This window comes from Pseudonocardia abyssalis (genome assembly GCF_019263705.2).
Taxonomy (GTDB): domain Bacteria; phylum Actinomycetota; class Actinomycetes; order Mycobacteriales; family Pseudonocardiaceae; genus Pseudonocardia; species Pseudonocardia abyssalis.
This window is the reverse complement of record NZ_JADQDK010000001.1, coordinates 2,666,337-2,888,564: the sequence shown is the minus strand read 5'-3', so window position 1 is coordinate 2,888,564 and position 222,228 is coordinate 2,666,337. Positions and strand designations below refer to the sequence as shown.

232 protein-coding genes, 5 tRNA genes, 3 pseudogenes and 2 riboswitches (2 of these 242 running past the window's edge) are annotated in these 222,228 nt (G+C 73.9%); of the genes and pseudogenes, 126 read left to right on the top strand and 114 right to left on the bottom strand.

The genetic code is table 11. The features are described 5' to 3' along the window. Positions 1–40 carry the 3' portion of a pirin family protein gene (locus I4I81_RS14010; protein ID WP_218602318.1) on the top strand. It extends 710 nt beyond the left edge of the window, so only the last 40 of its 750 coding nucleotides appear in the window; its start codon lies beyond the left edge, outside the window; the stop codon is at positions 38–40. Positions 41–108: 68 nt separating this feature from the next. Here the strand turns inward: I4I81_RS14010 and I4I81_RS14005 are convergent, their stop codons facing one another. Together I4I81_RS14005 and aceE are read right to left on the bottom strand one after the other, a co-directional pair. After that, entirely contained in the window at positions 109–315 is a 207-nt protein-coding gene (locus I4I81_RS14005; protein ID WP_218602317.1) for a cold-shock protein, read from the bottom strand. Positions 316–569: 254 nt separating this feature from the next. Then, positions 570–3,392, bottom strand: a complete 2,823-nt coding sequence (aceE, locus tag I4I81_RS14000) for a pyruvate dehydrogenase (acetyl-transferring), homodimeric type (RefSeq protein WP_218616092.1) — start codon at positions 3,390–3,392, stop codon at positions 570–572. 118 nt (positions 3,393–3,510) lie between these two features. Between aceE and I4I81_RS13995 the strand changes: the two genes are divergently transcribed. The 3 genes from I4I81_RS13995 to I4I81_RS13985 all read left to right on the top strand — a co-directional run bounded on the left by I4I81_RS13995 (position 3,511) and on the right by I4I81_RS13985 (position 4,577). After that, positions 3,511–3,945: a DUF3052 domain-containing protein gene (locus tag I4I81_RS13995; protein WP_218616091.1), complete on the top strand. Its 435-nt coding sequence runs from the start codon at positions 3,511–3,513 to the stop codon at positions 3,943–3,945. A 70-nt stretch (positions 3,946–4,015) separates the two neighbouring features. Beyond that, a complete protein-coding gene (locus tag I4I81_RS13990) occupies positions 4,016–4,474 on the top strand; it encodes a peroxiredoxin (protein WP_218605479.1) in 459 nt (152 codons plus the stop codon). 31 nt (positions 4,475–4,505) lie between these two features. Further along, a tRNA-Val gene (locus tag I4I81_RS13985) sits at positions 4,506–4,577 on the top strand. A 115-nt stretch (positions 4,578–4,692) separates the two neighbouring features. Here the strand turns inward: I4I81_RS13985 and I4I81_RS13980 are convergent. The 3 genes from I4I81_RS13980 to I4I81_RS13970 are packed head-to-tail and all read right to left on the bottom strand — an operon-like array spanning position 4,693 to position 7,881. After that, positions 4,693–5,724 carry an AF_0692 family protein gene (locus I4I81_RS13980; protein WP_226363932.1) on the bottom strand — a complete coding sequence of 344 codons (1,032 nt, stop codon included), beginning with the start codon at positions 5,722–5,724 and terminating at the stop codon, positions 4,693–4,695. Between the two features lie 8 nt (positions 5,725–5,732). After that, a complete protein-coding gene (locus tag I4I81_RS13975; protein ID WP_218605477.1) occupies positions 5,733–7,223 on the bottom strand; it encodes an NAD(P)/FAD-dependent oxidoreductase in 1,491 nt (496 codons plus the stop codon). 31 nt (positions 7,224–7,254) lie between these two features. After that, the gene (locus I4I81_RS13970) at positions 7,255–7,881 is read right to left on the bottom strand and encodes a GOLPH3/VPS74 family protein (RefSeq protein ID WP_218605476.1); all 627 of its coding nucleotides are present in this window, start codon (positions 7,879–7,881) and stop codon (positions 7,255–7,257) included. A gap of 226 nt (positions 7,882–8,107) precedes the next feature. Here I4I81_RS13970 and I4I81_RS13965 point away from each other — a divergent pair, with 226 nt between their 5' ends. Then, complete coding sequence (locus I4I81_RS13965) at positions 8,108–9,097, top strand: TetR/AcrR family transcriptional regulator C-terminal domain-containing protein (RefSeq protein ID WP_218605475.1); 990 nt, start codon at positions 8,108–8,110, stop codon at positions 9,095–9,097. Between the two features lie 410 nt (positions 9,098–9,507). On the opposite strand, the gene I4I81_RS13960 is transcribed toward I4I81_RS13965, so the two are convergent. Then, complete coding sequence (locus I4I81_RS13960; protein ID WP_218616090.1) at positions 9,508–10,215, bottom strand: LysR family substrate-binding domain-containing protein; 708 nt, start codon at positions 10,213–10,215, stop codon at positions 9,508–9,510. Between the two features lie 43 nt (positions 10,216–10,258). On the opposite strand from I4I81_RS13960, the gene I4I81_RS13955 reads away from it, so the two are divergent. After that, positions 10,259–10,660, top strand: coding sequence for a DUF5997 family protein (locus tag I4I81_RS13955; RefSeq protein ID WP_218605906.1), 402 nt, complete (start codon positions 10,259–10,261; stop codon positions 10,658–10,660). Between the two features lie 369 nt (positions 10,661–11,029). Beyond that, positions 11,030–12,112: an MmpS family transport accessory protein gene (locus I4I81_RS13950; protein WP_218605905.1), complete on the top strand. Its 1,083-nt coding sequence runs from the start codon at positions 11,030–11,032 to the stop codon at positions 12,110–12,112. A 32-nt stretch (positions 12,113–12,144) separates the two neighbouring features. Here I4I81_RS13950 and I4I81_RS13945 read toward each other — a convergent pair whose 3' ends face one another. From I4I81_RS13945 to I4I81_RS13925, 5 genes are read right to left on the bottom strand one after another with little or no spacing between them, the layout of a single operon-like run. Next, the gene (locus I4I81_RS13945; RefSeq protein WP_218605904.1) at positions 12,145–12,822 is read right to left on the bottom strand and encodes a phosphonatase-like hydrolase; all 678 of its coding nucleotides are present in this window, start codon (positions 12,820–12,822) and stop codon (positions 12,145–12,147) included. Then, positions 12,819–13,646, bottom strand: coding sequence for a phosphonate ABC transporter, permease protein PhnE (gene phnE / locus I4I81_RS13940; RefSeq protein WP_218616089.1), 828 nt, complete (start codon positions 13,644–13,646; stop codon positions 12,819–12,821). The genes I4I81_RS13945 and phnE overlap by 4 nt, the downstream gene beginning before the upstream one ends. Beyond that, entirely contained in the window at positions 13,643–14,371 is a 729-nt protein-coding gene (locus I4I81_RS13935) for a phosphonate ABC transporter ATP-binding protein (RefSeq protein WP_218616088.1), read from the bottom strand. Before I4I81_RS13935 ends, phnE begins: the two co-directional genes overlap by 4 nt. Further along, positions 14,371–15,267, bottom strand: a complete 897-nt coding sequence (locus I4I81_RS13930) for a phosphate/phosphite/phosphonate ABC transporter substrate-binding protein (protein ID WP_218616087.1) — start codon at positions 15,265–15,267, stop codon at positions 14,371–14,373. The genes I4I81_RS13935 and I4I81_RS13930 overlap by 1 nt, the downstream gene beginning before the upstream one ends. 26 nt (positions 15,268–15,293) lie before the next feature. After that, a complete protein-coding gene (locus I4I81_RS13925; RefSeq protein WP_226363931.1) occupies positions 15,294–16,394 on the bottom strand; it encodes a TIGR03364 family FAD-dependent oxidoreductase in 1,101 nt (366 codons plus the stop codon). 122 nt (positions 16,395–16,516) lie between these two features. Here I4I81_RS13925 and I4I81_RS13920 point away from each other — a divergent pair, with 122 nt between their 5' ends. Then, positions 16,517–17,251, top strand: a complete 735-nt coding sequence (locus tag I4I81_RS13920) for a GntR family transcriptional regulator (protein WP_218605969.1) — start codon at positions 16,517–16,519, stop codon at positions 17,249–17,251. On the opposite strand, the gene I4I81_RS13915 is transcribed toward I4I81_RS13920, so the two are convergent. Continuing rightward, positions 17,238–18,311 carry a zinc-binding dehydrogenase gene (locus I4I81_RS13915; protein ID WP_218605968.1) on the bottom strand — a complete coding sequence of 358 codons (1,074 nt, stop codon included), beginning with the start codon at positions 18,309–18,311 and terminating at the stop codon, positions 17,238–17,240. The two genes, I4I81_RS13920 and I4I81_RS13915, sit on opposite strands and share 14 nt — an antisense overlap. Before the next feature lie 138 nt (positions 18,312–18,449). On the opposite strand from I4I81_RS13915, the gene I4I81_RS13910 reads away from it, so the two are divergent. After that, positions 18,450–19,697 (top strand): FAD-dependent monooxygenase, encoded by a 1,248-nt coding sequence (locus I4I81_RS13910; protein ID WP_218616085.1) that lies wholly within the window; start codon positions 18,450–18,452, stop codon positions 19,695–19,697. Between the two features lie 12 nt (positions 19,698–19,709). Here I4I81_RS13910 and I4I81_RS13905 read toward each other — a convergent pair whose 3' ends face one another. Then, a complete protein-coding gene (locus tag I4I81_RS13905) occupies positions 19,710–20,366 on the bottom strand; it encodes a class I SAM-dependent methyltransferase (protein ID WP_218603323.1) in 657 nt (218 codons plus the stop codon). A 160-nt stretch (positions 20,367–20,526) separates the two neighbouring features. Here I4I81_RS13905 and I4I81_RS13900 point away from each other — a divergent pair, with 160 nt between their 5' ends. The 5 genes from I4I81_RS13900 to I4I81_RS13880 all read left to right on the top strand — a co-directional run bounded on the left by I4I81_RS13900 (position 20,527) and on the right by I4I81_RS13880 (position 23,998). Further along, entirely contained in the window at positions 20,527–21,540 is a 1,014-nt protein-coding gene (locus I4I81_RS13900; RefSeq protein ID WP_218603322.1) for an iron-siderophore ABC transporter substrate-binding protein, read from the top strand. Between the two features lie 40 nt (positions 21,541–21,580). Further along, complete coding sequence (locus tag I4I81_RS13895; RefSeq protein WP_218603321.1) at positions 21,581–22,042, top strand: VOC family protein; 462 nt, start codon at positions 21,581–21,583, stop codon at positions 22,040–22,042. A gap of 129 nt (positions 22,043–22,171) precedes the next feature. Beyond that, positions 22,172–22,477: a WhiB family transcriptional regulator gene (locus I4I81_RS13890; protein WP_218603325.1), complete on the top strand. Its 306-nt coding sequence runs from the start codon at positions 22,172–22,174 to the stop codon at positions 22,475–22,477. Next, positions 22,470–23,213 carry a GAF and ANTAR domain-containing protein gene (locus I4I81_RS13885; protein ID WP_218603320.1) on the top strand — a complete coding sequence of 248 codons (744 nt, stop codon included), beginning with the start codon at positions 22,470–22,472 and terminating at the stop codon, positions 23,211–23,213. The genes I4I81_RS13890 and I4I81_RS13885 overlap by 8 nt, the downstream gene beginning before the upstream one ends. Positions 23,214–23,218: 5 nt before the next feature. After that, the gene (locus tag I4I81_RS13880; RefSeq protein WP_218603319.1) at positions 23,219–23,998 is read left to right on the top strand and encodes a GAF and ANTAR domain-containing protein; all 780 of its coding nucleotides are present in this window, start codon (positions 23,219–23,221) and stop codon (positions 23,996–23,998) included. A 196-nt stretch (positions 23,999–24,194) separates the two neighbouring features. Here I4I81_RS13880 and I4I81_RS13875 read toward each other — a convergent pair whose 3' ends face one another. After that, on the bottom strand, positions 24,195–25,112 hold the full coding sequence (locus I4I81_RS13875) for a dihydrodipicolinate synthase family protein (RefSeq protein ID WP_218603318.1): 918 nt from the start codon (positions 25,110–25,112) through the stop codon (positions 24,195–24,197). Between the two features lie 70 nt (positions 25,113–25,182). On the opposite strand from I4I81_RS13875, the gene I4I81_RS13870 reads away from it, so the two are divergent. Continuing rightward, on the top strand, positions 25,183–26,070 hold the full coding sequence (locus tag I4I81_RS13870; RefSeq protein WP_218603317.1) for a LysR family transcriptional regulator: 888 nt from the start codon (positions 25,183–25,185) through the stop codon (positions 26,068–26,070). Here I4I81_RS13870 and I4I81_RS13865 read toward each other — a convergent pair. The 4 genes and pseudogenes from I4I81_RS13865 to I4I81_RS31580 form a co-directional block, all read right to left on the bottom strand. Next, complete coding sequence (locus I4I81_RS13865) at positions 26,056–27,081, bottom strand: LLM class flavin-dependent oxidoreductase (RefSeq protein ID WP_226363930.1); 1,026 nt, start codon at positions 27,079–27,081, stop codon at positions 26,056–26,058. The two genes, I4I81_RS13870 and I4I81_RS13865, sit on opposite strands and share 15 nt — an antisense overlap. A gap of 175 nt (positions 27,082–27,256) precedes the next feature. Then, positions 27,257–28,489, bottom strand: coding sequence for a PucR family transcriptional regulator (locus I4I81_RS13860; protein ID WP_226363929.1), 1,233 nt, complete (start codon positions 28,487–28,489; stop codon positions 27,257–27,259). Between the two features lie 18 nt (positions 28,490–28,507). Further along, positions 28,508–29,920 carry a fatty acid desaturase gene (locus tag I4I81_RS13855; RefSeq protein ID WP_225925539.1) on the bottom strand — a complete coding sequence of 471 codons (1,413 nt, stop codon included), beginning with the start codon at positions 29,918–29,920 and terminating at the stop codon, positions 28,508–28,510. Between the two features lie 354 nt (positions 29,921–30,274). After that, positions 30,275–30,544: pseudogene (locus I4I81_RS31580) on the bottom strand (PAS domain-containing protein); the annotation flags it as partial. Positions 30,545–30,866: 322 nt separating this feature from the next. Between I4I81_RS31580 and I4I81_RS13845 the strand changes: the two are divergent. Further along, the gene (locus I4I81_RS13845; RefSeq protein ID WP_218603314.1) at positions 30,867–32,108 is read left to right on the top strand and encodes a cytochrome P450; all 1,242 of its coding nucleotides are present in this window, start codon (positions 30,867–30,869) and stop codon (positions 32,106–32,108) included. 2 nt (positions 32,109–32,110) lie between these two features. Further along, a complete protein-coding gene (locus I4I81_RS13840; RefSeq protein ID WP_218616084.1) occupies positions 32,111–33,604 on the top strand; it encodes a hypothetical protein in 1,494 nt (497 codons plus the stop codon). A gap of 6 nt (positions 33,605–33,610) precedes the next feature. Here the strand turns inward: I4I81_RS13840 and I4I81_RS13835 are convergent, their stop codons facing one another. Both I4I81_RS13835 and I4I81_RS13830 read right to left on the bottom strand, forming a co-directional pair. Then, positions 33,611–35,146, bottom strand: coding sequence for a putative bifunctional diguanylate cyclase/phosphodiesterase (locus tag I4I81_RS13835; protein WP_218605579.1), 1,536 nt, complete (start codon positions 35,144–35,146; stop codon positions 33,611–33,613). After that, positions 35,130–35,522, bottom strand: a complete 393-nt coding sequence (locus I4I81_RS13830) for a DUF7793 family protein (protein WP_218605580.1) — start codon at positions 35,520–35,522, stop codon at positions 35,130–35,132. The genes I4I81_RS13835 and I4I81_RS13830 overlap by 17 nt, the downstream gene beginning before the upstream one ends. A gap of 214 nt (positions 35,523–35,736) precedes the next feature. On the opposite strand from I4I81_RS13830, the gene I4I81_RS13825 reads away from it, so the two are divergent. Next, complete coding sequence (locus I4I81_RS13825; RefSeq protein WP_218616083.1) at positions 35,737–39,792, top strand: bifunctional nitrate reductase/sulfite reductase flavoprotein subunit alpha; 4,056 nt, start codon at positions 35,737–35,739, stop codon at positions 39,790–39,792. On the opposite strand, the gene I4I81_RS13820 is transcribed toward I4I81_RS13825, so the two are convergent. Together I4I81_RS13820 and I4I81_RS13815 are read right to left on the bottom strand one after the other, a co-directional pair. Next, complete coding sequence (locus I4I81_RS13820; RefSeq protein WP_218616082.1) at positions 39,786–40,385, bottom strand: thioredoxin-like domain-containing protein; 600 nt, start codon at positions 40,383–40,385, stop codon at positions 39,786–39,788. The two genes, I4I81_RS13825 and I4I81_RS13820, sit on opposite strands and share 7 nt — an antisense overlap. Before the next feature lie 153 nt (positions 40,386–40,538). Further along, positions 40,539–41,258 (bottom strand): GAF and ANTAR domain-containing protein, encoded by a 720-nt coding sequence (locus I4I81_RS13815; RefSeq protein WP_218604137.1) that lies wholly within the window; start codon positions 41,256–41,258, stop codon positions 40,539–40,541. Positions 41,259–41,448: 190 nt separating this feature from the next. Between I4I81_RS13815 and I4I81_RS13810 the strand changes: the two genes are divergently transcribed. From I4I81_RS13810 to I4I81_RS13790, 5 genes are read left to right on the top strand one after another with little or no spacing between them, the layout of a single operon-like run. Beyond that, positions 41,449–42,144: a HemK2/MTQ2 family protein methyltransferase gene (locus I4I81_RS13810; protein WP_218604138.1), complete on the top strand. Its 696-nt coding sequence runs from the start codon at positions 41,449–41,451 to the stop codon at positions 42,142–42,144. After that, on the top strand, positions 42,134–42,346 hold the full coding sequence (locus I4I81_RS13805) for a CDGSH iron-sulfur domain-containing protein (RefSeq protein ID WP_218604139.1): 213 nt from the start codon (positions 42,134–42,136) through the stop codon (positions 42,344–42,346). The genes I4I81_RS13810 and I4I81_RS13805 overlap by 11 nt, the downstream gene beginning before the upstream one ends. Further along, positions 42,346–43,368 (top strand): iron-containing redox enzyme family protein, encoded by a 1,023-nt coding sequence (locus tag I4I81_RS13800; protein WP_218604140.1) that lies wholly within the window; start codon positions 42,346–42,348, stop codon positions 43,366–43,368. Before I4I81_RS13805 ends, I4I81_RS13800 begins: the two co-directional genes overlap by 1 nt. Positions 43,369–43,385: 17 nt before the next feature. Then, on the top strand, positions 43,386–44,588 hold the full coding sequence (locus I4I81_RS13795; protein WP_218604141.1) for an FAD-dependent monooxygenase: 1,203 nt from the start codon (positions 43,386–43,388) through the stop codon (positions 44,586–44,588). 9 nt (positions 44,589–44,597) lie between these two features. Next, complete coding sequence (locus I4I81_RS13790; protein ID WP_218604142.1) at positions 44,598–44,930, top strand: YnfA family protein; 333 nt, start codon at positions 44,598–44,600, stop codon at positions 44,928–44,930. A gap of 130 nt (positions 44,931–45,060) precedes the next feature. On the opposite strand, the gene I4I81_RS13785 is transcribed toward I4I81_RS13790, so the two are convergent. Beyond that, a complete protein-coding gene (locus I4I81_RS13785; RefSeq protein ID WP_218604143.1) occupies positions 45,061–45,468 on the bottom strand; it encodes an ATP-binding protein in 408 nt (135 codons plus the stop codon). Positions 45,469–45,573: 105 nt separating this feature from the next. On the opposite strand from I4I81_RS13785, the gene I4I81_RS13780 reads away from it, so the two are divergent. Beyond that, the gene (locus tag I4I81_RS13780; protein WP_218604144.1) at positions 45,574–45,945 is read left to right on the top strand and encodes an STAS domain-containing protein; all 372 of its coding nucleotides are present in this window, start codon (positions 45,574–45,576) and stop codon (positions 45,943–45,945) included. A gap of 3 nt (positions 45,946–45,948) precedes the next feature. Here I4I81_RS13780 and I4I81_RS13775 read toward each other — a convergent pair whose 3' ends face one another. The 3 genes from I4I81_RS13775 to I4I81_RS13765 are packed head-to-tail and all read right to left on the bottom strand — an operon-like array spanning position 45,949 to position 47,187. After that, positions 45,949–46,251 carry a DUF6457 domain-containing protein gene (locus I4I81_RS13775; protein WP_218604145.1) on the bottom strand — a complete coding sequence of 101 codons (303 nt, stop codon included), beginning with the start codon at positions 46,249–46,251 and terminating at the stop codon, positions 45,949–45,951. Beyond that, positions 46,244–46,681 carry an SRPBCC family protein gene (locus I4I81_RS13770; RefSeq protein ID WP_218604146.1) on the bottom strand — a complete coding sequence of 146 codons (438 nt, stop codon included), beginning with the start codon at positions 46,679–46,681 and terminating at the stop codon, positions 46,244–46,246. The genes I4I81_RS13775 and I4I81_RS13770 overlap by 8 nt, the downstream gene beginning before the upstream one ends. Beyond that, positions 46,681–47,187, bottom strand: a complete 507-nt coding sequence (locus I4I81_RS13765) for an SRPBCC family protein (protein ID WP_218604147.1) — start codon at positions 47,185–47,187, stop codon at positions 46,681–46,683. Before I4I81_RS13765 ends, I4I81_RS13770 begins: the two co-directional genes overlap by 1 nt. 217 nt (positions 47,188–47,404) lie before the next feature. On the opposite strand from I4I81_RS13765, the gene I4I81_RS13760 reads away from it, so the two are divergent. Beyond that, a complete protein-coding gene (locus tag I4I81_RS13760) occupies positions 47,405–47,695 on the top strand; it encodes a hypothetical protein (protein WP_218604148.1) in 291 nt (96 codons plus the stop codon). On the opposite strand, the gene I4I81_RS13755 is transcribed toward I4I81_RS13760, so the two are convergent. Beyond that, complete coding sequence (locus tag I4I81_RS13755; protein ID WP_218604153.1) at positions 47,696–48,592, bottom strand: ribonuclease Z; 897 nt, start codon at positions 48,590–48,592, stop codon at positions 47,696–47,698. It lies immediately after the preceding gene. A gap of 51 nt (positions 48,593–48,643) precedes the next feature. Between I4I81_RS13755 and I4I81_RS13750 the strand changes: the two genes are divergently transcribed. Beyond that, positions 48,644–49,246, top strand: a complete 603-nt coding sequence (locus tag I4I81_RS13750) for a TetR/AcrR family transcriptional regulator (protein ID WP_218604149.1) — start codon at positions 48,644–48,646, stop codon at positions 49,244–49,246. Positions 49,247–49,253: 7 nt separating this feature from the next. Next, positions 49,254–49,655 carry a RidA family protein gene (locus I4I81_RS13745; protein WP_218604150.1) on the top strand — a complete coding sequence of 134 codons (402 nt, stop codon included), beginning with the start codon at positions 49,254–49,256 and terminating at the stop codon, positions 49,653–49,655. Positions 49,656–49,707: 52 nt separating this feature from the next. On the opposite strand, the gene I4I81_RS13740 is transcribed toward I4I81_RS13745, so the two are convergent. Beyond that, on the bottom strand, positions 49,708–50,307 hold the full coding sequence (locus tag I4I81_RS13740) for a superoxide dismutase (protein WP_218604151.1): 600 nt from the start codon (positions 50,305–50,307) through the stop codon (positions 49,708–49,710). A gap of 79 nt (positions 50,308–50,386) precedes the next feature. Between I4I81_RS13740 and I4I81_RS13735 the strand changes: the two genes are divergently transcribed. The 8 genes from I4I81_RS13735 (at position 50,387) to I4I81_RS13695 (ending at position 56,596) form a co-directional block, all read left to right on the top strand. Further along, entirely contained in the window at positions 50,387–50,539 is a 153-nt protein-coding gene (locus I4I81_RS13735) for a hypothetical protein (RefSeq protein ID WP_218604152.1), read from the top strand. 172 nt (positions 50,540–50,711) lie between these two features. Further along, positions 50,712–52,079 carry an IS4 family transposase gene (locus tag I4I81_RS13730; RefSeq protein WP_226363566.1) on the top strand — a complete coding sequence of 456 codons (1,368 nt, stop codon included), beginning with the start codon at positions 50,712–50,714 and terminating at the stop codon, positions 52,077–52,079. A gap of 30 nt (positions 52,080–52,109) precedes the next feature. Beyond that, positions 52,110–52,709: an HAD family hydrolase gene (locus tag I4I81_RS13725; protein ID WP_218616081.1), complete on the top strand. Its 600-nt coding sequence runs from the start codon at positions 52,110–52,112 to the stop codon at positions 52,707–52,709. 51 nt (positions 52,710–52,760) lie between these two features. Next, the gene (locus I4I81_RS13720) at positions 52,761–53,249 is read left to right on the top strand and encodes an SRPBCC family protein (protein WP_218606343.1); all 489 of its coding nucleotides are present in this window, start codon (positions 52,761–52,763) and stop codon (positions 53,247–53,249) included. Positions 53,250–53,304: 55 nt separating this feature from the next. Next, positions 53,305–54,267 (top strand): Lrp/AsnC family transcriptional regulator, encoded by a 963-nt coding sequence (locus I4I81_RS13715; RefSeq protein WP_218616080.1) that lies wholly within the window; start codon positions 53,305–53,307, stop codon positions 54,265–54,267. Between the two features lie 455 nt (positions 54,268–54,722). Continuing rightward, complete coding sequence (locus I4I81_RS13705) at positions 54,723–55,025, top strand: hypothetical protein (protein ID WP_218603896.1); 303 nt, start codon at positions 54,723–54,725, stop codon at positions 55,023–55,025. 42 nt (positions 55,026–55,067) lie between these two features. After that, positions 55,068–55,559 (top strand): SRPBCC family protein, encoded by a 492-nt coding sequence (locus I4I81_RS13700; RefSeq protein ID WP_218603897.1) that lies wholly within the window; start codon positions 55,068–55,070, stop codon positions 55,557–55,559. Continuing rightward, complete coding sequence (locus I4I81_RS13695; protein ID WP_218603898.1) at positions 55,556–56,596, top strand: LLM class flavin-dependent oxidoreductase; 1,041 nt, start codon at positions 55,556–55,558, stop codon at positions 56,594–56,596. The genes I4I81_RS13700 and I4I81_RS13695 overlap by 4 nt, the downstream gene beginning before the upstream one ends. 116 nt (positions 56,597–56,712) lie before the next feature. Here the strand turns inward: I4I81_RS13695 and I4I81_RS13690 are convergent, their stop codons facing one another. Next, entirely contained in the window at positions 56,713–57,516 is an 804-nt protein-coding gene (locus I4I81_RS13690; protein ID WP_218616079.1) for a DUF1990 family protein, read from the bottom strand. A 67-nt stretch (positions 57,517–57,583) separates the two neighbouring features. Here I4I81_RS13690 and I4I81_RS13685 point away from each other — a divergent pair, with 67 nt between their 5' ends. Then, a complete protein-coding gene (locus I4I81_RS13685; RefSeq protein ID WP_226363928.1) occupies positions 57,584–58,216 on the top strand; it encodes a DUF1990 family protein in 633 nt (210 codons plus the stop codon). Between the two features lie 14 nt (positions 58,217–58,230). Continuing rightward, on the top strand, positions 58,231–59,151 hold the full coding sequence (locus I4I81_RS13680) for an SDR family NAD(P)-dependent oxidoreductase (RefSeq protein ID WP_218604429.1): 921 nt from the start codon (positions 58,231–58,233) through the stop codon (positions 59,149–59,151). Here I4I81_RS13680 and I4I81_RS13675 read toward each other — a convergent pair. Further along, positions 59,141–60,328, bottom strand: a complete 1,188-nt coding sequence (locus I4I81_RS13675; protein WP_218604428.1) for a cytochrome P450 — start codon at positions 60,326–60,328, stop codon at positions 59,141–59,143. The genes I4I81_RS13680 and I4I81_RS13675 overlap by 11 nt on opposite strands. A gap of 61 nt (positions 60,329–60,389) precedes the next feature. Next, complete coding sequence (locus I4I81_RS13670) at positions 60,390–60,947, bottom strand: TetR/AcrR family transcriptional regulator (RefSeq protein ID WP_218604427.1); 558 nt, start codon at positions 60,945–60,947, stop codon at positions 60,390–60,392. Positions 60,948–61,037: 90 nt separating this feature from the next. On the opposite strand from I4I81_RS13670, the gene I4I81_RS13665 reads away from it, so the two are divergent. Then, positions 61,038–61,568 carry a DUF5709 domain-containing protein gene (locus I4I81_RS13665; RefSeq protein ID WP_218604426.1) on the top strand — a complete coding sequence of 177 codons (531 nt, stop codon included), beginning with the start codon at positions 61,038–61,040 and terminating at the stop codon, positions 61,566–61,568. Between the two features lie 46 nt (positions 61,569–61,614). Further along, positions 61,615–62,001 carry a DUF5313 family protein gene (locus I4I81_RS13660; protein WP_218604425.1) on the top strand — a complete coding sequence of 129 codons (387 nt, stop codon included), beginning with the start codon at positions 61,615–61,617 and terminating at the stop codon, positions 61,999–62,001. A 3-nt stretch (positions 62,002–62,004) separates the two neighbouring features. On the opposite strand, the gene I4I81_RS13655 is transcribed toward I4I81_RS13660, so the two are convergent. Beyond that, the gene (locus tag I4I81_RS13655; RefSeq protein ID WP_218604424.1) at positions 62,005–62,418 is read right to left on the bottom strand and encodes an SsgA family sporulation/cell division regulator; all 414 of its coding nucleotides are present in this window, start codon (positions 62,416–62,418) and stop codon (positions 62,005–62,007) included. Positions 62,419–62,535: 117 nt separating this feature from the next. Then, positions 62,536–62,943: a hypothetical protein gene (locus I4I81_RS13650; RefSeq protein ID WP_218604423.1), complete on the bottom strand. Its 408-nt coding sequence runs from the start codon at positions 62,941–62,943 to the stop codon at positions 62,536–62,538. A 133-nt stretch (positions 62,944–63,076) separates the two neighbouring features. Here I4I81_RS13650 and I4I81_RS13645 point away from each other — a divergent pair, with 133 nt between their 5' ends. Both I4I81_RS13645 and I4I81_RS13640 read left to right on the top strand, forming a co-directional pair. After that, entirely contained in the window at positions 63,077–64,765 is a 1,689-nt protein-coding gene (locus tag I4I81_RS13645) for an AMP-binding protein (protein ID WP_218604422.1), read from the top strand. Between the two features lie 162 nt (positions 64,766–64,927). Continuing rightward, positions 64,928–65,107: a hypothetical protein gene (locus I4I81_RS13640; protein ID WP_218616078.1), complete on the top strand. Its 180-nt coding sequence runs from the start codon at positions 64,928–64,930 to the stop codon at positions 65,105–65,107. Here the strand turns inward: I4I81_RS13640 and I4I81_RS13635 are convergent. After that, positions 65,086–65,724: a flavin reductase family protein gene (locus tag I4I81_RS13635; protein WP_218604420.1), complete on the bottom strand. Its 639-nt coding sequence runs from the start codon at positions 65,722–65,724 to the stop codon at positions 65,086–65,088. The two genes, I4I81_RS13640 and I4I81_RS13635, sit on opposite strands and share 22 nt — an antisense overlap. Before the next feature lie 57 nt (positions 65,725–65,781). Between I4I81_RS13635 and I4I81_RS13630 the strand changes: the two genes are divergently transcribed. Further along, entirely contained in the window at positions 65,782–66,804 is a 1,023-nt protein-coding gene (locus tag I4I81_RS13630; RefSeq protein ID WP_218616077.1) for a CobD/CbiB family cobalamin biosynthesis protein, read from the top strand. Positions 66,805–66,892: 88 nt separating this feature from the next. Here I4I81_RS13630 and I4I81_RS13625 read toward each other — a convergent pair whose 3' ends face one another. Continuing rightward, positions 66,893–67,687 carry an SURF1 family cytochrome oxidase biogenesis protein gene (locus tag I4I81_RS13625; RefSeq protein ID WP_218605191.1) on the bottom strand — a complete coding sequence of 265 codons (795 nt, stop codon included), beginning with the start codon at positions 67,685–67,687 and terminating at the stop codon, positions 66,893–66,895. An 18-nt stretch (positions 67,688–67,705) separates the two neighbouring features. On the opposite strand from I4I81_RS13625, the gene I4I81_RS13620 reads away from it, so the two are divergent. From I4I81_RS13620 to cobA, 12 genes are all read left to right on the top strand, one after another. Beyond that, the gene (locus tag I4I81_RS13620) at positions 67,706–69,214 is read left to right on the top strand and encodes a cobyric acid synthase (RefSeq protein WP_218605190.1); all 1,509 of its coding nucleotides are present in this window, start codon (positions 67,706–67,708) and stop codon (positions 69,212–69,214) included. Beyond that, complete coding sequence (locus tag I4I81_RS13615) at positions 69,211–71,370, top strand: putative cobaltochelatase (protein ID WP_218605189.1); 2,160 nt, start codon at positions 69,211–69,213, stop codon at positions 71,368–71,370. Before I4I81_RS13620 ends, I4I81_RS13615 begins: the two co-directional genes overlap by 4 nt. A gap of 10 nt (positions 71,371–71,380) precedes the next feature. Then, positions 71,381–71,995, top strand: a complete 615-nt coding sequence (gene cobO, locus I4I81_RS13610; protein ID WP_218605188.1) for a cob(I)yrinic acid a,c-diamide adenosyltransferase — start codon at positions 71,381–71,383, stop codon at positions 71,993–71,995. Then, complete coding sequence (locus tag I4I81_RS13605; protein WP_218605187.1) at positions 71,995–72,966, top strand: aldo/keto reductase; 972 nt, start codon at positions 71,995–71,997, stop codon at positions 72,964–72,966. Before cobO ends, I4I81_RS13605 begins: the two co-directional genes overlap by 1 nt. 58 nt (positions 72,967–73,024) lie before the next feature. Further along, the gene (locus I4I81_RS13600) at positions 73,025–74,452 is read left to right on the top strand and encodes a cobyrinic acid a,c-diamide synthase CobB (protein WP_218616076.1); all 1,428 of its coding nucleotides are present in this window, start codon (positions 73,025–73,027) and stop codon (positions 74,450–74,452) included. Between the two features lie 25 nt (positions 74,453–74,477). Next, positions 74,478–75,464: a patatin-like phospholipase family protein gene (locus tag I4I81_RS13595; RefSeq protein ID WP_218616075.1), complete on the top strand. Its 987-nt coding sequence runs from the start codon at positions 74,478–74,480 to the stop codon at positions 75,462–75,464. 193 nt (positions 75,465–75,657) lie between these two features. Then, positions 75,658–76,473 (top strand): precorrin-4 C(11)-methyltransferase, encoded by an 816-nt coding sequence (gene cobM / locus I4I81_RS13590; RefSeq protein ID WP_218616074.1) that lies wholly within the window; start codon positions 75,658–75,660, stop codon positions 76,471–76,473. Positions 76,474–76,759: 286 nt separating this feature from the next. Beyond that, the gene (gene cbiE / locus I4I81_RS13585; RefSeq protein ID WP_226363927.1) at positions 76,760–77,974 is read left to right on the top strand and encodes a precorrin-6y C5,15-methyltransferase (decarboxylating) subunit CbiE; all 1,215 of its coding nucleotides are present in this window, start codon (positions 76,760–76,762) and stop codon (positions 77,972–77,974) included. After that, positions 77,971–79,632, top strand: coding sequence for a precorrin-3B C(17)-methyltransferase (cobJ, locus tag I4I81_RS13580; protein ID WP_218603777.1), 1,662 nt, complete (start codon positions 77,971–77,973; stop codon positions 79,630–79,632). The genes cbiE and cobJ overlap by 4 nt, the downstream gene beginning before the upstream one ends. 80 nt (positions 79,633–79,712) lie before the next feature. Next, positions 79,713–79,779: riboswitch (cobalamin riboswitch) on the top strand. A gap of 55 nt (positions 79,780–79,834) precedes the next feature. After that, complete coding sequence (locus I4I81_RS13575) at positions 79,835–80,425, top strand: precorrin-8X methylmutase (RefSeq protein WP_218603776.1); 591 nt, start codon at positions 79,835–79,837, stop codon at positions 80,423–80,425. Further along, the gene (locus I4I81_RS13570; protein WP_218603775.1) at positions 80,422–81,312 is read left to right on the top strand and encodes a sirohydrochlorin chelatase; all 891 of its coding nucleotides are present in this window, start codon (positions 80,422–80,424) and stop codon (positions 81,310–81,312) included. The genes I4I81_RS13575 and I4I81_RS13570 overlap by 4 nt, the downstream gene beginning before the upstream one ends. A 5-nt stretch (positions 81,313–81,317) precedes the next feature. Continuing rightward, the gene (cobA, locus tag I4I81_RS13565) at positions 81,318–82,538 is read left to right on the top strand and encodes a uroporphyrinogen-III C-methyltransferase (RefSeq protein ID WP_372453608.1); all 1,221 of its coding nucleotides are present in this window, start codon (positions 81,318–81,320) and stop codon (positions 82,536–82,538) included. Here cobA and I4I81_RS13560 read toward each other — a convergent pair. Genes I4I81_RS13560 through I4I81_RS13550 form a run of 3 tightly spaced genes read right to left on the bottom strand, consistent with a single transcriptional unit; the run spans position 82,516 to position 86,182 of the window. Then, positions 82,516–84,198, bottom strand: a complete 1,683-nt coding sequence (locus tag I4I81_RS13560; protein ID WP_218603774.1) for a serine/threonine-protein kinase — start codon at positions 84,196–84,198, stop codon at positions 82,516–82,518. The genes cobA and I4I81_RS13560 overlap by 23 nt on opposite strands. Positions 84,199–84,248: 50 nt before the next feature. Next, positions 84,249–85,580 (bottom strand): hypothetical protein, encoded by a 1,332-nt coding sequence (locus I4I81_RS13555; protein WP_218603773.1) that lies wholly within the window; start codon positions 85,578–85,580, stop codon positions 84,249–84,251. Continuing rightward, positions 85,577–86,182 carry a type 2 periplasmic-binding domain-containing protein gene (locus I4I81_RS13550; protein WP_218603772.1) on the bottom strand — a complete coding sequence of 202 codons (606 nt, stop codon included), beginning with the start codon at positions 86,180–86,182 and terminating at the stop codon, positions 85,577–85,579. Before I4I81_RS13550 ends, I4I81_RS13555 begins: the two co-directional genes overlap by 4 nt. 126 nt (positions 86,183–86,308) lie before the next feature. Then, positions 86,309–86,481, top strand: a riboswitch (cobalamin riboswitch). A gap of 34 nt (positions 86,482–86,515) precedes the next feature. On the opposite strand from I4I81_RS13550, the gene cobN reads away from it, so the two are divergent. From cobN to I4I81_RS13530, 4 genes are all read left to right on the top strand, one after another. Further along, positions 86,516–90,253, top strand: coding sequence for a cobaltochelatase subunit CobN (cobN, locus tag I4I81_RS13545; RefSeq protein WP_218616072.1), 3,738 nt, complete (start codon positions 86,516–86,518; stop codon positions 90,251–90,253). Next, positions 90,250–90,984 (top strand): precorrin-2 C(20)-methyltransferase, encoded by a 735-nt coding sequence (gene cobI, locus I4I81_RS13540; protein ID WP_218605388.1) that lies wholly within the window; start codon positions 90,250–90,252, stop codon positions 90,982–90,984. The genes cobN and cobI overlap by 4 nt, the downstream gene beginning before the upstream one ends. A 41-nt stretch (positions 90,985–91,025) precedes the next feature. Continuing rightward, on the top strand, positions 91,026–92,081 hold the full coding sequence (gene cobT / locus I4I81_RS13535; protein ID WP_226363926.1) for a nicotinate-nucleotide--dimethylbenzimidazole phosphoribosyltransferase: 1,056 nt from the start codon (positions 91,026–91,028) through the stop codon (positions 92,079–92,081). Positions 92,082–92,144: 63 nt separating this feature from the next. Continuing rightward, entirely contained in the window at positions 92,145–92,744 is a 600-nt protein-coding gene (locus I4I81_RS13530) for a protein kinase family protein (protein WP_218605390.1), read from the top strand. Positions 92,745–92,840: 96 nt separating this feature from the next. Here the strand turns inward: I4I81_RS13530 and I4I81_RS13525 are convergent, their stop codons facing one another. From I4I81_RS13525 to I4I81_RS13515, 3 genes are all read right to left on the bottom strand, one after another. After that, positions 92,841–94,154, bottom strand: a complete 1,314-nt coding sequence (locus I4I81_RS13525) for a DNA polymerase IV (RefSeq protein WP_218605392.1) — start codon at positions 94,152–94,154, stop codon at positions 92,841–92,843. A gap of 2 nt (positions 94,155–94,156) precedes the next feature. Continuing rightward, positions 94,157–94,816, bottom strand: a complete 660-nt coding sequence (locus I4I81_RS13520) for a 4'-phosphopantetheinyl transferase family protein (RefSeq protein ID WP_226363925.1) — start codon at positions 94,814–94,816, stop codon at positions 94,157–94,159. A 63-nt stretch (positions 94,817–94,879) separates the two neighbouring features. Beyond that, positions 94,880–95,035 (bottom strand): hypothetical protein, encoded by a 156-nt coding sequence (locus tag I4I81_RS13515; protein WP_218616071.1) that lies wholly within the window; start codon positions 95,033–95,035, stop codon positions 94,880–94,882. Positions 95,036–95,224: 189 nt separating this feature from the next. On the opposite strand from I4I81_RS13515, the gene I4I81_RS13510 reads away from it, so the two are divergent. The 3 genes from I4I81_RS13510 to I4I81_RS13500 all read left to right on the top strand — a co-directional run bounded on the left by I4I81_RS13510 (position 95,225) and on the right by I4I81_RS13500 (position 98,845). Next, on the top strand, positions 95,225–96,319 hold the full coding sequence (locus I4I81_RS13510) for an NAD(P)/FAD-dependent oxidoreductase (RefSeq protein WP_218606288.1): 1,095 nt from the start codon (positions 95,225–95,227) through the stop codon (positions 96,317–96,319). 25 nt (positions 96,320–96,344) lie between these two features. Further along, positions 96,345–97,541, top strand: a complete 1,197-nt coding sequence (locus I4I81_RS13505) for a cytochrome P450 family protein (RefSeq protein ID WP_218616070.1) — start codon at positions 96,345–96,347, stop codon at positions 97,539–97,541. Positions 97,542–97,696: 155 nt separating this feature from the next. Further along, positions 97,697–98,845 carry a lyase family protein gene (locus tag I4I81_RS13500; RefSeq protein ID WP_226363924.1) on the top strand — a complete coding sequence of 383 codons (1,149 nt, stop codon included), beginning with the start codon at positions 97,697–97,699 and terminating at the stop codon, positions 98,843–98,845. 82 nt (positions 98,846–98,927) lie between these two features. On the opposite strand, the gene lipA is transcribed toward I4I81_RS13500, so the two are convergent. Together lipA and I4I81_RS13490 are read right to left on the bottom strand one after the other, a co-directional pair. Continuing rightward, positions 98,928–99,932: a lipoyl synthase gene (gene lipA / locus I4I81_RS13495; RefSeq protein WP_218606216.1), complete on the bottom strand. Its 1,005-nt coding sequence runs from the start codon at positions 99,930–99,932 to the stop codon at positions 98,928–98,930. Between the two features lie 9 nt (positions 99,933–99,941). After that, positions 99,942–100,859 (bottom strand): oxidoreductase, encoded by a 918-nt coding sequence (locus I4I81_RS13490; RefSeq protein ID WP_218616069.1) that lies wholly within the window; start codon positions 100,857–100,859, stop codon positions 99,942–99,944. Positions 100,860–100,876: 17 nt separating this feature from the next. On the opposite strand from I4I81_RS13490, the gene I4I81_RS13485 reads away from it, so the two are divergent. Next, the gene (locus I4I81_RS13485; RefSeq protein WP_218606293.1) at positions 100,877–101,809 is read left to right on the top strand and encodes an LLM class F420-dependent oxidoreductase; all 933 of its coding nucleotides are present in this window, start codon (positions 100,877–100,879) and stop codon (positions 101,807–101,809) included. Further along, positions 101,810–102,004, top strand: coding sequence for a hypothetical protein (locus tag I4I81_RS13480; RefSeq protein WP_218606292.1), 195 nt, complete (start codon positions 101,810–101,812; stop codon positions 102,002–102,004). Here I4I81_RS13480 and I4I81_RS13475 read toward each other — a convergent pair. The 7 genes from I4I81_RS13475 to lpdA form a co-directional block, all read right to left on the bottom strand. Next, entirely contained in the window at positions 102,001–102,459 is a 459-nt protein-coding gene (locus tag I4I81_RS13475) for an ArsR/SmtB family transcription factor (protein ID WP_218606291.1), read from the bottom strand. The two genes, I4I81_RS13480 and I4I81_RS13475, sit on opposite strands and share 4 nt — an antisense overlap. A gap of 13 nt (positions 102,460–102,472) precedes the next feature. Then, the gene (locus I4I81_RS13470; protein ID WP_218616068.1) at positions 102,473–103,648 is read right to left on the bottom strand and encodes a serine hydrolase; all 1,176 of its coding nucleotides are present in this window, start codon (positions 103,646–103,648) and stop codon (positions 102,473–102,475) included. A 39-nt stretch (positions 103,649–103,687) separates the two neighbouring features. Further along, on the bottom strand, positions 103,688–104,428 hold the full coding sequence (lipB, locus tag I4I81_RS13465; RefSeq protein WP_226363923.1) for a lipoyl(octanoyl) transferase LipB: 741 nt from the start codon (positions 104,426–104,428) through the stop codon (positions 103,688–103,690). 56 nt (positions 104,429–104,484) lie between these two features. Then, positions 104,485–105,708, bottom strand: a complete 1,224-nt coding sequence (locus I4I81_RS13460) for an NAD(P)/FAD-dependent oxidoreductase (protein ID WP_218616067.1) — start codon at positions 105,706–105,708, stop codon at positions 104,485–104,487. Beyond that, on the bottom strand, positions 105,705–106,595 hold the full coding sequence (locus I4I81_RS13455) for a TIGR01777 family oxidoreductase (RefSeq protein WP_218606208.1): 891 nt from the start codon (positions 106,593–106,595) through the stop codon (positions 105,705–105,707). Before I4I81_RS13455 ends, I4I81_RS13460 begins: the two co-directional genes overlap by 4 nt. 68 nt (positions 106,596–106,663) lie before the next feature. Continuing rightward, complete coding sequence (sucB, locus tag I4I81_RS13450) at positions 106,664–108,478, bottom strand: 2-oxoglutarate dehydrogenase, E2 component, dihydrolipoamide succinyltransferase (RefSeq protein ID WP_218616066.1); 1,815 nt, start codon at positions 108,476–108,478, stop codon at positions 106,664–106,666. A gap of 41 nt (positions 108,479–108,519) precedes the next feature. Further along, positions 108,520–109,938, bottom strand: a complete 1,419-nt coding sequence (gene lpdA / locus I4I81_RS13445) for a dihydrolipoyl dehydrogenase (RefSeq protein WP_225924576.1) — start codon at positions 109,936–109,938, stop codon at positions 108,520–108,522. Positions 109,939–110,050: 112 nt separating this feature from the next. Here lpdA and I4I81_RS13440 point away from each other — a divergent pair, with 112 nt between their 5' ends. Then, on the top strand, positions 110,051–110,392 hold the full coding sequence (locus I4I81_RS13440) for an oxidoreductase (protein ID WP_218603781.1): 342 nt from the start codon (positions 110,051–110,053) through the stop codon (positions 110,390–110,392). Between the two features lie 8 nt (positions 110,393–110,400). Here I4I81_RS13440 and I4I81_RS13435 read toward each other — a convergent pair whose 3' ends face one another. Next, positions 110,401–111,876 carry a leucyl aminopeptidase gene (locus tag I4I81_RS13435; RefSeq protein ID WP_218603782.1) on the bottom strand — a complete coding sequence of 492 codons (1,476 nt, stop codon included), beginning with the start codon at positions 111,874–111,876 and terminating at the stop codon, positions 110,401–110,403. 100 nt (positions 111,877–111,976) lie between these two features. On the opposite strand from I4I81_RS13435, the gene I4I81_RS13430 reads away from it, so the two are divergent. The 3 genes from I4I81_RS13430 to I4I81_RS13420 are packed head-to-tail and all read left to right on the top strand — an operon-like array spanning position 111,977 to position 115,429. Beyond that, positions 111,977–113,236 (top strand): APC family permease, encoded by a 1,260-nt coding sequence (locus I4I81_RS13430; protein WP_218603783.1) that lies wholly within the window; start codon positions 111,977–111,979, stop codon positions 113,234–113,236. Between the two features lie 10 nt (positions 113,237–113,246). After that, on the top strand, positions 113,247–114,311 hold the full coding sequence (gene gcvT / locus I4I81_RS13425) for a glycine cleavage system aminomethyltransferase GcvT (protein ID WP_218603784.1): 1,065 nt from the start codon (positions 113,247–113,249) through the stop codon (positions 114,309–114,311). 20 nt (positions 114,312–114,331) lie between these two features. Next, positions 114,332–115,429: a branched-chain amino acid aminotransferase gene (locus tag I4I81_RS13420; protein WP_218603785.1), complete on the top strand. Its 1,098-nt coding sequence runs from the start codon at positions 114,332–114,334 to the stop codon at positions 115,427–115,429. 14 nt (positions 115,430–115,443) lie between these two features. Here I4I81_RS13420 and I4I81_RS13415 read toward each other — a convergent pair whose 3' ends face one another. The 3 genes from I4I81_RS13415 to I4I81_RS13405 form a co-directional block, all read right to left on the bottom strand. Beyond that, a complete protein-coding gene (locus I4I81_RS13415; RefSeq protein WP_218603786.1) occupies positions 115,444–116,217 on the bottom strand; it encodes an adenosylcobinamide-GDP ribazoletransferase in 774 nt (257 codons plus the stop codon). Then, complete coding sequence (gene cobT / locus I4I81_RS13410; protein WP_218603787.1) at positions 116,214–117,227, bottom strand: nicotinate-nucleotide--dimethylbenzimidazole phosphoribosyltransferase; 1,014 nt, start codon at positions 117,225–117,227, stop codon at positions 116,214–116,216. Before cobT (I4I81_RS13410) ends, I4I81_RS13415 begins: the two co-directional genes overlap by 4 nt. A 200-nt stretch (positions 117,228–117,427) precedes the next feature. After that, the gene (locus I4I81_RS13405; RefSeq protein WP_308187777.1) at positions 117,428–117,949 is read right to left on the bottom strand and encodes a bifunctional adenosylcobinamide kinase/adenosylcobinamide-phosphate guanylyltransferase; all 522 of its coding nucleotides are present in this window, start codon (positions 117,947–117,949) and stop codon (positions 117,428–117,430) included. 17 nt (positions 117,950–117,966) lie between these two features. Here I4I81_RS13405 and I4I81_RS13400 point away from each other — a divergent pair, with 17 nt between their 5' ends. Further along, positions 117,967–118,167, top strand: coding sequence for a hypothetical protein (locus I4I81_RS13400; protein WP_218603789.1), 201 nt, complete (start codon positions 117,967–117,969; stop codon positions 118,165–118,167). 130 nt (positions 118,168–118,297) lie between these two features. On the opposite strand, the gene I4I81_RS13395 is transcribed toward I4I81_RS13400, so the two are convergent. Next, positions 118,298–118,921 carry a DUF3043 domain-containing protein gene (locus I4I81_RS13395; RefSeq protein ID WP_218603790.1) on the bottom strand — a complete coding sequence of 208 codons (624 nt, stop codon included), beginning with the start codon at positions 118,919–118,921 and terminating at the stop codon, positions 118,298–118,300. 33 nt (positions 118,922–118,954) lie between these two features. Here I4I81_RS13395 and I4I81_RS13390 point away from each other — a divergent pair, with 33 nt between their 5' ends. The 4 genes from I4I81_RS13390 to zwf all read left to right on the top strand — a co-directional run bounded on the left by I4I81_RS13390 (position 118,955) and on the right by zwf (position 123,099). Then, on the top strand, positions 118,955–120,049 hold the full coding sequence (locus I4I81_RS13390; RefSeq protein WP_218616065.1) for a glycerate kinase family protein: 1,095 nt from the start codon (positions 118,955–118,957) through the stop codon (positions 120,047–120,049). A 94-nt stretch (positions 120,050–120,143) separates the two neighbouring features. Continuing rightward, a complete protein-coding gene (locus tag I4I81_RS13385; protein WP_218603949.1) occupies positions 120,144–120,518 on the top strand; it encodes a HesB/IscA family protein in 375 nt (124 codons plus the stop codon). 119 nt (positions 120,519–120,637) lie between these two features. Next, positions 120,638–121,564: a carbohydrate kinase family protein gene (locus I4I81_RS13380; protein ID WP_218603951.1), complete on the top strand. Its 927-nt coding sequence runs from the start codon at positions 120,638–120,640 to the stop codon at positions 121,562–121,564. 35 nt (positions 121,565–121,599) lie between these two features. After that, a complete protein-coding gene (gene zwf, locus I4I81_RS13375) occupies positions 121,600–123,099 on the top strand; it encodes a glucose-6-phosphate dehydrogenase (RefSeq protein ID WP_218603948.1) in 1,500 nt (499 codons plus the stop codon). A gap of 10 nt (positions 123,100–123,109) precedes the next feature. Here the strand turns inward: zwf and I4I81_RS13370 are convergent, their stop codons facing one another. Together I4I81_RS13370 and asnB are read right to left on the bottom strand one after the other, a co-directional pair. Then, positions 123,110–123,652: a dihydrofolate reductase family protein gene (locus I4I81_RS13370; RefSeq protein WP_218603947.1), complete on the bottom strand. Its 543-nt coding sequence runs from the start codon at positions 123,650–123,652 to the stop codon at positions 123,110–123,112. A gap of 82 nt (positions 123,653–123,734) precedes the next feature. Then, positions 123,735–125,654 (bottom strand): asparagine synthase (glutamine-hydrolyzing), encoded by a 1,920-nt coding sequence (gene asnB, locus I4I81_RS13365; RefSeq protein WP_218603946.1) that lies wholly within the window; start codon positions 125,652–125,654, stop codon positions 123,735–123,737. Positions 125,655–125,791: 137 nt separating this feature from the next. On the opposite strand from asnB, the gene ctaC reads away from it, so the two are divergent. Beyond that, on the top strand, positions 125,792–126,748 hold the full coding sequence (gene ctaC / locus I4I81_RS13360; RefSeq protein WP_226363922.1) for an aa3-type cytochrome oxidase subunit II: 957 nt from the start codon (positions 125,792–125,794) through the stop codon (positions 126,746–126,748). 9 nt (positions 126,749–126,757) lie between these two features. Continuing rightward, a complete protein-coding gene (locus tag I4I81_RS13355; protein ID WP_218603944.1) occupies positions 126,758–127,156 on the top strand; it encodes a cytochrome c oxidase subunit 4 in 399 nt (132 codons plus the stop codon). Positions 127,157–127,268: 112 nt separating this feature from the next. On the opposite strand, the gene I4I81_RS13350 is transcribed toward I4I81_RS13355, so the two are convergent. From I4I81_RS13350 to I4I81_RS13335, 4 genes are read right to left on the bottom strand one after another with little or no spacing between them, the layout of a single operon-like run. After that, complete coding sequence (locus tag I4I81_RS13350; protein WP_218603943.1) at positions 127,269–128,426, bottom strand: acyl-CoA dehydrogenase family protein; 1,158 nt, start codon at positions 128,424–128,426, stop codon at positions 127,269–127,271. A 35-nt stretch (positions 128,427–128,461) separates the two neighbouring features. Beyond that, positions 128,462–129,628 carry a CaiB/BaiF CoA transferase family protein gene (locus I4I81_RS13345; protein ID WP_218603942.1) on the bottom strand — a complete coding sequence of 389 codons (1,167 nt, stop codon included), beginning with the start codon at positions 129,626–129,628 and terminating at the stop codon, positions 128,462–128,464. Next, positions 129,625–130,269 (bottom strand): O-methyltransferase, encoded by a 645-nt coding sequence (locus I4I81_RS13340; RefSeq protein ID WP_218603941.1) that lies wholly within the window; start codon positions 130,267–130,269, stop codon positions 129,625–129,627. The genes I4I81_RS13345 and I4I81_RS13340 overlap by 4 nt, the downstream gene beginning before the upstream one ends. Further along, positions 130,266–130,760 carry a hypothetical protein gene (locus I4I81_RS13335; protein ID WP_218616064.1) on the bottom strand — a complete coding sequence of 165 codons (495 nt, stop codon included), beginning with the start codon at positions 130,758–130,760 and terminating at the stop codon, positions 130,266–130,268. Before I4I81_RS13335 ends, I4I81_RS13340 begins: the two co-directional genes overlap by 4 nt. Before the next feature lie 93 nt (positions 130,761–130,853). Between I4I81_RS13335 and I4I81_RS13330 the strand changes: the two genes are divergently transcribed. From I4I81_RS13330 to I4I81_RS13320, 3 genes are all read left to right on the top strand, one after another. Next, complete coding sequence (locus I4I81_RS13330; protein ID WP_218606312.1) at positions 130,854–131,468, top strand: DUF1707 SHOCT-like domain-containing protein; 615 nt, start codon at positions 130,854–130,856, stop codon at positions 131,466–131,468. Between the two features lie 11 nt (positions 131,469–131,479). Further along, positions 131,480–132,265: an enoyl-CoA hydratase/isomerase family protein gene (locus I4I81_RS13325; RefSeq protein ID WP_226363921.1), complete on the top strand. Its 786-nt coding sequence runs from the start codon at positions 131,480–131,482 to the stop codon at positions 132,263–132,265. Between the two features lie 177 nt (positions 132,266–132,442). Further along, positions 132,443–132,592: a PIN domain-containing protein gene (locus tag I4I81_RS13320; RefSeq protein ID WP_218606311.1), complete on the top strand. Its 150-nt coding sequence runs from the start codon at positions 132,443–132,445 to the stop codon at positions 132,590–132,592. 3 nt (positions 132,593–132,595) lie between these two features. Here the strand turns inward: I4I81_RS13320 and I4I81_RS13315 are convergent, their stop codons facing one another. Beyond that, positions 132,596–132,991 (bottom strand): PASTA domain-containing protein, encoded by a 396-nt coding sequence (locus I4I81_RS13315; RefSeq protein WP_218616063.1) that lies wholly within the window; start codon positions 132,989–132,991, stop codon positions 132,596–132,598. Between the two features lie 191 nt (positions 132,992–133,182). Between I4I81_RS13315 and I4I81_RS13310 the strand changes: the two genes are divergently transcribed. The 3 genes from I4I81_RS13310 to I4I81_RS31420 all read left to right on the top strand — a co-directional run bounded on the left by I4I81_RS13310 (position 133,183) and on the right by I4I81_RS31420 (position 136,513). Further along, positions 133,183–134,409: a sensor histidine kinase gene (locus tag I4I81_RS13310; protein ID WP_225924574.1), complete on the top strand. Its 1,227-nt coding sequence runs from the start codon at positions 133,183–133,185 to the stop codon at positions 134,407–134,409. Next, positions 134,410–135,051, top strand: a complete 642-nt coding sequence (locus I4I81_RS13305; protein ID WP_218606365.1) for a response regulator transcription factor — start codon at positions 134,410–134,412, stop codon at positions 135,049–135,051. A gap of 133 nt (positions 135,052–135,184) precedes the next feature. After that, positions 135,185–136,513: an NlpC/P60 family protein gene (locus tag I4I81_RS31420; RefSeq protein WP_308187776.1), complete on the top strand. Its 1,329-nt coding sequence runs from the start codon at positions 135,185–135,187 to the stop codon at positions 136,511–136,513. A 14-nt stretch (positions 136,514–136,527) separates the two neighbouring features. Here I4I81_RS31420 and I4I81_RS13295 read toward each other — a convergent pair whose 3' ends face one another. After that, entirely contained in the window at positions 136,528–138,282 is a 1,755-nt protein-coding gene (locus I4I81_RS13295; protein WP_218605462.1) for an NHL domain-containing thioredoxin family protein, read from the bottom strand. A gap of 66 nt (positions 138,283–138,348) precedes the next feature. On the opposite strand from I4I81_RS13295, the gene I4I81_RS13290 reads away from it, so the two are divergent. Continuing rightward, positions 138,349–139,143, top strand: coding sequence for an Fpg/Nei family DNA glycosylase (locus I4I81_RS13290; RefSeq protein ID WP_218605461.1), 795 nt, complete (start codon positions 138,349–138,351; stop codon positions 139,141–139,143). Here I4I81_RS13290 and I4I81_RS13285 read toward each other — a convergent pair. Continuing rightward, the gene (locus I4I81_RS13285; protein ID WP_218605460.1) at positions 139,140–139,550 is read right to left on the bottom strand and encodes a cupin domain-containing protein; all 411 of its coding nucleotides are present in this window, start codon (positions 139,548–139,550) and stop codon (positions 139,140–139,142) included. The genes I4I81_RS13290 and I4I81_RS13285 overlap by 4 nt on opposite strands. Before the next feature lie 187 nt (positions 139,551–139,737). After that, the gene (locus I4I81_RS13280; protein WP_218605459.1) at positions 139,738–140,343 is read right to left on the bottom strand and encodes a pyridoxamine 5'-phosphate oxidase family protein; all 606 of its coding nucleotides are present in this window, start codon (positions 140,341–140,343) and stop codon (positions 139,738–139,740) included. A gap of 46 nt (positions 140,344–140,389) precedes the next feature. Between I4I81_RS13280 and I4I81_RS13275 the strand changes: the two genes are divergently transcribed. Then, positions 140,390–140,911: a TetR/AcrR family transcriptional regulator gene (locus I4I81_RS13275; protein WP_226363920.1), complete on the top strand. Its 522-nt coding sequence runs from the start codon at positions 140,390–140,392 to the stop codon at positions 140,909–140,911. On the opposite strand, the gene I4I81_RS13270 is transcribed toward I4I81_RS13275, so the two are convergent. The 3 genes from I4I81_RS13270 to I4I81_RS13260 are packed head-to-tail and all read right to left on the bottom strand — an operon-like array spanning position 140,901 to position 144,002. Further along, positions 140,901–141,590, bottom strand: a complete 690-nt coding sequence (locus I4I81_RS13270; protein ID WP_218616061.1) for a phosphatase PAP2 family protein — start codon at positions 141,588–141,590, stop codon at positions 140,901–140,903. The two genes, I4I81_RS13275 and I4I81_RS13270, sit on opposite strands and share 11 nt — an antisense overlap. Next, positions 141,587–143,224: a glucose-6-phosphate isomerase gene (pgi, locus tag I4I81_RS13265; protein WP_218616060.1), complete on the bottom strand. Its 1,638-nt coding sequence runs from the start codon at positions 143,222–143,224 to the stop codon at positions 141,587–141,589. The genes I4I81_RS13270 and pgi overlap by 4 nt, the downstream gene beginning before the upstream one ends. Before the next feature lie 19 nt (positions 143,225–143,243). Further along, positions 143,244–144,002 carry an ROK family protein gene (locus I4I81_RS13260; RefSeq protein WP_218605500.1) on the bottom strand — a complete coding sequence of 253 codons (759 nt, stop codon included), beginning with the start codon at positions 144,000–144,002 and terminating at the stop codon, positions 143,244–143,246. A gap of 75 nt (positions 144,003–144,077) precedes the next feature. Here I4I81_RS13260 and I4I81_RS13255 point away from each other — a divergent pair, with 75 nt between their 5' ends. Next, positions 144,078–144,467 (top strand): hypothetical protein, encoded by a 390-nt coding sequence (locus I4I81_RS13255; RefSeq protein WP_218605501.1) that lies wholly within the window; start codon positions 144,078–144,080, stop codon positions 144,465–144,467. Between the two features lie 12 nt (positions 144,468–144,479). On the opposite strand, the gene I4I81_RS13250 is transcribed toward I4I81_RS13255, so the two are convergent. Continuing rightward, a complete protein-coding gene (locus I4I81_RS13250; protein ID WP_218605502.1) occupies positions 144,480–145,691 on the bottom strand; it encodes a threonine synthase in 1,212 nt (403 codons plus the stop codon). A gap of 325 nt (positions 145,692–146,016) precedes the next feature. Between I4I81_RS13250 and I4I81_RS13245 the strand changes: the two genes are divergently transcribed. The 4 genes from I4I81_RS13245 to I4I81_RS13230 all read left to right on the top strand — a co-directional run bounded on the left by I4I81_RS13245 (position 146,017) and on the right by I4I81_RS13230 (position 149,535). After that, on the top strand, positions 146,017–146,664 hold the full coding sequence (locus I4I81_RS13245; protein WP_218605503.1) for a DoxX family protein: 648 nt from the start codon (positions 146,017–146,019) through the stop codon (positions 146,662–146,664). A 96-nt stretch (positions 146,665–146,760) separates the two neighbouring features. Beyond that, positions 146,761–147,588, top strand: coding sequence for a HipA family kinase (locus I4I81_RS13240; protein ID WP_226363919.1), 828 nt, complete (start codon positions 146,761–146,763; stop codon positions 147,586–147,588). Continuing rightward, positions 147,585–147,995 carry a DUF3037 domain-containing protein gene (locus I4I81_RS13235; protein WP_218616059.1) on the top strand — a complete coding sequence of 137 codons (411 nt, stop codon included), beginning with the start codon at positions 147,585–147,587 and terminating at the stop codon, positions 147,993–147,995. Before I4I81_RS13240 ends, I4I81_RS13235 begins: the two co-directional genes overlap by 4 nt. A 172-nt stretch (positions 147,996–148,167) precedes the next feature. Beyond that, the gene (locus I4I81_RS13230) at positions 148,168–149,535 is read left to right on the top strand and encodes an IS4 family transposase (RefSeq protein ID WP_226363566.1); all 1,368 of its coding nucleotides are present in this window, start codon (positions 148,168–148,170) and stop codon (positions 149,533–149,535) included. A 185-nt stretch (positions 149,536–149,720) separates the two neighbouring features. Here the strand turns inward: I4I81_RS13230 and I4I81_RS13225 are convergent, their stop codons facing one another. Then, positions 149,721–150,203: an SRPBCC family protein gene (locus tag I4I81_RS13225; RefSeq protein ID WP_218606071.1), complete on the bottom strand. Its 483-nt coding sequence runs from the start codon at positions 150,201–150,203 to the stop codon at positions 149,721–149,723. A gap of 94 nt (positions 150,204–150,297) precedes the next feature. Between I4I81_RS13225 and I4I81_RS13220 the strand changes: the two genes are divergently transcribed. After that, a complete protein-coding gene (locus tag I4I81_RS13220) occupies positions 150,298–151,329 on the top strand; it encodes a phosphotransferase family protein (RefSeq protein WP_218606072.1) in 1,032 nt (343 codons plus the stop codon). A gap of 1 nt (position 151,330) precedes the next feature. On the opposite strand, the gene I4I81_RS13215 is transcribed toward I4I81_RS13220, so the two are convergent. Then, entirely contained in the window at positions 151,331–151,702 is a 372-nt protein-coding gene (locus I4I81_RS13215; RefSeq protein ID WP_218606073.1) for a cupin domain-containing protein, read from the bottom strand. A 50-nt stretch (positions 151,703–151,752) separates the two neighbouring features. Here I4I81_RS13215 and I4I81_RS13210 point away from each other — a divergent pair, with 50 nt between their 5' ends. After that, entirely contained in the window at positions 151,753–152,211 is a 459-nt protein-coding gene (locus I4I81_RS13210; RefSeq protein WP_218606074.1) for a MarR family winged helix-turn-helix transcriptional regulator, read from the top strand. A gap of 314 nt (positions 152,212–152,525) precedes the next feature. Here the strand turns inward: I4I81_RS13210 and I4I81_RS13205 are convergent, their stop codons facing one another. Both I4I81_RS13205 and I4I81_RS13200 read right to left on the bottom strand, forming a co-directional pair. Then, positions 152,526–152,900 (bottom strand): PPOX class F420-dependent oxidoreductase, encoded by a 375-nt coding sequence (locus I4I81_RS13205; protein WP_218616058.1) that lies wholly within the window; start codon positions 152,898–152,900, stop codon positions 152,526–152,528. Then, positions 152,897–154,201, bottom strand: coding sequence for a cytochrome P450 (locus tag I4I81_RS13200; protein ID WP_218616057.1), 1,305 nt, complete (start codon positions 154,199–154,201; stop codon positions 152,897–152,899). Before I4I81_RS13200 ends, I4I81_RS13205 begins: the two co-directional genes overlap by 4 nt. A 92-nt stretch (positions 154,202–154,293) precedes the next feature. Between I4I81_RS13200 and I4I81_RS13195 the strand changes: the two genes are divergently transcribed. Continuing rightward, positions 154,294–155,187 carry a metallophosphoesterase family protein gene (locus I4I81_RS13195; protein ID WP_226363918.1) on the top strand — a complete coding sequence of 298 codons (894 nt, stop codon included), beginning with the start codon at positions 154,294–154,296 and terminating at the stop codon, positions 155,185–155,187. Positions 155,188–155,367: 180 nt separating this feature from the next. Here I4I81_RS13195 and I4I81_RS13190 read toward each other — a convergent pair whose 3' ends face one another. Further along, entirely contained in the window at positions 155,368–155,616 is a 249-nt protein-coding gene (locus I4I81_RS13190; RefSeq protein WP_218605466.1) for a type B 50S ribosomal protein L31, read from the bottom strand. A gap of 53 nt (positions 155,617–155,669) precedes the next feature. Between I4I81_RS13190 and I4I81_RS13185 the strand changes: the two genes are divergently transcribed. The 4 genes from I4I81_RS13185 (at position 155,670) to bluB (ending at position 158,798) form a co-directional block, all read left to right on the top strand. Beyond that, positions 155,670–156,047, top strand: a complete 378-nt coding sequence (locus I4I81_RS13185) for a hypothetical protein (RefSeq protein WP_218605465.1) — start codon at positions 155,670–155,672, stop codon at positions 156,045–156,047. Between the two features lie 162 nt (positions 156,048–156,209). Further along, positions 156,210–156,971 (top strand): GntR family transcriptional regulator, encoded by a 762-nt coding sequence (locus tag I4I81_RS13180; protein WP_218605464.1) that lies wholly within the window; start codon positions 156,210–156,212, stop codon positions 156,969–156,971. 2 nt (positions 156,972–156,973) lie between these two features. After that, positions 156,974–158,209: an MFS transporter gene (locus I4I81_RS13175; protein WP_226363917.1), complete on the top strand. Its 1,236-nt coding sequence runs from the start codon at positions 156,974–156,976 to the stop codon at positions 158,207–158,209. After that, positions 158,175–158,798: a 5,6-dimethylbenzimidazole synthase gene (gene bluB, locus I4I81_RS13170; protein WP_226363916.1), complete on the top strand. Its 624-nt coding sequence runs from the start codon at positions 158,175–158,177 to the stop codon at positions 158,796–158,798. The genes I4I81_RS13175 and bluB overlap by 35 nt, the downstream gene beginning before the upstream one ends. Before the next feature lie 94 nt (positions 158,799–158,892). Here the strand turns inward: bluB and I4I81_RS13165 are convergent, their stop codons facing one another. Then, positions 158,893–159,375, bottom strand: a complete 483-nt coding sequence (locus tag I4I81_RS13165; RefSeq protein ID WP_218616056.1) for a MarR family winged helix-turn-helix transcriptional regulator — start codon at positions 159,373–159,375, stop codon at positions 158,893–158,895. 18 nt (positions 159,376–159,393) lie between these two features. On the opposite strand from I4I81_RS13165, the gene I4I81_RS13160 reads away from it, so the two are divergent. Next, positions 159,394–160,800: an MFS transporter gene (locus I4I81_RS13160; protein WP_372453657.1), complete on the top strand. Its 1,407-nt coding sequence runs from the start codon at positions 159,394–159,396 to the stop codon at positions 160,798–160,800. Positions 160,801–160,818: 18 nt separating this feature from the next. On the opposite strand, the gene I4I81_RS13155 is transcribed toward I4I81_RS13160, so the two are convergent. Continuing rightward, positions 160,819–161,022, bottom strand: coding sequence for a hypothetical protein (locus I4I81_RS13155; protein WP_218604892.1), 204 nt, complete (start codon positions 161,020–161,022; stop codon positions 160,819–160,821). A gap of 67 nt (positions 161,023–161,089) precedes the next feature. Here I4I81_RS13155 and I4I81_RS13150 point away from each other — a divergent pair, with 67 nt between their 5' ends. Together I4I81_RS13150 and I4I81_RS13145 are read left to right on the top strand one after the other, a co-directional pair. Then, positions 161,090–161,899: an alpha/beta fold hydrolase gene (locus I4I81_RS13150; protein ID WP_218604893.1), complete on the top strand. Its 810-nt coding sequence runs from the start codon at positions 161,090–161,092 to the stop codon at positions 161,897–161,899. 137 nt (positions 161,900–162,036) lie between these two features. Next, entirely contained in the window at positions 162,037–163,080 is a 1,044-nt protein-coding gene (locus I4I81_RS13145; protein WP_218604894.1) for an alcohol dehydrogenase catalytic domain-containing protein, read from the top strand. A gap of 21 nt (positions 163,081–163,101) precedes the next feature. Here the strand turns inward: I4I81_RS13145 and I4I81_RS13140 are convergent, their stop codons facing one another. Next, positions 163,102–164,982 carry an AAA-type ATPase lid domain-containing protein gene (locus tag I4I81_RS13140; RefSeq protein WP_225924573.1) on the bottom strand — a complete coding sequence of 627 codons (1,881 nt, stop codon included), beginning with the start codon at positions 164,980–164,982 and terminating at the stop codon, positions 163,102–163,104. Positions 164,983–165,058: 76 nt separating this feature from the next. Beyond that, positions 165,059–165,235, bottom strand: a pseudogene (locus tag I4I81_RS31575) (hypothetical protein); the annotation flags it as partial. A 35-nt stretch (positions 165,236–165,270) separates the two neighbouring features. On the opposite strand from I4I81_RS31575, the gene I4I81_RS13130 reads away from it, so the two are divergent. Continuing rightward, a complete protein-coding gene (locus tag I4I81_RS13130; RefSeq protein ID WP_218604897.1) occupies positions 165,271–165,468 on the top strand; it encodes a VanZ family protein in 198 nt (65 codons plus the stop codon). Here I4I81_RS13130 and I4I81_RS13125 read toward each other — a convergent pair whose 3' ends face one another. Next, on the bottom strand, positions 165,469–165,867 hold the full coding sequence (locus I4I81_RS13125) for a PEP-utilizing enzyme (protein ID WP_226363915.1): 399 nt from the start codon (positions 165,865–165,867) through the stop codon (positions 165,469–165,471). On the opposite strand from I4I81_RS13125, the gene I4I81_RS13120 reads away from it, so the two are divergent. Next, positions 165,825–166,130: a PEP-utilizing enzyme gene (locus I4I81_RS13120; RefSeq protein WP_372478396.1), complete on the top strand. Its 306-nt coding sequence runs from the start codon at positions 165,825–165,827 to the stop codon at positions 166,128–166,130. The two genes, I4I81_RS13125 and I4I81_RS13120, sit on opposite strands and share 43 nt — an antisense overlap. A gap of 7 nt (positions 166,131–166,137) precedes the next feature. Here the strand turns inward: I4I81_RS13120 and I4I81_RS13115 are convergent, their stop codons facing one another. After that, the gene (locus I4I81_RS13115) at positions 166,138–166,623 is read right to left on the bottom strand and encodes a peroxiredoxin (protein ID WP_218604898.1); all 486 of its coding nucleotides are present in this window, start codon (positions 166,621–166,623) and stop codon (positions 166,138–166,140) included. A 118-nt stretch (positions 166,624–166,741) separates the two neighbouring features. Between I4I81_RS13115 and I4I81_RS13110 the strand changes: the two genes are divergently transcribed. The 6 genes from I4I81_RS13110 to I4I81_RS13080 all read left to right on the top strand — a co-directional run bounded on the left by I4I81_RS13110 (position 166,742) and on the right by I4I81_RS13080 (position 170,822). After that, a complete protein-coding gene (locus I4I81_RS13110; protein ID WP_226363913.1) occupies positions 166,742–167,491 on the top strand; it encodes a cobalt-precorrin-6A reductase in 750 nt (249 codons plus the stop codon). After that, positions 167,473–168,234, top strand: coding sequence for a precorrin-6A synthase (deacetylating) (cobF, locus tag I4I81_RS13105; protein ID WP_218605827.1), 762 nt, complete (start codon positions 167,473–167,475; stop codon positions 168,232–168,234). Before I4I81_RS13110 ends, cobF begins: the two co-directional genes overlap by 19 nt. Positions 168,235–168,272: 38 nt before the next feature. Then, positions 168,273–169,181, top strand: a complete 909-nt coding sequence (locus I4I81_RS13100; protein WP_218605828.1) for a cation diffusion facilitator family transporter — start codon at positions 168,273–168,275, stop codon at positions 169,179–169,181. Positions 169,182–169,370: 189 nt separating this feature from the next. Next, positions 169,371–169,580: a hypothetical protein gene (locus tag I4I81_RS13090; RefSeq protein WP_218605829.1), complete on the top strand. Its 210-nt coding sequence runs from the start codon at positions 169,371–169,373 to the stop codon at positions 169,578–169,580. Then, on the top strand, positions 169,570–170,433 hold the full coding sequence (locus tag I4I81_RS13085) for an SMP-30/gluconolactonase/LRE family protein (protein ID WP_218605830.1): 864 nt from the start codon (positions 169,570–169,572) through the stop codon (positions 170,431–170,433). Before I4I81_RS13090 ends, I4I81_RS13085 begins: the two co-directional genes overlap by 11 nt. Before the next feature lie 227 nt (positions 170,434–170,660). After that, the gene (locus I4I81_RS13080; protein ID WP_218605831.1) at positions 170,661–170,822 is read left to right on the top strand and encodes a hypothetical protein; all 162 of its coding nucleotides are present in this window, start codon (positions 170,661–170,663) and stop codon (positions 170,820–170,822) included. Between the two features lie 240 nt (positions 170,823–171,062). Here I4I81_RS13080 and I4I81_RS13075 read toward each other — a convergent pair whose 3' ends face one another. Both I4I81_RS13075 and I4I81_RS13070 read right to left on the bottom strand, forming a co-directional pair. Continuing rightward, the gene (locus I4I81_RS13075; protein WP_218616055.1) at positions 171,063–171,677 is read right to left on the bottom strand and encodes a stage II sporulation protein M; all 615 of its coding nucleotides are present in this window, start codon (positions 171,675–171,677) and stop codon (positions 171,063–171,065) included. Between the two features lie 261 nt (positions 171,678–171,938). Beyond that, the gene (locus I4I81_RS13070) at positions 171,939–172,163 is read right to left on the bottom strand and encodes a hypothetical protein (protein WP_218600864.1); all 225 of its coding nucleotides are present in this window, start codon (positions 172,161–172,163) and stop codon (positions 171,939–171,941) included. Positions 172,164–172,316: 153 nt separating this feature from the next. On the opposite strand from I4I81_RS13070, the gene I4I81_RS13065 reads away from it, so the two are divergent. Beyond that, positions 172,317–172,979, top strand: a complete 663-nt coding sequence (locus I4I81_RS13065; RefSeq protein ID WP_218600865.1) for a DUF3159 domain-containing protein — start codon at positions 172,317–172,319, stop codon at positions 172,977–172,979. 257 nt (positions 172,980–173,236) lie between these two features. On the opposite strand, the gene I4I81_RS13060 is transcribed toward I4I81_RS13065, so the two are convergent. Both I4I81_RS13060 and I4I81_RS13055 read right to left on the bottom strand, forming a co-directional pair. Beyond that, positions 173,237–173,677, bottom strand: a complete 441-nt coding sequence (locus I4I81_RS13060) for a hypothetical protein (RefSeq protein ID WP_218600866.1) — start codon at positions 173,675–173,677, stop codon at positions 173,237–173,239. Positions 173,678–173,773: 96 nt separating this feature from the next. Then, a complete protein-coding gene (locus tag I4I81_RS13055; protein WP_218600867.1) occupies positions 173,774–175,570 on the bottom strand; it encodes a bifunctional diguanylate cyclase/phosphodiesterase in 1,797 nt (598 codons plus the stop codon). A gap of 430 nt (positions 175,571–176,000) precedes the next feature. On the opposite strand from I4I81_RS13055, the gene I4I81_RS13050 reads away from it, so the two are divergent. Continuing rightward, the gene (locus tag I4I81_RS13050) at positions 176,001–176,753 is read left to right on the top strand and encodes a sigma 54 modulation/S30EA ribosomal C-terminal domain-containing protein (RefSeq protein WP_218616054.1); all 753 of its coding nucleotides are present in this window, start codon (positions 176,001–176,003) and stop codon (positions 176,751–176,753) included. A gap of 533 nt (positions 176,754–177,286) precedes the next feature. Here the strand turns inward: I4I81_RS13050 and I4I81_RS13045 are convergent. The 3 genes from I4I81_RS13045 to ppdK are packed head-to-tail and all read right to left on the bottom strand — an operon-like array spanning position 177,287 to position 180,457. Beyond that, positions 177,287–177,505, bottom strand: a complete 219-nt coding sequence (locus tag I4I81_RS13045; RefSeq protein WP_218600869.1) for a PLDc N-terminal domain-containing protein — start codon at positions 177,503–177,505, stop codon at positions 177,287–177,289. Beyond that, positions 177,502–177,726, bottom strand: a complete 225-nt coding sequence (locus tag I4I81_RS13040; RefSeq protein ID WP_226363912.1) for a hypothetical protein — start codon at positions 177,724–177,726, stop codon at positions 177,502–177,504. Before I4I81_RS13040 ends, I4I81_RS13045 begins: the two co-directional genes overlap by 4 nt. Before the next feature lie 49 nt (positions 177,727–177,775). Further along, on the bottom strand, positions 177,776–180,457 hold the full coding sequence (gene ppdK, locus I4I81_RS13035) for a pyruvate, phosphate dikinase (RefSeq protein ID WP_218600870.1): 2,682 nt from the start codon (positions 180,455–180,457) through the stop codon (positions 177,776–177,778). A 204-nt stretch (positions 180,458–180,661) separates the two neighbouring features. Between ppdK and I4I81_RS13030 the strand changes: the two genes are divergently transcribed. The 4 genes from I4I81_RS13030 (at position 180,662) to I4I81_RS13015 (ending at position 184,739) form a co-directional block, all read left to right on the top strand. Further along, the gene (locus I4I81_RS13030) at positions 180,662–181,546 is read left to right on the top strand and encodes a universal stress protein (RefSeq protein ID WP_218600871.1); all 885 of its coding nucleotides are present in this window, start codon (positions 180,662–180,664) and stop codon (positions 181,544–181,546) included. 98 nt (positions 181,547–181,644) lie between these two features. Next, positions 181,645–182,154 (top strand): universal stress protein, encoded by a 510-nt coding sequence (locus I4I81_RS13025; RefSeq protein WP_218600872.1) that lies wholly within the window; start codon positions 181,645–181,647, stop codon positions 182,152–182,154. 139 nt (positions 182,155–182,293) lie between these two features. Continuing rightward, on the top strand, positions 182,294–183,391 hold the full coding sequence (locus I4I81_RS13020) for an Acg family FMN-binding oxidoreductase (protein WP_218600873.1): 1,098 nt from the start codon (positions 182,294–182,296) through the stop codon (positions 183,389–183,391). A 766-nt stretch (positions 183,392–184,157) separates the two neighbouring features. Then, a complete protein-coding gene (locus tag I4I81_RS13015; protein ID WP_225924571.1) occupies positions 184,158–184,739 on the top strand; it encodes a hypothetical protein in 582 nt (193 codons plus the stop codon). Positions 184,740–185,052: 313 nt separating this feature from the next. Here the strand turns inward: I4I81_RS13015 and I4I81_RS13010 are convergent, their stop codons facing one another. Next, a complete protein-coding gene (locus tag I4I81_RS13010) occupies positions 185,053–185,382 on the bottom strand; it encodes a radical SAM protein (RefSeq protein WP_218600874.1) in 330 nt (109 codons plus the stop codon). 128 nt (positions 185,383–185,510) lie between these two features. Between I4I81_RS13010 and I4I81_RS13005 the strand changes: the two genes are divergently transcribed. The 3 genes from I4I81_RS13005 to I4I81_RS12995 are packed head-to-tail and all read left to right on the top strand — an operon-like array spanning position 185,511 to position 188,042. Further along, entirely contained in the window at positions 185,511–186,923 is a 1,413-nt protein-coding gene (locus I4I81_RS13005; RefSeq protein WP_218600875.1) for a DUF4389 domain-containing protein, read from the top strand. A 1-nt stretch (position 186,924) separates the two neighbouring features. After that, positions 186,925–187,791, top strand: coding sequence for a universal stress protein (locus I4I81_RS13000; RefSeq protein ID WP_218600876.1), 867 nt, complete (start codon positions 186,925–186,927; stop codon positions 187,789–187,791). Further along, the gene (locus I4I81_RS12995; protein WP_218600877.1) at positions 187,788–188,042 is read left to right on the top strand and encodes a hypothetical protein; all 255 of its coding nucleotides are present in this window, start codon (positions 187,788–187,790) and stop codon (positions 188,040–188,042) included. The genes I4I81_RS13000 and I4I81_RS12995 overlap by 4 nt, the downstream gene beginning before the upstream one ends. A 393-nt stretch (positions 188,043–188,435) precedes the next feature. Here I4I81_RS12995 and I4I81_RS12990 read toward each other — a convergent pair whose 3' ends face one another. The 4 genes from I4I81_RS12990 to I4I81_RS12975 form a co-directional block, all read right to left on the bottom strand. Beyond that, complete coding sequence (locus I4I81_RS12990) at positions 188,436–189,593, bottom strand: cation:proton antiporter (RefSeq protein ID WP_218600878.1); 1,158 nt, start codon at positions 189,591–189,593, stop codon at positions 188,436–188,438. 107 nt (positions 189,594–189,700) lie between these two features. Further along, positions 189,701–190,285, bottom strand: a complete 585-nt coding sequence (locus I4I81_RS12985; RefSeq protein WP_218600879.1) for a CBS domain-containing protein — start codon at positions 190,283–190,285, stop codon at positions 189,701–189,703. Continuing rightward, the gene (locus I4I81_RS12980) at positions 190,282–190,749 is read right to left on the bottom strand and encodes a universal stress protein (RefSeq protein WP_218600880.1); all 468 of its coding nucleotides are present in this window, start codon (positions 190,747–190,749) and stop codon (positions 190,282–190,284) included. The genes I4I81_RS12985 and I4I81_RS12980 overlap by 4 nt, the downstream gene beginning before the upstream one ends. Before the next feature lie 119 nt (positions 190,750–190,868). Continuing rightward, the gene (locus I4I81_RS12975) at positions 190,869–191,345 is read right to left on the bottom strand and encodes a gluconokinase (protein WP_218600881.1); all 477 of its coding nucleotides are present in this window, start codon (positions 191,343–191,345) and stop codon (positions 190,869–190,871) included. A gap of 188 nt (positions 191,346–191,533) precedes the next feature. Here I4I81_RS12975 and I4I81_RS31165 point away from each other — a divergent pair, with 188 nt between their 5' ends. After that, on the top strand, positions 191,534–191,968 hold the full coding sequence (locus I4I81_RS31165; RefSeq protein WP_308187774.1) for a universal stress protein: 435 nt from the start codon (positions 191,534–191,536) through the stop codon (positions 191,966–191,968). A gap of 48 nt (positions 191,969–192,016) precedes the next feature. Beyond that, the gene (locus I4I81_RS12960) at positions 192,017–192,256 is read left to right on the top strand and encodes an SHOCT domain-containing protein (protein ID WP_225924570.1); all 240 of its coding nucleotides are present in this window, start codon (positions 192,017–192,019) and stop codon (positions 192,254–192,256) included. 254 nt (positions 192,257–192,510) lie between these two features. Here I4I81_RS12960 and I4I81_RS12955 read toward each other — a convergent pair whose 3' ends face one another. The 14 genes from I4I81_RS12955 to I4I81_RS12890 all read right to left on the bottom strand — a co-directional run bounded on the left by I4I81_RS12955 (position 192,511) and on the right by I4I81_RS12890 (position 209,457). Next, on the bottom strand, positions 192,511–192,987 hold the full coding sequence (locus I4I81_RS12955) for a pyridoxamine 5'-phosphate oxidase family protein (protein WP_218600882.1): 477 nt from the start codon (positions 192,985–192,987) through the stop codon (positions 192,511–192,513). Further along, a complete protein-coding gene (gene gap / locus I4I81_RS12950) occupies positions 192,984–194,000 on the bottom strand; it encodes a type I glyceraldehyde-3-phosphate dehydrogenase (RefSeq protein WP_218600883.1) in 1,017 nt (338 codons plus the stop codon). Before gap ends, I4I81_RS12955 begins: the two co-directional genes overlap by 4 nt. 1,151 nt (positions 194,001–195,151) lie before the next feature. Further along, the gene (locus I4I81_RS12945; RefSeq protein WP_226363911.1) at positions 195,152–197,119 is read right to left on the bottom strand and encodes a hydantoinase B/oxoprolinase family protein; all 1,968 of its coding nucleotides are present in this window, start codon (positions 197,117–197,119) and stop codon (positions 195,152–195,154) included. A 5-nt stretch (positions 197,120–197,124) separates the two neighbouring features. Continuing rightward, the gene (locus I4I81_RS12940) at positions 197,125–199,152 is read right to left on the bottom strand and encodes a hydantoinase/oxoprolinase family protein (protein ID WP_218600884.1); all 2,028 of its coding nucleotides are present in this window, start codon (positions 199,150–199,152) and stop codon (positions 197,125–197,127) included. 17 nt (positions 199,153–199,169) lie between these two features. Beyond that, positions 199,170–199,391 (bottom strand): hypothetical protein, encoded by a 222-nt coding sequence (locus I4I81_RS12935; RefSeq protein WP_218600885.1) that lies wholly within the window; start codon positions 199,389–199,391, stop codon positions 199,170–199,172. A gap of 103 nt (positions 199,392–199,494) precedes the next feature. After that, positions 199,495–200,292, bottom strand: coding sequence for an HpcH/HpaI aldolase family protein (locus I4I81_RS12930; protein WP_218600886.1), 798 nt, complete (start codon positions 200,290–200,292; stop codon positions 199,495–199,497). Further along, a complete protein-coding gene (locus I4I81_RS12925; protein ID WP_218600887.1) occupies positions 200,289–201,386 on the bottom strand; it encodes a CaiB/BaiF CoA transferase family protein in 1,098 nt (365 codons plus the stop codon). Before I4I81_RS12925 ends, I4I81_RS12930 begins: the two co-directional genes overlap by 4 nt. Continuing rightward, positions 201,383–202,696 (bottom strand): MFS transporter, encoded by a 1,314-nt coding sequence (locus I4I81_RS12920; protein ID WP_218600888.1) that lies wholly within the window; start codon positions 202,694–202,696, stop codon positions 201,383–201,385. Before I4I81_RS12920 ends, I4I81_RS12925 begins: the two co-directional genes overlap by 4 nt. Before the next feature lie 19 nt (positions 202,697–202,715). Then, positions 202,716–204,635, bottom strand: a complete 1,920-nt coding sequence (locus I4I81_RS12915) for a flavin-containing monooxygenase (protein WP_218600889.1) — start codon at positions 204,633–204,635, stop codon at positions 202,716–202,718. A 71-nt stretch (positions 204,636–204,706) separates the two neighbouring features. Then, entirely contained in the window at positions 204,707–206,335 is a 1,629-nt protein-coding gene (locus tag I4I81_RS12910; RefSeq protein WP_218600890.1) for an AMP-binding protein, read from the bottom strand. Between the two features lie 79 nt (positions 206,336–206,414). Then, positions 206,415–207,176, bottom strand: coding sequence for an SDR family NAD(P)-dependent oxidoreductase (locus tag I4I81_RS12905; protein ID WP_225924569.1), 762 nt, complete (start codon positions 207,174–207,176; stop codon positions 206,415–206,417). A 71-nt stretch (positions 207,177–207,247) separates the two neighbouring features. After that, on the bottom strand, positions 207,248–207,874 hold the full coding sequence (locus tag I4I81_RS12900) for a TetR/AcrR family transcriptional regulator (RefSeq protein ID WP_218600892.1): 627 nt from the start codon (positions 207,872–207,874) through the stop codon (positions 207,248–207,250). 281 nt (positions 207,875–208,155) lie between these two features. Beyond that, complete coding sequence (locus I4I81_RS12895) at positions 208,156–208,596, bottom strand: VOC family protein (protein ID WP_225924568.1); 441 nt, start codon at positions 208,594–208,596, stop codon at positions 208,156–208,158. A 201-nt stretch (positions 208,597–208,797) separates the two neighbouring features. Further along, a complete protein-coding gene (locus I4I81_RS12890; protein ID WP_218600894.1) occupies positions 208,798–209,457 on the bottom strand; it encodes an integrase core domain-containing protein in 660 nt (219 codons plus the stop codon). 64 nt (positions 209,458–209,521) lie between these two features. On the opposite strand from I4I81_RS12890, the pseudogene I4I81_RS12885 reads away from it, so the two are divergent. Continuing rightward, positions 209,522–209,752, top strand: a pseudogene (locus I4I81_RS12885) (tyrosine-type recombinase/integrase); the annotation flags it as partial. Between the two features lie 141 nt (positions 209,753–209,893). On the opposite strand, the gene I4I81_RS12880 reads toward I4I81_RS12885, so the two are convergent. The 4 genes from I4I81_RS12880 to I4I81_RS12865 form a co-directional block, all read right to left on the bottom strand. Continuing rightward, positions 209,894–209,968, bottom strand: a tRNA-Val gene (locus I4I81_RS12880). A gap of 1 nt (position 209,969) precedes the next feature. Further along, positions 209,970–210,041: transfer RNA gene (locus I4I81_RS12875), tRNA-Cys, on the bottom strand. Positions 210,042–210,100: 59 nt separating this feature from the next. Beyond that, positions 210,101–210,172 (bottom strand) — tRNA-Gly (locus I4I81_RS12870). A 101-nt stretch (positions 210,173–210,273) separates the two neighbouring features. Then, positions 210,274–210,705 (bottom strand): SsgA family sporulation/cell division regulator, encoded by a 432-nt coding sequence (locus I4I81_RS12865; protein WP_218600895.1) that lies wholly within the window; start codon positions 210,703–210,705, stop codon positions 210,274–210,276. A gap of 214 nt (positions 210,706–210,919) precedes the next feature. Here I4I81_RS12865 and I4I81_RS12860 point away from each other — a divergent pair, with 214 nt between their 5' ends. The 5 genes from I4I81_RS12860 to I4I81_RS12840 all read left to right on the top strand — a co-directional run bounded on the left by I4I81_RS12860 (position 210,920) and on the right by I4I81_RS12840 (position 214,750). Beyond that, positions 210,920–211,591 (top strand): RNA polymerase sigma factor, encoded by a 672-nt coding sequence (locus tag I4I81_RS12860; protein ID WP_226363910.1) that lies wholly within the window; start codon positions 210,920–210,922, stop codon positions 211,589–211,591. A 20-nt stretch (positions 211,592–211,611) separates the two neighbouring features. Beyond that, the gene (locus I4I81_RS12855; protein ID WP_218600896.1) at positions 211,612–212,523 is read left to right on the top strand and encodes an anti-sigma factor; all 912 of its coding nucleotides are present in this window, start codon (positions 211,612–211,614) and stop codon (positions 212,521–212,523) included. Then, positions 212,520–212,930: a TIGR02611 family protein gene (locus I4I81_RS12850; RefSeq protein ID WP_218600906.1), complete on the top strand. Its 411-nt coding sequence runs from the start codon at positions 212,520–212,522 to the stop codon at positions 212,928–212,930. The genes I4I81_RS12855 and I4I81_RS12850 overlap by 4 nt, the downstream gene beginning before the upstream one ends. Positions 212,931–212,952: 22 nt before the next feature. Beyond that, positions 212,953–213,024, top strand: a tRNA-Val gene (locus I4I81_RS12845). Between the two features lie 430 nt (positions 213,025–213,454). Then, positions 213,455–214,750: a Shedu immune nuclease family protein gene (locus I4I81_RS12840; RefSeq protein ID WP_218600897.1), complete on the top strand. Its 1,296-nt coding sequence runs from the start codon at positions 213,455–213,457 to the stop codon at positions 214,748–214,750. Between the two features lie 357 nt (positions 214,751–215,107). Here the strand turns inward: I4I81_RS12840 and I4I81_RS12835 are convergent, their stop codons facing one another. Together I4I81_RS12835 and I4I81_RS12830 are read right to left on the bottom strand one after the other, a co-directional pair. Then, on the bottom strand, positions 215,108–216,334 hold the full coding sequence (locus I4I81_RS12835) for a tyrosine-type recombinase/integrase (protein WP_218600898.1): 1,227 nt from the start codon (positions 216,332–216,334) through the stop codon (positions 215,108–215,110). Then, complete coding sequence (locus tag I4I81_RS12830; RefSeq protein WP_218595194.1) at positions 216,331–216,531, bottom strand: helix-turn-helix domain-containing protein; 201 nt, start codon at positions 216,529–216,531, stop codon at positions 216,331–216,333. The genes I4I81_RS12835 and I4I81_RS12830 overlap by 4 nt, the downstream gene beginning before the upstream one ends. 620 nt (positions 216,532–217,151) lie before the next feature. Between I4I81_RS12830 and I4I81_RS12825 the strand changes: the two genes are divergently transcribed. From I4I81_RS12825 to I4I81_RS12810, 4 genes are all read left to right on the top strand, one after another. Further along, positions 217,152–217,370 (top strand): hypothetical protein, encoded by a 219-nt coding sequence (locus I4I81_RS12825; protein WP_218600899.1) that lies wholly within the window; start codon positions 217,152–217,154, stop codon positions 217,368–217,370. A 580-nt stretch (positions 217,371–217,950) separates the two neighbouring features. Then, positions 217,951–219,348, top strand: coding sequence for a relaxase/mobilization nuclease domain-containing protein (locus I4I81_RS12820; RefSeq protein WP_218616053.1), 1,398 nt, complete (start codon positions 217,951–217,953; stop codon positions 219,346–219,348). Beyond that, the gene (locus I4I81_RS12815; RefSeq protein ID WP_218588784.1) at positions 219,345–219,992 is read left to right on the top strand and encodes a hypothetical protein; all 648 of its coding nucleotides are present in this window, start codon (positions 219,345–219,347) and stop codon (positions 219,990–219,992) included. Before I4I81_RS12820 ends, I4I81_RS12815 begins: the two co-directional genes overlap by 4 nt. Continuing rightward, complete coding sequence (locus I4I81_RS12810) at positions 219,989–220,882, top strand: hypothetical protein (RefSeq protein WP_218616052.1); 894 nt, start codon at positions 219,989–219,991, stop codon at positions 220,880–220,882. The genes I4I81_RS12815 and I4I81_RS12810 overlap by 4 nt, the downstream gene beginning before the upstream one ends. Here the strand turns inward: I4I81_RS12810 and I4I81_RS12805 are convergent. Further along, a complete protein-coding gene (locus I4I81_RS12805; protein WP_226363909.1) occupies positions 220,872–221,495 on the bottom strand; it encodes a prepilin peptidase in 624 nt (207 codons plus the stop codon). The two genes, I4I81_RS12810 and I4I81_RS12805, sit on opposite strands and share 11 nt — an antisense overlap. 7 nt (positions 221,496–221,502) lie before the next feature. Then, positions 221,503–222,228, bottom strand: partial view of a LysM peptidoglycan-binding domain-containing protein gene (locus tag I4I81_RS12800; protein ID WP_443690195.1) — the final stretch only. It continues 2,415 nt past the right edge of the window; 726 of the gene's 3,141 nt are visible here — the last part of the coding sequence; its start codon lies off the right edge, out of view; its stop codon occupies positions 221,503–221,505.

Below are 222,228 nucleotides of genomic sequence, written 5' to 3'. Positions count from 1 at the left end.
CGAGGTGCTCGTGTGGGAGATGCACGCGACCCTGGGCTGAGCACCGGGCTGGTCACGTCGGACGGACCCGTCCGTCCGACGTGACCACGTGCGGGATGTGGTGTCTGCTCAGGCGATGGGCTCGACCTTGGTGGCCTGCGGCCCCTTCTGGCCCTGCTCGATGTCGAACGACACGCGCTGGCCCTCGTCGAGGCTCTTGTAGCCGTTGGTCTGGATTGCCGAGTAGTGCACGAACACGTCCGCGCCACCACCGTCAGGAGCGAGGAAGCCGTAGCCCTTCTCGCTGTTGAACCACTTGACGGTGCCCTCTGCCATTCTTGCTCTCCTCGTACCTGGTGCCGGAGTTGCCTCCGGCATCGCGCCCGCCACGGTCCGCGCCCTGGTCGGGACACCTGCCCGCGATCACGCGAGGTCGGCGTCGGGCGGAGCGTATCGCGAGAAGGCCGCTGTGCCGAGCCCCAATGCGCACTGTCTTTCGGGCGTGTGCATCAGGGGAGCGCGTCGCCCCGGATCGCAGCATGGCCACCTTCACGCAATCGGGCTGCACGAGGGTGGCCATGCTGCAACGGTCAGGCCACCCCGGCGTCGCTCGTCTGCGGCCCGGCGGCCTGGGGGTCGTCGATCCGGTACTTCGCCGCCGCCTCGGCCGCGGTGCCCCGGTCGAAGGCACCCTCGGCGGCCAGCGACTGCAGGGCCGCCACCACGATCGACTCGGCGTCGACGTTGAAGTGCCGCCGCACGGCCGGGCGGGTGTCGGACAGGCCGAACCCGTCGGTGCCCAGCGTGGTGAACCGGGCCGGGACCCACTGGCGGATGAGGTCGGGTACCGCCCGCATCCAGTCCGAGACCGCGACCACGGGGGCGTCGCCGGACAGCGCCTCGCTGACGAACGCGGTGCGGCGCTCGCCGTCGCCGTGCAGCAGGTTGTGCCGCTCGGTCTCGACGCCGTCGCGGCGCAGCTCGCCCCACGAGGTCACCGAGTAGACCTCGGCCCCGACGCCCCACTGCTCGGCGAGCATGTCGCGGGCCTGCAGCGCCCACGGCACCGCGACGCCGGAGGCGAGCAGGCGGACCTGCGGCCCGTCCTCCCGGCCCGTCCTCGCGACCCGGTGGATGCCGCGCAGCAGCCCCTCGACGTCGAGGTCGGCCGGCTCGGCCGGCTGCACGTACGGCTCGTTGTAGACCGTCAGGTAGTAGATGACGTTCTCGCCGGTGAGGGTGTCGTCACCCTCGCCGTACATGCGCCGCAGGCCGTCGCGGACGATGTGTGCGACCTCGTAGGAGAAGGCCGGGTCGTAGGCCAGCACCGCGGGGTTCGTCGCCGCGAGCAGCAGCGAGTGGCCGTCGTTGTGCTGCAGACCCTCGCCGGTGAGCGTGGTGCGCCCGGCGGTGGCCCCGACCAGGAACCCGCGGGCCATCTGGTCGGCGGCGGCCCAGATCGAGTCGCCGGTGCGCTGGAAGCCGAACATCGAGTAGAAGACGTACACCGGGATCATCGGCTGCCCGTGCGTGGCGTACGACGTGCCGACCGCGGTGAACGAGCCCACCGAGCCCGCCTCGTTGATGCCCTCGTGCAGCAGCTGACCCTGCTCGGACTCGCGGTAGGCGAGCATGAGCTCCGCGTCGACCGAGGTGTACTGCTGGCCGTTCGGGTTGTAGATCTTCTGCGTCGGGAACATGGAGTCCATCCCGAACGTGCGCGCCTCGTCGGGGATGATCGGGACGAAGCGGTCGCCGATCTCCTTGTCCTTGATCAGCTCGCGCAGCAGCCGGACGAACGCCATGGTCGTGGCGACCTCCTGCTTGCCCGACCCCTTCCGGACGAAGTCGTAGACCTTGTCGCCCGGCAGCACGAGCGGCTTCGCCGTGACGCGGCGGCTCGGCAGCGGGCCGCCGAGGTTGCGCCGGCGCTCCCGCATGTACTGCAGCGCCTCGTCGTCCTCGCCGGGGTGGTAGTACGGCGGCAGGTACGGGTCGGCCTCGAGCTGCTTGTCGGTGATCGGGATGCGCTGGGAGTCGCGGAACTCCTTGAGGTCGGCGAGGCTCAGCTTCTTCATCTGGTGCGTGGCGTTGCGGCCGGCGAAGTGCGAGCCCAGGCCGTAGCCCTTGATCGTCTTCGCCAGGATGACGGTGGGCTGGCCGTGGTGCTCTAGCGCCGCCGCGTAGGCCGCGTGCACCTTGCGGTAGTCGTGCCCGCCGCGCTTGAGGTTCCACACCTGGGCGTCGGTCATGGGCTCGACCAGCGCCTTCGTCCGCGGGTCGCGGCCGAAGAAGTGGTCGCGGACGTACGCGCCGTCGTTGGCCTTGTAGGTCTGGAAGTCGCCGTCGGGCGTGGTGTTCATCAGGTTGATCAGCGCGCCGTCGCGGTCGGCGTGCAGCAGGGAGTCCCACTCCCGGCCCCACACGACCTTGATGACGTTCCAGCCGGCGCCGCGGAAGAACGACTCCAGCTCCTGGATGATCTTGCCGTTGCCGCGGACCGGGCCGTCGAGGCGCTGCAGGTTGCAGTTGACGACGAAGGTGAGGTTGTCGAGACCCTCCGTCGCCGCGATCTGCAACTGGCCGCGCGACTCCGGCTCGTCCATCTCGCCGTCGCCGAGGAACGCCCACACGTGCTGGTCGTCGGTGTTGGTGAAGCCGCGATCGCCCAGGTAGCGGTTGTACCGGGCCTGCATGATCGCGTTCATCGGGCCGAGCCCCATCGAGACCGTGGGGAACTCCCAGAAGTCCGGCATGAGGCGCGGGTGCGGGTAGGACGGGAGGCCGTGGCCGGGGCCGCCGTGGCTGAGCTCCTGGCGGAAGCCGTCGAGGCGGTCCTCGGTGAGGCGGCCCTCCAGGTACGCCCGGGCGTAGACGCCGGGGGAGGCGTGGCCCTGGATGTAGACCTGGTCGCCCCCGCCCGGGTGGTCCTTGCCGCGGAAGAAGTGGTTGAAGCCGACCTCGTAGAGCGTCGCCGACGAGGCGTAGGACGAGATGTGCCCGCCCACCCCGATCCCCGGGCGCTGTGCGCGGTGCACCGTCATCGCCGCGTTCCAGCGGATCCAGCGACGGAACGCGCGTTCCGCCTCCTCGTCGCCGGGGAACCACGGCTCACGGTCGGTGGGGATGGTGTTGACGTAGTCGGTGCTGGTCAGCGACGGGACGCCGACGTGTCGCTCGCGGGCCCGCTGGAGCATCCGCAACATCAGATAGCGCGCTCGCTGCTGCCCTGCCGCGTCGAGCACCGCGTCGAAGGAGTCCAGCCACTCGGCGGTCTCCTCCGGGTCGATGTCGGGCAGGTGGGCGGCGAGGCCGTCGCGAATGATGTTGACGCGCGGTGCTCCACCGGTGGTCTGGCCGGTCAAGGGATCTCCCTGCGTGGCTCTGCTGGATGGGTCTCGGACTCGGTACATCTCGGGGTCATCCCCTATCGTGCCCTCCGACGTAGGATCCCGTAACGAGTGGTTGCGGGTCGACGAGTCAGGTGTCCGGATCTCGCATCCGGATCCAGAGGAAGAGGGGTACACAGGCGTGGTCGCCGCGGAAGATGCCGGACGCCAGTCCGACATCGCGGGAAAGCTCGGCGTGGAGCCGGGCATGGTCGTCCAGGAACTCGGGTGGGACACCGACGTCGACGAGGCGGTGCGCGACGCCGTCGAGGAGAGAGCGGGCGACGACCTGCTCGACGAGGACGCCGTCGACGTCGTCGATCTCGTCCTGATGTGGTGGCGGGAGGGTGACGGGGACCTCGTCGACGCGCTCGTCGACGCCGGTGGTCCGCTCGCGGAGAGCGGCGTGATCTGGGTCCTCACACCCCGGACCGGCCGCCCCGGGCACGTCGAGCCGAGCGAGATCGCCGAGGCCGCCCCCACGGCGGGCCTGTCGCAGACGTCGAACGTCAGCGTGGGCGAGACGTGGGCCGGCGCCCGGCTGGTCGCGCCGAAGGCGGCCAAGTCCCGCCGCTGACCCCCGCACACCCCCCCCGCACCGCCGTCGCGTCCGCCACGGCGGATCTCAGACCTGGAGAGGCACGCACATGGCGCCCGAGGTGGGAACAGAAGCTCCCGACTTCACCCTGAAGGACCAGAACAAGCAGGACGTGACGCTCTCGTCGTTCCGCGGCGCGAAGAACGTCCTGGTCGTGTTCTACCCGTTCGCGTTCTCCGGAGTCTGCACGGGCGAGCTCACCGCGGTCCGGGAGGACCTGGCCAGCTTCCAGAACGACGACGTGCAGATCGTCGCGGTGTCGGTCGACCACACGTTCGCGCTCAAGGCGTGGGCCGACGCGGAGGGCTACGAGTTCCCCCTGCTCGCCGACTTCTGGCCGCACGGCGAGGTGGCGCAGGCCTACGGCGTGTTCAACGACGCCGCGGGGTTCGCCCTGCGCGGGACGTTCCTCGTCGACAAGACCGGTGTGGTGCGGTTCGCCGAGGTCAACGGCCCCGGCGAGGCCCGTGACCAGGACGCGTGGCGCAAGGCCCTCGCGGCCGTGTAGGACCGCACCGGGGCCCCGGCCCCGGTCCGGCGGGCGCGTAGCTCAGCGGAAGAGCTCTCGGCTTACACCCGAGCGGTCGCAGGTTCGAACCCTGCCGCGCCCACTCTCATCGGTCGACCCCGGCCACGCCGATGGCGACGTCGGAGCAGTGACGGAGGCCGCGGCGGGTATCGGGTGCCGGAGCACGACCGGGCAGGCGAGGCCGCTGATGACCGTGGTCATTCCGGTCGGCTCAGCGGGTGCTCGTCGCCGGGATCGGGAGCCGCAGCTCTCCGCCGCTGGAGGTGCTCGGCGAGACGTGCCAGCACGTACACCTGTGTCACGATCGCGACCGAACCGACGAGTGCGGCGGTCGGTGACGCGGGCATCATGAACGCGGTGTGCGACACGAGGATGCCGCCGACGAGCCAGATCCGGTGCCGGTCACTCCACCCGGGCGATGTCTGCCAACGCAGCACCAGCCAGCCGAACGCGACGGCGGTCATCAATCCGACGACCAGCTTCTGGGCGGGGGACATCAGGTCGCCGAGCAGCATCGTGGGGCCGAGGCCGAGCGGGAGCAGCGTGGTGAGGAACGCCATGGTCAGGTACCCGGACACGACTCCGACCAGGGCCGGGTGAGGCGTGTTGCGGGCCCTGCGAACGCGGGCGGTGACGCCGCGGCGGGGGAGGACCACCAGCGCGATCACCCCGAGCGTCGCGATGAGCGCGAGGAACAGGATCGTGAAGCCCCAGGGGGTCCGGTAGCCGGGGTCCTCGGTCGCCGAGATCAGGTGGCGGAGCCCGAACACGCCCAGGACCGCGAGGGCGCCCGCGCCGGCCAGGCCCCGGTTGCCGAGGTAGGGCCGGTCCCGTTGTGCCGGGAAGAGGAGGTCGGTGATGGTGATCGGCACCAGGACGCTGAGCACGACGTGCACGCCGATCTGCGATTCCCAGTAGGTCCAGTTCACACCGAGCGCCCGGAATCCCCAGTCGGCGGCGCCGTACATGCGGGGGCTGGTCAGGGCCTGCAGGCCCAGGCCGTCCTCGGCGAGCTGGTAGGCCACGCCCAGCAGTACGAGGCTCGGCCAGGTGCCACCGGCCCGCACGGTCGCCTCGCGGAGCACGAGGACCCCGGCGCCGTACATCACCATCAGCAGCGGCACCAGCAGCCAGGTGAACGGCACCGCGACCGCGGTGAAGGTGAGCTCCGCGCACACCGTGGTCAGCAGTGCGAGCGTCCAGGGCGCCCGGTTCCACCGCCGGTTCACCGACCGGTTCATCCGGTGGCCGCCTCTCTGCGTGTCGGGTGGTGCGGACCCGGTGGGGGCAGCGACCGTCGTGTGTGCAGGAGCTCGTCGAGCTTCGCGTTCTGGGCCTTCGCCGTGGCCGTGGCCTGTTGTTCGACGACCGCGCGTTCGGCCGGGTCGTCCGGCATCGGCGGGGCGAGATCCGGATGCAGGCGGGAGGTGCGCAGCCAGGCGTCGACGTCCGGGTTCGCTGCCCAGCGCAGCTGCTCCGCGTTCGTCGAGAGGGCGAACCGGAGCCAGTCCACGTCGCTGCTCGGGTAGGGGGTGACGGGGCAGAGTTCGTTGCGCACGGTGTCGTCGGGACCGGTCGCCTCCATGTGTGCGACGAGTGCGGCGCTGAACACCGGCTGGCACGCGCGGACCGGCTGCAGGGTGATCAGCCCGTCCTGGAAGATCGGTATGACGGGCAGCTGCTTCACGGCGTCGGCGGTGCAGTCCACGTGCAGCACATGGGGGCCGGTCGGGAGCGTGCCGGCGTCGAGTTCGATGGCCGTCGGGTCGATGCGTGTGACCCGGCCGAGGCGGACGACGTCGGTGATCCTGCGCAGCTGTTCCAGCTCGGCCCGCGAGACGGTGGCGCAGCGGAACGCCGTCGGTCGCTCGTCCGGGGAGATCCTCAGCAGCGCTCCCGCCGCGTCGAGCCGGTCGAAGAGGTCGCGTACCGACTCGGCGCCCATGATCGCGGAGTGCTTCGCGGCGTGGTCCGTCGCGATGTCCGCGGCGCGGCGCAGCGGCATCGGCTGCACCGTCGCCCGGTCGATGAGCCACGGCGCGCGGGGCATGATCCAGGTCAGGTCGGCGGGGTCGACGCCCTGCTCCAGCAGCCAGAGGCAGGCGTCGATGCCGGTCTTGCCCGCTCCGACGACGACATAGCGGTCGGAGGGCCCGCGAACGGCGGGCAGCTCGTTCGGCGGCACGACACGGATCCCGTCGGCGACCGGGAACTCCGGTGGCCGCATCGCGGGCACCGTGACGCCCTGGTAGGTGGTGTCGACGATCCTGCGCCGCGCGGTCACCCGGTACCGGGTGCCCGAGGTCGTCACGTGGAACCGTCCGCTACCCCGGTACTCGGCCATCGGGAAGTAGGAGACCCGCCCGGACGGCAGGAACGTCCGGCGCATCACCTGGTCGAAGTAGTCGCAGATCTCGGCGGCGCCCGCCAGCTCGTACATCCCGGCGTTCCAGCCCGTCCGGTCGACCCGGTCCTCGCCGAGCGGGCGGGAGTTCACGCCGTACATCGCCGACGGTTGGTGCAGCCGTACGAAGGGGTAGGCGACGGTCCAGTGCCCGCCGGGTCGGTCGTAGCGGTCGACCATGGTGACGGTCGCCCGCGTCTCGGTCAGCAACGTGTCGACGAACGCCATCGCGGTCGCGCCTGCGCCGATCACGAGGTAGTCGGTGTCAATGTCGGTGTCGGTGTCGGTGTCGATGTCGGTGTCGATGTCGGTGTCGGTCACCATCGTGTCGCTCCTGTCTGTCTGTCCGGTCGGCTCAGCCCGAGGCGGCCATCGCAGCGATGGCGCCCTTCGTCCGGGCGATGGCCGTGCGCACTGCGGGACCGACGGCCTGCCCCTTCGCGATGTCGCCCATCCGTGTGCGGACCTGCCTCCGGTGACCGGTGGGCAGCGCGCGGCGCCGCAGCCTCGCGGCGTGCAGCACGCCGATCAGGGCAGCGGTGCGCTCGTCGGGCTCGCGCCCGTCGAGGACGGCGTCGGCGAGCCTGCTGCGGATCTCGGATCTGGCCGAGGCGTCCTGTGTGGGGTAGCGGTGTGCCGGGACGAGACCGAGCAGCCGGCCGCGTCGGCGCCGAAGCACACCGCGTTCGACGAGCGAGGCGATGGCGCGCCCCGGCGCCCCGCCGCGCGTCCGTCGCAGCAGCGTCGAGACCTTCACCCGGCCCGCGACCTCGGCGAGGACGGTGTCGAGGTGTCCAACCCCTGTCGGAGCCGGGTCCACGACCGTGACGACGTCGTCGTCCCCCACGGCGATGCGCTCGGCGAGGGCCAGCTCGACGACGACCGCACCGGCCACGGCCCAGTCCAGGCCAAGGCGGGTCCCGCCCCCGCCGGTGTCCTCGTCGAGGGCGAGCAGGACGACTTCCTCGGCGACGGTGAGCATCGGGATGTCCTTTCCGGTCGGGCGGGCGGTGCGGGGCGGATCGCCGGGTGGCGAAGCCCCGGATCGCTGGCTGCGTACGCTGTAGCGAACTACGCGTACACTGTCTCCAGGAGGACGTGCGACGGTCAATCGATCCTGGTCAAACGACTCCACAACGTGAACTAGTTCGGCCGAAGTGAACTAGTGCACTTTGGCCGCTGTCGACGACTGCGATCAGGAGGTCCGCATGTCGCAGGACGCTCAGCTGGAGCCGCTCTACCGGCGGATCGCCGGGGAGTTCGCGGCCCGGATCCGATCCGGTGATCTGCGGCCGGGGGACCGGATTCCGTCCATCCGGCAGATCGCCGACCGGTGGAACGTCGCGATCGCGACCGCGACGAAGGTGCTTGCCGCCCTGCGCGACGACGGCCTGGTCGAGACCACGGTGGGTTCCGGCACGGTGGTCAGTGCCTCCACGAACGGGCCGCGCCGGCCGGACCGGGGGGCGACGTCCACGTCGCGGTCGTTCCCGCCGCGTTCGGCCGGCGGGGCGAAGCAGGCACTCAGTCGCGAGCACGTGCTGCGGACCGCTGTCGCGATCGCCGACGTCGAGGGTGCGGGCGCGGTGTCCATGCGGCGGGTCGCCGCCGAGCTCGGCGTGGGGGCGATGTCCCTCTATCGCCACATCGCGAACAAGGACGACCTGATGACCGAGATGGCCGACCTGGTCTTCGGGGAGCTGGAACTCCCCGACCCGGGGCCCGACGGCTGGCGAGCCAGACTGGAGCTGATCGCGCGGTGGCAGTGGGGGCTGTGCCGGCGACACCTGTGGCTGCCCGGAGCGGTGTCGTTCACCCGGCCCTCGATGGCGCCGAACATGATGGTGCACACCGAGTGGACTCTGCGGGCGCTCGAGGGTCTCGGCCTGTCACTGCGCACGCGGATGCAGGAGGCGCTCGCGCTGCATTCGTTGGTGATCAACGCTGCACTGTCCACGGCGGACGAGGTGGAGGCCGAGCAGGAGACAGGTGTGTCGCTGGGCCGGTGGCTGCAGGCGCAGCGTGCACGGACCGACGCACTGTTCGCCGGCGGGCGCTTCCCCCTGCTGGCGCAGGTGCACGAGCAGGTCGTCCCCGACGTCGACGAGCTGTTCGACTACAGCCTGGCCCGGCACCTGGACGGGTTCGCGGTCCTGGTGGGGGAGCCACCATCGAGCGACTCGCGGTCGGCCTCGTGAACGCCGGCTCCGTGCCGGACTCCTCGACGGGTCGGTCCGTGACGGGTTCGAGCAGCACCACCGGCACCTCCCGGTCACCGGTCAGGACGGCGCGCTCGCGCAGTTCGGCGAAGAACGGGTACAGCCCGTCGGCGTGGGCGAGCCAGTCCGCGCATTCGTGCCCTCGGCGACGCGCGCGGTCATCAGCGCCCGGCGGGCCCCGTCCTGCAGCTGCACCGTCGGGTGGGCGGTCAGGTTGACTTCCGTGCCGCGCTGACCACTGCCGAGTGAGCAAGCGGACGTCCACGCGGTCGAACCGGAAGTCTCACCGAGCCCGGACGGAACGTCCGTGAGCGAATCCGGCGTCAGTTCTCACGGCGAGAGCTTCTCCGACGAGACGGCGAACGTGCTGTTCCGCACCGTCGGTGGACTCAACGACGGCGCGCACCGCGCCGGGCGGCGGGGCGCCGGGCGACCTTCTTCCTCGTGGGGGCGGGTCTGTCCGGTGCCGGGGTCGCGTCCCGGCGGGGGGTGCGCGAGCTGTTCGCCGTGCGCCCGCGGACGATCCCGATGAACTCCTCCATCAGCTCGGTGTTCTCCGCGTCCGGCCAGGCGAGACCGACACCCGACCCGGGCGCGTCGGTCAGCGGTCGGTACACGAGGTCCCGGCGGTGGTGGAGGCGGGCCAGCGACTGGGGGACGACCAGCAGGCCGACGCCGGCGGCGACGAGCTCGATCGCCGCGGCCGTCGTCGCGGGGTCGAACGCCGCGGACCGCCCCGGCCGCTCACCGGGCCAGACGAGTGCGTCGTCCTGCGGGCGGAGGACGATCTCGTCGGTCAGGTCCGCGACTGCTGCTTCCTCGGTCGCGGCGAGGACGTGACCCTTCGGGACGACGGCCACCGTGGTCTCGGTGTAGAGCGGGATCGTGTGGAGCCCGGTCCGGTCGATCGGCAGCCGGAGCACGGCCGCGTCCACGGCGCCGGACCGGATCAGCTCGAGCGCCTCGTCCGTGGTCGCGGAGACGAGCTCCAGGGTGACCCGGGGGCGGCGCTCGGCCCAGATCCGCGCCCACTTGCCCGGCGTGACGCCCGGGACGTAGCCGAGCCGGAAGGCTGTGGTGTCGCGCGGCTCGGTCACCGGCCCAGGCTATCGGCCGGTCCGGCCCCGATATCGTGGGCACATGACGCGGCAGAGGTCGACCCAGACGATGAAGCCCGCGACGGCGGCGAGGAAGCTCGGCGTGCACCCCGACGCGACGCCCGAGGAGTTCCGGGCCGGGGTGGTCTCGCGCGACGAGCTCGACGCCCTGCAGGCCGACCCGCCCGAGTGGTTGCGCGAACTGCGGCGCAACGGCCCGCATCCCCGCCAGGTCGTCGCGGACCGACTGGGGGTGTCGATCTCCGGGCTGGCCCGTGCCGAGATCACCGAGCCGCTGACCACCGCCCAGATCGCGGCGTTGAAGGAGGAGCAGCCGGAGTGGCTGCGCCGTGAGCGCAACACCCGGGCCGAGGCGCAGCGCGCGGAGGCCCGGCTGCGGGCCGAGCGGTCCGGGAGCCGCCCCGGCGGTCCGGTCGGGGGTTGACCGGGGCCGTCCCGGTGTCGGTCACCCGCAGGGCGGTGCGGTCGCGAGGCATCGGTGGTGGCCGGGCGGGGAACGCCCCACCCCGATGACCGCTCCACCGGGTGGCGTTCCGTCACCGACGTGCGGCCCGATCGTTGAACCGGCACGACAACGGATGGGGGCGTCGTGCCAGGACCGAGATGGGACCGGGACGCGGGTCGCTGGGTGCTCGGCGACGAACCGCCCGCGGCGCCGGGGCGCGGCACCCCTCCGCGGCCGGACCGGACGCCCGCGGCCCGACCGCCCGCAGCCCGACCGCCAGAGGCCCCCGACCGTCGCCCGGACGCCGCTGTGCGGCACCCGGGTGGCCGTCACGGAGCCGGGCGGCCAGTGGGCGGGCAGCCGGGAGACGGGCGGCCCGACCCGGGTCCTCGGCGCGGGCACCGCCGTGCGCCGGAGCCCTCCGGACCGGCCGCGGCCCCGCCCGGCCCGCCTCCGGGGGACCGCCGCCGGGCCGCGGCGGCCCCGCCCGACGGCGGCGGTGGTCTCCCCGGCGGGCGTCGTCGTGTCGCCGACGCACCCGCTCGGCCCGACCCCGGCCGGAGCGCCCGCGTCGACCGGCCCGGCGTCGACCGGCCCGGCGTCGACCGGCCCGGCGTCGACGACCGGTACCCGCCCGCCGACGCCGACGGCCCGGCCCCGCGGCGCAGCCGGACCGCCGGGATCGACCTCGGCGACACCCCGGACCGGCCGGGTGGTCGGCGCCGCCCGGACGCCCCGCGGCGCGACCCGGGCCGCCGGGAGCCCGGCCATCCGGCCGCCGGCGTCGGGACGGCGGACGACGACGATCGCCCGTCCGGCCCGGCCCGTGGTCTCGTGGACGGCGGTCGGCCGGTGCGTGACACGGCCCGCGGATCCGCGCGTGCCGACGCCCCCGTCGCGGGCCGACCGACCCGCGGCCGGCGCGGGCCGACCAGGCGGGACGACGTCCCCACGGCCGCCCGCCGACGGAGGTGGCTGTGGGTGGTCGCCGCGGCCGTCGTCGTCGCCGTACCGGTCGGCCTGGTCGTCCTCGACGGTCCGGACGACGGGTCCGGAGCCTCGCAGGCCGCGGGCACGGTGGAGATCGGGAGGTCGGCCGACAGCGACGGGTCGGCCCCGGCCCCGGCAGGCGACCCCGCCGCGACCGATGCCCCCGCGGGTCCCACGGCCACCGAGGTCACCTTCGAGGTGACCGGGTCCGGCCCGGTGGGTGCGATCACCTACAGCCGGGGGGCGGTGGTCGCGAACGTGTCCGGCGTCGAACTGCCCTGGGAGAAGACCGTCCCGGCGGCCGCCGAGACCGTCGAGTACTCGATCTCCGCCGCCGGTGCGACCGGCGAGGTCTCCTGCCGGATCGTCGTCGACGGAGTGGTCCTCGCGGAGGAGACGGACAGCGAGTACTCGGCGGTCTACTGCAGCGCCCGCCGCTGACGGCACGGGCCGGAGGACGGGCACCGAAGGTCCTACCGCCGACCCACCGCCTCCACGTCGAGGACGGAGGGGAGGTCGTGCAGGCCCGCGAGGAGGTGGGTGGGGCGCTCGACGGCGAGCTCGTCGCGGGTCTGGGCGCCGGTGAGCACGCCGACCACCACTGCGGCGCCGGCGGCGTGCCCGGCGCGGACGTCGAGCACGGTGTCGCCGGCCACCAGGACGTGGGCGGGGTCGGTGACGCCCGTCAGTTCCATCGCCCGCCGGATCATGTGCGGCTCCGGACGCCCCGCGGCGACCTCGGACGCGCAGACGACCGCGTCGAGCGGGTCGCCGACGGCCCAGCCGAGCGCCGTCAGCAGCGGGTCGGTGACCTGCCGGTCGAACCCGGTGGTCAGGGCGATCCGCACGCCGGCCGCCCGCAGCGCCGCGAACGCCTCCGGGACGCCCGCCATCGGCACCGGCGGGGTGTCGCGGTAGCGCGCGGTGAGACGGGTGACGAACTCGGCGTGCGCCGCCTCCACGACGTCGGCGCCCGGGTCGTCGAGCAGCGCGCGCAGGGCTTCGCGCTTGTCGGCGCCCATCCACGTGCGGATCTCCGGGTCGGTGCCCGGGGCTCCGCGGTCGCGCACCACGTCGGTGAGGACGGCGTAGACGGCCCCGCCCTCGTCGACGGTGGTGCCGGCGATGTCCAGTGCGACGAGCTCGATCATGTGGCACTCCCGAGACGGCGGCGCACGAGCGCCGAGAGCTGGTCGACGGCGACGATGAGCACGAGCACCACGAGGATGTGGGTGAGCATCTCGTCGAACTGGAACAGCTGGATGGACTGGTTGATGAGGAAGCCGATCCCGCCCGCACCGACCAGACCGAGCACCAGTGAGGACCGGACGTTGACGTCGAAGCGGTAGAGCAGCAGCCCGACGAACTGCGGGGTGACGGTCGGCAGCAGCGCGTGCGCGGCGACCTGGATCCGGCCGGCACCCGCCGAGCGCAGGGCCTGCGGCGGCCCGGGGTCGGCGTCCTCCAGCGCCTCGGCCCACAGCTTGCCCATCACGCCGACGTTGTGGCACACGATCGCCAGCACGCCGGGGAACGGGCCGAGCCCGACGGCGGTCACGAAGATCAGAGCGAACACGACGTCGGGCACGGCGCGCAGGAACGACAGGAGCCACCGCGTCGGCTGGTAGGCCCAGCCCGGGGCGGTCCCGCGGGCGGCGAGCAGGGCGAGCCCCAGCGACAGCGGCACCGACAGGGTCGTACCGAGCAGCCCGATCCAGAGCGTGACGAGCGCGCCCTCCAGGCTCGGGCCGAGCACGTCCCAGGACAGGTCCGGCGGGATCGCCTCGGACAGGAAGTCGGCCATGCCCCGCCAGCCGTCGACCAGCGCGCCGAAGGACACCTCGGTGGCGTTCCAGGCGACGACGTGCGCGGCGACCACGACGGCGGCGACGACCCAGCCGAGCACCACGGCCTTCGGGCGCTGTCGGCGGGAGGGGACGGGGAGGCGGCGCACCCCGGGTTCGAGCAGCGTCACGACACGGCCTCCAGTGCGGGGGTCCCGGGGTAGAGGGCGTCGACGGCGGCGGAGCCGACCGCGGCGGGGGCCCCGTCGAGCACGACCCGACCGCCGCGCAGCCCGACGATGCGGTCGGCGTGGCGGCGGGCGAGGTCGGGCTGGTGCAGCACCGCCAGCACGGCGAGCCGCTCGACGTGCGCGAGTTCGGTGAGCAGGGCGAGCACCTGCTCGGCGGCGGCCGGGTCGAGGGCGGACACGGGTTCGTCGGCGAGGACGACCCGCGCGCGCTGGCACAGCGACCGCGCCACGGCGACCCGCTGCTGCTGCCCGCCCGAGAGCGAGCCGGCGCGGTCGTGGGCGCGGTCGGCGAGCCCGACCCGGTCCAGGCAGGCCATCGCCTCCTCGCGCACCGCCCGCGGGAACAGTGCGGGCACCAGCGACGAGCGCAGGGGCAGCCGACCGAGCGCGCCGGCGCAGACGTTGTCGAGCGCGCTGCGGCGCCCGACCAGGTGGATCTTCTGGAACACGAGTGCGACGTCGAGGGGGCCGCGGGCCCGGCCGTCGACGGTCACGGTGCCGGCGTGCACCGGTACGAGCGCGGCGGCCGCGCGGAGCAGCGTCGACTTGCCGGAGCCGTTGGCCCCGAGCACGGCGAGCAGCTCGCCCTCGGCGACGGTGACGTCGACACCGTGCAGCACCTGGCGGTCGCCGAAGCGGATGGTGATCCCGGTGAGCGCGAGCATCAGATGTCCGCCTCGGTGAGGCCGAGGGTCGCGGCGAGGTCGAACAGCGGCTGGTAGGTGGAGCGGTCGACCGGGACGAGGGGCCCGGGAGGGGAGACGTCGAGCAGGGCGCCGATCTCGCCGACGGCCTCGGGCGGCAGGTTCAGCAGGGCGTCGGTGACCGCGGCCTTGAACGCCGGGTCCAGGTCGCCGCGCACGGTGATCGGGTCGTTCGGGATCGGGTCCGACGTCCAGACCTGCCGGTAGCCCGACGGGTCGAACGATCCCGCCTCGGTGGCGCTGGCGAGCTGCTGGGAGTTGATCTCCGCGGCGTCGACGGCCCCGTTGGTCAGGGCGAGCAGGGCCTCGGGGTGCCCGCCGGCGTAGTCGATGCGGACGTCGGACTCGGCGATGCCGGCGTCGGCCAGTGCCTGGCGGGGGAGCGCGTCGCCGGAGGTGGACCCGACCGAGCCCAGCGCGAGGGACCGGCCGCGGAGCTGGTCGATCGAGGCGATGTCGGAGGCCGCCGGCACCCAGATGCCTGCGGTGTAGCTGGAGAGCCGCCCGTCGGCGTCGCCGAAGGAGGCGATCGGCTCGGCCTTCGCCCGGTCGCTGGCGAAGACGTAGCCGAGCGGGCCGAAGATCGCGATGTCGAGGCGGCCGTTCTGCATGGCCAGTACCTCGGCGGAGTAGTCGTCGGTGATCGTCAGGTCGACGGGGCAGTCCAGCGACTCCGACAGCGAGTCGGCGAGCACCTGTGCGGCGGGGGTGAGGCGGGCGGGGTCCTCGAACGGCTCGACCCCGAAGCGGATCTCGCCGCCGGGGCAGGTGGGTGACTCGGGTGCGGCGGGCGCGCCGCAGGCGGACAGGGCTGCGGCCGACAGGGCGAGGGCGAGGGCGGCGCGGTGGATGCGCATGGGGTTCTCCGGGAGTGGGGGTGGACCTAGAAGGAGTCGAGGACGGAGGGGGCGAGGCCGAAGGCGGTGGTCATGCCGATGCCCGACGTCACGGACACCGCCGTGACGCCCGGTGCGACCCGCGCGCGGAGGAACTCGCCCTCCGCGCTCGCGTAGACGCCCCGCCAGCGGTGCACGACACGCAGGTCGTGGACGCCGAGCAGGGACCGGGTCTCGGCGAGCAGCAGCTCGTCGAGGGACTCGTCGGAGAAGGGCGGGTGGGTGCGGGCGTAGGAGTGGGTGTCGCCGACGACGAGATCCCCGTCGGGACGCTGGGTGAGCATGTGGTTCACGACCGCGCCGAGGAGGTCGGGTCGCTCGTCCGCCCAGCGCCCGCGTAGCGCCCGCGCACCGGCCGTCCGGGACAGGGCGGGGTAGCGGAGCATCGAGCTGCCCGTGAGTACGGCCGGGTCGATCCGCAGGCCCGGTGCCCGGACCTGCAGCATCTGCAGCACGCAGCGCTGCAGTCCGGCCTCCTCGGCCACCTCGGGCAGTAGGCGGTCCAGGTCGTGCCCGGTGCAGACGACGACGCGGTCGGCGCGGAGCTCGCCGCGGCCGGTGCGGACGACCCCCTCGTCGACGCCGAGCACCGGCGTCGCCCAGTGGAACGTGACTCCGGGCTGCCGGGCGAGCCACGCGGCGATCGCCGGGGCGGCGGCGCGGGGGTCGACCCGGATGTCGCGGGGCAGGAACGCCCCGCCGAGCGCGCCCGTCACCGGCACCCGCCCACCGACGGCGGCCGCGTCGAGCAGCACCACGTCGTCGGCGCCGCGCTCGTCGGCCAGCTCCTCCAGTGCGGCGAGCTCCTCGGCGGCCCGGGCCACCACGACGGTGCCGGTCTCGACCGCGGAGAAGCCGGCCGCGCGGCCCATCCGCAGCCAGGTGCCGCGGGCGCGCTCGCCGAACGCGAGGGCCTCGCCGGTCTGGGCGGTGACGCAGCCGTGGCCGAAGTTGCGCACCGACGCCCCGACCGCCCGCTCGTCGCGTTCGACGACGGTGACCGACAGCCCGCGGGCGACCGCCTCCACGGCGTGGGCCAGACCGACGATGCCGGCGCCGACGACGATCAGGTCACTCGATGGGGTCACGGGAGGAACCGTGGCAGTTGCCGACGGGCCCGGCAATAGCTTGTATGGACAAGTCATCTGCCGTTCATCTCGCGCTCTCCGGGCGACGGCACCCGACTGCGACGACTTGTAGAGTCAGGTTCATGGCCGCCCCCCTCCACCGGACGCTCGCCGCCGAACTGCGCCGCCGGATCCGCAGCGGAGCGATCGGCATCGGGGAGTCGCTGCCGTCCGAGGCGCAGCTGTGCCGGGAGTTCGCCGCCTCGCGCGGTCCGGTGCGTCAGGCGCTGGCCGCGCTGCGCGACGAGGGGCTGATCGGCGGCGGGCAGGGCAAGCGCCCCGTCGTGCTCGACGCCGTGCCCGCCCAGCCGTTCGAGTCGTTCCAGTCGTTCACCCGGCGGGCGGAGCTGACCGGGCACGTCCCCGGGCAGCGGTTGCAGGAGATCGCGCTGCGCCGCCCGGAGCCTGCGGTGGCCGCGGCACTGCAGCTCGACGACGACACCCCCGCGGTGCAGCTCCTACGGCTGCGGCTGCTCGACGGGCGGCCGGCGATGCTGGAGCGGATGACCTACGTCGAGTCGGTCGGCCGGGCACTGCTCGACGCCGATCTCGACGCCGGTTCCATCTACGCGCTGCTCACCTCCCACGGCGTCGACCTGCACGCGGCCCGCCACACCTTCGACGCGGTGGCCGCCGACGCCACCGACTCCGCGCTCCTCGAGGTGCCGGTGGGGAGCCCCCTGCTCCGCGAGCGGCGGCTGACGTCGGACTCGTCCGGCCGCCCGCTGGAGTGGTCCGACGACCGCTACCGCTCCGACGTCGCCACCGTGACCGTCACGAACACCCGCAGCTCACGGGCGCCCGTCACCCGGCTCTGACCGGCCCGGGGGCGACCGCCTGCCGGGGGGCGGTCCCGGCCCGCGCCGCGACGATCGCGCGGTCGAGGTCGTCGAGCGCGAACGGGCCCCCCACCAGTTCGGCGAACGGGTAGCGGCGGTGGTGGGCGGCCAGGAAGTCCATCGCGTCCCGCAGGTCGGCGGGGCCGTAGTTGTGCACGCCGACGACCGTGTGCAGGCCGCGGACCAGGCGTTCCGGGTCCATCGGCACCGGGTCGCCGGGGGAGACCGATCCGGCGAGGACGGCGACGCCGCCGACGTCGAGCGCCTCCAGGCAGGCCGCCACCGCGGACGGCACCCCGGACAGCTCCACGGCCACGTCGACCGGCTCCGTCCCGGCGGCGTCCGCGGTCACCTCGTGCGCGCCGAACCGGACGGCCCGCTCGCGGCGGACGGGGTCGGGGTCGACCGCGACCACGCGGGCCCCGGCCGTGGCCGCCATCGCCACCGCGGTGACGCCGAGCATCCCTGCGCCCGTGATCAGCACGCGGCGGCCGGTCAGCTCGCCGCCCGCGCGCAGCACCGCGGCCACCGTCGCCGTGGCGCAGGACGCCGGGCTCGCCACCACGTCCGGCACGTCGTCGGGCACCTCCACGATCGCCGTGCCGGGCAGCAGCACGCAGTGCGTGGCGAAACCCCCGGTCAGGGGCGCCGCCCCGTCGAGCGGCTCGTGCCCGTACTTGCGCAGCCGCCGACACTTCTGGGTCATCCCGCGCGTGCACCGGGCGCACGTCCCGCACGCCGCCGTGACCGACCAGACGACCCGCCGCCCCGGGACCACGGGGGACCCGTCGACGCAGGTGGGCGCACCCTCCCCGACGGCGAGGACGGTTCCGACCTGCTCGTGACCCAGCACGCCCGGTGCGGGGGTGGGTCGCCGCCCGGTCACGGAGTGCAGGTCGCTGCCGCACACCGTCGCGAGGTCGATCCGCACGAGGACCTCGCCGCGCCCGGGGACGGCCGGGGTGGTCGCGGGCACCACGACGAACGGGCGGCCGATACCGTCCCAGCGGGCGTAGCGGACGGCGACGGGTGCACTCATGTCCGCAGCGTCGCACGAGGCCGGGCCCGCGGGCGACAACATGTCATGACAAGTTGGTGAACCGCGCGGCTCGTGGCGGGGCGATGATTTCCGGGTCTCGTCGGCGTCTTCCGTGGACGAGCGACGAAGGAGGCACCGGTGGGCGATATCAGGGTCCTGGTGGCGGGTGCGAGCATCGCGGGGCCCGCGCTGGCCCACTGGCTGCGTCGGCGCGGCGCCGAGGTGACCGTGGTCGAGCGGGCTCCAGGCCTGCGTCCCGGCGGGCAGGCGGTGGATGCGCGCGGGGTGGCCAGGGAGGTCATCCGGCGCATGGGGCTGGAGGATGCGGTGCGCGCGGCCCGCACCGACACCGCGGGCGCGTACACCGTGGACGTGGACGGGACCGTGCTGGAGACCTTCCGCGCGGACGACGACGGCGGTGACGGGTACATCGCGGACATCGAGATCCTGCGCGGGGACCTGTCCCGGGTGCTGTACGACGACACCCGCGACGGTGTGGAGTACGTCTTCGGCGACCGGATCGCCGAGCTGACCCAGGACGCCGACGGGGTCGAGGTGGTCTTCGCGGGCGGCGACCGGCGGCGCTTCGACCTGGTGATCGGGGCGGACGGGTTGCACTCGGGGCTCAGGGCGACGGTGTTCGGGCCGCGGGAGCGGTTCGTCCGCCATCTCGGGCTGGTGCTGGCGTTCTACAGCGTGCCCAACGAGTTCGGTGTCGACCGCTGGCTCACCGACTACCAGGACCCGGCGTCCGGGCGTTCGGCCGGCCTCCGGCCCATCGGGGACGCCACCCGGGTGATGGCGATGCTGTCCTTCCCGGCGGCCGGGTTCGACGTGGACCACCGGGACGTCACGGCGCAGAAACGCCTGCTGCGTGAGCGGATGGAGGGGCTGGGCTGGTCGACCCCGCGCATCCTCGAGCACCTGGACGACTCCCCGGACTTCTACCTCGACCAGGTCGCGCAGGTGGTGATGGACCGCTGGTCGAGCGGGCGGGTGGGGCTGATCGGGGACGCGGCGTTCAGCTCGTCGCCGATGTCGGGGCAGGGCACCGGGCTGGCCCTGGTCGGCGCGTACCTGCTGGCCGGGGAGCTGGCTGCGGCCGGGTGGGACCCGGAGGCGGGGTTCGCCCGGTACGAGGCGCGGATGCGCCCGTTCGTGGAGGCCAACCAGGAGATCGGCCGGATGCACGTGGAGCAGCTCGCCGCCACCGCGCCGGACGCCGCACCCGCTCCGGAGCCCGACATGGACGCACTGATGGCGCTGGTCGAGCGCGCGATCAACGGTGTCGAGCTCCCGGACTACGCGGGCGTGCCGGACTCCGGAGCCGCCGCCGGACCGCCGGTCGCCCCGTCGGCCGGGCCGCCGCCGGCCACCTCGGGGTGATCGAGTGGCGGATCAGCGCAGCCGGCGGGCCCGCAGGACGAGGTCCTCGGCGTGGTGGGCGCCCGCTCCGCCCTCGGGCACGACGCGGGGCCGCTGCTCGTCCACCTCCACGTGCCAGTCGTCGTCGAGCAGGGCGGTGATCATCGAGGGCCAGACGTAGTCGGCCGGGTCGAAGCCGCCCTCGGCGGGGCGGTGGTCCTCCACCCCCGCGTGGTGCACGACCAGCAGCACGCCACCGGGGGCGACGGCGGTGAGGAGCGCGCGCTCGGCCGCGCCGCCGGGGGTGCGCAACAGGGCCGGGTACTGCGCCGAGACCAGGTCGAACGACGCCGCCGGGAGGTCCGCCTCCACCAGTCCGGCGTGCACCCGGTGGACGGTGACCCCGGCGTCGCGGGCGTGCCCGGCCGCCCGCTCCAGCGCCACCCCGGAGACCTCGAGCGCGGTGACGTCCCATCCGGCGCGGGCGAGCCAGACGGCGTCGGCGCCCTCGCCGCAGCCGACGTCGAGCACCCGGCCGGCCGGGAGATCCGCGACCTCCGCGACGAGCGCGCCGTTCGGCCGGCCGCTCCACAGGTTCTCGCGGTCCGCATAGCGCCCGTCCCACTCCGCGCGCACCGCGGGGTCGCCGAGGTAGGTGTCGGGTGGCGGGGGGACGGTTCCGTCGGTCATCGGCCCACCGTGGCCCACCGCGGACCGGCGACGCAAAGTTCGTTGCCGTTCCGGCAGGAGTCGACGGAGCGGGCCCCTCGCCGAGCGCCGCCGGAGCCACTCCCGTCGCCATCTCGTCGACGATGTAGGTTAGGCATTCCTTGCCTCAGGAGGTCATGACATGTCCCGCCGGACGTTGCCCGTACTGCTCGCCGCGTTCGCGCTCACCGCCGCGTGCGCGGCCCCGGCGGCCACCGACCCCGAGGACCCGGCCGCGCCGGCCGCGGCCGGCGCGTTCCCGGTGACCGTCGAGCACGCGTACGGCAGCACCGAGATCCCGGCCGAGCCGGTCCGTGTGATCACCCTGGGCCTGTCCGACCAGGACCCGCTGCTCGCGCTCGGCGTCACCCCGATCGCGGTCTACCCCTGGTACGGCGACCACGAGTTCGCCACCTGGCCATGGGCGCAGGACGAGCTGGGTGCCGCGCAGCCGACGGTGCTCGCGGGAGGGGTGCGCAACGAGTCCGAGCCGCCGATCGAGGAGATCGCCTCGCTGCAGCCGGACCTCATCCTCTCCCTCTACAACGCCACCACCCCGGAGCAGTACGAGCTGCTGTCGCGGATCGCCCCGACCGTCGTGCCGGACCAGGAGTTCGTCGACTTCACCATCACCTGGCAGGAGGCCACCCGGGTGACCGGGGAGGCGCTGGGACGCGAGGCCGACGCGGTGGCGCTGGTCGACCACCTCGAGCAGGAGTTCGCCGACGCGGCCGCGGCCCACCCCGGGTTCGCGGGTCAGGAGGCCGTGGTGGCCGAGCGGTTCGAGCCCGGTGAGTCGATCGTCCGCTCGGGCAACGACGTCCGCGCGCGGTTCTTCGGGGACCTCGGCTTCACCGTGCCGACCGAGGTCGCAGGCGTGCCGGCCAACGACTTCGGCGAGATCACCGTCTCCGACGAGCTGATCGGCGAGCTGTCCCGCGACCTGCTGGTCTGGAACGTCGGGTTCGGGCCGGAGGAGCGCGCCGTCGTCGAGGCCAACCCGGTTTACCCGACGCTGCCCGTCGTGCAGGCGGGCAAGGTGCTCTGGATCGAGGACCCGGTGCTCTCCGGGGCGTTCACCTGGGGGACCGTGCTCAGCCTCGACTACGCGCTGGAGCAGCTGGTGCCCCAGGTGGCACAGACGGTCGGCGGGTGACCCGCCCGGTTCTGTCAGGGGTGCTCGCTACGGTCGGCCGATGAGCCGGCACATCCAGGTCACCTTCGACGCCCACGACCCGCGCGGGCTGTCCAGCTTCTGGCGCGACGTCGTGGGTTACGTCCATCCCGCACCACCCGGTGTCGAGCTGCCCGACGGGGCCGACCCGTTGGCCGCGTGGGACGAGTTCCTCGAACGGGTCGGTGTGCCGGAGGAGCGGCGCAACTCCAGCTCGGCCGTCGAGGATCCGGACGGACACGGGCCGCGGCTGTTCTTCCAGCAGGTGCCGGAGGGCAAGGTCGCGAAGAACCGACTGCACCTCGACGTCCGCGCGGCCCCCGGACTGCGGGGGGACGAGCGGATGGCGGCGCTGGAGGCCGAGTGCGGGCGGCTCGTCGCGCTGGGGGCGACCCGCGTGCGGCGCGACGAGCCGGCACCGCCCCTGAGCGCCGGCTTCATCGTGATGGCCGACCCCGAGGGCAACGAGTTCTGCCTGGACTGAGCGCCCGTCGGTGACGGGCGGCGGCCCGGCACCCACGTGGGGAGTGGGCCACCCCGGCGGGCGGGTACGTTCTCCCTGTTGCCCCGGACCACCGGCGACGGCTCCCGTCGTCGAGTGGAGAGGCCCGACATGGCCGACGTCCGCAGGCTCCCCGCACCGGTCGCCGAGATCTGGGACTGGCAGATGCGCGGCTCGTGCCGCGGCATGAACAGCGACCTGTTCTTCCACCCCGACCGGGAACGCGGTCCCGCCAGGGCCGGCCGCGAGAGACGGGCCAAGCAGGTGTGCCGGGGATGCCCGGTGCTCGACACGTGCCGTGAGCACGCGTTGGCGGTGCAGGAGCCCTACGGGGTCTGGGGCGGGCTGACGGTCGCCGAGCGCGACGAGCAGATCCGCGGCGACGCCGAGCGGCCTTCCCCGGGTCCGCGTGGGTGAGCCCGGGACGACCACCCGCGCGCTGCTGGCCATCGACCGGCACGGGACCGGCGACGCCGCGCTCGCGGAGCGCATCTGCCGCGCGTGCATGGCCGGCCTCGACGTCGACGGAGCGGTCCTGTCGTTGTTGACCGCGACCGTGTCCCGCACGACGCTGTGGGCGTCCGACGCCACGGCGGAGCTGATCGAGGAGCTGCAGTTCACGCTCAACGAGGGGGCCTGCATGGAGGCGGCGGCGACCGGACGCCCGGTGCTGGTACCGGACCTGCACCACGGCACGGAGACGGCGCGCTGGCCGGTGTTCGCCGCCGCCGTCGCCGAGCGCACGATGGTGGGCGCCCTGTTCGCGCTGCCGCTGCAGTGGGGCGCCGTCAACCTCGGCGTGCTCGACCTCTACCGGCTGGCCGCGGGCGGGCTCGACGCCGCGCAGTACCGCGACGCGATCAGCGCGGCCGACCTGGCGGCGCTGATGATGCTCGGTCAGCGCACCGACCCCGCGCCGGTCGACGGGTCGGACGGCGCGGACCCGACCGGGGGGAGCTGGCTGGCCGAGGCGTCCGGCCACCGTGCGGAGGTCCATCAGGCCACCGGGATGGTGCTCGCCCAGCTGGGGGTCGGTGCCGTCGAGGCACTGGCGCGGCTGCGCGCCCACGCGTTCGTCGAACAACGGCTGCTCGTCGACGTCGCGCGCGACGTCGTCGCGCGGCGGCTGCGGTTCACCGAGGAGATGAGGTAGCGCCGATGACGGACCAGTTCGAGGAAGCCGGCCCCGTGCCGGGCGGCCGGGAGGAGCGGGTGGTCACCGCGTTCGTGGATCTCGCCGACTCCCTGGTCGACGACTACGACGTCGTCGACCTGCTCGACCGGTTGGCGGGCTACTGCGTGGAACTGCTCGCCGCGGAGGCGGCCGGGATCATGCTGGGCGACCCCCAGGGCCGGCTGCGGGTGGTGGCCTCGACCAACGAGCAGTCCGACTGGATGGAGCTGCTGCAGCTCGAGGCCGACGAGGGCCCCTGCGTGGAGTGCCACCGCAGCGGGACCCCGGTCGCGGTCGCCGACCTCACGACCGCGGCGGCCCGGTGGCCGCGGTTCGTCGCGGCCCTCGCCGAACGCGGGACGTACGGCTCGGTGCACGCCCTGCCGCTGCGGCTGCGCGGCGAGGCCATCGGCACGCTGAACCTGTTCCACCGCCGTCCCGGGCCGCTGCCCGTCGCGGACCTGGCCCTGGGGCAGGCGCTGGCCGACGTCGCGACGACCGCGATCCTGGCCGAGCGGGCGATCGGCCGCGGGGAGGTGGTCAGCGAGCAGCTGCAGGCCGTCCTGACCAGCCGCGTGATCATCGAGCAGGCCAAGGGGGTGCTCGCCGAGCGGGGGCCGCTGGGCATGGACGAGGCGTTCGACCGGCTCCGCAGCTACGCCCGGGACCATCGCCTGCGCCTCGCCGCGGTCGCCCGCGAGGTCGTCGACACCGCACGGGTAGCGGCCGACGTGCTGGCCGTCCGGGCCGACCCGCCACGGTGACCGGTCAGTGGTCGATCGTGGCCGTGCCGGCGTCGTCGTGCCGGGCGCCGGGGTCACCGCGTCGAACCGCGCCAGCTGACCCGGGGTGAGCGCGAGGCCGTCCGTGGCGGGGTTCTCCCCGACGCGTCTTCACCCCACGGCCCGGCACCCCCGAGGCCGACGCCGTCCCCCTGCCGGCGAGCCGGAACGCGAGCGGTCAGGACGCGCCCGCGCGCTGAGCAGGACCGACCGGAGCGGCGGTCAGGTGGTCCAGGGCCAGCAGGGCGTGCTCGACGGTCGCGGGCCGGGCGGGCAGGAGGGGGAGCCGCGGCCGCGGTGACGCGATGCGGCCCAGCGCGTGCAGCACGCCCTTGACCACCGCCGGGTTGGGTTCGGCGAAGGCCGCGGCCGACCAGCGCGCGAGAGCGTGTCCGAGCCGTCGGTGCCCCACCGGATCGGCGGCACGGACGAACCGCACGAACTCCGCCGTCGCGAGGTGGGCGGAGGCGAGGACCGCGCCGCGGGCCCCGAGCCCGAGCAGCGGTGCGGCGAGGACGTCGTCCCCGGCGAGCACCGCGGTCGCATCGGGGAGGTCGCCGAGCAGGTCGACGGTGCCGGCGTCGATCACGCCGGGCGCGTACTTCATGCCGACGACGCCGTCGATCCCCAGCAGCTCCCGCAGGCACCCCGGCCCCAGCGGGAGCCCGGTGCGGTACGGGACGTGGTAGACGATCAGGGGGACCGGGCTGGTCCGGGCGAGCTCGGTGACGTGGGCGACGACGCCCGCCTCGGACGGGCGCAGGAAGTACGGCACGGTGACCATGGCGGCGTCGATCTCCGGCCACCGGGCGAGGTCCGCCAGCGCCGCGCGGGTCGACGCGGTGTCGTTGGAGCCCGCGCCGACCACCAGGCCCACCGGCCGGTCGCGGCACAGGTCGGCGCACACGTCGATCACCGCGCGGCGCTCGGCGAGGCTCAGCGCGGCCGGCTCCGCGGTCGTGCCCAGCGCGACGAGCCCGGCCGCACCGGCGTCGAGCACCTCGCTCCCGAGTGCGGCCAGCGCGTGCTCGTCGAGCCGGCCGGAGTGCGTGAACGGGCTGATCAGGGGGACGTGGACGCCGCGCCAGTCGGTCATGGCGACACGGTCCCGCCCGAGACACGACAGGTCCAGTTCGCTTTCCTTTGTTCTTTCGTAAGCTGAACCGATGCTCGACGTCCGTCGCCTGCGGCTGCTCCGGGAACTCGCGCTGCGCGGCACGATCGCCGCGGTGGCCGAGGCCCTCGTGTTCAGCCCGTCCGCGGTCTCCCAGCAGCTGGCGACGCTCGAACGGGAGGCCGGCGTCCCGCTGCTGGAGCGGACCGGGCGCGGGGTGGCGCTGACCCCCGCCGCCCATGCGCTCGTCGCGCACGCCGAGGTGATCCTCGACCGCCTGGAGCAGGCCGCCTCCGACCTCGCCGACCGCAGGCACGGCCCGGCCGGTCCGGTGCGGATCGGGGTCTTCCCGACCGCCACCCGCACGGTCGCGGTCGCGGCGCTCGCCCTCCTCGGCACCGAGCACCCGGGCCTGGAACCGCGGCTGTCCGAGATCGACCCCGCGGCCGTCGGCGACGCGCTGCGGGCCGGCGACCTCGATCTCGCCCTCGTGCACGACTACGACCTCCTGCCCGCGCTCGACGAGCCCGGGATCGCGACGTCGGCGCCGCTGTTCACGGAGGTGATGCTGCTGGCGACGACGACGCAGGAGCCGACGCTCACCGGTTGCGCACACGCCCCGTGGATCACGGCGACCCCGGCCACCCGGTGCCACGACACGACCGTCCGCGCCTGCCACGCCGCCGGCTTCGCCCCCGCCGTCCGCCACCGGATCGACGACTTCACCGCCGTGCTCGCCCTCGTCGCGGCGGGGCACGGGGTCGCGCTCGTCCCCGAGCTCGCCGCCGGTGACCCGCCGCCCGGGGTGGTCCTCACGCCGCTGCCGATCCGCCGCCGCACCACGACCGCCTGCCGGGCCGGGGCCGAACGGCACCCGGCGATCCTCGCGACCGCGTCGGCGCTGCGTCGCGCGGGGTCCGCGGCGTCAGGTTCGGGGTGACCAGCCCAGCGCCGGGCCCAGTCGGGTGGCGGTGTCGGTGAGGATCTGCACGTAGTCGGCGTGCTCGAAGCCGAACGGCAGTGCGAAGACGACCTCGTCGACGGCGCGGAAGCCGGCGTGGGCGTACAGCGTCTCCGCGACCTGCTCGGAGGAGCCCAGGACATCGGGGGCGAACAGCATGCTGGCCGGGCCCTGTGGCCGGGCGGTGCGCGGGGTGCGGGCGTCGACGTAGGCGGCGTACTTGGCCCGCTGCTGCGCGGTGGCGGTGTCGGTGGGGATGACGACGAGCCCCTGCGAGACCCGCGCCTGCTCCCCGGCGGGGTGCGCCGCGCGGAACGTCTCGATCTGGGCGGCCTGGAGTGCGGCGAAGTCGGTGGCGTCGGGACCGGGGGCCTTGAGCACGCTGCTCGTCAGCAGGGACAGCCCCTGCTCGCCCGCCCACCGCGCCGATCCGGGGCTCGCGGCGCCGTACCAGATCCGGTCGGCGAGGCCGGGGGAGTGCGGCTGCACGCGGTCGGAGAACTCCTCGATGCCGACCCTGCCGGAGAACGGGCTCGCCGGTTCCCCGCGGATCAGCGCGACCAAGCGCCGCACCCGCTCGTAGGTGAAGTCCTCGGCGTCGGCGGTGTCGGGGTAGAGCGCGTCGCGGACGTCGGCGAAGCGCATCGGCGGGCCCACGGACACGCCGGGGTTGATCCGGCCGCCGGACAGGACGTCGACGGTGGCGAGGTCCTCGGCGAGGCGCAGTGGGTTCTCCCAGCCCAGCGGCGTGACGGCGGTGCCCAGTTCGATGCGGCTCGTGCGCTGGGTGGCCGCGGCCATGACGGCGACGGGGGAGGAGATGCCGTACTGCAGGTGGCGGTGGCGCAACCGGGCCCCGTCGAAGCCGAGCCGCTCGCCGAGCTCGATGACCCCCAGGGTGCTCTCGTGGCCGGCGCGGGGGTCGGCCCCGTCGAACGAACCGATGGTGAGGAGGCCGAGCTTCCGCAGGGGGACCGAGGCAGGCGGCACGTCGGCCGGTCTAGGAGCGCGCTGACGAGCTCGGGCCTGCTGCGCGACGCCCGGGCGGCGCCCTCGCCGCGTTGGACGACCGGACCGATACGACAGCGGTACCGGCCCGATCCTCCGCCGTACGGTGCCACCACCTGGACGCTGCTCGCTACGGCCGGAGCCTCGCGGTGCCCTCCTAGGCATCCGGGACGGGTCGGAGGACCGTGGATCCGAGCAGGCGGCACGCGAGCAGGGCGACCTCGACGTCGATCCGGCCGTCGGACAGCGGGCGGCCGCGCACCTGCTCGGCCCGGCGGACGCGGTACTGGATCGTGTTGCGGTGCACGTGCTGCTCGGCGGCCGCGGCGGCGAGGCTGCTGCCGGTCGACAGGTAGACCCACAGGGTCTCGCGCAGACGCGCGGCGGGTTCGTCGTCGTCGGCGAGGCCACCGAGCGCGGCCTGCACCCAGTGCGCCGCGGTGGAGGGGTCGAGGGCGAGCAGCGCCAGCGGGCCGAGCTGCGCCGGGGTGATGAGCCGCAGCCCGCTGCGGGGGTCGGCGGCGACGGCGATCTGCTGGCCCTGCCGCGCCTGCCGGTGCGAGCCGCGGAACCCGGCCGGTCCGGGGGCGGGGTCGCCGAGCGCGGCGAATGCGCCCGTCAGCGTGGCCCGCACCGCGTCCACCGGGACGGATGCCGCGGGGAACCACCCCCACAGCGTCGACGCGTCGGGAGCGACGACGAGCGGCGGCCGGGTGCAGCCCAGTGCCGCCGCGACCTCGGGGACGAGGCGTTCGAGCCGCCCGGGGCGGGCGTCCTCGTCGACGTCCGGGCCACACCACAGGACCGCGGCGACGTGGGGCGGGGCGAGGTCGTAACCGGGTGCGGTGTCGGAGTCGGCGGGCCGGGAGGCGAGCAGCGCGGTGACCTTCGCGAGCCGGGCCGTGTTGCGCTGCCGCATCCAGCCGTCGCGCTCGGTCTGGTAGGCGGCGACGACCTCCTCGGAGACGGCGTCGACGATGCTGAACGTGACCGACGCCAGGTCCCGCGCCGCCGCCGCGATCTCGCCCGCGTCGGCGCTCGTCGCCGCGATCAGGTCGATGAGCTCCCGCTGGAACGCGGCCTGCCCCAGCCGGTAGGCGCGCAGCATCACCGAGATCGGGACGCCGCGCTGCGCCAGGTGCCGCGCGAGCTCGAGCCCGACCTCCGGGGCGCGGACCCCGGCCACCGGCGCACCCGACCCCAGCACGTCCAGCCCCGCCCGGATCGTGTCCTGGACGGTGGCCGCGAGCACCGCGCGCAGGCGGGGGTCACCGGCCAGCTCGGGCAGCGCGACCGCGATCTCCTCGAGCACGCCGGCGACCAGCGCGGTGGAGTCGGCCAGCAGCCGTTGCGCCAGGTGGCCGAGGGTGTCCGACGCCGAGGGGGGCACGGGCGGAATCTACGGGGGTCAGGCGTCCAGGCGCGCGAGCGGCACGAAGTCGACCTTGTCGCGGACCCCGCAGTCGGGGCAGGTCCAGTCATCCGGCACGTCCGACCAGGAGGTGCCCGCAGCGAAACCCTCCGACTCGTCGCCGTGCGCCACGACGTAGGTGTGGCCGCAGCCGGGGCAACGGGCCGCGGCGACGTCGTCGCCGACGGCCGGGGCCGCGGTGTCCGGCCCCGCGTCGACGGTGTCCGTACCGGGCACCGGGTAGCGGGCGAGCAGTTCGGCCTCCCGGCCGGGCTGGAGGTTGGCGCGGCGCAGGTCACCGTCGTAGTGCGCGACGACCAGCGGGTCCATCACGCGGCGGAACAGCGGCGGGATCACCGCGAGCGCCATCATCCCGGTGTAGCCGGTGGGCAGGACGGGGCTCTCGGGGAAGTCGCGCAGGGTCTGGAAGCGCCGCGTCGGGTTGGCGTGGTGGTCGCTGTGGCGCTGCAGGTGGTAGAGCAGCACGTTGGTGGCGATGTTGTTGGAGTTCCACGAGTGCGCGGGCGTGACGCGCTCGAACCGGCGGCGGTCGGGCGGACCGGTCTTCTGCCGCAGCATCCCGTAGTGCTCCATGTAGTTGACGAGCTCCAGCAGCGTGAAGCCGAAGGCCGCCTGGATCACCAGGTACGGCAGGATCCCGACGCCGAACAGCGCGATCAGCGCCCCCCACAGCACGACCGACATCAGCCACGCGTTGAGCACGTCGTTGCGCAGCCGGTAGGGGTGCTGGTCGCGGCGGGCGAACCGCTTGCGCTCCACCCGCCACGCGCTGCGCAACGACCCGGCGACGGTGCGCGGCCAGAACGCGTAGAAGCTCTCGCCCATCCGGCTCGACGCGGGATCGTCCGGGGTGGCGACGCGGACGTGGTGGCCGCGGTTGTGCTCGATGTAGAAGTGACCGTAGAAGCACTGCGCGAGCGCGATCCGGGCCAGCCAGCGCTCCGAGGACTCCTTCTTGTGGCCCAGCTCGTGCGCGGTGTTGATCCCGATGCCGGCCACGGCGCCGAGCGTGAGCGCGAGCCCGACCTCGCCCGCGACGCCCGCGTCCTGCGTCGCGATGAACCACATCCCGAGCACCAGCCCGACGTACTGCAGCGGGAGGAACGCGTAGGTGATCCAGCGGTAGTAGCGGTCCTCCTCCAGCGCCTCCATCACCTCGTCGGGCGGGTTGGAGTGGTCGCGCCCGGCCACCAGGTCGACCAGGGGCACCACGACGAGCACGATGAACGGGCCCAGCCACAGCGTGGCCTCCAGCGCCGTCCCCGCGTAGAGGGCCAGGGCCAGGAAGGGGAGCAGCGGGACGATCAGCCCGAGCGTCCACAGGTGGCGCTTGTGGTCGCGCCAGGTGTCCTGGCCGTCGATCGGCCGTTCCAGTGCGTAGGTCCTCAAGGCGTCCTCCCCGGTGAGCCGTGCCGTCCCCCGGACGCTACGAGCGCGCCGGTGCCCGTCCATCGGGCTGCGGGACGAACCGTGGGCCGCGGGTTGGTCTCCGGCACAAGTCGGTCTCCGGCACAACCCCGCCCGCCACGTGCAGGCGGGCGATCCGGTCCTGCACGGCACCGTCGCCGACCGCCTTCCACCAGAGCTCCTCGACGGCCGGCCGCCCGTCGGGGTGCACCGCCGAGGGGAAGCCGTTCTCCCGCACCGGGTGCGCGTCGGGGAGGGGGCCGCCGTCGGCGCGAGGATGCTCCTGTTCCAGACCTGGTGCGGCCCGCGGCCGTGCCACGGCCTGCCCTCGATCCGGACCCGCTGCACCTGCCCCGTGCGGATCACCTCCCGGCACGCCGCGGAGAACTGCGGGCCGCAGGGCTCGCCGTGGACCTCGTCGATCCTCCGGCCGATCCGCTCCTGCACCGATCCGCCGTTCAGGGCGGCGGCCGAGGAGTTCACCCGGCGGTAGCGCAGGTCGGTGTCGACGTAGGTGAAGCCGACGGGTGCGTTCTCGGAGAGGCCGTCGAGCAGGGCGAGCACCCCGGCGGGGTGGTCGTCCCGTTGCGCGTGCACACCGGCCATCGACCTCCGTGCTCGTCCTGGGCGCCGGCGGGGGCGGCCGTTCCAGAACCTGGCCCGTGCCGGCCCGGGTGGCGACCCCGCGATGTCGCCGGAACGGGGTCCCAGCAGGAGTAGCGGTGAGCCGGTACCGCCACCTGCGCGCGCCGGCCCGGCGTCGGGGCAGAGCCGTTCGGGGCGGCCCTGCGTCGTCCGGGTTGTCGGCGTACGTCCGACCGGGGGCTTCGACGGCGGAGATCTGCTCTTTGCGTAGTCGGTTGACTACAGTGAGATATCGAGTGAGTGACGCGAGCACCTCGATGATCGAGCAGGAGTGACCTCGTACATGCCGTCCCAGATCGTTCCCGGCACCCGTTTCGACCTCCTCCACCCCGACCTCTACCTCGACCCGCACGCCCTGCTGCACACGATGCGCGAGCAGGCGCCGGTGTACTTCGTCCCGGAGCTGGACTCCTGGATCCTCACCCGCTACGACGACGTCGGGGCCGCGCTGCGTGACCCCCGCTTCCACGCGGTGGAGGAGCACAAGAAGGTCGAGGCGCTGCCCGCCGACGTGCAGCACGAGCTGGCGCCGCTGCGCCGGATCTTCACCGAGTGGGGCGGGCGCGACGATCCCGCCGCGCACGAGGTGTTCCTGCGGGCGCTCAAGAAGTACTTCTCCCCGCGACGGGTGCTCGACCAGCTCCCGGTGATCGAGCGGATCATGGACGACCTGCTCACCGCGGCACTGGCCCAGGGGTCCGTCGTCGACCTGGTGAACGACGTCGCACACCCGCTGTCGATGTCGGTGGTGTGCGAGCTGCTCGGCATCCCGCGCGGCGACGTCGACATGGACCTGATGCTGCGCGCGTCCCAGGCGATCTCCGAGCTGCTGGAGATGGGGGAGCCCGAGCAGCTGCACCGGTCGCAGGCCGGGATGCTGGAGATGGGCGAGTTCCTCGCCCCGCACGTCGACGCCGCGCGCCGGGGCGAGGGGTCCGGGCTGCTCGACGTCATGGCCGGGCCGGGCACCGCGCTGCGCTACAGCGACGCCGAGGTCGTCTCACAGGGGATCATGTTCACCGTCGTCGGGTACCACACCACGGCGAACCTGCTGGCCAACGGCATCCAGCTGCTGTTCGACCACCCCGGTGAGCGGGCCCGGCTGCAGGCCGACCTGTCCCGCATCCCCGCGGCGTTCGACGAGATGATGCGGTTCCACGGGCCGGTGTCGACGATCCGCCGCATGGTGCTCCAGGACGTGTCGCTGCGCGGAGCGGTGATCCCCCGGGGCGACACCGTGATGCTCGCGCTGCTCGCCGCCAACCGCGACCCCGCGGTGTTCACCGACCCGGACGAGTTCGTCATCGGCCGCGCGAACGCGCACCGCCACGTCGGGTTCACCGTCGGGCCCTACAGCTGCATGGGCCAGGCGCTGGCCCGGCTGGAGGGCGAGGTGTTCTTCCGGACGGTGCTCACCCGCTGCCCGGACCTGGCGCCGGCCGACCCCGTCCCGGACTGGACGGTGTTCCGGCCGCTCGGCCGGGAGCTGCGGACCCTGCGCGTGCACCCCGGCGGGAAGGCGTAGGCGTGCGGCAGGTCCTCGCCGCCATCGCCGACCGCCGCGCCGGGATCGACGCCCACCCGCTCTACCGGTGGATGGGCGGTGACGACGCCCCGCTCGAGGAGCGGTTCGTCTTCGCCCCGCTGTTCGCCAACTTCATCCTCGGGTTCCGGGACATGAACCGCTGGTTCATGCGCTACCCGCAGCCGCGCGACGCCTACGAGGAGGCCATCAACCGGCACACCGAGGAGGACGAGACCCACTCCGCGCTGTTCCTGGAGGACTGGGCCGAGCTCGGCCTCGACGAGCACCTGGGCTGGGGCGTCGAGGACACCGTCGCCTGGTACTACGCGGCGCCGGAGACCGAGGTGTTCCGCCGGTACGCGATGCGGATCCAGCAGATGTGCGTCGAGACGACCGACCCGCTCGTCCGGTACGGGTTCATGGAGGCCATCGAGACCTGCGGGCACGTCTTCTTCGGCCACACCGCCCCGCTGGCCGCGGAGCTGGCGGCCCGCACGGGGGCCGCGCTGCGCTACTTCGGGCCCTACCACCTGGACCGGGAGACGGGCGGCCTGATCGACGCCGAGGACCTGTTCGAGACGGCGGTCCTCACCGACCGGCAGCGCGTGGAGTCGCTGCGGCTGGTGCACGAGGTGTTCGACATGTTCACCGACAAGAACGACCACCTGCTCGCCTACGCCGAGCGGGTCACCACGAGCCGCACCGTGCCGAGCCCGGCGGCGGACCTCCGCCGCCGGGCCACCACGGTGGCGGCGGTCCTCCCGCCCCCACCGGACGCTCCTCCGTCCCCGGCGCACCGTCCCGTCGCGGAACGGCTCGCCGAGCGGATGGACGGCCTGCGCGGGCACCCGTTCCCGGCCTGGATCTCCGGCGGCGGCGGATCCGCGGCCGACCGGCTGGCGGCGTTCCTGCCGCTGTGGATCCCGGACATCATGGGCTACGCCGACCTCATGACCTACGCGCTCACCTACCCGGACCCCGCGACGCCGCCGGAGCGGGCGCTGAACCGGCGGGTGCGCCTGCTCGCCTCGCACCACGGGCTGTTCGCCCACGACGCCGCCGCACTGGACCTCGACGGGCGGCTCGCGCTCACGGCGGGGGAGACGCTGCGCCTGCTCGGGTACGCGCCGCGCACCGACCTGCAGCGCCGCAGCACCGCCGCGTTCGTGACGGCCGCGTACCGCCACCGGAGCCCGGTCGTCCGGTACTGGCTGGTGGAGGCGCTGCAGGGCAGCGGGGAGGCGTTCTTCCACCACGGCGGCCTGCTCGCCGGTGAGCTGGAGGCCCGCGACGGCGTCCGGCTCGACTACCTCGCCGACCGCCACCGCCTCGCCCACCCGCGGCTCCCGCCCGACCCCGAGGCCGACGCGGTCGTGTTCACCCGGCTCCCGCTGACGCCGGGGGAGCGCGACAGCGCGATCCGGGTCGTCGACACCGTCTTCGACCGGCTCCAGGAGCAGTTCGACCAGTCCCTGCGTCTGGTCGGGGCGACCTGACCGCGCTCAGGTCTCCGACAGCGCCGCCGAGAACCCGAGCAGTGGCGCCATCTCCGGTCCGGGCAGCGCCGGGCCCCACAGGAAGCCCTGGCCGAAGCGGCAGCCGAGCGCGCGGAGCTGCTCGGCCTGCTCTGCGGTCTCGATCCCCTCGGCGACGGCCTCGAGTCCGAAGGCGTCCACGATGGCCAGTATCGCGGCGGCGACCCGGTGCTGTTGCGGGTCGGAGTCGAGGCCCGTGATCAGGGAGCGGTCGATCTTCACGATGTCGAGGAACATCCGGCGCAGGTAGCCGACGGAGGAGTAGCCCGTCCCGAAGTCGTCGATCGCGACGCCGACCCCGGCGGTCCGCAGCTGGTCGAGCGCCGCGATGGTCTCGGCGTCCTCGCCCATCAGCTGCGACTCGGTGACCTCGAGCGTGAGGTCGGCGGGGGGGACCCCGTGGTCGGCGAGGCACTCCAGCACCCCGTCGGCGAACAGGGGCGTGCGCAGCTCCACGGGCGAGACGTTGACGTGCAGGGCGAACCCCGCCGCCCGCGGTGACGTGGCCCGCCACTGCGCGAGCTGGGCCACCGAGGTCCGCAGCACCCAGCGGTCCAGCGCCGCGATCAGGCCGGTGTCCTCCGCGACGCCGATGAAGTGGGCGGGCGCGAGCGGTCCCCGCTGCGGGTGCATCCACCGGACCAGCGCCTCGACCCCGGTCGTGTAACCCGATACCAGGTCGACGATCGGCTGGTAGTGGACGACGAGCTGCTCGCCCGTGATCGCGTGGCGCAGGTCCTCGGCCAGGCGCACCCGGGACAGGGCCGCCGCGTGCATCCGGGGTTCGAAGATCTGGACCGAGCCGCGGGCCCCGTTCTTCGCCGCGTACATCGCGGTGTCGGCGTCGCGCAGCAGGGTGTCGGCGTCCTGCCCGCGCACCGCGAAGCACACACCGATGCTCGCGCTCACCCAGCACGACCGCTCCCCGGCCTGGACCGGCGCCTGCAGTGACGCCCGGATCCGTTCGGCCATGGACAGGACCTGCTCCGGCGTGGCGTCGAGGACGACCAGGGCGAACTCGTCGCCGCCGAGGCGGGCGACGGTGTCGGCGTCGCGGACGACCCGGCGCAGCCGGTGGCCGATCTCGATGAGCAGCAGGTCGCCGACGCTGTGGCCGAAGCTGTCGTTGACCGTCTTGAACCCGTCGAGGTCCAGCAGCAGCACCGCGGGCGGGGCGGCGCCCCGGTCGGCGCGGGCCATGGCCCGGCCGATCCGGTCGCCGAGCAGCGTCCGGTTCGCCAGCCCGGTGAGCGGGTCGTACAACGCGAGGCGCTCCAGCTGCTGCTGGGCCTGCTCCAGCTGCTCGGTCCGCTCCGCCACCCGGGCCTCCAGATCGCTGTTGAGCGCCTGCAGCTCCTCGGCGAGCATGTTGACCCCGACGGTCACCGCGTCGATCTCGTCCGAGGCGGGTGAGGGGACCATCCGGGCGCCCCGCTCGCCCGCGGCCAGTCGCAGGACCAGCTCCACCAGCTGGTCGAGCCGGCCGTCAGGCGGTGTCGCCATGGTGCAGCCAGGCCACCGCGGCCGTCTCGGAGGTGAAGAACCTGGTCGGCACGGGCACGGAGCTCACACCCATGGCGAAGTTGGCGAGCACCCGGTCGACCGGTGAGCGTCCGAGCAGTGCGATCCGCGACGCCGAGCACTTGCGCCGGAAGGTCATCCGCGCGTCGCGCGAGAGCGTCGCGGTTCCCCGCATGTCCACCAGCAGGGGCCGTTCGCGGTCGGCGTTGGTCATGTCGACGAGCCCCATCGCCTGCTGCGCGAGCCGCCCCGTGATCTGCAGCCCCGCCGTCCAGCTGAGCCGGACGATGCCCGACGGGTCGACCCGCACGACCATGACGTGGCGGGGATCCGCCGAACCGCTCACCTTCTCGGTCACGGTGCGAACCCCCTCGGGTGTGAGCAGAGGTCCGGACGGTAGTCGCGACTCCCTCTGGCCATCGAGCCGAACCCCGCGGACGTTATCCGTCGTACGACGGCATCACCTGTTCGAGCGGCGCTCACGCCCGCTCCGCGCCGCCGTGAGGAACTGCTCACCCGGCGACGCCCGCGTTCGTCACGTCCCGGCAACACGACCTTCCTACCGTTGACGGGTGGCCGACCGGGAACCGAACAGCGTCCGATCGGTCTGCTCCTACTGCGGCGTCGGGTGCGGGATGGTGCTGCAGATCGGCCGTGACGCGACCGGGGCGCGGCGCGTCGAGACGGTCGCGGGCGACAAGGAGCACCCGGCCAACCGCGGCCGGCTGTGCACGAAGGGCGCCACCAGCGCCGAGATGCTCGACGTGCCCGGGCGCCTGGGCACCGCGCTCGTCCGCGCCGACCGCGGCGGGGAGCCCGATCCCACCCCGGTCGACGACGCGATCGCCACCACCGCGCGGCGGCTGCGCGCGATCCTCGACGAGCACGGCCCCGACGCGCTCGCGCTCTACGTCTCCGGCCAGATGACGCTGGAGGCCCAGTACCTGGCCAACAAGCTGGCCAAGGGGTACTGGCGCACCAACCAGATCGAGTCGAACTCGCGGCTGTGCATGGCGAGCGCGGGCACCGGCTACAAACAGTCGCTGGGCTCCGACGGCCCGCCCGGGTCCTACGACGACCTCGACCTCGCCGACGTCTTCCTCGTCACCGGTGCCAACATGGCCGACTGCCACCCGATCCTGTTCCTGCGGCTGATGGACCGGGTCAAGGCGGGCGCGAAGCTGATCGTCGTCGACCCCCGCCGGACGGCCACCGCCGCCAAGGCCGACCTGTTCCTGCAGATCCGTCCGGGCACCGACCTGGCGCTGCTCAACGGGCTGCTGCACCTGATCGTCGGGAACGGGCACGTCGACGCCGGGTTCGTCGCCGCGTCCACCGACGGCTGGGACGTGATGGAGGGCTTCCTCGCGGACTACCCGCCGTCGACGGTCGCGGAGATCACCGGCCTGGCCGAGGACGACATCCGCACCGCCGCCCGCTGGATCGGCGAGGCGGGCGAGTGGATGAGCTGCTGGACGATGGGGCTCAACCAGAGCACCCACGGCGTCTGGAACACCAACGCGCTGTGCAACCTGCACCTGGCCACCGGTGCGATCTGCCGTCCGGGGTCCGGCCCGTTCTCGCTGACCGGCCAGCCGAACGCCATGGGCGGGCGCGAGATGGGGTACATGGGCCCGGGCCTGCCGGGACAGCGCTCGGTGCTCGTCGACGCCGACCGGGCGTTCGTCGAGGAGCGGTGGGCGCTCCCGGACGGCACCCTGCGCACCGACGTCGGCACCGGCACCGTCGACCTGTTCGAGCGGATGGCGGCCGGGGAGATCCGGGCCTGCTGGGTGATCTGCACGAACCCGGTGGCGTCGGTGGCCAACCGCAGCACGGTGATCGCGGGGCTCGAGGCCGCGGAGTTCGTCGTCACCCAGGACGTCTACGCCGCGACCGAGACCAACGCCTACGCCGACGTCGTGCTGCCCGCGGCGATGTGGGCCGAGGTCGACGGCGTGATGATCAACTCGGAGCGGTCGCTCACCCTGCTGCGACAGGCCGTCGACGCTCCGGGGGAGGCGTTGCCGGACTGGGCGATCATCGCCCGGATCGCCTGCGCGATGGGCTACGCGGACGCGTTCACCTACTCCTGCGCCGAGGACGTCTTCGACGAGATCCGCCGGTTCGCGAACCCGGCCACCGGCTACGACGTCAGCGGCGTCACCTACGAGCGGCTGCGCGCGGCCCCGGTGCAGTGGCCCGCGGCCCCCGGCTCCGCCGACCGCAACCCGACGCGCTACCTCGGCACCGGCCAGGGCCTGCGGTTCGCGACGCCGTCCGGGCGGGCCGCGTTCCTGCCCCGCCCGCACCTGCCCGCCGCCGAGCTGCCCGACGACGACTTCCCGTTCGTGCTCAACACCGGCCGGCTGCAGCACCAGTGGCACACGCTGACCAAGACCGCGAAGGTCGCGAAGCTGAACAGGCTCAACCCCGGCCCGTTCCTCGAGATCCATCCCGACGACGCCCGCGGGCACGGCATCGCCGACGGCGACGCGGTCGCGGTGGCGTCGCGGCGCGGGCGCGCGGTGCTGCCCGCGGTGGTCACCGATCGGGTGCGGCCGGGGAACTGCTTCGCACCGTTCCACTGGAACGACCTGTTCGGCGAGTACCTGGCCGTCAACGCCGTCACGAACGACGCGGTCGACCCGGTGTCGTTCCAGCCGGAGTTCAAGGCGTGCGCCGTCTCGCTGGTGCGGGTGGGGTCGCCCGCGGAGGTGGCGCCCCTGACGCTCCCGCTCCCGGAGCCCGCCGCCTCCGCCGCCGCGGCCCAGCCGTCGGACCTGATGACCGCTCTGGGGCTGGCCGACGAGCGCGCACCCGAGCTCAGCCCGTCCGAGCGCCGCTACCTCGCGGGGTTCCTCGCCGGGGTCGGCCCCGCGCCGGATACCGTGCCGGTGCTGCCGCGCGGCGCCCCCGTCGGCCCCGGCACGACGCTGTGGATCAACGGCCTGCTGGCGGGGATGTTCTCCCGTGTCCCCGCTCCCGCCCCGGTCGCCGACACCGGGCGTCCGGTGCTCGTGCTGTGGGCGTCGCAGACGGGCAACGCGGAGGAGCTCGCCGGGGTCGTCGCGGAGCGGCTGACGGCGGCCGGGCGGTCACCGCAGGTCCGGAGCATGGGCGAGTGCGGCCCCGGTGACGTGCCCGCGCACGTCGACCTGCTGGTCGTCAGCTCCACCTTCGGCGACGGCGACGCCCCCGACGTCGGCACCGACTTCTGGGACGCGCTCGCCGCCCCCGACCGCGCCCCGTTCGACGACGTCCGGTTCGCGGTCCTGGCCCTCGGCGACTCCAGCTACAGCGACTTCTGCGGCCACGGCCGCCGCCTCGACACCCGCCTCGACGAGCTCGGGGGTTCCCGGCTGGTGCCGCGCGTCGACTGCGAGCCCGACTACGACGGCCCGGCGGGCTCCTGGCTCGACCAGGTCCTCGCCGCGCTCACCGACCGTGTCCCCGCCGCCGACCCTGTCCCCGCCGCCGACCGTGTCCCCGCCGCCCCCGCACCGGTGCGCCGCAGTACCCCGGTCGCCGTGCCCTCCCGCCTGACCGGCAACCGCCTGCTGAGCCTGCCCGGCTCGGCGAAGGAGGTCCGCCGCTTCAGCCTCGACGTCGGCGACCTGGGCTACGAGGTCGGCGACGCGCTGAGCGTGCGCCCCGCCAACCATCGCGACCTGGTGCAGGAGTGGCTCGACCTGACCGGCCTCGACGGGGACGCGTCCGTCGACCTCGGCGGGGAGCTCGGCCACGTGCCGTTCGGCGAGGCACTGCACCGCCACCTCGACATCACCCGGATCACCACCGACCTGCTCGGCTTCGTCGCCGACCGCACCGCCGACCGGGAGCTCAAGGACCTCACCCGACGGGGCAACGGCGTCGAGCTCGCGAAGTGGACGTGGGACCGGCACGCTGCCGACGTCGTCACCGAGTACCCGGTGCGCGCCTCGGCGCAGGAGTGGGCCGACGTCCTCGGGCGGCTGGTGCCGCGCCTGTACTCGATCTCGTCGAGCCCGCTGTCGAGCCCGCGCGAGGTGAGCCTGACGGTCTCCGTGGTGCGCTTCGCCAGCCGCCGAGGCGTCCCGCGGCGCGGGGTGTGCTCCACGTTCCTCGCCGACACCCCCGGGGAGCACGCGGTGCCGACGTCCGTGCGGCCGTCGTCGGGGTTCCGCCCGCCCGCCGACCCGTCGACGCCGATGGTCATGGTCGGGCCCGGCACCGGCGTCGCACCGTTCGTCGGATTCCTGGAGGAGCGCCGCGCCCGCGGCCACACGGGGCGGAACTGGCTGTTCTTCGGCGAGCAGCGCCTGGCGACCGACTTCTACTACCGCGACGAGATCGAGGCCCACCGGGCCGACGGCACCCTGCACCGCGTCGACCTCGCGTTCTCCCGCGACCAGCGCGCCAAGGTCTACGTCCAGGACCGCATGCGCGAGCACGGCGCCCAGCTGTGGAGCTGGCTGCAGGACGGCGCCCACTTCTACGTCTGCGGCGACGCGTCCCGGATGGCGAAGGACGTCGACCGGGCGCTGCGCGACGTCGTCGCGGCCCACGGCGGGCTCGACGAGGAGCGGACCGCGGCCTACGTCAAGCAGATGGCGGCGGAGAAGCGCTACGTGCGCGACGTCTACTGACCGCACCCGGCGGCGGCGTCCGGTGCGATGGCGGGGTTGGCGGCCAGCGCCCGGATGAACTGCTCGAAGCGCGGGTCGTCGGGGGAGTCCAGGGCGAGGCGGTGGTTCCAGGCCTGCAGCGAGATCGGGCTGTCGAGGCCGGGGTAGGGCGACATCAGCAGGTCGTCGGCGTCGGTCACACGGTCCAGGGCGAGCGCCCGCACCGTGGCCGGGGCCGTGCGGGCGGGGTCGTAGGTGATCCAGACCGCGCCGCGCTCCAGCGCCCCGACCGCCTCGGCGTCGGGGATCGGGTCGGGATGGGCGACGCCGTCGCACGCCGCGAACGTCGAACCGGACACCCCGCCGACCGGCGGGACGCCCGGCCCCGGCCCGACGACGATCCCGGGGATCCGGGTCGACGGGTCCGGCTGCTCCGCCGACGGGGTGAACGACGCCAGCTCCCGCTCGGCCTCGGACGGGATCAGCGTGCTCACCGCGACCGACCCGAACGACACCGCGGCCAGCACCAGGATCAGCGGCCCGCCGTAACGCGACCACCGGCTCGCGGGCGGGTCGTCCTCCGGGGAACGGGGTGGTTCGGCAGGATGCGACACCCGACCAGGCTCCCACGCCCCCCCGGCCCCGGCCCGAGGGACGGCCCGGGACAGGTCGGTCGTCGGTCAGAGCCGTCGGATTCCCTCCTCCACCGCCACCCGGCAGGTGGGGGCCGGGCTCGATGGGCAGAGCTGCCCGTTGAGCCCCACGGGTCAGCCCGGCAGCGCTCCGGTGCTGACCAGCTGCTCCGCGACGACGACGAGCTTGCGGTTCACCGACTGGGACGCGGCCGAGAGCCGCGCGAAGGCGGCGTCGGCGGTGATCCGGTGGCGCTCCATCAGGATCCCCTTCGCCTGGCCGATGACGTCGCGGCGGTCCAGCGCCGCCCGCAGCTGGTCCGTGCGCAGGCGCTCGGCCAGGGTGAGCACCGCCTGGGTGGCCAGCACCTGCGCCACCAGCTCGGCCCGGTGGTCGAACGCCCCGGCGGAGGTGGCGTAGAGGCTCAGCGCGCCGAGGCAGCGGGCGTCGATGTGCAGGGGCAGGCACAACATGCTCGCCACGCCCAGGTCACGGGCGCCGCCGCGGAAGTCGGGCCAGCGGTGGTCGGTGGCCATGTCCTCGATGTGGACGACCACCTGCTTGCGCGCCGCCGTCAGGCACGGGCCGTGGCCGAGGTGCCCCTGCAGCTCGTCGAGCTCCAGGGGGATCGACCCGGCCGTCGCCATCGGCGTGAGGTGCCGGTCGGTGTCGGCGACGATGATGCCGGCGCAGGTCGTCCCGGGGACCGTCGCCACGGCGATGTCGATTATCGCGCCGAGGGCGCTGGGCAGGTCGGCGTGCTCGACGCGCAGACCTCGGGCGATGTGGTCCGCGACCGACCAGATCCCGTCCTGGTCCAGCGGGGGAGCAAGCGTGTCCGGGGATGTGCTCATGGGACTCCTCGTCGCGGCTGACGCGACCGGGTACCCGCTCGGGGACCCCCGTATGCGCGGCTGCGGAGGGGGGCGACCTGTCCTATGGTCGTTGCCGGGCCGCTGCCTCAGTGGGCCCACCGGTGCAGACAGGCGCCCCCCCGCACGTCCCCCGTGGAGGCGTCATGTCCCGAGACCGAGTGTGTCCCCGATGACCGACCAGTTGCCCCGGGTGCGCCTGCGCCCCGACGTCCTCCTGTTCCGCCCGCCCGGCGTCTACCGCGCCCAGAGCGACTCCGCGGTCCTCGCCGAGGCGATCCGCCGTGGCGGCTACGCACTCGACCGCCATGTCCTCGACGTCGGGACCGGATCCGGGGCCCTCGCGCTCGCCGCGGCCCGGGGCGGGGCCGCGTCGGTCACCGCCGTCGACCTGTCGCTGCGGTCGGTGCTCGCGACCTGGGTGAACTGCCACCTGCAGGGCGCGCGGGTCGCGGTGCGCCGCGGAGACCTGTTCGCGCCGGTGGCCGGGCGACGGTTCGACCTGATCGTCGCGAACCCGCCGTACGTCCCGGCCGAGACCGACGTGCTGCCCCGCCACACCCGGGCCCGGTGCTGGGACGGCGGCGTCGACGGCCGGATCGTCGTCGACCGGATCTGCGCGGGCGCGAGGGCGCGACTCACCCGCGGCGGGGTGCTGCTGATGGTGCACTCGGCGGTCTGCGGTGCCGAGGCGACGATCGACCGGCTCACCGACGCGGGGATGAGTGCGTCGGTGGTCATGCGGGCGTCGACCCCCTACGGCCCGGTGATGCGGGCGCGGGCCGCGATGCTGGAGAGCCGGGGCCTGACCGCGCCGGGCGAGGACGTGGAGGAGCTGGTCGTGGTGGAGGGGCGTCGTGTCGACTGAGCACCAGGACACCGGACGGCGCCAGGTCGTCCTGACCGAGGAGGGCCCGGTGCTGGTCACGGGCCCCGTCGAGGTCGTCCTGCCGGACGGCCGGCGGGTCACGTCCGACCGGCCGGTCACCGCGCTGTGCCTGTGCAGGCGCAGCCGCCGCTACCCGATCTGCGACACGAGTCACCGCACCCGGACACGGGAGGACACCTGATGCTGACCACGACCGCACCCCAGCCCGTCGCGTCCCCGGAACTGCCGGCGCCGCGGGGCCCGATCTCGACCGCGGTGATCGACGCGCTGCGCGGCGGCCCGGCACCGAGGGTCGACGTGACCGGCGCCGACCCGTACGGCGAGGACGTCCAGCTCGCCCTGCACTGCTGCTACGAGCTGCACTACCGCGGCTTCGACGGCGTCGACGACGACCTCGAGTGGGATCCCGCGCTGCTCGCCCTGCGCGGTGGGCTGGAGCGGCTGTTCCTCGGTGCCCTGCGCGCCGACGTCGAACCCGGCGACGACGTGGCGGCCGAGGTCGACGCGCTGCTCGTCGAGCCGGTGGGCCCCGACGTCGTCGGCGTCTCGCACCACCTGCGCCGCGACGGCGAGCTGTGGCAGCTGCGCGAGTACGTCGCGCACCGCTCGATCTACCACCTCAAGGAGGCCGACCCGCAGGCCTGGGTCATCCCGCGGCTGTGCGGCCCGGCTAAGGCCGCGCTGGTCACCGTCGAGCACGACGAGTACGGCGGCGGCGACCCCGACCGCATGCACGCGCGCCTGTTCGCCGACATGATGCGCGCGGTCGACCTCGACGACGCCTACGGCCACTACGTCGACGCGGTGCCCGCCGAGACGCTCGCCGAGGTCAACCTCATGTCGATGTGCGGGCTGCGGCGCAGCCTGCGCGGCGCGCTCGTCGGGCAGTTCGCCGCCGTCGAGCTGACGTCCTCACCCGGCTCGGAACGCCTGGTCCGGGCCATGCGACGGCTCGGGTGCGGGCCCGCGGCGGTGGCGTTCTACGACGAGCACGTCGAGGCCGACGCGGTGCACGAGCAGATCATCCGGCGCGGGGTGCTCGGCCCGATGCTCGCCGCGGAGCCGGCACTGGCCGCCGACGTCGTCTTCGGCGTCCGGGCCTACCTGTTGCTGGGCGACCGCCTCGGCGACCGGCTGCTCGACGCCTGGTCGCGCGGCGAGTCGAGCCTGCGCCGCCCGCTCGGCGAGCGCCCCGCCGGGTAGGGGACGACGATCGGGTGATGCCCACTCCCCGCGTCCTGATCTCCGGGGCGAGCATCGCCGGACCCACCACGGCGCACTGGCTGCACCGGCACGGCTGGGCGACCACGGTCGTCGAGAGGTTCGACGGCCCGCGCGGGGCCGGGCAGAACATCGACGTCCGCGGCGCCGGCCGCGAGGTGCTGCGCCGCATGGACCTCGAGGACGCTGTGCGCGGCTGCTCGACCGGCGAGCAGGGCCTGGAGTTCGTCGACGCGGCCGGGCGCACGCTGGCGGCGTTCCCGGCGGGGGAGTCCGACACCGGCGGGGCCACCGCGGAGCTGGAGGTCCTGCGCGGCGAGCTGTCACGGCTGGTCGTCGAGCGCACGACCGGCACCGAGTACCTGTTCGGCGACCGGATCGTCGCCCTCGACGACCGCGCCGACGGCGTCGAGGTGACCTTCGAGCACGGCCCCACCCGCACCTTCGACGTCGTGGTGATCGCCGAGGGGCTGACGTCGCGCACCCGCGACCTGATCCTCCCCGACGCCGGGATCGACCACCTCGGCCTCTACACGGCGTACCTGACGATCCCGCGCACCGCCGCCGACAACGACTGGTGGCGCTGGTACACCGCCCCCGGCGGGCGCACCGTGAACCTGCGGCCCGACAACCTCGGAACGACCCGGGCGTCGGTGAGCTTCCTCTCCGACGTCCGCGGGCTGGAGGACCTCGACCGCCCCGACCAGATCCGGCTGCTGCGCCGCCACTTCGCCGACGCCGGCTGGGAGACCCCCCGCGTGCTGGCCGCCCTCGCCGACACCGCGTTCTACTTCGACACCGTCGGGCAGATGCGGCTGCCCACGTGGAGCAGCGGGCGCGTCGTGCTCGTCGGCGACGCGGCGTACTGCGCGTCCCCGGTCAGCGGTATGAGCACCAGCCTCGCGCTCGTCGGCGCGTACGTCCTGGCCGGTGAGCTGGCGGGCGGTGGCGACCACCGCGTGGCCTTCGCCCGCTACGAGGCGACGATGCGGCCCTACGTCGAGCAGGCCCAGGACCTGCCGCCCGGCACCCCGCGCCTCGCCCACCCCCGCAGCCGGGCCGGGGTCTCGGCCCTGCGCGCCGCGGTCCGGGTCGCCGGCAGCCCCGTCGGCAAGCGGGTCGCCGGGCTCGCGGGCGGCCTGTTCTCCCCGCCCGCCGACAGGATCGAGCTGCCCGCCTACCCGACGCTGCGCACCGTCTAGTTTCGGAGGGTGCTGATCGCCCGGTCCGTCGGCCTGTTCGTCGTCGCCGCCCTGTTCGAGATCGGCGGGGCCTGGTTGGTCTGGCAGGGCGTCCGCGAGCACCGGGGATGGATCTGGATCGGCGCCGGGGTGATCGCGCTCGGCGCGTACGGGTTCGTCGCCACCCTGCAGCCCGACGCCCGGTTCGGCCGGATCCTGGCCGCCTACGGGGGTGTGTTCGTGGCCGGGTCGCTGCTCTGGGGGATGGTCGCCGACGGCTACCGCCCCGACCGCTACGACGTGGTCGGAGCGCTGGTGTGCCTCGCCGGTGTCGGGGTGATCATGTATGCGCCGCGCGGCTGACCAGTGCCCGCGCCGATCTTGATCGCGATCACGACCAGCCCGATCAGCGCCGGCGGCCCGACCGACGACGGTCAGCGCCGCGCAGATCAGTTCCTCGAGCCGTTCCGCGAGGAGGGCGACGTCGGGGCGCTCACCCGGCGGGCCGCCAGCAGCGCAGCAGGACCGTGGTGCCCCCGTCGTCGTGCCGCAGCGTGACCGCCCCGGTGAGCGCCCGCATCATGGCGATGCCGCGGCCGCGGAACTCCGGATCGACGGGCGGGTCGCGCCAGCGCCCGTGGTCGGTGACGGTGACCTCGACGCAGAACCGGTCGTCGTCGTCGGTCTCGCGGGCGAGCAGGACGATCGCGTCGGGGGCGGCGGTCGGCTCGGGGTAGGCGTGGTCGATGCAGTTCGCGACGGCCTCGCTCGCCGCGAAGACCATGTCCTGTGCCACGTCCTCGGGCCACGGGAGCGGGGCCAGCCACGCGCCCAGCGCGGCCCGGGCGGCGGATGCGGAGGTGGGCTCGGCAGGCAGCAGCAGCCGAAGCGGTTCCCCCATGTGGTGGCAGTGCCCGTTCCCGACCGTGTCTGAACATCGACGTCGCGCGCTGTCGCGGAACGGGCCCTAGAGTACGTGGGCGCGCATCGACGGTGGAGGACTCACGTGGTAGAGAACGGTGGCGGCTCCGCGACGACGCTCGCCGTGCGCGTCGTGGAACATCGCGACGGGGTGCGGGGGCTGGTCGTCACCGGGGAACTCGACGCCGCAGAGGCCGCCGACGTCGAGGCCGCCGCGGTCGCACTGCTCACCGCGGGCACCGCGGCGATCGTGATCGACCTGGGCGGCGTCCGGTACTTCGGCTCGCGGGGGCTGACCGCCCTGCTTCGGGTCCAGCGGGAGTCGCGGGCCGCGGGGGTGCGGCTGCACGTCGTCACCGGGGCGGAGAACCGCCCGGTGATCCGTCCGTTGACGATCACCGGGCTCGACCGCGAGCTGGACCTGTTCCCGACGCTCGCGGCCGCTCTCGCCTCGTAGGTCTCAGGCCCGCCGGGCCTGGTCGTTCGGCGCCTCGGCGCGGTCCGTGTCGGCGTCGAAGCTGCGCGCCAGCGCGGAGAGCTTCTCGGTGAAGTCGTGCGCGGCGACCGCCGGGTCGGCGGAGCGGCCGGCGGCGAGGCCGAGCAGGAACACGGTGGACGCGGCGACGGAGCCGTCGACGTTGTCCCGGACGAGCGCGTCGAGCTCGGCGGCGGCGTCGAGGCCCTGCGCGCCCTCGGCCGCGTCCTCCAGGCCCAGCTCGGTGCGGGCCGCGGTGAGCCATTCGTCGGTGCGGGTGTCAGGCACGGGGTGCTCCCAGTTCTCGTTGGATTCCCTCGACGGTCTGGTTGCCGAGCTTCTCGAACTCGAGCTGCATCAGCGGACTGCCGAGCTTGGCGACGCCGTGCAGGACCACGGTGGCGTCGTAGGTGATCTCGGACCCCTCCGGCGCCGGACGCACGGTGATGACGTCGGTCGCGGTGGCGGTCCTGTTCTCCCCGACCAGCTCGATGCCCTCGCCGTCGAGGCGGGTCAGGCGGTAGTCGAGCTCGGTGGTGGACCCGAGGATCTTCGAGGTGTTGTGCCAGGTGGAGCCCACCTGCACCGGGCCGGTGCCGGTGCGGACGCAGGTCTGCGTGCCCGGGTCCCAGGCCTCGGCGTGGGCGAAGTCGGCGAGGTACTCGATCGACTTCGCGGGCTCGGTGGTGACGGTGAAGGTCCGGACGACGTGGACCATCAGGCGGTACCGCCGATGTCGGTCGAGGGGGCCTTCGGGGTGACCGACTGCGGGGCGGCGTCGACGTCGCCGCGCCAGCTGCCGCCGGTGCCGCCCGCCTCGATGAACTCCTTGAAGTTCTCCATGTCGCCCTTGACGCGGCGCTGCACGATGCCCAGTGCGTCGCCGACCTTCTCGACGACGCCCTCGGGGTCGTGGTCGAGCTGCAGCGTGACGCGGGTGGTCGTGTCGTCGAGGCGGTGGAACGTGACGACGCCGGCCTGGTGCGTGCCGTTCTCGGTGGCCCAGGCGATGCGCTCGTCGGGGTGTTGCTCGGTGATCTCGGCGTCGAACTCGCGCTCGACCCCCGCGATCCTCGTGACCCAGTGGGTCCGGGTGTCGGTGAGCTGGTCGATGCGCTCGACACCGTCCATGAAGCGCGGGAACGACTCGAACTGGGTCCACTGGTCGTAGGCGGTGCGGACCGGTACCGAGGCGTCGATGCTGTGCGTGACGTGGGTGCTCATGACGATCGATTGCCCGTCCGCCGATCGCGTCAAACCTTGTTCACCTCACACGCGGCGTAGGGGCTCCACGTCCTCCTCGATGACCTTGCCGTCGAGCGTCACGGTCCACCTCCCCACGGGCGCGACGTCGAGGCGCCGACTGTCGTTCGCATCACCCATGGCCGCGGATTCCGGCTGATGATCTCCGTTCCCGCTCGACGGGCCTAGCGTGGACGCCATGGCGAAGACGCGATGGGTTCGGCCGTGGGTACAGCTCGCAGAGATCGCCTGGTCGGCGCCGGTGGTGATCGCGTACCGGACCGCCGGGATGGTGACCGGTGGGTGGCCGCCGAGCCCGAAGGCCCGGCGTGAGTACCGGCGGATGGTGCAGGAGAAGGTCGAGGGCTTCACGCAGGCGGCCGTCGTCGCCGTGACGACCCCGCCGAAGGACACCGCGCGGCTCGTCGGAGACGTCCTCGCGCCCGTGCACCGGCGGGTGGTGGCCAACCGCCGCCGGCTCTCCCGCTAGCTACCGGCGGGGCGGGACCGGGACGCGCTGCAGGTCCCGCGCCACCACGATCTCCCCGCCGAACGCCGCGGCCGCCTCCTCGCCGAACCGGTCGGGATCGGGGTAGCGCTGCGAGAAGTGGGTGAGAACCAGCGTGCGCACCCCGGCCCGGGCGGCGACGGCCCCGGCCTGGCCCGCCGTCAGGTGGCCGTAGGCCTGCGCGAGATCGGCGTCGGCGTCGAGGAAGGTCGACTCGATCACGAGCAGGTCGACGCCCGCGGCGAGCGCGTGCACGCCGTCGCAGAGCCGGGTGTCCATGACGAACGCGGCCTTCTGTCCCGGTCGCGGCTCGCTGACCTCGTCGAGCGTGACGCCGTGCAGCGAACCGGTGTGCTGCAGCTCCCGGACGGCCGGGCCGCGGATGCCCGCCGCGGCGAGGCGGTCGGGGAGCATGCGGCGCCCGTCGGGCTCGACGAGGCGGTAGCCGTAGGACTCGATCCCGTGGTCGAGCCGGCGCACCTCGACGTGCGGGTCGTCGGCGACCGGTCCGTCGACGGTGATCGGGTGCTCGCGCAGGTCGAGCGTGTCGTGGAACGGGGTGGCGTGCCGCAGCCGGTCGAACCACGTCTGTCCGGAGGCCGGGAAGTGGGCGTGCACCGGCCGGGTCACGCGGTCGAGCGAGAGGCGCTGGACGATCCCGGGCAGGCCCAGGCAGTGGTCGCCGTGGAAGTGCGTCAGGCAGATCCGGGTGATCGCGCTGCTCGCGACCCCGGCCAGCAGCATCTGCCGCTGCGTGCCCTCTCCCGGGTCGAACAGCAGACCGTGGCCGTCCCAGCGCAGCAGGTAGCCGTTGTGGTTGCGGTGCCGCGTGGGTGCCTGGCTCGCGGTGCCGAGCACCACCAGCTCCCGGTCCGACACGGGACGAGCCGACGTGCTCATGCCCGTACCGTATCCTGATACGGTACAACGATGAGCAATCGAACCCGCCGCGCGGGCGGGGCCCGACGCGCGCTGGTCCTCGACCACGCGGTCGCGGTGCTCGCCGACCGCGGCTACGCGGGCACCCGGTTCATCGACGTGTCCGAGGCGTCGGGGGTCGCGGTCAGCACCCTGCAGGGCTACTTCGGCTCGCGCGAGGACATGCTGATCGAGGCGATGCGGCACGCGACGTCCGTGGCGGTGGCCGACATGGGCGAGTTCGTGGCGCGGTTCGAGGACCCCTGGCAGCAGCTGGTCGCGATGGTCGACCGCGGCCTGTCCACGGGCGTCGTCACGTGGCGGTTGCTCATGGAGTTCTGGACCGCCGCCGCCCACGACGCAGAGCTGCGGGAGCTCGCGGCCGCTCTGGCGCAGCAGTACCGGGCCCCGTTCCTCGACGCGGTGCGGCGGGGGGTCGACCGCGGCGCGTTCGTCCCGCGCTTCGGCGACGTCGCGATCGTCGAGGTGCTCGTGGCCACCGTCGTCGGCCTGCTCTACCCGGTCGTGCTCGACCACCTGGCGCCGCGGGACACCGACTACCGCGACGTCGTCCTCGCCCAGCTCGCCTTCGCGCTCGACCCACAGGAGAGGTGACCCGCCCATGTCGCACACCGTCGTCAACCCCGACGGACTGCACGACCCGGTCCCGTTCGGCTACAGCCACACCGCGGTGATCCCGGCCGGCGCGGAGCTGGTCCTCGTCGCGGGCCAGTACGGATCGGGCGCGGACGGCGCGGTCGTCTCGCCGGAGTTCGGGGACCAGGTGCGGCAGGCGTTCCACAACCTGGGCGTCGCGCTCGCCGCCCACGGGCTCGACCTCGGCCACGTCGTCCAGCTCCGTACCTACGTGGTGGAGCCGGACTTCGCCAAGCTCGGCACGATCGGCGAGGCCGTGCGGAGCGGCTGCGGCGACACCCCGCCCACGCAGACCGTCATCGGCGTCGCCGGTCTCGCGATGCCCGACATCCTCTTCGAGGTCGAGGCGGTCGCCGCCCGGCCGTGAGCCGGTCCTGCCCACCGGCCCGGGTGTCGCACCCGGGCCGGCGGACGGCGCGTCAGGCGCGGGCGGCCGCGAACCGGTCGGCGGCGTCGGCCCAGTTGACGACGTTCCACCAGGCCTTCACGTAGTCCGGCTTCACGTTCTTGTACTGCAGGTAGAACGCGTGCTCCCACATGTCGAGCATGACGATCGGCACGACGCCGACCGGCACGTTCGCCTGCTGGTCCCACAGCTGCAGGATGTGCAGGCGCTGCCCGAGCGGGTCGAAGGCGAGCACGCCCCAGCCCGACCCCTGGATGGTGGTCGAGGCCGCGGTGAACTGGCCCTGGAACGCGTCGAACGAGCCGAAGGTCTCGTCGATCGCGGCAGCCAGGTCGCCGGTGGGCTTGCCGCCGCCGTCGGGGGAGAGGTTCTTCCAGAACAGCGAGTGGTTGACGTGGCCACCCAGGTTGAACGCCAGGGTCTTCTCGAGACCCAGGATCGCGCCGAACTCGCCGCTCTCGCGGGCGGCCGCCAGCTTCTCCAGGGTGTCGTTGAGCGCGTTGACGTAGGTCTGGTGGTGCTTGGAGTGGTGCAGCTCCATGATCTCGCCCGCGATGTGCGGGTCGAGTGCGCCGTAGTCGTAGGGGAGGTCGGGAAGCGTGTATTCGGCCACGGTGTAGCTCCTTCGCTCGATTCTCTGGTGCCGTCATCTTGCAGTAGCCAACGGCTCCGTGCAGTGGGACGCTACGCGGGTGTCGTCACACGCGTCGGGGGAGTGCGCGGGCTGCGGCTGGGAGAGCCACGCGCTGGCGTTCCGCTGGTTCCCCGAGCTGGGCCCGCCGCTGGTGCCCGCCCGCGACGAGGGGTCGCATCCGCCCGCGGTCCGCGAGGCCGGCGCCGACTAGCCTCAAAGCCGTTCAGTTAGCGGTCGCGGCTGCTGGTCAAGGATCTTGTTGCGGCGTGTCGTTGCCGGAGATGGGAGCGGAGCTCCGGTAGGAGAGGGCGTCCTCCAAGACAGCCTCGACACCACCGGGAGCTCCGCTGAGCGCGAATTCTGTCATCACCCGGGTCGTCACCGTGGCCGGTGGGTGTTTCGCTCCTGGTCATCTGGGCGAGTTGACCCGGATTGTGCCCTTCGAGATGGTCGATGCCGCGTTGGTCGAGACCCACAGCGTGCAGCGGCGGCTGCGGTTGTTGCCCTCGCGGGTGGTGGTCTACCTCCTGCTCGCGGCCGGGTTGTTCACCGAGATCGGCTGGTCACAGGTCTGGGCGCGGCTGTGCACGGGCCTGGACGGGCTGGGGGTGGCCACCCCGAGCGCGAGCGCGTTGGCCGCCGCCCGAGCCCGGGTGGGGGTGGCGCCGTTGCGGGTGCTGTTCGACCTGCTGCGCGGCGCCGAGACCGGCTGTGTGCAGATCGGCGCCGCCCGCGCCGCCCGCCCGGGAGTGTTCTGGCGGGGCCGGTTGGTCACCGCGGTGGACGGCACCATCCTGTGCTGCCCGGACACCCCGGCGAACCTGACCGAGTTCAGCAAGGGCGGCAGCTCGCACGGCACCACCACCGGCTATCCGATGGTGCGGGTTCTGGCGCTGGTGGCGTGCGGCACCCGCACGATCATCGACGCGGTGTTCGGCACCGACCGGGTCGGTGAACTCGGCTACGCCCCACAGCTGCTCGCATCGACCCGGGCCGGGATGATCGTGCTCGCCGACCGCAACTTCGCCGCCGCCGACTGGATCACCGCACTGGCCGCGACCGGCGCGGACGTGCTGGTCCGGGTCAAGAACCACCGCCGACTCCCGATCTGCCGCACGCTGGCCGACGGGTCGTCGGTGTCCCGGATCGGCCGGGTCGAGGTCCGAGTGGTCACCGCCAAGGTCACGATCACCACCAGCGACAGCGCCCGGACCGAGACCTACCGGCTGGTCACCACCGTGCTCGACCCCGACGTGCCCGCGGTCGAGATCGTCGGGCTCTACCACGAACGCTGGGAGATCGAGACCTGCTTCGCCGAGCTCAAGTCCACCAGCCTGGGCGGGCGGGTCCTGCGCTCACGCACCCCGACCGGGGTCGCCCAGGAGATCTACGCCCTGCTGATCACCTACCAGGTGCTGCGGATCGCGATCAGCGACACCACTCTGCACCGAGCCGACGTCGATCCCGACCGCGGTAGCTTCACCGTCGCCCGCCACGCCGCCCGTGACCAGCTCATCGCCGCCGCCGGCATCATCGCCGACACCGTGCTCGACCTCGTCGGCACGATCGGCCGCCACGTCCTGGACCAGCTCCTGCCCGCCCGCCGAGTCCGAACCAACCCGCGCGTGGTCAAACGCGCGATCTCCAAGTACGTCGCCAGCACCGCCAAAGGCCGCCACCGCGGCCCCAGCCGCCCCGCGCTGATCACCATCGAGATAGAACCGATCTTGACAGCCCAGCCACCGGACTAACTGAACGGCTTTGCGACTAGCCTCCGCCCCGTGGTGCGTGCGGTGGTGTGGGACATGGACGGCACGCTGCTCGACTCGGTCGACGCCATCGCCGCGGCGTTCGCGTCCGCGGCCGGTCGCGGACCGATCCCGCCCGCGGAGGTCGAGCGGCTGTTCCGGCTGCCGACGCCCGAGGCGATCCTCGCCGACCTGACCGGGCACCCGGCCGACGTCGACGCCTTCTACCGAGCCCTCGCCGACGAGGCCGCGCACGTGCGGCCCTACCCGGGGGTCCGCGACGTCGTCACCGCGCTCACCGTGCCGACCGGGGTGTTCACCGGCTCGAACGCGGTCGCGACCGACATCCTGCTGCGCGCGACGGGCCTGCGCGACCTGTTCGCCACCGTCGTCGCCGGTGACGACGTGGCCCGCCGCAAACCGGACCCCGAGGGCCTGGAGCTGGTGTGCCGGCGACTGGGTGTGCCCGCCGGATCGGCGCTGTACGTCGGCGACTCCGTGTCCGACCTGGAGACCGCGCGCCGCGCCGGGGCGACCCCGGTGGCCGCGGCCTGGGGCCACAACCACCGCCCCTCCGACGGCGACGCCGTGGTCTGCGCCCGCCCGCAGGACGTGCTCGCGCTGCTGACGTGACGCCCGCCGCGCCGAGTCGCGCCGCACCGGTCCGATGAGCAGACTGCCCGGATGAGCCGCTTCTCCGCGACCACCGAGTCGGAGGCCGTCGTGGCCGCCGAGCGTTCCCGGATCTGGGCGGTCCTGACCGATCCCGTCCTGTTGCCGCAGCTGACGCCGCTGTTGAAGAAGATCGAGACCGACGGCGAGCACTGGCGGTGGCACCTCGTCGGCCTGTCCGTGCTGGGCGTCGGGATCAGCCCGGTGTTCACCGAGAAGATGACCTTCGACACCGGTGACGGCGATGGTCACCGCATCGACTACACCCACGCCCCGCCGCGCGGGGCGCGGGAGAGCACCGGGGCCGAGGGCTGGTACGTCCTGACCGACGAGCCCGGTGGCGGCACGCGGCTCGCGATCAGCCTCGGCCTCAGCGTGGAACTGCCGCTCCCACGGCTGGCCGCCCCGGCCGTCAACGCGGTGATGAAGGAGACGATGCAGCGGATGGGGGACCGGTTCTCGGCCAACCTGCTCCGGCATCTCGGGGTGCCCGCCCGGTAGGTTGACCGGGACGTGTACGGATCCCGACACGCAGGTGTCGGAAGCGAGGTACGCGGTGGTCGGGCCACTCGGCGCGCTCGACCGGCGCATCGTCGGTGCGCTCCAGGTCGACGGGCGGGCCCCGTGGGCGCGGATCGCCGCGGTGCTCGGCGAGCCCGAGGGCACCGTCGCCCGGCACGGCCTGGGCCTGCTGGCGCAGGGGGGAGTGCAGGTCGTCGGCGTGCCCGCCCCGGAGGCGGGCACGGTCGTGCACCTGCGCTGCGGCCCCGGGCAGGAGCGGGTCGCCGCACTGGCGCTCGCGCGGCGGCGCGACACCCGCTGGGCCCACCTGCTGGCCGGACCGGCCGGTGGGGTCGCCGAGATCGGCTGCCCGCCCGAGCGCCTCGACCGCCTCGTCGGTGACGAGCTGCCGCGCATTCCCGGGCTCGTCGCCGCCACCGCGCTCACGGTCCTGCGCTATGTCCGCACCGAGGACGAGTGGCGCCCCGGCCTCCTCGCGCCCGACGAGTGCGAGGCGCTGGCCGAGCACCTGCCCCCGCCGGGTGACGCGCCGTTCGGGGAGACCAAGGGGCTGAGCCCGACCGACCGCATGCTGCTCACCGCCCTGCAGTTCGACGCCCGCCGCGACGACGACGAGCTCGCCGAGGTCACCGGGCTCTCCCGCAGCGCGGTCCCGCGGCGGGTCGACCGCCTGCGCCGCGACGGCCGCCTGCGGATCCGGGTCGTGGTGGACCCGGCCCGGCTCGGGTTCGGGCTGCGGGCCGTCGTGCGGGCGTCGGCGGCGCCGCGGGACGTCGCGGCGGTGGCGGCGGGGCTGCGGCGGGAGCCGTGGGTGCTGCGGGCGTGCCGCACGACCGGTGACCGCCCGGTGCTCGCGGAGGTCGCGGTGCCCGGGGTCGACGCGCTGCACGACCTGACGACCGACGCCCCGTGGCTGGAGCGGGTGACGGCGCTGGACACGGCGGTGGTGGTGGGGACGCTGAAGGACGGCGGCCTGTTCACCCCGCCCGTCGACTAGCGCCCCCGCCCCGCGAGTTCGCCGCCCCCGCCCGGCGAGTTCGCCGCCCCCGCCCGGCGAGTTCGCCGCCGCCGCCCGGCGAGTTTGCCGCCGCCGCCCGGCGAGTTCGCCGTTGCGGGCGGGTGGGCGGGCCGTTCCGGGGGCGTCGCCGTCGCGCGTCAGCACCGCCCCGCGGCGACGACCCGTGCCCGCCGCGCTGCCGTCGGCGGTATCGACCGAGTCCGACGAGAGGGCGTTCGGGGCGATGCGGGCACTGCCGCAGACCGGGTCCGGGTGGCGGAGGACGTCTCGATCATCGGGCTCGACGACCACGAGATCGCCCCGCCCTCGACCGCATCGCCGGCACCGCCCGCGAGACCGAGATCCTGCCGCCGACGCGGCCGGCCGCGCGCGGATCGACGCGCCGCGTCGGGCCGGCGGTGGGCAGCGGCGGCTGAGCAGGGCACGATCGGGGGATGTATGTGACCCTCGCCGCCGACGGCGCGGTCGTCGCCGACGCCGACGACTGCACCCGCCTGCACCTCGCCACCACGCTGGACGGGTCGGCGCTGCGGGCCGCCCTGCGCGACACCGGCACCGGTCAGCTCGCGCCGGACGGGGCGGTGTGGCTCGATGTCGCCGTGCTCCGCTCGCGGGCCCAGATCGTCGCCACCGCGCCGGACTGGCCGCAGCGCTGGGACGCGATGGTGGGCTACGCGCAGAAGGCCGGCTGGCTCTCCGAGGACGGCCGGACCGTACGGGTGCACATCGAGCGGTGATGGCCTAGGTTCGTCCGCGATACCCAACGTGGGGGAGTGGACATGAGGTACGCCGACGGGCCGGTCGTCGAGGGCAGCGTGCACATCGCGGCCACGCCGCAGCGCGTGTGGGAGGTCGTCAGCGACATCCACCTGATGCCGGCTCTGAGCAGCGAGCTGCAGTCCGTCGAGTGGCTCGACGAGGGTACGACCGCCGTCGGCCGGGCGTTCCGCGGCCGCAGCAGCCACCCCGCGGCCGGGGAGTGGTCGACGACGTCGCGCATCGTGTGCTGCGAGGAGTCCCGGACGTTCGGCTGGGACGTCGAGGACCCGCAGAACCCGTCCGCGAGCTGGCGCTTCGAGCTCACCCCCAGCGACGGCGGTACCGACCTGCGCCAGTGGGCCCGGCTCGGCCCGGGCCCGTCGAACCTCACCACCGCCATCGAGCGGATGCCGGAGAAGGAGGAGCGGATCGTCGCCCACCGGCTCCGCGAGTGGCAGGCCGGGATCGACGCGAACCTGGTGGCGATCAAGGAGCGGGCCGAGAACCCATGAGGACGGCGACGACCGTCGAGGCGTCCGGCGGCGACTGGCGCGAGACCGTCGACTTCGTGGTGGAGGCCGAGCGGATCGGCCTGGACGTCTGCTGGGTCGCCGAGGCGTGGGGCTCCGACGCCCCGTCGGCGCTGGGCTACCTCGCCGCGCGCACGTCTCGGATCGGGCTGGGGTCGGGCGTCATGCAGGTCGGTACGCGCAGCCCGGTGCTGCTCGCGCAGACGGCGCTGACGCTCGCCGACATGTCCGGCGGCCGGTTCGCCCTCGGCCTCGGCAGTTCCGGACCGCAGGTCGTCGAGGGACTGCACGGCGTGCCGTTCGCGCACCCGCTGGGCCGCACGCGCGAGACCGTCGCGGTGATCCGGTCGGTGTTCGCGGGGGAGAAGATCGCCCACGACGGGCGGCACGTGCGGATCCCGCTCCCCGACGGCGACGGGCGGCCGATGCGCACGTCGACGACGCCGAACCCGGACATCCCGATCCACCTCGCCACGCTCTCGCCGCGGATGCTGGAGCTGACCGGGGAGGTCGCCGACGGCTGGCTGGGCACGAGCTTCGTGCCGGAGGGGGCCGCCGCGTACCTCGATCCGCTGCGCGCCGGACTGGAGAGGTCCGGGCGGACCTTCGCCGACCTCGACGTCTGTCAGGGCGCGGAGGTCGCGTTCGCCGCCGACGAGGACGAGCTCGCGACGATGGTGGCCGCGCGGAAGCCGGGGCTCGCGTTCAGCCTCGGTGGGATGGGCACGGCGTCGTCGAACTTCTACTTCGACGCGTACCGCCGTCAGGGGTGGGGGGAGCGGGCCGACCGCGTGCGGGAGCTGTGGCTGGCCGGTGACCGCACCGCCGCTGCCGACGCCGTCGACGACGACATGGTGCTCGGCACGACGCTGCTCGGCACCGAGGACGGGGTGCGCGAGCGCCTGGCGGCCTGGCGCGACGCGGGCGTCACGACGGTGCGGCTCTACCCCGCGGGGGACACCCTCGACGCACGCCTGGAGACCCTCGGCCGGGCCGTCGACCTGGCGAGACCCCTCTGACCGCGACTCGCGGGCGCAGAGACAGCGACTCGCGGGCGGGGAGACAGCGACTCGCGGGCGGGGAGACAGCGACTCGCGGGCGGGGAAACAGCGACTCGCGGGGGTGGGGGTGGCCGTCAGCGGCCGGGGTGCACCACGTGGATCTCGGCCCAGGTGGCGTGGTCCGGCGGGGCGCCGGTCGGCACGCGGACCAGGCCGTCGGGGTCGGGCCCGGGCTCGCCGGGCGGGTGCGGGAGGCGGGCCTTCAGGCGTTCCAGCGCCGCGCGGTAGAACCGCAGCTGGGTGTGCCGGCCGAAGAGGCCGAAGCCGACGCGGAACAGCGGGTTGCGGATCTCCGACTGCCGCGAGTACGCGTCGATGCGGAACTCGACCCGCCCGGTCGTCAGGTTCTTGACGATCTCGTAGGTCAGCTTTCCCTGCTCCAGGTGCCCGTCGAGGGTCTGGTACGCCCACCCCACGACGCGCTCGGGGCCGTCCGGGCCCTCGCGCAGCTCGTCGAGCTCGGCGGTGATCCGCACGCCCATGTGGAAGCGGAACATCGCGAAGCGGCCCTGCAGCAGCATGTCGCGGCCCACCACGTCGGCCGGGTACCGGTACGCCGCGCGCAGCAGTGACGGGTCGGTGAACTCGTAGCCGTTGACCAGGGCGTCGGCGGCGGCGACCAGCCCGCCGGGCTCCGGCTCGCCGGGCGCCTCGTGCCCCAGCTCGACGGCCCACCGGTCCTGGTGCCACCCGTCGGTGACGTGCGGGGGAGCGAGCGCCTCGTCGTAGTTGACCGAGCGGCCGCGCAGGTCGTCGACGACGGCGGCCAGGTCGGGGGCGTTCAGTGCGGGACTCCGGTAACGATCACGGCGAACGGGTACCCGGGGTCTCGTGTTCCTACTCGGCCGGCCCTCGCCCGGCAGCCCACTGCACCGCATCGACCACCTGGCCCGCTGGCCACTGGGGATCGTGCGGGTTCTCGCCCACCGCATTCCCGGTGTCGGGGTGCCACTCACCCGCATGGAGAGCCCCGGTGACGGCGGGGACCTGCCGTCGGCCGTGCCTCCCGCGCTCCGCCACGACGACGTCCAGTACGTGGCCGACGGGGTGGGTGCGCTGCTGCACCGGTGCTACTCCGTGGTCGTCGACGGCGCCGACCGCGGCCCGGAGGTGGTGATGGCCGAGCTGTCCCGTGACCCGAACTGCGCGGTCCCGGACGCCGCGGTGTTCCAGCGCAGCCGCGGCGAGGGCGGCCCGATGCGCCTGGGCGACGAGTTCCTCATCCGCATGCCCGCACCCTGGGACGGCCCGGTCCGGGTGATCGACGTGACGCCGTACTCGTTCCGGTTCGCGACGCTGGCCGACCACCTGGAGGCGGGGCAGATCGAGTTCCGCTGCGCGACCCGCCCCGACGGCGCGCTGACCTTCGAGATCGAGTCCTGGGCCCGTCCCGGCGACGCGCTCGCCCACGTCCTCTACAACTGGCTGCCGCTCGCGAAGGAGATCCAGCTGACGGTGTGGGCCCGCACCTGCGCCGCGGTGGCCGAGCTCGTCGGTGGCACGGTGCGCGGCGGGGTGTCGGTGATCACCCGGGTGGTCGACGGACCGACGCTCGACGCGCTCCCGGTCGGCGTCTAGGGAAGGCTGGCGGCGTGCTCGCCTCCGTTCTCGACACCGTCCTGGACCGCACCGTGGCCCCCGGCTACTCCCGGCTCGGCTACCTGGCCCGCTCGGCGGGCTGGTCGGGGGCGCAGGCCGACCCGGAGCCCGGCGCGCTGTCGGGAAAGGTCGCCCTGGTGACGGGCGGCGGCGGTGGCCTGGGGCTCGCCACGGTCACCGGGCTGGCGCGCCTCGGCGCCAGCGTGCACCTGGTCGCCCGGGACACCGGACGCGGTGCGGCGGCCCGTGCGCAGGTCGCGGCCGCGGTGCCCGGCGCCGACCTGCACGTCACCCGCTGCGACGTCTCCGACCTCGACGACGTCCGCCGCGCCGGCGAGGTGCTCGCCGCCGCCGGTCCCGACGTGCTGGTGCACAACGCGGGCGTACTCCCGCCGGGGCGCACCGAGTCCCCGCAGGGCCACGAGCTGTGCCTGGCCACGCACGTGCTCGGCCCGCACCTGCTCACCCGCCTGCTCGCCGACGCATTGGGCGGGGGCCGGGTGCTGTGGATCTCCTCGGGCGGCATGTACGCCCAGAAGCTGACCTCCGCCGAGCCGGTGCCCTACAACGGCACCACCGCCTACGCCCGCACGAAGCGGATGCAGGTGGTGCTGTCCGGGCTGTGGGCGGCCCGCGGGCTCGACTCGCACGCGGTGCACCCGGGCTGGGCCGACACCCCCGGGCTCGCCAGCTCGCTGCCCGGCTTCGGCAAGCTCGTCGGCCGGCTGCTGCGCACCGCGGAGCAGGGCGCCGACACGGCGGTCTGGCTCGCGGCGGCGCGACGGTCGGACGCGGGGACCGGCCGGTTCTGGCACGACCGGGCCCCGCGCCCGGAGCACTACGTGCCCTGGACGCGGGAGACCCCGGACGAGCGTGACGCGCTGTGGAGCCGGGTGCAGGCGCTCACCAGCTGAGCGACAGCTCCTTCGGCCCGCGGACGAGCGCGCCGGTGCGCCACGGCACGTCGGCGGGGTCGACGGCGAGGCGCAGGTCCGGGAACGCGGTGAGCAGCGACCCGACCGCCTCCTGCAGCTCCATCCGTGCGAGCTGGGCGCCCAGACAGTGGTGCAGCCCGTGCCCGAACGCGACGTGCCGGTTCTCCGCGCGGTCGAGGATCAGCTGGTCGGGACCCTCGAACACCTCCGGGTCGCGGTTGGCCGCGGCCACCGACACGACGACCGCCTCCCCGGCGGCGACGAGACCGCCGGACAGCTCGACGTCCTCGATCGCGATCCGCGGGAACCCCGCGGACGCCCCGAGCGGCAGGAACCGCAGCAGCTCCTCGACGCCGCGCGCGACGGCCTCCGGGCCCTCGCGCAGCGCCGCACCCCGGTCCGGCCGGGTGAGCAGGGCGAACATCATGTTGCCGATCATGTTCATGGTGGTCTCGTGCCCGGCGACGAGGATGCCGACGCCGAGCCCGACCAGCTCGCGCTCGCTCAGGGCGTCGCCCTCGTCCCGCGCGGTGACCAGCGCACCGAGCAGGTCGTCGGTCGGCTCCTCGCGGCGCTGCGCGACGAGTCCGGCCATGTAGGTGATCAGCGCGTCGCGGGCGGCCCCGCGCTCCTGAGCCGTCATCGCCGTCGTCGAGAGTGCGGCGTCGGCTCCCGCCCGGAAGATGTCGCGGTCCTGCACCGGCACGCCGAGCAGCTCGCAGATGATCGTGACGGGCAGCGGGACGGACAGGTGCGCCACGAGGTCGGCGGGCGGACCCTCCGCGCGCATGCCGTCGAGCAGCTCGGCGGTGAGCGCGGCGGCCCGCGGGCGCAGGTCCTCGACCCGGCGCACGGTGAACGCCCGGGCCACGAGCTTGCGCAGGCGGGTGTGCTCGGGAGCGTCCATGTTGAGGATCGACGCCGACTCGTGGTCGATCTCGGGACGCACACGCGGCACGTCGGCGCCGACCGTCGCCGCGCGGCTGAACCGCGGGTCGGCCAGCACGGTGCGCACGTCGTCGAGGCGGGTGGCCAGCCAGGCCTCGCCGCCGTAGGGCAGGGCGACGCGGGCGAGGGGTTCCTCGCGGCGCAGCTCCGCGTAGCGCGGATCGAACGTCAGCCCGTCGGGCTCGGCGAACGGGTAGGTCGTGGTCATGTCGCACCCCCGAAAGTAAGCGGTCGCTCACTTGCAACGCTAACTATCGACGCCGAGACGGTCAACCGCTGAGCAGTGCGCGGGCCCCCCGGAGCACGTGCGCGACGAGGGCCTTCTCGCCCCCGGCGATCTCCGGGCGGGCCTGTCCGAGCCCGAGCAGCCAGGCGAGCAGCAGGGTCGCGCGCAGGTCGGCGTCGACGGGGTCGTCGGTGGCGGCGAGAGCCGCGAACGCCGAGCGGTACGCCGCACCCAGCTCCGTGCGCACGGCCTCGCCCGCCCGGCCCTCCGAGGACAGCACCGCGAAGAACATCGCCGAGCCGCGGGTGTCGTCGAACATCGTGGTGAGCATCCGTTCCAACAGCGTCTCCGGTGGGCCCTCGACCAGCGGGGCCAACGCCTGCTCGCTCACCGCCTCGGCGAACAGTGCCTCCTTGTTGCCGAAGTAGCGGAACAGCAGCGCCTGGTTGACCCCGGCCCGGTCGGCGACCCCGCGTACGGTGGTGCCGTCGTAGCCGCGCTCGGCGAACAGCTCGCGCGCGGCGGCGAGCAGGGCGGCGCGGGTGGCGGCGGAGTCGCGCGGGCGCGGTGCCGGGTCACGGGGACGCGGGGCGGTCGTCATCGGCAGCCTCCTGTCGTCCGCGACGTCGGGCTCGGATCAGACCACACACGGCCCGCGTGTGGCGCGCGGCTCCCCGGGGTACGCCCGACCATGCCCGACTTCGACGACCAGTCCGCCGCCCCCGACCTGGGTGCCGCGGTGCAGCTCGACAACGCCGAGACCCTCGACGGCGCCGCGGGCGGCCCCGACGCCCTCGACGCGGGGTACATCCCGCCGGACCGCCCCTACGCTCTCGACGAGGACGCCCACGAGACCCTCGACGAGCGCCTCGCGGCGGAGGAGCCCGAGCAGGCGCCCGACGCCGACGCCGACCGCTCCGGCCGGCTGACCGCCGTCGACGGGGACGACACCGAGGCCACCGACGTCGGCGTCGACGGCGGTGCCGCGTCCGCGGAGGAGGCGGCCGTGCACGACGTCGACGGCGACACCCGCGTCGACGGCGAGCCGTCGGTCGCCGACGACCCGTCGCTCGTCGATCCCGAGGTGGACGCGGAGATCGCCGAGGCCGACGCCGACCGCCGTGGTGTCCGGGACGCCGCGGCCGGGATCGACGACGCCGTCGACGGGTCCGCCGCGGGCGCGTCCGGGCGCATCGACGCGGGACCGTTCACGGGTCTGTGACCCGGTCGTCCCGGTGCGCCCGGCCCCGGGGGAGGACGATGGGGCCATGACGACGCTCCGGCCCGGTCCGCTGTGGTGGCTCTGGTACGCCATGGGCGGCGGGTTGCCCGCGCGGTACCGGGGCTGGGTGCTGCACGACGTCTCGACGAGGACGTGGGCGCTGCGGCAGATGCTGCGCTCGGTGGTGCAGCTGGTGCCCTTCGGCATCCTGCTGGTGGTGCTGGTGCCCGGGGAGCTGTGGGTCCGGCTGGTCGCCGTCCTCGGTGGGGCACTGGTCGGACTGATGTACGCGGCCTCGTTCGTCCATCTGACGACCGAGCACCGGTCGGTCAAGGCGGGCTGGGCGCCCGGACAGGCCGAGGCGGAGCGGGAGCGGCTCACGGCCCCCTCGCGGGAGGCGGCGGCCCGGCGCTACGCCGAGCGGTACCGCTAGCCCCTACTCGGCGCCCGCGGTGAGCTTCGCGATCTCCCCGTCCAGGTCCATCAGGCCGTGCTCGTCACCGAACGCGACCAGCTCGGCGGACGCCTCGACGAAGTGCCGCAGCAGGTCGCGGTCGACCTCCAGGACGGCCCGGCCGTCGGTGGAGCGGATCTCGATCTCGACGATGTCGTAGCCCTGCACGGTCTGCGGGCTCATGCGGATGTCGCCCTCGCCGGTGGGGCCCTCGAGGCCCTCGAGGACCAGGTCGCGCCCGACCAGCCACTCGACCCAGCGGTCGGCCCTGGTCCGGACGGCGAGCGTGACGGCGAACGGGTCCGCGGCGTCGTAGCTCCAGCGCGTCACGACCGGCGCGGGCTGGCCGTGGAGCACGGTGAACATGTCCTGCGAGACAGTGGTGTTGGCGTCCATGGTGGCCCCCTGAGGTCCGGCTGCCCGCCACTGCTGCGACGGTGTCATGGAGGAGATCGCCGCCCGGGGCGCCGGCGCTTCACTTCCGGCCGCTGTTCACCCGAACAAGTGAGGCCCTCACTCAGCGGAGTCGGCGGTGACGACCCAGATCCCGCCGGACCCGGTCCGCCCGGGCTGGGCGACGGTCAGGACGCGGCGTACGCCGCCGGGGCCGGTGAGCTCGACGGAGTCGCCGGTCGCCGTCGCCGTCACGCTGTCCCAGCCGTAGGCCGCTGAGGCGTAGGACCGGGCCAGCTCGGCGGGATCGAGCAGCCACGGCTGCGCCCCGTCGTCGACGGCCTGCTGCAGTCCCGCGGACTCCGCGGCGCTGCGGCCGGGCCACGGCAGGTCGACGGCGGGCGCCCGGGCGTCCGCGGTCACGGGGGGAGGGGCGGCGTCGACGGAGGCGGCGGGCGCGGGCGAGCCGCAGCCGGCCAGCAGGACGCAGGCGGCCACCGACACGCCCAGGATGCTGCGGAGGGTCACGGCCGCGACGGTAGCCCCGGCGCCCGTCGCGGCGTCCCCGCCGGTCGCGGCACGTCCGGGTGGGTCTGCCGGTGCCCGCACTGGATCACTACTGTTCGGCGGGAGCAGAGCAGCTACTTCGCGAGGTGAACAGATGACCGGCTCGGCAGAGGCCTTCTACGCGGCGCGCACGTTCCTGCAGGAACACCGCACCGACTACGACACCGCCTACCGCGACTTCGCCTGGCCGGAGATCGACGAGTTCAACTTCGCGCTCGACCACATCGACGCCGTCGCGGCCGACCCGCAGCGCGGGGCGCAGCGGGCGCTGTGGATCGTCGAGGGGGACGGTTCCGAGGCGCACTGGACGTTCGCGGAGCTCGCGGAGCGCTCGAACCGGGTCGCCAACTGGCTGCGCGGGCACGGCGTCGCGCGCGGCGACCGGATCATCCTGATGCTCGGCAACCAGGTCGAGCTGTGGGAGACGATGCTCGCCGCGATGAAGCTCGGCGCCGTCGTCATCCCGGCCACGACGCTGCTCACCGCCGCCGACCTGCGTGACCGCCTCGACCGCGGCGCCGCGAAGCACGTCGTCGTCGGCGGGGGCGACGCGGCCAAGTTCGACGACGTCGAGGGCGAGTACACGAAGATCGCCGTCCGTGACGCGCCGCAGGGCTGGCTCGACTACGCCGACGCGGACTCCGCGTCCGCCGAGTTCGCGCCCGACGGGATCACGAAGGGCAGCGACACGCTGCTGCTCTACTTCACCTCCGGCACCACCGCGAAGCCCAAGCTCGTGGAGCACACGCACGCGAGCTACCCCGTCGGGCACCTGTCCACGATGTACTGGATCGGGCTGGAGCCCGGCGACGTCCACCTCAACATCTCCTCGCCGGGCTGGGCCAAGCACGCGTGGAGCAACGTCTTCGCGCCGTGGATCGCCGAGTCCTGCGTGCTCGTCATGAACTACGCGAAGTTCGACGCGGCGTCCGTGCTCGCCGTGCTCGACCGCTGCGGCGTCGACAGCTTCTGCGCCCCGCCCACGGTGTGGCGGATGCTCATCCAGGCCGACCTGTCCGGCCTGAAGACGCCGCCGCAGAAGGTCGTCGGCGCGGGGGAGCCGCTCAACCCCGAGGTCATCGAGCAGATCGAGAAGGCATGGGGGGTGCGGATCCGCGACGGCTTCGGGCAGACCGAGTCGACCGTGCAGATCGGCAACCCGCCCGGCCAGACCGTCAAGGCCGGCTCGATGGGCCGCCCGATCCCCGGCTACCCGATCGTCCTGGTCGACCCGGCCACGGGGGAGGCCGGCGTCGAGGAGGGCGAGATCTGCATCGACCTCGCCCGGCGCCCGCTCGGGCTGATGGTCGGCTACGCCGGCGACCCCGAGCGCAACGCCGAGGCGATGGCGAACGGGTACTACCACACCGGCGACGTCGGGTCCCGCGACGCCGACGGCTACATCACCTACGTCGGGCGCGCCGACGACGTGTTCAAGGCGTCGGACTACCGCATCTCGCCGTTCGAGCTGGAGAGCGTGCTCATCGAGCACCCGGCGGTGGCGGAGGCGGCGATCGTGCCGTCGCCCGACTCCGTCCGCCTCGCCGTCCCGAAGGCGTACGTGGTGCTCGCGGCGGGCTACGACCCCACCGAGGAGACCGCGCGCGACATCCTGCAGTTCGCCCGCGAGCACCTTGCGCCGTACAAGCGGATCCGACGCCTGGAGTTCTTCGATCTGCCCAAGACCATCTCGGGGAAGATCCGCCGCGTCGAGCTGCGCGGGCGCGAGGGTGAGCTGCACGCCCGGGACGGCGCGACCCCGCCGGGAGAGTTCACCCTCTAGTACGGCGGCCCGCCGCGCGGCGACGCATCGGGGGCGACAAGATGGTGGGCGATGTCGGTGAACCGGATCCCGGTCACCGGCGAAGGCATGTCGCTGCCGGATGTGTGTGGGGGGTTCGTGGACGTGATCGGGAGTTCCGGTGTCGCCGGGGAGATGTCCGCGATGCCACAGGTGTGGCGCCGGCTGCTCGCCGCGCACGTGCCCGACCGGCTCGGGCGCTGCACGTCGTGCCGGCACTCGAGCGGGTCGGGCGAGAAGTGGCCGTGCAACCTGCACCGGGTGGCGGCCGAGGCGGAGCGCCTCTACGACCTGCGGCTCGGTCAGGCGGTCGGCGGGGAGTAGTGCCCCGGCCAGTCCCGGTACCGGATCCGGGTGATCTCCTTGAGCTCGCCGATCCCCGACCACTCGTCGCGCCCGAGCCGGGCCAGGGGTCGGAGCTTCGCGATCGTGGGCAGCCCGCCGTCGTGCGGGTCGCCGTCGAACACGTCGGTGCTGATCGAGGCGTGCACCACGCGGCCGATCACGACGGTGGAGTCGCCGAGGGTCAGCGCCTGCTCGAGGCGGCACTCCAGCGCCACGGGTGACTCGGCGACCCGCGGCGGCGTCACCTTCTCACTCGGCGCGGCCGTCAGCCCGACCTCCGCGAACTCGCTGACACCCGCGGGGAAGTCGGTGCCCGTCGCGTTGACCTGCTCGAACAGTGGGTCGGTGGCCAGGCAGACGACGAACTCGCCGGTCTCGCGCGCGTTGGTCAGCGAGTCCTTCACCCCGACGCTGGTGAACTGGACCATCGGCGGATCGACGCAGGACACGGTGAAGAACGAGTGCGGAGCGAGGTTGTCGACGCCCGCGGCCGAGCGGGTGCTCACCCAGGCGATCGGGCGGGGAACGACGACGGAGGTCAGCAGGCGGTAGAAGGCACCCGCGCCGAGCTCGGTCGGGTCCAGGTCGGTGCGCATGTCGCGATCATCCCCCGGGTACCGGGTCGGCGCCCGGCCCGACGTAGGTTCGCGGACGTGAGATCGCGTGCAGTCGGCCTGGTGATCGGAACGCTGGCCGACGCCGTCCTCGGCGACCCGCGACGTGGCCACCCGGTCGCCGGGTTCGGCACCCTCGCCGCGGCCCTGGAGCGGCGGACGTACGCCGACTGCCGTCTGGCCGGCGTCGGGTACACCGCGGTGCTGCTGGGGGGCGCGGTCGGGCTCGGGGTCGCCGCCGAGGCGCTCGGGCGGCGGCGTCCGGTCCTCGGGACCGGGCTGACGGCGCTGGCGACGTGGACGGTGCTCGGCGGGTCGTCGCTGGCCGGGCACGGGGCGGCGCTGGCGCGGGAGCTGGGGGCCCGTGGTGGTGCGACGGCGACCGACGGTCCGTGGTCGGGTGTGCGGCCCGGGGCCGCGGCGGTGGACCCGGCTCCGGTGTCGGACGGGGTCGATCTCGCCGCGGCGCGGCGGCGGCTTCCGTCGCTGTGCGGGCGCGACCCGGAGTCGCTCGACGCGGCGGGGATGGCGCGGGCCGGGGTGGAGTCGCTGGCGGAGAACACCTCCGACGCGGTCGTGGCGCCGCTGTTCTGGGGGGCGGTCGCCGGGGTGCCGGGTCTGCTCGGGTACCGCGCGGTCAACACCCTGGATGCGATGGTCGGCTACCGGTCGCCGCGGTACCGACGGTTCGGGTGGGCCTCGGCGCGGCTCGACGACGTCGCGAACCTCGTCCCGGCCCGGGTCTGCGCGGCGCTGTTCACGGTGCTGGCGCCGGCCGTCGGGGGTTCGCCGTCCGGCGCGCTCGCCGCGTGGCGCCGGGACTCGGGCGGGCACCCGTCCCCGAACGCCGGTCCGGTGGAGGCCGCCGCGGCCGGGGCGCTGGGCGTCGGGCTCGGCGGACGGACGGTGTACGCGCACGGCGTCGAGGAGCGGCCCCGCCTGGGGATCGGCCCGACCCCGACCCCTGTCGACCTGCACCGCTCCGCCCGCCTCTCCCGCCTGGTGGGGGCCGCGGCCGCGGTGCTGGCGGGGGTACTGGCGGCGGTGATCGTTCCGAGGTGAGGGCGGCGGTCGCGCCGACGACCGGGAGGGTCATCTCGGAACGATCATGTTCGGCCGGCGCGGCGTGCCCGGGAGGCCGCGCGATCGCTCAGCGGGGGAGCGGGGCCTCGTCGTCCTCGCCGGACAGGGCGCGCCGCAGGGCGGTGCGGTCGGGCTTGCCCCGGCGCTGCAGCAGCTCCAGTCGGATGAAGTACCCCAGCGCGAGCAGGGCGATCACGCCGAAGGTGATCCACTGCAGGGCGTAGGACAGGTTCGTGAACGGTGCCCCGCCGCTGCTCGGCAGGACCGGCAGCGGGGCGAGGACGCCGGGCTGGCCGGGGGCGAGCTGCAGCCAGCCGGGTTCCAGTGCGAGCCCGGTGGCGGTGGCGAGCAGCCGCGAGTCGGCGACGTAGAGCTGCTGGAAGCCGGCCTCGTCGAGCACCCGGCCCTCGGGATCGGTCTGGTCGACGCGCAGACGCGCGGTGAGCGTGACCTCCCCGGCCGGGGGTGCGGGGATGTCCGGGGTCACCGAGCCGCTGGAGGTCTCGACCGTGCCGCGGTCGACCGTCAGCAGCCGCCCGTCGGACGTGCGGAACGGCGTCAGCACCTCGACGGCCGGGCGCCCGTCGACGACGCGCAGGCGCACGAGGCCCTGGGCCTCGGGGAGGTAGCTGCCCGTGACCTCGACCTGCCGCCACTCGACGTCCGGGGTCACGCCGTCCGAGGTCAGCTCGGCGATCGGGACGGGGGGCGTCGCGGTCGCGGTGTCGATGGCCTGCTGCTGCGCCTCGCGCTGGGCCTCGCGGCCGAACTGCCACGGGGCGAGGAACGTGTAGCAGGCGACGACGAACGCGAGCACCGCGGCGATGAGGGCCAGCCAGCCCGGACGCAGGAGGAACCGCACGCCCTTACGGTAGTCGTCGTGCGCGGAGGACTGCTGGTGGCCGGGACGACCTCGGATGCGGGCAAGAGCGCGCTGGTCGCGGGGATCTGCCGGATGCTGGCACGCCGCGGGGTGCGCGTGGCGCCGTTCAAGGCCCAGAACATGAGCAACAACTCCGTCGTGACGCCCGACGGCGGCGAGATCGGCCGCGCGCAGGCCATGCAGGCGCACGCGTGCGGGCTCGCCCCGAGCACCGCGTTCAACCCGGTGCTGCTCAAGCCGGGCAGCGACCGCAGTTCACAGGTCGTGGTGCTCGGACGCGTCGACGGGACGGTCAGCGCACGGTCGTACCGGTCACGGAAGGCGGCGCTGCTGGAGGTGGTCGTCGACACCCTCACCGATCTGCGGAGGCGGTACGACGTCGTGGTCTGCGAGGGCGCCGGGTCGCCCGCGGAGATCAACCTGCGCCGCTCCGACATCGCCAACATGGGGCTCGCGCAGGCCGCGGACCTGCCGGTGGTCGTCGTCGGCGACATCGACCGCGGCGGCGTGCTCGCCCACCTCTTCGGCACCGTCGCGGTCCTCGACGCCGCCGACCAGGCCCGCATCGCCGGGTTCGTGATCAACAAGTTCCGCGGCGACCCGTCGCTGCTCGCGCCCGGTCTCGACCAGCTCCGCGCGCTCACCGGCCGCCCGACGTTCGGGGTCGTCCCGTGGGCCGACGGGTTGTGGCTCGACGCCGAGGACTCGCTCTCCGTCGTCTCCGACGGCGTGCTCGGGCGCCCCGCACCGCCGCACGGGTCGGCGTGGCTGCGCGTCGCCGTCGTCCGGTTCCCGCGGATCTCCAATGCCACCGACGCCGAGGCGCTGGCCTGCGAGCCGGGTGTCGCCGTGCGGTACGTCACGGAGGCCTCGCGCCTGGCCGACGTCGACCTGGTCGTCCTGCCGGGGTCGAAGTCGACGGTGTCGGACCTGGCCTGGCTGCGGTCGTCCGGCCTGGCCGACGGGGTGCTCGCCCACGCCCGCGCGGGGCGTCCGGTGCTCGGGGTCTGCGGCGGCTACCAGATGCTCGGGCGGCGGATCGCCGACCCGCACGGGGTGGAGTCCGGCGACGCGGAGGGGCTGGGCCTGCTGGACCTGGAGATCGAGTTCGACGTCGACAAGCACCTCGGCAACCCCGTGGGCACGGCCTGGGGCGAGCCGGTGCGCGGGTACGAGATCCACCACGGGCGCGTGGTGCGGTCCGGCGACCCCGGCCTGATCGACTCCTCGGAGGGTTCGGACACCGGCACCGTGTGGGGCACCCACTGGCACGGCCTTCTGGAGAACGACGGGTTCCGTCGCCGCCTGCTGGAGCGGGTGGGCCGCGCGGGGTTCGTCGCCGCCCCCGACACCTGCTTCGCCGACGAGCGCGAACGCCAGCTCGACCTGCTCGGCGACCTCGTCGAACAGAATCTCGATATCGGCTCACTTGAACATGTGATCAGTCACGGTGCGGCACGGGACCTCCCGACGGTGACCTCCGGTCTGGCAGTGTCCCCCTCGTGACCTCCCCGCAGTTCCCGTTCTCCGCCGTCGTCGGCCACGACGACCTCCGCCTCGCGCTCCTGCTCAACGCCGTGCACCCGGGCGTCGGCGGGGTGCTGGTGCGGGGGGAGAAGGGCACCGCGAAGTCGACGGCCGTGCGCGCGCTGGCCGCGCTGCTGCCCGCGTTGCAGGTGGTGCCGGGCTGCCGCTTCGGCTGCGACCCCACCGCACCCGACCCCGCCTGCCCCGACGGCCCGCACGCCGCGACGGTCGGCGAGTCGCGGGCGGCCCGGCTCGTCGAGCTGCCGGTGGGGGCCACCGACGACCGGCTCGTCGGGTCACTGGACCTGGAGCGCGCGCTGTCCGAGGGGGTCCGGGCGTACCAGCCGGGGCTGCTCGCCGACGCGCACCGCGGCGTGCTCTACGTCGACGAGGTCAACCTGCTGCACGACCACCTCGTCGACCTCCTCCTCGACGCCGCCGCGATGGGCCGTGCGCACGTCGAGCGCGACGGGGTGTCGGTGTCGCACGCGGCGCGGTTCCTGCTGGTCGGGACGATGAACCCGGAGGAGGGCGAGCTGCGCCCGCAGCTGCTCGACCGGTTCGGGCTGGCCGTCGAGGTGCGGGCGGCGCGCGACGTCGGGACACGCGTCGAGGTGGTGCGCCGCCGGATGGCGTTCGACGACGACCCCGCGGGCTTCACCGACGCCTGGCGGGCCGCCGACGCCGAGGTCGCGGCCCGGATCGTCGCCGCCCGCTCGCGGGTGGCCGCGGTGGTGCTGCCCGACGCCGAGCTGCGCCGGATCGCGTCGGTGTGCGCGGCGTTCGACGTCGACGGCATGCGCGCCGACCTCGTCATCGCCCGCGCCGCGGTGGCCCACGCCGCGTGGCGCGGGGTCGGGGCGGTGGAGGAGGAGGACGTGCGCGTCGCCGCCCGCCTCGCCCTGCCGCACCGTCGCCGCCGCGACCCGTTCGACGAGCCCGGCATGGACGAGGGCGCCCTCGACGACGCCCTGCGCGACGCGGCGGAGCAGAAAGGAGCCGACGGGGACGGCCCGGACGACGACGGCCCCGACGGAGGACCCGGCGGAGGACCCGGCGGGGTAGGCCCGGACCGCAGCCCCGACCACGGTGGCCCCGACCACGGTGGCCCGGATGACGGTGGCCCGGATGACGGTGGCCCCGAGACCCGCGACCCCGACGCCGCCGGCCCGGACGGCGGCGGGGACCTCGCCTCGGATCGACCGGACGGTGCTCCCGACCCGGACGGGGGGCCCACACAGGACGGGCCGCAGCCGCAGGGCTCGCCCACCGGCCGGGCGGACGGGCCGTCCGACCGGGAGGGTGTTCGGGCCCCCGCCCCCACGGACACGTTCCGGGCACGCCGTCTCGAGGTCCCCGGGCTCGGTGAGGGGGCCCCCGGCCGCCGCTCCCGGGCCCGCACCGACTCCGGCCGCGTCGTGCGGGCCGTCGCGACCACCCCGCGCCGGGCCGCCGACGTCCACCTCCCCGCGTCGATCACCGCGGCCGCCCCGCACCAGCGCTCGCGCGGCCGGACCGGGCCGGCACTCGTGCTGCGCCACGGCGACCTGCGCAGCGGCGAGCGCGAGGGCCGGGAGGGCAACCTCGTGCTGTTCGCCGTCGACGCCTCCGGCTCGATGGCCGCCCGTGCACGCATGTCGGCGGTGTCGGGAGCGGTGCTGTCGCTCCTGCGCGACGCCTACCAGCGCCGCGACAAGGTCGGACTCGTCACCTTCCGCGCGGGCGGCGCCGAACTGGTGCTGCCCCCGACGTCGAGCGTGCCGGCGGCGCAGGCGCGGATGGCGTCGATGCGCACCGGCGGCCGCACCCCGCTGGCCGACGGACTGCTGCGCGCCCGCGAGGTCCTGCGCGTCGAGCGGCTCCGCGACCCCCGCCGCCGCGCGCTGCTCGTCCTGCTCACCGACGGCCGCGCGACGGTCGGCCGGTCCGGGGAGCCGGTGTCGGACGCGTGCCGGGCCGCGGCGCTGCTCGCGGCCGACGGCGTCGCGACGGTGGTGGTCGACTGCGAGTCCGGCCCCGTCCGTCTCGGCCTCGCCGCCCGGATCGCCGCGGCCGCCGGCGGGGAGATCGTGACCATCGGGGCGCTGTCGGCCGACGGCGTCACCGGCGTCGTGCACGCCGCCCGAGCAGCTTAGGAGCAGACGGATGCCGCAGGGACAGGTCGAGACCGTGCCCGACGACGGGCTCACGACGAGGCAGCGCCGCAACCGGCCACTCGTCGTCGTCCACACGGGGACGATGAAGGGCAAGTCGACCGCGGCGTTCGGGCTGGCCCTGCGCGGGTGGAGCCAGGGCTGGTCGATCGGGGTGTTCCAGTTCGTGAAGTCGGCGAAGTGGAAGGTCGGCGAGGAGACGGCGTTCCGCGCGCTCGGCCGCGTCCACGCGGAGACCGGCGAGGGCGGGCCCGTCGAGTGGCACAAGATGGGCGAGGGCTGGTCCTGGGTGCGCAAGCCGGGCACCGAGGAGGACCACGCCGCCGCCGCTCAGGAGGGATGGCGCGAGATCCGGCGGCGGATCGAGGCGGGCGTGCACGACGTCTACGTCCTGGACGAGTTCACCTACCCGCTCAAGTGGGGGTGGGTGGACGTGCACGAGGTGGTCGAGGTCCTCGCCGCGCGCGAGGGCAGGCAGCACGTGATCATCACCGGACGGGACGCCGCGCCGGAGCTGATCGCCGCGGCCGACCTGGTCATGGAGACGGGCAAGATCAAGCATCCGATGGACGCCGGCCAGAAGGGCCAGCGGGGAATCGAGTGGTGATGCAGCAGGTCAGGCTGGGAAGTACCGGGTTGCAGGTCTCGCGGATCTGCCTGGGGATGATGAGCTACGGCACGCCGGACTGGCGCGACTGGGTGCTCGACCTCGACGCGTCGCGTCCGCTCGTGCGCGCCGCCGTCGACGCCGGGATCACGTTCTTCGACACCGCCGACATGTACTCGCTCGGCGCGAGCGAGGAGGTCACGGGCACACTGCTGCGCGAGCTGTTCGCGCGCCGCGACGACTACGTGCTCGCCACGAAGGTCTTCATGCCGATGGGCGACGGGCCGAACGACCGCGGGCTCTCGCGCAAGCACATCCTGGCGAGCATCGACGCGTCGCTGACCCGGCTGGGCACCGACCACGTCGACCTCTACCAGATCCACCGCTGGGATCCGGAGACGCCGATCGAGGAGACGATGGAGGCGCTGCACGACGTGGTGCGTGCGGGGAAGGCGCGCTACATCGGGGCGTCGAGCATGTTCGCCTGGCAGTTCGCGAAGGCGCAGCACACCGCCGACCTCGGTGGCTGGACGCGGTTCGTCTCCATGCAGGACCACTACAACCTCCTCTACCGCGAGGAGGAGCGGGAGATGCACCCGCTGTGCCTCGACCAGGGCGTCGGGGTCATCCCGTGGAGTCCGCTGGCGCGGGGCCGGCTGACGCGGCTGCCCGAGCAGCGCACCACCGTCCGCGCCGGGAGCGACCCGATCGCCGACCGCATGTACGGGGAGGCCGACGACGCCGTGGTGCGCGCCGTCGCCGAGGTCGCGAAGGCCCGTGACCTGCCGATGGCGCAGATCGCACTGGCCTGGCTGCTGCACCGGGAGGCCCTCACCGCACCGATCATCGGGGCGACGAAGGCAGGGCACATCGAGGACGCGGTCGCGGCCGTCGAGGTGGAGCTGAGCGACGACGAGATCGCGGCGCTGGAGGCGCCGTACGTGCCGCACCCGGTGCTGGGCCACTCATGATCGGGGGGAGTGGTCGACACGTGTCACCCGTGGCACCCACCGGCCACTTCCGGCGATCATGACGGCCCGCGCGCTGGTGGTCGGGGCGCCGGCGTCCGGGTCCGGGAAGACCACCGTCGCCACCGGGCTGACGGCCGCGCTGCGGCGCCGGGGCACGGTGGTGGCCCCGTTCAAGGTGGGCCCCGACTACGTCGACCCCGGTTACCACACCCTCGCCGCCGGCCGGCCGGGCCGGAACCTCGATCCGGTCCTCGTCGGCGCCGACCGGATCCTCCCGCTAGCCCGGCACGGCGCGGCGGGCGCGGAGATCGCGGTCGTCGAGGGCGTGATGGGCCTGTTCGACGGGCGGCTGGCGGACGGGGCCGGGTCGACGGCGCAGGTCGCGGGGCTGCTCGGGGCGCCGGTGGTGCTGGTCGTCGACGTGCGGGGGCAGTCGCGCAGCCTCGCCGCGCTGCTGCACGGGTTCCGGTCGTTCGACCCGGACGTCGTGATCGGCGGGGTCGTCCTGAACAGGGTCGGCAGCCCCCGGCACGAGGACGTCCTGCGGGCGGCGGCCGACGAGGTCGGGCTGCCGGTGCTCGGGGCCCTGCCCCGGCGCGACGAGCTCGCGGTCCCCTCGCGCCACCTCGGGCTGGTCACCGCCGCGGAGCACGGGGCGGCCGCGCACGCCGCCGTCGACGCGATGGCGGAGCTGGTGGCGGAGCACGTCGACCTCGACGCCGTGGCCGGGCTGGCCGCGCCGCTGCCGATCGGGCCGTCGTGGGACCCGGCGGCCGAGGTGTCCGGCGTCGACGGACGACACGACGGGCGCGATCGGCAAACTCGCTGGGTGGGGGCGGCAAACTCGCCGGGGGGAGGGGAGAACTCGCGGGTGGTGGGGGTGTTCGGGGGAGCGGCGTTCACGTTCGGCTACGCCGAGCACGTCGAGCTCCTGGCGGCCGCGGGGGCCGAGGTCGTCACCGTCGACCCGCTGCGCGACGAGGGACTGCCGGACGGGACCGCCGCGCTCGTGGTGCCCGGTGGGTTCCCCGAGGAGCACGCCGCGGCGCTGAGCGCGAACGCCCCGCTGCGGGCGGCGGTGCGGGCGCTGGCCGACAACGGTGCACCGGTGCACGCGGAGTGCGCCGGGCTGCTCTACCTGTGCGACGCCCTCGACGGCTCCCCGATGTGCGGGGTACTGCCTGCCGACGCCGCGATGACGCCGCGGCTGACGCTCGGCTACCGCGACGCCGTCGCCCTGTCCGGGTCGCCGCTGTTCGCGGCGGGGGCGCGGGTGAGCGGGCACGAGTTCCACCGCTGCACGGTCATCCCGCGGGCCGGCGTGGCCCCGGCCTGGGGCTGGCGGGGCGGCGAGCCGGAGGGCTGGGTCCACGGCGGCGTGCACGCGTCGTTCCTGCACACGCACCCGGCCGGGCACCCGGACGCCGTCGCGCGGTTCGTCCGCGGCGCAGGGGGTGACGTGCGTCTCGCTGGGGGTTACCGTTGAGTAGACACTCGACGAGGAGGTCGCCATGCGCAGGTCACGTCGTCGCACGGTCGGGCTGGTGCTCGGCGCCGGGGGCATCCTCGGCTCGGCCTGGACCACCGGGATGCTCGCCGCACTCGCCCCGCGCCTCGACCGGCCGCTCGGCGACCTCGACCTCGTCGTCGGCACCAGCGCGGGCAGCATCCTGGCCGCCGCCCTGCGCTGCGGGATGACCGTCGAGGAACTGCTCGCGCACCAGCACGGTGACCACGTCACCGACGCCGTGCCCGACGCCGCCGTCCTCGAACGGGAGTCCGGTGACGGGCTCCCGCCGCTCCCGCGGCCGTGGATCGGGTCGCCCCGGCTGCTCGCCACCGCACTGACCCGCCCGGGCACGGTCGACCCGGTCGTCGCGGCGTCCGGGCTGCTCCCGGCCGGGCGGGGGCGGATGGGGTCGCTGATCGGGATGGTCGCGGGCCTGCAGACGCGTGCGGGCGTCACCACCGACGGCTGGGTGCCGGGCCCGCCGCTGTGGATCGCCGCGGTCGACTACGACTCCGGCCGGCGGGTCGTGTTCGGCCGGGAGGGGGCGCCGCCGTCGACGGTGGGGGAGGCCGTGCTCGCGTCGTGCTCGATCCCGGGCTGGTTCACCCCGCAGGTGATCGACGGGCGCCGCTACGTCGACGGGGCGGTGTCGTCGAGCACGTCGGTCGCGCTGCTGGCCGGTCCCGGCGCCCCGGAGCTGGACGAGGTCTACGTGCTGGCCCCGATGGCGAGCCACGTTGTCGACCGCCCCCGCGACCCCCTCGCCGTCGCCGAGCGCGCGGTGCGCCGGGTGCTCACCCGCTGGCTCGATGCCGAGGTCGCCGACCTGCGGGCGACGGGTGCGCGGGTCACGGTCCTCACCCCCGGCCCGGCCGACCTCGCCGCGATGGGCGGCAACCTGATGAACCCCCGCCGGCGGGACCGGGTGCTGGAGACGTCGTTGGGGACGTCGGTCGCGGCCCTGTCGGCCCCGGCGACAGCCGCCTGACCCACCCGCGAGCCGCCAGACCCGCGCCCGCGAGTCGCTGCTTCCGCGCCCGCGAGTCGCCAGATCCATGTCCGCGAGTCGCGAGTTCTGCGCCCGCGAGTCGCGGGAACCCGGCCCCGCCGTCGGCGACGTGTGCGGTGGCTCATGCCCCCGACGGCCTCACCGGCCCGCGCGGTGGGTGACACTGTTCGGCGTGAAGCAGGGAAGTGTGTCCTTCGTCGGAGCGGGGCCCGGGGCGGCCGATCTCATCACCCTGCGCGGTGCGCGGCGGATTGCCGAGGCCGACGTCGTGATCTGGGCGGCGTCGCTGGTGATGGAGGAGTGCGTGGTCGAGCACGCCCGTGCCGACGCCGAGCTCGTCGACTCCTCCCAGATCGCCCACGAGGGCGTCCTCGCCCTCTACCGCCGCGCCGCTGCCGAGGGACTCGCCGTCGCGCGGGTGCACTCCGGAGACCCGTCGCTGTGGGGCGCGGTGCAGGAGCAGTACGACGCGGCCGTCGAGATCGGGTTGGACGTCGAGATCGTGCCCGGCGTCTCCGCGTTCGGGGCGGCCGCCGCCGCGGCCGGTCGTGAGCTGACGATCCCCGAGGTCGCGCAGTCGGTCGTGCTGTGCCGGCTCGAGGGCGGCAAGACCCCGATGCCCGAGCGCGAGAAGCTGCGCGACTTCGCCCGGCACGGCACCACGATGGCGATCTTCCTGTCCGCGGCGCGGACCTCGCAGATGGTCGACGAGCTGCGGGCGGGCGGCTACCCCGACGACACCCCGGTCGTCGTCGCCTACCGCACCACCTGGCCCGACGAGCTGACGATCCGCTGCCGGCTCGACGAGGTCGAGGCCGTGTGCAAGGAGCGCAAGCTCTGGCGCCAGACGCTCTTCCTGGTCGGGGCGGCGCTCGGGTCCTCCGGGACGCGGAGCCACCTCTACCACGCGGGCCATTTCCACACCTTCCGCAAGCCCGACGCGGAGGCCCGGCGCGCACTGCGCGCCGCCCGATCCGCCACCCCGTGACTGGGCGGGAGCCGGGCGGGCCCTCCCGCCCGCGCGTTCATGATCGGCGTCCGGGAACGACGAGCGGGGTGGGGCCCGCTGCCGGTACCGAAACGTCGATCATGGCCGGGCGGCTGCGACGTCGGGGATCGGTGATCACCGGCTGGGTACGGGCCGGTGCGCGGAAGTCCGCTGTCGGTTCCGAGACGCTGATCATGTGGGGTCCGGGGTCGGTGATCGCACGGCGGGCACGGGACGGTGTCAGGACTGGGACCCGGGTCAGCGCGTCGGGCCGGGGGAGCGCCTCGTGCTGACCGTCGTCGGGATCGACGGGGGGCCGCTGCCGCCGGGGGCGGTGGAGGCGCTGGCCGGTGCGGAGGTCGTCACCGGCGCTGCCCGCTACCTGCACCTCGCCCCCGCCACGGCCGAGCGGGTCGAGATGGGGCCCGTCGACCCCGCGTTGGACAGGCTCGGCGGCCGCCGCGGCGTGGTGCTGGCCAGCGGGGATCCGGGGTTCTTCGGGATCGTCCGGCTCCTGCGCGCCCGCGGGCTCGCCCCGGTCGTGCTGCCGGCGTGCTCGGCGGTGCAGCGGGCGTTCGCGCGGATCGGGCGGCCGTGGGACGACGTCGCCGTGGTCAGCGCGCACGGTCGCGCGCTCGGACCGGCCGTCAACGTCTGCCGCGCCCGCGCCGCCGTCGCCGTGCTCACCGCCCCCGGTGCCGGGCCCGCGGAGATCGGGGCGGCGCTGCACGGGTGGGAGCGCACGCTCGTCGTCGCCGAGGACCTCGACGGGCCGGACGAGCGGGTCACGACCGTGACCCCCGGGCAGGCCGCCGCCCGCACCTGGCGCGACCCGAACGTCGTGCTCTGCCTGCGCGACCCCCACGCCGTGCCCGACGCGGGCTGGATCGCCGGCGGTGACCCGCGTCCCGGTGGCCGACGGCCGTCCGCCGGCCCCGGGCCGGGGCCGGACGGGGCGGGTTCGGCCGGGTGGGCCCTGCCCGAGTCCGCGTTCGAGCACCGCGCCGGGATGATCACCAAGGCCGAGGTCCGGGCGCTCGCGCTGGCCCGGCTCGCCCCGGCCCCGGGCCGGCTGATCTGGGACGTCGGGTCCGGATCCGGGTCCGTCGCCGTCGAGTGCGCCCGCCTCGGGGCCGCGGTGATCGCGGTCGAGCGCCGTACCGACGACGTCGGGCGCATCCGGGCCAACGCCGAGGCCCACGGCGTCGACGTCCGGGTCGTCGAGGGAGAGGCCCCGGCCGTGCTGGCCGGACTCCCGCACCCCGACGCGGTGTTCGTCGGCGGGGGAGGGCCGGAGGTGGTGGAGGCGGTGGCCGGTGCGCCGTGCGTCGTCGTCGCGCTCGCCGCCCTGGACCGCATCGCGCCCACCCGCCATGCCCTGCGCGCGCACCGCGTCGAGGGCGTCCAGCTCGCGGCGTCGCGGCTCGCCGACCTGCCCGACGGCACCGTCCGCCTCGCCGCCACCAACCCGATAGTCCTGCTCTGGGGAGAGACCACATGATCGCGCTGTTCGCCGTCACCGACGCCGGTCGCCGCGCCGCCGCGGAGGTCGCGCCCGCCCTCGGTGCGCAGATCCACCCGCTCGACGCCCTCCCGGCGCTGTGGCCCGACCTCGACGGCGCCGTGTTCTTCCTCGCCACCGGCGCCACCGTGCGCCTCGTCGCGCCGCTGCTCGCCGACAAGCGCACCGACCCGGGCGTGGTCTGCGTCGACGAGGCCCGCCGCTTCGCGGTCGCGCTGTGCGGCGGCCACGAGGGCGGGGCCAACACGCTCGCCGTCCGCGTCGCGACCGTGCTGGGTGCCGAACCGGTGATCACCACCGCCTCCGACGCCGCCGGGTCGACCGGCCTCGACGAGCTCGCCGCGGTCCTCGACGCCGAGATCGACGGCGACGCGGCCGCCGCAGGCACCGCCCTGCTCGACGGCGCCGCGCTCGTCGAGAACCCGCTCGGTTTCCCGCTGCCCCCGCTCCCGCCGCTGGTGGGCGAGCCCCGGCACACCATCACGATCAGCGACCGCGCCGCGCCCGGAGCCGCCCCGGCCTGGACGGTGCTGGTGCCGAAGACGCTGGTCGTCGGCATCGGGAGCGCGCGCGGGGTGACCCCGGACGTCGTCGCCGCGACGCTGCGTCGCGTCGAGACCGAGTTCGGGTTCGACCTGCGGGCCGTGCGCGCGGTCGCGTCCGTCGACCTCAAGGCCGACGAGGCCGGCATCCTCGCCGCGATCGCCCCCTTCGAGCTGCACACCTACCCGGCCGACGTGCTCGCGGGCGTCGAGGTGCCGAACCCGAGCGAGGTCGTGCGCGCCGAGGTCGGCACGGCGAGCGTGGCCGAGGCCGCCGCGCTGCACCACGCGGGCCCGGGTGCCGAGCTCGTCGTCGAGAAGGTCAAGGGCGACAACGTGACCGTCGCCGTCGCCCGGGTGCGCCCGCGCGGGCGGTTGGCGATCGTCGGCCTCGGTCCGGGCGCGGCGGACCTGCGGGTGCCACGCGCCGACGCCGAGCTGCGGCGGGCGTCGATCGTGGTGGGGCTCGACCAGTACGTCGACCAGGTGCGCCACCTCCTGCGCCCAGGCACCGAGCTGCGCGTGAGCGGGCTGGGCGAGGAGGAGCAGCGCGCCGCCGACGCCGTGGCACTGGCCGCGAAGGGACACGCGGTGGCCCTGATCGGCTCCGGCGACGCCGGGATCTACGCGATGGCGAGCCCCGCGCTGGAGGGGGCGGGCGCCGACATCGACGTCGTCGGGGTGCCGGGGGTGACGGCGGCGCTGTCGTCGTCGGCGCTGCTCGGGGCCCCGCTCGGGCACGACCACGTGCTCATCTCGCTCTCGGACCTGCACACGCCGTACCCGGTGATCGAGCAGCGTGTGGCCGCCGCGGCCGCCGCCGACCTCGTCACGGTCTTCTACAACCCCCGCAGCCGCGACCGGCACTGGCAGCTCGGCGCCGCCCTCGACGCCTTCCGGGCCCACCGGCCCCCGGAGACCCCGGTGGGTGCGGTGCGGCAGTCCGGCCGGGCGGGGCAGCGGGTGTGGACCGCGCCCCTGTCGGAGTTCGACCCGGCCGAGGTCGACATGCTGACGACGGTGGTCGTGGGGTCCAGCACCACGCGGATGGTGGCAGGGAGGATGGTCACGCCACGGGGATACCGCTGGAGCTGATCGCACGATCCTGTCGCCCGCCTCACGACCGGCGGCCCCGTCGCCGGGCCCGGGTTATGCTCGGCGCGATCCGACTGCGTGGGAACCCGGTGCCACTCCGGGGCGGTCCCGCCACTGTGACCCCTGATCGAGGGGGAGCCAGACCCCGCGCGTCGCCACCACCACCGCCGCACCGGGCGAGGAAACCCGGGGAGGAGCAGCCGTGCGCACCGTGCACCCCATCGAGACCGAGTCCTACGCGATCCTGCGCACCCGGCTCGACACCGCCGACCTCCCGCCGCTCACCCGCGCGGTCGTCGAGCGGATCGTGCACACCACCGCCGACCCCACCTGGGCCGGTGACCTGGTCTGCGACGAGGACGCCCTGCGCGCCGGCCGGGCCGCGCTGCTCGCGGGCGCGCCGCTGATCACCGACGTGCGGATGGTCGCCGTCGGGATCACCGCCCGCCCCTCGACGGTCGCGCTCGACCTCGCCCCGGTCGCCGACGCGGGGCTGACGCGCTCGGCCACCGGCATCCGCGCCGCGGCCCGGCAGCATCCCGACGGCGCGGTCTGGGTGATCGGCAACGCCCCCACCGCACTCGACGAACTGCTCCGCACCGGCGTGCGGTCCCCGCTGGTCATCGGGCTCCCGGTCGGCTTCGTGGGCTCCGTCGCCGCGAAGGCCGCACTCCGTGACGCGGGACGGGGTGGGCGGGTAGCAGGCTCCGTCTCCAACCGTTCCGAACGAGGTGGGGCCGCCGCGGCGGCCGCCGCCGTCAACGCCCTGCTGTACTCGGAGGACGCACTGTGAACCCACCCCTGATGCTCGCCGGCCACGGCACGGTCGACGCCGCGGGGGTGGCGGAGTTCGTCTCCTTCACCGACCGGGTGCGCACGCTGCTCGCCGCCGAGGACGTCGACGTCGACGGCGGGTTCATCGAGCTCTCGCAGCCGACCGTGCACGAGGCGTGGATGCGGCTCACCGCGCGCGGCCACACCCGCCGCGCCGCCGTGCCGATGGTGCTGGTCGGGGCCGGACACGCGAAGGGCGACATCCCCGCGGCGCTCGAGCGCGAGGTCCGCCGCGAGCCCGGCACCAGCTACGTCTTCGGCCGCCCGCTCGGACCGCACCCGGTACTTCTGGAGATCCTGGCGACGCGCATCGCCGAGGTCGCCCCAGCCGAGGGCACCGCGGTGCTGCTGGTCGGGCGCGGGGCCACCGACCCGGACGCGAACGCCGAGGTGGCCAAGGTGGCGCGGCTGCTGCAGGAAGGCCGCGGGTACGACTTCGTCGAGACCGCGTTCGTCTCCCTGGCGAAGCCCGACGTCGCCTCCGGTCTCGCCCGCTGCCGGGCGCTGGGGGCGACGCGCGTGGTCGTCGCGCCCTACTTCCTGTTCGACGGGGTGCTGCCGCGCCGCGTCGTCGCCCAGGCACAGGCGTTCGCGGCCGACCACCCCGATCTCGACGTCCGCACCGCCGGTTACCTCGGCGACACCGACGAGCTCGCCGCGCTGGTGGTCGAGCGCTACCGCGAGGCGCTGCACGGCGACATCCGGATGAACTGCGACACCTGCGCGTACCGCGTGCTGCTCCCAGGCTTCGAGGACAAGCTCGGCGCCCCGCAGACCCCGCACCACCACCCCGACGACCCGTCGACCGGTCACGGGCACGGCCACGCGCACGGCCACGCCGGGTGATCGCCGTGGACCCCTACTTCGCCGGGCTGGTCCTGGCCGGTCGTCGCGTCGTCGTCGTCGGGGGTGGCACGGTCGCCCAGCGCCGGATCGCCGGGCTGCTGACGGCGGGGGCCGACGTGCTCGTCGTGTCCCCGGAGGTCACCCCGGCGGTCGAGGGCATGGCGACGGCCCGCGAGCTGACCTGGGAGGCCCGCCCCTACCGCGACGGCGACCTCGACGGCGCCTGGTACGTCGTGACCTGCACCGACGCCGCCGAGGTCAACGCCGCCGTGGCCGCGGAGGCGGAGCGGCGCCGCGTGTTCTGCGTCCGTGCCGACGACGCGACCGGCGGCACCGCCGTCACCCCGGCCGTCGGCCACCACGACGGGATCACCCTCGGTGTGCTCGCCGGACGCCGCCCGCGCCGCTCCGCCGCGGTGCGCACCGCGCTGGTCGAGGCGCTGCAGACCGGGCTCGTCGACGACACCGCGGAGCCCGTCACCCCCGGCGTCGCACTCGTCGGCGGGGGTCCCGGTGATCCGGAGCTGATCACCGTGCGCGGGCGGCGGCTGCTCGCGCGCGCCGACGTCGTGGTCACCGACCGGCTCGGGCCGCGCGACCTGCTCGACCACCTCGACCCGCACGTCGAGGTCATCGACGCCTCGAAGATCCCCTACGGCCGCGCGATGAACCAGGCGCGGATCAACGAGCTGCTCATCGAGCACGCGCGGGCCGGGAAGTTCGTGGTGCGCCTCAAGGGCGGTGACCCGTACGTCTTCGGCCGCGGCTTCGAGGAGGCGCTCGCGTGCGCCGAGGCCGGGGTGCCGGTCACCGTCGTCCCCGGGGTGACCAGCGCGTTCGCCGCGCCCGCCGTCGCCGACGTGCCCGTCTCGCACCGCGGCGTGGCGCACGAGATCGTGGTGGTGTCCGGGCACGTGGCCCCCGACGACCCGCGCTCGCTCGTCGACTGGCCGGCGCTCGGGCGGCTGCGCGGCACGATCGTGCTGCTCATGGCCGTGGAGCGGGTCGCCGCGTTCGCCACCGCGTTGATCGACGGCGGCCGCCCCGCCGACACCCCCGTCGCCGTCGTGCAGGACGGCACGATGCGCATCCAGCGCTCGGTGCGCGCCACGCTCGCGACCGTCGCCGATGCCGTGCGCGACGAGGGCATCAGCCCGCCCGCGGTCGTCGTGATCGGGCCGGTGGCCGGGCTGGCCGAGCAGATCACGCACACGCCCGCGAGGTGAGCGTCTCGCTGCTGCGGATCAACCGGTCCGGGCCGGTCAGCGTGTAGGACTGCTCCCACTCGGTGCAGTCCTGGTCGCCGCCGGGTCCGTCGGCGGGGGCCTGGCGGCTGGTGAAGGTCATCACGACCGTCGCGTCGGCGGTCACCGACGTGATCCGCGCGTCGCTGATCGTGCGGGGGCGTTGGACGTCCAGCCAGGCCTGCAGGCCGTTCTGCGCGGTGCGGGAGTCGCTGCTGAACAGGGCGAACGTGTCGGCGTAGCGCTCGGCGTTGATCGAGGAGACGTAGGCGTCCATCGTGGCGAGGGCCGCCGGGACCCCGGCCCCGCTCACACCCGGGGCGACGACGACCGAGCCGACCGGCGGTGCGGTGGTGGCGGACGAGGTCGGGACCGGGTCCGTCGTCGGGGTGATCGCCCCGCCGGTCCCGCCCGACAGGACGGCGGTGCCCACGCCGACCGCCGCGACCAGTACGACCGCGACGATCCCGATCAGCGGTCCGCGGCGCGACCGCTTCGCGGGTGCCGGGGGTGCCGGGGGTGCGGCTCCGGCCCACGGTCGCGGCGCGGGTGCAGGCCCGGCGGCCGTCGACGGCCACGGCGGTGACGGGGCCCGGTGCACCGCGGCGGGCCGGGGTGTGGCCGTGGGCGGCTGCGCGGCCGGAACCGGTCGCGCCGACGTGGGCCAGGGTGCGACCGCCCCCGGCCGGACCGCCGGGGGCCACTGGGCGGTCGACGAGGACCGGGCCGTCAGGGGCGCCGGTTCCAGGGCGAGGTCGGTCGGGGCCGCCGACTCCTGCGCCGCCGTCGCCGCCCCCTCGACGACGGCCCGGGTGACCGGTTGCCCCGTGGCGCGCTGCGCGTCCTGCAGTGCCGCGACGGCGTCGGCTGCGGACGCGTACCGCTCCGCGGGCTCCTTGGCCATCAGCCGCTCGACGACCCGGCACACCGCGTCGTGCACACCGCGGGTGCGCAGGTCCGGGACCGGCTCGCGGACGATCCGCGCGAGCATCACCAGCAGCTCCTCCGGGGTGTCGCGGCCGAACGCGGACGAGCCCGTGAGCAGCGTGAACAGGGTGGCGCCGAACCCGTAGAGGTCGGTGCGGACGGTGCTGGCGCCCTCGGCGAGCCGTTCGGGCGCGGCGTAGGCGGGGCTGAGGCGGATGTCGCCGGAGGTCTCGGCGATGCCGGGGAGGCGGGCGATGCCGAAGTCGGCCAGCTTGGGTTCGCCGTAGCGGGAGACGAGGACGTTGGCCGGCTTGAGGTCGAGGTGCAGGATCCCGTGGCGGTGCGCGGTCTCCAGCGCGCCGCCGAGCAGGATCCCGGTCTCGAGTACCTCCGGCCACGGCGTCGCGGCGCGGTCGGCGAGCGACCCACCGGACATCAGGTCCATGACGATGTAGGGCTGCCCGTGCCCGGTCGTGCCGCCGCGGTGGACGGTGACGATGTGCGGGTGCCCGGACAGTGCGCCCATCGCCTGGCACTCGCGGGCGAACGCCCGGCGCACGGCGGCGTCGTCGAGGCGCTGCCGCAGGACCTTCACCGCGACCGAGCGCCCGAACTCCGGCTCCTGCACGGCGTACACCGAGCCGAAGCCGCCGCGGCCGAGCTCCCGCGCGCCGGTGAGGCCGGGGATGCCCAGGTCGACGGGTACGGGCTCCACGGCCGCAGTCTAGGTGCGCCCGCGGAGCCCGGTATCCGTACGACTACGCGCTACAGGGACAGCAGCCGGTCGAAGAAGCTGCGGTAGCGGCGCAGGGCCAGGCGCAGGTCCTCGGTGGACGTGTCGTCGGTGTCGAGCCCGTGCTCCAGCCCGCTGCGCTGCTCGCGGAACAGGCGCTCCAGCTCGTCGAGCACCTCGCCGACCAGCGCGTCGGCCTGGCGGACGGCCTGGCGCGGCTCGTCGACGAAGGCGCCCTTCACCGCGTCCCAGCGCGACCCGTACTCCTGTGCCCGGTCCTGCGGGAACAACCGCTCGCGGCCGCTGGCGTCGTCACCCATGCCGGATCCGGCCTGGTGCGGTGCGGTGCCCTCGGCCGCGGAACCGATCGTGGAGCCCGCCGCGCCTGCGGCCACGGCTGCTCCGGCGGCGGGGGCCGAGCCGGTGCGGCCGGCGTCGTGGTCACGGGTCGATCCCGCGTGGTCCTGCTCGGCGTGACCCGCGCCGGACCGGGCGGTGCCGGGCTGGGCGGTGCCGGGCTGGGCAGGTCCGTCGTGGGTCGGTGCGGCGTGGGTCGGCGCGGCGTGGGTCGGCGCGGAGTGGGCGGGACCGGCGTAGGCCGGTCCGTCCGGCGTCCGGTCGCCGTGGACGGGACCGCCCTGGACGGGACCGCCCTGGGTCCGGGCATCCTGGGTCTGAGCACCCTGCGACTGGCCGCTCAGGGATCGATCACCCTGCACCGGGCCGCCGCCCTGCACCTGACCGACCGGGGCCCGGTCGTCTCGGATCTGGCCGCCCTGAGCCTGGCCGCCCTGGACCCGGCTCTGCACCTGCTGTCCACCCGGGTGCCCGGCGGCGTCGCCCACGCCGCCCGCGGGGGCCCGGTCGAGGCGCTCGTTCCCGCTCCGGTCGTCGGTGAGGTGCCGGTCGCCCGTGACGTGACCGCTGCCCGGCCGGCCCTCGTCGCCCTGCCGCGTGCCCGGCACGCCCGCGCCCGCGATCCCGGCGGCCGCAGCCGCGCCCGCGGCGCCGGCGCCCGGGCCGGAGCCGTCGCGGATCTGCTCGGTCCGCGCCTCGGCGGGACCGCCGGCCAGCGGGGTCGTCGGGGCCGGGGGCCGGCCCTGAGGTGTGCCGAAGTGGTCACCCGGGAGGGCGGAGCCCTGCGGCGGGCGGCCGGGCACACCGGCGTCGGGCACACCGGCGTCGGGTGCCTGGCCGGGCCCGGTCTGGCCCGGGACGGCCGGCTGTGCGTCCTGCTGCCGGCGCAGCTCCTCGGCCCGGTGCTCGTCCTGGCGCGGTTCGTCGTCGTTGCGGCCCAGCAGGTCGTCGATGACGCCGCGGACGCCGCCGCGGGGTCGGTCGTCGGATCGGTCGGGGGTGCTCATCGGCTCTGCTCCTCGGTGCTGGCGCTGTGGTGGCGGCCGTTGCTGTGGGGGTCGGCCTGGCGGGTGTCCCGGCCCAGCAGGGCCTCCACCAGCGACCGGTAGGACGTCACGGCGTGGCGCTGCCGCTCGGTGTCGACGCCGCCGCGCTCGGTGGCGTCGCGGACGGCGCGGGCCTCGCGGTAGTGCGCGACGACGTCGGGGTGCTCGACGGAGATGTCCTCCGCGCGCCGCTCGAAGTCGTCGACCGGGTAGCCGCGGGTGCGCATGATCTCCACGACGAGCCCGTCGGCCTGCCGCAGCGAGTGCACCGGGTCGTCGACGAACCCGCGCTGGATCGCGGCCCAGGACGCGTCGAACCGGTCGCGCTCCTCGGGTCGCAGGTCGCGGACGTCGAGCGAGGCGTGGCGCTTCTCGCGCTCGACGAGGCGGGCCTCGGCCTCGCGGGGGTCGCCGGTCTCGGCGAGGGTGCGGTCGTACTCGGAGCCGTAGCGCTCCTGGAGGCGCTCGGACCGCTTCCGACGGGACAGCAGGACGCCGGCGACGCCGAGGGCGATCACGAGGACCACGACGACGACGATCAGGACGATCACGGTGGGTTCCACCGGACACCTCTCTGTGTGGCGGACGACACACTCGAACGAGTGAACCGTTTCCGGGGGGTGCCCGAAGGCGGGTCGTCGCTAAACCCGCCGGTGCGGCACCTCTCGTTGACCCCCGCCCGTGCTGTGTGGTCCTGTGTGTCCGACGGCAGTGGAGGAAGTCGGTGCGAGTCCGACGCGGTCCCGCCACTGTCACCGGGGAGCGGCCGCCCAGCCGTCGTGACCACTGCCGAGAGGCGGGAAGGTCGGGCGCACCGTGTCGATCCGGGAGCCAGGAGACTCGCTGCCGTCATCACCCCGAGTCGAGGGCGCGGACCCTCGGAGGAGGAGCCGAAGATGGCGCCCGTCGTCCTGCTGCTGTCCACCGCCGACACCGAACTGCTCGCCGCCAGAGGGTCGGGCGCGCTCTACCGCACCGCGAACCCCGCGCGGGTGGAGCCGGAGGGACTCCGGGCGCTGCTCGACGGCGTCGACGTCGTCGTGCTCCGCCTCCTCGGCGGGCGCCGGGCCTGGCCTCTCGGCGTCGACGCGCTCGTCGCCTCCGGTCGCCCCGTCGTGCTGCTGGGCGGTGAGGCGGCCCCGGACGCCGAGCTGATGGCCGCGTCCACCGTGCCCGCGGGCGTGACGTCGGAGGCGCTGGCCTACCTCGCTGCGGGCGGCACCGCGAACCTGCGGGAGCTGCACCGCTTCCTCTCCGACACGGTCCTGCTCACCGGCGAGGGGTTCGCCGCGCCCGAGGCGACGCCGGAGTTCGGTGTCCTCGGTGACCGGGTGCGGGACCCCGGGCGGCCGACCGTCGGCGTCGTCTTCTACCGGGCGCACGCGCTGAGCGGGAACACCGCGTTCGTCGAGACGCTCTGCGACGCGATCGAATCGCGCGGGGCCAACGCGCTGCCGGTGTTCTGCGCGTCGCTGCGCCAGGCCGACACCGAGCTCATGGCGCTGCTCTCCGGCGTCGACGCGCTGGTCACGACGGTGCTCGCGGCGGGAGGGACCGTCGCGTCGTCGGCGTCGGCCGGGGGCGAGGAGGACGCGTGGGACGCGGGCGCGCTCGCGACGCTCGACGTCCCGGTCCTGCAGGGACTCTCGCTGACCACCTCGCGCGCCACCTGGGACGACTCCGACGCCGCGCTGTCGCCGATGGACGCCGCGATGCAGGTCGCGATCCCCGAGTTCGACGGCCGGATCATCACCGTGCCGTTCTCGTTCAAGGAGACCGCGCCCGGCGACGACCTGCCCGTCTACCGCGCCGACCCGGAGCGCGCCGCCCGGCTCGCGGGCCTCGCGGTGCGCCATGCGTCGCTGCGCCGCACGCCCGTCGCGGACCGGAAGCTCGCCGTCGTGCTGTCCAGCTACCCGACCAAGCACTCGCGCGTCGGCAACGCGGTCGGTCTCGACACCCCGGCGTCCGCCGTCGTCCTGCTCAACGCCCTGCGCCGGGCCGGCTACGCGGTGGGGGAGTTCCCGCAGGACTCCGACGAGCTGATCCACACCCTCATCGCCGCCGGCGGGCACGACGTCGAGTGGCTGACGGAGGAGCAGCTCTCCGCGGCCCCGGCCCGGGTGGCGCTGAGCGACTACGAGCGCTGGTTCGCCTCCCTGCCGTCAACGCTGACCGACGGCATCCGCGAGCACTGGGGGGAGGCGCCGGGCTCGCTCTACGTCGACGGGTCGGACATCGTGCTGGCGTCGCTCACGTTCGGCAACGTCATGCTGATGATCCAGCCGCCACGCGGGTTCGGGGAGAACCCGATCGCGATCTACCACGACCCGGACCTGCCGCCGTCGCACCACTACCTCGCCGCGTACCGCTGGTTGGAGCACTCCTTCGGCGCCGACGCGGTGGTGCACCTGGGCAAGCACGGCACGCTGGAGTGGCTGCCGGGCAAGGGACTCGGGCTGTCGGCGGAGTGCGCGCCGGACGCCGTGCTGGGCGAGCTGCCGCTGGTGTACCCGTTCATCGTCAACGACCCCGGTGAGGGCACGCAGGCCAAGCGCCGCGGGCACGCCGTCGTCGTCGACCACCTCGTGCCGCCGATGGCCCGCGCCGACACCTACGGCGAGATGGCGAAGCTGGAACAGCTGCTCGACGAGTACGCGACCGTCCAGGCGATGGACCCGGCCAAGATGCCGGCGCTCCGCGCCCGGATCTGGGAGGTCGTGCAGGCCGCGCAGCTGCACCACGACCTGCACGTCGACACCGCGCCGGGCGAGGACGACTTCGACGACTTCGTCCTGCACATCGACGGGTACCTGTGCGAGGTCAAGGACGTCCAGATCCGCGACGGGCTCCACATCCTGGGTGGGGTCCCGGAGGGGGAGGCCCAGGTCAACCTGGTGCTCGCGATCCTGCGCGCCACCCAGGTGTGGGGCGGGAAGCGCGCGCTGCCCGGCCTGCGCGCGGCGCTGGCGGCGTGGGCGGGCCTGGACGAGCAGCAGCTCCTCGCGACCCCCGGCGCCGCAGTGCCCCCCACATCCCCCGCCCCCGAATCGCAGTGGGGTGGCTCCACTGCAACCGGGTTGGAGCAGAGCCACCCCACTGCAACGCCACCGCAGGCGTCCGCCGACCGGCTCGCCCGGCTCGTCTCCGTCGCCCCGGGGCCCTCGCGGACCGGCGCCGACCTCGTCGACGTGCTCGAGGGCGTCGGGCGGGCCCTGGTCACCGCCGTGCAGGAGCGGGGCTGGTCCGGTGGTGCGTCGGTGTGCGCAGAACTGCTGGGGGAGGAGGTCCCCGACGTCGTCGCCGTGCTGGAGTTCGGCTGCGCCGAGGTCGTGCCGCGGCTGGACCGCACCACCGACGAGGTCTCCGGCGTCCTGCACGCCCTCGACGGCGGCTACGTGCCGGCCGGCCCCTCCGGCTCCCCGACGCGCGGGCTCGTCAACGTGCTCCCGACCGGCCGCAACTTCTACTCCGTCGACCCGAAGGCGATCCCGTCGCGCAGCGCGTGGGAGATCGGGACGATGCTCGCCGACTCCCTGATCGCGCGGCACCTCACCGACACCGGCGAGTACCCGCGCAGCGTCGGCCTCACGGTGTGGGGCACGTCCGCCATGCGCACCCAGGGCGACGACCTCGCCGAGATCCTCGCCCTGATCGGCACCCGCCCGGTCTGGGACGAGGCCTCGCGCCGCGTCACGGGCTTCGAGATCGTGCCGCGCGCCGAGCTGGGCCGCCCCCGCATCGACGTCACGGTCCGCATCTCCGGCTTCTTCCGCGACGCGTTCCCGCACGTCATCGCGCTGCTCGACGACGCGTTCGCCGCGGTCGCCGAGCTCGACGAGCCGGACAACTTCCTCCGCGAGCACGTCGAGACCGACGTCGCGACCCACGGCGACCGCCGCCGCGCCACCGCGCGCATCTTCGGTTCCAAGCCCGGCGCCTACGGGGCCGGCCTGCTCCCGCTGATCGACGCCCGCAACTGGCGCAGCGACGCCGACCTCGCCGAGGTCTACGCCGTGTGGGGCGGTTACGCCTACGGCCGCGGCCTCGACGGGCGCGAGGCCCGCGCCGACATGGAGCAGTCGTTCCGGCGCATCTCCGTCGCGGCGAAGAACCAGGACACCCGCGAGCACGACATCGTCGACTCCGACGACTACTTCCAGTACCACGGCGGCATGGTCGCCACGGTCCGCGCGCTCACCGGCCGCACGCCCGCCGCGTACGTCGGCGACTCCGCCGTCACCGACGCCGTGAAGACGCGCACGCTGGCCGAGGAGACCAAGCGGGTGTTCCGGGCGCGCGTGGTGAACCCGAAGTGGATCACCGCGATGCAGCGGCACGGCTACAAGGGCGCGTTCGAGCTCGCCGCCACCGTCGACTACCTCTTCGGCTACGACGCCACCGCCGGCGTCGTCGACGACTGGATGTACACCCAGCTCGCCGAGAGCTACGTGTTCGACGAGACCAACCGGGCGTTCATGGAGAAGTCGAACCCGTGGGCGCTGCGCGGGATCACCGAGCGCCTGCTGGAGGCGGCCGACCGCGGCATGTGGGCCAAGCCCGATGACGCCGTGCTCGACCGGCTCAAGCAGACCTACCTCGAGCTCGAGGGCGACCTGGAGGGCCAGGAATGAGCACGCTCGTGGGAGTGGGCGTCGGCCCCGGCGACCCGGACCTCGTCACGGTCAAGGCCGCGAACCTGCTGGCCAAGGCCGACGTCGTGTTCGTGCCCGTCGCCGACACGCTGGAGACGGGCCGCGCCGAGCAGACCGTCCTGTTCTACGCCGAGGCGTGGCGCATCGAGCGCGTGGTGTTCGCGCTGCACGACCGCGAACACACCGCCCGCCGCGAGCAGGCCTGGGACGCCGCGGCCGAGCAGGTGGCGCGCTGGTTCGCCGAGCACCCCGGCGGCACGGCGGCCTTCGCCACGATCGGCGACCCCTGTGTCTACTCGACCTTCACCTACCTCGCCGCCACCGTCCGCGACCTCGTCGGCGAGGTGGCGGTCGAGCTGATCCCCGGCATCACCGCCATGCAGGACCTCGCCGCCCGCAGCGGCACCCCGCTCGTCGAGGGGAAGGAGACGCTGTCGCTGTTCCCGATGACGGCGGGTGCCGACCTGTTCCGCGAGGCACTGACCCGCGGCGACTCCGTGGTGGCCTACAAGTTCGGGCGCAGGCTCCCCGAGACCCTCGCGGTCCTGCGTGAGACCGGCCGCCTCGACGGAGCGGTGTACGGCGCGGGACTCGGCCTCGCCGACGAGGACGTGCGCCCGGCCGCGGACCTGGACCCGGACGAACCGGGCCCGTACCTGTCGACCCTGATCGTGCCCCCCGCCCGCACCGGCCGCGGAGGCGCGCTGTGACCTCGGACGCTGTGACCTCGGACGCTGTGACCTCGGACGCTGTGACCCTGCTCGACGCGACCCTCGCCGCGATCACCCCGCCCGCCGCCGCCGCGCGCGCCGAGGCCGCCGACCGCCTCGACCGCATGACCAAGCCCGCCGGCTCGCTCGGCCGCATCGAAGACCTCGCGGTCACGCTCTCCGGCATCGCCGGCGCCTGCCCGCCGCCGCTGCCGGACCCGGCGGTCGTCGTGGTCTGCGCCGGTGACCACGGCGTCCACGCGCAGGGCGTCACGCCGTGGCCGCAGGAGGTGACGGCGCAGATGGTCGCGAACTTCGCCGCCGGTGGTGCCGTCGTCAACGCGTTCGCCCGGGCGGCGGACGTGCAGGTGCGGGTACTCGACGTCGGAGTGGCCGCACCGCTGCCCGCCCTCGACGGCGTGCTCGCCCGCCGCGTCGCCGACGGCACCGCCGACCTCGCGGTCGGCCCGGCGCTGACGCGCGGGCAGGTCGTCGCCGCGATCGAGGCCGGGATCGCCGCGGTGCCGGAGCACGGGTGTGTCCTCACCGGTGACATGGGCATCGCCAACACCACCGCCGCCGCGCTGCTGATCTGTGCGTTCACCGGGGCCGACCCCGAGCAGGCGACGGGTCGTGGCACCGGCATCGACGATGCCACGCTGGCCCGCAAGACCGCCGTCGTCCGCGACGCGCTGGCCCTGCACCACCCCGACCCGGCCGACCCGATCGGCGTCCTCGCGGCGTTCGGCGGGCTGGAGCACGCGGCGATCGCCGGGCTCGTCCTCGGCGCGGCGGCCCGGCGGATCCCGGTCCTCCTCGACGGCGTCAGCACCGGCGCGGCGGCCCTCGTCGCGGCCGCGCTCGCTCCGCAGGCGGTGGCGTACTGCGTCGCCGGACACCGCTCCGCCGAGCCCGGGCACCGCCTCGCCCTCGGTCACCTCGGTCTCGACCCGTTGCTCGACCTCGGCCTGCGCCTGGGCGAGGGCACCGGTGCGGTGCTGGCGCTGCCCCTGCTCCGAGCGGCCGTCCGGGCCCTGCACGACGTCGCGACCTTCGGCGACGCCAGCGTCACCGACGCGGCCCGGGAACAGGTGTAACGCGACGGGTGGGCAGCGGCGAGTACCTCCCCGGGTCGGGAGCCCCGGTGCCGAGGGGGACCGATGACGCAGCCGGTTCGGGCGACCCCCGACGCCACCTGGTTCCGCCCGTCCGACGGCGGGGCCGGTGCGCTGCTGCGGGTCGCCGACGGGGTGCCGGAGGAGGCGGTCCGCCGGATCCGCGACGCCGGCGTGGGCGGGCTGCTGCCGATCGGCAACGTCGTCGTGCGCGACGGCGGGGTGTGGCTGCGGACGCCGCAGCCGCCGGGCCCGATGCTCGTCGACCTGCTGACCGGCACGGACCTGGACTCCTCCGACGCCGTGGCGGTGCTGGGCGGCGTCGCCCGGGTCGTCCGGGCGCTGCACGCCCGCGGGCTGCACCACGGCCGGATCGCCGGTGACGCCGTCCTGCTCGACCCGGCGGGTGCGCCGCTGCTAGTGATGGTCCGGCCCGGTCCGGCCGATCCCGCCCGCGACGCCCACCACCTCGCCGCGCTCGCCCGGGTGCTCGCGGGCACCTGGTGCGACGCGGACGGCGCCGCGCTGCTGCACCGGTTCGCCGAGGAGGTGGTGCGCGGGGGCCTCGACGTCGCGCTCCCGGTCCTCCCGCGGGCCGCGGCCCCGGGCCCGGTCCGGCGGGCGCTCGCCGACAGGTGGAGCTGACCTCGGCGTGGTTCCGCGCATCGTCTCGCCGTCCGCGCACGTCCGGACGTGCGCGGGCGGCGACCCGGTGCGCGGGTCCCCGGGGGTGGGACCGGCTCAGGCCAGGCTGCCGAGCGGGTCGGTTCGGGTCAGGGCCGGGTCGTCGGCCGGGAAGGTGCGCGCGCGACCGGGCCCCGTCGTGCGGGTCTCGAAGCGGACGGTGACGCGCCCGTGCCCGGCGCCCTGCACCCACCCGTGGCCGTGCTCGTCGTGGCGGACGTCGTCGCCGGGGCGCCACGGCCGGTCGGCCTCGGCCGTCTCCTCCGGCTCGTCGGCGGCGGTCTCGCCGGAGTCGAGCACGTCGACGGCGCGGGGTGGCTCGAACAGCGCGGGCGGCGGGTCGTCGCCCAGCCCGGCCAGTGACACCCCGATCAGCCGGACGCCGCCCTCGGGCACCGCGGTCCGCGCGAGCTTCTGGGCGGTCGCGGTGAGCGCGCCGAGGTCGGTGCTGCCGATGGCTGCGGTCTCCGAGCGGGTGTGGGTGGTGAAGTCGGCGCTGCGGACCTTGACCGTGACGGTCCGCGCGGCCCGCCCGGACGCCACGAGCCTGCGGTGCGCCGACTCGGTGATCCGCGCGACGGCCTCGTGGACCGCGCGCATCGCGGTGAGGTCGGCGTCGAACGTCGTCTCCGCGCTCACCTGCTTCGCCGCACCGCGCGGCGCGACCGGCCGCTCGTCGACGCCCCGGGCCAGGCGGTGCAACTCCGTGCCGATCGCGGTGCCGAGCAGCCCCGTCAGCTCGCGCAGGTCCATCGCCGCGATCGCGCCGACCGTGCGGATGCCCAACCGGTGCAGGCCCGTCTCCGCGACGGGGCCCACACCGGACAGCGCGCGCACCGGCAGCGGCGCGAGCACCTCCTGCTGCTCCTCGGGGGTGACGACGCGGAACCCGTCCGGCTTCGCGAGCTCCGAGGCGATCTTCGCGAGCTGCTTGCCCGTCCCCGCCCCGACCGACGCGGGCAGCCCGGTCGCCGCACGCACCGCGGCGCGCAGGTCGACCGCGAACCGCTCGACGACGTCGGCCCCGGCCCCCGCGAGGACGGGAGGCTCCAGGTACGCCTCATCGACCGACACCGGCTCCAGCACCGGGGCCGCCTCCGCGAGCACGCCCATGACCTGCTCGGAGAGTGCCTGGTAGAGCACGAACCGCGGCGGGACCGTCACCGCGTGCGGGCAGCGGCGCCTGGCCTGGCCCATCGGCATGGCCGAGCGGACGCCGAACACGCGCGACTCGTAGCTCGCCCCGGCGACCACCGACCTCGGTCCCAGACCCCCGACAAGCACCGGCCGCCCGGCCAGCGTGGGGCGGGTGAGCTGCTCGGCGGAGGCGAAGAAGGCGTCCATGTCCAGGTGCAGCACCCAGCGGTCCACGCTCACGGACCGGTGCGCAGCAGGGCGTCCCCGTCCGCCTCGACCACCTCCGGCGGTACGGAGCCGGGCCCGGCGAGCGCAGCCGGGTGCCCGGGGGCGGGGGAGAGGTCGTGCAGCCACACCTGCCGCCCTGGCCAGTCGACGCCGCCGTCGGGGGTGAGGGTGATCGCCGACATCGGGGTGGACAGGCCCTCACCGGTGGACTTGAGCAGGGCCTCCTTGCGCGTCCAGAGCCGGAAGAACGAGGCCTCGTCGGCGACGCTCTCGTGCGGCGAGCACGCGTGCGCGGTCATCCCGGCGAGGTCGGAGAGCGGGCGGGCCTGTTCGACGTCGAGACCGACCGGACCGTCGTGCACGGCCAGCCCGACGAGGTCGCCGGCGTGCGTCATCGAGAAGCCCGGACCGTCCTGGGCGAGACGGGGCTTGCCGTGCTGCTCACCGCAGCGGCAGGTGCGGTCGAAGGCCAGCGCCGCGGGGTCGGCGTCGAGCCGGGCGGCGAGCACGAGGCGGGTGAGCGCGTGAGCGGCGAGGTAGCGGGCGGCGTCGAGGTCGCGGCGGAAGCGGCCGATCCGCCCGCGCTCGTGCGCGTCGAGGAGATCGAGGAGCCCGGGAGCGTCACCGGGGGCCAGCGGCGTCGCCCACCAGACCGTGCAGATACCCACACGGGAGATGGTAGGCGCCGCCGGTCCCGTGGACGCGGGACCGGCGGCGCGGTGGAACCGGGATCAGGCCGAGCGGCGGATCGGCGTGACCCGGCGGCCCTGGGCGGGCCGGGCGGGTGCCGCCGAACCGCGGTAGCGGGCGGCCGGGGGCACGGGTTCGGTGCGCTTCCCGCGGCGGGCGGCGCGGTTCTGCGGCGGGTTCTGGTTCGGTTCACGCATGCGGGTCTCCTGAGGGCAGCGCCGGGGCCGGGAGAACGGCCCTCGGACGGGACGGGGACGGGGCGGCGGGGACCAGAGGGGTCGACCGGCCGCGGGGCCGCGGCTCGCGGCGGGCGTCTCAGTTGCGCATGCGCAGGACGGTAACGGCGCAGCGCGCGGGTCTGCCACCGAGTTTCTAGAGTGGGTCGCGTGGTGGACGTCGTGGTGGTCGGGGGCGGCATCGCCGGGGCGTCGGTGGCCTACGAGCTGGCGGCCGACCGTTCGGTGCTCCTGCTCGAGGCCGAGACCGCGCTGGCCACGCACTCGACCGCCCGCTCGGCCGCGATCTACGTACCCGGGCACGGTGTCGGTGCGGTGCGCGCGCTGATCGAGCGCAGCGGGCCGCGGTTCGCCGCGCTCGCCGACGAGCTCGGCACGCCGCCGCTGCTGACCCCGCGCCCCGTGCTCTGGGTCGGGTGCGACGACGAGGGCGAGGCCGCGCTGGTCGACGTGCTCGCCGAGCGCGCGGGCGAGCCGGGCGCCCCGGTCGCGATCGACGCCGGGGACGCGCGGCGGCTCTGCCCCGCACTGGCCCCGGGTGCGGTCCGGGCCGCAGCGCTCACCGAGGGCTCGGGCGACATCGACACCGACGCGCTGCACCAGGGCTACGTCCGCGGCCTGCGGGCCCGCGGCGGCACCGTTCGCACCGCCGCCCCGGTCACCGCGATGACCCGTGACGGCTCCGGCTGGCGGGTCGAGGCGGGCGGCGACGTGCTGCGGGCGGGTGCGGTGGTGAACGCCGCGGGCGCGTGGGCCGACGAGGTCGCCGCACTCGCCGGCGTCCCCCGGACCGGGCTCACGCCGCTGCGCCGGACCATCGCGATGGTCCGCGTGCCCGACCCGTCGCGGCTGGGCCGACCGATGGTGATCGACGCCGCGGAGCGGTTCTACTTCAAGTCCGAGGGCGAGGACCTGCTGGTCTCCCGCGCCGACGAGACCCCCTCCCCGCCCGGCGACGCCCGACCCGACGACGTCGACGTGGCGCTCGCACTGGAGCGCGTCGAGGCCGTCACCGGGCTGGGCCTGCGCTCGGTCCGCACGAGCTGGGCCGGGCTGCGCTCGTTCGTGCCCGACCGCTGTCCGGTGGTCGGCGCGTGGCCGGAGCACCCGGGCTTCTGGTTCGTCGCGGGGCAGGGCGGCTCGGGTATCGAGTCCGCCCCCGCGCTGTCGGTGCTGGCCGCGTCGGTCGTCCGCGGGGCCCCCGCCCCGGTCGATCTGGCCCCGTCCCGACTTCACGTAAGCTAGCGCTTACATCGCTGATGGGAGCACCGTGACAACCACGCACGACGCCACCGCCCTGTTCGACGGCGCCTTCTGGAACGACCCCTACCCGGCCTACGAGGCGCAGCGGGCCGGTGCGCCGGTCCGCCAGGTCCAGCAGCCCGACGGCCCGGTCTGGATGATGTTCGACCACGCCGACGTCCGCGCCGCGCTCACCGACCCGCGGCTGAGCAAGGACTGGCGCTACACCCTCCCCGCCGACGCGCGCGAGGGCCAGCCGGCCACGCCGATCCCGATGATGATCCTGATGGACCCCCCGGGACACACGCGGCTGCGCAAGCTCGTCTCCCGGGCGTTCACGGTGCGCCGGATGGAGGAGCTGCGCCCGCGCGTCGCCGAGTTCGCGAACCGGCTGATCGACGACCTGCCCACCTCCGGGCCCGTCGACCTCATGTCCTCCTACGCCTTCCTGCTGCCGGTGTTCGTGATCTGCGAGCTGCTCGGCGTGCCGGCCGAGGACCGCGACGACTTCGCGGCGTGGTCGAACGTGATGGTCGACGAGTCCACGCAGGACGAGTCGACGGCCGCGGCGGGCAAGCTGCACGGCTACCTGTCGACGCTGATCGACGCCAAGCGCGAGAACCCGGACGACGCCTTGATCAGCAGCCTGATCGCGGTCGCCGACGACGGTGACGTGCTGTCCCAGGAGGAGCTCGTCGCCATGGCGATGCTGCTGCTCATCGCCGGGCACGAGACCACCGTCAACCTCATCGGCAACGGCGTCCTCGCCCTGCTCACCCACCCCGAGCAGCGCGCGCTCCTGGTGGAGCAGCCCGACCTGATCGCGTCGGCGGTCGAGGAGTTCCTGCGCTGGGACTCCCCGGTGCACAGCGCGCCGGTTCGTTTCGCGGCCGAGGACGTCGAGTACGGGGGGGTGACGATCCCGGCAGGCTCGATCGTGACGCTCTCGCTCGCCTCGGCCAACCGCGACGACAAGCGCCTGCCCGACGCCGCCGACCTGCGGATCGACCGCGACGCGAGCGGTCACACCGCGTTCGGCCACGGCCTGCACCACTGCCTGGGCGCGCAGCTCGCCCGGATCGAGGCGCAGGAGGCGATCGGGCTGCTGCTGACCCGCCGCCCCGACCTGGCCCTGGCCGTCGACCCGGCGGAGCTGGTGTACCGCCACAGCACCCTGATCCGCGGCCTGCGCACGCTCCCGGTGGAGCCCGGCGCCACCGCCTGAACGACCCAGCACGCCCCGGTCGACTGCCCCGCCGGGTCCGGGGCGAGCGGCCCGTTCGTCCGGCCACACCGGGCGGACGGGTCGTTCGTGCGCCCCGCCCGTGCCCACCCGCCCCCGCCCGTCCCCGACGAACGGCCCGTTCGCACAATGAGAGCGTGCGGACGGGCCGTTCGCACGTCGACCCGGAGGTGTCCGTGACGCGCGGAGCGTTGTTCGACCCGCTGTTCGGGGGCGACCGGGTCGCCGCCCGGCTCGACGACGCCGCGTGGGTGGCCGCACTCGTCGCCGTCGAGGTGGCGCTCGCGCAGGCCGCCGCGGCTCACGGGGTCATCCCCGCCAGACACGCCGAGGCGATCGCCGCCGTCGACCTCGACCTCGACCCGGCCGCGCTCGGGCTCGCGTCCGTCGAAGGGGGCAACCCGGTGATCCCGCTGGTCCGGGCGCTGCGCGCGGCGGTCGGACCCGAGGTGGGGCCCTCGGTGCACCCGGGCGCCACCAGCCAGGACGTCATGGACACCGCCGCGGTGCTGCTCACCGGCTGGGCCGGGGAGGTCCTGCTCGAGGACCTGCGTGCCGCCGCCGACGCCGCCGCCGGGCTCGCCGCGGCCCACCGCGCCACCCCGACGATGGCCCGGACGCTGGGCCAGCAGGCGCTGCCGACGACGTTCGGGCTCGTGGCGGCGGGGTGGTGCGCCGGCGTCGATCGCGCCCGCACCCGGCTCGCGGCGGTGCTCGGCGGGCTGCCGGTCCAGCTCGGGGGCCCCGCGGGCACGCTCCGCGGCCTTCCCGTCCCCGTCGTCGCCGACCTGGCCGCGCGCCTGGGCCTGGCCGACCCCGGCGTCCCGTGGCACACGGAGCGGACCCGGATCGGCGAGCTGGCGGGAGCGCTCGGCGTCGCGGCCGGGGCGTGCGCGAAGCCCGCCACCGACGTGGTGCTGCTCGCGGGCACCGAGCTCGGCGAGGTGAGCGAGGCCGCGCCGGGCGACTCGTCGTCGATGCCGCACAAGCGCAACCCGATCGCCGCCGTCACCGCCCGGGCCTCGGCCCGCCGCGCCCCCGGCCTCGTCGCGGTGCTGCTCGCCGCGATGGACGGGGAGCACCAGCGGGCGGCGGGGGCGTGGCACAGCGAGTGGGAGACCCTCGCCGACCTCCTCCGAGCGACGGGCGGCGCCGCGGCCCGCCTGCGCGTCAGCCTGGAGGGGCTGACGGTGCACCCGGACCGGATGGCCGCGGCACTCCCGTCCGACCCGTCCACGGGCCGTGCGGTGGAGCTGGTCGACACGATCCTGTCCGCCCGCCCCTGACCCCCCGTCCCGGATGGCAGCAAGGCCACCTTGCCGCCACGAGACGGCGGGAAGGTGGCCTTGCTGCAACGGGCGGCGCGGCCTAGCGGCGGGCGAGCAGGCTGCTGGCCTCCTGCGCCGCCGCCCCCTCGGACTCCAGGTGGGCCAGTGCGGGGCTGAGCTCCTCGCCGCGGTGCCGCACGGTCTGGGCGTAGAGCCGCCCCGCCCGGTAGGACGAGCGCACCAGCGGACCGGCCATGACCCCGGCGAAGCCCATCTCCTGCGCGGCCTGCGAGTGCTCGACGAACTCCTCGGGCTTGACCCACCGCTCCACCGGGTGGTGCCGGGTCGAGGGGCGCAGGTACTGGGTGATCGTGATGATCTCGCAGCCCGCGTCGTGCAGGTCACGCAACGCGGACACGACCTCCTCGGGGGTCTCGCCCATGCCCAGGATCAGGTTCGACTTCGTCACCAGCCCCGCCGCGCGGGCCTTGGTGATGACCTCCAGCGAGCGGTCGTAGCGGAACGCCGGGCGGATCCGCTTGAAGATCCGCGGCACCGTCTCCAGGTTGTGCGCGAGCACCTCGGGACGGGTCTGGAAGACCTCGTCCAGCTGGGCGTCGATCGAGTTGAAGTCCGGGATCAGCAGCTCGACGCCGGTGCCGGGGTTCAGCTCGTGGATCAACCGGACGGTCTCGGCGTAGAGCCAGGCCCCGCCGTCGGGCTGGTCGTCGCGGGCGACACCGGTGACGGTGGAGTACCGCAGGCCCATCTGCTGCACGGACTCCGCGACGCGGCGGGGCTCGTCGCGGTCGAGGTCGGCGGGGCGGCCGGTGTCGATCTGGCAGAAGTCGCAGCGCCGGGTGCACTGCTCGCCGCCGATGAGGAAGGTGGCCTCGCGGTCCTCCCAGCACTCGTAGATGTTGGGGCAGCCGGCCTCCTCGCACACGGTGTGCAGGCCACCGGAGCGCACCAGGGCCTTGAGCTCGGTGTACTGCGGGCCGGTCTTCGCCTTCGTCCGGATCCAGGCGGGCTTGCGCTCGATGGGGGTCTCGCTGTTGCGGACCTCCAGGCGCAGGAGCTTGCGACCTTCGGGTGCGATCGTCACGCCCTCAGGCTACGCCGGGTCGGGATCCACGCCCGTCTCGGCGGCGGTGACGTCCCACAACCGCGCGGCGAGGTCGGCGTCGCGCGCCCGCGCGGAGCGCCGGGCCGGGGCGGGGAGCCCGCGCGTCTCGCCGAGACCGCCCGGTCCGACGTAGTCGCCGCCGCTGACCTGCGGCGACGTCGCCGCGAACAGCTGCGGCAGCATCCCGCGCTCCACCCGCTGCGTGGTGAGGAGGTTGACGAGCCGCGCCAGCGGCAGCACCAGCCGTGCGCCGCTGCGGGCCCGGACCGACGACGACAGCAGGGCGGTGTCGGTCAGGCCGGGGTGGGCGGCGACGGAGATCACGTCGTCGCCGGAGCGGCGCAGCCGCCGGTCGAGCTCGGTGGCGAACAGCAGGTTCGCGAGCTTGCTCTGGCTGTAGGCCTGCGACCCCGTGTAGGAGCGACGGGCGAAGTGCAGGTCGTCGACGTCGAGACCGGGCCCGCGGTGCGCGATGCTCGACAGCGTCACCACCCGCGCCCCGCCCGCCCCGCGCAGCGCCGGCATCAACAGCCAGGTCAATGCCGCGTGGCCGAGGTGGTTGGTGCCGATCTGGGTCTCGAACCCGTCGACGGTGAACCCCGGCGGTGTGCCCATCACGCCGGCGTTGTTCATGAGCACGTGCAGCGCGCCGCCGGTGCGTTCGCGCACGTCGGCGGCGGCGCGGCGCACCGAGTCGAGGTCGGCGAGGTCGAGGGTCACCAGCTCACCGCCCGGCACCTGGGCGAGCGCGTCGCGGCCGCGCCCGGCGTCGCGGGCACCCAGCAGCACCCGCGCCCCCGCCCGGCCCAGGGCGACCGCGGAGGCGAGCCCGAGCCCGGACGTGGCTCCGGTCACCAGCACGGTGCGCCCGGTCTGGTCCGGTACGCCCGACGTCGTCCAGCCCATGTCCCTATCCTCGACGAGTGGACTTCCGGATCTTCACCGAGCCCCAGCAGGGCGCCGACTACGACGATCTGCTCCGGGTCGCCCAGGCCGCCGAGGCCGCGGGCTACGACGCCTTCTTCCGCTCCGACCACTACCTCGCGATGGGCGAGGCCTCCGGCGAACCCGGGCCGACCGACGCCTGGCTGACGCTGGCCGGGCTATCCCGCGAGACGTCCCGCATCCGGCTCGGCACACTCGTGTCGTCCGCGACGTTCCGGCTGCCCGGCCCGCTCGCGGTGTCCGTCGCGCAGGTCGACCGGATGTCGCGCGGCCGCGTCGAGCTCGGCCTGGGCTCCGGCTGGTTCGACGCCGAGCACGCCGCCTACGGCATCCCGTTCCCGGCGCTGGGGGAGCGGTTCGACCGTCTCGCCGAGCAGCTGGAGATCATCACCGGGCTGTGGGGCACGCCGTCGGGCGAGCGCTACTCCTTCGACGGCGCGCACTACACCGTCACCGACTCCCCGGCCCTGCCCAAGCCGGTGCAGCAGCCGCGCCCACCGATCGTGATCGGGGGCCGAGGGAAGAAGCGCACGCCCGAGCTGGCCGCGCGGTACGCGAGCGAGTTCAACGTGCCCTTCTCCGACGTCGACACCGCGGCGGGGCAGTTCGAGCGCGTCGACGCCGCGTGCCGCGCGGTCGACCGCGACCCCGCGGAGCTCGTGCGCTCCGTCGCGCAGATCGTGTGCGTCGGCCGCGACGACGCCGAGGTCGCCCGCCGCGCGCTCACCCTGGGCCGCGAGGTCGACGAGCTGCGCGCCAACGGGCTCGCCGGCTCGCCCGCGGAGGTCGTCGACCGCATCGGCACCTGGCGGGAGAAGGCCGGTGTCACCCGGCTGTACCTGCAGGTCATGGACCTGGCCGACCTCGACCAGATCGACCTCATCGCCTCCGACGTCATCGGGCGGCTGTAGGTGCTGCGCTGGAACCCGACCCTGATCCGCGCCACCGCCGCCGCGGCGGTCACCGCACTGGTGCTCACCACGGTGGTCGGGGCGCTCCAGCTGCCCGGGCCGGCGGTCCTGGCGATCGTGGTGGTGGGCGTCGGGGTCGCGGTGGCGGCGGTCCTGGTGTCGGCCCGGCCCCGCACGGGGCAGCGCGAGGGCTAGCGGAGCTGCCCGGCGATGTCGGCCGCGGCCGTGAGCAGCACGAGCGCGGGCACGACGACCCGAGGCGCCACCCGGTAGGAGCCGCGGCCGTCCTGCTCGACGAGTCCGCAGTGCGTCAGCGAGCGCAGGTGGTGGTAGAGCTGCCCCGTCGATGCCAGGCCGGCCGCCTCCTGCAGGTCGGCCGTGCCGCACGGGCCGCCGGCCAGCAGCGCCCGGACGATCCCGGCGCGGGCGGGGTGGCCGAGCGCGGCGAGCACGGCCAGGCGCGGTTCGTCGCCGAGGCGCAGCGCGCTGCCGACGTCGTACTCGATCGTCCACGAGACGTCGCCGTGCAGGTGGACCTCGCCGGAGTAGCGCACCGTCCCGGAGGTGTCGCCGGGCTCCGGAGCGCCCCCGCCCTCCAGCGCCGCGACGCGCCGCTCGAGGTCGGCGAGGCGGGCTTCTGTGTCGGTCACCCGCTCAGGATGGTCACTGCGGCAGCGCCGCTGCCAGCCGGTCCCGCAGCGCGTCGTCGACGAGCACCTGCTGGCCCAGCAGCAGCGCACCGGAGGCGTTGATCTCCTGGTAGGCCTGCTGCGGCAGCCCGGACAGGGTCAGCACCGACACCCCGACGGTGCCGTCGTCGCGGCGGATCGTGGCGGCGTGGCTGAGGATGCCGGGCAGGCCACCGCCCTTCTGGCCGAGCCCGAGCACCCCGGGCGGGAGGCGGTCGGCGACGGCCCGCTCCAGGTGCCCGCGGGCGATGCCGGACGCCACCGGGCCCAGCGCGTCGGTGGCGACGGCGCGGTGCAGCGCCGCGAGCTGCGTCGCGGAGCCGGCCCAGGCGCCGTCCCAGAGCCCGACGACCGCGTTCCAGGTGTCCTCGGGCACCGGTGCGGCCACCGCGCCCCCACCTCCGGGCAGCGGGCCCCCACCTCCGGGCAGCGGGCCCCCACCTCCGGGCAGCGGGCCCCCACCTCCGGGCAGCGGGCCGCCGCCGTAGACCGCGCCCAGTGCGCGGGCGGCCGGGTCCCCGTCGGCGTAGGCCCGCCCCAGCTCCGCCGCGCGGCTGCGGCGGTCGGCGGCCGGGTCGGGCTGCAGCACCCACAGGCCCTCCCCGACGATGTGCGGCACGTCGAGCCCGTCCCAGCCGCCCGCCTGCGCCGCAGCGGTCAGCGCGTCCGCGCCGAGCGTGGCGAGGACGAGGTCGGCCGCCGCGTTGTCGCTGTAGTCGATCATCGAGGCGACGACGTCGTCCCAGGTGACGGTGACGGGGGCGCCGAGGGCCGCGAGTGCCTGCGGGTGGGCGTCGCCGTCGGAACCGGGGAGGTACCAGCGCTCCCAGTCGGCGACGGCGACCGGGCCCGCCGGGTCGATCCGGCCCGCCTCGACGGCCTGCGCGTAGGCGACGAGGTGCGCCACCTTCACCGACGACGCGATCGGCCGCGGCCGGTCGGCGAGGTGGGCGAAGGCGACGCCGCGGCCGTCGTCGGCGAGGACCGAGGCGTGCTCCGGGTGCGCGGCGATCCAGTCGACCAGCGCATCGGGCCCGTCGATCGGCCCGGCCGCGGGTGCGGGGGCCGGGGCGGGCGCGGGGGAGCCGCAGGCGGCGGCCACGGCGAGCAGGGCGGTGCCGCCGAGGAGGCGGCGTCGGGTCAGCGTCATCGTTCCTCCGTAGTTCCGGAATTACGGAGGAGTGTAGGGCTACTGCAGGGAGGGGTGCAGCCTCAGGTCGAGACCGGCCGGTGCGGCGGCCCGCGCCACCGCGTGCTCGGTGACGGCCAGCCGCCCGTCGAGGGCGTCGAGGACGGCGGCGGTCACGTCGTCGATCACGTCGTCGACGCGCACCGGGCGGCCCAGCTCGCCGGACAGCGAGCTCACGCCGGCGTCGGTGATGCCGCAGGGGACGATGCGGTCGAACGCGGTGAGGTCGGGGTTGCAGTTGAGCGAGAACCCGTGCAGCGTGACGCCGCCCTGCACGCGCACCCCGATCGCCGCGACCTTGCGCTCCGGTCGCCGGTCGTCGGCCGGCAGCCAGACGCCGCTGCGCCCGTCGATCCGCCCGGCCGCGGTGACCCCGAGCCCGTGCACGACGTGGATCAGGGCCTCCTCCAGCCTGCGGACGAAGTCGACGACGTCGAGCGGCTCGGCCAGCCCCGTGATCGGGTAGCCGACGAGCTGGCCCGGGCCGTGCCAGGTGATGCGCCCGCCGCGGTCGACGTCGACGACCGGGGTGCCGTCGACGGGCCGGTCCTGGGGCTGCGTGCGCTTGCCCGCGGTGTAGACCGAGTGGTGCTCGAGCAGCATGAGCACGTCGTCGCCGCCCTCGCGCCGGGCGGCCGCGTTGGCCCGCTGCACGTCCCATGCGGCGAGGTAGTCGACCAGGCCGAGCCGGTCGACGCGGACGGGGTCGGTGCTGCGCCGGCAGCTGATGCGGTGGATCACGCCTGCACGGTACGCCGGGCGCGGGTGGACGTCCCCGTCCTGCCCGCGACGCCCGGTCAGACCCCCAGGTGCGCCAGCACCGCCTGCGCCGCGCGCCGCCCGCTGACCAGCGCACCCTGCGTCGACGGGGTGTCGCGGTGGTCGCCCGCCACGAACAGGCCGTCGCCGAGCGCGACGTCGCGCCGCACCGGGTGGGCAGGGCGGAACGCGGGGAGGGCGGCGCGGACCTCCGCGGTGTGCAGGTGCTCCCAGTCGCCGGCCGGGCGGCCGTAGATCCGGGCCAGCTCGCGGCGGACCTCCGGCTCCGGCAGCGGGGCGCCGAGCACCGTCGAGGAGATCAGCGACCGGCCGTCGGGGGAGTAGTCGGGGGCGGCGCGGGTGAGCACCACGGTGTTGGCGACGGGGCCGCGCGTGGCGTCGAGGTGCAGGACCGGCAGCTCGGCGGGCGGGGTGTCGGTGACGTGGTAGTAGGTGGTGAGCGCGTGCATCGGCGCGACGTCGAGGCCGGGGAGCAGGGTGCCCGCGGTGACCGGGTCGGTCGCGACGAGCACCGCCCGCGCCGTCAGCTCGCCGTCGGCGGTGTGCACGACCCCGGGCCGCACGGTCGTGACGCGCCGCCCGAGCCGGAGCACGCCGTCGGGCAGGCCCGCGGCGAGCTGGGCGGGCAGCGCACCCATGCCGTCGGCGGGCACCGCGACCGTGCCGAGCGCGAAGCTGCGCCACACCAGCCGCACGTAGCCCGCCGACGTCTCCAGTGCCGACTCCCCGAGCACGCCCGAGAGGAACGGGCGCAGGAACCGCTCGACGACCGGCCCGTCCAGCCCGGCGGCGGCGAGGTCCTGCGCGGCCGACCGGTCGATCATCCCGGCCGTGCGCGACGGCGGGGAGGCCAGCACGCGGGCCGTCCACGCGACCAGCTTCGCCTTGTCGGCGACGCCGAACAGCCCGTCGACGGCCGTCGCGACCGCCTGCGACGGGCGCCGCGCCGGGTTGGTGAAGCGGTGCAGCCGGCCACCGGCGCCGCGGATCGCCGCACCGGGCTCGAACGCGCGCAGGTCGAGGGCGGGGAGGTTCGCCGCGGCCCGCAGCGCGGGGTAGGAGGTGTTGAGGACCTGGAAGCCCCGGTCGCAGCGGAACCCGTCGACGACGTCGGTGGCCATCCGCCCACCGGGCCGGTCGGCCGCGTCGAGGACCCGCACGTCGAGCCCGCGGCGCGTGAGCACCTGCGCGGCGCGCAGCCCGGCGAGCCCGGCACCGACGACGAGGACGTCGGGGTTCACGAGCCGACGGCGGCGGAGAGCGCCTCGCCGATCGCCTGGTGACGGAACTGGTAGCCGTGGGCCTGCAGCTGCGCGGGTACGACGCGCTGCCCGTAGAGCAGCATCTCCTCGCCCATCGAGCCCATCACCGTCTTGATCACGACGGCCGGCACCGGGATCGACGTGGGACGGCCGACCGCGGCGGCGAGCGCCTTCGTGAACTCGGCGTTGGTGGCGGGCGTCGGGCCCGCGAGGTTGACCGGGCCGGTGACCGCCGGCGTCTCCAGTGCGAACCGGATGCCGCCCACCTCGTCGTCGAGGGAGATCCAGGGCATGTACTGGCGGCCCGAGCCGAGCCGCCCGCCCAGGAACGCCTTGAACAGCGGGCGCAGCGTGCCCAGCAGCCCACCGGCGGGAGAGAGCACGAGACCGGTGCGCAGCAGCACCACGCGGGCCCCGGCTTCCTGCGCCTTCGCCGTGGCGGCCTCCCACTCGGCGCACACCTCGGCGAGGAACCCGGCGCCGTGCGGTGCGGTCTCGTCGACGGCCCGGCCCGCGGTGTCGCCGTAGAAGCCGGTGGCCGACCCGGACAGGAACGCGGGCACCCCGTGCTCGGCGACGGCGGCGGCCAGCACCTCGGTGGGCACCAGCCGGCTGTCGCGCACCTCCTGCTTGCGCGCGCCCGTCCAGGGGCGGTCGGCGATGCCGACGCCACCCAGGTTGATCACCGCGTCGACGCCGTCGAAGGTGCCTGCGTCGACATGCCCGGCGGGTGGGTCCCAGCCCCGCTCGTCGGGGGCGGCCGGCGTCCGGCGGACGAGCCGCAGGACGTCGTGTTCGGCCTCCCGCAGGTGGGAGACCAGGGCTGTTCCGATCAGACCGGACGAACCGGCGATGAGGACGCGCACGCGGTGAATACTCGCGGAACGACGGAAGGCGCGCGACCCGGGGTCGCGCGCCTTCCGTGCAGCGGGGTCTACAGGCCCAGATCGGCCTCGAACGCGCCTTCCTCGAGCCGGGCCTTGATCGCCGAGACGAACCGGCCGGCGTCGGCGCCGTCGACCAGGCGGTGGTCGTAGGTCAGCGGCAGGTAGCAGACCGAACGGACGGCGATGACGTCGTCGCCGTCGGCGCCGGTGATCACCATCGGCTGTTTGGTGATCACGCCCGTGCCCAGGATGGCGACCTGGGGCTGGTTGATGATCGGTGTGTCGAACAGCGCACCGGCACTGCCGATGTTGGTGATGGTGAACGTGCCGCCGGACAGCTCGTCGGGGCCGATCTTGCTGTCGCGGGTGCGGGCCGCGACGTCGGCGATCTTGCGGGCGATCCCGGCGATGTTGAGGTCCTCGGCGTTCTTGATGACCGGGACGAGGAGGCCGCGGGGGGTGTCGACCGCGACCGCGAGGTGGACGTTGGCGTGGTACGTCACCTCCTTGGTCTCGTCGTTGATCGACGCGTTGACCTGCGGGAACGCCTTGAGCGCCTCGACGACCGCCTTCGCGAAGAACGGCAGGAAGGTGAGCTTGACGCCCTCGCGGCGCTCGAACTCCGCCTTCGCGCGCGTCCGCAGCTTCGCGATGCGCGTCATGTCCACCTGCTGGACGGTCGTGAGCTGCGCGGAGATCTGCAGCGACTCGGTCATCCGCTGCGCGATCACCTGGCGCAGGCGCGGCAGCTTCACCGTGGTGCCCGGCTCCGGGGCGCCCTTCGCCGGCTTCGCGACCGCCTGCGGGGCGGCCGGGGCCGACGCGGCCGGGGCCGCTGCGGGCTCCGGGGTGGGCTCGGGGGCTGCGGCCTCCGCCGCGGCGAGCACGTCCTGCTTGCGGATGCGCCCGCCGACGCCCGACCCGGTGATCGTGGACAGGTCGACGCCGTGCTCGGTGGCCAGCTTGCGGACCAGCGGGGTGACGTACGGGGCGCCGGTGGGGGCGTCCGCGGCACCGGAGGAGCCGCCGGAGGAACCGTTGGACTCGGGCCGCGACGGCTGCTCGGCGACGACGTCCTCGCGCTCGGCCTTCTCCTGCGCCTTCGGGGCCTCCGCGGGGGCCTTCTCCTCGGCCTTCGGGGCGGGCTCCGGCTCCTTCTTCGGCTCCGGCTCCTTCTCCGGCTCCGGGGCCGGCTTCTCCTCCGCCGTCGCCGGGGCGGCCGATCCGTCACCGATGACGGCGAGCTGGCCGCCGACCTCGACGGTCGCGTCCTCGCCCGCGGTGATCTCCAGCAGCGTGCCGGCGACGGGGGACGGGATCTCGGTGTCGACCTTGTCGGTGGAGACCTCGAGCAGCGGCTCGTCGACCGCGACCTCGTCGCCGACCTCCTTGAGCCAGCGCGTCACGGTGCCCTCGGTGACGCTCTCGCCCAGCTCGGGCATGGTGATCGCGGTGCCGGAGCTCCCCGATCCCGACGAGGCGGTGGCGGCCTTCGGGGCCTCCGCCGGCTCCTCCTGCTCGGTGGAGGGCTCCTCGGCCGGGGCCTCCTCCGGCTCGGGCTCCTCCTGGGCGGCGGGCTCCGCGGAGGCGTCGCCGCCACCGGAGTCACCGCCGCCGGACTCCTCGCCGTCGCCGATCACGGCGAGCTCGCCGCCGACCTCGACGGTCTCGTCCTCACCGGCGACGATGCGCTGCAGCACACCGGCGGCGGGGGAGGGGATCTCGGTGTCGACCTTGTCGGTGGAGACCTCGAGCAACGGCTCGTCGACCTCGACCCGGTCACCCTCCTGCTTGAGCCAGCGGGTGACGGTGCCCTCGGTGACGCTCTCACCGAGCGCGGGCATCTGGACGGAGAACGCCATGGCTCTCGGGGCTCCTTCTTCTACGCGGTTCGGGGGAGCGATCAGGAGTGGCTGTGCAGGGGCTTGCCGGCCAGCGCCAGGAACGCCTCGCCGAACGCCTCGTTCTGGGTGGGGTGGGCGTGGATCAGGGCGGCGACATCCTCGGCCTGGGCGTCCCAGTTGTAGACCAGCTGGGCCTCGCCGATGAGCTCGCCGACGCGGGCGCCGACCATGTGGATGCCGACGACCGGGCCCTCGGTGCCCTTCGCGCCGGTCTTGACCAGCTTGATCGCGCCCTGCGTCTGCAGGATCTGCGACTTGCCGTTGCCGGCCAGGTCGTAGGTGAGCGTCTCGATCTCGCCGTAGCGCTCCTTGGCCTGCGCCTCGGTGAGGCCGACGGAGGCGACCTCGGGCTCGCAGTAGGTGACGCGCGGGATGCCGGCCTCGTCGATGACCGGCGGGTTGAGCCCGGCCAGGTCCTCGGCGAGGAAGATGCCCTGCGCGAAGCCGCGGTGCGCGAGCTGCAGGCCGGGGACGATGTCACCGAGCGCGTAGACGTTCTCGAGGTTGGTGCGCAGCCGCTCGTCGGTGAGGACGAAGCCGCGCTCCATCGTGACGCCCGCCTCCTCGTAACCGGCGTTGGCGGTGTTCGGGCCGCGGCCGATGGCGACGAGCAGCAGGTCGGCCTCGATCTCCTCGCCCGACTCCAGCGACACCGTGACGGCGTCGTCGGTCTGCTTCGCCCCGGTGAACTTCACGCCGGTCTTGAAGGTGATCTTGCGCTTGCGGAACGCGCGCTCCAGGGCCTTGGACGCGAACTCGTCCTCGTTGGGCACCAGGTGCGGCAGCGCCTCGACGATCGTGACGTCCGCGCCGAAGCTCTTGAAGACGCTCGCGAACTCGACACCGATGACGCCGCCGCCGAGCACCACGACCCGCTTGGGGGCCTCGTCGAGGTGGATCGCCTCGTAGGAGGTGACGATGCGGCCGCCGATGTCGAGACCGGGCAGCGACTTCGCGTAGCTGCCGGTGGCGAGCACCACCTTCTTCCCGACGTAGCGGTCGTCACCCACGACGACGGCGTTCGGGCCCTCGAAGCGGCCCGTGCCGTCGACCAGGGTGATCTTGCGGGACTTCACCAGCCCCTGCAGTCCCTTGTAGAGCTTGGCGATCACGCCGTCCTTGTAGGAGTTGACGCCCGCCATGTCGATCCCGTCGAACGTGCTCCGCACGCCGATGCGCTCGCCCTCGCGGGCGGAGTCGGCCACCTCGGCCGCGTGCAGCAGGGCCTTGGTCGGGATGCAGCCGTAGTGCAGGCAGGTGCCGCCGAGCTTGTCCTTCTCGATCAGCACGACCGACATCCCCAGCTCCGCAGCGCGCAGCGCGCAGGCGTAGCCACCCGACCCGCCGCCGAGGATCACCAGGTCCGCGTTGTGCTCGGGCACGTGAGAACTCCCTATCGAGGTCAGCCGTCGCGGCATGTCACGCCGCCTGCGGCCATCCTGTCATCCGGCGCGCCGTCGCGTGAGCCCTGGTCGGGTCGGGAGACGATCCGGGTCCCCGAGCGTTGGGAATCACGGGAGGTGGTCGGTGATGGGTCTGCTGGACAGGTTGCGGGGGCGGCGCGCGGGTACCACGCGCACCGGGGGCCGCGAGGACGAGGCGCACCTGCGGGAGTGGTTCGCCGCGCACGAGGGCGTGGAGGGGTTCGTCGAGCCGCGCACCGCGGTCACCGAGACCACGATGCTGCTCGTCGACAAGGACGGGGCGTGGACGCGCCGCCGTGTCACCGGCCCCGACGCGGCCCGCAAGCTCGGGAAGTCGCTGAGGATGCCGGTCTACGACACGCAGCTGATGGGCTACCCGCAGCGCATGCGCGACCACGACGCCCGCGAGAGGATCCGCGGGGAACGCGCCCGCCGAGACCGGCTCTGACCCGGCGGTCAGCCGTTCTCGGCGATGTCGGTGAGCAGGGCCCACAGCGTGCGGACCGGCACGCCGGTGCCGCCCTTGGCGGTGTAGCCGTACGGGCCGCCGGTGTGGAAGCTCGGGCCGGCGATGTCGATGTGGGCCCACGGCACGCCGTCGGGCACGAACTCCGACAGGAACACCCCGGCCACGAGCATGCCGCCCCAGCGGGTGCCCGAGACGTTGGCGAGGTCGGCGACGCGGGAGTCGAGGTCGGCGCGCAGGTGCTCGGGCAGCGGCATGGCCCACCCGCCCTCGCCGGTGGCCTGCGCGTGGGCGGCGATGCGGTCGCGCAGCTCCTCGGTGCCCATGACGCCCGCGGTGCGCGTGCCGAGCGCCACCATCTGCGCGCCGGTCAGGGTGGAGGTCTCGATCAGGTAGTCGGGTTCGTCCTCGGCGGCGCGGACGATCGCGTCGGCGAGGATCAGGCGTCCCTCGGCGTCGGTGTTGAGCACCTCGACGGTCTTCCCGCCGTACATGGTCAGCACGTCACCGGGCCGGTACGCGTTGTCCGACGGCATGTTCTCCGCCATCGGGACGGTCGCGGTGACGGCGACCGGCAGCCCGAGCCGTGCGGCGAGCACCGTCGTCGCGATGACGGCGGCGGCCCCGCTCATGTCCGAGGTCATCTGGTCCATGCTCGCGGCAGGCTTGATCGAGATGCCGCCGGTGTCGAACGTGATGCCCTTGCCGACGAGCGCGACCTTCTTCCGCGGGGACGCGCCGCCGGCCCAGCTCAGCCGGACGAGCCGAGGCTTGCGCGCGGACCCCTGTCCGACGCCGGAGACCCCGCCGAACCCGCCCTCGACGAGCGCGACGTCGTCGAGCACCTCGACCTCGACGCCCGCGGCCTCCGCCAGCTCCCGCGCCCGGGCAGCGAACGACTCCGGGTACAGGGCGTTGGGCGGGGTGTTCACCAGGTCGCGGGCGGTGGTGACGGCGGTCGCCACCGCGGTGGCGACGCGCAGGGCGTCGGCCGCGTCGGCGTCGGCCGAGAGCAGGTCGACCCGCCCGACCGGTTCCTTGCCGCCGGCGTCGCTGCGGAACTCGGTGAACGCGTACGCGCCGAGCAGCGTGCCCTCGGCGGCCGCGGTGAGGTCGATGCGGCCCAGCGTCGACAGCGCGTGCCCGGTGCCGGCGAGCGCACGGGCCGCCGCCCCCGAGGCACGGCGCACGGCGTCGGGTCCGGGGTCGCCCTTCCCGAGGCCGACGGCCACGAGCAGCGGTGCGGTGATCGCGCCGCGGGTCGGGATGCGGAGGACCTCCTCGAGCTTGCCGGTCGCGCCCGCCACCGCGAGCAGTTCGGCGAGTGCCCCGTCGAAGGCGGTGTCGATCTCGACGGCTCCGTCCGCGAGGGCCAGGTCCCCCTCGGAGGCGGACAGGCCGACGACGACGGCGTCGACGGTGGCGGTGGCGGGGTCGCCGCTGCCGAGCTGCAGTTCGGTGGGCACGGTGTTCCTCTCGACGGACTCCTCGGGTGAGACCGGTTCGAGATGCTAATGACACCGCCGCGATCGCCGAACCGGCAGGGGCGGATGACAGGGTGTCGCGGTGCCAGAGAGCGTGCAGAGACGGCTGGGGACACCGGATGCGGTGGTCCTCGGTCTCGCGGCGATGCTCGGGACGGGGGTGTTCGCCGTCTGGGGCCCGGCGGCGGCCGCGGCGGGGCCGTGGCTGCTGGTCGCCGTCGTCATCGCCGCGGTGGTCGCGATCTGCAACGCGGCCTCCACCTCCGACCTCGCCGTCGCGCACCCGGAGAGCGGCGGCGGCTACGTCTACGGCCGTGAGCGCCTCGCTCCGGGGGCCGGGCGGCTCGCCGGGGTCGCGTTCCTCGCGGGCAAGACCTCCTCGGCCGCGGCGGCGGCAGGGGTGTTCGGGAGCTACGTGCTGCCGTCGCAGCCGGTGGCGGCCGCGGTCGTCGTGATCGTGGCGGTCACCGCGCTGAACATCTCGGGGATCCGCTGGACGGCCCGCGGTGCGTACGCGCTGGTCGGCGGCACGCTCGCGGTGCTCGTGCTGGTCGTCGTCAGCGGGCTGGTCGGGGCGGGCGACGACGTGCCCACCGCGGCCGTGCCGACGGGGGAGATCCTCCAACCCGTGGCCGGGGGCCCGCTGGGCGCGTTCACCGCGGCCGGGCTGATCTTCTTCGCGTTCGCCGGCTACGCGCGCATCGCCACGCTCGGTGAGGAGGTCCGCGACCCCTCCCGCACCCTGCGCCGCGCCATCGAGGTGGCGCTCGCGATCGCGCTCGTGACGTACCTGCTGGTCGGGATCGCGCTCGTCGTCGGTCTCGGGATCGACCGGCTCGCCACCGAGACCGCCCCGCTGGTGACGCTCGTCGACACCGGGCCGTCACCGTCACTGGGCGTGCTCGTCCGCGTCGGGGCCGCGGTGGCGGCCGGTTCCGCACTGCTGTCGGTGCTCGTCGGCGTGAGCCGCACCGCGCTGGCGATGGCGCGGCGCACCGAGCTGCCCGGGGCGCTCGCCGTCATCGGACGCACGGGCACCCCGTGGCGGGCCGACGTCGCGGGCGGCGTCGTCGCGATCGGCATCGCGCTGGTCGCCGGCCCCGCCGCGGCGATCGCGCTGTCGGCCTGCTCGGTCCTCGTCTACTACGCCGTGATCAACCTCGCGGCGCTGCGCCTGGCCCCCGCCGAGCGCCGCTGGCCGATGTGGACGTCCTGGGCGGGCTTCGTGCTGTGCCTGGCCCTCGCCGCTCTGCTGCCCTTCCCCCAGGTCGCGATCACGGTGCTCGTACTCGTGATCGGCTGGACCCTCTGCACGATGCTGGGCGGCGACCGCGCCCGGTAGCGTCCCGGGGGTGGACGATCTCCTCACCAGCCCGCTGCACGACCGCCATCTCGCACTCGGGGCCACCCTCGGGGCGTTCGGCGGGTGGTCGATGCCGCTGTCCTACCCCGACGGCACGGTCGCCGAGCACACGTCCGTGCGCGAGGGCGTCGGCGTGTTCGACGTCAGCCACCTCGGCAAGCTGACGATCGCCGGGCCCGGCGCGGCCGACCTGGTGAACCGCACGTTCACCGCCGACCTGGGGAAGATCGCGCCCGGTCAGGCCCAGTACACGCTGTGCTGCACCGAGGACGGCGGCGTGGTCGACGACGTCATCGTCTACCTGGTCGGGCCCGACGAGGTGCTGGCCGTGCCGAACGCCGCCAACGCCGCCGCGGTCGCGGAGATCCTGCGGGCCGACGCCCCCGCGGGCGTCACGGTCACCGACCGGCACCGCGACCTCGCGGTGCTCGCCGCGCAGGGCCCGCGGGTCGGCGACGTGCTGCCGGAGGTGCCGGAGCTGGACTACATGGCCTTCGCCGACGTCGACGGCATGCGGGTCTGCCGCACCGGCTACACCGGCGAGCGGGGCTACGAGCTGCTCGTCCCGGCCGACGGGGCCGCCGCGGTGTGGGACCGGCTGGTCGCCGCCGGTGCCCGCCCGGCGGGCCTCGGCGCGCGCGACACCCTGCGCACCGAGATGGGCTACCCGCTGCACGGCCAGGACCTCTCCGTCGACATCTCGCCGGTGCAGGCGGGCAGCGGCTGGGCCGTCGGCTGGGCGAAGGAGTCCTTCCGCGGGAAGGACGCGCTCGCCGCGGAGAAGGCGGCCGGACCCGTCCGGCGGCTGCGCGGCCTGCGGGCCACCGGACGCGGCGTGCCACGGGCCGGGATGGACGTCCTGGCCGGGGGGGTCCGCGTCGGCGGCACCACCTCGGGCACGTTCTCACCCACCCTGAAGTGCGGGATCGCGCTCGCCCTGATCGACTCCGCATCGGGCGTGGGACTCGACGACACCGTCTCCGTCGACGTCCGCGGGCGGGCTCTGGAGTGCGTCGTCGTGAAGCCGCCGTTCGTCGCGTCACACGTGCGCTGACTCTTGCTACCGTCACGGCCATGACCGAGTTCTCCCGCACCCCCCACCCGTCACCGGTGCCGGAGGACCGGCGTGCCGAGATCCTCGCCGACCCCGGTTTCGGACGCCACTTCACCGACCACATGGTGACGATCCCGTGGACCGCCGAGCAGGGCTGGCACAACCCCTCGGTCGTGCCCTACGGGCCGCTGCTGCTCGACCCGGCCTCGATGGTGCTGCACTACGGCCAGGAGATCTTCGAGGGGCTCAAGGCCTACCAGCAGCCCGACGGCTCCGTCGCCTCCTTCCGGCCCGACGCCAACGCCGCCCGCTTCCGCGCGTCCGCGGGTCGCCTCGCGATGGCCGAGCTGCCCGACGAGCTGTTCCTCGCCTCGCTCACCGAGCTGCTCACCGCCGACCGCGCGTGGGTGCCGCCCGCGGGCGGCGAGGAGTCGGTGTACCTGCGGCCGTTCATGGTCGCCACCGAGGTCGGGCTCGGCGTACGGCCGTCCGCGGAGTACCTCTACTGCCTCATCGCCTCGCCGGCCGGCGCCTACTTCCCGGGCGGGGTCCAGCCCGTCGACGTGTGGCTGTGCACCGACTTCACCCGCGCCGCGGTGGGCGGCACCGGCACCGCGAAGTGCGGCGGCAACTACGCCGCGTCGCTGCTGCCGCAGGCCCAGGCCACCGAGCACGGCTGCGCGCAGGTCGCCTACCTCGACGCCGCCGAGCACAAGTGGGTCGAGGAGATGGGCGGGATGAACCTGTTCTACGTCCTCGGGTCGGGCGACTCCGTCGAGGTCGTCACGCCCGAGCTGAGCGGCTCGATCCTGCCCGGCATCACCCGCGACTCGCTGCTCCTGCTGGCCAAGGAGCTCGGCTGCGAGGTCACCGAGCGGAAGATCTCCGCCGAGGAGTGGCTCACGGGCTGCGCGTCCGGGGCGATCACTGAGGTCTTCGCGTGCGGCACCGCCGCGGTGATCACGCCGGTCGGGAAGGTCAAGCACAACGAGGGCGAGGTCACGGTGGGCGCCGGGGAGCCCGGCCCGATCACGATGAAGCTGCGCGACCTCCTCACGAGGATCCAGCGCGGCACGGCCCCCGACACGCACAGCTGGATGCACACACTGGTGCGCTGACACGCACGACCCCGTCAGGGTGCGGTGGCGAGCACGACCAGGGCCGCGGTCGTCGCCAGTTCCGTGGCCGCGCCGAGGACGTCGCCGGTCATGCCGCCGAAGCGGCGGGCGGTGTGCCAGGACAGCAGGGCGACCAGCCCTGCACCCAGCACCACCGCCACCACACCGCGGACGCCCGCGAGGGCGAACCCGGCCCCGGCCAGGGCCAGCCACCACAGCCCCGGCACCCAGACGGGCTGCGAGCCGGCGACCGTCGCCCCCAGGCCGCCGGGGCGGGCGGCCGGGACCCCGCGGCGGCACACCCAGCCGAACCCGGCCCGTCCCGCGGCGGCGGCCAGTGCCACGGTCCCCACCACCCCGAGCGCGGGCCACGGCCCGCCGGCCGGGTCCGCGTCGAGCCACGGGTGCGCGGCCAGCGCTGCCGCCTGCACCCCGAGCGCGACGATGAGCGCGACCACCCCGAACGGTCCCGCCCCGCCGTCGCGCATCACGGCGAGCGCGCGTTCCGGCGGGCCGTAGCAACCGAGACCGTCGGCGGTGTCGGCCAGACCGTCCAGATGCATCCCGCGGGTCGCGAGCCCGAGGAAACCGACGGCGAGCAGGCCCGCCACCAGCGGCGGGACGCCCAGCGCGGTCGACCCGAGCAGCACCCCTCCCGCCGCCGCACCGAGCAGCCCGCCGACGACGGGGGCCCAGCGGATCGCGCCCGCCGCGGTGCGGGCGTCGGGGGCACCGGTGCGGACCGGCAGGACCGTCAACCAGCTCAGCGCGAGGGCGAGCCCCCTCACGCCAGGTCGGCGAGGGTGGCGGTCTCGGCGAGCACCCGCGCCGCCATCTGCAGCAGCGGGAGGACGGCGACCGCGCCGGTGCCGTCACCGGTGCGCAGGTCGAGGTCCAGCACCGGCGTCAGGCTCAGGTGCGTCAGGGCCAGCGCCATCGCGGGTTCCGGGGACCGCTGCGCGGCCAGCCACCAGGCCCGGGCGCCGGGCGACAGGTCGTCGGCGATCATCGCTGCCGCGCCGACGACCAGCCCGTCGACGAGCACCGGCGTCCGGCGGACGGCGGCCTGCACGAGGATCCCGGTGAGCGCGGCGAGGTCGGTACCGCCCGCGGTGCGCAGCAGGGCGAGAGGGTCGCGGACGTGCGGCTTGGCCCGGCGCAGGGCGTCACGGACGGCGGCGGCCTTGCGCATCCAACCCTGGTCGTCGATGCCGCTGCCCCGCCCGATGACGGCCACCGGCTCGGCCCCGGACAGCGCGCTGACCAGCGTCGACGCGGCCGTGGTGGCCCCCACGCCGAGCGAGGCGGGGATGAGCAGGTCGGCCCCGGCGTCCACCTCCTCGTCGACGACGGCGCGTCCGGCCGCGAACGCCTGCTCGGTCTCCTCGGCGGTGAGCGCGTCCTCGCGGTCGATCCGCCCGGAGCCGCGGCGCACGTGGTGCGGGTCGGGTGAGTCGTGGTCGAGCCCGACGTCGAGGACCCGGATCGACGCCCCGCTCACGGGCGCGAGCACGGAGACCGGCGCGGTGTGCTCACGCACCGACTGCACCTGGCCCAGCGTGGCGCTGCCCGGGTGGCGGGAGACCCCGGCCGCGGCGATCCCGTGGTCGGCGGCCACGACGACCACCCGCGGGCGGGCCGGGGGCAGCGGCGGGCACGCCCCCTGCGCGGCCGCGAGCCAGCAGCCCAGCTCGGCCAGGCGGCCCAGCCCGCCCAGCGGCACGGCGAGCTCGGCGTGCCGGGCGACCGCGGCCCGGTGGAACTCGGCGTCGGGCGGGGTGATCGCGGGGATGTCCACGGAGACTTCCTACTGGTCGCCCTCGACGGACCGCAGGGCGGGGCGGTGATCGCGACGACCCGGGCCCGATCGCTGCCGCCACGGCGCCCACGCCCACCTCGCAACGATCACCCGGGGGCAGGTCCGACGGTGATCGTCGCGAGCTGCTGCCGACGGTCGTGGGCGGCGCCACGGTCCGCACCTCGGAACGATCACCCGGGCTACTTCAGTCGCAGCGTCAGCCCGGCCACGAGCAGCACGACCTCGTCGGCCACCGCGGCGAGCGCGGCGTTCAGCGCGCCCAGCTCGTCGCGGAACACCCGGCCCGAGCGGGTGGCGGGTACGACCCCGAGCCCGACCTCCGCCGACACCAGCACCACCCGCCCCGGGGCCGCGGCCACGGCGTCGACCAGCGCGGACACGCGGTCGCCGACGGCCGGGGGCACGACGGGGGACTCCCACGCACCGGTGTCGTCGAGGACCCCGGTGATCCAGGTGGCGAGGTCGTCGACCAGCAGCGGCCCGCCCCCGGCGCGGACGAGTGCGGCGACGTCGGGCGACTCGACGGTCTCCCACGCGGCCGGGCGACGGGCGCGGTGGGCGTCGAGCCGGGCGTCCCACTCCGCGTCACCGGGACGTCGGGCGGCGGTGGCGAGGTAGCGGACGGGGGCGTCGGCGGGCAGCAGGTGCTCCGCGTACCCGGACTTGCCCGACCGCGTCCCGCCGAGCACCAGCGTGATCACCGGTGCACGATAGGCCCGTGGCATTCCGGTGGAGGTACCTGGACGCGCAGGCGTCGCCCGTCGACGGTCCCGACGAGCGGTTCGACGACCAGGCGGAGGCCGAGGCGTGGTTCTCCGACCTGTGGCCCGAGCTGCGCGAGGCGGGCGTCGACGCGGTGGTCCTGCTCGACGGCGAGGACGAGGTCTACGGCCCGATGAGCCTGCAGGACGGCACCTGAGCCGGGCCGGCCGGGCCGCCGCCACAGCCATGGTCACCGTCTCGGTACGAGGAGCGGGCCGGAGCCCGCCGCCGGTTCCAGAACGTTGATCACGGGTGCCGGACCGGGCCCCCGATCACCGTCCCGGCGGTCAGGGGTTCGCGCCCCGCTCCACACGCGGCTTCGGGATGCGCAGACGGCGCAGCTGGGAGGCGCGGGTGAAGGCGTACCAGCCGGTGCCCAGCCCGCCGATCTTCTCCTCCGGGAACCTCGCGCGGGCCTTCTTCGTGATCGACGCCCCGAGGAAGATGCCCTCGATGATCATCGTGGTGAGCGCGATGAGGCTGAACAGGCTCAGGTAGGACTGCACCTGCGGGATCGGGATCAGCAGCGAGAGCACCACGATGATCGCCAGCGGCATGAACAGGCCCATGAGGTGCGGCCGGGAGTCGATGACGTCGCGCACGTAGGCCTTGACCGGCCCGCGGTCGCGCGGCATGAGGAACTTCTCGTCGCCCGCGGCCATCCGCTCGCGGCGCTCCATCGCCTCGGCGCGGCGCACGGACTTGTCGGGCCGGTTGGCCCGCGCGAGCTTCGACGCCTCGCGCTGGGTGCGCGGCGGCGGCGGGGCCGGGCCGCGGCGCTTCGTCTCGGCCTCGCGCCGCTTGGGCGTGGGGCGGCCCTTGCCGCCGACGCGGACGGTCTCGGGCCCGGTCGCGGACACGCCGGCGGTCGGGTCGTCGGAGTCGGCCGGCTTCGAGCGGAGAAACCTCACATATCCAGACTACGTGCCACTAGTGTCGCCGTCGTGCAGGTGGTCGTGGCCCCGGACTCCTTCGGCGGGACGTTGACCGCCACGGGTGCGGCGGTGTCGATCGCGGCGGGCTGGCGCTCCGTCGCCCCCGACGACGTGCTCACCCTCCTCCCGCTCGCCGACGGCGGCACCGGGTTCGTCGACGTCCTGCACACCGCCCGCGGCGGCACCTGGCACGAGCGCACCGTCACCGGGCCGCTGGGGGTTCCCGTCGAGGCCCGCTGGCTGGAGATCGACGGCGTCGCCTATGTCGAGTCGGCCGCCGCCTGCGGTCTGCACCTGGTGACCGACCGGACCCCCGCCACGGCCCGCCGCGCGAGCACCCGGGGCGTGGGGGAGCTGATCGCCGACGCCCGCGACGCCGGGATGGCCGAGGTCGTCGTGGGGCTCGGCGGGTCGGCCACCACCGACGGCGGCGCGGGGATGCTCGCCGCGCTGGGCGCCCGCACGGTCGACGACAGGGGAGAGCCGGTACCCGATGGTGCCCCGGTGGGTGCGGCGCGGCTCGACGGCGCCCCCGACCTGGCCGGTGTCCGGCTCGTCGCGGCCGCCGACGTCGACAACCCCCTGCTCGGCCTGCACGGCGCCGCCGCGGTCTTCGGACCGCAGAAGGGGGCCGACGAGGCCGCGGTCGCCGACCTCGACGCCGCACTCGCCGCGTTCGCCGACCTGCTGCCCCGCGACGTCCGCGACGAACCGGGCGCGGGTGCCGCGGGCGGGCTGGGGGCGGCGCTGCTCGCGCTGGGTGCGCGGCGGGTGTCCGGAGCGGGGCTGGTGCGCGACCTCGTCGGCCTCGACGCCGCGCTCGACACCGCCGACCTCGCCGTGACGGGCGAGGGCAGCTTCGACTGGCAGTCGCTGCGCGGCAAGCTCGTCACCACCGTGGCCCGCGGCGCAGCCGACCGCGGGATCCCGTGCCTGGTGCTCGCCGGGCAGGTGTCGGTCGGGCGGCGCGAGGCGGGCGCGGCGGGCGTCGACTCCGCGTACTCGGTCGCCGAGGACGCGGGCGGTGTCGAGGCGTCGATGGCCGACCCCTCGGGCACGTTGGCCGCGCTGGCCGCCCGGGTGGCGCGGCAGTGGAGTCGATGACGCGGTGTCCGGTGATCGCCGTCACCGGACGGAAGATCCCGCCGAGTGGGCCTACACTGGAATGCGCACCGCATCGTTCGTTGTTGGGAGAGCCATGACCGTCGAGAACACCGTCACGACCGACACGGCCGTCGAGACCGATACGCACGGGGTCGAACTCAGCGACGCCGCCGCACTCAAGGCCCGCCTCCTGCTCGAACAGGAGGGCCGGGACGACATGCACCTGCGCATCGCCGTCCAGCCCGGAGGCTGCGCGGGCCTGCGCTACCAGCTCTTCTTCGACGACCGTTCCCTCGACGGCGACCTGTTCCGGGACTACAACGGCCTCAAGGTCGGGGTGGACCGGATGAGTGCGCCGTACCTGCAGGGCGCGGTCATCGACTTCGTCGACACCATCGAGAAGCAGGGCTTCACGATCGACAACCCGAACGCGGGCGGTTCCTGCGCCTGCGGCGACTCGTTCAACTGAGTCCTGCGCCACCCGGGACCCCGGTCGCCCTTCGCGACCGGGGTCCCGTGCGTCCGGGCGAGGTAGGGTCCCCTCCCGTGCCCATCGCCGTGACCGGATCCATCGCCACCGACCACCTCATGCATTTCCCGGGGCGGTTCGCCGACCAGATGGTCGTCGACCAGCTCGACCGGATGTCGCTGAGCTTCCTGGTCGACGGGCTCGTCATCAAGAAGGGCGGCTCGGCGGGCAACATCGCGTTCGGTCTGGGCGTGCTCGGGCAGTCGCCGCTGCTCGTCGGTGCCGTCGGGGCCGACTTCGCGGAGTACCGCGAGTGGCTGGAGGCCCACGGCGTCGACTGCTCGGCGATCCTGGTCTGCGACGACGTGCACACCGCGCGCTTCGTCTGCACCACCGACGACGACATGCGCCAGATCGGCTCGTTCTACACCGGTGCGATGGCCCGCTCCGGGCAGATCCACCTCGCCGACTTCGCCGACCGCGTCGACCTCGTCCTGATCGGGGCGAGCGACCCCGGCGCGATGGTCCAGCTCACCGGTGAGTGCCGCGAGGCGGGCACGCCGTTCGCCGCGGACGTCTCCCAGCAGGTCGCCCGGATGGACGGCGACGGCATCCGGCAGCTCGTCGAGGGCGCCCGCTACCTCATGACCAACGACTACGAGTGGGAGCTGCTCCAGCAGAAGACCGGCTGGACCGAGGCCCAGGTCGCCGAGCGCGTCGACATCCGGATCACCACGCTCGGCGAGCACGGCGTGCAGATCTCCGGCCGCGAGGTCGGCGAGCTGAAGATCGGTGTGGTGCCGGAGACCGGCAAGGTCGACCCCACCGGCGTCGGCGACGCCTTCCGCGCCGGCTTCCTCGCCGCCACCGCGGGCGGTCTCTCGCTCGAGCGCGCCGCGCAGCTCGGCTCGCTGATCGCCGTGCAGGTGCTGGAGCACGACGGCGGCCAGGAGTGGCCGTGGGACCGCGCGCACGGCCTGGAACGCCTGCGCGACGCCTACGGCCCCGACGCGGCCACCGACATCGAAACGGTCCTCCCGGCGTAACCGCGGGGCCGTCTCCGGCTGGCAGGATGCGCCGCATGTCGGAACATCGTCCGCAGACGATCGCGTATCCCGCCACCGGATCGCGGCCCTACGGGCCGGGGTCCGAGCTCATCGCCCCGCACGTCGTCGTCCTGTTCGGGGCCACGGGGGACCTGGCGCGCCGCAAGCTGCTGCCGGGTCTCACCCACCTCGCGGCGTCGGCGCTGGCCCCGTCGATCCGGGTGGTCGGGTCGTCGCTGGAGGACATGAGCGACGACGCGTTCCGCGCGTTCGCCCGCCAGGCCGTCTTCGAGTTCGGCACCCACAAGCCCACGCCGGAGCAGTGGGAGGCCTTCGCGGGCAACCTGCGCTACGTGTCGGTGACGGCCGGTCCGGAGGCGCTCGCCGAGGCCGTCGCCGCAGCGGAGGCCGATCTCGACGACCCGCTGCGGCTGCACTACCTCAGCGTGCCCCCGAAGGCCGCGCTCGACGTCATCACGATGCTCGACCAGGCGAAGCTCGTCGAGCGCTCGCGCGTGGTGATGGAGAAGCCGTTCGGCACCGACCTGGCCAGCGCGGTCCGGCTCAACGACGAGGTGCACGAGACGTTCACCGAGTCGCAGATCTTCCGCATCGACCACTTCCTGGGCAAGGAGGCGGCGCAGAACATCCTCGCGCTGCGCTTCGCCAACGGGCTGTTCGAGCCGATCTGGAACCGCAACTTCATCGACCACGTCCAGATCGACGTGCCCGAGACCCTGGGCCTGGACGAGCGCGCCAACTTCTACGAGTCCACCGGCGCCTACAAGGACATGGTGGTCACCCACCTGTTCCAGGTGCTGGCGTTCGTCGCGATGGAGCCGCCCACCGCACTCGAGCCGTGGCCGATCAGCGAGGAGAAGAACAAGGTCTTCCGCTCGCTGCTGCCGATCCAGCCGCAGCACGTGGTGCGCGGGCAGTTCACCGGCTACCGCGAGCTGCCCGGCGTCGCGCGCGACTCCGACACCGAGACCTTCATCGCCCTGCGCGCCCAGCTCGACAACTGGCGCTGGGCGGGCGTGCCGTTCTACCTGCGCACCGGCAAGAAGATGGCCCAGGGCCAGCGGATCATCTCGATCGCGTTCAAGGAGGCGCCGCGGACGATGTTCCCGGCGAACTCCGGTGTGGGCGCGTCGGGTCCGGACCACCTGACGTTCGACCTGGCCGACGAGTCGAAGGTCTCGCTGTCCTACTACGGCAAGCGGCCCGGGCCCGGGATGAAGCTCGACAAGCTCTCCATGCAGTTCTCCTCGCAGGAGGGGGAGCACTCCGGCGACACGCTGGAGGCCTACGAACGCCTGATCCTCGACGCCATGCGCGGTGACCACACGCTGTTCACCACCGCCGACGGCATCGAGAGCCTGTGGGAGCGCTCGCAGCCGATGCTCGACGACCCGCCGCCGGTGAAGCCGTACGGGGAGGCGAGCTGGGGACCGAACGCGATCCACCAGCTGATCACCCCGCACGCCTGGCGGCTGCCGTTCGAGCGCGTGTGGCGGGACAAGCTCAAGCCCTGAGCCCGGAGGGTCAGCGCGTGGCCGGCGTGTGCACGACGTGCACGGAGCCGTTCTTCAGCGGCGTCACCGACGCCACCGGCAGCGGGAAGGACCCGGTGCCGGTGGGGAACAGGCGACGGCGCCCGCCGCCGACCACGACGGGGTGCACGATCAGGTGCAGTTCGTCGAGCAGGCCCTCGGCGATCAGCGAGTGGATGAGGGTGACGCTTCCGCTCATACCCAGGTCGGGTCCGTCACCGGCCTTGATCTCGCGCAGCCGATCGACCCAGTCGGCGCCGAGGACCGTGGCGTTGCCCCACTCCGCGGACTCGAGCGTGCTGGAGACGACGAACTTCGGCGGAGCGGCCATCTGGTCGGCGAACTCCTCGCCGGCCAGCGGCGCGAAGTGCTCGGCGAAGCCGGAGTAGGTCACGCGGCCGAGCAGCATCCGCGGCTGCATGAGCCCGCCGACCACGGCACCCACCTCGTCGTCGAAGTAGGGGAAGTGCCAGTCCTGCGGATCCTCGACGACGCCGTCGACCGAGGTGAAGAGTCCGGCGATGATCCTGCTCATGGGGTCCTCCGTGGCGTTGTGTCGGTGTCACGGTGGAGACGTCGCACACCACCCGGACTCATCGGTGCCCGCGAGGAGAGATCTAGAGGCGAACGGGATGCACCGGTTCGGCGATGGCCGGCCGGATCCGGTCCTCCACGAAGATCCCGTGCCAGATCAGGAACACCAGCAGCGTCCAGATGCGGCGGCTGTGGTCGATCGGGCCGTCGCGGTGGGCGTCGAGCAGGGCCCGCACGGCGTGCAGGTCGATGAGGTGGTCGGCCTGGGAGTCGCGGACGATGTCGCAGGCCCACCGGTACATCTCGTCGCGCAGCCAGTGCCGGATCGGCACCGGGAACCCGAGCTTCTTCCGGTTCAGCACGTGCGACGGCACGATATCGGCGAGCGCGCGGCGCAGCGCGTACTTCGTGGTGCCGCCGGCGAGCTTCTCCGAGCGCGGCAGCTCGCGCGCGACCTCGAACACCTCGGGGTCCAGGAACGGCACCCGCAGCTCGAGCGAGTTGGCCATCGTCATCTTGTCGGCCTTGACCAGGATGTCGCCGCGCAGCCAGGTGAACAGGTCGACGTGCTGCATCCGCGCGACCGCGTCCCAGTGCCGCGAGGCGAGGTAGTGGCCCTCGGTGATGTCGGTGTGCGAGCGACGGGGGTCGTAGCGGCGGAGCACGCCGGCGAGCTGGTCGTCGCGGAAGATGCGTGCGTTGCCGTAGTAGCGCTGTTCCAGCGGGATCGCGCCGCGGCGCAGCAGGTCCTTGCCGCGCATGCCCTCCGGCAGCCGGACCGACGTGCGGCCCAGCAGCCGCCGCAGCGAGCCGGGCACCCGTTCGAACGCGGCGAGGGACACCGGCTCGTGGTAGATCGTGTAGCCGCCGAACAGCTCGTCGGCGCCCTCCCCGGACAGGACGACCTTGACGTGCTCGCGGGCCTCCCGCGCGATGAACCACAGCGGGACCAGCGCCGGGTCGGCGACCGGGTCGTCGAGGTACCAGACGATGCTCGGCAGCGCGTCCATCATCTCGTCGGGCTTCACGGTGCGGACGACGTGCCGCACGCCGATCGACGCCGCAGTCTCCGCCGCGACGTCGACCTCGGAGTAGCCGGACCGCTCGAAGCCCGTCGTGAACGTGATGAGGTCGGGGTTGTGCTCCTTGGCCAGCACGGCGATCGCGGTGGAGTCGATGCCGCCGGAGAGGAACGCGCCCACCGTGACGTCGGCGCGCATGTGCGCGGCCACCGAGCCGCGCAGGACGTCGGCGATGCGGGAGTGCAGTGCGGGGCCGGTGGGCCCGCGGCCGGTGAACACCGGGGTGAAGTAGCGCTCGTGCTCCACCTCGCCGCCCGGGCGGACCGTGACGTGCGACCCGGACTCCACCCGGCGCACCGAACGGTGCATCGTGGCGGGCTCGGGTACGTACTGCAGGGTCAGGTAGTGCTGCAGGGCGACCGGGTCGATGTCGGCGGCGACCCCGCCGTGACCGTCGAGACCCAGGGCCGGGGCGAGCGCGAGGAGGCTCTTCTTCTCGCTCGCGAACGCGACGCCCGCCGGGCCGGACGCGACGAACAGCGGCTTGATCCCGAACGGGTCGCGCGCCCCGAAGACCACCCGTTCGTGGCTGTCCCAGATCAGGAACGCGAACATGCCGCGCAGGCGGCGCACCGCGTCGGGGCCCCAGTGGTGGTACGCGGCGACGACGGCCTCGGTGTCGCCGTCGGTGGCGAACTCCGCGCCGTGCTCGGCGGCGAGCTCCGCCCGCAGCTCGAGGTAGTTGTAGACCTCGCCGTTGAAGACGATCGTGTACCGGCCGTCGGCGTAGTGCAGCGGCTGGTGGGAGTGCTCGATGTCGATGATCGCGAGCCGGTTGAAGCCGAACGCGACGTCGGCGTCGTGCCACGTGCCGCTCTCGTCGGGCCCGCGGTGCCGGGCGCACGCCATGGCGTCGCCCACCGCGCCCACCCGATCCGGGGCATCGGCTTCGGAGGTCAGGAGTCCGAGCAGTCCGCACACAGCGCGTCAGTATGCCCACGCCCGGCGCCGACCCCGCGGCGACGCACCCGACAGGCGCGCGGAGACTTTGCTCGGCTAGTCTCTACGCGCGGTCGAAAGACGTACCAGCACTGAGCAAAAAGGGGAGGCGGCGAGCAGTGGGCCGAGCACACCACGGAGCGCACCCGGGTCGGGCGCGGGCGGTCAAGCTCGCCGTTCTGGCCGCGCTGATCGTGCCGCTGACCACCGGATGTTCGGTGCAGGACGTCATCCGCTTCGGGTGGCCGGGCGGCGTCACGCCGCAGGCCGAGGCCATGCGCGAGCTGTGGACCTGGTCGGCCATCGCGGCGCTCGTCGTCGGGGCCGTCACCTGGGGTGCGATGTTCTGGGCGGTGGCGTTCCACCGCAAGAAGAAGGGTGACGACGACACCCCGCCGCGCCAGACCCAGTACAACCTGCCCGTCGAGATCGCGTTCACCGTGATCCCGACCATCATCGTGGCGGTGCTGTTCGGGTTCACCGTCAGCGTGCAGAACTACGTCGACACCGACAACCCGAACCCGGACCTCGCGGTCGACATCCGCGGTTTCCAGTGGAACTGGGAGTTCACCTACCCCGACGCGCAGGGTCCCGACGGCGAGCCCGTGAGCACGCTGGGCGACAGCGCCACGATCCCGCTGCTGGTGCTCCCGACCGAGGCGAGCATCCAGTTCACGCAGGCCTCCAGCGACGTCATCCACAGCTTCTTCGTGCCGGAGTTCCTCTTCAAGCGCGACGTCTTCCCGATGCCGGAGAAGAACAACCAGGACAACGTCTGGCAGATCGACCAGATCGACCGCCAGGGCACGTTCGTCGGGCGCTGCGCGGAGCTGTGCGGCACGTATCACTCGCAGATGAACTTCGAGGTCCGCGCGCTGCCGCAGGACCTGTTCGACCAGTGGCTCACCCTGCGCGGCCAGATCAACCCGGCCACCGGCGCGGGCTACACCGCGGGCGAGGCGCTCGGCGAGCTCGGCTGCGGCGTCGACTGCGAGCCGGCCGCCACGATGACCGTTCCGTACAACACCGATCGAGCCGCGCGCGAGCCGTCCGGCACGATCGCCGCCGGGAACTGAGGTCCGGACATGAAGGTCGAGTCGCGACTCTTCGAGATCGTCACCGTCACCGTCTTCATCCTGGGGATCGTCTACGCGGTCCTGGCCCAGGAGCCGGTCGGCGTCGCCGGGCTGTTCCTCACCGGCGGGCTGACGCTGATCATCGGCACCTACTTCCGGTTCGTCTCACGGCGGCTGGAGGAGCGCCCCGAGGACAACCCGGACGCCGAGGTGTCCGATGGGGCCGGTGATGTCGGCTTCTTCTCGCCCGGCAGCTACTGGCCGATCACGGTGGCCGCGTGCGCCGCACTCGTCGGCATCTCGCTCGCGTTCTTCTACATCTGGGCGCTGGTCATCGCGGGCATCATGCTGCTGATGGCCGTCGGTGGACTGGTCTTCGAGTACCACATCCGGCCCGAGGCCCACTAGGTCCGTCCGGTCGGCCCGGACCGCCCGGTGTGCGCCGTCCGCCCGGTCTCACGCATCGTCCGGCTCCCGCGCACGCCCGGACGCCCGCGAATCCCCGAAGGATGCGCGGGCGTCAGGCGCGGGCGGCCCGGCCCAGCGCCTGCCTGGCGATGATCACCTGCTGGATCTGGCTGGTGCCCTCGTAGATCCGGAACAGCCGGGCGTCGCGGTAGAAGCGCTCGACCGGGACGCCGCGGATGTACCCCGCGCCGCCGTGCACCTGCACCGCGCGGTCGGCCACCCGCCCGACCATCTCCGAGCAGAAGTACTTCGCCGCCGACGGCCCCTGCACCTGGTCGGTCCCGGCGTCGTAGGCGCGGGCGACGTCGAGGATCAGGGCGCGGCCGGCGTAGTGGTCGGTGACGGAGTCGGCGATCAGGCCCTGGATCAGCTGGAACGACGCGATCGGCTTCCCGCCCTGCTCGCGGGTCTTCGCGAACTCGACCGACTCGTGCACCAGCCGTCCCGCCATGCCGACGCACAGCGCGGCGATGTGCGCGCGGCCGTGGGCGAGGCACTTCGCGGCGGTCTGGAAGCCGACGTCGAGCCCGTCCTCGCCCCCGACGAGTGCCTCGGCCGGGACGCGGACGTCGTCGAGGAAGACGTCGGAGGTCCAGGTGCCCATCTGGCCCATCTTGTGGTCGCGCGGGCCGCAGGTCAGGCCGGGGGTGCCGGCCGGGACGAGGAAGGTGGAGATCCCGCGGTTGCCGACGGCGTCGGGGTTGGTCCGGGCGAAGACCATGATCACGTCGGCGACGATCGCGTTGGTGATGTAGCGCTTGGAGCCGTTGAGCACCCAGTCGGTGCCGTCGCGGCGCGCGGTGGTGGCGAGTGTCGACGGATCGGAACCCGCGTCGGCCTCGGTGAGCCCGAACGACGCCGTGACCTCGCCCGACGCCAGCCGCGGCAGCCACGACGACTTCTGCTCCTCGGTGCCGCCCAGGATCAGCACCTGCCCGGCGATGCCGTTGTTGGTGCCGAACAGCGAGCGCAGCGCGGGGGTGGTCCAGCCCAGCTCGAACGCGAGCTGCGCCTCCTCGTGCATGCTCAGGCCGAGCCCGCCGTAGGACTCCGGGATCGCGAACCCGTAGAGCCCCATGTCCTTGCAGGCGGCGACGACGCCCGCGGGGATCTCGTCGTTCGCGTCGATCTGCTCCTCGATCGGCACCACCTCGTTGCGCACGAAGGTGCGCACCGCGGCGAGCACGTCGGCCAGGTCATCGGCGTCCATGGCGGCAACCTACCGGCCGGTACCGGCGTCCGCGCTCAGATGACGCCGTCGGCGCGCAGCGCGGCGATGTCGACGTCGGTCACGCCGAGCTCGCGCAGCACCGCGCCGGTGTGCTCGCCGAGTGCCGGGACCGGGTCGAGGCGGTCGCCGAGCGGGGGCAGCAGTGCGGGGACGGGTCCGCCGGGGGTGTCGACCTCGCCCCATCGGCCGCGCGCGGCGAGGTGCGGGTGCGCCAGCACGTCGCTGGTGGTGTTGTGGCGGGCGTTGCCGATGCCCGCGGCGTCGGCGGCGGCCTGGATCTCGGCGAGGTCGGTGCGGGTGCACCAGCCGGCCACCAGCGCGTCGAGCTCGGCGCGGTGCGCGACCCGCCCGGCCGCGGTGGCGTAGCGCGGGTCGTCGGCGAGGTCGGGGCGGGAGAGCAGGTCGCGGGCGAGCCGTCGCCACTCGGCGTCGTTGGTGGTGCCGAGGACGACGGTGTGGCCGTCGGCGGTGGCGAACGCCCCGTACGGGACGACCGCGGGGGAGCCCATGCCCTGCGGCTGCTGCTCGACGCCGCTGTGCTGCGTGTGGGTCAGCGCGTAGCCCATGAGCTCGGTCATCACGTCGAGCATGGCGACGTGGGTGGATCCGCCGGGACCGCCCGCCTGCCGCCGGAACAACCCGGCGAGCACGGCGATCGCGGCGTAGAGGCCGCTGGAGGTGTCGGCGACCGGTGGACCGGCCTTCGCCGGCGCGCCCTCGGTGCCGGTGATCGAGCACGCCCCGGACTCGGCCTGCACCAGCAGGTCGTAGGCCCGCTTGTCCGACAGCGGGCCGCCCGGCCCGTACCCGGAGATCTCGACGGCGACCAGGTGCGGGTGCCGTTCCGCGAGGTCGTCGGGTCCGACGCCGAGGCGGTCCGCGGCACCGGGCGCGAGGTTGGAGACGAGTGCGTCGGCCCGGTCGAGCAACCGGTGCAGCAGGTCGAGGCCGCGGGGGTCCTTGAGGTCGAGCGTGACCGACTCCTTGCCCCGGTTGACCCAGACGAAGTGGGCCGCCGAACCGCGCACGACGTCGTCGTAGTGCCGGGCGAAGTCGCCGCCGCGCGGGTTCTCGATCTTGATCACCCGTGCGCCGAGGTCGCCGAGCGTCCGGCTGGCCAGCGGCGCGGACACCGCCTGCTCCAGCGCGACGACGGTGATCCCGGTGAGCGGGCCGGTCACCGGACCACGGCCAGCGCGAACCCGTCGTGCCCCTTGCTGCCGACGGTCTGGATCACCGTGGCGTCGACGCGCTCCTCGGCGGCCAGCGCCTGCGCGAACCGCCGGGTGCCGACGACGGCGGCGTCGGTGCTCGCCCCGTCGACGACCCGCCCGCCGCGCACCACGTTGTCGACGACGATCACCCCGCCGGGCCGCGACAGGCGCAGCGCGTGCGCGAAGTACTCGGCGTTGGAGGCCTTGTCGGCGTCGATGAACGCCAGGTCGAACGGGCCGGTGAGCCCGGCGAGGGTGTCGATCGCCGGGCCGACCCGGACGTCGACGGTGTCGGCGAGCCCGGCGCGGGCGATGTTGGCCGTGGCGACCTGCGCGTGGTGCGGGTCGATCTCGCAGGTCACGACACTGCCCTCCGGCTGCACCGCGCGCGCCAGCCAGATCGTGGAGTAGCCGCCGAGCGTGCCCACCTCCAGGATCCGCCGCGCCCCGATCGCGCGGGCCAGCAGGTGCAGCATCTTGCCCTGGGCGGGCGACACGTCGATCGAGGGCAGGCCCGCCTCGGCGTTGGCCTCCAGCGCCGCGTCGAGGGCGGGATCCTCGTCGAGGAGCAGGCCGGTGTAGTAGTCGTCCACCTCGTCCCAGCTCACGGCGTCACCTTCTCGCCGGTGGGCGTGACCGCGAACCAGGTGCCGTCCGCACCGTTCTGCCCGGTGTCGGTGAGGCCGCCGGTGTCGTCGACGTGGTGGTAGAGCGGCCAGCCGGCGAGCGTGAGCTGGTCGTCGCCGTCGGGGCGGGGCAGGCGCCCGACCCGTTCCTCGTCGACGCCGAGCAGCTCCGGCTCCGCCCCGTCGGCCACGGTCAGCGGCAGCCACGTCTGTGCGCAGGCACCGGTGCAGGTCGACGTGGGCGGGTCGGCGGAGTCGGCGTCGGAGCGGTAGAGCAGGTGGCCGTCCGTGTCGGTGGCGACGACGCCGAGCGGGCCGCTCTGCACGGCGTAGAGGCCGACGCCCCCGGTGTGCCCGGAGTGGGCCCCGGCGGGTGCGGCGGCGGGAGCGGCGGGGGCGGGCGCGGCGCCGCACGCCGTCAGCGCGAGCAGCCCGGCCACGGCCAGGGAACGGGACAGGTGTGTGGGGAGCACGACCGGCATCCTGCCCGCGGACCGGTCGCCCGGACGTCAGGGGTGCCGAGGTTGCTCCGATCGGACGCACGCGTGCGTGGGTACCCTGCAGGGGTGGCCGCACCTCGGGAACCGGACGACCTCCGGGCGTCGGACCAGGACCGCCACCGCGTCGCCGAGCGCCTGCACGCGGCCGCGGCGGAGGGCCGGATCACCCTCGACGAGCTGGGCGAACGGCTCGAGTCCCTGTACTCGGCGCGCACCTACGGCGAGCTGGTGCCGCTGACGCGCGACCTGCCCGTCGACGCCGTCGGTCGGGTGGTGCAGCCGGCCGCCTCCACGGTCCCCGACGGTGTCACCGGGCCGTCCGCGTCCGTCGCGATCATGAGCGGGTGCCACCGCTCGGGCGAGTGGGTCGTCCCGTCGCGGCACTCCGCGGTCGCGCTCATGGGCGGCGTGGAGCTCGACCTGCGGCACGCGCGGTTCACCGGGCCCGACACCACGATCACCGCGGTGGCGATCATGGGCGGCATCGAGATCACGGTGCCCGAGCACCTGCACGTCGAGGTCGACGGGATCGGCCTGATGGGCGGGTTCGACGGGCGCGGCGCCGGGGTCCGCCAGGGCGGGCCGCGCGTGCGGATCACCGGGGTCGCGCTGATGGGCGGCGTGGAGGTCAAGCGGGCGGGGCCCGAGCTGGACGACACCCCCAAGGAGCTCCGCGGATAGGGTCGGTCCCCGTGGACTACGACCGCTTCCCCGCCCTGCGAGTCGAGCGGCCCGAGGAGTCGATCCTGGAGATCGTTCTCGACGGCCCCAACCTCAACGCCGTCGGCGCCGATGCGCACGGCCAGCTCGCCGACATCTGGCCCGTGATCGACCGCGACGAGTCCGTCCGGGTCGTCGTGATCCGCGGCGCCGGTCGCGGCTTCTCCGCGGGCGGCTCGTTCGACCTGATCGAGTCGATGGTCGACGACCCGGCCGTCCGCACCCGCGTCATGCGCGAGGCCCGCGACCTCGTCTACAACGTCATCAACTGCTCGAAGCCGATCGTGTCGGCGATCCACGGCCCCGCCGTCGGAGCCGGGCTGGCGGTCGCGATGCTCGCCGACATCTCCGTCGCCGGGCGCACCGCGAAGATCGTCGACGGCCACACCCGCCTCGGCGTCGCCGCGGGCGACCACGCCGTCATCAACTGGCCGCTGATGTGCGGCATGGCGAAGGCGAAGTACTACCTGCTCACCTGCGACGTCCTCACCGGCGAGGAGGCCGAGCGGATCGGCCTGGTCTCGGTCTGCGTCGACGACGACCAGGTGCACGACAAGGCGATGGAGGTGGCCCGCAAGCTCGCCGCCGGGTCACCGAGCGCGGTGCAGTTCACCAAGCAGGCCCTCAACAACTGGTACCGCGCCGCGGGCCCGTCCTTCGACGCGTCACTGGCCCTGGAGTTCTACGGGTTCGGGCTCGACGACGTGCGCGAGGGTGTGGCGGCCCACCGGGAGAAGCGGGCGCCGCGGTTCGGCTGACCCGGTGGTGACGAGCGAGCTGACCCGGGTCGAGATCGCCGGTGCCGTCACCCGGCGGGCCGGCTGCCCGGGGGCTACTGGCTGCTCGACCGGTTCGACGCCGACTGCGGCGACGACGGGCCGCTGCTGCTGCTCGGGTTCGACGCCGCGCAGGTGCCGCCGCTCGGTCGGCGGTTGGTGACCGAGCACCGGCCGCGGACCCTCGACGCGCTGCACCTCGCGGTGTTGCTCACCGCCGCGGCGACGCTCGGCGACGAGGTGGTCCTGCTCAGCCGCGACGTCGGTCAGGTCGAGGCGGCCGGCGAGCTCGGCATCGCCGTCCGGTGATCATCAGCAGCTCTCCTCGAGCTTCACCGCCGCGAAGTCGATCCCCGAGTCGGGGGTGATCGTCTCGCCGGGGGCGATGTTCTGGGCGCAGACCGTCCAGTTGGCGTCGAGCACCTGGTTGCGCCCGGCGCCGGTGGCGTCGGTGGAGGTGGTGATCGCGATGCCGAAGCCGGTGAGGGACTGGATCGCGTTCTGGGCGTCCTGCAGGTTCGCGCCGACGAGGTCGGGCATGACCCAGGCCGTGGCGGCGGGCTCGGCCTCCGCGGGGGCAGCCGTGACGGCGGGAGCCTCCTGGGTCGTGACCGCGGGGGCCGGGGCGGGAGCGGCGGGAGCTGGGGCGGCGCACGCGGCCGCGGCGGTCAGGAGCAGGGCGAGGACGGGGAGCGTTCGGGGCGTCACGCACCGCTACCGCTGGCCGGCCCGATTCCGTTACACCCGGCCATGATCGCCGGGAGTGGTCGACACATGCCGCCCGTGATCTCGCCGCACCACTTCCGGTGATCATGGTGGCGGGTGGTGGGGTTGGCCCTACCCTGCGCCGGGAGGAGCGCAGGCTGGGGTGCGGCGCGCGGGGGAGCGAGAGTGGTGCCATGAGTCGGATCGCACGCTCCTACGCCTACCTGCTGCCCGGCCTCCCCCTCGGGGTCGCCGCGTTCGTCGTCGCCGTGGCGGGGACGTCGGCCGGGGTGGGGACGCTGGTCGTCTGGCTCGGGGTGCCGGTCCTGGTCGGGGTGCTGGCCGCCGCACGCGGCTTCGCGCGGGCCGAGCGGGCGCTGGTCCGGACCGCCGGGATCACGCTGAAGGCGCACCACTACCGCACCCCGCGCCGGTGGTGGTCGTGGCTGGCCGACCCCCAGTCCTGGCGTGACCTGCTGCACGCCGTCGTCGCGTTCCCGGTGCACGTGATCACGTTCTCCCTCGCGGTCGTCTGGGGTGTGGGCGGGGCGGGCGGGGTCCTCTACGTGCTGTGGGAGTGGGCGTTGCCGCGCGACGACGAACCGAACGGGCTGTTCGGGCTGATCACCGGCGTCGACTCGCGGCTCGGCGAGATCGCACTGAACACCGCGATCGGGGTGGTCCTCCTGCTGACGCTGCCGTGGATGCTGCGCGCGCTCGTCGCGGTGCAGGCCGGGCTCGTCCGCGGCCTGCTCACGAACGAGACGGCTGCGCTGCGGGCGCGGGCGGAGTCGCTGGAGTCGAGCAGGCGCTCCGCGGTGCAGGCGGAGGCCCAGACGCTGCGGCGCGTCGAGCGCGACATCCACGACGGACCGCAGCAGCGGCTCGTCCGGCTCAACATGGACCTGGAGACCGTCGCCCGCCGCCTCGACGACGACCCGGAGCGTGCCCGGCCGCTCGTGGCCGAGGCCCTCGCGCAGAGCCGGGAGGCGCTCGCGGAGCTGCGCGCGCTGTCCCGCGGCATCGCGCCCCCGATCCTCGCCGACCGCGGCCTGGGCCCGGCGCTCGCGGCCGCGGCGGCCCGGTGCCCGACCCCGGTCGTCCTCGACGTCGATCTGCCCGACGGCGTCCGGATGGCCGCCGCGGTGGAGAACACGGCCTACTTCGTCGTCACCGAGTCGCTCACGAACGTGGCGAAGCACGCGCGGGCGTCGCAGTGCGTCGTGACGGTCGGCGTCGACGACGACCGCGTGCTGGTGCAGGTCCGCGACGACGGGCGCGGTGGCGCACACCTCGGCAAGGGGCACGGGCTCGCGGGTCTTGCCGACCGGCTCGCCGCGGTGGAGGGTGCGTTCGACCTCGTGAGCCCGGCCGGCGGGCCCACGGTGCTGACGGCGGCGATCCCGCTGGTGGGGGTGTAGGTGCGGGTCGTACTGGCGGAGGACTCGCTGCTGCTGCGCGAGGGCCTGGTCCGGCTGCTCGACGAGGCGGGGGCCGAGGTCGTTGCGGCGGTGGGCGACGGGGAGGCACTCGTCGCGGCCGTCGCCGAGCACCGCCCCGACGTCGCGGTCGTCGACGTCCGGATGCCACCGACGTTCACCGACGAGGGCCTGCGCGCGGCCCTGACGGTGCGCCGGGAGACGCCCGGGACGGCGATCCTGGTGCTGTCGCAGTACGTCGAGGAGACCTACGCGGCCGACCTGCTCAGCGGCGGCGGGGGTGTCGGGTACCTGCTCAAGGACCGCGTCGCGCGGCTCGATGACCTGTCCGACGCCCTGGTCCGCGTCGTCGACGGCGGCACCGTGCTCGACCCCGAGGTGGTCTCCGCCCTGTTCGCGCACCGCCGCCGCCGCGACCCCCTCGACACGCTGTCACCGCGCGAGCGCGCGGTGCTCGGGCTGATGGCCGAGGGCCGGACGAACGCCGCGATCGGGCGTGCGCTCGTCGTCGGGCAGGGGGCGGTGGAGAAGCACATCTCGTCGATCTTCGCCAAGCTCGGGCTGCCCCCGTCGGGCGACGACCACCGTCGGGTCAAGGCCGTTCTCACCTGGTTGGGTACCTGAGTCGTCACCGTCCGTGTGATGTGGCGGGCCGGGGTGTCGGGGGAGGCTCTGCGGTGTGTCGATCCCGCCCGCGTCCCGTCACCGCCCGTACCGGGGGCGCCACCGCCGCCGGCAGGCTCCGCCGGTCCCGCTGGTGCGTGCGGCGATCGGGACGCTCGTGCTGGCCGCGATCGTCGCGGGGCTGCCGGCGGCCGCGCCGCCCGGGATCGTGCCGGGTGCCGTGCCGCTGGTCGTGGCCCCGGCCGCGGACCGGGTGGAGGAGATCGCCGGGGTGGCGGTGGAGGCGGCGCTCGCGCAGCTCGGGTCGCCCTACGAGTGGGGCGGTGACGGTCCGGCCGCGGGTGACACCGGCTTCGACTGCTCCGGCCTCACCCACCACGCCTACGCCGCAGCGGGCGTCGCCCTGCCGCGGACCGCGCACACCCAGTACTACGCGGGACCCGGCGTGCCCGCCGACGCCCCTCTGCAGCCCGGCGACCTCGTCTTCTACGGCGTCCCCGAGCGCGTCTACCACGTCGGGCTCTACCTGGGCGACGGGACGATGGTCAACGCACCGTCGCGCGGGCGGCCGGTGCAGGTCGCCCGGTACCGGTACCCCGGCGACGAGTACCTGGGTGCCACCCGCCCCGCCGCCCTCGGCGACCCCGGGCTGGTGCCTGCGCGGCCCGCGCCGGCCCCCGCGCCGATCCCGGTGCCCGAGGTGTTCGACGCGCCGCCCGCCCCGTTGCCCGACGGGCTGCGTGACGCGGTGCCCGACGAGGTCCGGGCGGCGGGCCCGGAGCAGGGGGAGATCCTCGCGGCCGGCCTCTCGGCCGCCGTTCCCGCCGCGGGGCGCAGTCGCCTCGTCGGGTCGTCGGCGGGGGCCGGCGGTGCGGAGCCGTCCGACGGCGGCCGCGGGGTCCCGGGTCCCGCGGTCCCCGGAACACCGGCGGACGTCGTCCCGTCGTCCGGCAGCGCGGGGGCCACGCAGCCCGCCGCACCCTCGCCGTCGGACCCGGCCGCACCGCACGACGCGGCTCCGTCGCCGGGTCTGCTCGCGGCCGCGCCTGCGCCGACCGGTCCTGCTGCGCCGACCGGTCCTGCTGCGCCGCCCGGTCCTGCTGCGCCGACCGGTCCTGCTGCGCCGCCCGCTGACGCCGTCGGGCCCGTCGACGCGGTCGGGACCTCCGACACCGTCGTCGCCACCCGTGACCGGCGCGTCGTCGTGCCGGTCGTCGCCCCCGGACCGGACGGCCTGCCCCCGACGACCGGGCGGGTGGGGGAGCTGGTCCGGGTCCCCGCCGAGCTGCTCGACGGGCTCGTCGTCGGCGACCCGGTCGAGCTCACCGTCGCCGACGTGACGGACGACCTGACGGTGCTCTCCCGGACCGACCTCCCCGCGTCCGGGGTGGCCGACCGGACGGCGCCCGCGCTGGTCGCGCCCGCCCCCGACGGCCGGTGGACGCTGTTGCTCCTGGGCTAGGTGCTACGCAGCGGCTAGGTGCTACGCAGCGGGAGGGTCAGGGTGTCCGGGGCTCCCGGCATCAGGCGCAGCGGGATGCCCCAGTCCTGTTGGTAGCGGTGGCAGGCGGCGAACACGCCGTCGCCGTCGTCGCAGGCCGCCGCGGCCACGCTGATCTGCAGCACGCCCTCCCCGTCGGCGGCGAGCACCAGGTCGCGCGTCAACCCGGGGGAGGTGCCGCCGCCGGAGAGCAGCAGCTCCGGTGGGGAGGCCACCACCGTCAGGGAGGTCGGGTCGCCGAAGCGGGCGTCGAGGTGCTGGCCGGTGGGCGGGACGAAGTCGACGTGCAGCGTCAGCGGGCCGGGGGAGAGATCGGTCCGGGCCCGCCGGACCCGATGAGCCCCGGCGTCGACGCGCGTGCTCGCCGGGATCGGCACCCGCACCAGCCGGTGCGCCGCGGACTCGACGACCACGAGCGTGTCACCGTCGACCAGGACGTCGGACGGTTCGCGCAGGTCACGGGCGAGCGTGGAGACGGTGCGGGTCGCGGGGTCGTAGCGGCGCAGGGCACCGTTGTAGGTGTCGGCGACCGCGATCGACCCGTCGGGCAGCACCGCCACCCCGAGCGGGTGCTGCAGCAGGGCCTGGTCGGCGTCGCCGTCGCGGTGGCCGAAGTCGAACAGCCCGAGTCCGACGGCGGTGGTCACCTCCGCGCCGACGGTGGGGGAGGCGACGAGGGACCGCAGCGCCGACGTCTCGGAGTCGGCGATCCACAGCGTGCCGTCGGGGGAGACCGCGAGCCCCGAGGGCTGGGCGAAGAACGCGTCGGACGGCGGGCCGTCGCGCAGGCCCTCGTTCGTCGTGCCGGCGAGCACGGTCGCGACACCGGTGGCCGGGTCGACCGTCCACAGCTGGTGCGGGCCCGCCATCGCGACGACGACCCGCCCGTCCCACCACGCGAGGTCCCACGGCGTCGACAGCTCGTCGGAGGTGTCCCCGACCTCGACCCTCGTGCGCAACTGCCCACCGGTGCCCGCGACGGTCGAGACGGTCCCGTCGGCGAGGTGGACCCGGCGGATCGTGTGGTTCACCGAGTCGGCGACGAGCACGTCGCCGTCGGGGAGCAGGAGCAGCCCCTGCGGCTCGGAGAACGGCGCGCCGCGCTCCCCGGAACCGATGCGGCGGCGCTCGGTGACGAGGTCCGGCTCGAGCTCGACGAGCTGGTGGTGGGCGGTGTCGGAGACGAGGAACGTGCCCGCGGGGAGCGTGATCACCTTGCCCGGGAAGCGCAGCGCCGTCTGCGGCTCCGGTGGCGCGACGTAGGGCCCGTCGCCGCGGTGCAGGGCGTCGGCGTGGGTCTCGACGAGCTCGGCCAGCAGCACCCCGAGCCCGTGCGCGTGCCCCTCCCCGGCCATCTGCGCGACGACGTACCCCGCCGGGTCGATCACGACGAGTGTCGGCCAGGCGCGGGCGGCGTAGGCGTCCCACATGCCCAGCTCGGGGTCGTCGAGGACGGGGTGCGTGACGCCGTAGCGCTCCACCGCGGCCTCGACGGCGTCCGGGTCGGCCTCGTGCACGAACTTCGGCGAGTGCACCCCGACCACCACGAGCACGTCGGCGAACCGCTCCTCCAGCTCGCGCAGCTCGTCGAGGACGTGCAGGCAGTTGACGCAGCAGAACGTCCAGAAGTCGAGCAGGACGATCTTGCCGCGCAGGTCGGCGAGCGTGACGTCGGCGCCGCCGGTGTTCAGCCAGCGCCGCCCGCGCAGCTCGGGCGCGCGTACCCGCATGCGGTCCACTCCGGGCCCAACCCGCCTCGCCGCGCGACTGTTCCCGCCGCGCGCCAGGATGGGGCCGTGCCCGAACTGCCCGAGGTCGAGCTGGCCCGCACGGTCCTGCGCGACGCCCTGCACCGCGAGATCGCCTCGATCGACGACAACGACGACTGGGTGTGCCGCCCCCACCCGCCCGGCCAGATCGCGGCCGCGCTCGTCGGCGGCGAGCTCACCGCGGCGCACCGGCGGGGCAAGACGATGTGGTGCGAGACCTCGGTGCGCGGCGACGCGGGGCCGGAGCTGGGCATCCACCTGGGGATGGGCGGGCAGATCGTCGTCGACGGGAAGGTCGGGCCGACCGGGCCCGAGCACCGCAACCCGGGCGCCCGCAAGCCCGAGTGGGACCGCTTCACGATGAACTTCGCCGACGGCGGCTCGCTGCGGCTGTTCGACAAGCGCCGCCTCGGCCGCGTCCGCCTCGACCCGGACCACGAGGCGCTGGGCCCCGACGCCGAGATGATCACCCGCGACGAGTTCCGCACCCGCGTCGGGCGCGGGCACTCCGCGGTCAAGGCGCGGCTGCTCGACCAGACCGTCCTCGCCGGCGTCGGCAACCTGCTCGCCGACGAGACGCTGTGGCAGGCGTCGATCTCCCCGGCGAAGCCCGCCGACGAGCTGCGCCCCAAGGACCTCGACCGCCTCTACGACAGCCTGGAGTCCTCGTTGAAGGCGGCCATCGCGCACGGCGGCGTGCACACCGGCGAGGTCATCCCGTACCGCAACGCCGACGCCGCGTGCCCGCGCTGCGGCTCGCACATGCTGCACGGCACCGTCGGCGGCCGCTCCACGTGGTGGTGCGCGAAGGAGCAGCGCTAGAACGTCAGCCCGTGCCGCTCCAGTACCGGGCCGGTGGCCGGGAAGTCCAGGTCGCGGCCGTACCGGGCGGCCATCCCCGCCGGCTCCTCCGGCGAGGGCTCCGCGGTGAGCGTCGCGAACGACCGGAACAGCTCCTCCAGCCCGGCGGGCGAGACGAGCTCCAGCACGGCGGCCGGCTCGTCGCCGGCGTTCCAGAACGTGTGCCACTGGTCGCGGGGCTCGAACAGCAGGTCACCGGGTTCGGCGACCAGCTCCTCGCCGCCCAGCACCGCACCGATCCGGCCGGTGAGCACGTAGGTGTACTCGTCCTCGTCGTGGTGGCGGTGCATCGGCACGGCCAGCGCGCGGGGCTCGAAGAGGTGCTGGACCAGTGCGAACCGGCCGTCGGTGTCCTTGCCGTCGATCATGTGACTCGCCGAGCTGCCCGACGGCGACGTCGACGCCGGCCGTCTGCCCACCGCGGTGCTGACGGTGGCCGCGCGGGCGGCGAGCGGGGACGGCGGCGTGGCGGTGGCGCGGGTCCGTTCCCGCGGCGGGACCTGGGTGGTGCTGCACGGCGCGTCACGCGGAGCAGGCCGGTGCGCGGCGGGCCGTTCAGCCCGCCCTGAGCCGGGCGTTCTCCGCCTCCAGCGCGGCGAGGCGCTCGCGCAGGGGCCGCAGCGCGTCGGTCAGTTCGGCCTCGGACCAGCGGGGGGTGATGTGCTGCGGGCAGTTCGGCTGGACGCCCTCGACGTGGATCAGCACGACGCGCTCCGGCTTCCCGTCGGTGACGACGTCGGAGAGCCGCTCGGTCAGGCCTGCGTCGGCGTCCAGCGCGAGGATCTCGGCCCGGCCGAGCAGCTTGAGCCGCCGCTGGAGTGCGTAGTCCATCGCGAACACGGCGACGCGGTCGTCGTGGCGCAGGTTGCCCGCGGAGACGTACTGGCGGTTGCCGCGGACGTCGACGAAGCCCAGCGTGTGCTCGTCGAGCACGTGCAGGAAACCGGGCGGGCCGCCACGGTGCTGGACGTAGGGCCAGCCGGTGGCGCCGACCGTCGCCAGGTAGATGCCGTCGCGCTCGCTCAGGAACTCCGACTCGGCCGGTCCCAGTACGTCGATCGGCACGTCGTCGAGCATCCGGGCCATGGCGGCGGCGCTGCCCCGCTCGGCCTGGACCTCGCGGACGGGATCGGTGAACGCGAGCTGCGCGTAACGACTCATGGAGCAAACGGTACCGATCGGTGCCGTTCTGCGCTAGGGTCGGTTCGTGCCCACCGCCGCCCGTGACCGACTGATCGCCGCCGCCGAGCGCCTCTTCTACGCCGAGGGCATCCGGGCGGTGGGGGTGGAGCGGCTGCTCGCCGAGTCCGGCGTCGGACGCGCGTCGTTCTACCGGCACTTCCCCGGCAAGGACGACCTGGTCGTCACGGTGCTGGGGGAGCGGCTCGCCCGCTGGCGCGCCGACCTCGCGGCCGCCGTCGACGCCCGCGGGGGCGGGGTGCCCGCGGTGTTCGACGCGCTCGCCGACCAGCTCGCCGAGCCCGGGTTCCGCGGCTGCGCGGCGATCAACGCGATGGTCGAGGCCGCCGACCCGGACAGCGCGGCGCACCGCGTCGCCGCCGACCACAAGACGATGCTCGCGGCCTACCTGGGCGGGCTGGCCGGCGACGAGGAGCTCGGCGAGCAGCTGGTGATCCTGGTCGACGGCGTGATCGTCACGGCGCTGCGCGACCGCACCGGCGCCCCCGCGCGGCGGGCGGCGGCGATCGCGGCCCGTCTCACGCGGTGACGGCGGCGCGCCGGCGCCACCAGCTCCACGTCGCCGCGCATCCCGCCAGCCACGCCGCGCCGAGCAGCCAGCCGATGAGCACGTCGGTGAACCAGTGCACGCCCAGGTAGATCCGGGTCGAGCCGACGGCCCCGACCCACAGCGCCGCCGCGACGACCATCGTCACGCGCGCCGCGGTGCTCCGGCCGGCCCAGAACAGCACGACCAGCGACCCGATCACGACCATCGACATCGTGGCGTGCCCCGAGGGCAGGGACTCGTTGCTCTCGCGCACCACCTGCGCGAACGCGGGGGGCCGTGGCCGGTCGACGAGGATCTTGATGCCCCGGAAGGTCAGTGCCGCCCCCGCCATCGTGGCGACGACGAACACCGCGTCGACCCGCCGCCCGCGCGCCCAGCACCAGATCCCGGTGAGGGTGGCCAGCAGCCCCATCGCGAACGTGTTGCCGATCTCGGTGATCGTGACGGCGACGCTGTTCAGCCCGCCCGTCCGGGACTCGACCGCCTCGCCGAGGAACCGGGTGTCGAGCCGGCCCGGGCCGACCGAGTCGAGCGCCGCCCACATCGCCGCCCCCGCCGCGAGCAGCAGGAGCACCGCCAGGAGCACGGTGCGTCCCGGTCGCGGGCGGGGCGCGGGCAGGTGCCCGTCGAGGCCGGCGGGGGTCGTGGGGTCGCTCACCGCCCGCGCCACTCCCGGTAGCGGCCCACGAGGGCGGCGGTGGAGGAGTCGAGCCCGGAGAGGTCCGGCGACGGTTCGGTCAGCGTCGGGCCGAGCTGCTTGGCCATGACCTTCCCGAGCTCGACGCCCCACTGGTCGAACGAGTCGATGCCCCAGATCGTGCCCTCGACGAACGTCACGTGCTCGTAGAAGGCGATCAGCTGCCCCAGCACCGACGGCGTGAGCTTGCGCGCCAGGATCGTCGAGCTGGGCCGGTTGCCGGGCATGACCTTGTGCGGCACCAGTTCCGCGGGCGTGCCCTCCGCGGCGATCTCCTCGGCGGTCTTACCGAACGCCAGCGCCGAGGACTGCGCGAACAGGTTGGACATGAACAGGTCGTGCATGTCGGTCTCGTCGTCCACCGGGTACTCGTGGTTGGGCGAGGCGAACCCGATGAAGTCGGCCGGGATCAGCCGCGTGCCCTGGTGGATCAGCTGGTAGAACGCGTGCTGGCCGTTGGTGCCCGGCTCGCCCCAGAAGATCTCCCCGGTCGCGGTCGTGACCGGGGTGCCGTCACCGCGGACGGACTTGCCGTTGCTCTCCATCGTCAGCTGCTGCAGGTAGGCCGGCAGCCGGTGCAGGTACTGGCTGTAGGGGAGCACCGCGTGCGTCTCGGTGCCGAAGAAGTTGACGTACCAGACGTTGAGCAGCCCGGCGATCACCGGCAGGTTCTGCTCGAGCGGGGTGTCGCGGAAGTGCCGGTCCATCGCGTGCATGCCGGCGAGGAACTCGGCGAACTGCTCCTTGCCGATCGCGATCATCAGCGACAGCCCGATCGCGGAGTCGAGCGAGTAGCGCCCGCCCACCCAGTCCCAGAAGCCGAACATGTTGGCCTCGTCGATGCCGAACGCCGTGGCCTCCGGGGCGTTCGTCGACACCGCGACGAAGTGCTTCGCCACGTCGGCGTCGTCACCGAGCCCGGCGAGCAGCCACGCCCGGGCGACGCGCGCGTTCGTCAGCGTCTCCAGCGTCGTGAACGTCTTGGACGAGACGACGAACAGCGTCGTCGCGGGGTCGAGGTCGCGGGTGGCCTCGGCGACGTCGGTGGGGTCGATGTTGGACACGAACCGCAGCTCGATGTCGCGCCGGGCGTAGGCGCGCAGGGCCTCGTACGCCATCACGGGGCCCAGGTCCGAGCCACCGATCCCGATGTTGACGACGGCGCGGATCCGCTCCCCGGTGTGCCCGGTCCAGGCCCCGGAGCGCACGGAGTCGGTGAACTCGCCCATCCGGTCGAGGACGGCGTGCACGTCGTCGATCACGTCCTGGCCGTCGACGGCGAGCGCCGTGGCCCGGGGGGCGCGCAGGGCCGTGTGCAGCACCGCCCGGTCCTCGCTGGTGTTGATGTGCTCGCCCGCGAACATCGCGTCGGTGCGCCCGGGCAGGCCCGCGGCCCGCGCCAGAGCCGTCAGGAGCGGGAGGGTGTCGCGGGTGACGCGGTTCTTGGACCAGTCGAGGACGAGATCGGCGCCGGTCGTGGTGAGCGCGGCGGCCCGCTCCGGGTCGGCGTCGAACAGGTCACGCAGGTGCAGGCCGGCGACGGCGGCGTGGTGCTCGGAGAGGGCGGCCCACTCGGGGGTAGCGGCGATGTCCACGCCGCCATCCTGCCGCCTCTCAGCTGTGCACGGGGGTCGGGGCGTTCTCCGGCTGGTTCCACAGCGCGATGCCGCCGAGCAGCCCGGAGATGTTGGGCACGATGGTGCGGTTCGGGCCGAGGGAGTCGACGTCGAGCTTCTTCGCGTTGCCGCCGCCGATGTAGACGTGGTCGGGCAGCACCATCGCCTCGAGGGCCTCCAGCGCGTCGAGCACGCGCTTGCGCCACTCGTGCTTGCCGACCTCCTCGCGCTGGTTGTCCCCGCACGCGACCTCGATCGACAGCCCCTCGCCGAAGCGGCCGTGCGAGAGCTCCATGTGCGGCAGCAGCACGCCGTCGAAGAAGATCGCGCAGCCGACGCCGGTGCCCAGGGTGATCACCAGCTCCAGGCCCTGGCCGGAGACGACGGCCGAGCCCTGCACGTCGGCGTCGTTCGCGACCCGCACCGGGCGGCCGAACCGCTCCCGCAGCGCCGTCTCCAGCTCGTACCCGTGCCACTGGGCGACGAGCTCGGGGTCCGGGTCCCGGCCGGGCCCACGGCGGGAGAACGCGGGCACCTCGCGCACGCGGCCACGCCGGATCGCGCCGGGGAAGCCGACGGAGACGCGGTCGTAGGCCGGCTGGGTGGCGGCGAGCGCGTCGAGCTCGTCGAGGAGCACCGGCGGCGTGCACGGGTACGGGGTCTCGCGGCGGATGCGCTCGGAGGTCATCTCGCCCGCGGGGTCCAGCACCGTGGCCTTGAGGCCGGATCCGCCGATGTCGATGGCAAGGGTGAGCATGGGTGCGAACGCTACAGGGCACGGTGGTGCCAGCACCCCTGCCCGCGTCGCCTCCCGTGCGGTGGGATGGACGGCATGACCTCACTCGTCACGCCCGCCTGGTGGATGGCCGGCGGCCTGCGCAACGTCCCCGGAGTCCTCGCCGCGGGGGAGGGGCGGCTCGCCTTCGTGACCGACGACGGCCCGGTGTTCACCGTGCCTCTGGAGAAGGTGACCGACGTCCGCTGGCCGTGGCACTGGTTCGGCGGCGGGTGCCGCCTCGTCGCCGACGGGCAGCGGTACGCGATCACCTTCGTCCGGCCCAACGGGGCGCCGCCGGTGCGGCCGTCGCTGCTGGAGGCCACGCACTCCCTCGCCGTCGTCCTGTCGCTGGGGGCGGTGCCCGCCCACTCCGTCACCGGCCTGTTCGACGTCCGCAGCGGGCGGAAGGCGGGGGCGGCGTGGAAGGAGGCGCTCCCGTCCTAGATGTCACGACACCTAGACGACGGCGCCCCGGGGGAGGGTCGGGACCTCGACCGGCACCGTGTCGGGGTAGATCAGCCCGCTGCCGGTGTTGAGGACCACCACGTCCTCGGTGCCGTCGAGCCACCCGGACTCCCGCAGCTGCCCCACCGCCGCCACGCAGGCCGCGCCCTCCGGGCAGATCCAGGTGCCCTCGTCGCGGGCCAGCGCCCCCTGGGCCGCGAGCAGCTCGGCGTCGGTGACCGCGATCGCGGTGCCGCCGCTGCTGCGCACGGCGTCGAGCACGAGGAAGTCGCCGAGCGCCTTCGGCACGGTGATGCCGAAGGCGACGGTGCGCGGATCGGCCGGGGGAGTGCTCGCGTCGAGGCCGGCGTGGAAGGCGTCGACGATCGGGGCGCAGCCCGTCGCCTGCACCGCGACCAGCCGGGGGAGCGGGCCGGTGATCCAGCCGAGCTCCCGCATCTCGAGCAGCGCCTTGTGGATCGCGATGATCCCGACGCCGCCGCCGGTCGGGTAGAGGATCACGTCGGGGCAGCGCCAGCCGAGCTGCTCGACGATCTCGTAGCCCATCGTCTTCTTGCCCTCCAGGCGGTAGGGCTCCCGCAGCGTCGAGGTGTCCTGGAACCCCGGGCGCCGGGTGACGGCGTCGGCGATGATCGCGCCCGCGTCCCCGATCAGCCCGTCGACGAGGTACAGCTCCGCCCCCGCGACGACACATTCGCGCCGCGTGATCACCGGGGCGTCGACGGGCATCGCGATCAGCGCGTCGATCCCGGCGCGCGCGGCGTAGCAGGCCCAGGCCGCGCCGGCGTTGCCGTTGGTGGGCATTGCGATCCCGGTGACGCCCAGCTCGACCGCCCGCGACACGCCGACCGTGGCGCCGCGCGCCTTGAACGCGCCGGTCGGGACGAGCCCCTCGTCCTTCATCCGCAGCCCGGGGACGCCGAGGCGCGCGCCGTGGCGGGGGAGGTCGAGCAGCGGGGTCATGCCCTCGCCGAGGGTGACGACGTGCCGTTCGTCGCGCACCGGGAGCAGCTCGTGGTAACGCCACAGGTCAGGGGCCCGCGACGCGATGTCCGCGGGCGTGACCAGCGCCGATGCGCGCTCCAGGTCGTAGCGGGCGAGGAGTGGCGCACCGAGGGTCGAGGTGCCCTGGAGGGTGTCGGCGTCGTGGCGGGAGGCGTCGCGGGAGCAGTCGAGGTGGCTGAGCGTCGAGTACGGAGGCACTCCGGCAGCGTGCCCTACGCCCGATCTCGACGGCGAGTGACGACAGGGCGGCCCGGACGGCCGCACCCGCTGCGCCGTGTGGGTGTCGCTCGGGCACTGCGGGATTGACCGTGTGTTGCGGATCACGCCGAACGGCCGGTAACGCGGGGCAACCGGTCGAGGGACGCACGGTCACCCGCTGGTGGCGCTGAGCCGACTGCTCGTCGCGTCAGAGCGAATGGTCGCCGCCCGATCCCCTGACTGGCCGTGTTCGGCCGTCTCCATCGGGTTAGCGTCTCTCACCGAACGAGACAAGTTGATCACCGAGGGTTCCGGAGGCTCCCCCATGAACCGTCCCCTTCCTGCGCCGTACCGCGACGTCGCGCTCCTGATCGCCCGTGTCCTGCTGGGAGTCGTGATGTTCGCCCACGGCTACCAGAAGATGGTCATCAACGGGATCGGTCGCACCACCGAGGGCTTCGAGAGCCTCAGCATCCCGCTCGCGATCGTGTCCGCGTCGTTCGTGACGATGGTCGAGTTCGCCGGCAGCGCGCTGCTGATCCTCGGGGTGCTCACGCCGTTCGTCAGCGCGGGCAACCTGGTGATCATGGCCGGTGCCGCCGTGTTCGTGCACGGCAAGAACGGTATCTTCGTCGCCGACGGCGGGTGGGAGCTCGTCGGCGTCATCGGTGCCGGGTTCCTCATGCTGGCCGCCTGCGGCCCGGGCCGCTACAGCGTCGACCACCTGATCAACAACCGGCAGCGCCAGGACCGTGAGGACATGGCCCGCGCCCAGTCGGCGTGGCCGCGCGCCGCCGCTCCCGTCGAGGCGCCCCTCCCGTACACCCCCGTCTACGCCCCGGTCGCCCGCGGCGCCCAGGCCGCACCCGCGGACCTGTGGACCCCTCCCGGCGGGCTCTCCGCCGACGCCCCGCTGCCCCGCCGCAGCGCCCGGGTCCACGCCGCACCGACGGACGTGCGCACCGCGCGCTGACCCGTCGCCCGTCCGGGCCCCGACGCTGCTGCGGCGCGGGGCCCGGACGGCTGTCCGGCCCCGCTGGGGCCGGTCCGGCTCCGATAGGTTCGTACCGTGCGGAACCTGCTGCGGCACGTGACGGCGCTGCGGTACGTCACCCCGCTGCGCGAGGGCGGCTCGCTGCCCGGGCTGATGGAGGCCGACGACCTCGGCACCTACGTCGTCAAGTTCCACGGGGCGGGGCAGGGGCCGAAGGTGCTGGTGGCCGAGGTCGTCGCGGGGGAGCTGGCCCGCGGGCTCGGGCTGCCGGTGCCGGAGCTCGTCACCGTCGAGCTGGACCCGGCCCTGGGGGCGACCGAGCCCGACCAGGAGGTCCAGGAGCTGCTGCGGGCGAGCCCCGGGCTCAACCTCGGCATGGACTTCCTGCCCGGCGCGCTCGACCTCGACCCCACCGCGTTCGTCGTCGACCCGGGCTTCGCCGGGCGGGTGCTCTGGTTCGACGCGCTGATCGGCAACGTCGACCGGTCCTGGCGCAACGCCAACATGCTGTTCTGGCACGGCGGGCCCTACCTGATCGACCACGGGGCGTCGCTGACGTTCCACCACAGCTGGCCCGGTGCCGACGCCTGGGTGCGGCGGCCCTACGCCGCGGCCGACCACGTGCTGCTCGGAGCCGCCCCCGATCTCGACGCGGCCGACGCGGCACTCGCCCCGCTGGTCACCGACGCGCTGCTGTCGCGGGCGGCGGGTGCGGTGCCGCAGCGGTGGCTCGACGGCGGGCCGGGGCCCGAGGCCTACGTCGCGCAGCTCCGCGGCCGGCTCGACGCCCGCGACGCGTGGCTGCCGGGGGTGCGGGAGGCGGTCGCGGAGCGCGTCGACCGGCCGGTGACCCGCGCCGCGAACCCGCCCGAGTGGCTCACCCGTCGGCGGGGCGGGGCATGAGGCACCCCTACGAGTACTCGCTGCTGCGGGTCGTGCCACGGATCGAGCGCGGGGAGGCGATCAACGCGGGCGTGCTGCTCTACTGCCGCGCGCTCGACCACCTCGGTGCCGCCGTCCACCTCGACCCCGCCCGCCTCGCGGCACTGGACCCGGCCGCCGACGCCGACGCGATCGGGCGGTCGCTGGACGCGGTCGCGGCCCTGTGCGCGGAGGTCGACACCGAGGCCGCCCGCTACGCGGGGCCGGCGGGGGAGGAGGACCGGGGTCGCAGGTTCCGCCGCCTCACCGCCCCGCGCAGCACCGTCGTGCAGGCGGGGCCGGTGCACACGGGCCTGACGGCCGACCCGGAGGCGGACCTCACCCGCCTCCTCCGTCTGCTCGTCCACCCGCCCCGCCCCCACCCCTAACCGCAAAGCCGTTCAGTTAGCGGTCGCGGCTGCTGGTCAAGGATCTTGTTGCGGCGTGTCGTTGCCGGAGATGGGAGCGGAGCTCCGGTAGGAGAGGGCGTCCTCCAAGACAGCCTCGACACCACCGGGAGCTCCGCTGAGCGCGAATTCTGTCATCACCCGGGTCGTCACCGTGGCCGGTGGGTGTTTCGCTCCTGGTCATCTGGGCGAGTTGACCCGGATTGTGCCCTTCGAGATGGTCGATGCCGCGTTGGTCGAGACCCACAGCGTGCAGCGGCGGCTGCGGTTGTTGCCCTCGCGGGTGGTGGTCTACCTCCTGCTCGCGGCCGGGTTGTTCACCGAGATCGGCTGGTCACAGGTCTGGGCGCGGCTGTGCACGGGCCTGGACGGGCTGGGGGTGGCCACCCCGAGCGCGAGCGCGTTGGCCGCCGCCCGAGCCCGGGTGGGGGTGGCGCCGTTGCGGGTGCTGTTCGACCTGCTGCGCGGCGCCGAGACCGGCTGTGTGCAGATCGGCGCCGCCCGCGCCGCCCGCCCGGGAGTGTTCTGGCGGGGCCGGTTGGTCACCGCGGTGGACGGCACCATCCTGTGCTGCCCGGACACCCCGGCGAACCTGACCGAGTTCAGCAAGGGCGGCAGCTCGCACGGCACCACCACCGGCTATCCGATGGTGCGGGTTCTGGCGCTGGTGGCGTGCGGCACCCGCACGATCATCGACGCGGTGTTCGGCACCGACCGGGTCGGTGAACTCGGCTACGCCCCACAGCTGCTCGCATCGACCCGGGCCGGGATGATCGTGCTCGCCGACCGCAACTTCGCCGCCGCCGACTGGATCACCGCACTGGCCGCGACCGGCGCGGACGTGCTGGTCCGGGTCAAGAACCACCGCCGACTCCCGATCTGCCGCACGCTGGCCGACGGGTCGTCGGTGTCCCGGATCGGCCGGGTCGAGGTCCGAGTGGTCACCGCCAAGGTCACGATCACCACCAGCGACAGCGCCCGGACCGAGACCTACCGGCTGGTCACCACCGTGCTCGACCCCGACGTGCCCGCGGTCGAGATCGTCGGGCTCTACCACGAACGCTGGGAGATCGAGACCTGCTTCGCCGAGCTCAAGTCCACCAGCCTGGGCGGGCGGGTCCTGCGCTCACGCACCCCGACCGGGGTCGCCCAGGAGATCTACGCCCTGCTGATCACCTACCAGGTGCTGCGGATCGCGATCAGCGACACCACTCTGCACCGAGCCGACGTCGATCCCGACCGCGGTAGCTTCACCGTCGCCCGCCACGCCGCCCGTGACCAGCTCATCGCCGCCGCCGGCATCATCGCCGACACCGTGCTCGACCTCGTCGGCACGATCGGCCGCCACGTCCTGGACCAGCTCCTGCCCGCCCGCCGAGTCCGAACCAACCCGCGCGTGGTCAAACGCGCGATCTCCAAGTACGTCGCCAGCACCGCCAAAGGCCGCCACCGCGGCCCCAGCCGCCCCGCGCTGATCACCATCGAGATAGAACCGATCTTGACAGCCCAGCCACCGGACTAACTGAACGGCTTTGCCCCTAACCGGCGAGTTCGCCGCTGCCGCCCGGTGAGTTCGCCGCTGCCGCCCGGCGAGTTTGCCGCTGCCGCCCGGCGAGTTTGCCGCTGCCGCCCGGCGAGTTTGCCGCTGCTGCCCGGCGAGTTTGCCGCTGCTGCCCGGTGAGTTCGCCGTCGGTGCTCGCCGTCGGTTCAGCGCGCGGCCTCGCCCAGGCGCGCGATGCTCGCCGCCATCTGCTCCTCGGACACGCGCGGGTACAGGGCGAGCGCGCCCTCGTCGGTCACGCCGCTCCAGTCGTAGGTGTGGGTGACGCGGGTGCCGCCGTCGGAGGTGGGCTCGAGCTCCCAGCCGTAGGTGTGGCCGCTGGGGTCGAGCTCGCCGATGACGTGCGCGAGCGAGCCGGGCGGGTGGATCGAGGGCGCCCAGGCGATGCGGCGGCCGGCCTCGAAGTCGGTGATCTCGTTGCGCATCGCGTAGTCGCCGATGCCGTCCTGGTTCATCTTCATGACGAACTCGTCGCCGACCGCGGTGACCGGGCCGCCGGAGTCGAGGCCGCGCAGCATGCCCGCACCGTCGAGCTCGGTGTGCCGGGCAGGGTCGGCGAGCAGGGCGAACGCCTTGTCCGGCGGCGCGTCGATCGTGCTGCTGACCTGCAGGCTGCGGTCCTCGCTCATGGTTCTCCTCCATCGACGGTGATGTGGCGTGCGGGGTGAATCCATCCATGCCGGGCGGTGGCCGTCAACCGGACCCGTGCAGTTGGATGGGGCCATGACGATCGACGCCGTGTCGGCCGCCCCGCTCGCCGAGTGGTTCCGGACCGCGGTGCCGGGCGCGGCCGACGGCCCGCTCACCGTCGCGCGCATCTCGGGCGGCCACTCGAACCTGACCTACCGGATCACCGACGCCGCCGGCACGAGGTGGGCGCTGCGCCGCCCGCCGACCGGCATGGTGCTGGCCACCGCGCACGACATGGGCCGCGAGTGGCGCTTCCTCGTCGCGCTCGCCGACACGCCGGTGCCGGTGGCCGAGCCCGTCGCGCTCTGCAGCGACCCCGACGTCATCGGCGCCGAGTTCTACGTCATGGGCTTCGTCGACGGTGACGTGCTCGGCGACGAGGCGTCCGGCCACCGCCTCGCGCCCGATGCCCGGCACGCCGCGGGTATCGACGCGATCGACGTGCTCGCCGCGCTGCACGCCGTCGACCCCGACGAGGTCGGCCTGTCCGACCTGCGTCGGCCCGGCAGCTACCTCGAGCGCCAGCTCCGCCGCTGGCACCGGCAGGTGCACGCCTCCGACCTGCCCGACCTCGGCGTCATCGACGCCGCGCACGACCGCCTCGCGAAGCGGGCCGCCGCGCTGCCGCCGTCGGACGTGCGGATCGCCCACGGCGACTTCCGGCTGGGCAACCTCGCCGTCGGACCGGACGGCACGGTCCGCGCGGTCTTCGACTGGGAGCTCGCCACGCTCGGTGACCCGCTCGCCGACCTCGGGTGGATCGTCGCGTCGTGGGGCCGCCCGGGTGACCGGGTGCGGGCGACGCTCGTCGGCCCGAGCATGGTCGACGGCTATCCCGAGCGCGCCGAGCTGGTGGCCCGCTACGCGGAGCGCTCCGGCCGCGACGTCTCCGACCTGGACTTCTACGTGGCCTTCGCCCGCTGGCGGTCGTCGTGCATCGGGGCCGGGGTCTACAGCCGCTACGCCGGGGGCGCCATGGGCGTGGTCGAGGACGGCGACGTGCTCGCGGGGCGGCTCGAGGCGTTCCACACCCAGGCGCAGGCGGCCTACGACGCCCTCGCCTGACTCAGGCGATCCACGGCGGGAGGACCGGTTCGCCGTCGACCGGCGTGGCGCGGGCGCCGGCCGGCGCGGCGACCACCGCCCGGAACGGCTCGACGGCGTGGATCCGCCGCTGCACCCCCGCGGGCACGACGAGCGTGTCGCCGGGACCGAGGTCGTGGTCGGTGTCGCCGACGTGCGCGGTGGCTCGGCCGTCGAGGACGGTCCAGACCTGCTCGACGTCGAACGCGTGCAGCGGGCCGGCCGCTGCGGGGGCCATCTCGACGGTCCACACCGCGAGGCGGGTGGTGGCGCCCTGCGTGGGGGAGGCGTGGGTGGTCATGGTGGCGTTCGGGGTGGTGGTGCGACGGGCGTCGGCGTGGCGGACGAGGGGCACGGTTCGCTCTCCTATTATAGGCAACATGGTTGTCGATATAGTGAACCTGGTTGTCCATCGTGTCAACTGACCTGCCGCTTCTGCTCCTGCAGGGCTTCCGCGTCCTGATCGACGGGCTGCACGCCGAGCTCGCCCGCCACGGCCACCCCGACGTGCGGCCGGTGCACGGGTTCGTGCTGCAGGCCGTCGCCGACGGGTGCACGGCCGTCGAGCTCGGGCGGAGACTCGGCGTCACGAAACAGGCGGCGGCCAAGCACGTCGAGGTGCTGGAGGGGCTGGGATACCTGCGCCGCGTCCCGGACCCCCACGACGCCCGGGCCCGGATCGTGCGGCGCACAGTCCGGGGAGAGGACTGTCTGGCCCGTTCCGCCCGGATCCTCGGCGACCTCCGCGAAGGCTGGGTGAAGGTGCTCGGCCCGGACCGGGTCCACGCCCTGGAGCACGACCTGCGGGCGGTCACCGCGGACGCCCCGCTGCGCGTCGACGTGCCGGGGTGGCTCGGACTCTGACCCCTCGCCCCGTGAGTCGCTGTCGCCCCGCCCGCGGGGTCGCGCCCTTCCCGCCCGTGGGTCGCCGGACATCCGCCCCTGATCGCCCGGGACGCGGACGGTCCCGGTCCGGTGCGGGGCTCGGCAGGACTGTGACGGGACACATCGGAGGTCGGTCATGCTCCTGATCAGGCCAGCCAGCTCCGGCCGGGCCGGTGCCGACGACAGCAGGTGGACGAGTCCCGACAGGGCATCACGCCAGTCAGATCAGGGGTCACACCCGCTGTCGTCAGCAGCAACCCACCACTACCGGGCCGGCTCAACCGCCCTCACGGTCAGCTCAGGGTGATCGAGAGGGCTGCCGGGCCCGCGCCTCGGCGGGCGGTGACCGTCGTCAGGATCCGGCCGAGCATCCCGTACTTGCGCCGCACCCCGTCGCGGACGGTGCGCAGGCCGGCCTCGTCGAGCAGGCGGGCCGTGCCGGGGGTGGTGGGGCCGCTGACGTTGCCGCGCCGGTCGCACACCGCCAGTGTCACCGCGCCGGAGCGGCGGGCGCGCTTGACCTTGCCCGTGCCCGCCATCGTCCAGACGCCGATCGCGCCGCCCTCGAGCGGGACGACCCAGACGGGTGTGGGCACGCCGCTGCCGTCGCGGCGGAATGTCGTGAGCTGCACGAACTTCGCGTCGGCCAGCGACGTCGGGGCGGTCATGCGTCGACGGTAGCCGGGGTGAGCCGGACGGGCATCGCGTCGTAGCCGCGCAGCACGCGGGTGGGGCGGCGGTGCGGCGGACCGGTCGGGGTGAGCTCGGGGAAGCGGTCGAACAGCGCCCGCAGCCCGACCTCGCCCTCCATCTTCGCGAGCCCGGCACCCAGGCAGTAGTGGATGCCGCTGGAGAACGCGATGTGCTCGCCGGCGTTGGCGCGCCCGACGTCGAACGCGGTGGGGTCGGTGAAGACCGCGGGGTCGTGGTTGGCCCCGCCCAGCATGATCACGACGATCTGGCCGGCGCGCAGCTGCTCGCCCGCGACGGTGGTGTCGCGCAGCGCGATCCGCCCGGTGCGCTGCACGGGGGAGTCCAGGCGCAGGACCTCGTCGACGGCGCGCGGCCACAGCGACGGGTCGGCCTGCAGCCGGGCGAGCTGGTCGGGGTGGGAGGTGAGCAGTGCGGTGCCGTTGCCGATCAGGTTGACCGTGGTCTCGAACCCGGCGGCGAGCAGCAGCATCGCGATGGAGGTGAGCTCGTCGTCGGAGAGCTTGCCCTCCTCGGCGTGGGCGTGCACGAGCGCGGAGAGGATGTTGTCGCCGGGGTTGCGCCGCAGGTGCGCGAAGTGGCCCTGCATCCAGTCGGCGAGCGCGTTCAGGTCGCTCTCCGAGCGGCGGAACTCCGACCACCTCAGCCCGGCGTCGAGCGACAGCGCCCCGCCCGCGCCCCACTCCAGGAACTGTCGCCGCATCTCCACCGGCGCCCCGAGCATCTCCGCGATGACGGTGGCGGGCAGGAGCGCGGCGTAGTCGTCGATCAGATCGGCCCGAGGGCCGCGCATCTCGTCGAGCAGTCCGGTGGCGATCTCCTCGGTCCGGGTGCGCAGTGCGGCGACCGCCTTGGCGCTGAACGCCCTGGTCACGAGCTTGCGGTAGCGGGTGTGGTCCGGGGCGTCGACGGACAGCATCGACGGCGGCGTGACCGGCCCGAGCGGCCCGGGGCCACCGGCCTTCACCAGCGCCCGCAGCGCGACGGGGGCGCGCCCGCTCGGCCCGCCGACGACGCCGCAGTCGGGGCTGCGCAGGATCGCCGTGGCGACGTCGTGGTGGGCGGTGTTCAGCACGATCCCGTTGTCGACCAGGCGCCCGCGCTCGCGCAGCTCGTCGTAGTGGCCGAACGGGTCGGCGATGACGGCCTCGTCGACCATCAGCCGGGCGGTCGGGTCGCCCTGTCGCACCCGGCGCTCGACGGCGCGGCGGAGCATGCCGTGCCGCAGTCCCCAGCGGATCGCCTGACGGACCACCATGTCGACCTCCCAGAACCTACCGGCGGTAACTTGTCTCGAACCTACCGTCGGTAACCACGGTTGTGCCAGCGGCGCGTGGTAGGAGTTCACCGGTGAAGCTGTGGGCGGTCAGCGATCTGCACGTGCGCCACCCGGACAACCGGGCGATCGCGGAGGACCTGCGGCCGGAGTCCGCCGACGACTGGCTGATCGTGGCCGGAGACGTCGCGGAGCAGGTCGACGACGTGGTCCGCACGCTCGCGCTGCTGCGCAGCCGGTGGGCGCGGGTGATCTGGGTGCCCGGCAACCACGAGCTGTGGACACGCACGAAGGACCCGGTGCCGCTGCGCGGGGTGGCCCGCTACGAGCGGCTGGTCGCGGAGTGCCGCACGCTGGGCGTCGACACCCCGGAGGACGAGTTCCCGGTGTGGACGGGGCCGGGCGGGCCGGTCGTCGTCGCCCCGCTGTTCCTGCTGTTCGACTACTCGTTCCTCCCCGAGGGCGCGACGACCTCGGAGGAGGGCCTGGCGATCGCCCGCTCGGCCGGGGTGGTCTGCACCGACGAGCATCTGCTGCACCCCGATCCGTACCCGGACCGCTCGGCCTGGTGCGCGGCGCGGGTGGCGGAGTCGCGCCGGCGTCTCGACGCCCTCGACCCCGCGCTGCCGACGGTACTGGTCAACCACTGGCCGATGACCCGGCTCCCGACGCGCGTGCTGCGCTACCCGGAGTTCGCGCTGTGGTGCGGCACCACCGCCACGGCCGACTGGCACATGCGCTACCGCGCGCAGGCCGTGGTCTACGGACACCTGCACATCCCGCGCGTCACGGTGGAGGACGGCGTCCGGTTCGTGGAGGTGTCGTTGGGCTACCCGCGGGAATGGAAGGCCAGGGCCGAGCGGCGAGGGCGGGACGAGCCGGTGCCGCGCCAGGTCCTCCCGGAACCCGCGAGCCTCCCGGATCCCGGAACCACCACCACGTCAGCAGCCACGCGACCGGCCCCGTGACGACGAGGATCGCGATGGCCAGCCAGCCCGTCTCGTAGACGAAGCCGGTGGCGACCCAGCCCGCGATCCACAGCACCATGAGCGCCGTGCGCCGGCGGATCAGGCGGCGGTGGACCACCGTCAGCGGCTCCCGCATGTCGGTGACGACCACCGCCCGGCTCCGGCGCACCACGCCAGTATCTAGCGGCGCTTCCCGTAGCGCCGGTTGAACTTCTCGACCTGGCCCGCGGCGTCGAGCACGCGTGCCCCGCCCGTCCAGAACGGGTGCGAGTAGGCGGTGACGTCGATCGTGATCAGCGGGTAGGTGTTGCCGTCGGTCCAGGCCACGGTCTCGCGCGAGGTGGCGGTGGAGCGGGTCAGGAACCGGTCGCCGGTGGACTGGTCCTGGTAGACGACCGGGCCGTAGGCGGGGTGGATGTTCGGGCGCACGGCGAGCTCCTCGTTTAGTTGACAATGATTGTCGTGTGCGTCAACGTACAGGCATGGCCACTTGTTCCGGGTACACGGCCCTGTCCTGCGTCGCCGCCCGTTGCGGGATCGGGGATCCGGCGACGGTCGGGGCGGAGGTCGTCGAGGAGCTGGGCGCGGTGGTGCGGGCCGGCACGAACGGGGTGCTGGTCAGCACCGGGTGCTTCCTGGGTGCCGGGTGCGCGGCGCGGCCGGTCGCTCCGGTGGTCGTCGTCCAACCCTGCGACGACGGACGCAGTCCGACCTCGTGCGCGCTGCTCATCGGCCCGATGCGCACGACCGCCGACGTCGCCGCGTTCGGGGCCTGGCTGCGGGCCGGGGACCTCGACCCGCGCCTGCTTCCCGCGCATCTCCTGGACGCCGCGCGCCGCGTCGGAGCCCGTCGCGCCTGACTCCGTGATCACCGTCCGGGAGTCGTGGGCGGGCCGGGGCCCGCGGGCGCGTCGATGATCGACTGTTCGGAACGGGTTGCGGGGTGGCGCCCGCCGGGCGTTCCCGGACGTCGATCATGGCCGGTGGCGGACGCCCGGTGCCGGGCGTGGTGGGATGGAGGCATGACCGGAGCGCGCGCCCTCGACCGCGCCCGTCCCGAGCCGTTGTGGGCCCAGCTCCTCACCGACCTGCGACGCCGCCTGGAGGCGGGCGAGTTCGCCGACGCCTTCCCCGGCGAGCTCGCGCTGGTGGGGGAGTACGGGGTCAGCCGGCACACCGTGCGGGAGGCGCTGCGCCGGCTGCGCGACGAGGGCACGGTCGTGGCCGGCCGGGGGCGGTCGCCGCGCCTGGCCGAGTCGACCGAGATCCGCCAGCCGCTCGGTGCGCTCTACAGCCTGTTCTCCTCGGTGGAGGCGGCCGGGCTGAGCCAGCGCAGCGTCGTGCGGACCCTGGAGGTGCGGGCCGACGGGGTGATCGCGGCCCGGTTGCGGCTGGAGGAGTCCACACCGCTGGTGTACCTGGAGCGGCTGCGGATGGCCGGGACCTCGCCGCTCGCCGTCGACCGCGTCTGGCTGCCGGAGCGCATCGCCGCCCCGCTGCTCGACGTCGACCTCACCCACACCGCGCTCTACACCGAGCTGGCGCAGTCCTGCGGCGTGACGCTCACCGGCGGCCGCGAGGACATCCGCGCGGTGATCCCGACGCCGGCCGAGCGCGACCTGCTCGCGGTCGGCCCCGGCGTCGCCGCGTTCGCGATCGAGCGCCTCGGGCTGGTGGGTTCGGAGGCGGTGGAGTGGCGGCACACCCTGGTGCGCGGCGACCGGTTCACCGTCACCGCCGACTTCTCCTCGCGTGGCGGCTACCGTCTCGGTCTCGCCCGCTGACCGTGCCCGCCCCGCTGTCCCCGGCCGGCCTGCGACGGGTGCTCGTCGTGCTGTGTGCCACGGAGGTCATCAGCTGGGGGATCCTGTACTACGCGTTCCCGGTGCTGGCGTCGGCGATCACCGCCGACACGGGCTGGTCGCTCAGCACCGTCACCGCGGCCTTCTCGACGGGGCTCGTCACCTCCGCACTGGCCGGCATCCCGGTCGGGCGCTGGATCGACCGGCACGGCCCGCGCGTCGTCATGACCGCAGGGTCGCTGGTCGGGGTGCCCGCGCTGGTCGGGATCGCGACCGCGCCGACGCTCCCGTGGTTCTTCGCGTCGTGGGTACTGGCCGGGCTGGCGATGGCCGGCACGCTCTACCCGCCCGCGTTCGCCGCGCTGACGCGGTGGTGGGGGCCGCGGCGGGTCACCGCGCTGACGGCCGTGACGCTGCTGGCCGGGTTCGCGAGCGTGATCTTCGCGCCGCTGACGGCGGTGCTGGTGGAGGCGTCGGACTGGCGCCGGACGTACCTGGTCCTCGCCGTCGTGCTCGCCGTGACGACGGTGCCCGCGCATCTGTTCGGCCTGCGCGGCCCGTGGCCCGATCCCGAGCCGGTGGCCCACGCCGCCGACGACGACCCCGGGGCGATCGCCCGCAGCCGCCCGTTCGTGCTGGTGGTGCTCGCCGTCGGACTCGGGTCGTTCACGGCGTTCGCGGTGATCGTCAACCAGGTCCCGCTGCTGGTCGAGCGCGGTCTGACGACGGGCGAGGCGGCGTGGGCGCTCGGGCTCGGCGGGCTGGGCCAGACCGCGGGGCGGCTCGGGTACGGGTGGCTCGTGCGGTCGACGTCGGTGCGCGGCCGCGGTGTCGTGATCCTGCTGGCGACGGCGGCGACGACCGGCCTCATGGCCGCCGTCCCCGGCCCGACGCCGCTGCTCGTGGCCGTCGCGGTGCTCGCGGGGACCGCGCGCGGGGTGCTGACGCTGTTCCAGGCGACCGCCGTCAGCGACCGCTGGGGCGCCACCCACTACGGGCGGCTCGGCGGGATCCTGTCCGCGCCGGTGATGCTCGCGACGGCGCTCGCCCCGTGGGCCGGGGCCGCTCTGGCCGACGTTCTCGGCGGTCATCCCGCGATGTTCGTCGTGCTCGCCGCGGTGGCGGTCGTCGCGGCCGGGTGTGCTCTGGGCAGCGTGCCGCGTACCGCCGGTAACGTCGGCGTACGTGGACCTGTACGACGTGATCGCCCGCCGCCGTGACGTCCGGACGGAGTTCGTCGACGAACCGCTGGACGAGGACGTGCTGTGGCGGGTGCTCGGCGCCGCGCACCGCGCCCCGAGCGTCGGGCTGACGCAGCCCTGGGACTTCGTGGTGGTGCAGGACCGGGCCGTGCGCACCCGGTTCGCCGCGCACGTCGAGCAGCAGCGCCAGGCGTTCGCACTGGGCCTCGACGCCGAGCGGGCCCGTCGGTTCGGCCCGATCGCGGTGCAGGGGATCCTCGGCGCCGCGGCCGGGATCGTCGTCACCTGCGATCCGGACCGGGGCGGGCCGCAGGTCCTCGGGGCGGCGACGATCCCCGACACGCTCCTGTACTCGACGTGCCTCGCGGTGCAGAACCTCTGGCTCGCCGCGACCGCCGAGGGGTTGGGGGTGGGATGGGTGTCGTTCTACCGGGAGCCGTACCTGCGGGGGCTGCTCGGGATCCCCGACCCGGTGCGGCCGGTGGCGTGGTTGTGCGTGGGCCCGGTGAGCCACCTGGAGGAGGTCCCGGACCTGGAGCGCCACCAGTGGCGGGAGCGGCGGCCGCTCGCCGACGCGGTGCACCGGGAGCGGTACGGCTCGGCCTGACTCGTCCGCCGCACCGCCGTTGCGGTGCCCGCACCGCTGCCGGGACGGCGGTGCGGTCCGTGCGTCGGCGGTGCGGTGCCGCGGCACCGCGTCCTCACCGACGGGAGGGGGACCGTCTCGCCGGGTCGGGGCGTGGCCAGGGCTGATCCTGACGTGCCTCGATGTCCTCGTTGAGGCGGCGCAGGACGTCGCGGAGCTGTTCGCGGTCGTCGTGGGACCAGTCGTCGAGGACCCGGCCGATGCCGTCGCGGTACATCGCGCGGTCGACGGCGAGCCGGTGCAGGCCGGCCACGGTGGGGTGCAGCAGGTGGGCCGGACCGCCGTCGGGATCCGGGATCCGCTCCACCAGTCCGGCGCGGCGCATGGCCCCGACCTGCCGGGTGACCGTCGAGATCTCCAGCGTCAGGGCGTCGGCGATGCCACGGGCGGTGAGTGGGCCGCCCGACTCGAGGCGGCTGAGCACGACGTACGCGGAGCGGTCGAGGGCGCCGGGGACCCGGGTGTGCACGGGGGAGAGGTGGTGGCGGCCGATGAGCATGAGTTCGCGCTCGATCGCGGTCAGCGGATCGTCGGTCACCATGTGTACGGTACACAAGTGAAACCTCGATCTTCGCCACGGCTGGTCGTCGCAGCCCTGTGCTCGGGCGGGATGCTCGCGTCGTTCATGCAGACGCTGGTGATCCCGCTCGTCCCGAGCCTGCCCCGACTGCTCGACGCCTCGCCCGCCGACGCCTCGTGGGTCGTCACGATCACGCTGCTCGTGGCCGCGGTGATGATGCCGGTCACCGGCCGCCTCGGTGACCTCTACGGCAAGCGTCGCGTGATCCTCGTCTGCTTCGTCACGCTGATCGTCGGCTCGGTCGTGGTGGCCGCGGGCAGCGCCCTGATCCCGGCGATCATCGGTCGAGGGCTGCAGGGTGCCGCGATGGGGATCATCCCGCTGGGGATCAGCATGATGCGCGACGTCCTGCCGGCCGAGCGCGTCGGCTCGGCGATCGCGCTGATGAGCGCGACGCTCGGCGTCGGCGGGGCGATCGGGCTCCCGGTGTCGGCGATCGTCGCGCAGAACGCGAGCTGGCAGGTGCTGTTCTGGCTCTCCGCCGCCCTCGGTGCGGTGTGCCTGGCGGCCGTGGCCGTGATCGTCCCGGAGTCACCGGTCCGCTCGCCCGGCCGCTTCGACGTCGTGGGCGCGATCGGGCTGGGGATCGGCCTGGTCAGCCTGCTGCTCGGTGTCGTCAAGGGCGCCACCTGGGGCTGGGGGAGCCCGCTGACGCTCGGCGTGTTCGCCACTGCCGTCGTCGTGCTGGTGCTCTGGGGCTGGGTGCAGCTGCGCATCCGCGACCCGCTCGTCGACCTGCGGGTCTCCTCGCGGCGCCCGGTGCTGCTGACCAACCTCGCGTCGGTCGTCGCGGGTTTCGCGATGTTCGGCACGTCGCTGGTGTTCCCGCAGCTGCTCCAGGCGCCGCCGGAGACCGGCTACGGCCTCGGTCTGACGATGCTGCAGGCGGGCCTGGTGATGGCCCCGGGCGGACTGATGATGATGGTGATGTCGCCGGTCTCGGCCCGGCTGACCGCGGTTCGCGGCCCGCGCATCACGCTGATGGCGGGCCTCGCCGTGATCGCCGCCGGGTACCTCGCGACGACGTTCCTCACCGGCTCGGTCCTCGCGATCCTGGTCGCGACGGTGATCATCAGCAGCGGCGTCGGCATCTCCTACGCCGCGATGCCCGCGCTGATCATGGGTGCGGTCCCGATCGAGCAGTCCGCGGCGGGCAACGGCCTCAACTCGCTGATGCGCTCGGTCGGCACGGCCACCTCCAGCGCGGTGACGGGCGTGGTGCTGGCCGGGTTCACGATCAGCGCAGCGGGCACGGTGTTCCCGTCGGAGGCCGGGATCATGGTGGCGCTGATGATCTCCGCGGGAGCATCGCTCGCCGGTCTGGTGGTCACCCTGTTCATCCCTGGGCCGGTGCGCGCGCCGCAACCCGTGTCGGTCGGCTGAGGGTCGCGCACGGGCCGGTCAGGGCAGGACCGGGTAGCTCAGCCGGCCGTCGTCGACGCGGTCGAACCGGGTGCGCGACGGCGGGGTGAGCCCGGCGCCCGCCCGCCGGAAGTCCAGGCGGCGGGGCAGGACCAGGAACGTGGTCCAGCTCGGCGGCGGGCGGCGTCCGCGCCACGTCGTCGTCGCGGGGCGGGTGGTGGTGCGCGACGGCCGGCTCGTCACCGCGACGAGGGCGGGATCGGTGGTGCTCTGCGTGCCCTGCTCAGGGGCCGTACGGCATGATCCGGCCGTGGCGACGATCCCGGTGGACGGTGCGGAACTGGTCTTCGACGAGCGCGGGACCGGCGAGCCGCTGGTCCTCGTGCACGGCACGGGGGCGCAGGCGTCGTCGTGGGGGCGCTCGGTCGACGACCTCGCCGCGGGCGGGTACCGCGTCGTCGCCTACGACCGGCGCGGCTACGGCCGCTCGGCCCACCCGCCCGTCCGCGACTACCGGGTGCACATCGCCGACCTCGCCGCGGTGATCGAGCACGTCGGGGCACCCGCGCACGTGTTCGGCTGGAGCTCCGGCGGCAACACCGCGCTCGCGCTGGCGGCGCAGCGCCCCGAGCTGTTCCGGTCGCTGACCGTCCTGGAGCCGCCGTGGCACGGCCTGCGCGGCGCGACCCCGGACATGCTCGCGGCACTGGGGAAGGCCAAGTTCGCGCAGGCGCGCGGGCGGCGACGCGACGCGGTCGCGCAGTTCTTCCGCTGGGCCTCGGGCCTGCGCGACGGCGCCAACGGCTTCGACCGGCTGACCGACGCGGCCCGCGAGGAGCTCTACGGCAACGCCGCGACGGTGCTCGCCGAGCTCGACCCGCACCCGTTCGGGCTGATGATGGAGCACGTCCCGACCGCCCGGCTCGCCGACCGGCCGTTCCCGGTCACCTGGCTCCTGGGTGGCGAGAGCCGCGACTGGTACGGCAGGCTGCACGCACGCGTCGAGAGCGCCGTCCCGGGGATCCGCACCGAGCGGATCGCGGGCGTCGGGCACCTCGCGCACGACGAGGACCCGGCGGCCTTCGCGGCCGCGGTGCTGCGCGGGGTCGCCGCCCGCTGAGGCGGTGTCCCGGACCCGGGACAGCCGGCCCCCGCACCGGCCGGGGAGGGCGGGCGATGGTCCGATCCTGGGACAGCGCCGCGTGAGCCGGGCCACTTACGGTCGACCGGATCGGTCGTCGACCCACGGAGGTTCGCATGAAGGCACTCGTGTACCACGGTCCGGGCAACAAGGCATGGGAGGACGTCCCGGACGCCGTCGTCCAGGACCCGACCGACGTGGTGGTCCGGGTCGACACCACGACGATCTGCGGCACCGACCTGCACATCCTGCAGGGTGACGTCGCCGCCGTGACCGACGGGCGCATCCTCGGCCACGAGGCGGTCGGCACCGTGACGGCGGTCGGGGACGCGGTCAAGGGCTTCTCCGTCGGTGACCGCGTGCTGGTCCCGGCGATCACCAAGTGCGGGCGCTGCGAGTACTGCCAGCGCGGCATGCCGTCGCACTGCCAGACGGTCGGCGGCATCGGCTGGATCTTCGGCCACCTGATCGACGGCACGCAGGCCGAGCTCGTCCGCGTGCCCTACGCCGACACCTCGCTCTACCTGGTGCCCGACTCGGTCACCAACGAGCAGGCGATCTTCCTCGCCGACTCGCTGCCCACCGGCTACGAGGTCGGCGTGCTCGCGGGCAACGTCCGGCCCGGTGACACCGTCGCCGTCGTCGGCGCGGGAGCCGTCGGCCTGTCCGCGATCCTCACGACGGGCCTGTGGGGCGCGTCGAAGGTGATCGCGGTCGACTCCAACAAGTTCCGGCTGGAGAAGGCGCTGGAGTTCGGCGCGACCGACGCCGTCGAGGTCGGGCCGGGCACCGTCGCCGACGTCATCGCGCTCACCGACGGGCTCGGCGTCGACGTCTCGATCGAGGCCGTCGGCTACCCGGAGACGCTGCTGACGGCGGCGTCGCTGGTGCGGCCGGGCGGCGTGATCGCCAACATCGGCGTGCACGGCACGCCGGTGGAGCTACCGATGCAGGACATGTGGATCCAGAACGTCACGATCACGATGGGTCTGGTCGACACCGTCTCGATCCCGACGCTGCTGAAGATGGTGGGCAGCGGCCGGATCCCGGCGGAGAAGATGGGCACCCACTCGTTCACCTTCGACCAGATGGACGAGGCCTACGACGTGTTCAAGAACGCCGCGGCCAACTCCGCCCTCAAGGTGATCATCACCCCGTAGCCGGGTGCGACGCGTTCGGCGTCAGGCGATGTAGCTGATGCCGAACGCGTCGATCTTGCGGTAGAGCGAGGACCGGGCGATCCCCAGCATCGCCGCGGCCTTGTACCGGTTGCCGTTGCACTCGTAGAGCGCCTGGATCACCGCGTCGCACTGCGCGGCCTCCAGCATCGACATCTTCCGGCTGCGGCCCTGGAAGCACAGCTGCGGCAGGTCGCGGGCCTGGATCTCCCCGACGGGCTTGCGCGCCACCACGTAGCGCAGCACGTCCTCCAGCTCGCTGATGTTGCCCGGCCAGGCGTAGCCCTCCAGCACCCGGACGACCTGCAGGCTCAGCCGCAGCGACCGCCGACCGGACAGCCGCCGCAGCACCGCCAGCGCGATCTCGCCGATCTCGTCGGCCCGGTAGCGCAGCGCGGGTACGCGCGTGACCTCGTGGAAGTGGCGCAGCAGCAGGCCGTACGGGCGGGTCGCGTCGACGGCGGGGGTGTCGACGCAGCCGACGACCAGCGGCGCCTCCGGCAGCGCGACGAGCGGGCGCAGTGCCTCGTCGAGCCGGCGCGCCCCGACGGGGGTGAGCAGGTTCATCGCGCGCAGCAGCACCAGGCACGGGCGGCCGTCGGCGGAGCGGGCCAGGTCCGGTTCGGGGCCGTCACCCTCACCGGCGTAGGCCTCGCCGTCGACGGTGACGACCCGGCCCGCCGGGAACGCCGCCCGGAACTGCTCGACGAGCAGCGTGCGCTTGCCGACGCCCGGCTCGCCGATCAGCAGGTGGTTGCGGGCCTGCCGGATGCTCGCGACGACCTCCTGCCGCGCCCGCAGGTACGGGGAGAGCAGCTCTCGGTTGGCCCGGATGCGGGCCTGCGCGTGGTCGTGGCGGGTGGCGTGCAGGTCCTGCGCGTAGTCGCGGCGGGTGGTGGGGGCGACGTGCGACCCCTGCCGGCGCACGCTCTCCGGCGGCCGGGTGAGCGCGAGCTCCCCGGAGGGGGAACCGGTCAACACGCAGCCGACCGAGGTACCGGCCAGGTGCACCGGCCGCACCCCGATCTCCGCGCACCGCCCCGACGGCAGGTCGACGTGCTGGGTGGTGAAGTCGGCGAGCACCAGGCTGGACAGCAGCAGGTCGCTCAGCACGCGCTGGTCGGCGGCCGGGAGCTGCCGCGCGGCGCCGTTGGTGACGACGTAGTCGCCGTCGGTGGCCAGCACCCAGGAGCCGCTGCCGTCGTGCTCGGCGGTGAAGCGGTCGAGGATCGCGCGGGTCACCCGGTGCGGCTCGCCCGCCATCGCCTCGGTGACCCGGTCGGCGAGCATCCGGGCCAGCGGCAGCGCCAGCGTCGAGCGGTCGGCGTGGTGGGACAGGACCGACAGGACGCCCGCGGTGGCGCCGGTGCGCGGGTCGGTGACGACGGCCGCGGCCTCGGCCAGGCAGGTGAGCTGCGAGTGGAAGTGCTCGACCCCGTCGATCGCGGTATCGGCCTTCTCGTGCAGTGCGATCGACGCCGCCGTGGTGCCGACGGCCCGCTCGCCGTAGCCGTACCCGGGCACCAGGAGCACCGCGTCGAGCAGCCGGGCCAGTGCGCGGTCGCAGTCGCGGCGGGCGCGCACGACCCCGGCCGGGTCGAACAGCACGACCGAGCAGCCCGCGGCGGGATTGCCCGTGGTGAACGCGTCGAGCACGTCGTCAGCGCAGGTGACGAGCCGGGAGACGTCGCGGTGGTGGCCGAGGAAGTGTGCGGCGATCCGGTCGGGGTCGACCTCGTGGCCGCGCGACCGCTCCCACGACGCGGCCACGGCGGGGGCGATGAGATCGGGGCCGGGGACGCGCGTGCTCCCGGCGACGAAGGACCGCCGTGCCGCCTCCACCTCGACCGCCCGCGACGCCACGGCCCGAGCATAGGTGGGCATCGGTGCACCCGACGTCGCGTGATGAGACTGCGATCGGGCGGGGTGGGCCTCGGCGGCAGAACGCCCGTCGCACCGACGGCGCCGGCGCGGTCCGGTGGCGCTCGTGCTCCGCGGCGTCGTCGCCGCGGCTCGCGGTGTGGACGATCCCGCCCTGCGCCCACGTCCCCGCCACCGCGATCGGCATGGCCCACAGGTCGGCGGGCTCCACCTCGTCGACGAGCACCCCCGTGCCCTGCGCCGCGGTGATCCGCATGACGAGCTCGGCGTCGTGGCCGGGTTCGTGGCCTCGTGGCCGGCGCGGCGATCGAGCTGCTGCAGTGGCTGCTGCCGCTGGGCCGGGTCGTCTCGCCGGTGGACGCGCTGCTCAACGCGGCGGGCGCCGTGCTCGCCGGGCTGCTCGTGGTCGCGGCGCGCCGGTCGCGGGCCGTGATCGGCGGGGCCGGGCGTGCGGCGTCGCCGGTGACACCCGCCGGCCACTGCAGGTGATCACCGTCCGATGAGCACGGCGAGCTCCGGCAGGTAGCGGGCCAGGATCTGCTCGTCCGTGGCCGCACCGGTGTCGCTCCCGCCCACCCCGCCGAGCCAGACCCGGCCGGTGGTGCCGTCGATCGTGACGGTGTCGCCCGCGCGGAACAGCACGGTTCCGTCGGCGTCGCGGACGTCGGCGGGGCCGACGGTGAGGTCCTGCGCCCCGACGACCGCCGGGATGCCCCGGCCGCGGGCGACGAAGGCGGCGTGGCTGACGAGCCCGCCCGAGCCGCCGTTCGTCGTGGCCGGCGAGGTGCCGCCGCTCGCGGAGTGGAGGCGCCGCCCGAACCGCGTCCGCACCGCGGCCGTCGCGGGTGAGGTCATCCAGGCGTGTCGCGGGAAGGCCAGGGTGCTCACCGACCCCGACGGCCCGTCGGCGCTGGAGCCCGGTGAGATCCTGGTCGCGCCGATCACCGACCCGTCGTGGGCGCCGCTGTTCGTCGCGGCGGGCGCCGTCGTCGTCGACGTCGGGGCGCTGTCTCTCGCACGCCGCGATCGTCAGCCGGGAGCTGGGAGTCCCGTGCGCCGTCTCGGCCACCGGGGCAACCGCCCGGGATCCCGGACGGCGCCCTGATCGAGGTCGACGGCACCACGGCCACCGTCACGGTGCTGAGGTCTGACCCCGGGTCAGAGCTTCTCGAGCACCGACTCGACGGAGCTGCCGGTCACCTCGGTCGGCACGGACTCGACGAACAGGTCGCTGACGACGCCGTCGCGCAGGATCGCGGCGTAGCGCTGCGAGCGGGTACCGAGGCCGAAGGCGCTGCCGTCGAGCTCCAGCCCGGCGGCGGCGGCGAACTCCCCGTTGCCGTCACCGAGCATCAGGACCTTGCCGTCGTTGCCGACCGACTCGCCCCAGGCACCGAGCACGAACGCGTCGTTGACGGCGATGCACGCGACGGTGTCGACGCCCTTGGCCCGCAGCTCGTCGGCACGCAGGACGTAGCCGGGGAGATGGTGGTCGGAGCAGGAGGGCGTGAACGCGCCGGGGACGGCGAACAGCACGACGGTGCCGGTCCCGAGTGCGTCCGTGCTGCTGACCGGGGCCGGGCCGTCGGGGGTCATCGTCATGAGGGTCGTGTCGGGAATGCGGTCGCCGCTGGACAGCGTCACTGGTCCTCCTGGGGTGGGTTCGGCGGTCATCATGTCGGCACTCGTCGTCGGGTGACCACTCGTGGCGTCCGGGCGGGTCGCCGTCCATCGACGGGGCGCGACCGGTGAGGATGGGGCGGTGGACCGGAGTGTGCTCGTCCTCGGCGGGACCGCCGAGGCCCGGCGGCTGGCCGCGGGGCTGGTCGAGGAGTCGGGGGTGCGGATCGTGTCCTCGCTGGCCGGGCGGGTGCGGGAGCCGCTGCTCCCGCCGGGGGAGGTGCGGGTCGGGGGGTTCGGGGGGGCTGGGGCGCTCGCGGCGTGGTTGCGGGAGCGCGGGGTCGTCGCCGTCGTCGACGCCACCCATCCGTTCGCCGCGCGGATGAGTGCGAACGCGGCGGCGGCGACGGCAGCGGCCGGGGTGCCGCTGCTCGTGCTCCGCCGCCCCGGGTGGACGCCGGAGCCGGGGTGGACCGTCGTCGACTCGCTCGACGCCGCCGCGGCCGCGCTCCCGGCCCTGGGGGAGCGCGCCTTCCTGACGACGGGGCGGGGCGGGCTGGCCGCGTTCGCCGCGTCGGACCGGTGGTTCCTGGTGCGCTCGATCGACGCACCGGAGCCGCCCGCCCCGCGCCGGATGCAGGTGCTGCTCGCCCGAGGCCCCTTCACCGTCGAGGACGAGCGCGACCTCCTGCGCACCCACGCGATCGACGTGCTGGTCACGAAGGACAGTGGGGGGCCGGCGGGCAAGTTGGAGGCGGCCCGGGCGGAGGGGGTGCCGGTGCTCCTCGTCGCCCGCCCGCCCGTTCCGCCCGGGGTGGAGATGGTCGACACCGTGGCGGGGGCCACCGGCTGGGTCCGGGATACGGTCGCCGGGTGCGCACCGTCTACGTGATCGGCATCGGTGCGGGCGATCCCGAGCACCTCACCCTGGCCGCGATCACGGCCATGAACCGCGTCGACGTGTTCTTCACGATCGACAAGGGCGAGGCGAAGTCCGATCTCGCGGGCCTGCGGGCCGAGCTGCTGGCCCGGCACGCCACCCGCCGGCACCGGGTCGTCGTCGCGCCCGATCCGCCCCGGGACCGCCGGGCCACCGCCTACGCGGACGCGGTCGTCGACTGGCAGGGCCGCCGCGAGGCCGTGTACGCCGAGATGATCGAGAGCGAGCTGCCCGACGGTGGCGTCGGCGGCTTCCTGGTGTGGGGCGACCCCGCGCTCTACGACGGCACGCTGCGCATCCTGGAGAGCATCGCCGCGCGCACGCCGGTCGAGATCGTGTCGATCCCCGGGATCAGCAGCGTGCAGGTGCTCGCGGCGCGGCACCGGCTGATCCTCAACCGCGTCGGGTCACCGTTCCTGGTCACGACGGGGCGCCGGCTCGCCGCGGGCGGCATGCCCGACGACGTCGACGACGTGGTGGTCATGCTCGACGCGCGCAACGCGTTCGCCGCCCTGCCCGACCGCGACCTCGACATCTACTGGGGCGCCTACCTCGGCACGCCCGACGAGGTGCTCGTCCGTGGCGACCTGCACGCGGTGAAGGACGAGATCGTGCGGGTGTTCGCGGAGCACCGGGAGCGCAAGGGCTGGATCATGGACACCTACCTGCTGCGGCGCCGCCTCCCCCTCGGGTGAGGTAGACATGCACAGATGCGCATGAGTACGGTGTCGGCATGGGTCAGGGTCACGGGCACGGGCACTCCGCCGACACGGATCGCCGACGCCTCGCCATCGCCCTCGGCGTCACGCTGCTCACGGCCGTCGTCGGGGCGGTCGGGGCCGTCGTCGCCGGGTCGCTCGCACTGCTCGCCGACCTCGGGCACCTGCTCACCGACGCGGGCGCGCTCGCGGCCGCGTTCGTCGCCTCGATCCTCGCCCAGCGTCCCGCGAACGCCCGCCGCACGTTCGGGCTGGGCCGGGTCGAGGTGCTGGTCGCGGGCGTCAACGCCATCACGCTGGTGGCCGTCGTCGTCTGGGTGGCGGTGGAGGGCATCGGGCGGCTCATCGAACCGGCGGACGTGCCGGGGCTGCCGCTGCTGATCGTCGGGGCGCTCGGGCTGGTCGGCAACCTCGTCTCGCTGTTCGTGCTCTCGGGGGGCGACCGCCGCAACATGAACATGCGCGGCGCGATGCTGCACGTGCTGGGCGACGCGCTCGGCTCGGTCGGCGTGCTCGCCGCGGCCGTGGTGCTGCTGCTCACCGGCTGGCCCTACGCCGACACGGTGGCCTCGCTGTTCATCGTCGCGCTGATCCTGCCCCGCACCGTCGGGCTGCTCCGCGAGGTCGGGCACGTCCTGCTGGAGGGGGCGCCGCGCGGGATCGACACCGCCGACGTCCAGAACGCGCTGCTCGAGGTCCCCGGCGTCCGCGACGTGCACGAGCTGCACGTCTGGTCGATCAACGACCGGCGGCCGTCGGTGTCGGCGCACCTGGTCGTCGACGACGCGGTGCACGTGCGCTGCGGCGAGGCATCGGTGCTCGACGCCGCCGCGGGCGTGCTGCGCGAACGGTTCGGCCTCGACCACAGCACCCTGCAGATCGAGCAGGACGACCACGTCGACCACGAGGACCACTGCCACTAGCTGGCCGCATCCGCCGGCCCGCCCCCGGTGATCATCCGCCGGATCTCGCTCGTGTCCTCCTGGAGCCGCAGCAGCCGGACGTCGCGGTAGATCCGCTCGATGGGGAGCTCCTTCGTGTGGCCCGCCCGCCGTGCACCTGGACGGCGAGCACGGCCTGCGCGGCGACTCGGGGCGACGCTGCACCGGCCCGTGCAGGACACCCGTCAGATGGGCGGCGACGCGCTGGTCGTCGACGGCCGGGTCGAACGGCTGTGGCGCCCCGCCACACCCGACGACCGGGCCCGCCCGCCGTCGTCGCCCGCGCGGCGCGGGCGCGACGCGACGGCCCCGGTCCCTAGGCTCGGTCGCATGACGGTCCGGGGACACGGCGCGGCGGGACGGCCCGGTCATGGTGCGTGAGCTGGTCGCGATCCCCGTGACGGGGCCCGTCGCCGGGCACGGGGAGGGCCCGGTGTGGCACCGCTCCTACCGGGGGATCCGGTGGGTCGACCTGCACGCCGGTGACATCCTCGAGCTCGACGGCGACGAGGTCCGCCGCACCCGGGTGGGCGAGGTCGCCGCGGCGTTCCGGCCCCGGGTGGGTGGCGGGACGGTGCTCGCCGACCGGCGCGGGTTCGTCCTGCTCGACGCCGACCTGCGCGTCGAACGCCGGCTCGGGGACCTCTGGGACGGGCCGGACGTGCGGATGAACGACGGCGGTTGCACCCCCGACGGGGCCTTCTGGTGCGGGTCCATGGCCGACGACGGGCGTCCGGGTGCGGGGGAGCTCTACCGGCTGGACCCGGACCTGACGGTCCGGCGGGTCCTCACCGGCCTGACGATCGCCAACGGGTTCGGCGTCGCCCCCGACGGGCGGGAGGCCTACCACGTCGACACCCCCACCCGGCGGATCGACGCGTTCGACCCCGGCGGCGACCCCTTCGCCCGGCGGACCGTGGCGCGGATCCCGGACGGCGCGGGCCTCCCCGACGGGCTCACCGTCGACGCCGACGGCGGGATCTGGGTGGCGCTGTGGGGCGGGTCCGCCGTGCACCGCTACACCCCCGACGGGGTCCTCGACACCGTGGTGCGGCTGCCGGTCACGCAGGTCACGGCGTGCGCGTTCGGTGGACCGGACCTCGGCTCGCTGCACGTCACCACCTCCGCGCACGGGCTCGACGCGGATGCCCGGTCGGCCCAGCCCGGGGCGGGGGCCCTGTTCGTGGTGGAGCCGGGGGTCGGCGGCCTGCCGGTTCTCGAGTTCGGGGGGTAGCCGCGGGCCCTGCGCGGCGTTGCGCTCACCGGCTCCGGGGTGGTCCACTGGCTCCATGACCGCCGGAGCGTCGTGGATGGCGCACACGTTCTGTGTGTGCCTGCTCGCGATGGACCAGCTGTCCATCGACGACCGGCTCTGTCGTCAGGACCTCCACATCCTCTGAGTGGCCCGCGGCCCTCCGATGTGGCGCGTCGTCCTGCCGACCTCCGAGCCGAGGATCCCCGATGATCTCGACGTCCACATCGCTCCGCACGACCCGGTCCCTGCTCGGACGTCGGCGATCCGGCACCGAGCCGGCGGCACGCCGGGCCGGGCGGCTGCGCCGGGCGATCGCGCGGGTCGGCGCGGCGGTCGTCGCCGCGCACACGGCATCCGTGCCGTTCTGACACCGGCTCAGCCGGTGGCCGGCCCGCTGATGACCGCACGGCGTACTCGTCGTCGACGAACACGACGTCGTGGCCGCCGCGGTCGAGCGGACTCGCGGCGATACCCGCCCGGAGCGGAGCCGGCGGGCCGGTCGATCCCGATGCGCACCGGCTGACGCTGGGCGCCGGCGACCTGGGCGGCGTCCTCCCCGATCAGGTCAGCGGGATGCCTCCGGCGCCGTCGGCGTCCCGGGTCGCGGCTCAGGCCATGGCCTGGATCAGCACGGGAACCAGGTAGCGGAGCGTGAACGCCTCGTAGACCGCGCCGATGACGAACAGGACCAGGGCGGGCAGGCTCAGCCAGCCGATCTGCCGTAGCCCGCTGACGTACCCCGCACGACGGTTCGGGGCGCCGACGGACCCGGGGCGGAGCCAGGACCTCCCGAGGAGGTAGGCGCCGAGGACGAGCAGGATGTAGGCCTGGAACTCGATGACGTAGGTCACGGAGTGCGGGATGAGGATCACCCACCCGGTCCGGTCGGCCGGGGCGAGGGTCAGTCCGATGTCGAACGCGCGGTAGGCGAACACGGCGATTCCGGCGAAGGGCACGACCAGCGACGGCAGCACGATCGCCAGCGCGCCGACCGTGAGCGTGTTGACACCCAGGATGACCAGGGCGAACAACCACACGTTGCCGATCACCGCCAGGACCAGGTCCGTGGTTCCGTCCTCCTGCATGGAGGCGAGCTGCGCGGCGTTGAGCTCGGGGAGGATCAGGGCCGTGACGACGCCGGCGATCGAGATGCCGTACATGGCCAGGTTCACGACGAGGTAGGCGCCGAGGTTGTCGCGGATGATCCGGAGGGGTTCGTTCACGACCCGTCGGGGTCGTGTCCGGTGGTCGGGGCGGGTGGTGGGTACGTCGCTGGTCACGGTGTCTCCTCGGAGCTGGTCGATGTGGCCGACGGTGGGCCGTGCCGCCGCGGCACACTCCAGCCCGAGTGGCGCAGGTCATACCGCGCCGGGCGTGCGATCCGACCACCGCCCGGCCACGTGCCACCCGGACACGAGATCGTCGAGCGCATCACCGACGACCCGCGCAGCGGCACGCACGACGTCGTCGGCAACGGCCTGGGCTCACGGCGCGCTGTGTCGAGGGTCCGCATCGGAGATCACGAGCCCGACGGCGAGGGCCGGACGGACCGCGCGCACCCAGCGGCGCGGACGCCCGGACCCGTCGGGCGACTCCAGGGCGAACAGCGAGCGGGACGGCAGGTGCCACAGCCGGAACCGCTGCAGCCGGCTGCCGTCGCCCGGCCGGGCCTTCGACAGCTGCCGGCGCCGCTTCAACTTCCTGTACATCGGTCCTCTACAAGGGGTGGTGGTTGCCCGGAAGGGGACACCGTGCCGTCACGGCACGGTCAACCCCTGTGCTGCGGACCACAGCGGCTTGCCTGTGCCGCGACGGCACGGCCTTCCCTGGAGACACACACCACGCGATCCGGGAGGACACCCATGACTGCCACCGACCCTCACCACGGACCGGCCGGGGAGAAGCCCCGCGGCCCGGCCGCCGCGCCCCAGACGGCGCTGCTCGAGCAGATGGGTGGCCCGATGGGGTTCGTCTACTCCGCCGTCCCCGTCGTCGTCTTCGTGGCCGCCAACTCCTTCCTGCCCCTGACCGCGACGATCGTCGTGTCGATCGCCGTCGGGCTGGCCGTCACCGGCTACCGGCTCCTGCGCGGGGAGAAGTTCGGCCTGGCGGTCGGCGGTCTGCTCGGGCTCGCCCTGGCCATCGCCATCGTGGCCATCACCGGGTCGGCGCGGGACTTCTTCGTCGTCGGCATCTGGGCGTACCTGGCGGCGTTCGTCATCACGCTCGGCTCGGTGCTCGCCCGTCGGCCGCTCACCGGCGTCGTCTGGAACCTCGTGCACGGCAACACCCACGGCTGGCGCGCCGACCGTCGCGTGCTGCGCGCCCACGACGTCGCCACGCTCGCACTGGCGGCGGTGTCCGGTGCCCGGTTCGGGGTGCAGCAGTGGCTCTACGTCAGCGACGAGACCGGTTGGCTGGGCGTCGCCCGCCTCGCCATGGGGTGGCCACTGACCATTCTGGCCGCACTGGTCGTCGTCTGGGCCTGGCGGCGCAGCAGCAGGCGCCTGGTGCCGACGGCCTGACGGTTCGCGCCCTGATCGACACCACCACACCCGCCCGGCCCGAGACCGAGGACGGCGGCTTCGACGACACCGACCTCGACGACACCGAACTCGACGACACCGACCTCGACGGCATCCTCCGAGACCGTCACCCCGGGTGGCGACGAGCCGCTGCCGTACGCGAACCCGTACGAGACCTCGACCGGTGTCGCCCCGGTCGTCGCTCAGCAGCCCTGACCCGGGTGGACGCCGACGGCCGGTCTCCGGCGGATCCCGGGTCAGCGACGGCCGGTGGCCAGGGTGAGGAGGAACTGGCCGCCACCCGCCGTGATCTCGGCGTTCACCGGCAACCCCGGAACCAGCCGGGAGAACCGGTCCACCAGCCAGTCCGCAGCCTCTTGGGCATCGCGCTCGGTCGGACAACGGGCCACCATCTCGCGTCCCCCCTTGCGCTCCAGTCTCCCGGCGACGGTGATCAGCGGTGCGGGCTCGACCACGTACAGGTGGTCCGGCCAGGCGATGACCACGGTGACCGCGCCCTTGCGGGTGTTGCACCCACGGTGCGCGAGCCGCTCGGTGACCTTGGCCTTCCGGTCGGCGGTCCGGCTGTCGACGCTGGGTCCTCGCGGGTCGTTCACCGACATGTCGGGGTCGACCGGTTCGTCGCACACCCAGCACCGCCAGCCGTCGCGCTCGGCCACGGTTTCGAGAACACTCATCCCGGCAAACTAGCCCGGCCCGGCCGTCCCGCCGAGCGCGGTCCGGCTCCGGTCGAGCGGTGCGGACATCCGGTGAAGGCCCTGCGCGAACGGTCGCTATCCCCCCGTGGCGCTGCCACGACCGGATGGACGACGGGCGGTCTCGGTTCGGACGTCGATGTCGCCGGGTCGGACCGGCCGTCCGAAGCAGTGGCCCTGGGCGTAGACGGCGCCGAGGGACCGCAGCACCGTGGCCTGCGTGACTCTCTCGACCCCCTCGACGACGACGTGGATCCCCAGGTCGCGGCCGCAGGTGAGCACAGCGCCCAGGAAGCGTCGGGCGTCGTCGTCGGTGTCGATGTCGTCGACGAACACGCGGTCGATCTTGGCGGACTGCAGCGGGAGGTGGCGCAGGTGCAGCAGCGATGCGTACCCGGAGCCGACGTCGTCGAGCGACAACATGACGCCCAGCGCACGGAGCCGTCGCGCGATGGCCGACGCGGTGTCGAGGTCGTCGAGCAGGGCGTCCTCGGTGATCTCGAGGACCAGCTGGCCGGGTGCGAGGTCGTGGCGCCGGATGCCGAGGGCGACGCGGTCCGGGAAGTCCGGGTCGAGCAGCAGGCGCGGGGGCACGTTGACCCCGACCTGGAGCCGGCGGTGGCCCAGGGTCGCCGACCAGTCGGCCAGTTGGCCCGCCGCACGGTGGATCATGTGGTCGGTCAGGTCGGGGAGCAGCCCGGTGCGGGTGGCGAGCGGGACGAACACGTCGGGCGGTACGGGGGTGCCCTCGTGCGTCCATCGGGCGAGCGCCTCGTAGGCGACGACGCGGTTGTCGTCGAGGGCCACGATGGGCTGGTAGGCGGGGTGCAGTGCCCCGGTCCGGATCGCCGCGCGCAGCGGTTCGCGCAGCATCGGGACACCGGCTCCGACGGATGTCCTGGCCGGCTCGTGGACCGCCCACCGGTCGTCCGCCCGGTCTGCGGCGACCTGCCGTGCGGCGCGGGCCCGGGTGAGCAGGTCGTCGGGGGCCGCGCCGTCGACGGGGGTCACCCCGATGCTCGCCGTGACCGGGACGGAGGCGTCGGCGACCGCGATGGATGCGGGCAGCGCGGCGCGGACGCGCAGCACGGTGGTGTCGAGTTCGGAGCCGTCGTGCAGCAGGATCGCGAACTCGTCGTCGCCGAGGCGGGCCACGGTGTCGAACGGGTGCAGGGTGGCGGTGAGCCGCCCTGCGACCTGCACGACCAGCTGGTCACCCGTGGCGTGGCCGAAGGTCTCGTTGACGGCCGCCAGGTCGTCGAGGTGGAGCAGGACCAGAGCGGCACGGGGCTCGGGGTCGGTGGCCCGCTGCGCAGCGCGGGTCAGCATGTCGAGGAAGGTCCGGCGACCGACGAGGCCGGTCACGGGGTCGTGCAGGGAGGCCCACAGCAGCTCGTCCGCACGGTCGACGGCCTCGTCACGCATCCTCTCCACCTGCACGATCCGGCCGAGCAGCCCGGCCATCAGCTCCAGGAGGGGGCCGTGGCGGAGCAGGTCGTCGTCGTGGGTCTCGGGGTCGAACCCGCAGAGGGTGCCGAACAGCGAACCGTCGGCGTCGAGGATCGGCACGCCGGCGTAGGCGCCGATCCGCATCCCCGCTGCGGCGGCCGTCTCGGCGTACTGCGGCACCGCCATGGCGTCCGGCGCGATCCGCGGGGTGCGCCCGGAGACCATGTGCCGGCAGAACGTCTCGTTCCACGGCAGGGCGTGGCCGGGCTGCAGCCCGTAGGTGTCGTCGTCCGGCCGGAGGTGCACCTGGTGGTCGGCGTCGACCCGGCTCACCGACCAGCAGGCGAAGGGGACCTGCTCCTTGAGGTGCGCCACCACGTTCCGGCAGGCGTCGTCGAACGACGCCTGAGCCGATCTCCCGTCCACTGCACCCCTTCCGGCCCCCGTCTGGACGTCCTTCGTCGACCACCGACGAAGAGTTCATCGGCGGCGGTGGTCGGCGCGTTGCGTCAGCGACCTGAAACGTGTCGTTCGCGACGGCAGCGCCGTCGAGGACGCGGGGGCGTCGCCGCGGTGCCGCTGCGGGGGCCGGCGTTCGGACGCGGGCGCCAGGCCTGGGGATCCGGGCCGGGCCCAGCCGGCCCGGAGCACGATCTGCGCGAACAGCCGCGGGGCGACGATGTGGTCGCTGATCACGGCCCGGGTGGTCGCTGATCACGGCCCGGGTGGTCGCGACCTCCGGCGGCTCGCTGCGGGCCCGCCTCGCCCGGCAACGGGTCCGGGTGGGCACTTCGTACGGGTCGAGCGGGTAGGAGGGCCCTGCCGGAAGCGGGTCGTGGCTGACAGCGTCGCAGGCGTGAATCGAGTCGACGAGCCGACGGTGTCCGAGATCGTGGTCGAGGTGCGAGGGTCCATCGCGGACGACCTCGCGGCGTACGCACGGGGCGAGGTGGCAGACGCGCTCACCCGCACCCGCCGTCCGGTACCCCGGGTGCACGTGAGGGTGCTGAAGCACGGCGACCCGGCCCGGGTGGAGCCGGTCACGGCGCACGCGAACGTCGATCTCGACGGTCGGCCGTTGCTGGTCCACGCCGCGGCCGCGACCCCGCGTGCGGCGGTGGATCTCCTGGTGGAGCGCCTGGAGCACCGCCTGGCGCGGCTGTCTCGTGACCGGCGCCCGCGGCGGGTGCGCGCCGACGAGGACGCCGGCCCGGGTCCGTCCGAGCCGGAGATCGTCCGGCACGCGACGAGCAGTCCCGCACCGTTGTCGGTGGACGGGGCCGTGGCCGAGATGGAGGACCTGGGTCTGGACTTCCACCTGTTCGTCGAGGCGTCGACCGGGCAGGACGCCGTGGTCTACCGGGACGGACCGACGGGTCTGCGGCTGTCCCGGGCCGGTGGTGGTCCCGACCCGGTCGGGTCCCACGACATCGCGGTCACCGTGAGCGCGCAGCCCGCACCGCTGCTGGACACCGCGGAGGCCGTGGAGCGGCTGCGGGTCACCGGCCTGCCGTTCGTGTTCTACCTCGACGGCGACCACGGGCGTGCGAACGTGCTCTACCACCGCGACGACGGCGACTACGGGCTGATCGATCCCGCCCGCAGGTGAACAGCCGGTTGCCCGGTACGGGAACGCCCACGCCGGCCCGGCGGCGCCGGTGGGAGCCCGACGCCACAACCCCGTCGGAGCGGGCGCCGGGGCCGTACCGCCCACCAATGCCGAAGGTGCCGAAGGTCCGTGCTCCCGAGGGCGCGGCGGCTTGGCCCCGGACTGTGCAGCGACGTGCTACACCCACCGCGGGGAATGCGTCGGTGACCTGTCCCGGACCTGCGCCACCTGGACTCGATACTCGGGAGGGCGGCGCCCTGCTCGGCCACCGCGACCGGACCGGGGCCGCCACGGCCACGCTGATCGCTGCGGCGCGTACGGCGAGGGTGTGCGTCGAGGACGTCCCGGCCGACCTGGCAGAGCCGGCTGCGTGGACCTGATCGGCGGCACCGCCGGCGCCGTGGTGCGGTCCGGTGACGGTCGCGGACGGGTCGGTGGCACTCATGGACGACCTCCTCCGGTTGCGGGAGTCCCCAGCGTGGGCCACGGGCGCGGACCCACGCAGCGGCCGAAGGATCCGGACGGCCCTGGCCCTAGGAACCCCGGTGCCCCCACACGAAGTACGCGATCGGGCCGACGAAGTTGACCCCGATCACGGCCGCCCACACGCCCTTGCGCCCGTGGACGAGCGCTGCCGGGCGGGTGGCGAGGTCGGCCCACGCCGTGGCGGCCAGCGAAAGCTGCACCGACGCCGCCACCAGCACCGCCGTCCGCTGCCGGTCACTGAGGTCCGTCCAGCGCCGTGTCCTCATCTCGCCCTCCCTGTATCGCCGTCGTGGTTCGGCTCCCACTGCGTTGCCCGGCAGGAGTAGGCCGTCGCGAGGTCGACGAACTGCGTGACCATCCATGCGATGAGGTTCGGGTGGAGCAGCTCCTCGGACCCCGGCGACACGTGGGACACCGGTTCAGCGGCGGGCTCCGAGCACGGTGCCCCGACATCCGTGTCGGGCCGCGTGGTGGCTGTCCGGTTCATCGGCATCTCCTTCTGCGCCGTCGGCAGGCCGGGTGCGACGGACCCCGGGCTAGGGGAGGTCGAGGGCGGCACGGGCGGACTCCAGGCGGGCGACGGGCACCCGGAACGGCGAGCAGGACACGTAGTCCAGGCCCTCGTGGTGGAAGAAGTGGATGGAGTCGGGGTCACCGCCGTGCTCCCCGCAGACGCCGAGCCGGATGTCCGGGCGGGTCGCCCGGCCCTCCCGGGCGGCGATCCGGATCAACCGGCCCACGCCGTCGATGTCGAGGGTCTCGAACGGCGAGGTCCCGAAGATGCCGCGCTCCAGGTAGCGGGAGAAGAACGCCCCCTCGACGTCGTCGCGGGAGAAGCCCCACGTCGTCTGGGTGAGGTCGTTGGTGCCGAAGGAGAAGAACTCGGCGGACTCGGCGATCTGGCCCGCCGTGAGCGCGGCTCGGGGCAGCTCGATCATCGTGCCGATCGCGGCGTCGAGCTCGACGCCGTGCCGTTCCGCCTCGTCGGCGAGGACCGCCGAGGTCTCCTCGGCCACCGCCTGCAGCTCCTGCACCGCCCCGACCAGCGGGACCATGATCTCCGGACGGACCTCGACGCCGTTGCGTCGCAGGGTCGCGGCGGCCTGGGCGATCGCTCGGACCTGCATGCCGAACAGCCCGGGCACGACGATCCCGAGGCGCACCCCGCGCAGCCCGAACATGGGGTTCTCCTCGTGCAGCCGCCGCACCGCGGCGAGCAGGCGCACGTCCGCGGCGTCCACCCGGCCGCGTTCCTCGGCCAGGGCGACCCGCACCGAGAGCTCGGTCAGGTCGGGCAGGAACTCGTGCAGCGGCGGGTCGAGCAGCCGGATGGTGACCGGCAGGCCCTGCATCGCGGTGAACACCTCGATGAAGTCGGCGCGCTGCAGCGGCAGCAGCTCGGCCAGCGCGGCGTCGCGCTCGGCGTCGGTGTCGGCCAGCACCAGGCGCTCGACTTGCTCGCGGCGGTCGCCCAGGAACATGTGCTCGGTACGGCACAGCCCGATGCCGTCGGCCCCGAACCGCCGGGCGCGGGCCGCGTCCGCCCCGGTGTCGGCGTTCGCGTACACGGCGAGGCGACGGGTCGTGTCGGCGTGCTCCATGAGCCGGTGCACCGCCCGGACCAGCTCCCCGGCCTCCGGCGACGCGGGATCGAGCGAGCCCTCGAAGTACTCCATCACCGGGGAGGCCACGACCGGCACCGCGCCCAGGAACACCTCGCCGGTGCTGCCGTCGATCGACAGGAGGTCGCCCTCGGCCACCATGACCCCACCGGGCCCGACGATCTTCCGCGCGTCGACGTCGACGTCCAGGTCCTCGGCGCCGCACACGCAGGTCCGGCCCATCCCGCGCGCGACGACGGCCGCGTGGCTGGTGCGGCCACCGCGGCCGGTCAGCACGCCCTTCGCGGCGATCATTCCCGCCAGGTCGTCGGGATTCGTCTCGCGGCGCACGAGGATGACGTCCTCGCCCGCGGCTGCCCGGGCCACCGCGGTCGGGCTGTCGAACACCGCCGCGCCGGTGGCCGCGCCGGGGGAGGCGTTCATCCCGACCGCCAGCACGGTCGTCGCCGCGTCGGGGGCGAAGCGGGGGAACATCAACCGGACGAGCTGGGCCCCGGTGACCCGGCGCAGCGCCTCGTCGGCGTCGATCAGGCCGTCGTCGACGAGCTGGCAGGCGATGACGAACGCGGCGCCCGCCGTGCGCTTGCCGACCCGGGTCTGCAGCATCCACAGGCGGCCGCGCTCGATGGTGAACTCGATGTCGCACAGGTCGCGGTAGTGCCGTTCCAGGGTGGCCATGTTCGCCAGCAGGTCGCGGTGCGACACCGGGTCGAGGCGTTCCAGCTCGCTCAGCGGGAGCGTGTTGCGGATGCCGGCGACGACGTCCTCGCCCTGGGCGTGGGCGAGGTAGTCGCCGTACACGCCCGGCTCGCCGGTGGCCGGGTCCCGGGTGAACGCCACTCCGGAGCCGGAGTCGGGCCCGAGGTTGCCGAACACCATCGCCTGGACGGTCACCGCGGTACCCAGGTCGGCGGGGATGCGTTCCCGGCGGCGGTAGGTGATCGCCCGCGGAGCGTTCCAGGACCCGAACACGGCGCGGACGGTCAGATCCAGCTGCTCGCGGGGATCCTGCGGGAACTCCCGGCCGGACCGCTCCCGCACCACCGCCTGGTAGGCCCCGACGACCCCCCGCAGGTCGTCGGCGTCCAGGCCGAGGTCGTCGGCGGTGCCCCGGGCGAGCTTGGCCGCGTCGAACACGGCGTCGAAGTGGGCCCCGTCGATCCCGAGCACGGTGGTGCCGAACATCTGGACCAGACGCCGGTAGGAGTCCCAGGCGAAGCGGTCGTCCCCGGCGGCGCGGGCGAGCCCGAGCACCGAGGAGTCGTTGAGCCCGACGTCGAGGACGGTCTCCATCATCCCGGGCATCGAGAACACCGCCCCGGAGCGGACGGACACCAGCAGCGGGTCGTCCGGGTCGCCGAGACGGCGGCCCGCCGCCGTCTGCAGCGCGTCGAGGTGCCGGTCCACCTGGTCGTCCAGCTCCGGCGGCTGTATCCCGGTCGCCAGGAACGCCCGGCAGGCCGCGGTGGTGATCGTGAACCCGGGCGGCACCGCGAGACCCATGTTGGTCATCTCCGCGAGGTTCGCGCCCTTCCCGCCCAGCAGGTCCTTGAGGTCCTTGTGGCCCTCGGCGAACGCGTACACGTACTTCGGCATGCCGACCTCCGGTGCTGGGCGCGGGACAGGACCTGATGCTGACCCGTCCGTACCGGCGCGGGGCAGGGCCGGAGGACCCGCCCGACCCGGGCAGGGGCCCGGTCACGGCGGGACCACGGCTGCTGCCGGTGCGCCGACGACGGGCGCACGGTGGGGCGGCACCGGACCCCGGTGCGCGAGGCGACACAGGACACAGGAGGACTCATGGTGAGGGTGCGCAGTGCCCCGGCGCCGATCGTGGTGGGCGTCGACGGGTCGCAGCCGGCCCTCGACGCCGTGCGGTGGGCCGCATGCGAGTCGCGGTACCGGCACACCGGGCTGCGGCTGGTCGACGCCGTCGGCACGATGCCGCCGACGCGGCCCGGCGACCCCCGGGTCGGTGTGGTCTACCGCGAGGCCCTGTGCGAGGAGGCCGCCGACGCCGTCGCCGCGGCGGCGGCGATCGCGCGGCAGGTGGCGCCGGGCACCGACGTCGGCACCGAGGTGCTGACCGGCGAACCGGTCCCGAGCCTCGTCGCCGAGTCCGGGCGCGCACCGCTGGTCGTGCTCGGCGACCGGGGCGTGGGGGGCCTCACCGCGCTGCTGGTCGGTTCGGTGGCCGTGGCGCTGGCCGCCCACGCGCAGTGCCCCGTCGTGGTGGTGCGGGGATCCGCGGACGGCGGGCCGGTACCGACCGAGGGCCCCGTGGTGGTGGGGGTGGACGGATCGCCGGAGGGTGCCGCGGCACTCGCGTTCGCCTTCGAGGCGGCGTCCGCGCGACGGGTACCGCTGATCGCGGTGCACGCGTGGCACGTCACCGTCGCGGATCGGGTCACCTCGCCGCCGGAGGGTTTCCAGGAGGAGAACCTGGCCGAGTGGCTCGACGTGTGGTCGGCGAGGTTCCCCGACGTCGCCGTGCACCCGGTGCTGGCGCGGGACCGCCCCGCCCACGCGCTGCTGGAACAGGCCGCCGGGGCCCAGCTCGTCGTCGTCGGATCCCGGGGGCGGGGGACCTTCGCGGGTCTCGTGCTGGGCTCGGTCAGCCAGGCCCTGCTGCACCACGCACCGTGCCCGGTGGCCGTCGTCCGTCCGTCCGCGGTCGTGGCCTGAGGACGTCGCCGTGACCGGCCGTCTCCGGGACCTTCGCCCCTGTCCGAGCCCACCCCGGCCGGCGCACGGTGGGGCGACGACCGAGACGGGAGACGGACATGGACGAGATCGGCACCGTGGTGGTCGGCGTCGACGGGACCCGCGCGTCCCGGCCGGTGCTGGAGCACGCCCTGCACGACGCGGCCCGTCGCGGCTCCCGGCTGCGCGTGGTGGCCGTGGTGCCGCTGCCGGAGTACTGGGTGGCGACCTACGGGATGGGCGTGGTGCCGCCGTCGGTCGAGGTCGTCGCACAGGTGCAGGCCGAGGCGCAGCGGATGGTGGACGAGGTCGTCGCAGCCCACGGCACGCAGCTGACGCGGGTGCCGGTGTCGGTGGCCGCCGTCGTCGGCGCACCGTCCGACGTGCTGCTGGCCGAGTCGCGCGACGCCGACCTGCTGGTCCTCGGGCACAGGGGGCGCGGTGCGGTGGCCAGCGCGGTGCTGGGGTCGGTCGGGCTGCACTGCGTGCTGCACGCCCGGTGCGCGGTCACCGTCGTCGCACCGGAGCGGGAGTACCCGATGCCGGACGCCGCACCGGTGGGCGTGGGTGCCGCGACCGTTCCGGCCTGAACGCGATCGGGCCGGACGGCCTCACGACCACGGACCTGCGGCCCCTGCGCCCGGTGCGCGGCGGCTGCGTCAATGGGGCCGGCGGTTGCCGCCCCGGCGAGACGTCGGGCCGCGGGGAACCACCGGAGACGGAGCGGACATGATCACCGGTACGGTCGACCACGACACGGTGCACGCGGCTCTGGAGCTGGCCGGACGGGCGCCGTCGGTGCACAACACGCAACCGTGGCGGTGGGAGTTCGGCGGTGCGGCGATCCATCTCCACGCCGACATGGACCGGTGGCTCATGGCGACCGACCCGGACGGCCGCGACCTGCTCGTGAGCTGCGGCGCCTGGCTGCACCACCTGCGGATGGCCCTGGCCGCATCGGACATCGGTGTCACCGTCGAGCGCCTTCCCGACCCCGATGACCCCGACCTGCTCGCCGTCGTCGCGCTCCGACCGGGTGCCGACGGCGTCGACCGCGCACTCGCCGCCGAGCAGGTCGCCGCGATCGACGGCCGGCAGTCCGACCGCAGGCGGTTCGGGGAGTGGCCGGTGCCCGAGGGGTTCCTCGCGCAGCTGGTGGACTGCGCCGCCGAGCAGGGGGCGGTGCTGCGCGTGGTGACCGAAGCGGTCGACCGCCGGACGCTGGCCATCGCGATCCGCACCGCCGCGGTCGAGCACGACGACACGTTCGGCTACGAGGCCGAGCTGCGGACCTGGACCGGCCATGCGGGGAGGGGCGGACCGGAGGGGGTGCCGGCCGGGGCGATCCCGGCTCCCGGGTCGTGGGCCGGAACACCCGCGCGCCGGTTCGCAGGCGGCGACCTGGGCGACGCCCCGGACCGGTTCGACGGTGCGGCCGCGGTCGACGGGACGGGCCGCGGCGGCACGGGACGGGCTGACGGGGGACCACAGGATGCGGCCACCGTGCTCGTCCTCGGCACCTCATCGGACGACCGGCTGTCGCACCTGCGGGCGGGCGAGGCGGTCAGCGCCGTCCTGCTCCGGGCCACGACCCTCGGGCTCGCGAGCAGCGTGCTGAGCGAGCCGCTGGAGCTGGCGGGGACCCGGGAACTGGTGCGGGACGAGGTGCTCGGCGGCACGCTGTCACCCCAGCTGGTGCTGCGGATCGGCTGGCCGCCCGCGACGGGCCCGGTGCCGTCCCGCACCGGCCGCCGGTCCCCGTCCGGTGAGCCGGCGGACCGGCCGTCGGACCGGCTCACCTCCGACCGGGTCCGCTCGGCACCGTGACGGCCCGCGGCACGCGGGCAGCGCCCGGAACACGGTCCTCCACCGGGTGCTGCGCCAGCACGAGCTGCAGGCCGGTCCGTCCCTCCTCGGGCTGTCGTCGCCGGGCCGCGGCGAACCGCACGCACCGGACCCGTGGGCGTGGTGGTCGACGGGCTCGCCGGCCTGTCGCCCCTGCCCGTCCCGGGTATCGAGCGGGGGCCGGTGCTCGGGCGTCGCACCGGCGAGCAGCTGGAGCCGGTGCCGCACTGCCGCGGCCCGCGGACCATGGTCACCCTGCCGTCGCGTGCGGAGATCAGCGACGCCGCGACGGGGGAGCGGGCCGGGTGCGTCATGCCGTCCTCGCCGACGCCCCGAGCCGGATGGTCGAGCACCACGTCAAGAAGGACGCATTGCTGCCGACTCTGCGCTGCTGGCATCCCGACCAGCGGTGCTCAGTCGGGCCGGGGGAGCACCGCCCGCCGTCGGCGGCGGCCAGCAGGGCGGCGAGGTGCACCGCCCGCACCGGGCTACGGCGTACCCGCAGGCCGATCCGGAGCTGCGGCGCGCAGCCGGGGTTGACCGCGACGACGTAGTCCACGCCGGTCGGCGGGAGTCCTGCGGCGCGACGCGGTCGCGGCGGCCGTCGACGCGCACCTCGCCCGCCGGCGACCGACGGCCCCGGTCCCGGCCGGCCCGATCCGGGGTCATACCGGGAGGGGACCTTCGGCCCGCGCGCCACCCGCGCAGCCGGGTCGAGACTCGGCACACCGACCGAGAGGACACCATCATGGCTGTTCAGAGCACCACCCCGGCCACCCGGGCGCCGAGCGGCCCGACCACCCCGGCACGCACCCGGGGCGGCCCCGAGCTGCTGGCGGTCCTGCGGATCCTGACCGGCCTGACGTTCCTGTGGGCCTTCCTCGACAAGACCTTCGGGCTCGGCTACGCCACCGGCGCCGAGCGGGCGTGGGTCGCGGGCGGCTCACCGACCCGGGGCTTCCTCGGCGGAGTCGACGTGGGCCCGCTCCAGGGCGTGTTCCGGGCGATGGCCGGCAACCCCGTCGCCGACTGGCTGTTCATGATCGGCCTGCTGGGCATCGGACTGGCGCTGGTGCTGGGCATCGGCATGCGGGTGGCGGCGGTGGCCGGCGCGGTGCTGCTCATGGCCATGTGGCTCGCCTCGTGGCCGATGGCGGCCCTGAACGCGGCCGGCGAGGCCACGTCGTCGACCAACCCGTTCATCGACGACCACCTCGTCAACGCAGTGCTGGTGATCGCGCTGGCCGTCTACGCGGCCGGCGACACGTGGGGCCTCGGGCGCACCTGGGCCCGCCTGCCCCTGGTCCGCCGCAACCCGTGGTTGCGCTGACCGTCGACGAACGATCCCAGGGCCGGCGCGGCTGCGCCGGCCCTGTGGACGGCGACCTTCACCGGGTCCGGCACGTCGACGGCCCGCCGGATCGCCTCTCCGGCCTCGCGGGCGATCCCGGTGTCCTGGCCGCCGCCGGTGATCTCCGGGGCCGTCGTCCACCGCCACCCCCCCGATGTGGGTGTCGATGCTGGGGATCCACCGGATCTCCTCGACGACGTCGCGCTCGAGGTCGGCGTCAGGTCTGCGCACGGACCGGGTGGGGCCGGCGAGTGCAGCCGCGCCCCGTTGACGGCGGCGAGACACGCGGCCATCACGACGTCGTGCCGGTCGCCGGGCACCAGCAGCGGGTGGCCTTCACCGCATCGACGTTCCCGGGCGCGTCGGTCAGCCCGGCGACCAGCACGAACCGCACCCACATCCGGTTGCCCCGGTCCGACAGCCGCCGGGCGATGCGCGGCGTCGGCTCCAGCTCGGCGCTGGCGACCAGGCGGTGGGTGTCCGGGTCGCCGGACTTGATGTCGAGCAGGAACAGGTCGACCAGGTGGAGGAACCCGTCGGAGGCCCGCTCGCCCAGGAACCCCGAGGTGTCGACGGCGGTGTGCCGCGTCGGACCGGGACCCGACCCGGTACCCCGGCCCACGGGACCCCGCCGCCGGACCGGAGAGCTGACCACCCCGCCGGGTCGCACGTCGGGCCCCGCACGGTCTTTCGCCTCTGCCCCGCAGCACGCGACCGCGGCACCGTGGAGACCTACCCCGAGGAGCTTCCATGGCGTCCGTCATCACCGGCCCGGTCCGCGTGAGCGCGCGGCTCGACGCCCCGCTCAGCCGCTGGCTGTGGCTGGTCAAGTGGCTGCTCGTGCTGCCGCACGTGATCGTCCTGGTCGGGTTGTGGACGGCGTTCGCGGTGCTCAGTGTCGTGGCGTTCTTCGCGATCCTGTTCACCGGCCACTACCCGCGTGCGATGTTCGACTTCAACGTCGGCGTGCTGCGCTGGAGCTGGCGGGTGGCCTACTACACCTACGGCGCGCTCGGCACCGACCGCTACCCGCCGTTCACGCTCGCCGCGGTGCCGGACTACCCGGCCACACTCGACGTGGCCTACCCCGAGCACCTCTCGCGGGGGCTGGTGCTGGTCAAGTGGTGGCTGCTGGCCCTGCCGCACTACATCGTCCTCGCGTTCTTCGTGGGCGGCGGCAGCTACGTGGCCACCCGCGGCGCGGACACCTCCGGCTCCTGGGGGCCCACGGCCCTGTCCACCGGGGGCGGCCTGATCGGGCTGCTCGCGCTGATCGCCGGGGTCGCCCTGCTGTTCACCGGCCGCTACCCGCGCGGGGTGTTCGACCTCCTGCTCGGGATGCAGCGCTGGGTCCTGCGGGTGGCGGCCTACTCCGCCCTGATGACCGACGTCTACCCGCCGTTCCGGCTCGACATGGGCGGGTCCGAGACGTCGGCCCTCTCGGTGCCGCCGGTCCGGGCCGCGGCACCGGGACCGGTCGAACCGCCGCCGGGCCCGACCTGGTCGGCCGGGCGGATCGCGACCGTCGTCGTCGGATCGATCCTGCTGGTGACCGGCGCGGGCACCGCGGTGGGCGCGACTGCCGTGCTCGCCGCCGACACCGCGGGCCGGGGTGCGGACGGGTTCGTCCAGGTCCCCGCGCAGACCGTCGCCGGTTCCGGCCACGCGCTGGTGTTCGACCCGTTCGAGCTGGAGAGCGACCTGGGTGCGCCACAGCTCGGGGCGGTCGTCGGCGACGTCCGGATCGGGGCCACCGCCGCACAGGAGGTGTTCGTCGGGCTCGGGCCCGCCGGCGCCGTCGAGGGCTATCTCACCGGTGTGCGGCGGGACCGGGTCGTCACCCTCGAGCCGGGACGCGACGCCGTCCTGGACCGGCTGCCCGGCGGGGCACCGGCCACGGCCCCCGCCGCCCAGACCTTCTGGGCGGAGTCGGCCGCCGGGCCCGGGGCCCAGGAGCTGACCTGGACCGTCGCCGAGGGGCGGTGGGCCGTCGTCGTGATGAACGCCGACGGCAGCAGCCCCGTCGTCGCCGACCTGTCCCTGGGCGCGACGGCGCCGTGGCTGGGCTGGGTGTGGATCGGGATGTACATCGGCGCGGCACTCGGGCTCGTCGGCGGCGCCGTGCTGGTGCTGCTGGCCGTCCGCCGCGGCGGGACGGTCTGACATGGGCACGCAGCGACCGGTGGTCGTCGGGATCGACGGTTCGGACAGCGCCCTGCTGGCGGTGAGCTGGGGTGCGGCCGAAGCGGTCCGGCGCCGGGTCGGGTTGCGGCTCGTGATCGCCTTCGAGCAACCGCGCGCCGCCCCCGGGGGGGTGGGGGACGTCCTGCTGGAACGGGCCCGGCTGCGGCTCGCCGAGGCCGTCGAGGTGGCGGTGCGGGAGGCGCCCGGCGTCGGGTGCGAGCACCGGCTGGTCGTCGGCCACCCGATCTCGGTGCTCGCCGCCGAGGCCCGCCGGGCCGGGCTCGTCGTGGTCGGTGACCGCGGCGCCGGGCTGGTCGAGGGGCTCCCGGCCGGGTCGGTCGCGGTCGGGCTGGCGGTGCAGGCCCCGGGCACGGTGGTGGTCGTCCGCGGCCCCGGCGTGGCCCCGCGGGAGGCGAGGTCGCTGGCGGTCGTGGTCGGCATCGACGCACCCGCCGGAGGCGAGGAGGTGCTCGGGTTCGCCTTCGAGGCCGCGTCGACCCGGCACGTGCCGCTCGTCGCGGTCCACACGTGGTCGGACCTGGCCGTCGAGCCGGAGATCGCGCCGCAGCTCGACTGGGACCGGATCGACGCCGCCGCGCGAGCCCTGCTGGCCGAACGGCTGGAACCGTGGACGCGGAAGTACCCCGAGGTCACCGTCGGGCAGGTGGTCAGCCGGGACCACCCGGCCCGGGCCCTGCTGCGGCAGGCGGCTCAGGCCCAGCTGCTGGTCGTCGGGCCGGGAGGTCGGGGCGCGTCGGCCGGGCTGCTGCTGGGCTCGGTCTGCCACGCCCTGCTGCACCGGTCCCCGTGCCCGGTCGCGGTCGTGCGCCCGGACGCCACCGGATGACGGCGACGCTGCCGGGCCGGACCGTGGCGGACCGGCCGTGGGCGGCCGCCGGGACGCTCGAGGTGGTCGGCCTGCTCTCCGGCGCGGCCTGGGCCCCCACACTGCCGCCTGATGGTGACCGGCCTGCTGCTCGGGGCCTCGCGGGTGTCTGTTGCGCCGCCGTCGCGGTCGTGCTGCTCGCGCACGTCGCGGCCTACGAGCTCGTCCGGCTGCCCGTCGTTCCCGGCCGGCCCTCGCCGTCTACCGCGTAGGGCCCGCGAGCTACGTCGCGTGCCGGACCGCAACCGTCCGGTGGAGAGCGGGAATGCCGCGGTCGCACCGTAGCGGTCCGGAACGGCGCTCCTAGCGGTTCCCATGGCGTTCTCCTCGGTGCTCGACGACACAGCGGTGGTCGGCAGGGGCCGGTGGTCAGACCCGCAGGTTGCGTCGCCGAGCGACGTGCGCGCCGTGATGGTGCGGTCGGGCGGGCGCGCGGCGAGCCCGCTCGGGGTGTCCGCTGCGATGACACGGGCCCGGTGGAGCACGACGACCTGGTGCGCGACGGCCGCGGCGTCCTCGACGATGTGCGTGCTCAGCACGACACCGGCCCCGGCGCCCCGCCGGGCCGGGCCGGGCCGGGCCGCGAGTGTCTGCCCGGGCGAACGTCACGGACGGACAGGGTCCACCGGCAGATCCCCGGTCTCGCGCCGGGCCAGCAGGGTGCCGCCGGCCGTGGAGACGGCGATCGACACGAGTGCGGCGGTGATGATCGCGGCCGCCTGCGCGGGGTCGAGCACTCCCTGGGTCAGCCCGATCGACACCACCGCCGACGGGACGCCCAGTGCCGCGGTGGCCAGGAGCCCGACCGCCGCCGGGCGCCTCAGCAGCACCGCCACCAGCACGTGCAGCAGCACGGCCGCCGCGACCAGTCCGGCGGCCAGCAGCAGGGCCCGGCCGGAGCCGAACAGGGCGCGGAACTCCAGCCGGGCGCCGAGCGTCACGAAGAACAGTGGTACGAGGAACCCTTCGGCGATCCCGACGAGCTGCTGGGCCAGGCGGTGCGGCTCCCCGGTCGCGGCCAGCACCACTCCGGCGGTGAAGCCGGCGATCAGGATGCTGGTGCCGAACGCCGTCGCCAGCGCAGCCAGTGCGAACAGGACGGCGAGCCCGAGACGCAGGTCCAACGCCCACCCCCGCCGCTTCGACCTGCGGCGCAGCGCGTGCCCGCGCGCGGTCCGCCGCCACCACCGGAGCGCCAGGAACACCGCGCCGCCCGCGAGCAGGACGAGGCCGCCACCGAGGAGCACGGACCCCAGCGAGCCGGTGGCCAGCACGACCGGCACCGCGAGGACGGTCACGACATCGGTGAGGGCGATCCAGGTGACGGCGAACGCTGTGGTCGGTGGCTGCCCTGCGCGGCTGCGCAGGATCGGGAGCGCGACCGCGGCCGACGAGGTGGCGACCACGACCGCGAGGACCAGCGGACGGTCCGGTCCGACGGAGGTGAGGGCGAACCCGGCCGGGACGGCCAGTGCCAGCATCAGCAGGGTGCCGAGCGCGGCCGGCCGCAGCGCCCGGCGCAGGCCGGCGTCGCGCAGCGGCAGGTGGGTGCCGAGGACGAACATCAGCATCGCGAACCCGACCTCGGAGAGGAACGCGGTGGTCGGCTCGGCGGGGTCCACGATGCCGAGGCCGGTGCGACCCAGCAGCACCCCGGCGGCGATCTCCCCGACGACGAGTGGCAGGCCCACTCGGGGCAGCCCGGCCAGCGCCGGGCCGGCCAGCCCTGCGGCGACGAGGAGCGCGAGCAGCACGAAGCTCACGCGACCCCGGTTCGGGTCATGGACGACCGTCCTGGGCGTCGGGCCGGTTCCCGGGCCTGCCGTGCACCGCTTCCGACCGTCGCGACCGGCCGCCGATCATCGATACGTCACGGCAGTCGCTCGGCCCACGGAGCGGCGACGCGGTCGTCGACGCGCCGGCTCAGCTCGTCGATGACGTCGACGACACCCTCGATGCCCTGCACGAACCGGACGGCCGGCTCCGCGTCCATACGGGTGTCCGGCGCGCCGGTCGTCGTCACCACCCCGTCTGCGACGGTGACGGCGACCTCGGCCGGGTCGATGAGCATCGTCTCCAGCAGTACCCCGTCGACCGTCCGTGCCGCCTTCGCCAGGGTCGTGTTCGGTGCGACCGTGACCACCGGAGCCGTCATCAGCTCCCGCGCGGTCTGCGCGCCGACCTTCGCGACCGGTCCTGACCTCCGGGTGTGCCGCGGACGCCACCGGCGGCGCCCGTCGGCACGCTCCTCCCGCTCCACCGTGACGAGCAGGTCCGCCTCGGAGACCACACCGAGCAACCGCCCGTCCCCGTCGAGGGCCGGTACCGCTCGGACGGCCCCGGTGAACAGGGCCGTCGCGATCTCGGTGAAGTGGGCGTCGGGTCCCACGGACAGCACGTCGCCGGTCATGACGTCGGAGACGGCGGTGCGGCGCCGCCCGCTCGGCGCTCTCATGCCGACGCCGGCACCGGGGGGATGACGGTCACCGGGCAGGTCGCGTGCAGCACGCACTGCAGACCGACCGACCCGAGCATCGCGCTGCTCAGCGCACCGTGACCACGGTGACCGACCACGAGGAGGTCAACCCCCTCGGAGGCGTCGATCAGCACCTCGGCCGCGCTGCCGGCCCTGGCTTCGACCGTGATCGGGACCCGGGCCGCGAGGTCGGGGTGCGCGGCGGTCACGCCGGTGGTCAGCTCCTGCGCCGCCACCCGTACCTGCTCGACGACCTCGGACACGGGTGGCGGCGCGATCATGCCGTACGCCGTCGCCCAGTACTCGGGCAACCGCGCCGCCGCGACGACTCGGAGCCGGCTGCCTCGACGGGCGGCGTCCTGCAGAGCGTGTTCGAGGGCCGCCCGTGACCCGGGGGAGCCGTCCACCCCGACCACCACGGTGCCCGTGCCATCGACGTCCATGTCGCTTCTCCTCGCCTGGTCGCGCAGCCGGACCGGGCTGCGCGACCCGACCGTGTCGCACCGCGCGGCCGTGCGCCACAGCCCAAGGTCCCATCGGCCACGGCCGGTGGTCCCGACCCTCAGCGGTCGCCCTGTGCGAGCGCGTACAGCACGAGTTCGGCGACGGCCGCCGGGCTGCCGGTGGTGGTGTCGACGACGCACCCGGGTTCGTCCGGCTCCAGGTACTGCCGCGCGTCGGTCCCGCTGTCGGGCCGCGGGGACGACGCGGTCCGACCGGTGATCCGTTCGAGGATCACCGCGGGTGGCGCCAGCAGGTGCACGAACCGGACCGAGGGGTTCGCGTCCCGGAGCAGGTCGCGGTCGGCGCGCCCGAGCGGCGGGCAGGTGAGGACCGTGCTGCGCCCGGCCGCCTCCTGCGCGCCGATCCAGTCCGCGACGCGATGCAGCCACGGTCGTCGGTCGACGTCGGGTGCCCGGCCCGCGGCGGAGCGGAAGTCGTCACCGTCGGCGGCCTCGCACCCGGTGCGGGCCACCAGCTCGGCGGCCACCACCGTCTTGCCCACCCCCGACACGCCCATCACCACCAGCGTCGTCATCGCGGTCCTCCGGTACGGGGGTGCGCGTGGACGAGGGGCGTCATGGATGACCTCACAGACGGGGGAGCCGTCAGCATCCGCCGCGCCGGGTTGCGGGGTCAGGGCCGGACGCCCCGTCCGACGGGGGTCGTTCGCCGGTGCCCCGGATCCCGACCGGCTCCTAGCGTCGCAGGGGACGGAGGAGGCCCATGACCGACGACTGGACGCTCGTGTTCGACGGGTGGGACCCGGCCGACGAGGGCCGCCGGGAGGCGCTGTGCACCCCTGGCAACGGCCGCTCCGCGACCCGCGGCGCCGCGCCCGAGTCGCGGGCCGACGGCGTGCGCTACCCGGGGACCTGCGCGGCGGGCGCAGCGGCGTCCTGCGTCGCCGGACCCGGTTCGGCGACTCGTGAGCATGGCGCGGCCACACCCGGCCGCCCTGCACTCCGTGTTCACCGCCGAGGTCCAGACCCAGCGCACGTCGCGGCTGCGCACCTTCCTGGTCGTCGTCGGGTCGTCGTCGGGTCGCGGCGGCGGGGCGGGTTCGCCGGGTCGGTGCTGGGGTCGGTCGGCAACGCCCTGCTGCACCGGTCGCCGTGCCCGGTCGCCGTCGTCCGCCTGGACGACGACGTGCTCGCCTGACCCGTTCCACCGAGAGGGTTCGTGATGATGTTCTGGTACGGAGACGGCATGACCGGCTGGGGTTCCCCGGTCATGGCCATGGGCATGGTTCTGCTGTGGTGGCTCGTGGGACTCGGGGTGTATGTGCTCGTGCGCCGCCTGCACCGAAGTGACGGGCCGGCCGCGGCCCGGCTCACCCCGGAACAGGTGCTGGCCGAGCGGTTCGCCCGCGGCGACATCGACGAGACGGAGTTCCTCCGGCGTTCCGAGGTGCTGGCCGGCGGAACCCGCCCGGTCGGCAAGCCGTGAGCGCGGGTCGATCGTTCAGCTGCTGGGCCTGCCCGTAGGCCTGGACGGTCCCGACGAACTTCGTCGGGTCGGCGAGATGGGGCCCCTGTCGACGGTGGTGGTCGTGCAGTCGCTCCCCGGATGCCGTCGCGCCGGATGGGGCAGGTCGCCGTCGTCGACCGTGCTCCCCGAGCCCCGCCGCCCCGACGGCCGTAGGTCTCGTCCTGGGGGCCGTCGGTCCCGGGCCGCGTTCAGCGGCCGCGTCGACCGGCGGCTCAGTCCAGCCGGATCCGCTCCCCGCTGAGCTGTTCCAGCGGCACGGCGACGGTGTGGGCCGTGCCGTCTGCGTCCCATCCCGCGGGGAGCCCGCCGCGCCGCCCGGGGGCGGTCACCTCGTAGGCCCGTCCGATGCCGACCACGCTCCACCCGACATGGGTGTCGTGGTCGATGGCGTCGACCTGGAACCCGACGACCGCGCCGTGGGTGGCCGCGTCCAGCGGCCCGCCGTGCGGGACGCGGAACACGGCCTCGTCACCGTCGAGGACGAACGTCACCGGCCGGACGGCGGGCATCGCCGCATCGGTGAACACGACCCGTCCGAGGGCCGTGGCCGCCATGAGCCGCAGGCAGTCGGCGCGGCTGAGGAGCACGCGGCCGGCGTCGTCGCGCGCGACCGCGTCGACGAGCGGGACCACGACGCTCGCGAGCGGGGCCGGCGGGTCGTGGTCGAACTCGGCGCGGGCGGCGCTCACCGCTCGGGCAGGGTGCAGGCGACGAGGTCGACCAGGTCGATCGTGCGCTGGGCGTAGCCCCACTCGTTGTCGTACCAGCCGAAGACCTTGACCGTGCTCCCGACCACCCGGGTGAGCGTGCTGTCGAACAGGCAGGACGCGGACTCGCCGATCACGTCGTGGGAGACCACCGGATCCGTGGTGTAGCGCAGGATGCCCTTCAACGGGCCGTCCGCGGCCGTCTCGAAGGCGCGGTTCACCTGGCCGATCGTGGCCGGTTCGGAGAGCCGGACGGTCAGGTCGACCAGCGACCCGTCGACGACGGGGACGCGCACGGCGATGCCGTCGAGCCGGCCGGCCAGCTCGGGCAGCACCTCGCCGACGGCCCGGGCGGCGCCCGTGCTGGTCGGGATGATGTTGACCGCCGCCGAGCGGGCGCGGCGCAGGTCCTTGTGCGGCCCGTCGAGCAGGTTCTGGTCGGAGGTGTAGCTGTGGATCGTCGTGATCAGTCCCTCCTCGAGGCCGAACGCCCGGTGCAGCACCTGCGCCATCGGGGTGACGCAGTTGGTGGTGCAGGAGGCGTTGGAGACGACGTCGTGGTGGGTGGCCTCGTAGACGTCGTCGTTGATGCCCATCACGATCGTCGCGTCGACGCCGGTCCCGGGCGAGGTCAGCACCACCTTGCGCGCCCCGGCCGTCAGGTGGGCGGCGGCGCGTTCGCGGGTGCGGAACCGTCCGGTGGCCTCGACGACGACGTCCACGCCGTGTGCGGCCCAGTCCAGCCGCGCCGGGTCAGGTTCCTGCAGCATCCGGACGGAGTGGTCGTCGACGGTGAGGAACCCGCCGGCGAACTCGACCGTGCGCCCCCACCGGCCGTAGGTGGAGTCGTGGCGCAGCAGGTGCGTGATGGTCTCCGGCGGCGCCACGTCGTTGACGGCGACCACCCTGAAGGCGGGGTCGTTGCGCTCGACCGCGCCTCGCAGGACGTCGCGTCCGATCCGGCCCATGCCGTTGATACCCACGCGGACCCGCATGCTCTGCTCCGTTCGTCGCTGTGCTGTCCGGTCCAGCGTCGTCGCGACTCAGGGTGCTCGACCACGGCCGGGAGACATCGACACCCGGGCCGATGGGCCTACCAGCTCCCTGTCCTGGCGAAACCTCCGCTGCCGCTGCCGACGCCGAGTTGGTCCGCGTCGAGGGATGCGCGGTAGGTGCCTCGGCCGACCTGCCACCGGCGGCGATGAGGTCCACGGCCGGGAGGCGCCCGAGCCGCCCGCATCGCCGACCCCCGTCGGTGGGACACCCAGGCGACGATTCGCGGCGTCCGTTCTGCACGGCCTCGAACGCGGTCACCACGTCGACCCCTCAGGTCCGTGCGGTCGTGGTGGCGTGTCGACGGAGCCGTGGCCAGGTGGTGCCGGACCGTCCGCTCGACCAGCACCGGCACGTGGTCGATCCCCGTCGGCGAGCCGAGTCGGCCTCGCCCACCTCGCCCACCTCGCCCAGCAGCCGGGCCACCTCGTCGGTGGGGACAGGGACGCGGGACGTCCGCCGTCGATGGTGCTGAGACGGGGGACCACGCAGAACGCCGGCCTGGTGTCCTTCCGGATGTGGAGCAGGCAGGGCGGCGTCGGGTGCGGTCGGACCGTGCCGCGACGCCGGCGGAAGCTGCGCGAGCTCTCGGCCGAGGACGTCGACCGTGTGCTGTGCGGAACCCCGACCGGACTGGTGGGACGGCCGTCGCCGGCGCTGAGCTTCGACCGGGCTCAGGCGCTGCTCGACGCCGCGCAGTCGACGACGACGGGTGCCTACGTGGTCGTCTCGTTGCTGACCCGTGCGGGGAGTGCCGATCGGGTGTACCGCAAGCAGCAGCGGCCCGTCATCGGGGAGGGCGCCAGGGAGATGAGCCGGGTCTTCCCGTCCCGGCGCCGAGATAGTTGCTCAGCCCGCCATGGACGCCGAGAAGGTCTGGTCAGGATCCCCAGCTGGGGTGCTGACCAGGCCTCACGTGTCCGTGCTGATGTGCTCCGATCCGATCCCGTAGTCACTCGGTCAGCCACCCAGCTGTCGATCTCCGAGGTGATCGAGGCCTCCGTTGCCGGTGCTGCGTGTGTTCGTGGCGTGTCCACGCGGAGCGGGGTGGGGCGACGCATCGGCGTCGCCCCACCCCCGGATCCGCCCCTGCTCAGCCGGCTCGCAGCGCGTGAGTGGACTCGACGTCGATCCCGATCCCCTCCGGGTCCGTGTCGGGGTCACCGGTCACGACGACGCCGTAGTCCCGGGCCGCGCCCTCGACCGTGACATAGCCGTCCCGGACGTCGCGCAGGACCCGGTCGGGGGCGCGGTCGAACGCGTTGCCCCATCCGCCTCCGCCGTTGGTGAGGTAGCGGAACATGGCGCCCGCCCGCGTGTTCCACGACGGCTGTGCGGCGAAGTAGAAGTACCGGCCGTCCGGGTCGAGGGCCTTCGTGGACGGGTCGAGCATGCCGCCGACGGGGACGGTGTCGGCGTAGACGTCGGGGGAGTGCGGGATCAGCTGTCCGCGCCTGCGGATGTCCGCCGCCTCCGGTGGGAAGATCCACACCGCACCGAGCTTGCCGGTGTCGCCGCCGTTCGCGCCGAGCCCACTGGGGATCTTGGTGCGGAACGGCGAGCTGTAGGCGGACGCGTCGGTCAGCCACAGGCTGTCCCTGATGGTCGCGGCGCCACCGCGGTTGAACCCGGCACCGGCGGTGTCGGTGGCGGCCTCCTTGCGCAGCAGGACCACGGGCACGTCGTGCTCGATCGCCTCGGTGGCCGGGTCGAGGTTGTTGAGCATGAACAGGACGGTGTAGCTGTCGCCGTCGCCGTCGCTGGTGGCGCCCCAGGGGCCGTGCTCGCCCCCGCACTGGGCCGCCGTCGCCCATGGTGTGCCGTCCGCGAGCGTCCCGGTGGCGTTGTGCAGGTTCAGCGAGCCGTAGTCGCCGGCGACGGCGCGCTCGCCCAGCACCGGGTTCAGGGCGTCGAAGACCGCCGTGACCAGCGTGGTCGTGATCTCCCAGAACATCATGCTGGCGCCCTCGGGCGGCAGGGAGTTCAGCAGCGACCCTGGCGGGCAGGCCATGTCGATGTTGCGCCAGGTCCCCGTCGTGAACGGGGTGTCCGGGGCGAGGAGCATGGTGATCGCGACACCGACCGCGGTCTTGGAGTCGAGCATACTGGCGTTGATCGACGTCCGCGCCTGCCGCGACGTGCCGGACAGCTCGGCCTCGATGTTCTCGCCCCGCTTGATGAGCGTGACCTTGATCCGGAACTCCTCGGACTCGTCCATGCCGTCGGCGTCGACGAGCCCGGTCCCGACGTAGTCGCCGTCCGGGATCCCGGCGATCGCCTCCCGCATCCGCTCCGCCGAGGTGTCGACGGCGTACTGCAGGGTGCCGAGGTAGGCCTCCGTGCCGTACCGGTCGATGTTCTCGCCGATCAGCCGGGCGCCGAGGTGCAGCTGCTGGTAGATCGACTTGAAGTCCGGCAGCAGGATGTCGCCGAACCGCGAGTTGTCGAAGATCAGGCTGAACGTCGACCGGACCGGCTCACCCCGGCTGTAGAGCAGCACGGGCGGGATGACCAGCCCGTTCTCGTAGATGTTGGCCTTGGTCCCGGAGAAGCCACCGGGCACCGTGCCGCCCATGTCGAGCTGGTGGGCGCGGATGTTGACGAACGAGACGATCTTGTCGTCCCGGAAGACCGGGTGGATGAACAGCACGTCGTTGACGTGCGTACCGGTGCGGTAGGGGTCGTTGCCGATGAGGACGTCCCCCGGTCGCAGGTTCTCCGGCCCGTACTCGATGACGGTGTTGCGCACGGCGTCGCCCATGGTCCCGAGGAACACGACGAGGCTGTTGCTGACCACCGACATCGGGTAGTCCTGCTCCGGCGGGCCGCTGATCGTGCAGGCGAAGTCGTACCAGTCCCGGATGATCGGTGAGAACGCCTCGCGCAGGAAGCCGGTCGACATGTGCTCGACGACGTAGTGCAGCCGGTTGGTGATCACCGACGCGGTGAAGCGGTCCGAGCCGTAGCGGGAGGTGAACTCGCCGTCGCTCATGTCGCGCAGCGACAGGGTCGGGGTCTCTGTGGTGGTCCCTGTGGTTGTGGTCCCTGTGGTGGTGGTCACCGGTATCACTTCCTCGTGATGACGAGCTCGCCGTAGCCGCCGACCGTGGCGGTCTGGCCGGCTCCGACGTGGGTGGTGGACAGGCTCTCGTCGACGATCGCGGGACCGTCGACGACGTCACCGGCGCGCAGGTGGTCACGGTCGAAGACGGGGGCCTGCTGGTCGTGGTCGGTCAGGTGGCGCAGGACGGTGGTGCGGACCGGGGTGAGCGGGCCGTCGGCGTACGTGCGCTCGGGCACGACGGGGTACTCGACCTTGTCGGTGTCGAGGATCGCCCGGACCCGGAACGTCACCCCCTCCACGGGGAACGCGTCGAACCGGTTGCCGGTGCGCTGCTCGTAGGTGTCGTGGAAGTTCGCGACCATGACGGCGAGCGCGTCGGCGTCCAGGGTGCCGTCGGGCACCGGGACGAACGGTGTCTCCCAGCTCTGGCCGACCAGCCTGCCGTCGAAGCTGCGGGCGAAGGTGACGTCCCTGCCGGGTGCGATCCGGTCGCGGAGCTGGTCCTCCATCTCGCCGAAGAGCGCGTCGACGTCCGCGGCGACCTCGTCGGACAGCACGGTGTAGGCGCTGCGGTTGGCGGTGAACACCTGGTCGGTAGAGAGCAGGCCGAGCGCGGAGAACAGGCCGGGGTAGGGCGGGACGACGACCTGCTTGCACTTGATCAGGTCCAGGACGGCGGGCAGCAGCATCGGCCCGGCCGCGCCGTAGGCGACGAGGCTGTAGTCGCGGGGATCGACACCGTTCTTGATGGCGATGTTGAAGACGCCCTCGGCGATGTTGTTCACGCCCATCTCGTAGGCGTAGCGGACCCGCTGGGACAGCGTGAAGTCGCAGTCCAGGGCCTCGAACGCGGCCTTCGACCTCTCCACGTCCAGGCTGAACCGGCCGCCGGCGAAGTGGTCGCCGTCGAGGATCCCGGCCATCAGGCACGTGTCGGTCGTCGTCGGCTGCGTGCCGCCGCGGCCGTAGCAGGCGGGGCCGGGGTCCGCCCCCGCGCTGCCCGGGCCGACCTGGATCTCCCCGGCCTTGCCCACCGTCACCAGGCTGCCGCCCCCGGCGCCGATGCTGGAGATGTCGATGGCCAGCGAGTTGACGATCAGGTCGTGCTCGAGCTCGAAGGTGGTGTTGACGAACGGCTCGCCGTCGGTCACCACGGAGATGTCGCAGGAGGTGCCGCCGACGTCGGCGCACAGCAGGTTCTGCTCGCCGATGAGCTCCCCGAAGTGCGCGCACGCGACGGTGCCCGCCGCCGGCCCGGAGAACACGATCCGGAAGGGCTGCTCCATCGCGCGCTCGGCCGGCACGAGGGTCGCGGCGCAGTCGGCGTAGTTGAGCTGGCCGGTGAACCCGAGGTCGGCCAGGCCCTTGCTCAGGTTCTCCGAGTAGTCGGTGTAGATGATCTTCATGAAGGCGTCGACGACGGTGGTCGAGGCCCGCGCGTACTCCTTGGCCAGCGGAGAGACCTCGCTGGAGATCGAGCAGGCCACATCTCCGAGCTCTTCGCGCACCAGCTCGCGCAGACGCTCCTCGTGGGTGCGGTTGACGTAGGCGTTGAGCAGGCAGATGGCCACACCGGTGACGCCGCACCGGCGCAGGACGGCGAGCTGCTCGCGGGCCTGGGCCTCGTCGAGCTCGAAGAGGACCTCACCCGAGGCGAGGAGGCGCTCGCGGATGCCCCGGCGCAGGTAGCGGGGGACCAGTGGTCGTGCGGCGTCACCGAAGCTGCGCCGCCAGCGAGGGTCCAGGATCGCCTCGGCGGGACGCCAGGTGCGGCCCTGGTCGAGGATGTCCCGGTGCCCCTCGGTGGTCAGGAAACCGATCTTGGGCAGGTTGCGGGTGATCACGGCGTTGAGGCCGTGCGTGCTGGCGTGGTTGAACACCGCAGAGCGCTCGACCCCGAGTTCCGCGGCACCGGTGAGGACGGGCTGGTAGGCCGTGGTGACGTCCGTGGAGACCTTGGCCGTCCTGATCCGGCCGTTCTCCAGGGAGACGACATCGGTGAACGTGCCGCCCACATCGACTGCGATCATGGTGGTGGTCCCCTTTCTCAGAGGGTGTCCGAGAGCAGCTGCAGGGAACCGAGGAGGTTCCACCGCTCGCGGCTCAGCGAGTGCAGGCAGTTCTGGCACTTGACGACCTGGAACCAGCCGCCCTCGGAGTTCACCGGGTAGCGGCGGAGCTGGTCGGCTCCGCACGTCGGGCAGGTGCCGTCGACGGGTTCCTTGACCAACGTGACCGTCGGTTCCTGTGGTCGGGGGAATGCGGGCATCCGGGACTCCTTTGTCGGCGGCGAGGGGAGTGTTCCGATCGTAATTCCGACCGGTTGGTATGAAATACTGTAGCGGGCTGTGGCGGGTGCGCAAGACCCTGGATCAGAGCGAACGGACGGCGTGCAGGGTCGTGCGGTAGGCACGGGCCAGGGTGCTGCGGTCCAGCAGGGCGGTGGTGATCCGGCAACCGACCGATCGCCACGCCGCCACCGCGGCGACGCTGGCGGTGGGCTCCTCCTCGAGGGTCACGGCGACGCAGTCCAGACCTGCCCCGTGCGCTGCCCGGACCGTCGCCTCCAGCGCGTCGCGCACCTGGGGATGGCCGTGGTCGCCACCGTGTCCCATGGCGACTGCGAGGTCGAAGGGGCCCAGGACCAGCGCCGTCGCGCCCGCGGCGGCGGCCGCCGCCGCCAGTGCCTCGATGTCGCCGACGGCGTCGGGATGCTCGATCAGGAGCCACACGTGCACCGCGTCTGCGCGTTCCCGAGCCTCGTCCCACGACACCAGTCCGTGGTCGAAGGCGGGGACGTACGGGCAGGCGCCGCGGGTGCCGCGAGGGGCGAAGTGTGCGGCTGCGGCCGCGTGTCCCGCCTCGGGGGCACCGCGGACGCCGGGCACGAGCACCCCGCGCGCGCCGGCGTCGAGCACCCGGCCGATGGTGCCGGGTTCCGGTGACGGGACCCGGACGACCGCGTCGGCTCCCCGGCCCTGGATCGCCCGCACCATGTGGGCGGCCGCGGGCAGGTCGAGTGTGCCGTGCTCCATGTCGACGACGACGAAGTCGAAGCCGACGGCGGCCGCGAGCTCCCCGGCCTCCGGGCTGTGCATCTGCACCCAGGTCCCGACCGCGTCGCCCCGGTCGGCGAGGGCCGCGCTCACGGTGGACAGCTGACCGGTCATGGTGCCTCCGACCAGCGTCGCAGCGTCTCGGCGACCGGCACCGCGGGCGCGGGCGGTCCCGGTTCTCCGGCCGGGCTGCGGGAGAACCGCGGGGCGGGGGAGGGCTGGTCGATCCCGTCCAGGTGGGCGAACGCGCCGCGGGCGACGGCGTGGGGGTGGTCGACGGCTTCGGCGAAGGACAGCACAGGGGTCACGCAGGCATCGAGCCCGGCGAACACGTCCGCCCAGTCGTCGCGCGGGCGCGTCGCGAACTCGGCGCAGAACCGGGCGGCCAGCGCCGGCCAGCCGGCGCGGTCGTCCTGGTCAGGGAGATCCTCCCCGGTCAGTCCGAGCCCCTTGAGCAGGTCGGCGTAGAACGGTGGCTCGATCGCCCCGACCGCGACGAAGCGATCGTCGCCACAGCGGTAGGTGCGGTAGAACGGGGCGCCGCCGTCGAGCAGGTTGGCGCCGCGCTCGTCGCTCCAGCCGCCGGTTCCCCGCCACGCCCAGATCGCCTGCATGAGCAGTGCCGAACCGTCGACCATCGCGGCGTCGACGACCTGGCCGCGGCCGGACCGCTCGCGCTCCCACAGAGCGGCCAGCACACCCGTCACGAGCAGCATCGAACCGCCGCCGAAGTCGGCCGCCAGGTTCAGCGGCGCGGCGGGTGGACCGTCGTGCGGACCCATCGCGTGCAACGTCCCGTTGAGGGCGATGTAGTTGATGTCGTGGCCGACCGCGTCGGCGAGCGGTCCGGTCTGGCCCCAGCCGGTCATCCGGCCGTACACGAGTCCGGGGTTGCGGGCGGCCAGGTCGTCCGGGCCGAGGCCGAGGCGTTCCGCGACACCGGGCCGGAACCCCTCGAGCGCGATGTCGGCGTGCTCGGCCAGCGCGACGACCTGGTCCCGGCCGGCGGGATCCTTCAGGTCGAGGACGTGGTTCTGCCTGCTGCGCAGCAGGTGGTCGCGGGTCGGGTCGCTCAGCCGGAACCCGCCGGGGCGTTGGATGCGGACGACGTCGGCGCCGAGGTCGCCGAGCACCATCGCCGCGTGCGGGACCGGCCCGATCCCGCCGAGCTCGATCACCCGCATCCCGGTCAGAGGGCCTGTGCTCATGCCTGCCCCACCTCGTCCAGGAGAGCGGGGCCGGCCGACCGGGCCGACGTGTCCAGGGTGGTCCGGGCGGTCTCCGACATCACGACGACCGAGACGAACGATGCCACCGCGGTCAGCACCACCCAGCCCGCCACCGGGACGAAGCTGCCCCACTGGGCGTAGAGAGCCGTGGCGATCAACGGGGTCAGCGCACCGCCCACGAGGGTGCCGATCTGATAGCCCAGCGACGCCCCGGAGTAGCGGACGCGGGCGGTGAACAGCTCGGCGAACAGCGCGGCCTGCGGCCCGTAGACCAGAGCCACCAGCACCTCACCCACCGCGATCGCCGCGATCACCGCAGCGGGGGAGCCGGTACCGACCAGGAGGAACGCCGGGGTCACCCACAGCGCGAGGGCGACGGCGCCGGTGAGGAAGACCCTGCGGCGGCCGAAGCGGTCGGACAGGGCGCCGCAGATCGGGATCGCGACGAACTGCAGCGCTGCGCCGATGAGCACGGCGTCGAGCAGCAGGCCGCGGGGCAGGCCGAGGACGGTGGTGCCGTAGGAGAGGAAGTAGGTGCCGAACAGGTAGAAGCTGGTGCCGATCACCAGGATCGACCCGGCCCCGAGCAGGACCGTGCGCCAGTGGTGGACGAGCACCTCGAGCACCGGTGACCGCGACGGCTCGCCCGACTCCCGGACCTCCTTCATGGGCGCGGTCTCCTCGAGCGCGTAGTGGGCGTATGCGGCGATGCCGACGAGCACGATGCTGACCAGGAACGGGATCCGCCAGCCCCAGGACAGGAACGCCTCCTCGCTCAGAGCGGCGCCGACCAGCAGGAACACCCCGGTCGACAGGAACAGGCCCGCGGCGACCCCGATCTGGGCGAAGCTGCCGTAGAGGCCGCGCTTCTCGGGCGGGGCGTTCTCGGTCGCGATCAGTGCGCCACCGGCCCACTGGCCGCCGACGGCGATGCCCTGCAGGAGGCGCAGGACCACCAGGATGATCGGCGCCGCGACGCCGATCGTGTCGTAGGTGGGCAGCAGGCCGATGAGGGTCGTCGAGATCCCCATCAGGAACAGCGTCGTGACCAGGGCGGGTTTGCGCCCGATCCGGTCCCCGACGTGGCCGAAGATCGCACCGCCGAGGGGGCGGGCGGCGAACCCGACCGCGAACGTGGTGAAGGCCAGCAGCGTGCCGACCAGGGGATCGCTCGTGGGGAAGAACAGGGTGTTGAACACCAGCGCGGCCGCGGTGCCGTAGATGAAGAAGTCGTACCAGTCGATCGCCGAGCCGGTGCCGGCGATGAGGAGGATCTTGCGGAGGGACATGGTGTCTCCAGGGGTGTGATCAGGCCGCGCGGGCCGGGACCGGGGTCGTGCGGAAGTCCGCGAGGTCCGGCTCGTGGGTCATCGCCCAGTAGTCGACGACGCGGTACGGGGAGTTGGTGACGACCCGCCCGCGGGAGTTGCGGTAGTACGTCGTCATGCCCGGGTGGCTCCAGACCATCCGGTCGTGCCGGGCGTCCACGTCGGCGGTCCAGGCCTGCAGGGCCTCGGGACGGCAGTCGACCGCGCCGATGTCCTCGACCGCCATCGTGACGAGGAGGTCGACGATGTACCGGGCCTGGGCCTCGGCGACGAAGATGAAGCTGCCGCCGGCTCCCGCGTTGGTGTTGGGGCCGTACATCAGGAAGAAGTTCGGGAAGCCCGGCACGGTCATGCCGAGGTGCGCGACGGCATCGTCGTCAGCCCACACCTCGTGCAGTGACGCCCCGTCGCGTCCGCTCACCTCGATGCCCGGCAGGTAGTGCTGGGCATCGAAGCCCGTGGACAGGACGACGACGTCGGCCGGGACCTCCTCGCCGGCCGCACCGACCACGCCGGTCCGCGTGAGCCGGACGACCCCGTCGGTGCGGAGCTCGACGTCGTCGCGACGCAGCGCGGCGAACCAGCCGTTGTCCAGCAGCATCCGCTTGCCGAACGGCGGGTAGTCCGGCAGGCACTTCGCGACCAGGTCCGGTCGCCCGGCGAGCTGGTCCTCGAGGTAGCGGGAGAAGAAGCGGCGGTGGGCGTCGTTGACGGCGTTGAGCGAGCGCTCCGGATGTGCCCAGTCGCGGTCGATCTGCAGGGACGCGTGCACGCGGTCGTTGAACACCCAGGCCAGCCGGAACCGGTACCAGGCGTGGTAGCCGGGCACGTGCTCCATCAGCCAGTGGACGTCGTCGCCGACCGGCTCGAAGTACTCCGCGTTCGGTGCGACCCACTGCGGTGACCGCTGGAAGACCGTCAGGTGCGCGGTGCGGTCGGCGATGGCCGGGACGACCTGCATGGCGCTCGCTCCGGTCCCGACCACGGCAACGCGCTTGCCGGTGAGGTCCAGGTCCGCGGGCCACTCGGCGGTGTGGAACAGCGGGCCGTCGAAGTCGTCGAGACCGGGGAGGTTCGGCATCTTCGGGGTGGTGAACAGCCCGACGGCGCTGATCACCGCCGAGGCGTGCCACTCCCGCTCACCGGCGACGACGGTCCACCGCTGGGCGTGCTCGTCCCAGGTGGCGGAGTCCACGGAGACGCCGAACTCGATGTGGCGGCGCAGCCCGAAGTGGTCGGCCACCTCGGCGGTGTAGGCGGCCATCTCGTCGCGCTTGCCGAAGTGCGTCGACCACTTGCGCGGGAAGAACGAGAACGAGTACAGGAAGCTGGGGGTGTCGACGCCGGCGCCGGGATAGGTGTTGGTCAGCCACACCCCGCCGACGTCGTGGTGGCGCTCGAGGATCGTGAACGGCACTCCGGCCCGTTGCAGACGCACCGCCGCGGCCATGCCCGAGATGCCCGCGCCGATGATCACCACCGAGTACTCGCGGTCGTCCACCACCTCCGCCGGCACCCGCGCCGGTCCCGGGTCCGGTTCGAAGCCCATCTCCTCGCGCATCAGCCGCTCGTACTCGTCGGGCACGGGCTCGCCCATGGTGGTCGAGAGCATGCGGCGCAGCAGGTCGCGATCGGGGACGGGGATCGCGGGCTCGCGTCCGCGCGACCAGGCCGCGATCGCCTCGACCGCGGCGGCGCGCAGGTCCTCGGCGACGGCGTCGTCCAGCCCACCGGAGTCGTTGGGACCGAGGCCGCCGCCGCGCGTCGGTCGGTACGGGTCGCGCAGCCAGCGCTCGTCGCCGGTGAGCTGATGGGTCACCATCGCCAGCGTCGGCAGGTTGGCCGCTGCGATCGCGGTACGCAGGCGCGCCTCGTCGAGCGGGCGCCGCGGTGTGGACATGACGGACACGGGAATCCTCCTCCGGGCACAGCGGTGCCGTGGGGCTGTCGATGGTGGGTGGTCGGGGCTGTTCAGCCGGTGCGGACCGGGCCCTCGCGGGTCATCCGCCAGCCGGCCCCCGCCGCGTCCCAGGTGCTCGCCCCGACGCCCCGGGTGCGCAGCTTGTACTTCTCGACCTTGTCGGTGGGGGTGCGCGGGAGCTCGTCGACGACGTCGATGTAGCGGGGCACCATGTGGTACGGCATCGACCCGGCGTAGTGCAGGAACAGCTCCTCCGCGGTCACCGCGGCGCCGTCGCGGAGCACCACGACGACCCGGACCTCCTCCTCGCCGAGCTCCGAGGGGGTGCCGACCGCGGCCGATTCGGCGACGGCGGGATGGCCGTTGACGAGCCGCTCGACCTCGTAGGAGGAGATGTTCTCGCCGCGGCGCCGGATCGAGTCCTTCATGCGGTCCTTGAACCACAGCGCTCCGGATGCGTCGCGCGCGGCGCGGTCGCCGGTGTGGAACCGTCCGCCCCGCCAGGCCTGCGCGGTGGCGTCGGGCATCCCGTCGTAGCCGAGCGACAGCAGCAACGGGTCGGTGCAGCTCACCACGACCTCCCCGGCGACATCGTCGGCGACCTCCCGGCCCTCCCCGTCGACGACGCGGACGTCGAAGATCGGGTTCGGTCGTCCGCACGCGCCGGGGAGGGACTCCTCGAGCGAGGAGTTCACGATCAGGTTCGTCTCGGTGGACCCGTACGCCTCGACGATCTTGACGTCGAACCGCTTCTCGAAGTCGTCGTAGATCTCCGCCGGGGCGGGGACCGCGTAGACGACCCGGACCGGGTTGTCGCGGTCGTCGTCGCGCGGGGCGCGGCCGTGCAGCATGTGGCACACCCCGCCTATCGCGACGAAGGCCGTGATGCCGTGCTCCCGGGCCTCGTCCCAGAACCGCTCGACGGACAGCCGTGAGCGCAGCACCATCCGCGCACCACTCAGCAGGCACCCGAGCGTGGCGAACTTGCCCGAGATGTGGAAGAACGGCGAGTAGTTCAGCAGCACGTCGTCTGGGCCGAGCCCGGTGATCTGCGCGAAGAGGTGGCCGAACGCGACCTGCTGGTGGTGGCTCACCAGCACGCCCTTCGACGGCCCGGTGGTGCCCGAGGTGTAGAGGACGCACGCGACGTCGTCCGGGCGCGGCCCGGCCCCGAGCTCCGCTCCCACGCCCGTGTCGATCAGCATCTCTGCGTAGGCGCCCTGGGTGTCGAGGACTGCGGACAGGGTCGGCACGTCGTCACGGACCTCCTCCATCGCGGCGAGCAACGGGCCCCGGTCGGCCACGGCGAGCTGCACCCGTGCCTGGTTCAGCTGGTAGCGCAGCAGCTCGCCGCGGTAGGCGGTGTTGATCGGCACCTCGACCGCCGCCAGCCTGGCCAGGGCGAACCAGCCGACGAGGTACTCCGGGCCGGTCGCCATGAGCAGGCCGACGCGAGTGCCGGGGCCGACCCCGGCGGCACGCAGGTTGCGGGCCAGGACGTCGACCCGCTGGTCCACCTCGGCGACGGTGGAGGATCGTCCCTCGAAGGTGAACAGCACCTCGTCCGGACGCTGCCGCGCGGCGTGCTTCAGGAGCCCGCCCACTGTGCGCTCCGCAAACGGCACGGCCGCGAGCCATCCGGACGTGATGCCCGATCCCGGTGCCTGGGTCGTGGTCATGCTCTCGCTCCTCGGTGTCGACCATCTACAATCCGACCAGTCGGAATGTACGCGCCCCGGCTGGCGGGGGCAAGGGCGGTCAGTATCCCTTGCCCGCGGTCCAGCCCCCGTCGACGAACAGGGTGGTGCCGTTGACGTAGTCGGAGTCCGCGCCGCTGAGGAACAGCACCGGTTCGGCGATCTCGTCCGGCTGCGCCCAGCGCCCCATCGGGGCGTTCCGACGAACGGAGCTCACCATCGCCTCGGAGCGGAAGTACTCGCTCGTCATCGGGGTCTCGACCACGCCGGGCGCGACGGCGTTGCACCAGATCCCCCTGCCGCCGAACTCGAAGGTGATCGTCCGGGTCAGCATCATGAGTCCGGCCTTCGCGGTGCAGTAGGCCGCGCGGTCGGCGAAGGCCACGTGGCCGGCCATGGACGCGATGTTGACGATCTTCCCGCGGCCCTGCTCGAGCATGCCGGGGAGCGCGGCACGGGACAGGACGAACGGGGCGGTCAGGTCGATGTCGAGCGTCGCCCGCCAGTCGGCCGGGCTCAGTTCCAGCAACGGCTTCACCTGGCGGGTGCCGGCGTTGTTCACCAGTACGTCGAGGCGCCCGAACCGGTCCCGGACCCGGCCGGGCAGCGCTTCGGTCTGGTCGTCGTCGGTGAGGTCGAGGGCGAAGGTGGCCACGTCCGATCCGCCGCCCAGGTCGGCCGCGGCGCTCTCGAGCGCGTCCTCGTCGAGATCGACGAGGGCCAGGCGGGCGCCCGCGCTCCGCAGGGTCGCGGTGATCGCACGTCCGATCCCGCCGCACGCTCCGGTCACGAGGGCGACGTGATCGGTCAGGGTGGCTGTCATCGTGGGCTCCATTCCATCTGGTCGGAATGTTATTCTTACCGGACGCGGCAGTGGTGTGCCAGGGATGGAGCTCAGAGCACGGCGGACGCAGGCTGCTTCGCTCCGACGCTGTGCAGCGTCATCGCGGCGAACTGGCGGGCGATCTCGCCCGGTGTCCGGGAGCCGTCCGGGCTGTACCACTGGTACGACCACACCCACATCCCGATCAGCCCCAGTGCGGCCACGGTGGAGTCGAGGTCCTCGTCGAACTCGCCGCTGTCGATGCCGCGCTGGACGGTGTCCTCGAACAGTGCCGTCGACCGCCGGCGCTTCTCCAGGATCGCGGTCCGGACGTCGCCGGCCAGCACGTGCAGCTCGCGGAAGAAGATCATGACGTGCTTCTGGTACTCGATGCAGATCAGCGTCGTGTCGTAGGCCATGCGGGCGAGCTGCGCGGTGGGGGAGTCGGAGGCGGCCAGGGCACGCTCCTGAGACTCGAGGGCCCTGTCGATGAACTCGTCGTGGATGATGTGGAGGACGTCGTCCTTGGTGGCGAAGTGGTGGTAGAACGCACCTTTCGTCAGCCCGGCGCGTTCCACCACCTCCTGCATCGATGCCCGGCTGAAGCCCTTCTCCGAGAACAGGTCCAGCGCCGCCTCGAGGAGCAGGCGTCTCGTCTCCTCGGGTGCGTAGCTGCGCTCGGGGGGCTTGCGTGGCACCGTGATCTCCCTGATGTTCTCGGACGCGGAGGGCGATGGCTCGCGTACCTTCCGACTGGATGGTATCTCGCCCGATCGGAGGTCGTGCCCTCCGCATCCGAGCCAGGCATCCGGCGCATCCCCGCAGCTGAGGCGTTTCTGCAGTTCAGGGCGTTCCGGTTCCGTTGTTGTCTGTCGAGGTTCGGCCAGATCCGGGGCGGTGGTTGCCGTTGTCGATCTCGGCGCTGGCCGGTGGACAGCCCGTCTGCGGTCGATGCGTGGTTGCGCCTGCTGCTGTCGGCTCAGCCGATCTGCTCGAAGAGGGACACGATGATCCCTTCGGGCCCACGCACATAGGCCATTCGTACGGAGCCTTCGTACTCGCCGATACCGCCGACGACCCCGTACCCGTCCGCAGCTAGCTCGTCAACGACCGCTCGGAGGTCGACGACCTCGAACGAGACGTTGCGCAGGCCGAGTTCGTTGGCCATCGCCTGGGGCGATCCGGGAGCGTGGTCCGGCGCGACGAAGCTGGAGAGCTCCAGCCGGGTCCCCTCGCCGGGCACGCGCAGCATCGCGATCTCACAGTGCGCGCCCGGGATACCGCACACGGTCTCCACGAACTCGCCCTGCACGGATCCGGTGCCGTCGACCTCGAGCCCCAGTCCGACGAAGAACGCCGTGACCGAGGCGAGGTCGGCCACGGTGAGACCGATGTGGTCGAAGCGTCGTACGTGTGCCATGGGAGCCTCGTCCTTCGAGAGTTGTCTTTCCGGTTCGACGCTGGGACGGAGCCGGGGCTGAAGCCTCGACATGCTCTGCTGGCAAGCACGGCCTGGTTCGCGGTGTTGGCGGTACCTCCGTCGGTGACACCGTCGCGGTCGGTTCGTCTGCATCGCCGGTGCGCACGTGCCTCAGCGATGTCGTGGTCCACGGTTCGATGATCAGGGTGTGCTCGGCCTCGGTGAACGCGCCGGCGCATCCTCCGGGCCGTCGGCGGGATCGGAAAGCACCTCGATCAGGGTGTCGGTGTCGTTGCCGACCGCGGGCGCCTCCGCACATCGTTCGGCGCGGTCCGGCGTCGGAGGTTCGCTTGGTCGTGTTCGCGCGGGAACTGGCTCACCGCGGCCGTCGGCGTCCTGTTCGACGGCACCGCACGGGGTCCGGCGTTGCGGCCCGCGCCGATGCGGGCCGTCCGCGTTGGATGGCGGTTCGGCATGCCGATGATCACATCCACATCGCGGTGGTGTTGGTGCGTCAGGACACCTGAAGCGCCCCGGCTTCAGCGGAGGCTCTGGGATGCCCCGGGTTCCGCGGAGTCGGGCTGGTTGGTGAGCGTCGTGGTTCTGTTCGTACTCGACCGGCGTGATGTTGCCGATCATGGAGTGCAGCCGGCTCGTGCTGCACCAGTGCACCCAGGAAGCGGTCACGAGCTCGAGATCCTCGACCGTGCGCAGCGGCCCGTCGCGGCGCACGCATTCGGACTTGTAGAGCCCGATCAGCGACTCGGCCGTCGCGTTGTCATGCGAGTCGCCGATCGAGGCCAGCGCACCGCCGTAGCGGATCGCGGTGTACCGGCTTCCGGCGTCGGGGTGGTGGATCAACCCCTCAAGCCGACCATCGGTGGTCTGACCTGCTCGTGCGGGGGAGCGGTGGACCGACCGCGATCTCGTCTTCGCCACCGAAGCCGGGACGGCGATGGACGCCGCGAACGTGCGCCGCAACTTCCAGCGCGTGGCCGTCGCCGCCGGGCTGGACGACCGCCGGTGGTCACCGCGCGAGCTCCGCCACAGCTTCGTGTCGTTGCTGTCGGACGGGGGAGTGCCGATCGAGGAGATCGCCCGCTTGATCGGTCACACGGGCAGCTCGAAGGTGACCGAGTCCGTCTACCGCAAGTAGCTACGACCGGTCATCGAGGAGGGCGCGACGACGATGAACCGCGTCTTCCCGGGCCGGCGCCGAGATAGTTACTCAACCCCGCCCAGAACGCCAAGAAGGCCTGGTCAGGATCCCCAGCTGGGGCTCTGACCAGGCCTTACGTGGTGGGCGATACAAGGATTGAACTTGTGACCTCTTCCGTGTCAAGGAAGCGCTCTCCCACTGAGCTAATCGCCCGAGGCGGTGGCGGGAATCGAACCCGCGTACAGGGCTTTGCAGGCCCTTGCCTAAGCCACTCGGCCACACCGCCAGATCCATGAAGCTTGGGGATCTGATCCTGGAGGTCCGAGCGGACCCGAGGTTCCTCCGAGCGGACGACGGGATTCGAACCCGCGACCCTCACCTTGGCAAGGTGATGCGCTACCACTGCGCTACGTCCGCATGTCGCGGTTGTTCACCGCGTTGTGAGGAAACCTTAGCGCAGGCTTCCGGGGGGTTCCACACCCACCCCCTCGTCACCGGCGAAGGCCCTCCGACCTGCGTCAGTCGCGCGCGGCGTCGTTGTGGAGCAGCTCCGAGAGGGCGGACTCGAAGTCGAGCCAGGAGTACTCGCGACCGGGGGGGACCGCGTCGAAGGTCCGGTGCAGGAACTCGCCCAGGGTCTGGGCGCACGTGGTGAACACCGCGTGCCCGGAGGGCGAGGAGAGCTCCAGCTGCACCCGGTTCGGGTCGTGGGCGACGGGTCGCACCCGGACGTCCCCACTGCCGGACGGCGTGATGAGTCCGTCGTGCAGCAGGTCCCGGGCGAACACCCAGTCGACCGCGCTACCGTGGCCGGTGCGGAACGACGCCTGGACGGCGAATGGGTCGCGGCTGTGATAGGTCAGATCCACCTTGACGCGCACAGCAGGGGCGTCTTCGGTGATCAGCTCGAACACCGCCGGTGAGCAGATGACCGTGTGCTCGTCGCGCATCGTGCGTCCTCTTTCGTGGTCCCGCGTGGCTCGTCAGAAGGAAAAACGACCGTGTCGCCAAGATGTGACGGGTCGAGGGACAGAGTCCGCCCGGATGCCGGTATGTCCTCACTCCTACGGGCCAATGGTGACGCTCCGCAGGGGCGAGGATGCGCCAGGTGGCCTCGCTGGCACTAATCTGAACCGATCGCTGCGCCGCAACGAAGAACAACACGTGAGGATCCCGCTTGTGGCCGAAGTCGCCGATGCACCGGGGCCGTCCGGGAGGCGGCCGCGGTCGGCGTCGGCCCGCGCCCACGACCCGGCCGATGAACTGCTGGTCCGTCGCATCGTCGACGGCGACCAGACCGCGCTCGGAGCGCTCTACGACCGGTACAGCCGCCCGGCCTACTCCCTGGCCCGACGCATCTGCGCCGACGAGGGCATCGCCGAGGACGTCGTGCAGGAGGTCTTCCTCGCGTTCTGGCGCGACCCGCATCGCTTCGATCCCGAGCGCGGCGCCTTCGGTACCTGGCTGCTGACGCTGGTGCACCACAAGTCCGTCGACGCCGTGCGTCGCGAGAGCTCGATCCGCCGTCGCACCGTCCCGGCCGCCGAGGACGGTGACGAGTGGTCGGCCCCTCCCGGGCCCGGCGCCGACCAGGCCGCACTCGGCAAGGTCGTCGCAGGTCAGGTGCGTGACGCGCTGGGGCGGCTCCCGGTCGAGCAGCGCCAGGCGCTGGCGCTGGCCTACTACGGGGGATACACGCAGCGTGAGGTCGCTGCGCTGACCGGCGTGCCTCTCGGCACCGTCAAGTCCCGCATGTTCACCGGCGTACAACGGTTGCGGAGCGTCCTCGGGCCCCTGCTCGGCGAGTTCGCCACCGACTTCGGCGGTGCCCGATGACGACTCCACAGGATTGTCCGTTGACCCAGCAGGCCGTCGGATGGGCGCTGCACGCCCTGGAGCCCGACGAGGAGATGGCGGTGCTGCTGCACCTGCCGCACTGCGCCGCGTGCCGCATCGCCGTGACCGAGTCCGAGGAGGTCCTGTCCGCGCTCGGAGGCGTCGTCCCGGCCGCGGAGCCGCCGCCTGCCCTGCGTGACCGGTTGATGTCGGCGGTCGCGTCCACCGACCAGCGCCCCGTCCTGCAGCCCCGGACCGAACAGGCCCGGACCGAGCAGGCCCGGACCGAGCAGGCCCGGACCGAGCAGGCCCGGACCGAGCAGGCCCGGACCGAGCAGGCACAGCCCGGTCCGGTGCCCGCACCGGCGTTCCCGGCCGACGGTCGGCGCCACCGTCTCGACGAGGAGGGCCGGTCCGGTCGCCGTGAGCGGCCGTCGTGGCTGAGCCGTCGTGGTCGACAGCTCGTGGCGGCCGCGCTGGTCGTCGCCGCCGCGGTGTCCGTCGGCGGCCTCGCGGTGCGCGCGAACCAGCTGGAGCAGCAGCGCGACGCGGAGTCGGCCCAGGCGCAGGGCCTCTCCGAGCTGATCGCCCAGCTCGACCAGCCCGGCACCCGGCACGCTCTGCTCGCCTCCGCCGACGACTCCACCGTCGCGGCGGTCCTGCTGGCGGCCGGCGAGCGCCAGGTCTACACGGTCGGCCTCGCCGCCAATCCCCACGACCACACCTATGTCCTGTGGGGGATCAGTCCCGCCTCGGCGGCACCCGTCCCGCTCGGCACCTTCGACGTCGACCGGGCCGACCAGGGTCTGCGAACGGTAGGCTCCGCGGGCGAGGCGGAGGACTTCACGCAGTACGCGATCTCGATCGAACCCGGTCGCGTCGCACCCGTCTCGCCGACCGAGGTCGTCGCGAGTGGGCAGGTGGAGATCTGAGCAGCACCGAGAAGTCGAAGCCGTCCGGTTTCCGCGCGCGCATCGACGAGAACCCGGCACTCCGCAAGACGTACAAGGTCGGGGTCGGGGTCGTCGGCACGATCGTCCTGGTGCTCGGGATCATCGCGATCCCGTACCCGGGCCCCGGCTGGCTCATCGTCTTCGCCGGCCTCGCGATCCTCGCCAGCGAGTTCGCCTGGGCCAAGCGGGTGCTGCGCTACGCCCGGGGCAAGTACGACGCCTGGACCGACTGGCTCGGCCGCCAGTCCGCCGTCGTGCGGCTGGCGGTGCTCACGGGCACTGGTCTGATCGTCCTGGCCACGCTGTACCTGCTCGGCGCCCTCTACCTGGTGGCGGGCTGGGTCGGGCTCGGTGGCTGGACCTGGCTGCAGAGCCCGTTGTTCTGACGTGTAGAGTTCTGCACGGCTCGGGCGATTAGCTCAGGGGGAGAGCGCTTCGTTCACACCGAAGAGGTCACTGGTTCGATCCCAGTATCGCCCACGCAGGTCAGAGGCCCGGTTCGAGATCTTCGGACCGGGCCTTCGCCGTTGTACAGCTACGAAGTACAGCTACGCCAGCAGGGGAAGTTGCTGGCTGCCGCGTCAATTCTCATCCGCGCGGCGTTCGCCGGGTATCGGCACGCTGTCGGCCAGCGGATGCCCGGCGACGGGCGGTCGGAGGGTCGGCTCCGAGCTCTCCCGGTCGGAGACCTGCTCAAGCAACTTGGGCTGAGGCCGCTACCCACGAGCAGCGCGGACCTCTAGTTCCCGCGCTTTTGCTGAGAACGTCTCTGCAGGTCAGCGGCTTGTCTGCTCCTGTTAACGTCGATCTGGTGTCAACACACCGATCGGTCGACTCTCGTCGCCTTCGGTGACCCGCTCGCCTCGGTGGGGCCCCCGTGCGGGACACTATTGGTACGTGATCGAGCTCGATGGTCACTGTCGCGGTCAGCGCTGACGGAACTGACAGGGAAGAGATGCCGCGCGGGAGTTGGGTCTACACGCCGCCGCCCCCGCCGACGGAGGTCGGCTACGCCCTCGGTCGGCTGCCTGAGCGCACCTATATCAGCAGGTCGTTCCGTCTCGACCTGCGCAACTCACAGGACTACGGCGAGCCGGCTCGCTTCGTGACCAAGGTCTTCGACGAGGCGCCCGAGCCCGAGGACCTCGGCACCGCGGAAGAGATCGAGTGGACGGAGGCCGTCGTGTCGACGACGCCCGGTGGTCGCAAGCAGATCAAGATCCAGATCGCCCGCCAGGCTGGGCAGGTCCGGGAGATCGAGATCCAGAAGGTCCCGACGAACGGTGACGCCGAACGTATGGACAGCCTGCTCAAGCTGGACCGAAAGTCGTCGGCGCGGTTGATCCAGGTGATCCAGAGCCTCCAGTACGTCCCGGTCGAGGGCGACGAGGGCAAGGTTCGTCTCGACGACGACATCATGCGGGAGTTCTTCACCGACCCCGAGAACGTCATCAGCGCCTACCGCCGTTCGCCAGGCGAGTTCCGGCGCGCCATCGTGGACGACCCGAATGCCGATGACGTAGTCGCGATCGCTCACCGCCGGGAGGTCGTTGCCGAGTTCCGAAGTCTCCTGGAGGACGAGGATTACTTCGAGTCGGAGCGCGGGGGCGGAAAGCCGGAGGCGGTCTGGCAGCGCTTCCTGGAGGCGAACCCGTGGATCCTGGGGATCGGGCTGACCGGGCAGCTTCTGACGTCATGGGACAGGGACAAGCTTGAGAAAGTCGTCGCCGGCTTCTCCGTCGGGAGCGCTGGGAAGAGAGTGGACGGCCTGCTGCGGACGACGGGAAGTATCCGTTCGTTGGTCTTTGCGGAGATCAAGCACCACAAGACAGACCTTCTCGCGGGTGGCAGCGGTGACTTTCGTTCTGGCTGCTGGCCCCCGTCGGCTCAGTGCTCCGGCGGCGTAGCGCAAATCCAGCAGACGATCGCCCTTGCGTCGCAGCAGATCGGTGAGGCCCTTCCGGAGCTGGACGACGACGGCGCCGAGACGGGCGAGAGCTCGTACTTCATCCGACCCAGGTCGTTCCTCATCCTCGGTCACCTCGACCAGCTTCGAGGTTCCGGCGGCGGTGTGCACCGCGCAAAGCATCGCTCCTTCGAGCTGTATAGACGGAACCTCTATGAACCCGAGATCATCACGTTCGACGAGTTGCTGGCAAGAGCAGAGTGGAGCGTCGACCTCGCGGAGCAGGAGCAGGACGGCTGACGTCTCCCTGGATCCGGGACGAACGCGTTCTTTACCTCAACGCCCCAGAACCAGCGGACGTCCGCCCAAGCTCTCGTTGGCGACGAGCTTGAAGGGTTCTCGATGCAAATTGGCATGCGGACCGCGCTCCTCGCGGATGATCTTGCTATCTCGAGCCATGAGCATCGACGATATTCCATATGCAACCCGCAAGGTGCCGAGCCTCCGCCGTTGCCGCGCTTATCAAGGCGCGAAGACTACGATCTGTCAGCATTTCTGCTTCGATATTTAACACGACAAGGCGTCGTCCGCAGGCACTCGTGAGACGATCCGATAGTCCGTGTCTGACGATGCTCGCTGTAGGCGCTGCGGACTATCTTATCGGTCGAGGCTGGCGCCGAGTCGCTTCAAGGCCTCCTTCGTCGCCTGTGGCGAGGCCAATGTGTAAATCTCCATGGTCAGCGCGAATTGCGCGTGCCGGAGGATTTGCATGGCCACGCGGGGGTGGACGTCGAGGTCGGCGAGTAGGGTGCCACAGCTGCGGCGCCCATCGTGCACGGTGATCTTGCGGACATCGGCCATTCTGCACCGTGCATCCCAGGAACGGTTGAAGTTGCGCGGCTCTATCGGCGTGCCGAAGCGGGTCGTGAAGATCAGGTCGTTCCCCCGCCACGCAGAGCCAGCCGCATCGCGGGCACCTTGCTGCGCGCCGCAGCGCAGGCGGAGGGCGGCCACGCAGATATCGGGGAGGGGGAGTGCGGCGTCGGATCCCTCTGTCTTCGTCTCGCGGTGCAGGAGCTGTCGGCTGACCCGCTGGAGTTGGAGAGTGATCTTGACGGCGCACCGATCGATGTCGACGGAGGCCCAGGTGAGCCCGAGCACTTCGCCCTTTCGCAATCCGAGCACGAGGATGAGGACGTAGGCCGCGTACAGCGGATCGCTGTCTGCCCGGGCGGACTCGAGGAATCGCCGTGCCTCGTCGCTCGTCCAAGCCTGGCGTCGGTTCGACCGGCTGCGGACCCTGGGCAGCTTGACCGCTGCGGCGACGTTGCGGCTGATGAGCTCCTCGGTCACGGCCTGACCGAGCGCGGACCGGAGACAGCCGCGAATGTCGGAAAGGGTTCGCGGGGAGATCGTCGCCTGACAGCAGCGACTGACGGCGCAGCACCTTTGCCGGTCCGGCGGGCGACGGGCGTCCTTGTCCTGGACGCAGCACTGGCACGCCCGAGCGGTGCCGTTGATCCAGGTCTGGACATCGCGCAACTGCAGTCGGTCGAGCCGCATCGTCCCCAGTCCAGGCTCGATGTAGAGCCGGACGATCGTCTCGTAGGTCTGGTATGTCAACGGCGCGAGGTTGGGACGCACGACCTCGTCGAGCCAGTAGTGCAGGTGCTCGCCGAGCGTGGGAACGCGGTTCGCGACCGGACCGACCTTGGCGCGCTGCTGGAGGACGATCCACTTGTCGTGCACCTGCTCCCGGGTCTTGCCGTAGACCCACTTCTTCTGCCTCATGCCGGCCGGCGTCCGCACCCATGAGTACGCGGCGAATCCGTTGCGATAGGCGAAGATCGATCCCTCGCCGTTGGCGCGGGCCCGTCCAGTCATGCTTCGTGCTCCTGAACTCGTCTCGACACGTACTCGTCCACCCACTCGGGGAGGATCCGTCGGTATCTGCCGTCCTTGAGTGACCGGAGTTCACCGCTGGCGATGAGTGACTTCGTCTTGTACAGGCCGAAGCCGAGCATCTCGGCGACCTGTGCGGTCGTGTACCACTTCGGGGGCAAGGTGGTCTGGATTGTCATTGCCGACTCCTGTGCCGTCGATGTAGCGGCTCAGGTATCGGTCGCTACGCGCTGCCGAGGGTCGGCAGGCGTAGCGGTCCGCATCGTTCCCCCTCCTGGCCAGAGATCCAGCTGCCGATGCATCCATGCGCTATTTGCACATCCATGACGACCATGCTCCTAGCGCAGCGCAGGCTCCGAAACCTTGATGAGGCCGGTGGATAATCATCACGTCATTGGTTTCGCCGTGGATGCCGGTGAAGCACGGCCGATTCCGCACGGGTCTGTTTGCCCGAGCCTCGATGGGTGTGGAGTACGTAAGCTGAGCGAGGAAAAAGCTGGCCCCTGACCTCGTCGTTCGTGACGCTGTTCCCCCGGCGGAGCAAGATATGCGCTAAGTAGACCTTCGGTCTACTCATGCGCTAAGTGGTGCCCGGAACCGGGGGGTTCCGGGACTTCCTGTCCACAGCGAACACGACAGTCCGGATCTGTCCACAGGTCCTCGGTTCTGGCCCACGCGAAGGCCGCCATTTGCTGCAATCGAGGCTTCGAGACGCATCGGAAGGGATGAGGGTTTGTGGCAGAAGTGGGGGAGCGGACTGTGTCGACGCGGCATGCGTCGCAAGGGCGGGTGTCGCTCGATGCCCACGGGTGACGAGATCGATCCGCTCTCGATCACCTGGTTGCGTGATGCGCGGGACCGGCTCTTCCATGCAGTGCCGGCGGATCAGCTCCCGCCGCGGCAGGATCCACCCGGGCCTGTCGCGCTCTGCGGACGGTTGGTGCTGTTGACGTCGCTGCTCGACGATCCGGCCGGCACGGCGTGCAGGCTGTGCCGACGGAGGCTGTCGCTGCAGTGAGATAGCACGTCGGTGCTGTGGGCGACGCCGGGGAACCGCGGGGCACGGCCGCGGTCGCCTCGGCGAGCAGCCTCGGCCCGGTGAGCAGCGGCAATCATTCTCGGCCAGGGCGACGTCGACGTCGCCCGCCGGCCGACGCTCCCCGGCGGCACGAGGTGCGGGTGCGGCTCAGCCCTGCAGAGGCCGATGCGGTTGGCGCGGCCGCGCAGCGTGAGGGTTTGTCGGTCGGTGCTTGGGTCGGGCAGCTCGCGGTGGGGCGCGCGCAGGGCGAGGCGGACCCGGTGCCGGTGACGTGGCAGGAGCTCGTTGCCGAGCTGGTTCGGTTCCGCGCCGATGTCCGCCGGGCCGTGGACGTCATCGAGCAGGTCACGTCAGGCGCACAGAGGACGAGTGCCACGGACCTGGCTGGTGAGCTTCTGGGCCGGGTCGACGCTGCGACGGCCGCAGCCCTCGCAGCCGGCACGGGAGGCCGGCGAGCGGGAGCCCGCGGCGGGCGCCAGGGCCGGTGATCACGAAGGTCGTTCACGGCTGGCGGCCGGCCGGTTTGCTGGCCTACCTGCTGGGCCCGGGCACGTCCGAAGTGCATCGTTCACCTCGGGTCATCGCGAGCTGGGACGGCCTCGACGCGGGCTGGCAGCCGGAACGGACGGGACCCTCCGAGTACGACCTGCAGCTCGGCCCGCTGGTGGATGCGCTGCACGCGCCGGCGATCGCGGCGGGCCTACCGACCCGCGCGCCGCAGAACGGGTCGAAGCGCGGGTACGTGTGGCATTGCTCGGCCCGGGTCGCCGCGTCCGACCGCACCCTGGATGACGGGCAGTGGGCGGACATCGCCCGGGAACTACTCGATGGTGCGGGTATCGCCGAGCGCGGCGATCCGGGTGGACCGCGTTGGGTGGCGATCCGGCACGCGGAGGACCACATCCACATCGCGGCCGTCCTAGTGCGCCAGGACACCGGCCGTCGGTTCTGGCCGCATCACGACTACCCGAAGCTGCGTGCGACCGCGCGGGCCATCGAGCACCGTCTCGGCCTCACCATCACCGCCGTGGCCGACGACACGGCCGCCCGGCGGCCGGGTCGGGGCGAGACGGAGAAGGCGGCGCGGCAGGGTCGCGGTCCGGCGAGACCGGAGCTGCGCCGCGCCGCGCACCAGGCGGCGATCCGGGCGGCCGGGCCGGAGGAGTTCGTCGCGGAGCTGTGGGCGATGGGCTATCGGGCGGAGCTGCGGCGCGGGCCGTCGGGTGACGCTCTGGGCTACCGGATCGGGAGGGCGGGTGACATCACGGCGGCGGGCCAGCAGGTCTTCTACAGCGGCAGCAAGCTCGCCCCCGATCTGTCATTGCCGCAGCTGTGCCGCCGCTGGGCCCAGAACGCGGACCGGTCCGGTCCGGCTGAACGGCCGTCGTCCGCGGAGGCCGAGGACGTCGTCGTCCGCGCCCGTGTGGCCGTCGGCACGCCGGACCCGCAGGAAGGTGTCGACGGCATCGTCCATGCCACCGGCGACGTGCTGACCGCGCTCGCCGCGAACGACCGGGGTCACAAGCAGGGCTGGTCGGACGCCGCAGAACGGTACGAGCGAGCCTCGCGGGCGCCGGGAGGGCGGGTTCCCGACGTCGGCCCCGTGGGGGCGGAACTGAGGTCGCTCGCACGGCGGCTGCTCGCTGCTCGCGGCTTCCGCGGGAAGGACGCGGCCGGTTCGGTGGCCCTGGTAATCGCCGTGGCCGGGCTCCTGCACGAGGTCGCGGCCTGGCAACGCGAACGGGACCGTGCGCATCAGGCAGCCGCGGCCGACGCCGCGGGTGCTCGCCTGCAGGCCCGCCACCTGGCGCGGCGCGATCCCCGCCCCGGCTCGAGAGCGGCGCAGGGGAGCGGGAGGGAACGCGCCGGATTCCCGCGGGAGCCAGGCTCGACGACACAGGTGGTGCCGGAGAGCGAGGCGAGGATGACGCGACGATCAACAGGTCCGCGGCCGTGACGCGCGGCAGTGACCAGGCCGTACTGGCGATCGTGCGGCTTGTCGGAGCCCAGGACACGGCCGTCACCGTGCAGCATCCGGGCACGGACGAGGCGGCCGTGGCGGTGCGGATCGGCCGGACCCTGCTGTATCTGCATCAGGAGACGACGGCGGAGCACTTCCTCAACGTCTGGCTGGAGAGCCATGAAGCGGCCAAGGCGCTGCCGGTCAATGCCGACCGCAGGAGCATCCGGGGTCTGCGGGGGATGCCCGAACCCGGTGTCGTCGTCAACGCCATCGGCCGTCCGGCGTCCAGCGTGACCATCGTCGGAGAGGGGGAGCAGACGAATCGCTCGTACCTGCGGGTGCAGCTCGGTCGTGTCGCGTTCGAGGTACGGGACCATGGTGCCTTCCACAGCTGTACCAACGCGTTCCGCGATGCCTACAACCTTGCTCGGCACGTCTTCGTGCCGCCGGGCTCGGAGCGGGTGCTGCGGGGTGCCGTCGATATCGCGTCGGACGCCTTCTTCCCGGCGCTGGTCAAGCGAGATCTGCGGGCGACGCCGTCGCGGCTGCGGCCCAAGGCATCCGGTGCGGCGGCTCAGCCGCCGGCTCCGGCGTCGGTGTCGCGTCTCCGGCCGCCGACTTCGGGGATGGCGCCATGAGCACCGACTACCCACTGCTCGCGGTTCCCGGTTACGAGCTGTACCAGCTCGCGCACGTCGCCACGTTCATCGCTGACGGGCTGGTCCGGCACCGGCGTGCAGCCGTGGCGCGGGACCGACCGGGTCGGCGACGGGCGGCGCGCGACGTGCACGCAGGGCGGGCGGCCCTCGCCAACGCCACCGGCGATCCATCCGCAGCGGCCGGGCCGTTGCCGCGTCCGCTCGACGCCGACACCTATCGCGCTGCGCGTGGGTTGCTGGCCGGGCAGATGGAGCGTGAGGCGATGGTCGTGGCGCTGTCCAGCCTCGGCCGCGACAGCTGGGCGGTCGTCGGGTTCGTTCCCGGGCTCGGCCCCGTCGGCGCCGAGCTGCCGAACCACGACCTGGCCGGAGCGTTACGGGAGCACATCCTCACTCGGCCTGCGCGGGAGCTCGACGGGTGGAGCGTGACCGATCGGCCGCTGCGACTGGGCCAGGACCGGTGGGGCACCGCAGATGAGGCCGCTGCCGTAGCCGACCTCGATCCACGCCGCGCGCAGCACCAGGCGGTCGCGCGGAATCTGCGGGGTGTAGCGAGCGTGGTCGACGGGGCGATCACCGAGAGGTTCGCCGGCGTCGATCTCGATGCAGCGTCCGCATCCCCGGCACGAACGCCCCAACGGGCCGCGTCCTCGCCGACCCCCGGCGGGGAGGCGACGCGGCAGCCGTTCCGAGCCGCATCCCGCGCACTGGCAGTTGAAGCCGACGACGACGCCCTTGAACTCCTCAACCAGCAGAACGAAGCGTCCGGCGCCCGCGCAGCACTCGGCGACGTGCCCGGCCGGTCCCCGCGCCCCGCCCAACCATCGAGCCACCGACCTGTGCCCGGTCGCGGCGCGATCAGGCCGTGATCAGCACCGCCATCAGAGTTCCGGTGACCATCGCGGGGCCGTACGGCACGATCGCGGCCCGACCTGAACGGACCGCGAGCAGGCCCGCGGTCGCCAGGATGAGCAATGCCCAGGCGAGCAGGCCGAGGTACACGGTGAACCAGCCGCTCCAGGCCAGGCACGCGGTCAGGCTCGGTGCGAGCTTGACGTCGCCCCAGCCCACCGCCTGGTCGCTCAGCCCCTTCCCGATGATCGCGAGGACGAGACCGGTGAGAAAGCCGTACATCGCGCGTGTGCCGTCGGCGTGCCCGCCGACGACAGCCAGCGTGATCGCCACGGTGACGACGGCCGCGAGGCAGCCGGTGAGAACGTCGGGGAGCCTGCGCTCACGGGCGTCGACGAGCGCCGCAGCACCGGCCAGGATCAGTAGGGGGAGCAGCCCGACCGCGTGGGCGGTGTCGAGCCGTGCGCCCGCTGCGGCACCGACGCCTCCGAGCGTCGCGGCCAGCGCGAGGCGAACCGGCGTCGTGGTCACGGCTTTGCGATGCGCCGTCGCCGCTGCGAGGCGCACCAGCAGGGGCGTGAGCGCGGCCGCGCCGACGGCGCAGCTTGCCGTCACGAGGATCGCCGCCACCGGGTCCTCAGCTGGTCGGGACGCGGAGGCCGTGCGGGAACAGCGCGTCGAACACGGCGAAGCTCTCGGGTGGAAGGTCTTCGCCGACCTCGAACCCCCGCTCGGCGAGGAGTAGCTCGGCGTGTTCGCGCATCTCGGCGAGATCGCCCGCTGCGTGGGCGATGCGCATCAGGTCGGTGAACGGGCGGTCGAAGGTGCGGTCCGGGTCGACTCGTTGGGCCGTCTCGGCCGCGAACCGGGCGAGCTCGATGTCGTCGTCGTCGAGTGCGAGGTCGACCAGCTCGTGGGCGGTGTCGATGATGAAGCCGGGGATGAGGTGCTCGTGGCGCTGGTCGGGGTTGTGCAACCAGCCATATCCCCGCTGCCGCAGCGGGTGCAGGACCGGGCCGCGGACGAGCCTCAGAGCGTTCTCGTAGTCGTGTGTCGCGTCGGCTCGTCGACCGGCGGCAACGCGGGCCTGCGCGCGTTTGCGCAGGCGCCGGAACAGGTCCCAGTCCATGACGTGCCCCGTGATCCGGTATCGGTCACCGCCGGCGGGTGAGATGCTCGGGATGTGATCGACGGGCGGGTCGACGCTGCGGTTCTTGCCGGCCCACTGCCGCGCCTCCGCGACGGCCCGCCGGATGGTCGGGGGCCGCACGGTGCTGCCTTCCGGCCAGAGATCGGTTGTGATCTTGTCCCGGTCGACGCCCGTCGGGTGCAGTGCCAGGTAGACCACGACCTCGACATACCA

Coding starts and splice junctions, on each gene's coding strand:
- I4I81_RS13145 (WP_218604894.1), top strand. CDS start 162,037: ATGAAGGCACTCGTGTACCACGGTCCGGGCAACAAGGCATGGGAGGAC.
- I4I81_RS13470 (WP_218616068.1), bottom strand. CDS start 103,648: ATGACGCTGACCCGACGCCGCCTCCTCGGCGGCACCGCCCTGCTCGCC.
- I4I81_RS13245 (WP_218605503.1), top strand. CDS start 146,017: ATGAACCGTCCCCTTCCTGCGCCGTACCGCGACGTCGCGCTCCTGATC.
- I4I81_RS13045 (WP_218600869.1), bottom strand. CDS start 177,505: ATGAGGACACGGCGCTGGACGGACCTCAGTGACCGGCAGCGGACGGCG.
- I4I81_RS13370 (WP_218603947.1), bottom strand. CDS start 123,652: ATGAGCAGGATCATCGCCGGACTCTTCACCTCGGTCGACGGCGTCGTC.
- I4I81_RS12985 (WP_218600879.1), bottom strand. CDS start 190,285: ATGAGAGCGCCGAGCGGGCGGCGCCGCACCGCCGTCTCCGACGTCATG.
- I4I81_RS31165 (WP_308187774.1), top strand. CDS start 191,534: ATGACCGACGACTGGACGCTCGTGTTCGACGGGTGGGACCCGGCCGAC.
- I4I81_RS13970 (WP_218605476.1), bottom strand. CDS start 7,881: ATGCTCACCGTCGCCGAGGAAGTCGTCCTGCTCGCCCTCGACGAGGAC.
- I4I81_RS13845 (WP_218603314.1), top strand. CDS start 30,867: ATGCCGTCCCAGATCGTTCCCGGCACCCGTTTCGACCTCCTCCACCCC.
- I4I81_RS12830 (WP_218595194.1), bottom strand. CDS start 216,531: ATGACAATCCAGACCACCTTGCCCCCGAAGTGGTACACGACCGCACAG.
- I4I81_RS13675 (WP_218604428.1), bottom strand. CDS start 60,328: ATGACCACGACCTACCCGTTCGCCGAGCCCGACGGGCTGACGTTCGAT.
- I4I81_RS13015 (WP_225924571.1), top strand. CDS start 184,158: ATGGCTGTTCAGAGCACCACCCCGGCCACCCGGGCGCCGAGCGGCCCG.
- I4I81_RS12960 (WP_225924570.1), top strand. CDS start 192,017: ATGACCGGCTGGGGTTCCCCGGTCATGGCCATGGGCATGGTTCTGCTG.
- I4I81_RS13975 (WP_218605477.1), bottom strand. CDS start 7,223: ATGGTGACCGACACCGACATCGACACCGACATCGACACCGACACCGAC.
- I4I81_RS13700 (WP_218603897.1), top strand. CDS start 55,068: ATGAGGTACGCCGACGGGCCGGTCGTCGAGGGCAGCGTGCACATCGCG.
- I4I81_RS13695 (WP_218603898.1), top strand. CDS start 55,556: ATGAGGACGGCGACGACCGTCGAGGCGTCCGGCGGCGACTGGCGCGAG.
- I4I81_RS13380 (WP_218603951.1), top strand. CDS start 120,638: ATGCATTTCCCGGGGCGGTTCGCCGACCAGATGGTCGTCGACCAGCTC.
- I4I81_RS12915 (WP_218600889.1), bottom strand. CDS start 204,635: ATGTCCACACCGCGGCGCCCGCTCGACGAGGCGCGCCTGCGTACCGCG.
- cobO (WP_218605188.1), top strand. CDS start 71,381: ATGCCGCAGGGACAGGTCGAGACCGTGCCCGACGACGGGCTCACGACG.
- I4I81_RS13965 (WP_218605475.1), top strand. CDS start 8,108: ATGTCGCAGGACGCTCAGCTGGAGCCGCTCTACCGGCGGATCGCCGGG.
- I4I81_RS13705 (WP_218603896.1), top strand. CDS start 54,723: ATGTATGTGACCCTCGCCGCCGACGGCGCGGTCGTCGCCGACGCCGAC.
- I4I81_RS13815 (WP_218604137.1), bottom strand. CDS start 41,258: ATGAGCACATCCCCGGACACGCTTGCTCCCCCGCTGGACCAGGACGGG.
- I4I81_RS12995 (WP_218600877.1), top strand. CDS start 187,788: ATGACGGCGACGCTGCCGGGCCGGACCGTGGCGGACCGGCCGTGGGCG.
- I4I81_RS13280 (WP_218605459.1), bottom strand. CDS start 140,343: ATGAGTCGTTACGCGCAGCTCGCGTTCACCGATCCCGTCCGCGAGGTC.
- I4I81_RS13515 (WP_218616071.1), bottom strand. CDS start 95,035: ATGCGTGAACCGAACCAGAACCCGCCGCAGAACCGCGCCGCCCGCCGC.
- I4I81_RS13795 (WP_218604141.1), top strand. CDS start 43,386: ATGCCCACTCCCCGCGTCCTGATCTCCGGGGCGAGCATCGCCGGACCC.
- ppdK (WP_218600870.1), bottom strand. CDS start 180,457: ATGCCGAAGTACGTGTACGCGTTCGCCGAGGGCCACAAGGACCTCAAG.
- I4I81_RS13530 (WP_218605390.1), top strand. CDS start 92,145: ATGACGCAGCCGGTTCGGGCGACCCCCGACGCCACCTGGTTCCGCCCG.
- I4I81_RS13285 (WP_218605460.1), bottom strand. CDS start 139,550: ATGATCGACGGCAAGGACACCGACGGCCGGTTCGCACTGGTCCAGCAC.
- I4I81_RS13065 (WP_218600865.1), top strand. CDS start 172,317: ATGACTGCCACCGACCCTCACCACGGACCGGCCGGGGAGAAGCCCCGC.
- I4I81_RS13420 (WP_218603785.1), top strand. CDS start 114,332: ATGACCGAGTTCTCCCGCACCCCCCACCCGTCACCGGTGCCGGAGGAC.
- I4I81_RS13635 (WP_218604420.1), bottom strand. CDS start 65,724: ATGCGCACCGACCTGGACCCGACCGAGCTCGGCGCGGGTGCCTTCTAC.
- I4I81_RS13785 (WP_218604143.1), bottom strand. CDS start 45,468: ATGGGGGAACCGCTTCGGCTGCTGCTGCCTGCCGAGCCCACCTCCGCA.
- I4I81_RS13935 (WP_218616088.1), bottom strand. CDS start 14,371: ATGCTCGCGCTCACCGGGATCACCATCCGCTTCGGCGACCGCCAGGTG.
- I4I81_RS13225 (WP_218606071.1), bottom strand. CDS start 150,203: ATGAGCGAGGACCGCAGCCTGCAGGTCAGCAGCACGATCGACGCGCCG.
- I4I81_RS13260 (WP_218605500.1), bottom strand. CDS start 144,002: ATGCTCACCCTTGCCATCGACATCGGCGGATCCGGCCTCAAGGCCACG.
- I4I81_RS13100 (WP_218605828.1), top strand. CDS start 168,273: ATGGGTCAGGGTCACGGGCACGGGCACTCCGCCGACACGGATCGCCGA.
- I4I81_RS13080 (WP_218605831.1), top strand. CDS start 170,661: ATGATCTCGACGTCCACATCGCTCCGCACGACCCGGTCCCTGCTCGGA.
- I4I81_RS12865 (WP_218600895.1), bottom strand. CDS start 210,705: ATGCGCGACGAGCACACGGTCATCTGCTCACCGGCGGTGTTCGAGCTG.
- I4I81_RS13880 (WP_218603319.1), top strand. CDS start 23,219: ATGACGGACCAGTTCGAGGAAGCCGGCCCCGTGCCGGGCGGCCGGGAG.
- sucB (WP_218616066.1), bottom strand. CDS start 108,478: ATGGCGTTCTCCGTCCAGATGCCCGCGCTCGGTGAGAGCGTCACCGAG.
- I4I81_RS13800 (WP_218604140.1), top strand. CDS start 42,346: ATGCTGACCACGACCGCACCCCAGCCCGTCGCGTCCCCGGAACTGCCG.
- I4I81_RS13005 (WP_218600875.1), top strand. CDS start 185,511: ATGGCGTCCGTCATCACCGGCCCGGTCCGCGTGAGCGCGCGGCTCGAC.
- I4I81_RS13720 (WP_218606343.1), top strand. CDS start 52,761: ATGAGCCGCTTCTCCGCGACCACCGAGTCGGAGGCCGTCGTGGCCGCC.
- I4I81_RS12905 (WP_225924569.1), bottom strand. CDS start 207,176: ATGACAGCCACCCTGACCGATCACGTCGCCCTCGTGACCGGAGCGTGC.
- lpdA (WP_225924576.1), bottom strand. CDS start 109,938: ATGCCGCGACGGCTGACCTCGATAGGGAGTTCTCACGTGCCCGAGCAC.
- I4I81_RS13660 (WP_218604425.1), top strand. CDS start 61,615: ATGACGACGCTCCGGCCCGGTCCGCTGTGGTGGCTCTGGTACGCCATG.
- I4I81_RS13200 (WP_218616057.1), bottom strand. CDS start 154,201: ATGGTGGTCCGTCAGGCGATCCGCTGGGGACTGCGGCACGGCATGCTC.
- I4I81_RS13595 (WP_218616075.1), top strand. CDS start 74,478: ATGCGCAGGTCACGTCGTCGCACGGTCGGGCTGGTGCTCGGCGCCGGG.
- zwf (WP_218603948.1), top strand. CDS start 121,600: ATGTCGGAACATCGTCCGCAGACGATCGCGTATCCCGCCACCGGATCG.
- cobI (WP_218605388.1), top strand. CDS start 90,250: ATGAGCACGCTCGTGGGAGTGGGCGTCGGCCCCGGCGACCCGGACCTC.
- I4I81_RS12935 (WP_218600885.1), bottom strand. CDS start 199,391: ATGCCCGCATTCCCCCGACCACAGGAACCGACGGTCACGTTGGTCAAG.
- I4I81_RS13030 (WP_218600871.1), top strand. CDS start 180,662: ATGGTGAGGGTGCGCAGTGCCCCGGCGCCGATCGTGGTGGGCGTCGAC.
- I4I81_RS13310 (WP_225924574.1), top strand. CDS start 133,183: ATGAGTCGGATCGCACGCTCCTACGCCTACCTGCTGCCCGGCCTCCCC.
- I4I81_RS13205 (WP_218616058.1), bottom strand. CDS start 152,900: ATGACCGCCCCGACGTCGCTGGCCGACGCGAAGTTCGTGCAGCTCACG.
- I4I81_RS13000 (WP_218600876.1), top strand. CDS start 186,925: ATGGGCACGCAGCGACCGGTGGTCGTCGGGATCGACGGTTCGGACAGC.
- I4I81_RS12980 (WP_218600880.1), bottom strand. CDS start 190,749: ATGGACGTCGATGGCACGGGCACCGTGGTGGTCGGGGTGGACGGCTCC.
- I4I81_RS12810 (WP_218616052.1), top strand. CDS start 219,989: ATGAGCACCGACTACCCACTGCTCGCGGTTCCCGGTTACGAGCTGTAC.
- I4I81_RS13655 (WP_218604424.1), bottom strand. CDS start 62,418: ATGGACGCCAACACCACTGTCTCGCAGGACATGTTCACCGTGCTCCAC.
- I4I81_RS13955 (WP_218605906.1), top strand. CDS start 10,259: ATGACGCGGCAGAGGTCGACCCAGACGATGAAGCCCGCGACGGCGGCG.
- I4I81_RS12920 (WP_218600888.1), bottom strand. CDS start 202,696: ATGTCCCTCCGCAAGATCCTCCTCATCGCCGGCACCGGCTCGGCGATC.
- I4I81_RS12910 (WP_218600890.1), bottom strand. CDS start 206,335: ATGACCACGACCCAGGCACCGGGATCGGGCATCACGTCCGGATGGCTC.
- I4I81_RS13760 (WP_218604148.1), top strand. CDS start 47,405: ATGGCGAAGACGCGATGGGTTCGGCCGTGGGTACAGCTCGCAGAGATC.
- I4I81_RS13355 (WP_218603944.1), top strand. CDS start 126,758: ATGAAGGTCGAGTCGCGACTCTTCGAGATCGTCACCGTCACCGTCTTC.
- I4I81_RS13990 (WP_218605479.1), top strand. CDS start 4,016: ATGGCGCCCGAGGTGGGAACAGAAGCTCCCGACTTCACCCTGAAGGAC.
- I4I81_RS13930 (WP_218616087.1), bottom strand. CDS start 15,267: ATGCGCATCCACCGCGCCGCCCTCGCCCTCGCCCTGTCGGCCGCAGCC.
- cobN (WP_218616072.1), top strand. CDS start 86,516: ATGGCGCCCGTCGTCCTGCTGCTGTCCACCGCCGACACCGAACTGCTC.
- I4I81_RS12825 (WP_218600899.1), top strand. CDS start 217,152: ATGCCCACGGGTGACGAGATCGATCCGCTCTCGATCACCTGGTTGCGT.
- I4I81_RS13555 (WP_218603773.1), bottom strand. CDS start 85,580: ATGAGCACCCCCGACCGATCCGACGACCGACCCCGCGGCGGCGTCCGC.
- I4I81_RS12895 (WP_225924568.1), bottom strand. CDS start 208,596: ATGGCACACGTACGACGCTTCGACCACATCGGTCTCACCGTGGCCGAC.
- I4I81_RS13875 (WP_218603318.1), bottom strand. CDS start 25,112: ATGACCGACTGGCGCGGCGTCCACGTCCCCCTGATCAGCCCGTTCACG.
- I4I81_RS13140 (WP_225924573.1), bottom strand. CDS start 164,982: ATGCCCACCTATGCTCGGGCCGTGGCGTCGCGGGCGGTCGAGGTGGAG.
- I4I81_RS13770 (WP_218604146.1), bottom strand. CDS start 46,681: ATGGTCCACGTCGTCCGGACCTTCACCGTCACCACCGAGCCCGCGAAG.
- I4I81_RS13670 (WP_218604427.1), bottom strand. CDS start 60,947: ATGACGACCGCCCCGCGTCCCCGTGACCCGGCACCGCGCCCGCGCGAC.
- I4I81_RS13750 (WP_218604149.1), top strand. CDS start 48,644: ATGAGCAATCGAACCCGCCGCGCGGGCGGGGCCCGACGCGCGCTGGTC.
- I4I81_RS12835 (WP_218600898.1), bottom strand. CDS start 216,334: ATGACTGGACGGGCCCGCGCCAACGGCGAGGGATCGATCTTCGCCTAT.
- I4I81_RS12940 (WP_218600884.1), bottom strand. CDS start 199,152: ATGATCGCAGTCGATGTGGGCGGCACGTTCACCGATGTCGTCTCCCTG.
- I4I81_RS13640 (WP_218616078.1), top strand. CDS start 64,928: ATGCCACAGGTGTGGCGCCGGCTGCTCGCCGCGCACGTGCCCGACCGG.
- I4I81_RS13600 (WP_218616076.1), top strand. CDS start 73,025: ATGACGGCCCGCGCGCTGGTGGTCGGGGCGCCGGCGTCCGGGTCCGGG.
- I4I81_RS13235 (WP_218616059.1), top strand. CDS start 147,585: ATGAGGCACCCCTACGAGTACTCGCTGCTGCGGGTCGTGCCACGGATC.
- I4I81_RS13690 (WP_218616079.1), bottom strand. CDS start 57,516: ATGCGGTGCAGTGGGCTGCCGGGCGAGGGCCGGCCGAGTAGGAACACG.
- I4I81_RS13765 (WP_218604147.1), bottom strand. CDS start 47,187: ATGAGCACCCACGTCACGCACAGCATCGACGCCTCGGTACCGGTCCGC.
- I4I81_RS13905 (WP_218603323.1), bottom strand. CDS start 20,366: ATGACCGACGGAACCGTCCCCCCGCCACCCGACACCTACCTCGGCGAC.
- I4I81_RS13745 (WP_218604150.1), top strand. CDS start 49,254: ATGTCGCACACCGTCGTCAACCCCGACGGACTGCACGACCCGGTCCCG.
- I4I81_RS13255 (WP_218605501.1), top strand. CDS start 144,078: ATGACCTCACTCGTCACGCCCGCCTGGTGGATGGCCGGCGGCCTGCGC.
- aceE (WP_218616092.1), bottom strand. CDS start 3,392: ATGTACCGAGTCCGAGACCCATCCAGCAGAGCCACGCAGGGAGATCCC.
- I4I81_RS13020 (WP_218600873.1), top strand. CDS start 182,294: ATGATCACCGGTACGGTCGACCACGACACGGTGCACGCGGCTCTGGAG.
- I4I81_RS13900 (WP_218603322.1), top strand. CDS start 20,527: ATGTCCCGCCGGACGTTGCCCGTACTGCTCGCCGCGTTCGCGCTCACC.
- I4I81_RS13665 (WP_218604426.1), top strand. CDS start 61,038: ATGCCCGACTTCGACGACCAGTCCGCCGCCCCCGACCTGGGTGCCGCG.
- gap (WP_218600883.1), bottom strand. CDS start 194,000: ATGCGGGTCCGCGTGGGTATCAACGGCATGGGCCGGATCGGACGCGAC.
- I4I81_RS13920 (WP_218605969.1), top strand. CDS start 16,517: ATGGCCGCCCCCCTCCACCGGACGCTCGCCGCCGAACTGCGCCGCCGG.
- I4I81_RS13945 (WP_218605904.1), bottom strand. CDS start 12,822: ATGATCGAGCTCGTCGCACTGGACATCGCCGGCACCACCGTCGACGAG.
- I4I81_RS13895 (WP_218603321.1), top strand. CDS start 21,581: ATGAGCCGGCACATCCAGGTCACCTTCGACGCCCACGACCCGCGCGGG.
- I4I81_RS13870 (WP_218603317.1), top strand. CDS start 25,183: ATGCTCGACGTCCGTCGCCTGCGGCTGCTCCGGGAACTCGCGCTGCGC.
- I4I81_RS13070 (WP_218600864.1), bottom strand. CDS start 172,163: ATGTACAGGAAGTTGAAGCGGCGCCGGCAGCTGTCGAAGGCCCGGCCG.
- I4I81_RS13180 (WP_218605464.1), top strand. CDS start 156,210: ATGACCGGAGCGCGCGCCCTCGACCGCGCCCGTCCCGAGCCGTTGTGG.
- I4I81_RS13440 (WP_218603781.1), top strand. CDS start 110,051: ATGGGTCTGCTGGACAGGTTGCGGGGGCGGCGCGCGGGTACCACGCGC.
- I4I81_RS13385 (WP_218603949.1), top strand. CDS start 120,144: ATGACCGTCGAGAACACCGTCACGACCGACACGGCCGTCGAGACCGAT.
- I4I81_RS12975 (WP_218600881.1), bottom strand. CDS start 191,345: ATGACGACGCTGGTGGTGATGGGCGTGTCGGGGGTGGGCAAGACGGTG.
- I4I81_RS13085 (WP_218605830.1), top strand. CDS start 169,570: ATGGTGCGTGAGCTGGTCGCGATCCCCGTGACGGGGCCCGTCGCCGGG.
- I4I81_RS13350 (WP_218603943.1), bottom strand. CDS start 128,426: ATGGACGCCGATGACCTGGCCGACGTGCTCGCCGCGGTGCGCACCTTC.
- I4I81_RS13185 (WP_218605465.1), top strand. CDS start 155,670: ATGGCCACTTGTTCCGGGTACACGGCCCTGTCCTGCGTCGCCGCCCGT.
- I4I81_RS13220 (WP_218606072.1), top strand. CDS start 150,298: ATGACGATCGACGCCGTGTCGGCCGCCCCGCTCGCCGAGTGGTTCCGG.
- I4I81_RS13835 (WP_218605579.1), bottom strand. CDS start 35,146: ATGGCGACACCGCCTGACGGCCGGCTCGACCAGCTGGTGGAGCTGGTC.
- I4I81_RS12840 (WP_218600897.1), top strand. CDS start 213,455: ATGGTCACTGTCGCGGTCAGCGCTGACGGAACTGACAGGGAAGAGATG.
- I4I81_RS13040 (WP_226363912.1), bottom strand. CDS start 177,726: ATGAACCGGACAGCCACCACGCGGCCCGACACGGATGTCGGGGCACCG.
- cobJ (WP_218603777.1), top strand. CDS start 77,971: ATGATCGCGCTGTTCGCCGTCACCGACGCCGGTCGCCGCGCCGCCGCG.
- I4I81_RS13890 (WP_218603325.1), top strand. CDS start 22,172: ATGGCCGACGTCCGCAGGCTCCCCGCACCGGTCGCCGAGATCTGGGAC.
- I4I81_RS12930 (WP_218600886.1), bottom strand. CDS start 200,292: ATGACCGGTCAGCTGTCCACCGTGAGCGCGGCCCTCGCCGACCGGGGC.
- I4I81_RS13645 (WP_218604422.1), top strand. CDS start 63,077: ATGACCGGCTCGGCAGAGGCCTTCTACGCGGCGCGCACGTTCCTGCAG.
- I4I81_RS14005 (WP_218602317.1), bottom strand. CDS start 315: ATGGCAGAGGGCACCGTCAAGTGGTTCAACAGCGAGAAGGGCTACGGC.
- I4I81_RS13915 (WP_218605968.1), bottom strand. CDS start 18,311: ATGAGTGCACCCGTCGCCGTCCGCTACGCCCGCTGGGACGGTATCGGC.
- I4I81_RS12925 (WP_218600887.1), bottom strand. CDS start 201,386: ATGAGCACAGGCCCTCTGACCGGGATGCGGGTGATCGAGCTCGGCGGG.
- I4I81_RS13025 (WP_218600872.1), top strand. CDS start 181,645: ATGGACGAGATCGGCACCGTGGTGGTCGGCGTCGACGGGACCCGCGCG.
- I4I81_RS13295 (WP_218605462.1), bottom strand. CDS start 138,282: ATGCGGGTACGCGCGCCCGAGCTGCGCGGGCGGCGCTGGCTGAACACC.
- I4I81_RS13490 (WP_218616069.1), bottom strand. CDS start 100,859: ATGGGCTGGACGACGTCGGGCGTACCGGACCAGACCGGGCGCACCGTG.
- I4I81_RS13810 (WP_218604138.1), top strand. CDS start 41,449: ATGACCGACCAGTTGCCCCGGGTGCGCCTGCGCCCCGACGTCCTCCTG.
- I4I81_RS13605 (WP_218605187.1), top strand. CDS start 71,995: ATGCAGCAGGTCAGGCTGGGAAGTACCGGGTTGCAGGTCTCGCGGATC.
- I4I81_RS13060 (WP_218600866.1), bottom strand. CDS start 173,677: ATGAGTGTTCTCGAAACCGTGGCCGAGCGCGACGGCTGGCGGTGCTGG.